191 protein-coding genes, 1 tRNA gene, 1 pseudogene and 2 CRISPR repeat arrays (2 of these 195 running past the window's edge) are annotated in these 230,686 nt (G+C 31.0%); of the genes and pseudogenes, 101 read left to right on the top strand and 92 right to left on the bottom strand.

The window, feature by feature from the left end:
• Positions 1-1,279: the 5' portion of a DNA mismatch repair protein MutS gene (locus BWZ22_RS15710; RefSeq protein WP_076701826.1), read on the bottom strand. Its footprint begins 887 nt before the window's first position; only the first 1,279 of its 2,166 coding nucleotides appear in the window; it begins with the start codon at positions 1,277-1,279; its stop codon lies beyond the left edge, outside the window.
• A gap of 204 nt (positions 1,280-1,483) precedes the next feature.
• Positions 1,484-4,036: a DUF559 domain-containing protein gene (locus BWZ22_RS15705; protein ID WP_076701822.1), complete on the bottom strand. Its 2,553-nt coding sequence runs from the start codon at positions 4,034-4,036 to the stop codon at positions 1,484-1,486.
• Positions 4,037-4,106: 70 nt separating this feature from the next.
• On the opposite strand from BWZ22_RS15705, the gene BWZ22_RS15700 reads away from it, so the two are divergent.
• The gene (locus tag BWZ22_RS15700; protein ID WP_076701819.1) at positions 4,107-6,074 is read left to right on the top strand and encodes a M1 family metallopeptidase; all 1,968 of its coding nucleotides are present in this window, start codon (positions 4,107-4,109) and stop codon (positions 6,072-6,074) included.
• Here the strand turns inward: BWZ22_RS15700 and BWZ22_RS15695 are convergent, their stop codons facing one another.
• Positions 6,075-7,079, bottom strand: coding sequence for a PorP/SprF family type IX secretion system membrane protein (locus BWZ22_RS15695; protein WP_076701817.1), 1,005 nt, complete (start codon positions 7,077-7,079; stop codon positions 6,075-6,077).
• Between the two features lie 7 nt (positions 7,080-7,086).
• Entirely contained in the window at positions 7,087-12,897 is a 5,811-nt protein-coding gene (locus tag BWZ22_RS15690) for a PKD domain-containing protein (protein WP_076701814.1), read from the bottom strand.
• Positions 12,898-13,077: 180 nt separating this feature from the next.
• On the opposite strand from BWZ22_RS15690, the gene BWZ22_RS15685 reads away from it, so the two are divergent.
• Complete coding sequence (locus BWZ22_RS15685) at positions 13,078-13,992, top strand: patatin family protein (protein ID WP_076701812.1); 915 nt, start codon at positions 13,078-13,080, stop codon at positions 13,990-13,992.
• Position 13,993: 1 nt separating this feature from the next.
• On the opposite strand, the gene BWZ22_RS15680 is transcribed toward BWZ22_RS15685, so the two are convergent.
• Together BWZ22_RS15680 and BWZ22_RS15675 are read right to left on the bottom strand one after the other, a co-directional pair.
• Positions 13,994-14,515: a hypothetical protein gene (locus BWZ22_RS15680; protein ID WP_076701809.1), complete on the bottom strand. Its 522-nt coding sequence runs from the start codon at positions 14,513-14,515 to the stop codon at positions 13,994-13,996.
• Between the two features lie 12 nt (positions 14,516-14,527).
• A complete protein-coding gene (locus BWZ22_RS15675) occupies positions 14,528-16,090 on the bottom strand; it encodes an FMN-binding glutamate synthase family protein (protein ID WP_076701806.1) in 1,563 nt (520 codons plus the stop codon).
• Positions 16,091-16,446: 356 nt separating this feature from the next.
• On the opposite strand from BWZ22_RS15675, the gene BWZ22_RS15670 reads away from it, so the two are divergent.
• Entirely contained in the window at positions 16,447-18,777 is a 2,331-nt protein-coding gene (locus tag BWZ22_RS15670; RefSeq protein WP_076701803.1) for an ATP-dependent helicase, read from the top strand.
• A gap of 6 nt (positions 18,778-18,783) precedes the next feature.
• On the opposite strand, the gene BWZ22_RS15665 is transcribed toward BWZ22_RS15670, so the two are convergent.
• Together BWZ22_RS15665 and BWZ22_RS15660 are read right to left on the bottom strand one after the other, a co-directional pair.
• Positions 18,784-19,752, bottom strand: a complete 969-nt coding sequence (locus BWZ22_RS15665; RefSeq protein WP_076701801.1) for a hypothetical protein — start codon at positions 19,750-19,752, stop codon at positions 18,784-18,786.
• Positions 19,749-20,711, bottom strand: coding sequence for a hypothetical protein (locus tag BWZ22_RS15660; RefSeq protein WP_076701798.1), 963 nt, complete (start codon positions 20,709-20,711; stop codon positions 19,749-19,751). Before BWZ22_RS15660 ends, BWZ22_RS15665 begins: the two co-directional genes overlap by 4 nt.
• A gap of 145 nt (positions 20,712-20,856) precedes the next feature.
• On the opposite strand from BWZ22_RS15660, the gene BWZ22_RS15655 reads away from it, so the two are divergent.
• The 5 genes from BWZ22_RS15655 to BWZ22_RS15630 all read left to right on the top strand — a co-directional run bounded on the left by BWZ22_RS15655 (position 20,857) and on the right by BWZ22_RS15630 (position 34,069).
• Positions 20,857-21,477 (top strand): L-threonylcarbamoyladenylate synthase, encoded by a 621-nt coding sequence (locus tag BWZ22_RS15655; protein ID WP_076701796.1) that lies wholly within the window; start codon positions 20,857-20,859, stop codon positions 21,475-21,477.
• 435 nt (positions 21,478-21,912) lie between these two features.
• A complete protein-coding gene (cas9, locus tag BWZ22_RS15650) occupies positions 21,913-27,342 on the top strand; it encodes a type II CRISPR RNA-guided endonuclease Cas9 (protein ID WP_076701793.1) in 5,430 nt (1,809 codons plus the stop codon).
• Positions 27,343-27,345: 3 nt separating this feature from the next.
• Positions 27,346-28,248, top strand: coding sequence for a type II CRISPR-associated endonuclease Cas1 (gene cas1, locus BWZ22_RS15645; protein WP_076701792.1), 903 nt, complete (start codon positions 27,346-27,348; stop codon positions 28,246-28,248).
• Between the two features lie 33 nt (positions 28,249-28,281).
• Positions 28,282-28,626: a CRISPR-associated endonuclease Cas2 gene (cas2, locus tag BWZ22_RS15640; protein ID WP_076701789.1), complete on the top strand. Its 345-nt coding sequence runs from the start codon at positions 28,282-28,284 to the stop codon at positions 28,624-28,626.
• Positions 28,627-29,414: 788 nt separating this feature from the next.
• Positions 29,415-29,916: a CRISPR direct-repeat array (repeat unit 46 nt; unit sequence CCTGTGAATCATCCATAAATTTAAAGAACTGAAAGCAATTCACAAC).
• A 636-nt stretch (positions 29,917-30,552) separates the two neighbouring features.
• A CRISPR array of direct repeats spans positions 30,553-33,330; the repeat unit is 46 nt; unit sequence CCTGTGAATCATCCATAAATTTAAAGAACTGAAAGCAATTCACAAC.
• A gap of 439 nt (positions 33,331-33,769) precedes the next feature.
• Positions 33,770-34,069, top strand: coding sequence for a hypothetical protein (locus BWZ22_RS15630; protein WP_076701785.1), 300 nt, complete (start codon positions 33,770-33,772; stop codon positions 34,067-34,069).
• Here BWZ22_RS15630 and BWZ22_RS17110 read toward each other — a convergent pair.
• From BWZ22_RS17110 to BWZ22_RS15580, 10 genes are all read right to left on the bottom strand, one after another.
• Positions 34,066-34,266 carry an ADP-ribosyltransferase domain-containing protein gene (locus tag BWZ22_RS17110; protein ID WP_076701784.1) on the bottom strand — a complete coding sequence of 67 codons (201 nt, stop codon included), beginning with the start codon at positions 34,264-34,266 and terminating at the stop codon, positions 34,066-34,068. The two genes, BWZ22_RS15630 and BWZ22_RS17110, sit on opposite strands and share 4 nt — an antisense overlap.
• Positions 34,267-34,589: 323 nt before the next feature.
• Entirely contained in the window at positions 34,590-35,678 is a 1,089-nt protein-coding gene (yiaK, locus tag BWZ22_RS15620) for a 3-dehydro-L-gulonate 2-dehydrogenase (protein ID WP_198027630.1), read from the bottom strand.
• 244 nt (positions 35,679-35,922) lie between these two features.
• Positions 35,923-36,261, bottom strand: a complete 339-nt coding sequence (locus BWZ22_RS15615; RefSeq protein WP_076701779.1) for a hypothetical protein — start codon at positions 36,259-36,261, stop codon at positions 35,923-35,925.
• A gap of 204 nt (positions 36,262-36,465) precedes the next feature.
• Positions 36,466-36,843 (bottom strand): truncated hemoglobin, encoded by a 378-nt coding sequence (locus BWZ22_RS15610; RefSeq protein ID WP_076701776.1) that lies wholly within the window; start codon positions 36,841-36,843, stop codon positions 36,466-36,468.
• 311 nt (positions 36,844-37,154) lie between these two features.
• Positions 37,155-38,852: an assimilatory sulfite reductase (NADPH) hemoprotein subunit gene (cysI, locus tag BWZ22_RS15605; RefSeq protein WP_076701774.1), complete on the bottom strand. Its 1,698-nt coding sequence runs from the start codon at positions 38,850-38,852 to the stop codon at positions 37,155-37,157.
• A gap of 35 nt (positions 38,853-38,887) precedes the next feature.
• Positions 38,888-40,690, bottom strand: coding sequence for an assimilatory sulfite reductase (NADPH) flavoprotein subunit (locus BWZ22_RS15600; RefSeq protein WP_076701771.1), 1,803 nt, complete (start codon positions 40,688-40,690; stop codon positions 38,888-38,890).
• 21 nt (positions 40,691-40,711) lie between these two features.
• Positions 40,712-41,347 (bottom strand): peroxiredoxin, encoded by a 636-nt coding sequence (locus tag BWZ22_RS15595; RefSeq protein WP_076701768.1) that lies wholly within the window; start codon positions 41,345-41,347, stop codon positions 40,712-40,714.
• Positions 41,348-41,578: 231 nt separating this feature from the next.
• Positions 41,579-42,472, bottom strand: coding sequence for a LysR family transcriptional regulator (locus BWZ22_RS15590; RefSeq protein ID WP_076701766.1), 894 nt, complete (start codon positions 42,470-42,472; stop codon positions 41,579-41,581).
• Between the two features lie 55 nt (positions 42,473-42,527).
• The gene (gene folE / locus BWZ22_RS15585) at positions 42,528-43,181 is read right to left on the bottom strand and encodes a GTP cyclohydrolase I FolE (RefSeq protein ID WP_076701763.1); all 654 of its coding nucleotides are present in this window, start codon (positions 43,179-43,181) and stop codon (positions 42,528-42,530) included.
• A 10-nt stretch (positions 43,182-43,191) separates the two neighbouring features.
• Entirely contained in the window at positions 43,192-43,857 is a 666-nt protein-coding gene (locus BWZ22_RS15580) for an FAD-binding oxidoreductase (protein WP_076701761.1), read from the bottom strand.
• A 140-nt stretch (positions 43,858-43,997) separates the two neighbouring features.
• Between BWZ22_RS15580 and BWZ22_RS15575 the strand changes: the two genes are divergently transcribed.
• The gene (locus BWZ22_RS15575; protein WP_076701759.1) at positions 43,998-44,669 is read left to right on the top strand and encodes an RNA polymerase sigma factor; all 672 of its coding nucleotides are present in this window, start codon (positions 43,998-44,000) and stop codon (positions 44,667-44,669) included.
• 232 nt (positions 44,670-44,901) lie between these two features.
• Positions 44,902-45,285: a hypothetical protein gene (locus BWZ22_RS15570; protein ID WP_076701757.1), complete on the top strand. Its 384-nt coding sequence runs from the start codon at positions 44,902-44,904 to the stop codon at positions 45,283-45,285.
• A gap of 131 nt (positions 45,286-45,416) precedes the next feature.
• Here the strand turns inward: BWZ22_RS15570 and BWZ22_RS16535 are convergent, their stop codons facing one another.
• The 4 genes from BWZ22_RS16535 to BWZ22_RS15550 form a co-directional block, all read right to left on the bottom strand.
• Positions 45,417-46,574: a T9SS type A sorting domain-containing protein gene (locus BWZ22_RS16535; RefSeq protein ID WP_083692403.1), complete on the bottom strand. Its 1,158-nt coding sequence runs from the start codon at positions 46,572-46,574 to the stop codon at positions 45,417-45,419.
• A gap of 107 nt (positions 46,575-46,681) precedes the next feature.
• Positions 46,682-47,521: a flagellar motor protein MotB gene (locus tag BWZ22_RS15560; protein ID WP_076701755.1), complete on the bottom strand. Its 840-nt coding sequence runs from the start codon at positions 47,519-47,521 to the stop codon at positions 46,682-46,684.
• 108 nt (positions 47,522-47,629) lie between these two features.
• Positions 47,630-48,619, bottom strand: coding sequence for a glycosyltransferase family 2 protein (locus tag BWZ22_RS15555; protein WP_076701754.1), 990 nt, complete (start codon positions 48,617-48,619; stop codon positions 47,630-47,632).
• Positions 48,616-49,062 carry a type I restriction enzyme HsdR N-terminal domain-containing protein gene (locus BWZ22_RS15550; protein ID WP_076702584.1) on the bottom strand — a complete coding sequence of 149 codons (447 nt, stop codon included), beginning with the start codon at positions 49,060-49,062 and terminating at the stop codon, positions 48,616-48,618. The genes BWZ22_RS15555 and BWZ22_RS15550 overlap by 4 nt, the downstream gene beginning before the upstream one ends.
• 26 nt (positions 49,063-49,088) lie before the next feature.
• Here BWZ22_RS15550 and holA point away from each other — a divergent pair, with 26 nt between their 5' ends.
• Complete coding sequence (gene holA / locus BWZ22_RS15545; protein WP_076701752.1) at positions 49,089-50,093, top strand: DNA polymerase III subunit delta; 1,005 nt, start codon at positions 49,089-49,091, stop codon at positions 50,091-50,093.
• Positions 50,094-50,095: 2 nt separating this feature from the next.
• Here the strand turns inward: holA and BWZ22_RS15540 are convergent, their stop codons facing one another.
• Positions 50,096-51,589, bottom strand: a complete 1,494-nt coding sequence (locus BWZ22_RS15540; RefSeq protein ID WP_076701751.1) for a YfcC family protein — start codon at positions 51,587-51,589, stop codon at positions 50,096-50,098.
• A gap of 64 nt (positions 51,590-51,653) precedes the next feature.
• Between BWZ22_RS15540 and BWZ22_RS15535 the strand changes: the two genes are divergently transcribed.
• The 8 genes from BWZ22_RS15535 to BWZ22_RS15495 all read left to right on the top strand — a co-directional run bounded on the left by BWZ22_RS15535 (position 51,654) and on the right by BWZ22_RS15495 (position 59,537).
• Positions 51,654-52,319 (top strand): uracil-DNA glycosylase, encoded by a 666-nt coding sequence (locus BWZ22_RS15535; RefSeq protein WP_076701749.1) that lies wholly within the window; start codon positions 51,654-51,656, stop codon positions 52,317-52,319.
• Between the two features lie 444 nt (positions 52,320-52,763).
• On the top strand, positions 52,764-53,603 hold the full coding sequence (locus tag BWZ22_RS15525; RefSeq protein WP_076701744.1) for a 1,4-dihydroxy-2-naphthoyl-CoA synthase: 840 nt from the start codon (positions 52,764-52,766) through the stop codon (positions 53,601-53,603).
• Position 53,604: 1 nt separating this feature from the next.
• Complete coding sequence (gene menA, locus BWZ22_RS15520; protein ID WP_076701742.1) at positions 53,605-54,507, top strand: 1,4-dihydroxy-2-naphthoate octaprenyltransferase; 903 nt, start codon at positions 53,605-53,607, stop codon at positions 54,505-54,507.
• Between the two features lie 43 nt (positions 54,508-54,550).
• The gene (locus BWZ22_RS15515; RefSeq protein WP_076701739.1) at positions 54,551-55,228 is read left to right on the top strand and encodes a metal-dependent hydrolase; all 678 of its coding nucleotides are present in this window, start codon (positions 54,551-54,553) and stop codon (positions 55,226-55,228) included.
• Positions 55,229-56,272, top strand: coding sequence for an o-succinylbenzoate synthase (locus BWZ22_RS15510; RefSeq protein WP_076701737.1), 1,044 nt, complete (start codon positions 55,229-55,231; stop codon positions 56,270-56,272). It begins immediately after the preceding gene.
• A gap of 10 nt (positions 56,273-56,282) precedes the next feature.
• A complete protein-coding gene (locus tag BWZ22_RS15505; RefSeq protein ID WP_076701734.1) occupies positions 56,283-57,239 on the top strand; it encodes a CPBP family intramembrane glutamic endopeptidase in 957 nt (318 codons plus the stop codon).
• 4 nt (positions 57,240-57,243) lie between these two features.
• Positions 57,244-58,314, top strand: coding sequence for an AMP-binding protein (locus BWZ22_RS15500; protein WP_076701732.1), 1,071 nt, complete (start codon positions 57,244-57,246; stop codon positions 58,312-58,314).
• Positions 58,314-59,537 carry a class I SAM-dependent rRNA methyltransferase gene (locus tag BWZ22_RS15495; RefSeq protein WP_076701729.1) on the top strand — a complete coding sequence of 408 codons (1,224 nt, stop codon included), beginning with the start codon at positions 58,314-58,316 and terminating at the stop codon, positions 59,535-59,537. Before BWZ22_RS15500 ends, BWZ22_RS15495 begins: the two co-directional genes overlap by 1 nt.
• Here the strand turns inward: BWZ22_RS15495 and BWZ22_RS15490 are convergent.
• Positions 59,534-60,034 carry a hypothetical protein gene (locus BWZ22_RS15490; protein WP_076701726.1) on the bottom strand — a complete coding sequence of 167 codons (501 nt, stop codon included), beginning with the start codon at positions 60,032-60,034 and terminating at the stop codon, positions 59,534-59,536. The two genes, BWZ22_RS15495 and BWZ22_RS15490, sit on opposite strands and share 4 nt — an antisense overlap.
• 179 nt (positions 60,035-60,213) lie before the next feature.
• Between BWZ22_RS15490 and BWZ22_RS15485 the strand changes: the two genes are divergently transcribed.
• Positions 60,214-61,161, top strand: a complete 948-nt coding sequence (locus BWZ22_RS15485; protein WP_076701724.1) for a nitronate monooxygenase family protein — start codon at positions 60,214-60,216, stop codon at positions 61,159-61,161.
• Here the strand turns inward: BWZ22_RS15485 and BWZ22_RS15480 are convergent.
• Positions 61,150-61,506: a hypothetical protein gene (locus BWZ22_RS15480; protein WP_076701721.1), complete on the bottom strand. Its 357-nt coding sequence runs from the start codon at positions 61,504-61,506 to the stop codon at positions 61,150-61,152. The two genes, BWZ22_RS15485 and BWZ22_RS15480, sit on opposite strands and share 12 nt — an antisense overlap.
• A gap of 181 nt (positions 61,507-61,687) precedes the next feature.
• Between BWZ22_RS15480 and BWZ22_RS15475 the strand changes: the two genes are divergently transcribed.
• The 4 genes from BWZ22_RS15475 (at position 61,688) to BWZ22_RS15460 (ending at position 65,124) form a co-directional block, all read left to right on the top strand.
• A complete protein-coding gene (locus BWZ22_RS15475) occupies positions 61,688-62,593 on the top strand; it encodes a hypothetical protein (protein ID WP_076701719.1) in 906 nt (301 codons plus the stop codon).
• Positions 62,594-62,612: 19 nt separating this feature from the next.
• Complete coding sequence (locus BWZ22_RS15470) at positions 62,613-63,122, top strand: DUF3124 domain-containing protein (protein ID WP_076701715.1); 510 nt, start codon at positions 62,613-62,615, stop codon at positions 63,120-63,122.
• A 120-nt stretch (positions 63,123-63,242) separates the two neighbouring features.
• Positions 63,243-64,127 carry a LysR substrate-binding domain-containing protein gene (locus BWZ22_RS15465; protein ID WP_076701712.1) on the top strand — a complete coding sequence of 295 codons (885 nt, stop codon included), beginning with the start codon at positions 63,243-63,245 and terminating at the stop codon, positions 64,125-64,127.
• A 76-nt stretch (positions 64,128-64,203) separates the two neighbouring features.
• Positions 64,204-65,124: a YeiH family protein gene (locus BWZ22_RS15460; protein WP_076701709.1), complete on the top strand. Its 921-nt coding sequence runs from the start codon at positions 64,204-64,206 to the stop codon at positions 65,122-65,124.
• Positions 65,125-65,200: 76 nt separating this feature from the next.
• Here the strand turns inward: BWZ22_RS15460 and BWZ22_RS15455 are convergent, their stop codons facing one another.
• Positions 65,201-65,767 carry a GNAT family N-acetyltransferase gene (locus BWZ22_RS15455; protein ID WP_076701707.1) on the bottom strand — a complete coding sequence of 189 codons (567 nt, stop codon included), beginning with the start codon at positions 65,765-65,767 and terminating at the stop codon, positions 65,201-65,203.
• A 91-nt stretch (positions 65,768-65,858) separates the two neighbouring features.
• Between BWZ22_RS15455 and BWZ22_RS15450 the strand changes: the two genes are divergently transcribed.
• The 19 genes from BWZ22_RS15450 (at position 65,859) to dcm (ending at position 84,845) form a co-directional block, all read left to right on the top strand.
• The gene (locus BWZ22_RS15450; RefSeq protein WP_076701702.1) at positions 65,859-66,284 is read left to right on the top strand and encodes a PaaI family thioesterase; all 426 of its coding nucleotides are present in this window, start codon (positions 65,859-65,861) and stop codon (positions 66,282-66,284) included.
• Between the two features lie 5 nt (positions 66,285-66,289).
• Positions 66,290-67,405 (top strand): chorismate-binding protein, encoded by a 1,116-nt coding sequence (locus BWZ22_RS15445; protein WP_076701700.1) that lies wholly within the window; start codon positions 66,290-66,292, stop codon positions 67,403-67,405.
• A gap of 99 nt (positions 67,406-67,504) precedes the next feature.
• Entirely contained in the window at positions 67,505-69,259 is a 1,755-nt protein-coding gene (menD, locus tag BWZ22_RS15440) for a 2-succinyl-5-enolpyruvyl-6-hydroxy-3-cyclohexene-1-carboxylate synthase (RefSeq protein ID WP_076701697.1), read from the top strand.
• Positions 69,260-69,359: 100 nt separating this feature from the next.
• Positions 69,360-69,698, top strand: coding sequence for a DUF2853 family protein (locus BWZ22_RS15435; RefSeq protein ID WP_076701694.1), 339 nt, complete (start codon positions 69,360-69,362; stop codon positions 69,696-69,698).
• A gap of 115 nt (positions 69,699-69,813) precedes the next feature.
• Positions 69,814-70,647 carry a S1 RNA-binding domain-containing protein gene (locus BWZ22_RS15430; RefSeq protein ID WP_076701692.1) on the top strand — a complete coding sequence of 278 codons (834 nt, stop codon included), beginning with the start codon at positions 69,814-69,816 and terminating at the stop codon, positions 70,645-70,647.
• Between the two features lie 20 nt (positions 70,648-70,667).
• Positions 70,668-72,056, top strand: a complete 1,389-nt coding sequence (gene mnmE / locus BWZ22_RS15425) for a tRNA uridine-5-carboxymethylaminomethyl(34) synthesis GTPase MnmE (protein ID WP_076701689.1) — start codon at positions 70,668-70,670, stop codon at positions 72,054-72,056.
• Between the two features lie 153 nt (positions 72,057-72,209).
• Positions 72,210-72,629, top strand: coding sequence for a helix-turn-helix domain-containing protein (locus BWZ22_RS15420; RefSeq protein WP_232225197.1), 420 nt, complete (start codon positions 72,210-72,212; stop codon positions 72,627-72,629).
• 6 nt (positions 72,630-72,635) lie between these two features.
• Complete coding sequence (locus BWZ22_RS15415; RefSeq protein ID WP_076701686.1) at positions 72,636-73,730, top strand: site-specific integrase; 1,095 nt, start codon at positions 72,636-72,638, stop codon at positions 73,728-73,730.
• A complete protein-coding gene (locus BWZ22_RS15410) occupies positions 73,730-74,734 on the top strand; it encodes a DUF6617 family protein (RefSeq protein WP_076701684.1) in 1,005 nt (334 codons plus the stop codon). The genes BWZ22_RS15415 and BWZ22_RS15410 overlap by 1 nt, the downstream gene beginning before the upstream one ends.
• A 210-nt stretch (positions 74,735-74,944) precedes the next feature.
• Positions 74,945-75,247, top strand: a complete 303-nt coding sequence (locus BWZ22_RS15405) for a helix-turn-helix domain-containing protein (RefSeq protein WP_027885460.1) — start codon at positions 74,945-74,947, stop codon at positions 75,245-75,247.
• Positions 75,244-75,540, top strand: coding sequence for a helix-turn-helix domain-containing protein (locus BWZ22_RS15400; protein ID WP_076701681.1), 297 nt, complete (start codon positions 75,244-75,246; stop codon positions 75,538-75,540). Before BWZ22_RS15405 ends, BWZ22_RS15400 begins: the two co-directional genes overlap by 4 nt.
• Positions 75,527-76,435, top strand: a complete 909-nt coding sequence (locus BWZ22_RS15395; RefSeq protein WP_083692401.1) for a BT4734/BF3469 family protein — start codon at positions 75,527-75,529, stop codon at positions 76,433-76,435. The genes BWZ22_RS15400 and BWZ22_RS15395 overlap by 14 nt, the downstream gene beginning before the upstream one ends.
• Entirely contained in the window at positions 76,432-78,171 is a 1,740-nt protein-coding gene (locus tag BWZ22_RS15390) for a DUF3987 domain-containing protein (RefSeq protein WP_076701678.1), read from the top strand. The genes BWZ22_RS15395 and BWZ22_RS15390 overlap by 4 nt, the downstream gene beginning before the upstream one ends.
• A 163-nt stretch (positions 78,172-78,334) precedes the next feature.
• The gene (locus BWZ22_RS15385; RefSeq protein ID WP_076702577.1) at positions 78,335-78,637 is read left to right on the top strand and encodes a helix-turn-helix domain-containing protein; all 303 of its coding nucleotides are present in this window, start codon (positions 78,335-78,337) and stop codon (positions 78,635-78,637) included.
• An 11-nt stretch (positions 78,638-78,648) separates the two neighbouring features.
• Positions 78,649-80,751 (top strand): Piwi domain-containing protein, encoded by a 2,103-nt coding sequence (locus BWZ22_RS15380; RefSeq protein ID WP_076701676.1) that lies wholly within the window; start codon positions 78,649-78,651, stop codon positions 80,749-80,751.
• A gap of 26 nt (positions 80,752-80,777) precedes the next feature.
• Positions 80,778-81,293, top strand: a complete 516-nt coding sequence (locus tag BWZ22_RS15375; RefSeq protein ID WP_157607993.1) for a hypothetical protein — start codon at positions 80,778-80,780, stop codon at positions 81,291-81,293.
• A gap of 78 nt (positions 81,294-81,371) precedes the next feature.
• Positions 81,372-81,689 (top strand): helix-turn-helix domain-containing protein, encoded by a 318-nt coding sequence (locus tag BWZ22_RS15370; protein ID WP_076701670.1) that lies wholly within the window; start codon positions 81,372-81,374, stop codon positions 81,687-81,689.
• Positions 81,689-83,677 carry an Eco57I restriction-modification methylase domain-containing protein gene (locus BWZ22_RS15365; protein ID WP_076701668.1) on the top strand — a complete coding sequence of 663 codons (1,989 nt, stop codon included), beginning with the start codon at positions 81,689-81,691 and terminating at the stop codon, positions 83,675-83,677. Before BWZ22_RS15370 ends, BWZ22_RS15365 begins: the two co-directional genes overlap by 1 nt.
• On the top strand, positions 83,664-84,845 hold the full coding sequence (dcm, locus tag BWZ22_RS15360; RefSeq protein ID WP_076701665.1) for a DNA (cytosine-5-)-methyltransferase: 1,182 nt from the start codon (positions 83,664-83,666) through the stop codon (positions 84,843-84,845). The genes BWZ22_RS15365 and dcm overlap by 14 nt, the downstream gene beginning before the upstream one ends.
• On the opposite strand, the gene BWZ22_RS15355 is transcribed toward dcm, so the two are convergent.
• Positions 84,819-86,429 carry a hypothetical protein gene (locus BWZ22_RS15355; protein WP_076701661.1) on the bottom strand — a complete coding sequence of 537 codons (1,611 nt, stop codon included), beginning with the start codon at positions 86,427-86,429 and terminating at the stop codon, positions 84,819-84,821. The two genes, dcm and BWZ22_RS15355, sit on opposite strands and share 27 nt — an antisense overlap.
• Positions 86,430-87,271: 842 nt before the next feature.
• On the opposite strand from BWZ22_RS15355, the gene BWZ22_RS15350 reads away from it, so the two are divergent.
• The 4 genes from BWZ22_RS15350 to BWZ22_RS15335 all read left to right on the top strand — a co-directional run bounded on the left by BWZ22_RS15350 (position 87,272) and on the right by BWZ22_RS15335 (position 90,401).
• Entirely contained in the window at positions 87,272-87,568 is a 297-nt protein-coding gene (locus BWZ22_RS15350) for a helix-turn-helix domain-containing protein (protein WP_076701658.1), read from the top strand.
• Between the two features lie 246 nt (positions 87,569-87,814).
• Complete coding sequence (locus BWZ22_RS15345; RefSeq protein ID WP_076701655.1) at positions 87,815-88,288, top strand: hypothetical protein; 474 nt, start codon at positions 87,815-87,817, stop codon at positions 88,286-88,288.
• 88 nt (positions 88,289-88,376) lie between these two features.
• The gene (locus tag BWZ22_RS15340) at positions 88,377-89,018 is read left to right on the top strand and encodes a DUF6266 family protein (RefSeq protein WP_076701652.1); all 642 of its coding nucleotides are present in this window, start codon (positions 88,377-88,379) and stop codon (positions 89,016-89,018) included.
• Positions 89,019-89,672: 654 nt separating this feature from the next.
• Positions 89,673-90,401: a DUF6266 family protein gene (locus tag BWZ22_RS15335; RefSeq protein ID WP_157607992.1), complete on the top strand. Its 729-nt coding sequence runs from the start codon at positions 89,673-89,675 to the stop codon at positions 90,399-90,401.
• Between the two features lie 112 nt (positions 90,402-90,513).
• On the opposite strand, the gene BWZ22_RS15330 is transcribed toward BWZ22_RS15335, so the two are convergent.
• Positions 90,514-90,783, bottom strand: a complete 270-nt coding sequence (locus BWZ22_RS15330) for a helix-turn-helix domain-containing protein (RefSeq protein ID WP_076701647.1) — start codon at positions 90,781-90,783, stop codon at positions 90,514-90,516.
• 471 nt (positions 90,784-91,254) lie between these two features.
• Here BWZ22_RS15330 and BWZ22_RS15325 point away from each other — a divergent pair, with 471 nt between their 5' ends.
• The 4 genes from BWZ22_RS15325 (at position 91,255) to BWZ22_RS15310 (ending at position 95,203) form a co-directional block, all read left to right on the top strand.
• Positions 91,255-92,280 (top strand): serine hydrolase, encoded by a 1,026-nt coding sequence (locus BWZ22_RS15325; RefSeq protein ID WP_076701644.1) that lies wholly within the window; start codon positions 91,255-91,257, stop codon positions 92,278-92,280.
• 29 nt (positions 92,281-92,309) lie between these two features.
• On the top strand, positions 92,310-93,212 hold the full coding sequence (locus tag BWZ22_RS15320; protein WP_076701642.1) for a hypothetical protein: 903 nt from the start codon (positions 92,310-92,312) through the stop codon (positions 93,210-93,212).
• Between the two features lie 154 nt (positions 93,213-93,366).
• Positions 93,367-94,164 (top strand): CPBP family intramembrane glutamic endopeptidase, encoded by a 798-nt coding sequence (locus BWZ22_RS15315; RefSeq protein ID WP_076701639.1) that lies wholly within the window; start codon positions 93,367-93,369, stop codon positions 94,162-94,164.
• Positions 94,165-94,240: 76 nt separating this feature from the next.
• Positions 94,241-95,203, top strand: coding sequence for an NAD(P)-dependent alcohol dehydrogenase (locus BWZ22_RS15310; RefSeq protein WP_076701636.1), 963 nt, complete (start codon positions 94,241-94,243; stop codon positions 95,201-95,203).
• A 100-nt stretch (positions 95,204-95,303) separates the two neighbouring features.
• Here BWZ22_RS15310 and BWZ22_RS15305 read toward each other — a convergent pair whose 3' ends face one another.
• The 4 genes from BWZ22_RS15305 to BWZ22_RS15290 form a co-directional block, all read right to left on the bottom strand.
• Positions 95,304-96,368, bottom strand: a complete 1,065-nt coding sequence (locus tag BWZ22_RS15305; RefSeq protein WP_076701634.1) for an endonuclease — start codon at positions 96,366-96,368, stop codon at positions 95,304-95,306.
• A 302-nt stretch (positions 96,369-96,670) separates the two neighbouring features.
• The gene (locus tag BWZ22_RS15300) at positions 96,671-98,587 is read right to left on the bottom strand and encodes a site-specific DNA-methyltransferase (protein WP_076701631.1); all 1,917 of its coding nucleotides are present in this window, start codon (positions 98,585-98,587) and stop codon (positions 96,671-96,673) included.
• Positions 98,588-98,595: 8 nt separating this feature from the next.
• Complete coding sequence (locus BWZ22_RS15295; protein WP_076701628.1) at positions 98,596-101,454, bottom strand: DEAD/DEAH box helicase; 2,859 nt, start codon at positions 101,452-101,454, stop codon at positions 98,596-98,598.
• A 256-nt stretch (positions 101,455-101,710) separates the two neighbouring features.
• Positions 101,711-101,798 (bottom strand) — tRNA-Ser (locus tag BWZ22_RS15290).
• 188 nt (positions 101,799-101,986) lie between these two features.
• Between BWZ22_RS15290 and BWZ22_RS15285 the strand changes: the two genes are divergently transcribed.
• The 6 genes from BWZ22_RS15285 (at position 101,987) to BWZ22_RS15260 (ending at position 112,985) form a co-directional block, all read left to right on the top strand.
• Positions 101,987-102,616, top strand: coding sequence for an NAD(P)H-dependent oxidoreductase (locus tag BWZ22_RS15285; RefSeq protein ID WP_076701626.1), 630 nt, complete (start codon positions 101,987-101,989; stop codon positions 102,614-102,616).
• Between the two features lie 110 nt (positions 102,617-102,726).
• Positions 102,727-103,920, top strand: a complete 1,194-nt coding sequence (locus BWZ22_RS15280; RefSeq protein WP_076701623.1) for a DegT/DnrJ/EryC1/StrS aminotransferase family protein — start codon at positions 102,727-102,729, stop codon at positions 103,918-103,920.
• Between the two features lie 46 nt (positions 103,921-103,966).
• Positions 103,967-107,839, top strand: coding sequence for a hybrid sensor histidine kinase/response regulator transcription factor (locus tag BWZ22_RS15275; protein WP_076701620.1), 3,873 nt, complete (start codon positions 103,967-103,969; stop codon positions 107,837-107,839).
• Positions 107,840-108,183: 344 nt separating this feature from the next.
• Complete coding sequence (locus BWZ22_RS15270) at positions 108,184-109,875, top strand: DUF4412 domain-containing protein (RefSeq protein WP_076701618.1); 1,692 nt, start codon at positions 108,184-108,186, stop codon at positions 109,873-109,875.
• Positions 109,876-110,024: 149 nt separating this feature from the next.
• Positions 110,025-111,992: a MopE-related protein gene (locus tag BWZ22_RS15265; protein WP_076701615.1), complete on the top strand. Its 1,968-nt coding sequence runs from the start codon at positions 110,025-110,027 to the stop codon at positions 111,990-111,992.
• A 30-nt stretch (positions 111,993-112,022) separates the two neighbouring features.
• Positions 112,023-112,985 carry a hypothetical protein gene (locus BWZ22_RS15260; protein ID WP_076701612.1) on the top strand — a complete coding sequence of 321 codons (963 nt, stop codon included), beginning with the start codon at positions 112,023-112,025 and terminating at the stop codon, positions 112,983-112,985.
• Here BWZ22_RS15260 and ribB read toward each other — a convergent pair.
• From ribB to tpx, 6 genes are all read right to left on the bottom strand, one after another.
• Positions 112,982-114,130, bottom strand: a complete 1,149-nt coding sequence (ribB, locus tag BWZ22_RS15255) for a 3,4-dihydroxy-2-butanone-4-phosphate synthase (RefSeq protein WP_076702575.1) — start codon at positions 114,128-114,130, stop codon at positions 112,982-112,984. The two genes, BWZ22_RS15260 and ribB, sit on opposite strands and share 4 nt — an antisense overlap.
• 31 nt (positions 114,131-114,161) lie before the next feature.
• Positions 114,162-116,087, bottom strand: coding sequence for an LptF/LptG family permease (locus BWZ22_RS15250; protein ID WP_232225195.1), 1,926 nt, complete (start codon positions 116,085-116,087; stop codon positions 114,162-114,164).
• A 62-nt stretch (positions 116,088-116,149) separates the two neighbouring features.
• Positions 116,150-116,806: an outer membrane lipoprotein carrier protein LolA gene (locus tag BWZ22_RS15245; RefSeq protein ID WP_076702569.1), complete on the bottom strand. Its 657-nt coding sequence runs from the start codon at positions 116,804-116,806 to the stop codon at positions 116,150-116,152.
• A gap of 19 nt (positions 116,807-116,825) precedes the next feature.
• The gene (locus tag BWZ22_RS15240; protein ID WP_076701610.1) at positions 116,826-119,216 is read right to left on the bottom strand and encodes a DNA translocase FtsK; all 2,391 of its coding nucleotides are present in this window, start codon (positions 119,214-119,216) and stop codon (positions 116,826-116,828) included.
• Positions 119,217-119,326: 110 nt separating this feature from the next.
• The gene (locus tag BWZ22_RS15235; protein ID WP_076701607.1) at positions 119,327-119,695 is read right to left on the bottom strand and encodes a diacylglycerol kinase; all 369 of its coding nucleotides are present in this window, start codon (positions 119,693-119,695) and stop codon (positions 119,327-119,329) included.
• A 9-nt stretch (positions 119,696-119,704) separates the two neighbouring features.
• Positions 119,705-120,205 carry a thiol peroxidase gene (gene tpx / locus BWZ22_RS15230; protein ID WP_076701605.1) on the bottom strand — a complete coding sequence of 167 codons (501 nt, stop codon included), beginning with the start codon at positions 120,203-120,205 and terminating at the stop codon, positions 119,705-119,707.
• A gap of 398 nt (positions 120,206-120,603) precedes the next feature.
• Between tpx and katG the strand changes: the two genes are divergently transcribed.
• On the top strand, positions 120,604-122,733 hold the full coding sequence (gene katG / locus BWZ22_RS15225; protein WP_232225280.1) for a catalase/peroxidase HPI: 2,130 nt from the start codon (positions 120,604-120,606) through the stop codon (positions 122,731-122,733).
• Positions 122,734-123,543: 810 nt separating this feature from the next.
• Here the strand turns inward: katG and BWZ22_RS15220 are convergent.
• The 6 genes from BWZ22_RS15220 to BWZ22_RS15195 form a co-directional block, all read right to left on the bottom strand.
• Complete coding sequence (locus BWZ22_RS15220) at positions 123,544-126,540, bottom strand: cellulase family glycosylhydrolase (protein ID WP_076701600.1); 2,997 nt, start codon at positions 126,538-126,540, stop codon at positions 123,544-123,546.
• A 506-nt stretch (positions 126,541-127,046) separates the two neighbouring features.
• A complete protein-coding gene (locus BWZ22_RS15215) occupies positions 127,047-127,304 on the bottom strand; it encodes a hypothetical protein (RefSeq protein ID WP_076701597.1) in 258 nt (85 codons plus the stop codon).
• The gene (locus BWZ22_RS15210) at positions 127,285-127,599 is read right to left on the bottom strand and encodes a co-chaperone YbbN (protein ID WP_076701595.1); all 315 of its coding nucleotides are present in this window, start codon (positions 127,597-127,599) and stop codon (positions 127,285-127,287) included. The genes BWZ22_RS15215 and BWZ22_RS15210 overlap by 20 nt, the downstream gene beginning before the upstream one ends.
• A gap of 14 nt (positions 127,600-127,613) precedes the next feature.
• A complete protein-coding gene (locus tag BWZ22_RS15205) occupies positions 127,614-128,252 on the bottom strand; it encodes a peroxiredoxin (RefSeq protein ID WP_076701592.1) in 639 nt (212 codons plus the stop codon).
• A gap of 142 nt (positions 128,253-128,394) precedes the next feature.
• Positions 128,395-129,879: a Na+/H+ antiporter NhaC gene (gene nhaC, locus BWZ22_RS15200; RefSeq protein WP_076701589.1), complete on the bottom strand. Its 1,485-nt coding sequence runs from the start codon at positions 129,877-129,879 to the stop codon at positions 128,395-128,397.
• Positions 129,880-130,007: 128 nt separating this feature from the next.
• The gene (locus tag BWZ22_RS15195) at positions 130,008-131,222 is read right to left on the bottom strand and encodes an aminotransferase class I/II-fold pyridoxal phosphate-dependent enzyme (protein ID WP_076701587.1); all 1,215 of its coding nucleotides are present in this window, start codon (positions 131,220-131,222) and stop codon (positions 130,008-130,010) included.
• 158 nt (positions 131,223-131,380) lie between these two features.
• Here BWZ22_RS15195 and BWZ22_RS15190 point away from each other — a divergent pair, with 158 nt between their 5' ends.
• From BWZ22_RS15190 to BWZ22_RS15175, 4 genes are all read left to right on the top strand, one after another.
• A complete protein-coding gene (locus BWZ22_RS15190; protein WP_076701584.1) occupies positions 131,381-131,839 on the top strand; it encodes an Lrp/AsnC family transcriptional regulator in 459 nt (152 codons plus the stop codon).
• 152 nt (positions 131,840-131,991) lie between these two features.
• Positions 131,992-132,510, top strand: a complete 519-nt coding sequence (locus tag BWZ22_RS15185; RefSeq protein WP_076701582.1) for a hypothetical protein — start codon at positions 131,992-131,994, stop codon at positions 132,508-132,510.
• A 5-nt stretch (positions 132,511-132,515) separates the two neighbouring features.
• Positions 132,516-133,232, top strand: a complete 717-nt coding sequence (locus BWZ22_RS15180) for a hypothetical protein (protein ID WP_076701579.1) — start codon at positions 132,516-132,518, stop codon at positions 133,230-133,232.
• 9 nt (positions 133,233-133,241) lie between these two features.
• Positions 133,242-134,045 (top strand): sensor histidine kinase, encoded by an 804-nt coding sequence (locus BWZ22_RS15175; RefSeq protein ID WP_076701577.1) that lies wholly within the window; start codon positions 133,242-133,244, stop codon positions 134,043-134,045.
• 2 nt (positions 134,046-134,047) lie between these two features.
• Here the strand turns inward: BWZ22_RS15175 and BWZ22_RS15170 are convergent, their stop codons facing one another.
• The 3 genes from BWZ22_RS15170 to panB are packed head-to-tail and all read right to left on the bottom strand — an operon-like array spanning position 134,048 to position 137,032.
• Positions 134,048-135,433 (bottom strand): aldehyde dehydrogenase, encoded by a 1,386-nt coding sequence (locus tag BWZ22_RS15170; RefSeq protein ID WP_083692398.1) that lies wholly within the window; start codon positions 135,431-135,433, stop codon positions 134,048-134,050.
• A gap of 22 nt (positions 135,434-135,455) precedes the next feature.
• A complete protein-coding gene (locus tag BWZ22_RS15165; RefSeq protein WP_076701574.1) occupies positions 135,456-136,157 on the bottom strand; it encodes an RluA family pseudouridine synthase in 702 nt (233 codons plus the stop codon).
• A 56-nt stretch (positions 136,158-136,213) separates the two neighbouring features.
• On the bottom strand, positions 136,214-137,032 hold the full coding sequence (panB, locus tag BWZ22_RS15160) for a 3-methyl-2-oxobutanoate hydroxymethyltransferase (RefSeq protein WP_076702564.1): 819 nt from the start codon (positions 137,030-137,032) through the stop codon (positions 136,214-136,216).
• 413 nt (positions 137,033-137,445) lie between these two features.
• Here panB and BWZ22_RS15155 point away from each other — a divergent pair, with 413 nt between their 5' ends.
• From BWZ22_RS15155 to BWZ22_RS15145, 3 genes are read left to right on the top strand one after another with little or no spacing between them, the layout of a single operon-like run.
• The gene (locus tag BWZ22_RS15155; protein WP_371326808.1) at positions 137,446-138,501 is read left to right on the top strand and encodes a fatty acid desaturase; all 1,056 of its coding nucleotides are present in this window, start codon (positions 137,446-137,448) and stop codon (positions 138,499-138,501) included.
• A gap of 16 nt (positions 138,502-138,517) precedes the next feature.
• Positions 138,518-139,675, top strand: a complete 1,158-nt coding sequence (locus BWZ22_RS15150; RefSeq protein WP_076701570.1) for a DEAD/DEAH box helicase — start codon at positions 138,518-138,520, stop codon at positions 139,673-139,675.
• A 40-nt stretch (positions 139,676-139,715) separates the two neighbouring features.
• The gene (locus BWZ22_RS15145) at positions 139,716-139,907 is read left to right on the top strand and encodes a cold-shock protein (RefSeq protein ID WP_076701568.1); all 192 of its coding nucleotides are present in this window, start codon (positions 139,716-139,718) and stop codon (positions 139,905-139,907) included.
• A gap of 113 nt (positions 139,908-140,020) precedes the next feature.
• On the opposite strand, the pseudogene BWZ22_RS15140 reads toward BWZ22_RS15145, so the two are convergent.
• The 3 genes and pseudogenes from BWZ22_RS15140 to BWZ22_RS15125 form a co-directional block, all read right to left on the bottom strand.
• Positions 140,021-140,194 (bottom strand): annotated as a pseudogene (locus BWZ22_RS15140) (L-serine ammonia-lyase, iron-sulfur-dependent, subunit alpha); the annotation flags it as partial.
• A gap of 92 nt (positions 140,195-140,286) precedes the next feature.
• On the bottom strand, positions 140,287-142,230 hold the full coding sequence (locus tag BWZ22_RS15135; protein WP_076701564.1) for a hypothetical protein: 1,944 nt from the start codon (positions 142,228-142,230) through the stop codon (positions 140,287-140,289).
• A gap of 435 nt (positions 142,231-142,665) precedes the next feature.
• The gene (locus BWZ22_RS15125) at positions 142,666-144,087 is read right to left on the bottom strand and encodes an L-serine ammonia-lyase (RefSeq protein WP_076701559.1); all 1,422 of its coding nucleotides are present in this window, start codon (positions 144,085-144,087) and stop codon (positions 142,666-142,668) included.
• A gap of 405 nt (positions 144,088-144,492) precedes the next feature.
• Between BWZ22_RS15125 and dnaK the strand changes: the two genes are divergently transcribed.
• Positions 144,493-146,412, top strand: a complete 1,920-nt coding sequence (gene dnaK / locus BWZ22_RS15120) for a molecular chaperone DnaK (protein WP_076701555.1) — start codon at positions 144,493-144,495, stop codon at positions 146,410-146,412.
• A 130-nt stretch (positions 146,413-146,542) separates the two neighbouring features.
• Here the strand turns inward: dnaK and BWZ22_RS15115 are convergent, their stop codons facing one another.
• Positions 146,543-148,171: an acyl-CoA carboxylase subunit beta gene (locus tag BWZ22_RS15115; RefSeq protein ID WP_076701552.1), complete on the bottom strand. Its 1,629-nt coding sequence runs from the start codon at positions 148,169-148,171 to the stop codon at positions 146,543-146,545.
• Positions 148,172-148,325: 154 nt separating this feature from the next.
• Here BWZ22_RS15115 and BWZ22_RS15110 point away from each other — a divergent pair, with 154 nt between their 5' ends.
• The 5 genes from BWZ22_RS15110 to ettA all read left to right on the top strand — a co-directional run bounded on the left by BWZ22_RS15110 (position 148,326) and on the right by ettA (position 152,088).
• Positions 148,326-148,856, top strand: a complete 531-nt coding sequence (locus BWZ22_RS15110) for an NADPH-dependent FMN reductase (protein ID WP_076701550.1) — start codon at positions 148,326-148,328, stop codon at positions 148,854-148,856.
• A gap of 10 nt (positions 148,857-148,866) precedes the next feature.
• On the top strand, positions 148,867-149,304 hold the full coding sequence (locus tag BWZ22_RS15105; RefSeq protein WP_076701547.1) for a MarR family winged helix-turn-helix transcriptional regulator: 438 nt from the start codon (positions 148,867-148,869) through the stop codon (positions 149,302-149,304).
• A gap of 30 nt (positions 149,305-149,334) precedes the next feature.
• A complete protein-coding gene (locus tag BWZ22_RS15100; protein ID WP_076701544.1) occupies positions 149,335-150,060 on the top strand; it encodes a pirin family protein in 726 nt (241 codons plus the stop codon).
• Positions 150,061-150,165: 105 nt separating this feature from the next.
• Positions 150,166-150,348: a CAL67264 family membrane protein gene (locus BWZ22_RS15095; RefSeq protein WP_076701540.1), complete on the top strand. Its 183-nt coding sequence runs from the start codon at positions 150,166-150,168 to the stop codon at positions 150,346-150,348.
• Positions 150,349-150,396: 48 nt separating this feature from the next.
• On the top strand, positions 150,397-152,088 hold the full coding sequence (gene ettA / locus BWZ22_RS15090; RefSeq protein WP_076701537.1) for an energy-dependent translational throttle protein EttA: 1,692 nt from the start codon (positions 150,397-150,399) through the stop codon (positions 152,086-152,088).
• Positions 152,089-152,136: 48 nt separating this feature from the next.
• On the opposite strand, the gene BWZ22_RS15085 is transcribed toward ettA, so the two are convergent.
• Positions 152,137-152,361 carry a hypothetical protein gene (locus BWZ22_RS15085; protein WP_076701535.1) on the bottom strand — a complete coding sequence of 75 codons (225 nt, stop codon included), beginning with the start codon at positions 152,359-152,361 and terminating at the stop codon, positions 152,137-152,139.
• Between the two features lie 328 nt (positions 152,362-152,689).
• Here BWZ22_RS15085 and BWZ22_RS15080 point away from each other — a divergent pair, with 328 nt between their 5' ends.
• The 8 genes from BWZ22_RS15080 to BWZ22_RS15045 all read left to right on the top strand — a co-directional run bounded on the left by BWZ22_RS15080 (position 152,690) and on the right by BWZ22_RS15045 (position 162,148).
• Positions 152,690-154,030, top strand: coding sequence for a microtubule-binding protein (locus tag BWZ22_RS15080; RefSeq protein ID WP_076701532.1), 1,341 nt, complete (start codon positions 152,690-152,692; stop codon positions 154,028-154,030).
• A 161-nt stretch (positions 154,031-154,191) separates the two neighbouring features.
• On the top strand, positions 154,192-155,262 hold the full coding sequence (locus BWZ22_RS15075; RefSeq protein ID WP_076701530.1) for a hypothetical protein: 1,071 nt from the start codon (positions 154,192-154,194) through the stop codon (positions 155,260-155,262).
• A gap of 278 nt (positions 155,263-155,540) precedes the next feature.
• Positions 155,541-155,900, top strand: coding sequence for a four helix bundle protein (locus tag BWZ22_RS15070; protein ID WP_076701527.1), 360 nt, complete (start codon positions 155,541-155,543; stop codon positions 155,898-155,900).
• 68 nt (positions 155,901-155,968) lie between these two features.
• On the top strand, positions 155,969-157,930 hold the full coding sequence (locus tag BWZ22_RS15065) for an AAA family ATPase (RefSeq protein WP_076701524.1): 1,962 nt from the start codon (positions 155,969-155,971) through the stop codon (positions 157,928-157,930).
• Positions 157,923-158,507, top strand: a complete 585-nt coding sequence (locus tag BWZ22_RS15060) for an NUDIX domain-containing protein (protein WP_076701522.1) — start codon at positions 157,923-157,925, stop codon at positions 158,505-158,507. Before BWZ22_RS15065 ends, BWZ22_RS15060 begins: the two co-directional genes overlap by 8 nt.
• Positions 158,508-158,511: 4 nt before the next feature.
• Entirely contained in the window at positions 158,512-159,747 is a 1,236-nt protein-coding gene (locus BWZ22_RS15055; protein ID WP_076701519.1) for a DUF6638 family protein, read from the top strand.
• Positions 159,748-159,800: 53 nt separating this feature from the next.
• A complete protein-coding gene (locus tag BWZ22_RS15050) occupies positions 159,801-160,334 on the top strand; it encodes a hypothetical protein (protein WP_076701517.1) in 534 nt (177 codons plus the stop codon).
• Between the two features lie 131 nt (positions 160,335-160,465).
• Positions 160,466-162,148 carry a hypothetical protein gene (locus tag BWZ22_RS15045; protein ID WP_076701514.1) on the top strand — a complete coding sequence of 561 codons (1,683 nt, stop codon included), beginning with the start codon at positions 160,466-160,468 and terminating at the stop codon, positions 162,146-162,148.
• A gap of 108 nt (positions 162,149-162,256) precedes the next feature.
• On the opposite strand, the gene BWZ22_RS15040 is transcribed toward BWZ22_RS15045, so the two are convergent.
• A complete protein-coding gene (locus BWZ22_RS15040; RefSeq protein WP_076701511.1) occupies positions 162,257-163,267 on the bottom strand; it encodes a formimidoylglutamase in 1,011 nt (336 codons plus the stop codon).
• Between the two features lie 105 nt (positions 163,268-163,372).
• Between BWZ22_RS15040 and BWZ22_RS15035 the strand changes: the two genes are divergently transcribed.
• Complete coding sequence (locus BWZ22_RS15035; protein ID WP_076701509.1) at positions 163,373-164,257, top strand: chromosome partitioning protein ParA; 885 nt, start codon at positions 163,373-163,375, stop codon at positions 164,255-164,257.
• Between the two features lie 158 nt (positions 164,258-164,415).
• Positions 164,416-165,000 (top strand): Crp/Fnr family transcriptional regulator, encoded by a 585-nt coding sequence (locus BWZ22_RS15030; protein WP_076701506.1) that lies wholly within the window; start codon positions 164,416-164,418, stop codon positions 164,998-165,000.
• Between the two features lie 156 nt (positions 165,001-165,156).
• Here the strand turns inward: BWZ22_RS15030 and fumC are convergent, their stop codons facing one another.
• The gene (fumC, locus tag BWZ22_RS15025; protein ID WP_076701504.1) at positions 165,157-166,554 is read right to left on the bottom strand and encodes a class II fumarate hydratase; all 1,398 of its coding nucleotides are present in this window, start codon (positions 166,552-166,554) and stop codon (positions 165,157-165,159) included.
• 279 nt (positions 166,555-166,833) lie between these two features.
• Here fumC and BWZ22_RS15020 point away from each other — a divergent pair, with 279 nt between their 5' ends.
• Entirely contained in the window at positions 166,834-167,475 is a 642-nt protein-coding gene (locus BWZ22_RS15020; RefSeq protein ID WP_076701501.1) for a peroxiredoxin, read from the top strand.
• A 93-nt stretch (positions 167,476-167,568) separates the two neighbouring features.
• Positions 167,569-167,748, top strand: a complete 180-nt coding sequence (locus BWZ22_RS15015; RefSeq protein WP_076701499.1) for a hypothetical protein — start codon at positions 167,569-167,571, stop codon at positions 167,746-167,748.
• A gap of 79 nt (positions 167,749-167,827) precedes the next feature.
• Here BWZ22_RS15015 and BWZ22_RS15010 read toward each other — a convergent pair whose 3' ends face one another.
• From BWZ22_RS15010 to prfB, 4 genes are all read right to left on the bottom strand, one after another.
• Positions 167,828-170,386, bottom strand: a complete 2,559-nt coding sequence (locus BWZ22_RS15010) for an outer membrane beta-barrel family protein (protein WP_076701496.1) — start codon at positions 170,384-170,386, stop codon at positions 167,828-167,830.
• A gap of 85 nt (positions 170,387-170,471) precedes the next feature.
• Positions 170,472-170,813 carry an arsenate reductase (glutaredoxin) gene (arsC, locus tag BWZ22_RS15005; protein ID WP_076701494.1) on the bottom strand — a complete coding sequence of 114 codons (342 nt, stop codon included), beginning with the start codon at positions 170,811-170,813 and terminating at the stop codon, positions 170,472-170,474.
• A complete protein-coding gene (locus BWZ22_RS15000; protein WP_076701491.1) occupies positions 170,813-171,430 on the bottom strand; it encodes an HAD family phosphatase in 618 nt (205 codons plus the stop codon). Before BWZ22_RS15000 ends, arsC begins: the two co-directional genes overlap by 1 nt.
• Positions 171,427-172,537 (bottom strand): peptide chain release factor 2 gene (gene prfB, locus BWZ22_RS14995; protein WP_157607990.1). Its coding sequence is split into 2 segments (ribosomal slippage): positions 171,427-172,473 and positions 172,475-172,537, totalling 1,110 coding nucleotides; the frame shifts between segments, so codons are not numbered across the junction. The genes BWZ22_RS15000 and prfB overlap by 4 nt, the downstream gene beginning before the upstream one ends.
• A gap of 93 nt (positions 172,538-172,630) precedes the next feature.
• On the opposite strand from prfB, the gene BWZ22_RS14990 reads away from it, so the two are divergent.
• Positions 172,631-173,647 (top strand): low specificity L-threonine aldolase, encoded by a 1,017-nt coding sequence (locus tag BWZ22_RS14990; RefSeq protein WP_076701488.1) that lies wholly within the window; start codon positions 172,631-172,633, stop codon positions 173,645-173,647.
• 1 nt (position 173,648) lies between these two features.
• Here BWZ22_RS14990 and BWZ22_RS14985 read toward each other — a convergent pair whose 3' ends face one another.
• On the bottom strand, positions 173,649-173,963 hold the full coding sequence (locus BWZ22_RS14985; protein WP_076701486.1) for a YbaB/EbfC family nucleoid-associated protein: 315 nt from the start codon (positions 173,961-173,963) through the stop codon (positions 173,649-173,651).
• Between the two features lie 85 nt (positions 173,964-174,048).
• Here BWZ22_RS14985 and BWZ22_RS14980 point away from each other — a divergent pair, with 85 nt between their 5' ends.
• The 4 genes from BWZ22_RS14980 to BWZ22_RS14965 all read left to right on the top strand — a co-directional run bounded on the left by BWZ22_RS14980 (position 174,049) and on the right by BWZ22_RS14965 (position 179,846).
• Complete coding sequence (locus tag BWZ22_RS14980) at positions 174,049-176,109, top strand: S9 family peptidase (RefSeq protein WP_232225194.1); 2,061 nt, start codon at positions 174,049-174,051, stop codon at positions 176,107-176,109.
• A 76-nt stretch (positions 176,110-176,185) separates the two neighbouring features.
• Complete coding sequence (locus BWZ22_RS14975; protein ID WP_076701480.1) at positions 176,186-177,226, top strand: PLP-dependent cysteine synthase family protein; 1,041 nt, start codon at positions 176,186-176,188, stop codon at positions 177,224-177,226.
• A 249-nt stretch (positions 177,227-177,475) separates the two neighbouring features.
• Positions 177,476-178,735 (top strand): aminotransferase class I/II-fold pyridoxal phosphate-dependent enzyme, encoded by a 1,260-nt coding sequence (locus BWZ22_RS14970; protein ID WP_076701478.1) that lies wholly within the window; start codon positions 177,476-177,478, stop codon positions 178,733-178,735.
• Between the two features lie 358 nt (positions 178,736-179,093).
• Positions 179,094-179,846, top strand: a complete 753-nt coding sequence (locus BWZ22_RS14965; protein ID WP_076701475.1) for a T9SS type A sorting domain-containing protein — start codon at positions 179,094-179,096, stop codon at positions 179,844-179,846.
• A gap of 99 nt (positions 179,847-179,945) precedes the next feature.
• Here BWZ22_RS14965 and BWZ22_RS14960 read toward each other — a convergent pair whose 3' ends face one another.
• The gene (locus tag BWZ22_RS14960) at positions 179,946-181,064 is read right to left on the bottom strand and encodes a GNAT family N-acetyltransferase (RefSeq protein WP_076701473.1); all 1,119 of its coding nucleotides are present in this window, start codon (positions 181,062-181,064) and stop codon (positions 179,946-179,948) included.
• 28 nt (positions 181,065-181,092) lie between these two features.
• Positions 181,093-182,115 carry a transporter gene (locus BWZ22_RS14955; protein WP_076701470.1) on the bottom strand — a complete coding sequence of 341 codons (1,023 nt, stop codon included), beginning with the start codon at positions 182,113-182,115 and terminating at the stop codon, positions 181,093-181,095.
• Positions 182,116-182,283: 168 nt separating this feature from the next.
• Here BWZ22_RS14955 and BWZ22_RS14950 point away from each other — a divergent pair, with 168 nt between their 5' ends.
• The 4 genes from BWZ22_RS14950 to BWZ22_RS14935 are packed head-to-tail and all read left to right on the top strand — an operon-like array spanning position 182,284 to position 187,716.
• Positions 182,284-182,547 (top strand): DUF4834 family protein, encoded by a 264-nt coding sequence (locus tag BWZ22_RS14950; RefSeq protein ID WP_076701467.1) that lies wholly within the window; start codon positions 182,284-182,286, stop codon positions 182,545-182,547.
• Positions 182,548-182,577: 30 nt separating this feature from the next.
• Positions 182,578-184,986 (top strand): YfhO family protein, encoded by a 2,409-nt coding sequence (locus BWZ22_RS14945; RefSeq protein ID WP_076701466.1) that lies wholly within the window; start codon positions 182,578-182,580, stop codon positions 184,984-184,986.
• On the top strand, positions 184,979-186,256 hold the full coding sequence (locus BWZ22_RS14940; protein WP_076702559.1) for a glycosyltransferase family 4 protein: 1,278 nt from the start codon (positions 184,979-184,981) through the stop codon (positions 186,254-186,256). The genes BWZ22_RS14945 and BWZ22_RS14940 overlap by 8 nt, the downstream gene beginning before the upstream one ends.
• Complete coding sequence (locus BWZ22_RS14935; RefSeq protein ID WP_076701463.1) at positions 186,256-187,716, top strand: lipopolysaccharide biosynthesis protein; 1,461 nt, start codon at positions 186,256-186,258, stop codon at positions 187,714-187,716. Before BWZ22_RS14940 ends, BWZ22_RS14935 begins: the two co-directional genes overlap by 1 nt.
• A gap of 79 nt (positions 187,717-187,795) precedes the next feature.
• On the opposite strand, the gene BWZ22_RS14930 is transcribed toward BWZ22_RS14935, so the two are convergent.
• Positions 187,796-188,983 (bottom strand): hypothetical protein, encoded by a 1,188-nt coding sequence (locus BWZ22_RS14930; protein ID WP_076701461.1) that lies wholly within the window; start codon positions 188,981-188,983, stop codon positions 187,796-187,798.
• A gap of 179 nt (positions 188,984-189,162) precedes the next feature.
• Here BWZ22_RS14930 and BWZ22_RS14925 point away from each other — a divergent pair, with 179 nt between their 5' ends.
• A complete protein-coding gene (locus BWZ22_RS14925) occupies positions 189,163-190,029 on the top strand; it encodes a cupin-like domain-containing protein (RefSeq protein WP_076701459.1) in 867 nt (288 codons plus the stop codon).
• A gap of 280 nt (positions 190,030-190,309) precedes the next feature.
• Here BWZ22_RS14925 and uvrA read toward each other — a convergent pair whose 3' ends face one another.
• Positions 190,310-193,090, bottom strand: a complete 2,781-nt coding sequence (gene uvrA / locus BWZ22_RS14920; protein ID WP_076701457.1) for an excinuclease ABC subunit UvrA — start codon at positions 193,088-193,090, stop codon at positions 190,310-190,312.
• A 236-nt stretch (positions 193,091-193,326) separates the two neighbouring features.
• Between uvrA and BWZ22_RS14915 the strand changes: the two genes are divergently transcribed.
• Positions 193,327-193,911: an RNA polymerase sigma factor gene (locus tag BWZ22_RS14915; protein WP_076702557.1), complete on the top strand. Its 585-nt coding sequence runs from the start codon at positions 193,327-193,329 to the stop codon at positions 193,909-193,911.
• A 225-nt stretch (positions 193,912-194,136) separates the two neighbouring features.
• Here the strand turns inward: BWZ22_RS14915 and nth are convergent, their stop codons facing one another.
• Entirely contained in the window at positions 194,137-194,796 is a 660-nt protein-coding gene (nth, locus tag BWZ22_RS14910) for an endonuclease III (RefSeq protein WP_076701454.1), read from the bottom strand.
• Between the two features lie 36 nt (positions 194,797-194,832).
• On the opposite strand from nth, the gene bcp reads away from it, so the two are divergent.
• Positions 194,833-195,288: a thioredoxin-dependent thiol peroxidase gene (gene bcp, locus BWZ22_RS14905; RefSeq protein ID WP_076701452.1), complete on the top strand. Its 456-nt coding sequence runs from the start codon at positions 194,833-194,835 to the stop codon at positions 195,286-195,288.
• A gap of 26 nt (positions 195,289-195,314) precedes the next feature.
• On the opposite strand, the gene BWZ22_RS14900 is transcribed toward bcp, so the two are convergent.
• On the bottom strand, positions 195,315-196,793 hold the full coding sequence (locus tag BWZ22_RS14900; protein WP_076701449.1) for a nicotinate-nucleotide adenylyltransferase: 1,479 nt from the start codon (positions 196,791-196,793) through the stop codon (positions 195,315-195,317).
• Positions 196,794-197,027: 234 nt separating this feature from the next.
• Between BWZ22_RS14900 and BWZ22_RS14895 the strand changes: the two genes are divergently transcribed.
• Positions 197,028-197,789: an MBL fold metallo-hydrolase gene (locus tag BWZ22_RS14895; RefSeq protein ID WP_076701447.1), complete on the top strand. Its 762-nt coding sequence runs from the start codon at positions 197,028-197,030 to the stop codon at positions 197,787-197,789.
• Positions 197,790-197,796: 7 nt separating this feature from the next.
• Positions 197,797-198,297: a hydrolase gene (locus tag BWZ22_RS14890; protein WP_076701444.1), complete on the top strand. Its 501-nt coding sequence runs from the start codon at positions 197,797-197,799 to the stop codon at positions 198,295-198,297.
• On the opposite strand, the gene BWZ22_RS14885 is transcribed toward BWZ22_RS14890, so the two are convergent.
• Both BWZ22_RS14885 and BWZ22_RS14880 read right to left on the bottom strand, forming a co-directional pair.
• Positions 198,294-198,662: a DNA topoisomerase IV gene (locus tag BWZ22_RS14885; RefSeq protein ID WP_076701442.1), complete on the bottom strand. Its 369-nt coding sequence runs from the start codon at positions 198,660-198,662 to the stop codon at positions 198,294-198,296. The two genes, BWZ22_RS14890 and BWZ22_RS14885, sit on opposite strands and share 4 nt — an antisense overlap.
• A 36-nt stretch (positions 198,663-198,698) precedes the next feature.
• The gene (locus tag BWZ22_RS14880; protein ID WP_076701439.1) at positions 198,699-199,079 is read right to left on the bottom strand and encodes a helix-turn-helix domain-containing protein; all 381 of its coding nucleotides are present in this window, start codon (positions 199,077-199,079) and stop codon (positions 198,699-198,701) included.
• Between the two features lie 282 nt (positions 199,080-199,361).
• On the opposite strand from BWZ22_RS14880, the gene BWZ22_RS14875 reads away from it, so the two are divergent.
• The 3 genes from BWZ22_RS14875 to BWZ22_RS14865 all read left to right on the top strand — a co-directional run bounded on the left by BWZ22_RS14875 (position 199,362) and on the right by BWZ22_RS14865 (position 202,685).
• Positions 199,362-200,513 carry a M14 metallopeptidase family protein gene (locus BWZ22_RS14875; RefSeq protein ID WP_076701436.1) on the top strand — a complete coding sequence of 384 codons (1,152 nt, stop codon included), beginning with the start codon at positions 199,362-199,364 and terminating at the stop codon, positions 200,511-200,513.
• A gap of 70 nt (positions 200,514-200,583) precedes the next feature.
• Positions 200,584-201,063, top strand: a complete 480-nt coding sequence (locus BWZ22_RS14870) for an Lrp/AsnC family transcriptional regulator (protein WP_076701434.1) — start codon at positions 200,584-200,586, stop codon at positions 201,061-201,063.
• Positions 201,064-201,230: 167 nt separating this feature from the next.
• Positions 201,231-202,685 carry an MBOAT family protein gene (locus tag BWZ22_RS14865; protein WP_076701431.1) on the top strand — a complete coding sequence of 485 codons (1,455 nt, stop codon included), beginning with the start codon at positions 201,231-201,233 and terminating at the stop codon, positions 202,683-202,685.
• Between the two features lie 14 nt (positions 202,686-202,699).
• Here the strand turns inward: BWZ22_RS14865 and BWZ22_RS14860 are convergent, their stop codons facing one another.
• The 14 genes from BWZ22_RS14860 to BWZ22_RS14790 all read right to left on the bottom strand — a co-directional run bounded on the left by BWZ22_RS14860 (position 202,700) and on the right by BWZ22_RS14790 (position 218,083).
• Positions 202,700-203,668, bottom strand: a complete 969-nt coding sequence (locus BWZ22_RS14860) for a hypothetical protein (protein ID WP_076701429.1) — start codon at positions 203,666-203,668, stop codon at positions 202,700-202,702.
• A 50-nt stretch (positions 203,669-203,718) separates the two neighbouring features.
• Positions 203,719-204,768 carry an HTTM domain-containing protein gene (locus BWZ22_RS14855; protein ID WP_198027629.1) on the bottom strand — a complete coding sequence of 350 codons (1,050 nt, stop codon included), beginning with the start codon at positions 204,766-204,768 and terminating at the stop codon, positions 203,719-203,721.
• A complete protein-coding gene (locus tag BWZ22_RS14850) occupies positions 204,749-205,264 on the bottom strand; it encodes a hypothetical protein (protein WP_076701423.1) in 516 nt (171 codons plus the stop codon). The genes BWZ22_RS14855 and BWZ22_RS14850 overlap by 20 nt, the downstream gene beginning before the upstream one ends.
• Entirely contained in the window at positions 205,265-205,939 is a 675-nt protein-coding gene (locus BWZ22_RS14845) for a hypothetical protein (protein WP_157607989.1), read from the bottom strand.
• A 103-nt stretch (positions 205,940-206,042) separates the two neighbouring features.
• Positions 206,043-207,188 carry a GNAT family N-acetyltransferase gene (locus tag BWZ22_RS14840; RefSeq protein ID WP_076701418.1) on the bottom strand — a complete coding sequence of 382 codons (1,146 nt, stop codon included), beginning with the start codon at positions 207,186-207,188 and terminating at the stop codon, positions 206,043-206,045.
• Positions 207,189-207,310: 122 nt separating this feature from the next.
• Complete coding sequence (locus tag BWZ22_RS14835) at positions 207,311-208,477, bottom strand: GNAT family N-acetyltransferase (RefSeq protein ID WP_076701415.1); 1,167 nt, start codon at positions 208,475-208,477, stop codon at positions 207,311-207,313.
• Entirely contained in the window at positions 208,467-209,657 is a 1,191-nt protein-coding gene (locus tag BWZ22_RS14830; protein ID WP_083692393.1) for a GNAT family N-acetyltransferase, read from the bottom strand. The genes BWZ22_RS14835 and BWZ22_RS14830 overlap by 11 nt, the downstream gene beginning before the upstream one ends.
• Before the next feature lie 6 nt (positions 209,658-209,663).
• Positions 209,664-210,803 (bottom strand): GNAT family N-acetyltransferase, encoded by a 1,140-nt coding sequence (locus tag BWZ22_RS14825; RefSeq protein ID WP_076701409.1) that lies wholly within the window; start codon positions 210,801-210,803, stop codon positions 209,664-209,666.
• Entirely contained in the window at positions 210,800-211,897 is a 1,098-nt protein-coding gene (locus BWZ22_RS14820) for a GNAT family N-acetyltransferase (protein WP_157607988.1), read from the bottom strand. The genes BWZ22_RS14825 and BWZ22_RS14820 overlap by 4 nt, the downstream gene beginning before the upstream one ends.
• 164 nt (positions 211,898-212,061) lie before the next feature.
• Positions 212,062-213,813 carry an acetyltransferase gene (locus BWZ22_RS16695; protein WP_198027628.1) on the bottom strand — a complete coding sequence of 584 codons (1,752 nt, stop codon included), beginning with the start codon at positions 213,811-213,813 and terminating at the stop codon, positions 212,062-212,064.
• A gap of 27 nt (positions 213,814-213,840) precedes the next feature.
• Complete coding sequence (locus BWZ22_RS14805; RefSeq protein WP_076701402.1) at positions 213,841-214,446, bottom strand: sugar transferase; 606 nt, start codon at positions 214,444-214,446, stop codon at positions 213,841-213,843.
• A gap of 133 nt (positions 214,447-214,579) precedes the next feature.
• A complete protein-coding gene (locus tag BWZ22_RS14800; RefSeq protein ID WP_157607986.1) occupies positions 214,580-215,863 on the bottom strand; it encodes a CoF synthetase in 1,284 nt (427 codons plus the stop codon).
• Between the two features lie 7 nt (positions 215,864-215,870).
• Positions 215,871-216,917: a sugar-transfer associated ATP-grasp domain-containing protein gene (locus BWZ22_RS14795; protein WP_076702552.1), complete on the bottom strand. Its 1,047-nt coding sequence runs from the start codon at positions 216,915-216,917 to the stop codon at positions 215,871-215,873.
• 11 nt (positions 216,918-216,928) lie between these two features.
• The gene (locus BWZ22_RS14790) at positions 216,929-218,083 is read right to left on the bottom strand and encodes a glycosyltransferase family 4 protein (protein ID WP_076701399.1); all 1,155 of its coding nucleotides are present in this window, start codon (positions 218,081-218,083) and stop codon (positions 216,929-216,931) included.
• 663 nt (positions 218,084-218,746) lie between these two features.
• Here BWZ22_RS14790 and BWZ22_RS14785 point away from each other — a divergent pair.
• Positions 218,747-220,753: a right-handed parallel beta-helix repeat-containing protein gene (locus BWZ22_RS14785; RefSeq protein ID WP_157607985.1), complete on the top strand. Its 2,007-nt coding sequence runs from the start codon at positions 218,747-218,749 to the stop codon at positions 220,751-220,753.
• 51 nt (positions 220,754-220,804) lie between these two features.
• On the opposite strand, the gene BWZ22_RS14780 is transcribed toward BWZ22_RS14785, so the two are convergent.
• The 11 genes from BWZ22_RS14780 to BWZ22_RS17025 form a co-directional block, all read right to left on the bottom strand.
• On the bottom strand, positions 220,805-221,779 hold the full coding sequence (locus BWZ22_RS14780; RefSeq protein WP_076701394.1) for a hypothetical protein: 975 nt from the start codon (positions 221,777-221,779) through the stop codon (positions 220,805-220,807).
• 1 nt (position 221,780) lies between these two features.
• The gene (locus tag BWZ22_RS14775; protein WP_076701392.1) at positions 221,781-223,190 is read right to left on the bottom strand and encodes an MBOAT family protein; all 1,410 of its coding nucleotides are present in this window, start codon (positions 223,188-223,190) and stop codon (positions 221,781-221,783) included.
• 2 nt (positions 223,191-223,192) lie between these two features.
• Positions 223,193-224,281, bottom strand: coding sequence for a glycosyltransferase (locus BWZ22_RS14770; RefSeq protein ID WP_076701389.1), 1,089 nt, complete (start codon positions 224,279-224,281; stop codon positions 223,193-223,195).
• The gene (locus tag BWZ22_RS14765; RefSeq protein WP_076701387.1) at positions 224,278-225,171 is read right to left on the bottom strand and encodes a glycosyltransferase family 2 protein; all 894 of its coding nucleotides are present in this window, start codon (positions 225,169-225,171) and stop codon (positions 224,278-224,280) included. The genes BWZ22_RS14770 and BWZ22_RS14765 overlap by 4 nt, the downstream gene beginning before the upstream one ends.
• A gap of 10 nt (positions 225,172-225,181) precedes the next feature.
• Positions 225,182-226,270 (bottom strand): EpsG family protein, encoded by a 1,089-nt coding sequence (locus BWZ22_RS14760; protein ID WP_076701384.1) that lies wholly within the window; start codon positions 226,268-226,270, stop codon positions 225,182-225,184.
• A 3-nt stretch (positions 226,271-226,273) separates the two neighbouring features.
• Complete coding sequence (locus BWZ22_RS14755; protein ID WP_076701382.1) at positions 226,274-227,197, bottom strand: hypothetical protein; 924 nt, start codon at positions 227,195-227,197, stop codon at positions 226,274-226,276.
• A 5-nt stretch (positions 227,198-227,202) separates the two neighbouring features.
• Positions 227,203-228,405 carry an MBOAT family protein gene (locus BWZ22_RS14750; protein ID WP_371326807.1) on the bottom strand — a complete coding sequence of 401 codons (1,203 nt, stop codon included), beginning with the start codon at positions 228,403-228,405 and terminating at the stop codon, positions 227,203-227,205.
• A gap of 256 nt (positions 228,406-228,661) precedes the next feature.
• Positions 228,662-228,898 carry an acyl carrier protein gene (locus BWZ22_RS14745; RefSeq protein ID WP_076701377.1) on the bottom strand — a complete coding sequence of 79 codons (237 nt, stop codon included), beginning with the start codon at positions 228,896-228,898 and terminating at the stop codon, positions 228,662-228,664.
• A complete protein-coding gene (locus tag BWZ22_RS16530) occupies positions 228,895-229,911 on the bottom strand; it encodes an HAD family hydrolase (protein ID WP_083692390.1) in 1,017 nt (338 codons plus the stop codon). Before BWZ22_RS16530 ends, BWZ22_RS14745 begins: the two co-directional genes overlap by 4 nt.
• Positions 229,896-230,627 (bottom strand): hypothetical protein, encoded by a 732-nt coding sequence (locus BWZ22_RS16525; protein ID WP_157607984.1) that lies wholly within the window; start codon positions 230,625-230,627, stop codon positions 229,896-229,898. The genes BWZ22_RS16530 and BWZ22_RS16525 overlap by 16 nt, the downstream gene beginning before the upstream one ends.
• A 14-nt stretch (positions 230,628-230,641) precedes the next feature.
• Positions 230,642-230,686, bottom strand: partial view of a serine O-acetyltransferase gene (locus tag BWZ22_RS17025; RefSeq protein WP_076701374.1) — the final stretch only. The gene runs 513 nt beyond the window's last position; only the last 45 of its 558 coding nucleotides appear in the window; the start codon falls outside the window, past its right edge — the gene reads right to left on this strand; it ends in the stop codon at positions 230,642-230,644.

The raw sequence follows: 230,686 nt of genomic DNA, 5'->3' as shown, positions 1-230,686 counted from the left end.
CTGTACCAAATTCATCAATTAAAAATAAGGTGTTTTTGTTGCATTTTCTAAGGAAATAGTTCATTTGCTTTAGGCGGTAACTGTAGGTGCTTAGGTGATTTTCAATAGATTGGTTGTCGCCAATATCACTTAAAACCCTATCAAACAAACAGGCTTTACTGCGCTCATGTACGGGAATTAGTATGCCACTTTGTAACATTACTTGCAGTAGTCCAATTGTTTTTAAAGTAATGCTTTTACCACCAGCATTGGGGCCAGAAATTACAATAATTCTGCTGTCTTGTTTAAGCTTAATGGTTTGCGGATAGGTTTTTACGTCCTTTTCTAAATTAGTTAAATAGAGTAATGGGTGATAGGCATCTCGTAAAAACATGCTGCGTTCTTCTGTAATTTCAGGAAGAATGGCATTCATAGAGCGTGCATATTTTGCTTTGGCGGCAATGATATCTAATTGAATTAAAAAGTCTTGAGAATCTTTTAAAAGAGGTTTAAACGGACGAATAAAATTGGTGACATCTTTTAAAATCCTGATGATTTCTTCTTTTTCTTCGTACTCTAAATTATTGAGTTCTCTGGTGTGTTGAAGGGTAGCTTCGGGTTCAATGTAAACAATACTACCCGTTTTACTGCTTCCCATAATAGAACCTTTAACTTTTCTACGGTACATGGCTTTTACAGCAAGTACACGTTTGTTTTCTATTACAGATTCTCTAATATCATCTAAGTATTCTTGACTGTAATATAAATTTAAAGCAGTAGCAAAGCTTTGATTTATTTTTCCTTTTACAACATTAATAGATTGCCTTAATTGATAAAGTAGGTCTGATGCGTTGTTTTTGATATCTCCAAACCTATCAACAATACTATCTATTTTTTGGATAATTTCATTAGTGATTTCAATATTTGAAGCCAAAGTATTTAGTTGAGGATAATACTCTTTAAACTTCTCTAGAAATAATACAATTTCATTGGTTGTTGAAGATATTGAAGTTATTTTTTTTAAACTGTAAACCTCTAAATATGTGTTTTCTATATTAAGTAACTTTAACTCTTTGTTTATGGTTTCAAATCTGTGATTTGGAATGCGATTATCATTTTCAAATGATGATAAATACTCATTTACATATGCTAAAGATGTAATAATATCTGCTTTGTTTTTGTAAGGTGCAATTTTTAATGCAGCCTCATTTCCTAAGGGGGTAATACAATGCTCGCTTATTTGTTCTAAAACAGTGTAAAACTCTAAATCTTCTAAGGTTTTTTTATGAATGTTTATCATTATTGTTTTTTGATAGGGGTAGCAAATTTACATAATCTATTGCGATGTTTTTACTACAGTTAACATTCTTAATTAATGTTAATTAACAAAATTATAACTTAGTTGTGTTTTGATAGTAATTAAATTGCTAAGAAAATCAAGCACAAGTAGTTAATCAAACAACGAGCAATGAGTACAATAAGCCCAATTAGAAATGATTGGGTTTTAACTTATGTAATTCCAAATGTTTTTGTATTTAGATAAAGCTTTGTAAGTGTTTAAAATATTAAGGTTTTGGGGTTTGGATAAAGCAGGGTCTTCTTTAAGTGTTTTTTGCGCATAATATCTAGCTTGTTGTAAAAGTGCTTTGTCTTTAACAATATCGGCTATTCTAAGGTTTAAAACACCACTTTGTTGGGTTCCCATAATATCTCCAGGACCTCTAAGTTTTAAATCTACTTCGGCAATTTTAAAACCATCATTGGTTTTAACCATGGTTTCTAGTCGGGTTTTGCTATCGTTTGTTAGTTTGTGGCTTGTCATAAGTATGCAATAGCTTTGTTCTGCACCTCTACCAACACGCCCACGTAATTGATGTAGTTGTGATAAGCCAAAACGTTCAGCACTTTCAATAATCATCACAGAGGCGTTAGGTACATTTACACCAACCTCAATAACGGTAGTGGCAACCATAATTTGAGTTTCGCCTTTTACAAAACGTTGCATTTCGTAATCTTTATCGGCGGGTTTCATTTTTCCGTGAACAATAGAAATTTGATAATCAGGCATAGGGAAATCTCTTGAGATACTTTCGTAACCGTCCATCAAATCTTTATAATCCATTTTTTCACTTTCTTTAATTAACGGATAAACCACATACACTTGACGCCCTTTTTTTATTTCTTCTCTAATGAATCTAAAAACATTTAATCGGTTATTATCATACCTGTGTACGGTTTTTATAGCTTGTCTTCCTGGAGGTAATTCATCAATAATAGAAATATCTAAATCACCATAAACAGACATAGCTAATGTTCTAGGAATAGGGGTAGCGGTCATTACTAAAATGTGGGGAGGAATGTAAGCCCCTCCAACCTCCCCAGAGGGGAGGCTTTTTAAAACATTGTCTATATAATTCAAAACATTGTCAATATCTCCTAAAACCTGCTCATTTGTAAAACGAATAACCTTGAAACCTATTTCGTTTAATATTTTTGTTCTAAGTTCGTCAGCTTCTTTTTGTTCAGTATTCTTATGGTAATCGCCATCTACTTCTATTATTAAGTTCTTTTCAATACATACAAAATCAACTATAAACTCGTCAATTATATGTTGTCTTCTAAATTTTAAACCTAGCTTTTTACTTTTTAAACATTCCCATAATGCTTGTTCAGCTTGTGTTGGCTGTTTTTTGTTTTCAATTTGTAGTTTTTTTATGAGTTTGTATGTTGAAGGTCTTGCCGTCATGTATTTTTTGCGTATTCTTTGAGCTTCCTCCCTATGGGAGGATTGAGGAGGGCTATGTGTGGCGCCTTTATCCCAAAGTTTTTTTCTTTGAGCAACTCCAAATCGGTGTTGTTCATCAATAATAGCAAGTCCTAAATTTTTAAATTTAACCTTATCTTCTAATAAAGCATGAGTGCCAATGAGTATTTGTAAATCGCCATTTTCTAAAGATTCATGAATTTTTTTTCTTTCTGAAGTTTTAGTTGAACCAGTTAATATTTTTATATTGATATTCAGTTTGTTACACCACTCCAATAAACCGTTATAGTGTTGAACTGACAAAATTTCAGTAGGCGCCATTAAGCAGGCTTGAAAACCGTTGTCAAGTGCCATTAACATTGACATAAACGCTACTATAGTTTTTCCTGAGCCTACATCACCTTGTAAAAGTCGATTCATTTGGGCGTTACTTCCTAAATCGGCTCTTATTTCTTTTAAAACACGTTTTTGGGCATTAGTTAATTCAAAAGGCAAATAGTTGTTAAAAAAGGTGTTGAAATAGGTGCCTACTTTTTTAAATGGGTAGCCTTTAATTTTTGATTTGTGAATTAAGTTTTTTAAGATGAGTTGTAGTTGTATAAAAAATAATTCTTCAAATTTTAATCTTAATTGCGCCTTAGCAAGTAACTCTTGACTTTTAGGAAAATGAATATTTAATAACGCCTCACTTTTAGAAATAAGTTGTAACTCAGTAATTAAATTGGGTGATAGTGTTTCTGCAAACCTTCCTTTGGTTTCTAAAAATAATTGTTGAACAATTTTACTTACCACACGATTACTTATACCTTTGTTTGATAGTTTTTCGGTAGAAGGATAAATAGGTTGAATACCACTGCTAAGGCCTTTTTTGTGTTCTTCAGTGGTTTCAATATCGGGGTGTGGCATGCTAAATTTACCGTTAAACCAGTTGGTTTTTCCAAAAACCACATAAGGGGTATGCAGTTTTAGGCTTTCTCTAATCCATTTATGACCTCTAAACCAAACTAATTCCATAGTACCAGTGTCGTCCTGGAAAGTACCAACCAATCGCTTACCACGTTTTTGAGCTACTTCTTTAAAACCAGTAATAACCCCCACTACTTGAATTTCGGCATTACTTTGTTTTATTTGATTTATTTTGTAATATCTAGTACGGTCTATATAACGGTTTGGAAATAGGTTTAAAAGATCTTGATAAGTGTGAATACTAAGCTCTTTTCTAAGCAAATCGGCTCTATTTGGGCCAACGCCTTTAAGGTAATCTATAGGAGTTTGTAAAAAAGCGGTATTCATGGAACTAAATTAATTCTTTTGAAACGAATTACAAGTGGCATTTTGTACTAAAGTTTGCTATATTCACTGTATGAAAAACATATACTTATTATCTCTATTTTTTTTATCACTAGTTTGTTTTGGGCAACAAACTGATAGTGTTGATTTTAAAACCTGTAAAGCCAGTATAAGTTTTAATGTAGCTAAAAAAAAGGTGATAGGTAAGGTGGAATATACTTTCAAAATATTAAAACAAACAGATTCGGTTTACTTAGATGCTCAAAACATGCAGTTTTCTAATGTTAGCTTATTAAGAAATAACAAACAAAATCTTTTAAAAGATGAAAACTCTAAAAGTAAACTTATACTTCGTCATAAATTTAAAAAAGGAAAACAATACACTGTAACGTTTAATTATAATGCTATACCCAAAAAAGCGTTGTATTTTGTTGAAAGGAATGGCGTACCTCAAATTTGGACACAAGGACAGGGGAAATATACCAGTAATTGGTTGCCTAGTATTGATGATATGAATGATAAAATAGAGTTTGATGTATCAATTACTTTTGATAAAGGTTTTGAAGTTATTGCCAACGGTAACTTAACAAATACACTGGTCAACGATTCTACAGCTACATGGCATTACAACATGCAAAAACCTATGACGAGTTATTTGGTAGCCTTGGCTATTGGTAAATACAGTAAAAAAGTTGAAATTTCAAAAAGTGGCATACCTTTAGAAATGTATTATTATCCTGAAGATTCCTTAAAATTTGAACCAACCTATCGTTATTCCAAACAGATGTTTGATTTTTTAGAGGAAGAAATAGGAGTACCATATCCTTGGCAAAATTACAAGCAAATACCTGTAAAAGATTTTTTATATGCTGGTATGGAAAACACAAGCACCACCATTTTTGCCGATAGTTTTGTGATAGATTCCATAGCGTTTGTTGATAAAAATTATGTAAATGTTAATGCGCACGAACTGGCACACCAATGGTTTGGTAATTTAGTAACAGAAACTTCTGGCACACACCATTGGCTACAAGAAGGTTTTGCTACCTATTATGCGTTATTAGCCGAAAAAGAGGTGTTTGGAGAAGATTATTACTATAGGCGTTTATACGAGTACGCTCAAGAATTGCAACAACAAGATAAAGCAAAAGCAAGTACATCGGTTTTAAACCCTAAGGCAAGTAGTACTACGTTTTACAGAAGAGGTGCTTGGGTGTTACATGCTTTACGCGAAAAAGTAGGGGATACAGCTTTTAAAATGGCAGTGAAAAACTATTTACTAAAGCATCAATATAAAAATGTAGAGACTAAAGATTTTATAAGTGAAGTAGAAAATACTAGCAAGCAAAACTTGAATACATTTGTTGAAACTTGGTTAAAGCGTGAAGTTTTTAATTTTGAAGAAGCTTTACAACTTTTGAAAAAATCAGCGTTTATAAAAGATTATTTAGAAGTTGATTGTACCGCTAATGATTTAAAATGTACCGAGTTGTTAACCTCTAATATTTCAGATGAAATTAAAGAAAAAATAATCCGTGAAAACCCAAAACTAATTACACAAAATACGTTTAAAAACCCTTTAAAAGTACGTCAAGCCATCGCTCAAAGTCTTACAGATATTCCTTTGGAATTAAAAGACGACTACGAATCACTTTTAAACGATGAATCGTATGTAACCATTGAAACAGCTCTGTTTAATTTATGGCAAAATTTTCCTAAAGACCGAATAAAATACCTCGATAAAACTAAAAACGTCGTTGGTTTTCAAAATAAAAATGTAAGAATGCTTTGGTTAACATTAGCCTTAGTTACCGATGGTTTTGAAACCGAAAATAAAAAACAATATTTCGAGGAACTAACAAATTATACAAGTCCTAAATACGGCTTTGAAGTTAGGCAAAATGCATTTCAATATTTAAATGAAATACAAGCTTGTGGAGCTGATTGTAAAGAACATTTACAGCAAGCTAAAACGCATCATAATTGGCGTTTTAAAAGTTTTGCAACCAAGCTGCTTAAATCATCTTTAAGTGCAGAATAATTATTTTCTGCGTTCATTGTTCGTGGGGTTTCTACAAACCAAACATGCCGCTAAATAAGTTATAGAAAGTTCATAAATACCATCGGTTCTTCCAATATCTGAAGTGTTAAAATCATACGAAAAACCAAAACGTAAGCGTTCAAATTCTACTCCAACCAAAGCATTTATAGACGTTAGTAAATGACTATTGCCGCTGTTTTTAGCAGGATTTGTTACAGCCATAGCACCTAAAAACAGTTTGTTTAATTTAGCTGTAGCAGCTAAATCAAATCTATTAAATTCGCCTTGTTGCATATAATTTGCAGAAAGTATCATGTCATTATAATCAAAATACGGAAACTTATAATTAGCGTGTACAGTGTACAAAATATCTAAGGGCACATTGCCATTATTTAAAAATGAAATATTGGGTCTGTTTAAGTGTTTTATGGCGGCACCAAGCCATAAATCGGTATTATTACCTCTGTTTTTCTTGTCAAATACAAAACCAGCTGTAAAATCTACAAATCCAATATTATCATTGGCATTAGCAGCAAACGGATCGCTGGAATTGGCATTTACAGTGCCTGCATTTATATTAATTTGGTCTGATAATAATAAATTCCTGAAGTTAAATGATTTCATACCGTAACCAATTTCAATGGCAGGTCTAAAAAACCAATCGTTATTTAAACCAACAATGTAAGTGAAGTTAGCATTAAATTGAAAATGATTATAACTCGTACTACTTTCACGCTGATTTAAAACACTAGCGCCAACACCAATACCGTTGCTAGCGGTTTCTAACCATGTGTTAAAAAAAGCGTAGTTGGTGTCAACTTGTAAGTCTAAATAAGGCCATTGTGTACGGTGCATAACACCAAAATAGGTAGCTTGTTCAAAACCAGAAAACGCAGGATTTATAGTTTCAGGTACCATGAAATACTGACTAAAAATAGGATCCTGTGCTTGTGCTTTAAAACATAAGCATGCTGTTATTATAATGATATATAGTTTTAGTTTCATGAGAATTTTATCTAATTAGTACAACAACGCCTTTACTAGTAATAGTTTTTCCGTAAAAAGTGTCGCCAGAAAATGTGTAGTAATAATTGCCGTTTTCAGCTTCGGCATCGTTTATTTTTCCGTCCCAACCACGTATGCTTTCGCCTTCTTCAGAATAAATCATACTGCCCCAAGTATCGTAAATATGGAGTTTCATGTTTGAAAGGGCAATTTGTTCGGGCAAAAAGAAATCATTTAAAGCATCTTTATTAGGTGTAAAAGCATTAGGAACAATTAAACTGTAGCCTTTTTCAATGTTAATGGTAATACTTTTGGTATAAACACAATCAAAAGGATACGTTACAGTTTGTGTTATGGTGTAAGTGCCAATGGTTTTATATGTGTGTGACGGATTTTCATCACTAGAAAAATTACCATCGCCAAAATCCCATGAAACACCAATATAATCGCCAGTAGATGTGTTTGTAAATGCTATAGATGATTCTATGGAATAAAAACCAAAGGTGTTAAAAGCTTCAGAGTTTATTGTGAAATCAGCATCACCCAATTCAGGAACATCAACGTTGTATGAATATGAAATAGAACAACCTGCAGCATCAACTACATCAATAAGCACGAGACCATTTTGTGTGGTGTGCATAATTTCGTTATTACTACCACTTATGGTGCCGCTAGACCATGATATTTGATAAGGAGGAACACCACCAGAAGGATGTGCTACATAGTATTGATCAACTTCTTTAGTGTCACAATTATGGGTAGTTTGGGTAACAACTTCAACTTCTAACGGATCGAATCTGTTTATGTTGAAGGTTTCTGATATTTCACAATTATTAGCATCTGTAACAGTAACGGTATATTCACCAGGAGGGATGTTGGTTAAATCTTCGGTGGTTGCGCCATTAGACCAGATGTAAGTTAATGGTAATGTACCACCTGTAACAATGACATTTATAGCACCTGAATTAGCATCATCACAATCTAAAGCATCAGTTTTAGTGCCAGAAATATCAAGCGCATCAGGTTCTGTAATGGTAAATGTTTCGTTTATGGTGCAGGGTTTGCCATCTGTAATGGTAACGGTGTAGGTTCCCGGGCCTAAATTGTTACGTTCAACGCCTGCGCTAGGGTCATCATCCCAAACTAAATTAACAGGTGTTACGCCACCTTCAAGATTTAATATAATACGTCCGTCGTTTTCACCAAAACACGATACATTTTCCACTTGTGGAGTTATTCTAAAAAGAGGTGCTTCATCAATAATAATTGTAGATTGTTTTTGGCAATTGGTAGCATCGGTTACAGTAATAACATAAGTGCCAGCAGATAAGTTTGTTTGTGTATTACCAGAACCTAAATTGCTCCAAGTAACGGTGTAAGGCGCATTGCCTCCTGTTATAGAATTAATGGTTATAGAGGCATCATTATCGCCGTAGCAAGCAATTTCAGTAGCAGTGTAATCAATAATAATCTCATCAGATTGATTGATAACAACATCTAACGTACTTGTACAACCAGATTTATCGGTTACTGTAACCGTGTATGTGCCGGCAAGCAAACCTGTTAAATTTTGGTTGGTGCTAGTAAATCCGTTAGGTCCTGTCCAAGCGTAACTATAGTCAAAAGTACCAGGACTTGTCTCAATTTGTCGTCCGCCAGTAACATCAATATAAATTTCGCCAGTAGCATCACCATAACAAATAACATCAACTTTATTGTTTAAGGAGGCAATAAGTTCTGGTGGTTCAACAACTGTAAAACTTTGAGTTATAGGGGTGCAGTTGTTGGCATCTGTAACAGTAATTTCATAAGTGCCTGGTGTAAGATTTGTTAAGTCTTCATCAGTACTATAAGGTGTGCCATTTCTAGTCCAATTATAGTTGTAAGGCAGTGTGCCACCGCTAACATCAATTGAAATGTTGCCATCATTGGCTTGATAACAACTAATGGTTTCAGAATCAAAATCTATATTACTAAATACCAATTCATCAGGCTCGGTAATAGTAAATGTTTCTGAAAAAGGGCAACCGCCATCATCTAAAATAAACACGGTGTAGTTACCTGGTGTTAAGTTTAAAATATCTTCATTGCTGCTTGTAAATCCGTTAGGCCCTGTCCAAGTAATTTGATATGGGGTACCCGTTGTAAACGGTACACCACCAGCAATAGTAATGTTTAAAGCTCCTGAATTAGCCGCAAAACAAGTGCTATTTGTTTGTGTTGAAGTAATACTTATAGATGGGTTTACCGTTATTTCAACCTCAAAACTGGCACCCACACAGTTACCTAATTTTGGTGTTACGCTGTATGTAACTGTAGAAGGATTGGTTGTTGTGTTTGTTAAGGTTTGACTTATAGAAGGTTGTGCATTAGTTTCTGCAGAAGCACCGGTAATGGTACCTGCGGGATTAATAACAGGATTGCTCCATGTATAAGTTGTTCCAGTAGGGGCAATGTCACTGCCTGAAGTAGTTGGGCTTATTGTAAAACTATTACCGCTACAAATGATATCGGCTTTATCGCTAATATTGGGGGTTTCATTAACCGTTTGTTCCGATGGTACTGATGCAATTTCCGTACACCCACCCGAAGCAAAGGTTAAAACTACATAATAGTAAACAGTTCCAACAGTTGTTGCTGCTGGTGTAAAGCTAGAACTTGTTTCATCAGTAATTGGAGTACCTGTAGTATTATCGTTTATAGTGTTAGAAAACCATTGATAGCTTGGTGTGCCAACACCATTAGTATAACTAACGGATAGGGTGTTAAAACTATCACCAAAGCAAATGGTTTCTGAAAGTGGCTGATTGGTAATAGTAGCTGCTTGATTGATGATAACTTCTGATGTATTACTAGTAACGGCGCAATCAATACCTGCTTGGGTAACTTCAACATAATAATAAACCGTTCCAACCGTAGTGTTTGGTGGTGTAAAAGTGGCGTTTGTGGCACCTGTTATGGCTGTACCACCAACATTTGTATTGGTAGTATTGCTGTACCACTGATAGTTATAACTATTTCCCAGTCCACCAGAAACACTTACACTTAAATCTGTAGGTGTAGTGCCTTCACAAATGGTTTGTGTGGTTAAGGGGTGGGTATCAATAACAGGATCGGTAACTACAATAACTTCTGATACATCACTTGTAACAGAATTACAGCCACTACCTGCAGCGGTAATAGTTACATAATAATAGTAGTTACCAGCTGTATTGAATGTTGGGGGATTGTAACTAGAACTTGTTGCGCCTGTTATAGGGGAGCCTCCAGTATTGCTGTTTGTGGTATTGGCATACCATTGATAACTTAAAGTACCCGTACCGCCTGTATGCGTAACCGATAAACTAGATGATAGACTACCTCCAACACATAAACTTTGTGTGGGAGTTGGTTGTGTGGTTATTTGTAAGCCTTCAACCACTTCAATACGTGCCGTATTTGAGATTATTTCATCACAGCCAGCACCCGATGTAAACGATGCTATTACATAGTAATACATTACACCAACAGGATTATTTGGGGGTGTAAAACTGCCGCTAGTTTCACCAGTAATAGCTGTACCTGTTGTAGTGTTATTTGTGGTGTTTTCATACCATTGATAACTTGGTGTTCCAGGACCGTTAACTGTAACAGATAGTGCCGTAGTGCTGCCGTTTAAGCAAATGGTTTCATCTTGTGGTTGACTGGTAAATTCTGGAGCAGGATCTACAGTTATTACTAAATTAACAGGAGCTCCATCACAACTACCATTATAGGGTGTTATAGTATACGTTACAGTTTCTGAAGTAGTATTTGTATTTATAATAGTTTGAATAGGAATGGTACTAGTGCTGCCACTTGCTGTGTAACCTGTAACACCTGCCGGTGCTGTGGCAGACCAACTGTATGTAGTACCTACTATACTAGATGTTAAATTAACCAAAGTAGTTTGTGTCCCAGAGCAAATGGTTTGTGTTAAATCTGTATTGGTTATGGTTGGTACTTCATTGATGGTAAAATCTTCAGTAGTGGTTGTGGTACCACAGCTTGAGGTTACACTCAAAGTAATTTGATAATCTCCAGGAGTGTTATAGGTGATGGTTCCAGGGTTTTCGGTGGTAGCTGTAGCTGGCGTTCCTCCCGGGAAACTCCAATTATAGGTAATGGTTTCAGTTGCAGGGGCACAAGTATTTATAGTTGCTGTGGGGCTTATAGAAGCAGTTCCGCAGAAATCACTTATAGCATCAATAGTAACAGTTGGTGGCTGCTTAACGTCTATAGTTTGTGATGTAGAATTGCTTCCGCAGCTATTTGTAGTTGTTAACGTAAGTGTGTATGTTCCATCGGCTGTGAACTCTAATGTAGGAGCCTGAGAAGTTTCATCTGTTCCATTAGTAAATTGCCATTGGCCAACACCTGTATTGCAAAATCCTGAACTATAGCTCACTTCCCATAAATATTCCACACCACCACAGCTATCAGTTAAATCGGTTGTATTGGTTGTTTGTACAGTTAAAGGCGTACATCCATTATTGGTGTCTAAAGTAAAAGCGGGTGTTAAATCGGGTTCAATACAAATAGTACTTGTTACAGTATTAGTTGTGCCACAAAAATTTTGAGCGTATAAGGATACTGTGTAAATACCTGGCGCTGTATAGGTGTGCGAAGGATTTCTTAAGGTAGAGGTGTTACCATCACCAAAATCCCAAAAATATCCTGCGTTGGTATCACAATTTTTATTGTAACCTGTTTGAGATGTATTAGTAAACTGTATAGGTGTGTCAATACAACCTGTTGGCGGGTTTTCAAAAGCAACATCTGGTTTTTTTAATATAATAATTGGGCCTGCTGTTAAATTGGTGGCACCGCATGATGTTGTAATGTATAAAAAAACGGTGTAGCTGTAGTTAGGACAATTAGATTCTGTGTATTCATGCGGAATAGGGAAGTCTTGAGAATTTACAGGGTCTGCGCTATTAAAGTAAGTTGAGCTTTCAAGTTGTTGTTGGGTGTAAGTTTCAATAGTGCCATCACCATAATCAACTTGGTAATTTGTGTCTGGTGGATTGGTTCCCCAAGAGCCAATAGCAAATTCTATTGGAGCAATGGGGGTACATAAATTAACGGTATTACCCGGATTTATAATAGCGCCTGTTGGGTTGCTTGAATTTTTTATTAAATAGGTTACTGTGTTGTCACAATTAATACCATTACCCGTAATGCGCATGTTGTAAGACCCAAGTTGCGTATAGGTATGGGTAAGTGGGAAACTCACATTAGTTTCTGTATTACCATCGCCCCAGTCAACATCGTAAGAAGTGATACAGCTTCCAGTAGATCTGTTTCCTACATTAATAGTGTATGAAGGGTCTGAAGTATTATTGCCACAGTTATCAAATGCTGGGGTAAAATTAGCTTCGGCATCAATATCATAAAAATCTAAATTAGGTTTTTGAAGTACTGGTACAGCTTTAGTTATAGTAGTGCTTTCGTTATTAGAATCCGTTACGGTAAGCGTAACATTTATGTTGCTAGTACCGCAGCCTAAAGCTGTAAAGGTATGCGAAGGATTATTGCTAGTACTTGTACTATTATCATCACTAAACTGCCATAAATAAGTAAAAGGACCATTGCCAGTTACTGTAGAGGTAAAGTCAACTTGTGTTCCAGAACAAGCGCCACTGTTGTTAAAGGTGAAGTCAACAACCAGAGGTGGTAAATAACGACTTTTTTTATAGGTATCATTCGTATTGTTTTTTCTATTAGTGTTACTTAATCCAAATAGAGATACACCAATTATGAAAAAAAATACAGTTGCAAGAAAAGAATGCTTCCTCATGTGTAATAATTATGTTAATAGCTGAGACTAAAATAGATATTCTTTTTTAGCATACTAAATTAAATTAGAGGTTTGGCTTATTTATTCTATAAAATACCTGATATTAGGTATATAAAAGTTTTAAAACAGTTTATAAACTGAATGTATAATGTTTATATTTAAGCATAATTTATTAACTAAATGAGAGCATTAGTGATATCTGGAGGAGGAAGTAAAGGGGCTTATGCAGGTGGTGTAGCGCAATACCTTATTGAAGAAGAAGGTAGAGACTATGATTTGTTTCTTGGCACCTCTACCGGAAGTTTATTGGTACCGCATATTGCAGCTGGTAGAATTGATAAATTGCATGATGTTTATACCAGTGTGAGTCAAAATGATATATTTAGTGTAAATCCTTTTGTGATTAGAAAAAAAGGCGATAGAGAGTTTGTTTCTATTGATTTTATAAATACGCTTTGGCAATTTATACGTATGAAACGAACCTTTGGTGAAAGTAAAAACTTAAAAAAATTAATAAGAAAACGATTTACTGAAGAAGAATATCATTTAATAAAGAAAACTAAAGATGATGTGGTAGTTACGGTTTCTAATTTGTCTAAAAATAGAGTGGAGTACAAGTCTATTAATGAGTTTTCTTATGAAGAATTTTGTGAATGGATATGGATTTCCTGTAATTTCATTCCATTCATGTCATTAGTAACAAAAAATAATTATGAATATGGCGATGGTGGTTTAGGATGTATTGTTCCTATACGCGAAGCTATTTTAAGAGGTGCTACACAGGTAGATGCCATTGTGTTAAAGTCTGAATCTATGGATCAAAACAAGGTGCTTGGAAAAAACCCTTTTTCTTTAATGGTTAGTTTGTTTGGGCATGTTTTAGATAGATTAGAACGTAACGATGTTACCATAGGCAAACTAGCAGCAACAGCCAAAAATGTAGAGCTTAATTTGTACTACACACCATCTAAACTCACAGAAAACTCATTAATATTTGATAAAAAACTAATGACTGCTTGGTGGCAACAAGGATTTGAATATGCGAAAGCAAAATGTACAGAAGCTAAATCTAATGAGTTACGATTAGAAGATTAGTTTACCACAAATCAGATACTTCTTCTTTTATAAAAGAAAGTGCAGCGTCACTAGGTGGTTTTCGTTCCATCATTTCGGTTAAAATAACTTCTCTTAATTTATTAGCGGTATCTGTTTTTTCTGATAAGTTAGCTTTTCTAATTAATTGTATAGTAGCATTTTTAGCAGCTACAATAATGTTCCAACATTTATCACTCACATAAATTTGTTGAGATAAATTATGCTCAAATTCTTGTTCTATATTTTGTATGAGTAAAGATTCGTAATCTTCTTTATTTGATGTTATTGGGGTAACCCTTACCAATAGTTTAGAAGGCGATAACCTTTCTAAAAAAAGCGTCATACGTTCGTAGGCTTGTAAACGAAGCGGAAGCGCATTTACTTGCAAGTCTTTTTTTAGTAAAAAGCGTCTTCTTCCATCTTCATTTTTAGTATGTTCTCTAAAAAAATAGTAAGCAATAAGTCCTGTAATAATTGTAGGAATGGCGTATGAAAAAAGGTCGATAATTCTAGAAATTTCCATGTTAATTTGGGGTTAAGCGTTATGTTTACCTCCCAAATATACACAATCTTTTAAATCCTGCATACTGGTAAAAGGTACCGAAACTTTTTCATACATATAAGTTGTATCAAGTTCTTTAGAAAGGTTGTGGTCATCTACATTCATTTCAATATCATTCATTTTAAATTGGCAGGGGTGTTCATAACCAGCAGCGTGTGTAATTTCAATTAGTTCTTTTCTAAAAGTTTTAAAATACTGTGCTAAGCGTACCGATTTTAATGTAGTGTCTATACCGTTTTGTAACCATTTATTTTGTGTAGCAACCCCGCTAGGGCAACGGTTGGTATGACAAACTTGAGCTTGTATACAACCTATACTCATCATAGCTTCTCTGGCAACATTAATACAATCGGCTCCCATAGCAAAAGCCATGGCTGCTTTGGCAGGAAAACCTAATTTTCCGCTACCAATAAAAACAATACGCTCTGTTAGCCCTTTGTTTTTAAAAAGTCTATATAAATCACTAAACCCATATACCCAAGGTAAAGACACATGGTCTGCAAAACTAGGAGGAGCAGCGCCTGTACCACCTTCGCCACCATCAACAGTAATAAAGTCGGGGCCTTTATTTGTTTTCAACATAATATCTGCTAGTTCTTCCCATTGGTCTAATTTTCCAATAGCAGCTTTTATACCCACTGGTAAGCCAGTAGCTTTAGCAATTTTCTCAATAAAATCTACCATTTCGGGTACATTAGAAAATGCCGAATGATTAGGGGGCGATAGTACATCTTTACCAATTTCAACTCCGCGAATGTCTGCTATTTGCTTGGTTATTTTAGCACCTGGTAAAACACCTCCTTTACCAGGTTTAGCGCCTTGAGATAGTTTGACTTCAATAGCTCTAATAAACGGATTTTTTTCAACTAAGGCTATCATTTTTTCCATAGAAAAGTTTCCGTTTTTATCTCTAACACCAAAATACCCCGTTCCAAAATGAAAAATAACATCGCCACCAAAACTGTGATAAGGAGATAAACCACCTTCACCTGTGTTGTGGTAGGCATTTGCCATTTTAACCCCTTTATTAAGAGATTCTACAGCTTTAGCAGAAAGCGAGCCAAAACTCATGGCAGATACGTTTATTATTGATGCTGGTCTATACGGTTTTTTGCGTTTATGATGTAAGCCCATAACTTTGGCACAAGGCAAAAAAGTTTTGTCAATAGTATTAGGGTGATTTGCATCAACTTTAAAAGGCATCATAGCATTGTTAATAAAAATGTGCTGGTGCTCGTATATGTTTCTATCGGTACCAAAACCTTCGTAGTTGTTTTCTTTTTTTGCAGAGGCATATATCCAACCGCGTTCTATACGGTTAAAAGGGAGTTCTTCTCTGTTATTAGCTACCAAATATTGCCTAAGTTCTGGCCCTATTTTTTCTAGCATATACCTTAAATGACCTATAAGCGGGTAGTTATGGCTTATGGTGTGTTGTTTTTGAATAAAGATATCGCGTATGGCAACTAGTAGTAATACTATTAAAATCCATCCCCACCATGGGATGTTAGAAAGTATATTTAGAATTGAATCCATTTTTGAACTGTAAAAATTGAAGTTTAAATATATTTAAATTAAAAGAATTATACCTGCATAATTAATACAAAAACTTAGTATAGAAAAATAACATAGCAGATAAGTTGTGTTAGGGATTGTAGTGGCATCCTTTTTAAACCATAGTAAATAAGCTATTATTATGGGGCGGTATAAAAATTATATTAAATTGAAAACCAGCTTTTAAGAACGTTTAAAAAGATATAACGGAAAGCCCGACCACGCTTAAAGCGTGGGAACACCCAAATTATTAATATGAATTGTTTATAATTATTAATAATTAGCCCTTAATAAAAGCATAACATTAGTTATTTTCACGTTGTAAAATTGAAGATGATTTGGAAAAGTATTTAAGCCAACTTAATGATGCACAGTTAGAGCCTACAAAGCAAATTGAAGGCCCCATGATAGTTATTGCTGGCGCGGGTTCTGGGAAAACGCGTGTGCTTACTTATAGAATAGCCTATATGATGAGTAAGGGTATTGATGCCTTTAATATTTTAGCATTAACCTTTACTAATAAAGCGGCGCGCGAAATGAAAGAGCGTATTGCTTCTATTGTAGGTGATAGTGAAGCTAAAAATTTATGGATGGGAACATTCCATTCGGTTTTTGCTAGAATTTTACGTAGTGAGGCCGATAAATTGGGCTACCCCAGTAATTTTACCATTTATGATACACAAGATTCTGATAGGTTAATAGCATCTATTATTAAAGAAATGAATCTTGATAAAGATATTTATAAGTACAAGCAGATTCGTTCTAGAATTTCGTCTTATAAAAACAGTTTAATAACGGTAAGAGCTTATTTTCAAAATCCAGAACTTAAAGAAGCCGATGCCATGGCGCGTCGCCCAAAAATGGGAGATATCTATAAAGAATATGTAGATAGATGTTTTAAAGCTGGCGCTATGGATTTTGATGATTTATTGTTGAAAACCAATGAGTTGTTAACGCGTTTTCCAGAGGTGTTAGCTAAGTATCAAAACCGTTTTAAATATATTTTGGTAGATGAGTATCAAGATACCAATCACTCTCAATATTTAATTGTTAGAGCACTGTCTGATAAGTTTCAAAATATTTGTGTAGTAGGTGATGATGCGCAGAGTATTTACGCCTTCCGTGGTGCAAACATTAATAATATTCTCAATTTTCAAAAAGATTATGATGATGTAAAAGTGTTTAGGTTAGAGCAAAATTACCGTTCTACCAAAAACATTGTAAATGCTGCAAATTCTGTAATAGATAAAAACCAAACCAAATTAGATAAGGTGGTTTGGACAGCCAATGATGAGGGAGGAAAGATAATAGTACACCGCTCTTTAACCGATGCCGATGAAGGGCGTTATGTAGCAAGCACTATTTTTGACAATAAAATGAATCATCAGTTAAAAAACAGTGATTTTGCTATTTTGTATCGTACCAATGCGCAATCGCGCTCTATTGAAGATGCCTTGCGGAAGCGTGATATTCCGTATAGAATATACGGAGGCTTATCATTTTACCAACGTAAAGAAATTAAAGATGTATTATCGTATTTAAGGTTAATTATTAACCCTAAAGATGAAGAAGCTCTTAAGCGTGTTATCAATTTTCCTGCAAGAGGTATTGGGCAAACTACTATAGATAAGCTTGTTGTGGCTGCAAATGCTTACAATAGGTCTATTTTTGAGGTTATGAAAAACATTGACAAAACCAATGTTAAAATAAATTCTGGTACCAAAGCAAAACTTCAAAACTTTGTTACACTTATAGAGAGTTACCAAGTAATGAACCAAACGGCCGATGTTTTTGAATTAGCAGAACATGTAACTAAAAGCAGTGGTTTAATAAGAGAATTTAAAAAAGATGGAACGCCCGAAGGTGTTACCAGAATGGAAAATATTGAAGAGCTCTTAAACGGTATGAAAGATTTTGTTGAAGGCCAAAAAGAAATAGCCGATGCCACAGGGAGTTTAGCAGAATTTTTAGAAGATGTGGCCTTAGCAACCGATTTAGACAATGAAAAAGATGATGGTGATAAGGTAGCCTTAATGACTATTCACTTAGCAAAAGGATTAGAATTTCCGTATGTATATATTGTTGGTTTAGAAGAAGATTTATTCCCAAGTGCTATGAGTATGAATACCCGTAGTGAATTAGAAGAAGAACGCCGATTGTTTTACGTAGCACTTACCAGAGCCGAAAAACAAGCCTATTTAACCTATGCGTTATCGCGTTACCGTTGGGGTAAATTAATAGATGCTGAACCTAGTAGATTTATTGAAGAAATTGACGACCAATATTTAGAAATACAAACACCACCCGAAGAACAGCGCTTTAACCCCATGTTAGATGCCGATATTTTTGGAGATCCTGAGCCTAATAAAGTTAGGTTTAAACCCGCTAAAAAAGCTGTTATTAAAAAAGGACCTGCTAAAAAAGAAGCGCCTAAGTTTCAGGTTACCACACCAAAAAATTTAAAACCTGTTTCAAAATCTAACGGAAATACTAACTTGTTTGATAGTAAACTAGCTGTTGGTAATATGGTAAAACATTTGCGTTTTGGTACTGGAGAAGTGTTAAAAATTGAAGGTACAGGTGCCGATATGAAAGCAGAAATTAAGTTTGATGCCGGAGGCGTTAAAAAGCTGTTACTACGGTTTGCTAAGTTAGAAGTGTTGGGGTAAAAACAACTATTTTACCATACAAACCGAGTTTATATTGCCATTACCATCATATTCTTTAACCTCATTATTGGGGTCTGTAATCCATGTACCATCTACTATGAATTTATAATGATGTTTGCCACCAGATAATGGTACTACGTACTTCCAGCCGTAGTCCATTTTGCGCATTTCAAACTCGTGTTCATTCCAATTGTTAAAAGAGCCTGCAAGAATTACCTTTTTTGCATTGGTGTATCCGCGTAGTTTAAAAGCAGTGTATTCTTTTATGTCAATAACAGAGTTATACTCACCAAACTCATTTTTTGTTTTGTTGGGGTTGTGTGGGTCTTCCATCCATTGTCCATCTACAATAAACCTGTATTGGTAAACATCAGGTTTCATTTGTAAGGTTAGTTCCCAACCCGTAGACGTTTTATGCATTTTAAAAAGAGATTCATTCCATTTGTTAAAAGAACCAGCTAAAATTACATGTTTAGCTTCTTTAAATCCTAATAATTTAAAATGCGCGTTACCATCTTCACTAGGGTAAGCAGTGTACATATTTAAGTTGTAAACACCATTTAGTTTTACACCATTTTTAGTTGCTTTGGTAATATTTAGGGCTTTTTTAGAGGGTTCTGCCCAATACGAATTGTTTATTACAAATTTAAATTCATATGAAAACGCATCGGTAAAATCAGAAATACTCTTTTTAAGTTGATAAATATATTCATTAACGCGTTTCATTTTCCAATGGTCTCTAGACCACAGGTTAAACTCACCAGCAACCACCACATTTTCAATATCAAAATCTTGAAAATCTAATACCTGTCCGGTAAATTCCTGAGTATATTTAGAGTAGTCTCTAACGTCAAACGTAAAAATTACAGAATCACCTTCAATTTTATAGCCTTTAAAATCATCCTTTTGACTATATGAAGTAAAACTTACTAAAGCAATTATAGCATAAGTAATATGTAGAATTAACTTTTTCAATGGTAGTTTAATGGATAATTTATAAAGTATAATGTCTCTTTTTTATAATTAATAATAACTCTTTTTTGAGCAAAAAACTCATAGCCTAAAATACCATCTAAGTGTGTACCAAAAGCTTCGTTCATTTTGCTTAAATTAGTTAAAACGGTTAGCATAGGCCCAAAATAAATAGATTTACTTAATTTAACACGGTGCAATTTCCCTGCCAAAACCTCAATACGCCTGTTACTAGCTCCGGTTAAAGTTAATCGCTTTTTAGGAATAAAATACTTTAGTACTTTTTTGTTAACACTCTTATTTATTTGATTAAATTCTGCTGCCGTATCTATACCAAATCTTAAAGTCTGATTATTAACACTGCCATTTACAACAATAGTATGATTTTTTAAATTGAAATCTAAACTATCAACAATTTTTTCTAAATAAACGTTTTTATTTAACTTGTTTCCTATATCATCAACTTTTGTTAATGTAATTTGGTTTAAATACATGTCTATAAAAACCTCGTAATCTTTTAAAATATTGTAACCAATAATACCTAGTATTTTAATTTTTTTAGTTTTTTCAATATGGGCTAAGTTAATAACGTCTGATGTTTTATTTTCTAATTTAAAATTATGTAATATAAATTCTTTTATTTGTTTTTCATAACGGTCTTCTACAGAATTTAAAACACCTGTAGCAGTTTGTCTTTTTCTCTGGTTTTCATATAAATCAGAAAAATGAACTTTGTTAAGAATCATACTTTCAGAGCCCGTATCAATAATAAAATTACCTTTTTGGTTTAGTAATTTTGCTTCTACAACTATTAAATGGTCTACTAATTTAAATGGAATTCTAGTAGTGTGTTTGTTAATAGTTTCGGCCTTATAAAATTTAATAGGATTAATAACACCATTATTAGCTAAACTAACATTGATGTTACATAGAAAAAATAATATAATGTATAACTTTGGCATATATTATTAAGACTCATTTATTAATGAATTGTTACAAAACACGCTTTTTTAATTGTTAATTATGAATTAAAGTATAACCTAACAAACCTCATTAAATACTTAAAAAAATAATAGTTACTTTGTAAGTGTTAAACAATAAATTACTATGGCAGAATTTTTAAGAATTTATGAAGAAAACCCTAACCCAAGGGAGATTGATAAAGTTGTTGCTATTCTTAAAAGGGGCGGACTTATAATTTACCCTACCGATACGGTTTATGGTTTAGGGTGTGATATTACTAATATTAAAGCCTTAGAACGTGTGGCTAGAATAAAGGGGGTAAAACTAGAAAAGTCTAATTTTTCTTTTATTTGTCATGACTTAAGTAATTTAAGTGATTATGTTAAACAAATAGATACCTCGGTATTTAAATTATTAAAACGAAACTTACCAGGAGCCTATACCTTTATTCTTCCAGGTTCTAAAAACTTGCCCAACCCATTTAAAAAGAAAAAAACGGTGGGTATTCGTGTGCCTGATAATAATATTGCTTTAGAAATTGTAAAAGCCTTGGGGAATCCTATAATCTCAACCTCAATTCACGATGATGACGAAATTATAGAGTACACTACAGACCCAGAACTTATTTTTGAAAAATGGGCTAATAAAGTAGATGCTGTTATTGATGGCGGATATGGTGATAATATACCTTCTACAGTAGTAGATTTATCTACAGATGAACCTGTTATTGTAAGAGAAGGTAAAGGAGATTTGGAGATATTTTAAAATGTAATTCAACACCTATTTTATATTTTTTTTCTTACATTTAGAGCGCCTTTAATGTTATTTTATTAATAACAGAGCGATTTCTTTATCGCTTTTTAAAGGTCATTTAAAAAGTACATTTTAATCTTTTTAAATTAAAAACAACTAAAACATTTATAAAATAAACACCTTGAATAAAAGTTGAGGTGGTTTAGATGTTTTACTCGCAAATTTTATGATTTAATAGTTTGCGCTCATGAAGCCATTTACAGGAAAAAGAAAGCGACATAAGATTAAATCTATGCCGCTTTAAATGTTTTCACAACGGAATAATCCTTATTGTGAATTGCTTTCAGTGGTGTAAAGATAAATAAAAATTTAAGGATTTCAAATGCGGTTTTCCGTAACAAGATTAAAGAAATATTAGATAAATTTTACCAACAAAACATATAACAAATGAAAACAGTTTTAGGACTAGATCTAGGAACCAACTCTATTGGGTGGGCTTTGGTGGAAATCAATCATGAAAACAATTTGGTGAAAATTTTAGGACTTGGTTCTAGAATTATACCAATGGAGGCTAATGAGGTTAAAGATTTTGAAAGTAAAGGAAAAATTAACAGTACAGCAGCACAACGGACTGAAAAGAGAGGGGTAAGAAGACTAAATGAAAGGTATTTACTTAGAAGAGATAGGCTTCATTTAGTACTTAATTTATTAGACGCACTTCCAAAGCATTATAGTCTTGATATTGATTTTACAAATTTAAAAGGACAGAAAAGCGGTCATTTCAAAAAATATGCAGAACCAAAAATTGCATATTTACCAAAAACTAAAGGTAAAAAAGCTGAATTTTTATTTAAGGGTTCGTACAAAGAAATGCTTGATGATATTGGGAAAGAATATGTTAAAGATGAAAAAGGCAAGCGTATTCCTTATGATTGGACTTTATATTATCTAAGGCAAAAAGCACTTTCCAAAAAAATTAGTTTAGAAGAATTGGCATGGGTACTTCTGAGCTACAATCAAAAAAGGGGTTATGAAAAAACAGAAGTTGAAGATAAATCTATAAAAGAAGGAGAAATTGTTGAAGAATTAGATTTAAGAGTAAAAGATGTTATTCCAAAAAAAGATAAGAATGAAAGACAATATTATGAAGTACATCTTGAAGGGAATGATAACTTCATTTATTGTGAGCGCTCAAATCAACAAATGACCTATAAAGGAGACTTAAAAGAAGTTGTAAAAACATCTAAAATTGATGAGGAAGGAAATGTAGATAATAAAAAAACAGAATTTAAAATTGTTGACATTTATGAATTAAAAATACAAGATGTAAAATATGAGAAAGAAAATAATAAACATAAATACACTTTAAATTATGAAAACGGTTGGGTAGAAGAAAAGCCTCCTGTTAACAAATTCACTTATAAATATCAAAATGCTCTTAATAAACCTTATGATTACATAGTAGAAACCGTTTATGATTATAAAGGGAAAAATAAAGAAATAAGAGGAAAAGAAAGATTACTTAGAGAGCCAGATTTTAGTGATAATTCATCCGATTGGACATTGCTAAAAAAGAAAACAGAAAAAGAAGCCCTTAAATTTAATATATCACAAGGGTATAAAAATAAAGATAATAGTGCTAATAAGTTTATTTCGCCTAAAATATATAGCGTACTAAAAAGTGATGCTAAAACAGGTAAACATACCAAAATCATTGGAGGGATGTTCCAAGTGGTGGATAGGGATTTTTACCGAGAAGAACTTAATCAAATTATTGCAACACAAAAACAATTTTATAAAAACTTGCAAGACAAAAAGGTTTTCGAACAATGTGTGAAATCACTATACCCTAAAAATAAAAAACACCAAGAGACCTTATTGAAAAATAAAAATGCTATTCAACATTTATTAGTTGAAGATATTTTATTATACCAACGTCCTTTAAAAAGTAAGAAATCTGAAATTTCAAATTGTAAATATGAAATAAAATATTGGAAAACTATTGAAAATAAAGAGGGTAAACCGATTGAAGAAATAGATAAAGAAACAGGGGAAATAAAAGTACGAAAAGAACCCATTTATAATAAAGTTGTTTCAGCATCACATCCATATTTTCAAGAATTTAGAATATGGGATAAATTACATAATTTAAAGCTTATAGAAGTTGAAAAAATTGATGAAACAACAGGTAAAAAAGTAACAAATGTAGATGTTACTAAAACTTACATCAAAAGTGAAGAAGATTATCAAAAGCTATTTAAAAAATTAAATAATCAGAAATCATTAAGTCAAGAACAACTCCTAAGATTTTGTAAAGATAATTTCAATCTTCCATATAATAAAAAACTAGGAAATTTTGTTTGGAAGTTTCCAGAAGATGATGAAATAAAAGGGAATGAAACAAGAGTGAGTTTTGCTACGCGTTTTAAAAGATGTGGTTTTAGTGAATATTTAAGTTTTTTAACTCAATCAAAAGAGCTTGAGCTTTGGCATTATTTGTATTCTGTCAATTATAAAGAAAGAATTTCCAACAATCATAAAAGTTTAAAAACATTTTTTAATAATTTTTTTAAAGGTTATGATATTGATGAAGCTGTAAAAGAAAAAATTATTAATGATTTTGTAAACTACCCTAAATTTGATTCGAAGTATAGTGCTTATTCCGAAAAGGCTTTAAAAAAACTTTTGCCACTAATACGGCTAAGCGAACCACTAGGAAAAGATAAATGGGAGAAAGAACAATGGTATATAAAATGGAAAGAAAGTCTTTTAAACCGAATAGAAAAAATACTTCAAAAATTAAATCTATTAGATTTTTCTTCAAAAGAAATTGATTTTTCAAAAGTTGTTGATACAAGTGTAGATGTTCAAAACGGAGAATTACCATTTCCAAAAGGATTGTTTAATGCTTTTAAAGAATTTAAAAATAAAGAAGATTTTAAAAGGTTAAACTTAACTCAAGCATCTTATTTGGTTTATGGACGACATTCAGAACTTGCTAAAGCAAAATATTGGGTTTCTCCTGATGATATTAGAAAACAACTTCATCAAGAATTAAAACAACATTCACTAAATAATCCAATAGCGGAGAAAGTGCTTTTAGAAATGATGCAAGTGGTAGCCGATGTTTGGGATTATTATGGTAGAGGAAAACAAAATTTCTTTTCAAGAATACATCTTGAAGTAGGAAGAGAGCTGAAAATGTCAGCAAAAAATAAGGATTCCTATTCAAAACAAATGTCTGGTAATCGTAGTCAAAACAAACGAATTCGACAAGTTTTAGAAGAGTTTTTAGCAATTACCCCTTATAATGCTATTCCAAATAATAAAGACCATTTTGAGCGCTTAAAAATTGTAGAAGATGCTGCTGTAACAAGAAATAATTTTGATAAAAAGTTCTTTGAAGAGAATGAAAAATTAAAAAATGGAAATATTACCAAAAAAAATATTGAAGATATTCTTAAAAAAGCACATATTACTAAGGAAGATTTTGAAAAATATAAACTATGGATAGAGCAAGGGTATCGTTCTCTATATTCGGGGCAGATAATAAAGTTAACTGATTTATTTAATGGTAATAAATACAATATTGACCATATTTTTCCACAAGCTTTAGTCACTAATAATTCTTTAAGTAATAAAGTTGTTGTTGAGGTTGAGTTAAATAAATTAAAAAGCAACCAAACCGCTAGGGCTTTTATTCAAGCGAGAAATGGACAATCGTATCTAGGAATACCTGTTTGTTCTGAAGAAGAATATGTAAATGTTATAAATACTCAATTTTCTGGGACAAAACGTTTTATCCTTCTTTCTAAGGATATTCCAAAAGAATTTACTAATAGTCAATTAAATAATGTTAGGCATATTGCTCGCAAAGCAATGGAGCTGCTAAGTCATATAGTAAGAGAAAAGGGGGAAATTGAATTCCGCTCCAAAAATGTTTTGCCAGTTACAGGAAAAATAACAACAGAATTGAAACGAGCATGGAAATTAGACCAAGTTTGGACTGAATTAGTAGCACCACGTTATATGCGTTTAAATAAACTTATTCAACCTGAGTTATTTAGTGATGACTCTAAAGAAGATAAATCTTGTCTTTTTGGAAGATGGCAAATCTCAAAATCTGGTCATCAATATTTTGATTGTAATTTAGATAAAAGTATTAGAGAAAAAGATGAATCCTATGATATTAAGCGTATAGATCATAGACATCACGCTTTAGATGCATTAATAGTAGCTTTGTGTACAGAAGATCACGTGAATTATATAAATAATATCAACGCAAATTCTTCATCAGATAACTATGGTAAACAGAAACAAATTGAAAAATATCGTCAAACATTAAAGAGAAAAATAATGTTTACCAAAAAAGATACTGAACAGAATGAAAGAAATTGGTTTTTCATGTTACCAGGTGAATATAGGGAAAAAGGAGATGTAAAAAATTCTCGTAGAGATACAGTTGTAGAGATGACGTATTTATACAAAAGTTTTGATTCTTTTGGTCAAGATTATAAAAAAATGATTTTAACAGCTTTACAATATACTGTTGTTACTTTCAAACAAAACCTTAGAGTAATTAATAAATCTATTAATAGGTACAATAATACTCCAAATAAAAATAAGTTTGCTGTTCAAAATACCAATCTCGGTCAAAAAACTAATTGGGCTATACGTAGACAAATGAGTAAAGAAACAATTTATGGTAAACGTATAGTTAATAATCAAGAATTAAGAGTAGAAAGAGAATGGTTGAATGAAAAATTTAACCGAGCAAAAATTAAAAAAATTACAGATAGAGGTATTCAGCAAATACTTAATAATCATCTAATGCAATTTGATACTGTTAAACTTCCATTTGAAGAAGCTGTTAAATATAAATATTTGGATGCAGCTATCGAAAAACATGAATTAGAGGCAATAGTAAGTGATACAACAAATGATTTTAATTCAATAGAGGATTTAATAGAATATTTAAAAGAGAATAAATTTAAATACCAAAAAACAAACTATTCAATACTTAATGTGTTTATAGAAAAAGTTTCCCACCGTGATTTTAGAGATGAAAAATTAGAAAATGGCAAAAACAGATACGAAATTGATGAGCATCCAGAAATGGCATTTACACCTGAAGCCATTGAAAAAATGAATGAACCTAATAATCTTAAAAAACTTAATAAAGGTAAAGACCATAAACCAATATATAAAGTTCAAACATTCCAAGGTTTTGGGAAAGAACGAACTATAAGTGAAGATGCGTTATCTGTAAAATCAAAACAATTTGTAGTTACAGCAGCTGGATCTAATCTTTATTTAGGGTTTTATGAAAGAGTTTATCAAGATGATAATGGAAATAAAGTGAGAGAAAGAAAATTTAAAGATATTGGTTTAATCGATTTAATAGAAACATTGAAACAAGATTCATCCAATCGTTTACATCCATTACCAAACAAAATTTATGATAAAAAGAAAAATGAATTTCAAAGAATATTTACACTTTCTCCATTGGATTTAGTTTATATCCCAACACCTGAAGAAATAGAAAATTCAACTAAAGTTGATTTTCAAAATCTATCCACAGAACAATTAGATAGAATTTATAAATATGTTGATGGAGGTGAAGAGATAGCTAATTTTGTACCATATAGTGTTTCAAAACCAATTTGGAGATTTCATGGTAAAAAAAATAAAGAAATTTATAATGAATTAAAAATTGAAAATAAAATTAATATATCTGAAAAAGACCTTATACAAAATGAATTTGGTCTTGGTAGTCAACAAAATAAAAATCAAAATATGATTGATGGTAAGACACAAGTAAAAAAATATTGCTGGAAACTCAAAGTTGACCGATTAGGAAACATATCAAAAGCCTAACTCATGATCAAACGCACCTTATTTTTCGGCAATCCAGCCTATTTAAGTACGCGTAACGAGCAGTTGGTGGTAAATTTTCCGGAGGATGATAAGCCCGAAGCTACTATCCCCATAGAAGATTTGGGCTATGTGGTGCTGGAGCATCCGCAAATTACAGTAACCAATGGCTTGCTTATGAAACTGTTATACAATAAAACGGCTGTGATAACTTGCGACAGACAACATTTGCCCAACGGCTTTTTGCAGCCTTTGGTAGGGCATAGTGAGCAGACCGAGCGGATGCGGTATCAATTAAACGCCAGTGTGCCATTAAAAAAACAATTGTGGCAACAAACTGTTATAGCCAAAATTCATAACCAAGCCAACCACTTTTTAGCCAGGGGCAAAAATGCCCTTAGGCTAAAACGTTATGCCAATGCGGTTACCAGTGGCGATTTGGGCAATCAAGAAGCCTTGGCAGCAGCCTTTTACTTTCAAAACCTGTTTGATATCGAAGGCTTTAGTAGAAACCAAAAGGGTATAGCACCCAACAATTTGCTCAATTATGGCTATGCCATATTAAGGGCGGTAACGGCCAGAGCCTTGGTAAGCAGTGGCTTGTTACCTTCGGTAGGCATTTTCCATAGCAATAAATACAACGCCTTTTGTTTAGCCGATGATGTTATGGAACCTTATCGCCCTTTTGTAGATGCTGTGGTGTACGATATTGTAGAAACTGGTTGCCAGATTGAAGAACTGAACAAAAACATTAAATCAGACCTCTTAATGATTCCAGCCATGGATGTGGTAATAGACGGTAAGCAAAGCCCCTTGATGAATGCCATGAGCCGCACCACGGCAAGCCTGTTTGAATGTTTTGAAGGCAGCCGTAGAAAAATACTGTACCCAGAATTCATAACTTTATAAAAGGGGAGAAGGAGTATAATATGAAAACAAAAAATGGAAACCTATCTTACTCGATTAAATCAATATAGAACGATGTGGGTTTTGGTGTTTTTCGATTTACCAACAGAAACGGTCACCGAGCGCAAGGTTGCATCGCGCTTTAGGAAACGCTTGTTGGATGACGGATTCAATATGTTTCAGTTTAGCATTTATATGCGATTTTGCCCTAGTAGGGAAAATGCCGCAGTACATATTAAGCGCACTAAAAACGCATTGCCCAAAAAAGGCAAGGTCTGTATCATGCAGATTACCGATAAACAATTTGGTATGATGGAACTGTTTCACGGTAAAAAAGAAGTAGAACCCGAAACACCCAACCAACAATTAGAGCTTTTCTAAGAGTTCTATTGAGTCTGTCAAAATCTTCCAGAGCCTTATCAATTGTCATACTAAGCCTACCTAGATTGAACCTGTCAGACTGAGCCTGTCGAAATCCTGTCAGACTGAGCTTGTCGAAATCCTGTCAGACTGAGCCTATTCAAACCTTCTAGTGTTTTGCTTTTTGTCAGACTGAGCCAGTCAGACTGAGCCTGTCGAAGTCCTGTCGAAGTCCTGTCGAAGTCCCCATCAACCCCCTTACATTTCATCTCCAGAACCATTCACTACTCACTATTCACTCCTATAGATACCCTATAGATACCCTATGGATATCCTATGGTAACCCTATTAAAGCACACAAAAAATACAAAGGCCATTTTGAAAAGAATATTAAAGAAATATTTATTTAAAAAACGGAATAATAAATGTTTTAAAAAAACAAAACTAAAAGGAATATATATTATTTAAAGGCCCTTCAAACTCCAGATAGATTAATCCTTTAGAACAGAGTCATTAAGACCGAGCCAGTCAGACTGAGCCTGTCGAAGTATTGCCTTTAATCAGACTGAGCCTATTCAAACCTTTAGTGTTTTGCTTTTTGTCAGACAGAGCCAGTCAGACTGAGCCTGTCGAAGTCCTGTCGAAGTCCTGTCGAAGTCCTGTCGAAGTCCCACCAAAGCCCCAATCAAAACCCTAACTAGAAATAAAAAAGCAAGCGTTAAGCTTAAATAACGTTTTACTAGGCATTAAAAAAGTAAAATCTAACAATGCAGTTAAAAAACAGGATACCAGCCTATTACGGCAAGTATCCTGTGAATCATCCATAAATTTAAAGAACTGAAAGCAATTCACAACAATACAACACCATTTTCTTTTTTATCGAAACCTGTGAATCATCCATAAATTTAAAGAACTGAAAGCAATTCACAACTAGCCTTTAAAAATAGCAAATTCGCTCTTTCCTGTGAATCATCCATAAATTTAAAGAACTGAAAGCAATTCACAACCTCCAACGCTGTTTAAACACTGCAGGTACACCTGTGAATCATCCATAAATTTAAAGAACTGAAAGCAATTCACAACTCTAAAGCTGCTTGCAAATCGGTTTGGTCTCCTGTGAATCATCCATAAATTTAAAGAACTGAAAGCAATTCACAACGAACTGTAATAATAACACTAGGAGTAGTGCCCTGTGAATCATCCATAAATTTAAAGAACTGAAAGCAATTCACAACATACATATCTAATAATAACCTAAGCCCTAGCCTGTGAATCATCCATAAATTTAAAGAACTGAAAGCAATTCACAACCATCTAATTGTGCTTTTATTTCTGGGTTCACCTGTGAATCATCCATAAATTTAAAGAACTGAAAGCAATTCACAACCAAAAACAATAACACATTGTATTATAAAACCTGTGAATCATCCATAAATTTAAAGAACTGAAAGCAATTCACAACACATTGATTACCTACAGCTCATGGAAGTTTCCTGTGAATCATCCATAAATTTAAAGAACTGAAAGCAATTCACAACGGAAAAACAATTAATCTGTTTACTGTTGCACCTGTGAATCATCCATAAATTTAAAGAACTGAAAGCAATTCACAACTCTTCTAAGTCTGGGTTTGTATCACCACCCCCTGTGAATCATCCATAAATTTAAAGAACTGAAAGCAATTCACAACTACAAACCAAAAGAAGAACAAATAACTACTCCTGTGAATCATCCATAAATTTAAAGAACTGAAAGCAATTCACAACTGGTGTTATTTCCATTAATATTCAATGTACCTGTGAATCATCCATAAATTTAAAGAACTGAAAGCAATTCACAACTCTGGAGTTTGATTGATATTAATTTCTAAACCTGTGAATCATCCATAAATTTAAAGAACTGAAAGCAATTCACAACTGATAAAGAAAATGATAAATACATTATAGTCCTGTGAATCATCCATAAATTTAAAGAACTGAAAGCAATTCACAACTGTTTAATTTTTGATTTATCTAATTTCTTTCCTGTGAATCATCCATAAATTTAAAGAACTGAAAGCAATTCACAACACTACAGATTCTATTAACTTTAATTGGCCGCCTGTGAATCATCCATAAATTTAAAGAACTGAAAGCAATTCACAACTTGGGCGAATTGTTGAACAACTTAAACAAACCTGTGAATCATCCATAAATTTAAAGAACTGAAAGCAATTCACAACTTGCTTTTATACTTTTCACATTGGGCGCACCTGTGAATCATCCATAAATTTAAAGAACTGAAAGCAATTCACAACATAGATAAGTAAGTAATTTTTAATTTATATCCTGTGAATCATCCATAAATTTAAAGAACTGAAAGCAATTCACAACCATATTCAATGTCATCCACTTCTACTGTTCCCTGTGAATCATCCATAAATTTAAAGAACTGAAAGCAATTCACAACTTGAGATAATTCCCTCCAATACCTAGCAAGCCTGTGAATCATCCATAAATTTAAAGAACTGAAAGCAATTCACAACGTATGTGGTAAAAATGAAAATGATACCTTACCTGTGAATCATCCATAAATTTAAAGAACTGAAAGCAATTCACAACTTTTCATTGCATGCACATTTAATCATTCCTCCTGTGAATCATCCATAAATTTAAAGAACTGAAAGCAATTCACAACATATCAAAATCTAAATGTATAAAAGTCGGACCTGTGAATCATCCATAAATTTAAAGAACTGAAAGCAATTCACAACATTAATCAAACTTAAAAGACTAATTACTCTCCTGTGAATCATCCATAAATTTAAAGAACTGAAAGCAATTCACAACAGTACATACTTAACACCTACATAAACATTTCCTGTGAATCATCCATAAATTTAAAGAACTGAAAGCAATTCACAACGGACGTAAAAGCCTTTGCGCTGAAAGCAAACCTGTGAATCATCCATAAATTTAAAGAACTGAAAGCAATTCACAACTACCAGCACCGCTAGGAGCTGATAAGTTTACCTGTGAATCATCCATAAATTTAAAGAACTGAAAGCAATTCACAACAATAGGTGAGCCTTCAAAATTTTATTGGGGCCTGTGAATCATCCATAAATTTAAAGAACTGAAAGCAATTCACAACATACCGTTGCTATAAAGCACTTATATACAACCTGTGAATCATCCATAAATTTAAAGAACTGAAAGCAATTCACAACTGCCGTTACTTCTGTACCGGCAAAATTAGACCTGTGAATCATCCATAAATTTAAAGAACTGAAAGCAATTCACAACTAATAATTACGGCTATTTTACTGAATATTACCTGTGAATCATCCATAAATTTAAAGAACTGAAAGCAATTCACAACATATTAGGGTCTGTATCTTGGTCATAACCCCCTGTGAATCATCCATAAATTTAAAGAACTGAAAGCAATTCACAACATAATAGATATATAAATGCACAAAATAAAGCCTGTGAATCATCCATAAATTTAAAGAACTGAAAGCAATTCACAACAGGGCTACATTTAACGATAAAAGAAACTACCCTGTGAATCATCCATAAATTTAAAGAACTGAAAGCAATTCACAACTAATTTGTAAATCGCATATCTCAATATAGCCTGTGAATCATCCATAAATTTAAAGAACTGAAAGCAATTCACAACCAATAGAGTACCCATCGCCTTTTATTATTTCCTGTGAATCATCCATAAATTTAAAGAACTGAAAGCAATTCACAACAAGTTCCACTAATAAACTATCTGTTTTTAACCTGTGAATCATCCATAAATTTAAAGAACTGAAAGCAATTCACAACACATCAAAAAAGCAGGTTTAAAAGAGATTGCCTGTGAATCATCCATAAATTTAAAGAACTGAAAGCAATTCACAACAGGCACACCTTTAATTCCAAAAACCCAATTCCTGTGAATCATCCATAAATTTAAAGAACTGAAAGCAATTCACAACTCACTAAGCAGCATTTGATTAAAGTAACTTCCTGTGAATCATCCATAAATTTAAAGAACTGAAAGCAATTCACAACCAAGTTGCTATTGTAGTGTTGTTTTCATCTCCTGTGAATCATCCATAAATTTAAAGAACTGAAAGCAATTCACAACGATTGGTAGGTTGTTTAACTTACTGCTAACCCTGTGAATCATCCATAAATTTAAAGAACTGAAAGCAATTCACAACAAGCCAGGAGCAGGTTGATAAAATCGTTAGCCTGTGAATCATCCATAAATTTAAAGAACTGAAAGCAATTCACAACAAGCCAGGAGCAGGTTGATAAAATCGTTAGCCTGTGAATCATCCATAAATTTAAAGAACTGAAAGCAATTCACAACGAGGGTGTTGCAAAGATGGACGACCTTAAACCTGTGAATCATCCATAAATTTAAAGAACTGAAAGCAATTCACAACCTTTTGGGGTGCGCGTTAAAAAGCCTGTGCCTGTGAATCATCCATAAATTTAAAGAACTGAAAGCAATTCACAACAGCGTTAAACGGTAATATTACAAGCGGTGCCTGTGAATCATCCATAAATTTAAAGAACTGAAAGCAATTCACAACGAAATAGATACAAGGCTTTGCAATCGAACCCCTGTGAATCATCCATAAATTTAAAGAACTGAAAGCAATTCACAACACTCGGATTTAGACTATTTTAGATGATTATCCTGTGAATCATCCATAAATTTAAAGAACTGAAAGCAATTCACAACAAGAACTGCATCAATTTTTTACAAGACATCCCTGTGAATCATCCATAAATTTAAAGAACTGACCGAGCGCAGCGACCGATGAACACATTAGTTTAAAATAGGATTGGTGAATAAAGCAATTCACAACGGTCAATGACGTGTTAAAAAGATTTTAGGCTTGCGTATGCAGTAGTTTCCTAAGATAGTATGTCTTCACGCACAGTTCGTTCTGAAGCAAATATCATTTCAGATAAATCTATATGTATTTCTTTTCATTTTTTCAAGCTTTTCGTTTAAACCGTTTTGTTTTAAGTGTTTTTCAAATTCTGTATGACATGGCATTATAAATTCAAACTCAATAAAAATAGCTTCTGGTGATGTTTCCAGATTATGGTTTTCGATATAATAATTTGCTAACTCTATTAAATTCAATGTTCTATGATTTTGTATCTTTGTAATTATGACTGATTTAAGTAAAAATCCATATTTAGATTCTAAGGGCAACGTTGTTTCAGGAAAGGAAATTGAATTCTTGAACTGGAACCAAGAAACCATGCAAAAAAATAATCCTTATGCTGATAAGGATGGCTCTTCATTAAAAGGTAAATTGGACCAATATTTTGAATACCTCGAAAAGGTTTCCAAGCTATATCAAGAAGATTTATTAAAGCTTCCTTTGCACATCCAAGAGAAGTTAAAAAACAATTCTCGTCAATTTGCACAGCGCATGCAGATTGAAAGCACAGGAGAAAGATTTTAAATTTCTTCAAGCTTGATTTTATAATGTCCATCTGTTCTTATTATTTCTATTATCTTAAATTTCGAGCCCGACCTTAATAACACCTCCTTTTCATTTGCAAATGCTGATAAGTGCTCAATTAACTTACCTGATTTGCTTTTTATAATAAACTGTACGTTTCCGCTAAATGCTTTTTTGATAATGAACCTGTGAATCATACATAAATTTAAAGAACTGACTGAGCGCAGCGACCGATGAACACATTAGTTTAAAATAGAATCAGTGAATAAAGCAATTACTCACGGATTTAATTATTGTTTTAAGTGTTCGTGAACTTCCTACGTCAGTTTCACAACGGATTAACGTTATTTCAGTAAGACTTGGTTTGTGGATGCCTCATAAATTTAAAGAACTGACCGAGCGCAGCGACCGATGAACACATTAGTTTAAAATAAGTGTTAGTGAATAAAGCAATTTACAACATCTCATTTTACTTAGTGTTTAGAATCGATCCCACGCATCATCTGGGTTTACAGTAAAATTAATTAAAACAAAAATTATAACATGCTATTAAATAAACGGTTAATTGATATGATTGTTGATTTAATAATTTAAGCTTAAAAAGGGGGGAAGAAAATCTTGTTTTTTCAAAAGATATGTTTAATATATCTTGCCAGATTTCCTTATCTACGGGAATACCTTCTTTAAGATGTTTATTTCTTAATTCTAAAGTTTTTTCTCCTGGGTAATATGTGCGTTTACCAGTTTCCATAGGTTCCACATCATGGCTGTATTGGATAATTTCATTGAGTAGTTTTTCTTGAAGATTTGTGTCATGGAATAATTTAGGGAAAATACTTATAAATATTTGGGAAACTCCTGTTTCATATTTGTTTTTTCCAATTTCATAGGTGGAATTTCCTACTGATAATAATGTTGCTAACATATCTAATGTCATGGATAGAGCAGATCCTTTCCAGTAACCAATAGGTAAGCCTCTTTCATTATCTAAAATTTTTTCAGGATCATTAGAAAGCTTATCATTAGCATCCCAACCACCAGGGAATGGTAATTTTTCTCCCTTTAATTTGTAGCTATTAATTTTTCCAAAAGCAAACTGAGACATTGCCATATCTAAAACTACGTGACCTTCTTTTCTGGGAATGGATATAACAAGAGGATTATTTCCTAATCTGCTTTCTTTTCCTCCCCAAGGAGGCATATTAGGTTGGGTATTAGTGAAAGCAATAGATATACATCCGCTATTAGCCGCTTGCCATCCATAGGTTCCTCCGCGCATCCAATGGTTTGTATTGCGAAGTGCAACCAATCCAATTCCATGTTCTTTTGAAAGGGTTATTGCCCGCTCCATACATTTTGTTGCGTTAATTATTCCAGCACCAAAATGACCATCCCATCGTTCAATACAACCGAAGGATTCTGACTTTTCGGCTTCAGCTTTTACGTTAATGATACCTTTTTCTACATATTTAATAAAATGCTTTACTCTATTAATTCCATGAGAATTAATTCCGTCTAAAGTATTTTCTGTATACACTTTAGCAAGTGTTTTGGCTTTTTTATCTGAAAAATGATGCTTCAAAAAAAGAGTATGTAGTACTTTCTCCATTTCATCGAATTTAACTTTAATAGGTTTTGACTTTATGGATTTGTGTTTAAGCATTTTATATTTATTTTATTTATGATAAGTATAATAAAAAATAACCTTAGAGGTCTATATCTTTTGTTTTTTATAGCGTAAATGTATTAATTCATTTATTTTTTAGAGAATTGATTATAGTTTCAGTACTAATTTTGTGTAATATATTACAGGGTTTTACACAATCGTTTTTATATAGTTAATTAATAAAAGATTAAATCAAATTAATAGCAATAATACAGAGGCAAACAAAAACACTTGCAATGAGTATGTTAAATGCGGGTTTTGAATCTAAATCTATTAATACAGCAGCATTAAAGCTCATACAAAATACGGTTATAAGGAAAAGCTCTATTAATCTAATTGTTTTGAAATTACAATTTTGAAGAGTTACCATAACTGCTACACCTCCTAAACAGCTTTGTCCTAAAAGTGCTACGGTTTCATATCCCCACTTTTTTTTTGAAAATTCTGTTACTAAATTATTATAAAGTTTAGGTAATTTACTTTTGTGCCCTGAATGGTTTGTTGAAATCATTTTTGAATTTTTCATTTATGTAAGGGTTTTATTTTTTTTAATTGTTGTTCCTTTTCCACATTTTTATTGTTATAGAGCAAGTGTTTTTTATGTAGTGTTGGGAAATTGTCTTTTAAAGCAAACGAGGTGGTTATTAATTATTTTCTCTATCCGTAGTTTCTCTCCTTTAAAAATGGTGTTGTGTTTAAGTATAACCTGAATAAATTCAGTTAATTAACCTCAGAAACTATAAAGTGCTTCTTCAACATTTCTATTATGAAATGTTTTGTTTTGTGCTAGTTTGGCGGCTATCCACTTGGCTTCGTTAACAAGTTCACCTTCAAAGTTCTCATCTAAAGTCTTGTAGAATAACTCAATCCAACGAACAAAATATTGTCTTTCCATTGTAAAGTTATCATGAAAAGGACATACATAGCCATAGTTAGTATCTAGTAATATTGATTGCCAAAAATGATACATTTTTTTTACCTGTTTAGTTCTTTCTTCTTTAGAATTATTCTTGAAAATAGATCTTAATAAATCATCTTTTTCTATTTTAGCATGAAAGGCATCTACCAAAAGCTTTATGTCTTCCAACTGTTGTATGTTTCGTGTCATTTGAGGTTTTATTTAAGTTTTGATTTAATACTACATTTCATAGTAATAATAAGCTTATAATAAAGCTATACCTTACTCATGTTTTTCTTTTATGTCTTAAACAGTTTGTTATAGCTTTAAGATAATGAAGGCTTAATTATACACTTTAAGTAATTAGGTATTAAGACCTTTTTGTCTTAAATAAGATTAAAATTTTTAAAAGGACATATGTTAATATATTAATGCTTTTTTAACTTGAAAAGATTTACTGATTTGGGTTATTAGTTTTACGGCATTTCATAGAGTTTTTATAAGAACCTAATTTTAAGACTTTATTGAAGCACCTGTAAAGGACGGTTTGTTTTCTTAATAATTCCTTTACGTATCACAAAATCTCCAAAAGTTTCCTGTTTCTTTTTCTCTTTAGCATAAATGCTTATTATTGGTTCTAGTTCATTGAGAATGTTCTCCTCTGAAAGCATTTCTTTATATAGTGAATTTAACCTATCTCCATTGTGACTAGCTCCTAAATAAAGATTATAGCGTCCAATAGCGCGACCTACTAAACCAATCTCACCTAATGATGAACGTGCACAATTATTAGGGCAACCCGTCATCCGAATGTTAATGGCATCATCCTTTAGTCCATTTTTTAAGATAATCTTATCAAGTTTATCTATTAAAGAAGGTAAATATCGTTCAGATTCTGCAAAAGCTAACCCACATGTACCCAAAGCTACGCATGCCATTGAGCTCTTTCTTAGCCCTGTTAGCTTATTATTTATAATGCCATTACGCTTTAAAATAGTTTCAATGTTTTCTTTATCGTTTTTAGATACATTTCCAATTATGAGATTTTGGTTTCCTGTTAAACGAAAATCTCCTTTATGTATTTCAGCTATTTCTTTTAAAGCTTTTTTTAATGTATAACCTTCTTTATTTTTTACTCTTCCATGCTCAACGAATAACGTGTAATACCACTTATCATTTGTTCCTTTTAACCAACCGTATTTATCACCGTTTGAAACGAATTTATAAGGATAAGGACGCTCAATATTCCATCCAAGGCGGATATTTAATTCATTAACAAACCATTCTAGACCTCTATCATCGATGGTGTGCTTTAATCTCGAGAGCTTTCTATCTGACCGGTTACCATAATCTCTTTGAATTCCTATCACCGTTTCAGCTACCTCAATGACTCTGCTTTTTGGAGTAAAACCTATAACATCAGCTAACCTAGGGTAGGTAGATTTGTTACCAAAAGTACTTCCTAATCCGCCACCAACGCAAACGTTAAACCCTATTAATTTTTTATTTTCTTCAATAGCTATAAACCCTAAATCGTTAGCAAAAATATCTACATCGTTATGAGGTGGAATTGCTAGAGCTATTTTAAATTTTCGAGGTAAATATGTGTGTTTATAGATGGGTTCAGCATCAGGAATTCTAGATACCTTTTCTTTATTTAACCATATTTCATGATATGCCGTAGTTTTAGGTAGAAAATAATTGCTTATTTCACGCGCAATACCATAGACCTCTTCGTGAATAAGAGATTGATACGGATTAGGGTTACACATTACATTTCTATTTACATCGCCACAAGTTGCAAGTGTACTTAAGAGCGTTTTGTTTACTTCTTGAATTGTTGGTTTTAAATCTCGTTTTAAAATTCCATGAAATTGAAATGATTGTCTTGTGGTTAATTTAAGGGTGTTATTCCCATATAGACTTGATAGTTTATCGAGTACAAGCCACTGTTTTGGAGTTGTAACGCCACCAGCAACTCTTACTCTAACCATGAATTGATATAAGGGCTCTAGCTTTTTTTGTTTTCTCTCGCTCTCTAAATCTCTATCGTATTGTTGGTACGAACCATGATATTTTATAAGCTTTACATCATCTGGGTTTAAAGCACCCGTTAAGGGATTTTCCAAGCTTTCTTTGATGGTACCTCTAAGAAAATTACTTTTAGTTTTTATTTTTTCGTCTTCAGATAAATTATTTTGTACAAATTTATTGTTCATAAATATTTATTAGGGGTTAGAGAATTGGTATGAAATCAATACACATCTGTTTGATATCTATTGGATAGCTGCATGTCTTTTATATAGTCTTCCGCTTTTTCAAGAGATAAGCCTCCTTGTTGTTGAATTATCTCCTTTAATGTAGTGTTCACATCTTTGGCCATTCTTTGGGCGTCTCCACAAACATAAAAATGCGCACCTTTTTCTAACCAATTATATAGTTCTTTGCCATTTTCTAACATTTTGTGCTGAACGTACTGTTTTTGTTTTTGGTCTCTTGAAAAAGCAACGTCAGCTTTTGTTAATACACCTTCTTTTAAATATTGTTGCCATTCGGTTTGATATAAAAAATCTGTTGTGAAATTTCGATCCCCAAAGAAAAGCCATGAAGGTGTTTTCTTTTCATAAACTTCAATATGTTGCATAAAAGCCCTAAATGGTGCAACACCTGTTCCAGGTCCAACCATAATAATTGGGATATCAGGATTTTCAGGAAGTTTGAAGCGACTATTTTTATCGATAAAAATTTTCACTTTATCATCAATCTTCAAACGGTCTGCAAGCGTTACAGAACATAAACCTTCCTTATTTCTACCAAATGCATTATAACGAACTACAGATACTAGTAAATGTACTTCATTATCAACAGCATCTTGACAAGACGCTATAGAATACATACGTGGTGTGTTTTTTCTTAACACAGAAATTAGTTCATTTGGTAAAAGATTATACGGTTCTTCTTCTAACAAATCTAATATATCACGCCCGTGTAAATATTCAGTAATTGTGTTGTTATCCTTTAATTTAGCTTTTAAACCAGAGCTATTGGTTAACTCTGCGTATTTAGTTAAAGTATTTTTTGTTAGAGGCGTTAACTCATAATCATAAGTTAATGCTTCTAACAAGGTTTTTTCTCCACTATGGCTTTTTACTATTTGTTCTCCTGTTAAATTAGTAGCTTTTAAAACAGCTTTTGTTAAATTAATAGAATTACTACCGTATACCCCTAAGGCATCACCTGGTTCGTATTTTAACCCAGAACCTTGCAAGTCTAACTCCAGATGAATTGTTTCTTTTGAAGATCCTTTACCATTCAGATTTATTTTTTCTAGTACAGTGGCCTCAAAAAGATTCTTTTGAGAATATTTTACTGCACTGTCAGAATTTGTATTATTAACTTTAATCCCTTTAACTGAAATTGCTTTAGAGGTTTCTTGAATACGATCAAGAAATATTTGTTGCCATTCTTTGGCCTTATCTTCATAATCTACATCACAGTCTTGTCTAGGAATGAGGCGTTTAGCACCCAATTTTTCTAAAACGGTATCAAAATCTTTACCTGTTTGGCAAAAATCAATATAACTACTATCACCAAGTCCTAGAACAGAAAAGTTAATGTGTGAAAGATTTGGAGCTTTTTTACTGTGTAAATATTTATGAAAAGCTTCAGCTTGTACGGGCGGTTCTCCTAAACCATGTGTGCTTACAATAATAGCTAGGTTTTCAACTTTACTTAGATTTCTAGTTTTAAAGGATGCCATATCCGAAACCTCTACTTCAAAGCCTCTTTCCTTCGCCTGCTCAAAAAGATTATATGCGAGAGCTTCACTATTGCCTGTATGACTACCAAATAAAATATTTAATTTTTTTGATTTATCCTCTTCTATATTAGCGTTATGAGATATATCTTTTTTACTTGAAGACGCTTGTATAAGTCCTGAAAAATAGCCGCTTAACCAATGAAACTGTTCAGAATTAAGCGCAGACAAAACATCATTAAGTTTTTCCTTTAGCTCATTGTTAAACGGCCCATCTTTCAATCCCTTTTTAAATTCCATTTTAGATAACTAAATCTTAAATTATTTATTTGGTTGAGGTGTATACCTTAAGTATGGTTTTATAATACGATGACCTTTAGGATATTTGGCTTCAACATCTTCTTGTGCTACTGATGGAGGAATTATTACATCTTGTCCTACTTCCCAATCTACAGGAGTGGCAACATTATATTTAGCAGTAAGTTGAAGTGAATCTAGCACTCTTAAAATTTCAGCAAAGTTTCTTCCAGTAGAAGCAGGATAAGTAATAACAGCTTGAATTTTTTTGTTTGGATCTATAAAATAAACAGATCGTACTGTTGAAGTACTAGAAAAGTTAGGATGAATCATACCATAAAGAGTAGAAACTTTTTTGTCATCATCAGCAATAATTGGAAACTCTACTTTAGTGTTTTGTGTTTCATTGATATCATTAATCCAACCATTATGGGAATTTAAATCATCTGTACTCACAGCAGCCACCTTAGTTTCTCTTTTTTTAAATTCATCTTTTAATTGTGCAGTTCTTCCAAGTTCAGTTGTGCAAACTGGGGTAAAATCTGCAGGGTGGGAATAAATAATTCCCCAATTATCTCCTAACCACTCATGAAAATTAATTTCACCATCTGTTGTTTGTGCAGTAAAATTTGGTGCGTTGTCTCCAATTCTTAAACTCATCTTTATTGTTTTTAAATTATACATTCAAAAGCATTATACCCAATATTATAGGGGGGTAGCTTATCTAGGGGCAAATCTAATAGCTAAGTAATTGAATTTCAAATAACAAATTCTTATTACCAATAACTAGAAGTTATGACCATGAGTTTGTTTATACAATGAATAAAATGTTGGAATTTTCTTTAAAATGAATTTGAAAAGCTTATTAGAAAATATAAGATATTAGAAAACTTATGACCTATAGCTGTGAATTAAAAACTGAATGAATAAAGAAGGTAGTCCTCCTTCAGGACCTTGTCGTCTAATGAAATAAAAATGTCTTGGAATGGACATCTTTTTAACTTCAATTATTTTTAGATCTCCATTTTGTAATTCTTCAAAAATAGTATGCAAGGATACAAAAGCCATGCAATTTGAATGTTGAAGATATGATTTAATTGCTTCTGTACTACCTAACTGCATTTCTATAATTAAATCAGACAGTCTAATACCTTTTTCTTTTAAAGCATTAGCAATGACTTCTAAGGTTCCAGAACCAGGTTCTCTAAGAAGTAAGGGAATGTTTTTTAACTCTTCTGGCAGAATTTCATCTTTTTTTATGGATGAATTTTTACTACTACATACAAGCACAATCTCATCTTTTAAAAAAGGGGTGTAGTGCATCTCACGTTTTTTTAATTTACCTTCTACTATTCCCAATTCAATATCTTTGTTTAGTAAAGCTTGTTCTATTTGTTCAGAATTGCCACTAAACAATTCAACTTTAACATCTTGGTGAATTTTGTGAAATTTTGCTAATAAAGGAGGTAGAATGTATTGAGTAATAGAGGTGCTAGATCCTACATGTAGTGTGCCCTGTAAAGTTGCATTAAGCTGATTTAAATCAAATTCTAATTGACGATATATTTCATGTATTTTCTCTGTATGTCTAAGCAATACTTCACCTGCTGGAGACAATGTAACTTTATTTCCTTGCCTGTCAAATAAAGCTAGATTAAAACGAGTTTCTAACTCCTTTATGTGTTTGGTTACAGCAGGTTGAGATATAAGTAATTCTTCAGAAGCCTTAGTAAAATTAAGCCTTCTTGCCACTGTATAAAAAACTTTTAGTCGAAAATTAAACATTGTTAAATAAATGCTAAAGATATTAATAAAACAAATATTTCATTTTTTTTGTTCTTTATATTAATAGTTTAGTTTTATTTATTGAATTTAGAAATCTGGATTTTTCTTTTTCTTTTAAAAACTTCCCACTAAAAAAATTTGTTTTGGTATAACTGTTTTCGTCTCCAACGCCACGAGAAGCTACACAGAGATGATTGGCTTCAATATGAATAGCTATATCGTCTGTTTTTAATAAAATCTTCAGTTTTTCACCAATTTCAACAGTAAGTTTTTCTTGTATTTGAGGTTTGCTAGCATAAAATTGAACAATGCGATTTATTTTAGACAAACCAATAACGCGGTCTTTTGGTATATAAGCTACTGCGGCTTTTCCAAAGAAAGGCACAAAGTGATGTTCGCAATATGAATAAACCTTTATGTTATCTACTAAAATCATTTCACGATAACTACTGACGTTCTCAAAAAAGGAAATACTTGGAAAATTCTTCTCATTCAAACCTTTAAAAACTTCGTTTATATACATTTTCGCAACACGTTTAGGGGTTTCTTTTAGGCTTGGATTATCTAATTTTAAACCTAATGCTTCCATAATCTTTGCGAAATGATATTCAATAGTTTTTAATTTTTCTTCATGTTTTGATATGGCTTCCAAATTTTGAATTTCATGGTTAGAAAAAATATTGATTTCATGCCGTTCTTTTCTGTTCATCTTTAAGGTTTTAATAAATTAATTGAATTAAATTTTTGTTTACACCAAGTTTTAATAAATCACTTTTTACACTATCAAGGAAAGGTTTTGGTCCACATACATAAAAATATTGGTGAGTAGAGTCAATAATGTTAGTAAGTAGTTCATAATCAACTCGCCCGAAAGCATATTTACTTAAGTGGTCTCTGCTTAAAAAGTTATAAAAACTATTTCCTAAAATGGTTTCGAGTTCTTGTTTTAAGATAATATCGTGCTCCGTTCTATTGGCATAGATTAATTTATGATCTTCTATTTTATTTTTTTCTTTTAAGAGTCGAAGTATTGGTATAAAAGGCGTAATACCAGATCCTGCAGCTATAAAAACGCCTTTGCCTTTATAAGCAAAGGAATCCCAAGCATCTGTAATTAATATGGTGTCGTTTACTTTTAATTTTGATAGCGCAACAGTAATTCCATTGTGTTCTGTGTAAACTTTAATGATAAATTGTAAGTCTTTATCGTTCTCATAAATACTCGTTATGGTAAAAGGTGCTTTTAAAAATTCCGTATCTTTATGTAATGATATTTCTAATGCTTGCCCAATTTGATAAGTAAAAGACTCTGGTCTTTCAATAGATAACCGAAAAACATTGTGTGTTAACCATGTTTTATTCAGTACAGTAGCTAAATAATTCAAAACTATAGATTATTAATTAAATATATAATACGTTATCGACCTTTCATGGTCTTGTTCACTTTAGATGAAAACTTTAAAAAAAGGTTACAAAATTTGTAACCAAAAAATTGATTTTGCATCTAATTAGAAATAATACCGTTATGAATACCAGCACTACAACCAAAAAAGAACTTGAAGAAGCGTTAATAATAGAAAAAGTACTCAATGGTGAAACAGAGTTATTCGAAATTCTTATGCGCCGAAATAATGAACTATTGTTTAGAACAATCAGAAGCTATATAGATTTAGAGTCTGACGTTGAAGATGTTATGCAAGATACTTATATTAAGGCTTTTGAAAAATTATACCAATTTAAAAATGATGCTATGTTTTCTACTTGGTTAATTCGAATTGGAATAAACGAAGCTTTGCAAGGGAAAAGAAGGGCTTCTAAAATAAAAACCATTGCCTTGCAACAAGATGAAAATATATTACAAATTGAAGACAAAAACATTATGACCCCTGAACACAAAACTATGTACAAAGAATCTTCTTGTTTTATGGAAAAGGCAATAGACACACTTCCTGAAAAGTATAAAATAGTTTATATGCTCAAAGAGGTTGAAGGGTTAGCAATAACTGAAATATCGAAATGTTTAGATTTAAGCAATAGCAACGTGAAAGTGCGATTGCATAGAGCTAGAACAATGCTTAAAGATTCAATCTTAAATTTAACAGATTATACAAATATTTTTGAATTTGGTAATTCTAGATGCGATAGAATTGTTGTAAACGTTATGGAGTATATATATAAATCGCAGCCTAAATTTTAATTCTTTTATTTCTATTTAATCTAGGTGTTTATGTAATAGATATCAAAATATATAGGTCTATTGTATAATTTATTTCAATATTCATAATAACCTGAATCCTTTTTGTAATATACATATTGGGCTATGGTTTATATCACTTTTCAATAATTTATTTTTTAAACCTTTTGTTCTTTTTTGTAACCTAACATTAATTTTTGCATCCAAAGGGTGTAACAAATTAAAATAGATTAAGATGAAATCGAACAATTTAATAGTTGAGAAATTATTGTACTACACATTTGGTATTGTACCTATTGTTGCTGGTCTGGATAAGTTTACAAATATTCTAACAGAATGGACACAATACCTCTCATCAGGTATGGTTGATATGCTTCCTTTCGAAGTATCAACCTTTATGATTGTTGTAGGGATTATTGAAATAATTGCAGGAGTATTAGTGCTTATGCGTCCAATTATTGGTTCTTATGTAGTCATGGCGTGGTTAATATTAATTGCTTTAACATTAATCTTTAGTGGTTCGTTTTTAGACGTGGCAGTAAGAGACCTAGTAATGGCAATTGCGGCTTTTAGTTTAGCACAATTGTCGAGTTCAAGTTTAATAAAGACAAAGAATTAAGTTTTTATTATTTCTTCTCTTTTGTTGGTAGTTCTAAAATGGTATATTTAAAAGTTAGTCATGGTCGGAAAAAATCTCCGACCATGATTGGTTTAAACAACTCCTTTTCTTACTTAAATAGTTTTGTTCAACTATTTAATTACCAATTTTCTTGTGGCCGTTTTGTTGTTTTCTATAACTCTTAAAATATAAATTCCAGCATTTAAATGGCTTACATTAATACGTTGTTTGTTACTAACAATTTTATCTAAAACTAGTGTCCCAACGGTATTGTATAATTTTACTTGTTTTTCTAAACTACTAGCTGAAGAAATAGTGAATACATTATTGCTAACAGGGTTAGGGTAAATGCTAAAACCTTCTATTTCATTGTTTTTAACAGAAAGAGGATCTCCTACTTGTAAATATCTAGAAGCAGAATCAACTGCATAACCGTCAAATAAAACATAAATAGTATAGTTATATCCTGTATTGTCTGAAACAGGTAAGTTAAAAGAGCCATTTCCTGAAAGTGTAGTTAAGTCTGCTATTTTTGAATCATTAGCCCAAATTTCGGCAGCGTCTGCTGTATTATCTATATGGTAATTAATAGTTACACTTTCAGTTCCGTTAGGGTACTGAGCATGGTCACTAGGAGAAGTAATGCTTGGTTTTGGAAATAAATCGTGTTCAGCAATTATATTAAAGTAACTTAAAGCAAAATCTTCATCTTCTTCGGTTAAACCATTAAAAACAATTTGAAAGTATAATTTTTCTCCAGTACCTCCTGAGTTATATATTACGGTATCAAAATCTTGCATTTCATCTGTTAATGTAGTTCCGTCTCCAACACCATCAAAATTTGTGTCAAGTTGTGGAGCTGTATCTGTGCCAGAACCTGTAAAAACAAAAATATTTTGCCATACACCATTATCAATTTTGTATTGAAAAGTTACTTTATCGTCGTTGGCATCCCAGTCTTCTCCAACATTGGCATCGTCTTCTGCTGCAGCAAAAGCTACAGTAATTTCATTGACACCACTAATATCTATAGGATTATAAGATAGTATATGTGGTCCAGCATTAAGTTGTTGAGCACCAAAAAAGTGAACGCCGGCTCTATCAACATCAACATCAGCGTCATTTTGTGTGGTAACACCAAAGTAAGATTTAGAATTGTTAAAATAATCACCTGTTGTTATATAATTAGGTGTAGGGTCAAATTCAAAATTATCAATAACAAATGCATGTTGTGCAAAAGTTATAGACATAATAAATAAGGCCGTAGCCGATAAGTAGGTTTTTTTCATGTCTTTATATATTATGTGTTATAGTTTTGGGTAGTATAAAACTAAAAAAAAAACAAAAAAAAAGCCCAACCAAAGGTTGAGCTTTTTTGTTTATTTTAAAGTATCGATTATTGGTTACCAGCAGAAAGATTTTTCATTTCTTTTTCAATCATATCATAGAATTGATCGATTTTTGGTAACACAACCACACGTGTACGTCTGTTTTTTGCTCTGTTTTCAGCAGTATCATTATCAACTAAAGGCACATATTCTGCGCGTCCTGCTGCAATAAGTTGTTTTGGGTTTACACCTAAGTCTTGTAACACTCTAATAATTGATGTAGAACGTTTAACACTTAAATCCCAGTTATCTAATAAAGGTTCTTTTCTGTAAGGTACGTTATCTGTGTGACCTTCTATCATAGCCTCAAATTCAGGTTTGCTGTTTATTACTTTTGCAACCTTAGCTAAAACATCTTTTGCTTTTGAAGTTACAATATAGCTACCGCTTTTAAATAATAATTTATCTGCAATAGAAATAAATACAACACCTTTTTCTACATTTACTTCAATATCTGGATCGTTTATTCCAACTTCACGTTTTAAACTAGTTACTAAAGCTAAAGTAACACTATCCTTTTTAGTTAATGCATCTTGAAGACGATTAATTTTAAGCTCTTTCTCTTTTATGCTTTCAAGCGTTTTTTCAATACTGCTTGCACTTTTACTCGATAATACTTGTAAGTTTTCGTTATTCTTACGTAAGTCTGCAATTTGCTCTTCTAAAGCTTCTGCTCTAGCTGATGCCGATGCTCTCTCTTCTAAACATGAGTTTAGTTTAACTGTAGCAGAGTTTAATAAATCTTGAGTTTCTTTTTGTTTTTCCTGTAGTGCAGTGTATTCTTTTTTAGAAACACATGAGCTTAATACTAATAGAGATGATAAGCTTAATAATAAAAGTTTTTTCATAATAGGTTATAAGAAAATTACACGGATTAATGTTATCTAAATTTCTAATACAAAAATATGTAAAAAACCACGTAAATTACTAATGTTAACAAAACTTTTGCGTTCTAATTATAAACTTTTAAATTTTGTCTTTTTATTTATGAAATAATCAACAACTATGGATGTTCTTTGATAATGTTTTAGAGTGTTTTTTAAGGTTTTTCGTTTTTGTAGTAGTTGTTTTAAGTTTAAGTAAAAATTTATGTGCGCTTTTAAGATGGCAAGTGTGTGTTGAGGTTTTAGTTCAAATAAAAATTTAAGTCCTGCAACACCATCTAAAATAAGGCGTATTAAAATAATATAAAATAAATTTTTGCTAGCATTTTTGGTGAGCATAAATAAACTATTTCTAAAATTAAGAAATGTTTTTTGTGGGTTAGAGTTTTTTAATGTAGCACCACCAACATGATACACTTTAGAAGCCCCCACATATTTAATATGATAACCTATAATTTTTGCCCGCCAACAAAGGTCAATCTCTTCCATATGAGCAAAAAAGGAGGCATCTAATCCATTAAGTTCATTAAAAACTTGGTTTCTAATAAATAAGCAAGCCCCAGATGCCCAAAATATATCAATAGTATCGTTGTATTGGTTGTTGTCTTTTTCAATAGTATTAAAAATTCTACCGCGGCAATACGGATAGCCGTATTTATCAATAAAACCACCTGCAGCTCCAGCATATTCAAAATAGTTTTTTTGCTTGTAATCTAGTATTTTAGGTTGAATAATTGCTGTGTTGGGGGCTTCTTTAAAAGTTTTTAAAATAGGGGTTAACCAATTTTTAGTAACTTCAATATCACTATTTAGAAGACAGAAAATATCTTCATTTAAATTTTTTAAAGCATCGTTGTAACCTTTGGCATAACCACCATTTTCTTTATTTTGAATAATTTGAATAGATGGGTAGTTTTCTTCAATAAAAGTAACAGAATCATCTGTTGATGCATTATCTGCTACATAAATGGTTGCTTCTTTAGAATGTGTAATAACCGAAGGTAAAAATTGTTCTAACAACGTTTTCCCATTCCAATTTAATATAACTACGGCTATTTTCATGTTGCGTAACTAGGTATATCTCTTAAAAAGTTATAACACTCTTTTTTAAAATCCATTTGGCAATAATAATGATTTAATCCGTTAGTTACCATTAAATAGCTAGCATTTAAAACCAAGTTATATCTCGCAATTTGGTCAAAAGTACTTTGCTTAATTGCAATGTTAGGCGCTTTGCATTCTACTATTAAATGAATGCTTCCATCGGTATTAAAAACTACAATATCATAACGTTTTTTTAAGTTGTTAACTATCAATTCTTTTTCAACATTAATTAATGATTTTGGATAGTTTTTTTCATGAATTAAAAATTGAACACAGTGTTGGCGTACCCATTCCTCGGGTTGTAAAATCACAAACTTTTTACGAATGCAATCGAAAATAGAAATTTTATTTTCGTTACTTTTGAAACGAAACGAATATGTAGAAAAATTAAGTTTTTGCACTACGCAAATTTGGTGAATTTTTTTCAATGGACGAAGTCAAACAATTAGTATCCGACATAAAAAACAAAAAGTTAAAACCCATTTATTTTTTAATGGGCGAAGAACCTTATTATATAGATAAGATTTCTGATTTTATTGAAAATAATGTTTTAACTGAAGAAGAACGTGGGTTTAATCAAATGGTATTGTATGGTCGTGATGTTACTGTAGAAGATGTTGTAAGTAATGCCAAGAGATTCCCTATGATGGCAGAACATCAAGTAGTTATAGTTAAAGAAGCTCAAGACCTTTCTAGAACTATTGAAAAATTAGCTGCTTATGCCGATAATCCGCAACTAACAACGGTTCTAGTTATCAACTATAAATATAAAAAAATAGACAAACGTAAAGCACTTTATAAGGCCTTAAAAAAGAAAGGCGTTGTTTTTGAAAGTAAAAAGCTTTATGAAAATCAAGTAGCCGATTGGATTAGGCGTGTTTTATCTCCCAAAGGATACGCCATTACCCCTAAGGCAGCTCAAATGTTGGTGGAGTTTTTGGGTACAGACCTTAGTAAAATAAATAATGAATTAGAAAAACTACAAATTATTTTACCAAAAGAAACGCAAATATCTCCAGAACATATTGAAGAAAACATAGGTATAAGTAAAGACTTCAATAATTTTGAATTACGCAAAGCCATAGGAGAGAAGAATGCTGTAAAAGCGTATAGAATAATTAATTATTTTGCCGAAAACCCCAAAGATAACCCCATGGTTGTCACAGTATCGTTATTATTTAATTTCTTTTCACAATTACTGCAATTTCATGGGTTAAAAGATAAATCACCTAGAAGCGTAGCTTCTGCGCTAAAAATCAACCCATATTTTGTAAACGAATATATCACAGCAGCAAGAAACTACCCCATGCGAAAAGTAAGTGCAGTAGTGGCAACTTTAAGAAAATTTGATGTAAAAAGTAAAGGTGTTGATGCAAATGCTGTTCCGCAAGGCGATTTACTAAAAGAACTACTTTCTAGTATTTTAAATTAGTTTTATAAATAAGCCGAAACAGTTAATACAATCATAGTAAAAATTACTAAAATAATTACCAAAGGCATTACAAATTTAAGCCACTTATCATAACCAACTTTAACAATGGCTAATGATGCTAAAATTAATCCGGTTGGATTTATAAAAGCAAATAACCCCATACCGTATTGATAAGCATTAACTATTAGTTCTCTACCAACTCCAACACCATCAGCAAGCGGAGACATTATTGGCATGGTTAAAACGGCCATTCCAGATGATGATGGAATAAAAAAGGATAATCCTCCATATATATATAACATGGCGTTTATAAAAACGCCTTTATTCATACCATTTGTAACGTTACTAGCATAATACAGCATGGTGTCGCTAATTTGACCATCATCCATAAGTACCGAAACACCTCTTGCAATACCAATAATAATGGCTACTCCTAATAAATCACCAGCTCCTTTAACAAAAGTATCAACAAAAGTGTACTCCTTTATTTGTCCTATAATTCCAATTAAAATGGCTCCAACAAAAAATACGGCTATCATTTCTTCAAACCACCAACCTAAAAGAGATACGCCAGCTACCATAACAATAAAACATAAAGCAAATGCCGTTAATATTAGAGTTAATTTAGGAGTTAGTTTTATTGAGGAGCTAATATTTTTTTTAAATAAGGCTTCTATATCCTCTTTCTGATCATATATTATCGATTTGGTAGGATCATTTTTTACGCGTTTAGCATATCTTAAAATGTAAATAATACAAATTGTTAAGCCAATTGCCCACATAACAATTCTTGCAGTTAAACCTGTAGTCCAGTTAATTCCAGCAGCATCAGAAGCAATAATAGCACTAAAAGGGTTTACAGTAGAACACATAGTACCAATTGAAGAACCAATGTATATACAGCCTAAGGCCACCATAGCATCATATTTAGCTGCTAAAAAAATGGGAATTAAAATAGGGTAGAAGGCAATTGTTTCTTCGGCAAGTCCAAAAGTGGTTCCGCCAACAGCAATAAGCGTGGTAACAAGAATAATTAAAACATATTCATGCCCCTTTAAAGTTGTTGCAAGCCAAGATATACCAGCATCAAAGGCGCCTGTATAATTCATAATTCCAATTAGCCCGCCAATAAACAGTACAAGAAAAATAATATCAGAGGCTTCAATAATACCTTTTATAGGAGATTTTATAAAAGCAACAATTCCTTGTGGGGTGGCTTCTACTTTTTTATAAGTATTGGGAATGCTAATAGGTTTCCAAATATCACCATTTGTAAATTTTTCAAGAGGAATTTTAATTTCTAATTGTTTTAAGGTTTCTGTAGAAGCTTCTAAGGTTTCTGTTTTACCTAAACTTGTTCTAATAAACTTATTTTCAGACTTGTTATAAGTTAAAGTATCAAATTTACCAGAAGGAATTACCCATGTTAGAACTGCAGTTAACGCAGCAATAATTAATAAAATTGTTTGTGCTGTAGGAAACTTTAATTTTTTCAATCTAAAATATTTTTATTTCCCCCGAAGATAATATTATTTTAGTTTCGTTTTTGAAATAAATGATATGAATGTAGATATACACCAAAGTTGGAAGCCCTATTTAGAACCTGAGTTTAATAAACCTTACTTTAAAGATTTAGTGAATTTTGTAAAGTATGAGTATAAAAATCACACTTGTTACCCACCTGGTAAAAAGATTTTTAATGCGTTTAATTACTGTCATTTTAACGATGTAAAAGTGGTAATTATTGGTCAGGATCCATATCATGGGCCAGGGCAAGCTAATGGATTGTGTTTTTCAGTACATGATGGTGTGCCACATCCACCTTCATTGATTAATATTTTTAAAGAAATTGAAAACGATTTAGGCATTCCTTACCCCAAAAGTGGTGATTTATTGCGATGGTCTAAACAAGGTGTTTTACTATTAAATGCCACATTAACAGTAAGAGCAAATAACGCAGGGAGTCATCAAAAACAGGGTTGGGAAACGTTTACCGATGCAGTGATAAAAATAATTAGTGAGAATAAAAGCGATGTTGTTTTTATGCTTTGGGGAGGTTTTGCTAAGCAGAAAGTAAAATTAATTGATGCTTCAAAACATCATGTATTAACTTCAGGTCACCCATCCCCATTAAGTGCAAATAGAGGGTATTGGTTTGGGAATAGACACTTTTCTAAAGCTAATACTTTTATTAAAAGTATTGGAAAAACACCAATAAAATGGTGATTAACTTCCTGTTGGAGCTAATTCTTCAGAACTTCTTAACGAAATTTGAGGGTTCAGTACAACAATAGGCTTTTTGTTAGCCCTTGAAGTCTTTTTAGTCTTGTTAACGCTAAATTTTAACAGTAAAAAATTAATAAAAACAAGAGAAAAAATAATTAGAGTAATTGTTAATAACATAGGCATTGGGGATTATGGTTTTCGTTAAAAATACATTTTTTATCGATAAAATACAAATATAACTTCTTGTAAATTAATTTGATTACAAAAGTATTAAATAAAATACTACATAACAATACGTATTTATACTTAATTATTCATTTTTAACAGATGCATAATATTAACATAATATTATAGTTATACTCATAATTTTTTAAGAACAAAATTATTTAATTAATAGTAAGCTATTTGTTGAAATAAATTTATTTTTGACGAAAACAACAAAAAATGGAAACTGCAAATTGGGTTACAGCAAAGGAATATGAAGATATTACCTATAAAAAATGTAATGGTGTTGCTAGAATAGCATTTAATAGACCTAATGTACGTAACGCTTTTAGGCCTAAAACCACTAGTGAACTTTATGATGCTTTTTATGATGCCAATGAAGATGTAAATATTGGGGTGGTAATATTATCTGCCGAAGGACCATCTACTAAAGATGGTGTCTATTCATTTTGTAGTGGTGGCGATCAAAAGGCTAGAGGCCATCAAGGATATGTAGGAGAAGATGGTTATCATCGTTTAAACATTTTAGAAGTTCAACGCTTAATTCGTTTTATGCCTAAAGTAGTAATAGCAGTAGTACCTGGTTGGGCCGTTGGTGGCGGACATAGTTTGCATGTAGTTTGTGATTTAACGCTTGCAAGTAAAGAGCATGCTATTTTTAAACAAACTGATGCCGATGTTACCAGTTTTGACGGAGGTTATGGGTCGGCCTATTTAGCTAAAATGGTAGGACAGAAAAAAGCCAGAGAAATTTTCTTTTTAGGAAGAAATTATTCTGCACAAGAAGCGTTTGATATGGGTATGGTAAATGCTGTTATTCCGCACGATGAGCTAGAAGAAACAGCATATCAATGGGCTCAAGAAATATTAGCAAAATCGCCTACATCTATTAAGATGCTTAAATTTGCAATGAATTTAACTGATGATGGTATGGTAGGACAGCAAGTGTTTGCTGGTGAAGCCACAAGATTAGCATATATGACAGATGAAGCTAAAGAAGGGCGTAATGCATTTTTAGAAAAAAGAGCGCCTAACTTTGAAAAAAAATGGATTCCATAATATGAAGCGTTTTTCTGTTTGGGTTTCTGCTATGCGTCTTCGTACGCTTCCTTTATCAATTTCAGGAATTTTAATTGCCTCTTGTTTAGCTGCGTATAATGGCTATTTTAGTTGGCTAATATTTGTTTTGGCTATTTTAACCACTTTAAGCTTACAAATTTTATCAAATTTAGCTAATGATTATGGAGACGGCGTAAAAGGTACCGATAATGACGAAAGAATTGGTCCTGATAGAGCTATTCAATCTGGTGAAATTTCTCCTAAAGAAATGTTTAACGCAATTAAAATAAATGTTTTAATAACCATTGCGTTGGCGGTGTCTTTAATATTTGCATCCTTTGGGGTTGAGTATTTTTTATTAACAATGCTCTTTTTTGTTTTAGGGGTTTTATGTGTTATGGCTGCTATACGCTATACCGTTGGAAGTAACGCATACGGCTATAGAGGCTTAGGAGATTTATTTGTGTTTTTGTTTTTTGGATTGGTAAGTGTTTGCGGTTGTTATGTTTTATACGCAAAAACCATACATCATGTTACCTTTTTACCAGCTTGTGTAATAGGTTTGTTAAGTGCAGCTGTATTAAACTTAAATAATATGCGTGATATTGTTTCAGATGAAAAATCTAACAAAATTACTTTGGCAGTTAAGCTTGGAAGAAAAGCAGTAAAACGGTATCATTTTTTCCTAATAATCTCAGCTATTGTTTTATCTGGCTTATTCGGAATATTATATTATACCTCTCCTTTTAATTTAATTTTCATACCAGCCTATATTCCCCTAATACTTCATTTAAAAAGAGTTAATAAAAATACCAATCCTAAATTATTAGATCCCGAATTAAAAAAAATAGCCTTAACAACTTTTTTTATGGCAATTCTAATGGGAATAGGACATTTAATGTAAAATTATTTTGTACTTTTCTGTATAAAATTAAACTTTTGAAAAAATGAAAATTACATTTTTAGGTCATGCTAGTTTTAGTATTAAAATACAAGATGTTAACATTATTGTAGATCCGTTTATTACAGGAAATCCATTAGCTTCTAAAATAAATATAGACACTCTAAAAGCAGATTATATTCTTGTAACTCACGCGCACCAAGACCATATTTTAGATGTAGAAGCTATAGCCAAACGTACTGGAGCTAAAGTTATTTCAAATTATGAAATTGTAACTCATTTTGGTAATTTAGGTATAGAAGGCCACCCCATGAACCACGGAGGTAAATGGAATTTTGAATTTGGAACCCTTAAATACGTAAATGCCATACACACATCATCATTTCCAGATGGAAGTTACGGCGGGCAACCCGGTGGTTTTGTAATTGAAGGAGAACACAAAAATATTTATATAGCTGGCGATACGGCATTAACTTTTGATATGAAATTAATACCTATGCAAACTAAATTAGATTTAGCCATTTTGCCAATAGGAGACAATTTTACTATGGGTATTGATGATGCTATTGTAGCAAGTGATTTTGTTGAATGCGATAAAGTTTTAGGCTGTCATTTTGATACCTTTGGTTATATTGAAATAGACCACGATACCGCCAAAAGAAAATTTTTTGAAAAAGGAAAAGACCTCATGCTTCTTAATATAGGAGAGTTTATTGAACTATAAATGATTAAAGCTTCATACAAAAAGTACATTCTTAATTTTAAACAAGCTAGCGGAACCTCACGCGGCATTTTAAAAACTAAAGAAACTTGGTTTCTTATTTTAGAATTAAATGGTAAACAAGGCATAGGCGAGTGCGGACTTTTTAGAGGACTCTCTGCAGATGATAGACCAGATTATGAAGAGAAACTCAAATGGGTTTGTAAAAATATAAATCTACCATTAAAGCACTTATTATCTGAATTAATTGAATTTCCTAGCATTCAATTTGGAGTAGAAATGGCTTTAAAATCCTTACAGGCCCAAGATAATTTTCAATTGTTTCCTTCTAAATTTACGCAAAGCGAAGACAGTATTCCTATAAATGGTTTAATTTGGATGGGGGCTGAAGCATTCATGAAACAGCAAATTGAAGATAAAATTAAAGCTGGTTTCACTTGTATTAAAATGAAAATCGGCGCCATCGATTTTCAAACCGAATGTAATTTACTTAAATCTATTCGTCAATCATTCACTTCAAAAGAAATTGAACTTAGAGTTGATGCCAACGGTGCTTTTTCTCCTTCCGAAGCATTAGAAAAATTAAAAATACTTTCAGAATTTAATTTACACTCTATAGAACAACCAATTAAGCAGGGGCAGATAGAAGCCATGGCAAAACTTTGTGAACAAACACCTTTGCCAATTGCTTTAGATGAAGAATTAATAGGCGTGTTTTCTGTAACAGAAAAGCGTAAATTGATACAAACTATAAATCCGCAATTCATAATATTAAAGCCTAGTTTAGTAGGCGGTTTTGAAGGAAGTGATGAATGGATTAATATTGCAGAACAAAATAAAACAGGTTGGTGGATTACCAGCGCATTAGAGAGTAATATTGGGTTAAATGCTATAGCGCAATATACTTATATAAAGCAGAGCAAGTTACCACAAGGTTTGGGTACCGGAAGTTTATTTACAAATAATTTTGATAGCCCATTACAAGTAAAAAATGGTAACTTGCGCTATAATAAAAAGCAAACTTGGAATTTAGATCTTTTAACTTAAAATTATTAGAATGTATATAGCTCAGGCATTTAATGTTTTACATGATTGGTGGCGGTATTTAGTAGGTGTTATAATTGTTTCCATAGGGGTAGTTATTGGACAAATACCTTTTACAGTAGCGGTTTTAGCTAAGGCCTTTAGTAATGGAGGTGATATGACCAATTTAGACCAGTCTAAATTACTATCACTTTTAGAGCCTAATTTAAGTTTGTTTTTAATGCTTTTATCATTTGCAGTTGGTTTATTAGCTGTAATATTAGTGTCAAAGTATTTGCATAAACAAACCTTAACTCATTTAACAACAAGCAGAAAAAAGATTGATTGGAAACGTTTTTTGTTTATTTTCATTTTATGGGGTGTAATTTCTAGTAGTTTTACATTAGGTGAATATTTTGTGTCTCCTGAAGATTATCAACTTAACTTTAAGTTAGTACCGTTTTTAATACTTTGTATTATAGCCATAGTCATGGTGCCTTTACAAACAAGTTTTGAAGAGTATTTGTTCCGTGGGTATTTAATGCAAGGTATTGGGGTTATTGTTAAAAATAAATGGATACCTCTTATTACAACATCAACTGTTTTTGGCTTACTTCATATAGCTAACCCAGAGGTAGAAAAATTAGGCTATGTAATTATGGTGTATTACATAGGTACAGGCTTGTTTTTAGGAATAATAACTCTTATGGATGAGGGTATGGAATTGGCTCTTGGCTTTCATGCTGCTAACAATTTGTTTACAGCCCTTTTAGTAACTGCCGATTGGACTGCTTTTCAAACACATTCGGTTTTAAAAGATATGTCAGACCCCGAAAAAATAGGTTTTATGGAAATTTTCTTCCCTGTTTTTGTGGTGTTTCCTATATTGCTTTTTATTCTTTCTAAAAAATATAAATGGACCAATTGGAAAGATAAATTATTTGGAAGCGTAACACCTCCACCAAGTGAAGATTACAAAATTTTAGAATAAAAATATGATACCAGATTATACCAAAGTTCATAATAGATTTAAGTTAGAGCGTCATCATTACTCTTATGATGACCTTATGGAAGTAGCCTACAGTTATGTAAAAGAAGGAGAACCTTATCAACAAGAACTAGGAGATTTTTTGTTAGATTGGTTAGATAATAAAGATTATGTAGCTGTAAATACCTCAGGCTCTACCGGAAAACCTAAAAAACTAAAAATTAAAAAACAAGCTATGGTAAACTCTGCTATAGCAACAGGAGATTTCTTTAATTTATCTCCAGGTAAAAAGGTTTTAAACTGTTTGCCTTCTAACTTTATAGCTGGCAAAATGATGATTGTTAGGGCTATTATTTTAGGTTTAGAACTAGATATGGTTAGACCCTCTGTAAGTCCAAGAATTAATTTAGAAAAAGACTATGATTTTTGTGCTTTTACACCTATGCAACTTAAAAATTTTGCTAAGCATTTAAAAACTTTAAAAACCGCTATTGTTGGTGGTGGGCGTGTTTCAGACCATATTAAAGCATTAGTTCAAGACAAGAAAACGCAGGTTTATGAAACTTTTGGAATGACAGAAACGGTTTCTCATATTGCTGTTAGAAAGTTGAATAATTTTACAGGAGAACCCACAGAAAAATATTTTAAAACGCTTCCTGGAGTTACAGTTTCAAAAGATGACCGTAATTGCTTAGTAATAGAAGCTCCTAATTTAACGGATGAAAAAGTAGTTACTAATGATATTGTTGAAATTTATTCTGAAACCACATTTGATTGGTTAGGTAGGTATGATAATGTGATTATTTCTGGAGGAATTAATTTATACCCAGAGCAAATAGAAATGAAGTTAAGAGGAAAAATTAAGGAAGAATTTTTTATTGGTTCTCTGCACGATGATACCTTGGGTGATAAGTTAATTATGGTAATTGAAGGTGAAGAAAACACTATTGATAAGTCAATTTTTGATGTGTTAGATAAATATGAAGTACCCAAAGAAATATATTATTTGCCTAAGTTTGCTCAAACCTTATCAGGTAAAATTCATCGTAAAAAAACTTTAGAATTATTGAAAAAATAATTGTGTTTACAAATCACATTAAAAACACAAATACTTCAAAACGTTTAGCAGTAAAACTAAACGCTAAGGGAGAACAGTTTGTTACCAAAAAACATCCATGGGTATTTTCTAACAGTATTGTAAAAATTAATGATGATGCAACTACGGGAGATTTAGCCATCATTTTCAGTAAACGTAAAAACAAAGTTATTGGCTTGGGTTTATATGATGCAAACTCACCAATTAGAATAAAAATGATGCATTTTGAAGCAGCAGAAATCAATGCATCTTTCTTCTTAAATAAAATTGAACAAGCCTTTCAAAAACGATTACCACTATTAGAAACTAATACTAATAGTTATAGATTGATTTTTGGCGAAAATGATGGTTTCCCTGGGCTTATTGCCGATGTTTATAATAACGTTTTAGTGGTAAAATTGTATTCTGAAATTTGGTTGCCTTATTTAGAAACAGTTTTAAATTCTTTACAAAAAGTATCAAAAGCAGAAACTATTGTAATGCGTTTAAGCAGAACTTTACAACAGTCTAAAAACCACCAATTAAAAGATGGTGATGTTGTTTTCGGGACTCTAAAAAATGACGTAGTAGCCTTTGTTGAACACGGTGTAAAATTTTCAGCAAACGTCATTAAAGGTCATAAAACAGGGTATTTTTTAGATCATAGATACAACAGAAAAAGGGTTGGAGAATTCAGTAAAAATAAAACGGTTTTAGATGTGTTCTCTTATGCTGGCGGATTTTCGGTGCATGCACTATACAACGGCGCTAAAGAAGTTACCAGTTTAGATATAAGCAAACAAGCCCTAGAAATTGCTTATGAAAATGGTAAATTAAATAACTATAGTGGCAAACATTTTACTATTGCGGGTGATGCTTTTGTTGAATTGAAAAAGCTAATAACTAATAATAAAACGTTTGATGTAGTTGTTATAGATCCGCCAAGTTTTGCAAAACAACAATCTGAAATTGAGTTAGCAAAAAAGAAATACGCCCAATTAGCCAAATTAGGTGAGCAATTAACGGCTAAAAACGGACTTTTGGTTTTAGCTTCTTGTTCATCAAGGGTATTGGCTCAATCTTTTTTTGACATTAACCTTCAAACTTTAAACAATCAAAAAAGGGCATTTAAAAATATTTTAAACACCCTTCATGATGTAGACCATCCGGTTTCTTTTCCAGAAGGCGCTTATTTAAAATGTGGATATTACCGCTTTATAAATTAAATAAAGTCTCCTTTTTCATTGGTTTTAACAGTTAATATTTCGTCTTTACTTTTAATTTTTACTTTATATTCTTTTCTTACCGTATTGTTATTGCTTTGATATTTAACTAAATACACGTCTTCAACAATTCCGCAATCAGGATATTGTTTTGCAATAGCTTGCATAACAGATAATGGCAATCTTACGTTGTTATACTTTTCAATAGTTTTAATTATTTTTCCATTTTTATCGTAAGAAGCTATGATGTTACAATTATCAACATAAAAGGAAACATTAACAACATCTTTATCAGTATCGCATAAATCAGCAATTTCTTTATTGTTATAATTTAGAACAGTTTTTTCTAATTTTTTTACGCGTAGTGGCTCATTATCTATTTCTAAAGCTTCTAGATATTCATAATTTAAAGAAATAAAAGTGTCTGGTAATGCAATAGTTTGCGAGTTCATTTGAAAGCTTAATACTAACAAAAACAAACCAATAATTGTTTTTTTCATGGCAGTGTAGTTTATAATAAATTGATTTATCAAAATTAACTATGCGCGCATAATATAAAAATGATAATTATCATGTTTTCAAGTGTTTATGTTTAAAGTTGTTTGCTAATATGGTAACTAACTGATTATTAGTTGTTATGCGTGCATAATATTTTTATATTTGTATAAATCCTTATAAAATGTCTATAGCGTTAACCGAATTACTTAAAATAAAGCATCCTATAATTCAGGCTCCCATGTTTTTAGTGTCTAATGTAGATATGGTAACAGAAGCCATGAAAAGTGGTATAGCAGGTTGTATTCCCGCACTTAATTACAGAACCTTAGATGAGTTGCGTTTAGCCATTAAAACACTTAAAAAAGAAAAAGTAGAAGGAGGCGCGTTTGGATTTAACTTAATAGTTAATAAGTCAAACATTAAATACAAAGGGCAATTAGAAGTTATTTGTGAGGAAGGTTGCGATTTTATTATAACCTCTTTAGGTAGCCCAGAAGAAACCATTAAACAAGCACACAAGGCAGGTATTAAAGTATTTTGTGATGTTGTAGATTTAAAGTTTGCCAAAAAAGTTGAAGCATTAGGTGCAGATGCTATAATTGCCGTTAATAATGAAGCTGGCGGGCATAGAGGCAATATATCACCTAAAGCATTAATTACTCAATTAGTTGCTAATTGCAACATTCCTATAATTTCGGCTGGGGGTGTTGGGTGTAAAGCAGATATTGATAAAATGCTTAGTTATGGAGCCGCAGGAGTATCGGTTGGCAGTCCGTTTATAGCATCGGTTGAAGCCCAAGTTACCAATGAATACAAACAAGCCTGTGTAGATTATGGAGCTAAAGACATTGTGATGACTGAGCGTATTTCTGGTACACCTTGCACCGTAATTAACACACCTTATGTAAAAAAAATAGGAACTAAAGCTACGTGGATTGAAAATCTACTTAATAAAAATAGAAAACTAAAAAAGTGGGTTAAAATGATTCGTTTTTCAATAGGTATGAATGCCACTAAAAATGCAGCTACTAAAGCAACCTATAAAACTGTTTGGGTTGCTGGCCCCAGTATAGAGCATACTAAGGCCATTTTACCAACTAAAGAGATTGTTAAAAAGCTAGTAATTTAGCAGTGCTTGTTTACGCTTTTTGGCTTTATTTTTACCAACAAAAAGACTTAGAGTTACAGTAGCTGTTAATCCGCCAAGCGATGTTGCCGCCATATCACCTGCATCAAATCTGTTATATTCTTCGGTACTATCAATAACTTCTTTTGCAATACCCGCCAAAGTAGAGGCGCCTAAACTATACCAAAAAGCTTTCTTTTTATCTTTTGTTGAAGAATATACAATGGCATAAGTACCTGCAGATATTACTGCTCCTGCCGCAAAATGGTACTCACCATCATTTGAAATAAATTGCGCTTCACATAAGCCTGTGAATGATAAAATTAAAACGGTCACTAAAATTTTCATATTGGGTTGGTTTTGGTTAATTAGCAGTAATTTTATTAAAAAATGTAATACAACCCTTATGAAATTGTTAAACTACAATTTTCTTAGGTTAAAAAGGTTTAATACCTTAGTATTTTTATAATTTGTTTCTGAAAAACAAAGGAGTAACAGCTAAATTTTATTAAGTATAAATTCTATTAATATGAGCTTAAAACATTTATTTTTACTAACATGTATTGCCCTTTCAATTATTGCTTGTAACAAAAAAAAGGATACTAAAAAATTAGTTAACGCACCAGAAAAAGTCATTAAACCCAGTTTAGAATTAATTTGGGAAACGGATACTTTGCTAACAACTTGCGAATCTGTCTTATATGATGAAGCTTCTAAAACAATTTATGTTGCTAATGTTAATAGTAAACCATGGGAAAAAGATGGTAATGGTTTTATTTCAACTATAAATACAAAAGGTGAAATAACGGAATTAAAATGGGTTGAGGGACTAAGCGCACCAAAAGGAATGGGTATTTATAATGGGAAATTGTATGTAAACGACATTGATGATTTAGTAGAAATAGATATACAAAACCGTAAAATTCTAAACAAATATACTGTTGAAGATAATCCCCAACTGAACGATTTAACTATAAGTCCGCAGGGAGTAGTATATTTCTCGGGATCTAATTCAAATAAAATTCATAAACTAGAAAACGGAGTCTTATCTGTTGAAGCATCTAATTCTAACGGACAAAGGCTTAACGGTTTATTATGGCAAAAAGAAGGTATATATTATGCAGATTTTAAAGCATCTATTTTTGGTTTAGTAAGTAATGAAGACCACGCATTTAATAAGTTAACCGAAGGTATAAACACGGGTGATGGTATTGTGCGTTTAGAAAATGGCGATTTTATTGTTTCAGGATGGGAAGGTCAACTGTTTTATGTAAATGCCAAAGATTGGAGCAAAGCCTTACTTTTAGATACCTCAGAGCAATCTATTTATGCTGCAGATATAGATTATATTCCAGAAACCCAAACCTTACTGGTTCCTACATTTTTTCATAATACCGTTATGGCATACAAGTTAAATATGGGTTCAAGTAATTAATATACAACACACCTAAAAAATGAAGCAAAATTTTATAGTATTATTCATAGTATTACTGGTTTTAAGCTGTAACTCGCCAAAGAAATCAGACGCTATTCATTCTGAGAATTGGTCTAAAAGAACAGCCAATTTAAGTCAGAAAGACTCTTTAGAGTTTGGTAAATCGTATCTATCAATTTACTCTCAAATTTACAGTAAATCAGATCTTAAAACCCATAATTTAACAGCTATGGTAAGTTTAAGAAACACCAGTGATACAGATACTATTTACGTTTTAAAAGCAGAATATTTTGATACACACGGAAAATCAATAAGAAACTATTTTGAAAATCCTATTTATTTGGCACCCATGGAAACTGCCGAAATAATTATTCATGAAATTGATATTTCTGGAGGCACTGGCTCTAATTTTATGTTTGATTGGAAAATACCAAAAAACTGTTCTGAACCATTGTTTGAAGGTATTATGAATTCTACCATGGGGCAACAAGGACTTTCTTTTATTACACAAGGTATTAGGGTAAAATAATAAGAACATCTAATAAGTAGATAAGCCTGTTAAATTTCCAAATAAAAATTTAGCAATTCAATTATTGACTAACAATCAATTATAAACAAGATTTATACCTTTAAATCTTGGCACAAGCTCATGAGAACTAAGTTACAAATATTTAAAATTGTTGCTAAACTTTTAAGTTTTACAAAAGCTTCAGAACAATTGTTTCTTTCGCAACCAGCTATATCTAAGTCGATAAAAAATTTAGAGCGAGATTTTAAAACTACTTTATTTGTAAGAAAAAGAAATTCTATAAAATTAACAGCAGAAGGAAAATCTTTTCTTGTTTATGCTAATAAAATATTAGCAATTTATGATGAAATGGAGGAGAAGTTTCTTCATAAAAAAGATGATTTACCAAGTTTTATAAGCTTTGGAGTAAGCACCACCTTAACGCACTATATTATTCCAAAAGTAGTAGCTAAGTTTAGAACACAATTTCCACAAACAAAATTTAATATAATCAGTAATAATTCTGAAAATATTGAAAATCTTATTTTAAATGAAGAAATAAATTTTGGAATTACAGAAGGTACAAGTAAAAACCCAAAATTACAATTTGAGAAATTTATTAAAGATGAAATTGTTCTTGTAACTAATGCTAACAACCATATTTTTAATAAAGGGATTATTAATACAGAAACCTTACAAACAATTCCTATGATAGGGCGCGAGAAAGGTTCTGGAACAAAAGCCGTTATTAGTAACGCTTTATCTAACCATAACATTAAATCACTTAATTATGTGGTGGCCTTTAATAGTACAGAGGCTATTAAAAATTATTTATATAATTCAGATCATTTCGCATTTGTTTCTATTCATTCTATTTCTAATGATTTAATAAACAATAAACTCAAAATAATAGATATTAAAGATTTTAGTATAGAAAGATGGTTTTATTTTGTTAACAGAACAGGTTACCTATCTAATACATTTGAATATTTTAAAAAATACATTCGCAATAACTATAACTTTTAGTTATGTATGATACCTAAATGAGTTGCTTATAAGTTATTCTAGAGTTCTACTTTTGTATCAAATATTACTTAATGATATGAAAGATAATCTCTCTAAAACAATTTATTTTATCTTGATCTTAGTGGCTCTTTTAGGTTTTATAAATAGCCTTACAGCATTATTACTAGGGTTTATTTTCACACTTATTTTTAATAATCCATTTCAAGTATATAGCCATAGAATTATACATTTTTTATTAAAAATTTCTGTAATTGGGTTAGGTTTTGGAATGTTTATCAAAGAGACTTTAAAAACTAGTAAAGAGGGGTTTAGCTTAACGGTTTATTCTATTTTATTAACTGTGGTTTTAGGCTTATTACTGGCTAAAGTTTTAAAGTTGAATTTAAAACTGGGGCACCTTATAACATCTGGTACAGCTATTTGTGGCGGAAGTGCAATTGCGGCAATTTCGCCTGTTATTAAAGCTAATGGTAAAACTATTAGTATTGCTTTAGGAATTGTATTTTTATTAAATTCAATTGCTTTGTTTGTATTTCCCACTGTTGGTAATTTTCTAAATTTAACACAAGAGCAATTTGGTTTATGGTGTGCTGTTGCTATTCATGATACTAGCTCTGTAGTTGGTGCTGCTTTAGTGTATGGAGATGAAGCTTTGAGAATTGCTACAACCGTAAAACTATCAAGGACTTTATGGATTATTCCTTTATCTGTTTTTTCTATATTTTTATTTAAAACCAAAGGAGAAAAAATAAAAATTCCCTACTTCATTGTTTTGTTTATTACAGCCATTATTATTAATAGTTACCATATTTTACCTGAATTGGCAACTAATTTTATAGTAACAATATCAAAACGCTTATTGATAATTACATTATTTCTTGTGGGGTCAACTATTTCTATAAAAGACTTAAAATCTACAGGAATAAAACCTATGGTTTTAGCTTTTACACTTTGGCTATTTATTTCAATATTTTCTTTAGTTTATATTTTAAACTAAAGCAATGTTAAAAATAAACTCTTTTTCTCTATAATGTATAAATAGAGTTTTTAAACTAAATAAATAGTTTCAAAACTCACTCAAAAACACGTTTCTTAATAGCACCCCATTCTTCTTTTAAAATACCGTAGCAACAAGTGCTACGTTTAAAGCCATCTAACATAAGGGTGTCTTTACGTAAAATACCTTCAAGAGTGCCTCCTATGTTTTCAATAGCTTTTCTAGAGCGTATATTGCGTTCATCTGCCCTAAATTCTACTTTATCAAATTTTAAGGTTTCAAAAACATATTTTAGCATTAAATATTTTACCTGTTTGTTTAGTCCGGTACCTTGAAATTGGTGTCCAATCCACGTCCAACCAATATGTAACACTTTGTTGTGCCAATTTATAAGTCCAAAACGCGTACAACCCGCATATAAATTAGTTTGCTTATCAAAAATTATAAACGGAATAGCCGTTTTGTTATAAAAATTATCAACAGCAGTTTGTACATAGTCTTTTAAAGCTTCAGGCGTATCAATTTTACTGGGTGAGTATTGCACTAAATTAGGTTCTTTAGCAATTTCAATTAAATGTTTGTAGTTACTCATTCCTAACAAGGTGAGTTTTACACGGTTATTTTCTAGAGTAGGTATGGTCATAATTAGAGGAATAGGAATCTTTTAAATTCAATTAAAATTATACAAGCATTTTGTACTTTTACACACTTAAAGTTTAAAAGTAATTATTTCTATGCAATTATCTAAACAAGCCATATTAGAACGCGCTAATGCTGTTACTAAAAACACTTTAATGGAAACCTTAAAAATAGAGTTAGTTGATTTTGGAGACGATTTTGTAGTAGGTAAAATGCCAGTAAATGAACGTGTTTATCAACCTGATGGTGTGCTTCATGGTGGTGCTACCGCAGCATTAGCAGAAACGGTAGGTAGTTTTGCAGCAGAGTTATTACTAGACACTAAAAATCACTTTGTACGCGGTATAGAAATTTCGGCTAATCATGTAAAAAGCGTTAAAGAAGGTCATGTGTATGCCAAAGCAACGTTTATTCATAAAGGGCGTACCACACAATTATTTGAAATTAAGGTAACTGATGATGATGATAATTTAGTTTCACTGTGTAAACTAACAACCATTTCACTTCCAAGAACCAAATAATACGCATGACTTCGGAAGATTTTTTTAATCGCATTCAATCGCATCACTTACAAAAACGCCCTTTTGTAATATACAGAAAGCCTAATAAACAAGAGCTTTATGCTTTATTACAAAAATCTGATAGCTTGTTTTTCACTTCAGAATTTACCGAACAAGGGTTTGTGTTTTCTCCGTTTGATGATAAGGAAAAAACGATTTTAATGCCTCTAGAAAGCTCAGAATCTATAAGTACGCCTGTTGTTAATTTAGAGTTAGTAGGAAGTAACTCAGCTAAGGATATAGTTGATGAACAAGCAAAAAACTATCACATCAATTTAGTTAATAATGGGGTTGAAGCCATTAAAAACAAGCAGTTTAAAAAGGTAGTATTGTCTAGAAAAGAAACAGTAAATCTTTCCGAAGCAAATCCTCTTGCTATTTTTAAAAAACTATTAAATAAGTACCCATCTGCTTTTGTGTATTGTTGGTATCATCCAAAAGTAGGGTTGTGGTTAGGAGCCACTCCAGAAACACTTGTTAAAATTGAAGGTAACAGATTTTCAATAATGGCATTGGCAGGTACACAAGTTTATAAAGATACATTAGATGTGGTTTGGAAAGACAAAGAAATTCAGGAACAAAAATTTGTAACAGATTTTATTGTAGATAGCTTAAAACCTTCGGCAGAAAGTATTAAAATATCAGACACTACAACCGTTAAAGCGGGGAGTTTACTGCATTTAAAAACCATGATTTCGGCACAATTAAAGCAAAACTCAAACTTAAAAGAAGTTATTTTAGCTATTCACCCTACACCAGCCGTTTGTGGCTTGCCAAAACAAGCAGCTAAAGCCTTCATTTTAAATAATGAAAACTATAAGCGCGAATTTTATACCGGTTTTTTAGGAGAGCTCAATTTAGAGCATACTACTTCGCCACGTGCAGGTAGTAGAAATATAGAAAACAGAGCCTATACCTTTAAGAAAAAAAGCACACAACTGTATGTTAATTTACGGTGTATGCAATTAAAAGCATTAGAAGCTATGGTTTACGTTGGGGGAGGAATAACTATAAGTTCTGATGCTGAAAAAGAATGGGAAGAAACAGTTTCTAAGTCGTTGGTAATTAAAAGTGTATTGTAATCAGCTCCCATTATTAGCTTTATAATGCTTATTTTATCTTGATGTTTAAAGAACTTTAATCTTGTATTTCTTACTTTAGCAGTTACATTTTTACAGTATATGATTTACCCAGAAATTCCCTTAGCACAAACCGTTATTCAGCTTTGTAAAGCTAAAGGTGTTAAGCATATTGTTATATCTCCAGGTAGTAGAAATGCTCCTTTAACTATAGGGTTTTCAAACAACCCTTATTTTAACTGTTATAGTATTGTAGATGAGCGTTGTGCAGCTTTTTTTGCTTTAGGTATGGCACAACAATTACAAGAACCTACGGCGGTAGTTTGTACATCGGGTAGTGCGCTTTTAAATTATTATCCGGCAGTGGCCGAAGCTTTTTATAGTCATATTCCGTTGGTTGTCATTTCGGCAGACAGACCCAAGCATTTAATTGGGGTGGGAGACGGACAAACCATAAACCAAGCCAATGTTTATGAAAATCATGTTTTGTATTCAGCAAATTTAAAACTCGATTTAAAAGCAGAAGAAAATGAAGCAGCAGAGGCGTTGCCTATTTTTAAAAATTTAGAAAATAAGGTAGAAACGCTATTGGGATTAAAACAATCTATTCAAGCGTTTAATGAAACCGAAATTAATAAAGCTATTAATGTAGCCCTACAAAAAAGTGGTCCTGTACATATTAATGTGCCTTTTGATGAGCCTTTGTATAACATGGTTGAAGAACTATCGGTTAATCCAGAGGTCATTCCGGTTACAGAAAAAGATAACTCAATAGATGATGCTGTATTAAATGATTGTATAAACGATTGGAGTAAAGCCAAACGCAAAATGATATTGGTTGGGGTTAAACAACCTAATCAAATTGAGCAACAGTGGTTAAATGTATTGGCACAAGATGATTCTGTAGTGGTTTTTACAGAAACCACTTCTAATATTCATCATGAGGCATTTTTCCCGAGTATTGATAAAATTATTGCTCCTTTAAATGAAAACGAATTTAAAGAACTGCAACCAGATATTTTATTAACCTTTGGCGGACTAATAGTTTCTAAAAAAATAAAAGCATTTTTAAGGAATTATAAACCCAAACAACACTGGTATATAGGTACTAAAACAGCTAATAATACCTTTTTTAGCTTAAATAGGGTTATAGAAACTCCTCCTAATTATTTTTTATCTAAACTGCTATCACAAACAAAACGTGTTTCTAGTAAGTACAAGCCTTTTTGGGAAGCTGTAAAAAAACATAGAGACACTAAACATATGGAATACCTTAAGACTATAGAGTTTTCAGACTTTAAAGCTTTTGAACGTATTTTAAAGTCAATTCCAGATAACAGTATTCTTCAGCTAAGTAATAGTTCAACAGTGCGTTATGTGCAACTATTCAGTATTAATAAAACTCTTGATGTTCATTGTAACAGAGGTACTAGTGGTATAGATGGCAGTACATCTACAGCCATTGGTTGTGCCGTTGCAACTAATAAACCAACCACCTTAATTTCTGGAGATTTAAGCTTTTTATATGATAGCAATGCGCTTTGGAATAATTACATTCCTAATAATTTTAGAATAATTGTTATAAATAATCAAGGCGGAGGTATTTTTAGAATTTTACCAGGACACAAAAACACTGAGAATTTTAATACCTATTTTGAAACCAATCATAATTTAACCGCAGAACATTTATGTAACATGTATGGTTTTGAGTATGTTACGGCTACCAATGAAAAAGAATTATCAAAAAACTTGAATGCTTTCTATAGCAAAGGAAACCAACCTAAATTGTTAGAAATTTTTACACCAAAACACTTAAATAACCAAATACTTTTAAATTATTTTAAGTTTATTAGGTAAAAAAAGTGACTTTCTAAAGATAGCTGTGTCTAAAATTCAGTATCTTTAAAACAGTTATTAACTTAACTAATTTACAAACAAACAATTTAAAAATTTTATCATGAGTAAACGCGATGAACTTATTGCAAAATACGCTGCAGATTTAAAAGACAAGTGTGGTGTAACGCCAGACATGGATTTATTAACCAAAGTAACTATTGGTTGCGGACCATCAATATATAATGCAGATGCTTCTACGGTATCTGGATCTGATGAGTCTGAATTAGAAACAGTTAAAAACAATTTCTTAATAAAAAAATTAGGATTAAGTGCTAGTGACGATTTAGACGGAGCCATTGCTGCTGTTATGGAGCAATACGGTAAGTCTAACAGAAATAAATACCGCGCCGTAGTTTATTATTTACTAACAAAACACTTTGGTAAAGAATCTATCTACTAAAATCTACCATTCATTATATATTTAAAAGCGTTGCAATATTTGTGGCGCTTTTTTCATGCGTCTAATTTATGTCAAGATAGCATTAACTACCTATTAATATTATTACCTTTGCAGCATGATGCAATTAGGGCAAATTAATACATTAGAAATACTTCGTGAAACCGATCACGGTGTATATTTAGTAGATGAAGAAAACAACGAAGTACTGCTTCCAAATAGGTATGTACCAGATACATTTAAAATTTGGGATAAAATAGATGTGTTTGTTTATTTAGATAACGAAGAACGCTTAGTAGCCACTACCGATGAGCCTTATATTAAACTAGGAGACTTTGCTTTGTTACGCTGTAGTCAGGTTACAGATTATGGGGCTTTTTTAGACTGGGGTTTGGTAAAAGAATTGTTTTGTCCGTTTAAAGAACAAGCCTTTAAAATGAAACCCGGAGGCTGGTATTTAGTACACTGCTATTTAGATGAAAAAACCGAAAGGTTAGTAGCCTCTAGTAAAACAAACCGTTTTTTAAGCAATAAAGAACTCACTGTTAATCAGTTTGATGAAGTAGATTTAATAGTGTCGCACCCTTCAGATATTGGGTGGAATGTTATTGTAAATAAAACCCATCTAGGACTCATTTACAAGGATAATATATTTACAGATATTAGTGTTGGCGATAAATTAAAGGGTATCGTTAAAAAAATACGTCCCGGAAATAAATTAGATATTGCCTTAGGACAAATAGGATATAGAAATATAGAACCCAATGCTAAACGTATTTTACAAACATTAGAAGATAATAGTGGCTTTTTAAATCTTACTGATAAATCAGATCCAGAACTTATTAAAGAAACCCTTCAAATGAGTAAAAAGAACTTTAAAAAAGCAGTAGGTTCTTTATACAAGCAAAAACGCATTCAAATAAAACCAGATGGTATTTATTTAATTAAATAGCTGATTTCTAATTTCATAATATGATTAATCAAGAAACCATAGTGGCCTTAGCAACACCCTCAGGAGCAGGGGCTATTGCTGTTATTCGTTTGTCTGGAAATGAAGCCATAAATATTGCTGAAAAACAGTTTAAATCGGTTTCGGGTAAACAACTATCAAAACAACCTACACATACCATTCATTTAGGACATATTATTGATGGCGAAAGAACAATAGACGAGGTTCTAGTATCTGTTTTTAAAAACCCTAATTCTTATACAGGCGAAAATGTAGTTGAAATTTCATGTCATGGGTCGCAATACATTCAGCAAGAAATTATTCAGTTGTTTTTAAGAAATGGCTGTAGAATGGCAACTGCGGGCGAGTTTACCCTACGAGCCTTTTTAAATGGTAAATTAGATTTAAGTCAAGCCGAAGCCGTAGCCGATTTAATTGCTAGTGATAATGAAGCCTCTCATCAAATTGCTATGCAACAAATGCGTGGAGGGTTTTCTTCTGAAATTGCTAAACTTCGTGAAGAACTCTTAAACTTTGCTTCGTTAATAGAATTGGAATTAGACTTTGCAGAAGAAGACGTAGAGTTTGCCGATAGAACCCAATTTAAAGAGTTGATTGATAGAATCACCTTGGTTTTAAAACGATTAATTGATTCATTTTCTGTAGGTAATGTAATTAAAAATGGAATTCCGGTAGCCATCGTAGGAGAACCAAACGTAGGGAAATCTACACTTTTAAATGCCCTTTTAAATGAAGAAAGAGCCATTGTGAGTGATATTGCAGGAACGACTAGAGATACCATTGAAGACGAATTGGTAATTGATGGTATAGGCTTTAGGTTTATAGATACTGCAGGAATAAGAGATACAGAGGATGTTGTAGAAAGTATTGGTATTAAAAAAACCTTCGAGAAAATGGAGCAAGCGCAAGTAGTAGTGCTTCTTTTTTCTGCTGAAGAATTTAAAACCGAAAGTCAACGTCTAACTATTGAGATAGAAAAGATTAAAAACAAATTTCCGTTAAAGCCCTTAGTAATAATAGCTAATAAAATTGATACTTTAAATCCTACAGAAATAGACGCCTTACAAGCTCAGTTTGATGGTGTTCATTTATTATCGGCTAAAACAGGTCAAGGCGTAGAGGAATTAAAAAATAAACTTATAGGATTTGTTAATACAGGAGCTTTACGTAATAACGAAACGATTGTTACCAACACCAGACATTACGACTCGTTACTAAAAGCCTTTGAAGAGATTCAAAAAGTAAAATCAGGTCTCGAAATGGGCTTATCAGGAGACCTTATGGCTATAGATATCAGACAAGCCTTGTATCATTTTGGTGAAATTACTGGTGAGATTACAAGCGATGATTTACTAGGTAACATTTTTGCTAACTTCTGTATCGGGAAGTAATTAAGCTTCTTTTTATTGGTTTTTACTTGTTTTTCAATGGTTTACATATTCTTTTTTGTTGCCTAATTGCCCTTTTTTAACTATATTTGTTTCATATATGTTGCCCAATATACGGATTTGTTGCCCAAATCTGTTGGCAAAAATAAAGGCGAAATGATGCACCATATTGCCCCACGTTGCACCATAACGCTACATAAAGCACCATTTATGAGCAGTAATTTATACATCCCGAAAACTTGTAAGCATTGTGGTAATGCTTTTACAGCACGTACAACAGTAACTAAATACTGTGGTAATTCTTGCGCTAAAAAAGCCTATAAGGCCAGAAAGCGTAAAGAAAAGATTCAATCAACTCTTAATGCTGATATGAAGCAAAAGAATGAAGTGGTTGAGGTTCAAAATACAAATGCTGTAAACAATAAAGATTTTTTAAGCGTTACAGAGGCTTCTCAATTAATTGGTGTTAGTAGATGGACCATTCAAAGAATGATTCAACAAGGACGTTTAAAAGCTGTTCCTTTTGGAAGAAAACGTATTGTAGCCAGATGGCAAATAGAAAACCTTTTTAATTAGCATCCTATGAAAGTAACATTAAGACAACGCAAGAAGAATGACAAAATAAGTTTGTATTTAGATTACTATCATAAAGGCAAACGTAAAACCGAATATTTGCGTTTATACCTTACACCTAACCCTAAAACTAAAACCGAAAGAGAGGTTAACAAGAAAACCAAACAATTAGCGGAAACTATTTGCGCTCAACGACAGATTGAAATTCAAAACGGTATTTATGGATTCCAAGATATTGAGAAATTAAAAGGGAGTTTTATTACTTATGTAACAGCATTAGCAGAGAAAAAGAATACAAGCTCTGGTAACTATGGTAATTGGAACAGTATGTTAAAACATCTAAAAACTTTTTGTCCAACAGACGTAAGTTTTCAAGATATTGATAAGGATTTTGTAGAACGGTTTAAAGAGTATTTAGATAAGGATGCTATGGCAAGAGCAGGTAAAAAATTATCTCAAAACTCTAAATATTCCTATTACGGAAAATTCAACGCTGCATTAAAACAAGCTGTTAAGGATGGTATTTTAAGAATAAACCCAGCAAATGGTGTTGAGTATTTTAAACAAGGTGAACCTCAACGAGAGTTTTTAACTTTGGATGAATTACAAATAGCAGTTAACACAGAATGTGAGTTACCACTTTTAAAAAGTGCTTTTATATTTTCTGCGCTTACCGGTTTACGTTGGTCAGATATTGAAAAACTGATTTGGTCAGAAATTCAACATTCTAAAGAAATGGGCTATTATATTCGTTTCAGACAAAAGAAAACAAAAGGAGTTGAAACTTTACCTATTTCAGACCAAGCGGCAGAACTGTTAGGAGATAAAGGTAAACCTGAAGAAAAAGTTTTTCAAGGTTTACATTATAGTGCTTGGTCAAATTTAAAGTTGCAACAATGGATGCTTAAAGCAGGAATAACAAAAAATATCACGTTCCATTGTGCGCGTCATACCTATGCAACTTTACAATTAACTTTAGGAACAGATATTTATACTGTTTCCAAGTTATTAGGTCATAAGGAATTGAGAACTACGCAGATTTATGCAAAAGTTATTGATGATAAAAAGAAAGAAGCTGCTAATAAAATTAAATTGGATTTATAATGGCTAAAGACCTATTTATTGACTTACTGTATGTGGAAAAGGTTACTGACGATAAAAGAACCGATAACCAATTTAAAGAGCTTTTAAATGGCTTTAAAAAAGAATATCCTATAACCACGCCTAATTATGAAATCGACTTTAAAAAAGCATATTCAAACAAGCGTAAATATTACTTTAAACTAATTGAAAACGATTATATCAAAAAGTTTAATGCCATTAATGATACCCTTGAAGCAAATTCAACACCTGGTCATTTGTCTTTCCTCTATGACAAAGAATTTAACCGAATTACAAATTATTTAACCCAGATTAGCAATTACATTTCTGAAAATGATCTTGATGAAAGTTTATATTTAAAGCCTACTAATAATGACAAATCAGATGAAGCTTATATAATTTCATTTTTAAAAGCAAATGCAATGATGCTTTTTATGGAGCTTCAAGAACGGTTTTCAGATTTAAGTGATACAGAAATTTATACTATCGAAGAACTACACGAAGTATTCTTTAACGAAGAACCACCTCAAGAGTTAGTTGTAAAAGTTTATAGTGGTTCAGAAATAAAGTCAGTTAGAAAACCGAAAAAACAGAGTTCTATATTTAAAGCTATACAAGGTGATATTAGAGAGGACAACAGCGAAGTATTATCATATAACGAGTTAATAGACAAAACCAAACAAAGAGAATTTTCTAAATTAGAAGTTACTTTAAATGAAAAAGGTATTATAGATGATAACTATTATTTTATCAAAAAACGAGGTAATAAAAAGCTACTTGCAGCTTTTATGGTAAAATTAACAGAAGCTAATTACTTTACAGAACGTTTATTTTCTGAAAATAACCCACCCAAGAAAATAGAACCTAAACATATCTATAAATTCTTTGCACATAGATATGGCCCAAAGAGTGATGCTAACAAAGAGTATCGAAATTTTTTAGGTACAGAAAAACGAGCATATCAAAAATTGGTTGATAATACCTATTGGTTAGACCAAATCAAATAAATCTTCATTTTTATAAAGTGGTATTTTCTCTACTTAATACCAAATAGATAATACCAAAAATAACATAACTTATTGTTTTACAATGGTTTAATAATACCATTTTTTCTCTTATCTATTATACCAAACACCTTTTTCCATATTTGCTATGTCCTTGACAATCAAGGATGACTTTTGCGCAGAAGTCCATTTTTAAATTAAAATTTATAAAAGATGGACGTTAAAATTATAGAACGTTTAGAAAGCATCGAAAAGTTGTTAATAGAACAACAAACGTTGCAAAAGCAAGTATTGAACTTCAATGAAACTTGCAAGTATTTAGAACTATCACAATCGCACTTGTATAAACTTACAAGTACGGGAGCCATTCCACATTATAAACCGAATGGAAAAAAAATCTATTTCCAACGTCAGGAGTTAGACCAATGGTTACTGCGTAACCGTATGGATTCCCAAGATGAAATCGAACAGCAAGCTGCCGATTACCTAATCAAAAAAGGAAAGGTAAAGTTATGACTGAAATAATCGATTTACTCTTGGCACTCTCACAAGAGATTAAGGACATAAAAGCACGTATCGAATTAATAAGAGCAACGAGAGCAGAATGCTTAAAAGATACGTGGATTGACAATCAAGATGTGTTGCAAGCGCTACATATTAGCCAACGCACACTACAAACTTTCCGTTCAAATGGTACACTTCCATATAGCAAGATACAGGGTAAATTTTATTACAAGGTATCAGATATAGAGGAATTATTACAGAGCAATTATTACAACCCAAATTTCAAATGCGATGGTAATAAGTAGAGAAAATATCTTGAAGAAAACGCATTACGGTTTAAATATCTATGCGTATATATTAAGACAGTATTATCCTGAAACAACAGTCCTTTTCTTAAAAGGAAGGGACTGCGGGGTAACCCGTAACCCTTTTAACGGTGGTAAATCAACATTACAAATTAATGTTGTTGAAAATAAAGCAATACATTATGATACAGAACTAACCGATTTTAAAGGTGATGTATTCGATTTTGCATCTTATCATTTTAAACTCGTAGATGATGAAGAATTATTGCTGAAAATCAACACTGAATTACATCTAAATATTGAAGTTAAAAAAGAAAATGAATTATCCTGGTTAGATGCACCTGATGATACTTGGTATGCTTACAGCAGTTTTTACAAAGCACCTATTAGAAATGTGTTTCCTGCTGAAAAAGTAAGATTACACCAAATATTTGAGCGTATTATAAGCGATAAGTATAAAAGTATCACAGAACAATTTAGAGCGATTAAAGACCCAAAAGAAGCACGAAAATTTAAAGCAAATCATTTTGATTATGTAACATTTTCAGGCGTGTTTTCTAAACGAAATGATGATAGTTTAATTGAACATTCATCCTTGTTGACAATCGATTTTGACCATTTAGAAAATCTTGAAGAACTAAAACAACAATTATTAAACGATGAATATTTTGAAACCGAATTGCTGTTTACATCACCTTCAGGAGAAGGCTTAAAATGGATAATTAGAATCGATTTATCCAAAGTGTCACACAATGAATATTTTATTGCGGTGGCCAATTATATAAAACATTCATATAACATAGAGGTTGACCAATCAGGTAAAGACATTTCCAGAGCGTGTTTTTTATCCCACGATCCATTGGCATTCCTACATAAAAGACATCAGAAATTATGACAAAAATATTTAACCCAAAAGATTGGTTAGCTGTTCCAGAGCCAAAAGAAGTACCTAAAAAACCAATCAACAACAACCCAACAACAGTTGTTGCAAATGATATTGAATCATATATCAGCGCATTAGAACAATCAGTTATCGATATTACAGATACTTATGATAAATGGCGTGATATTGGATTTGCAATTTCAGAAGAATACGGAGAAGCTGGACGTGATTACTACCATAGAATAAGTAAAAATTATTCTGGCTACGACCATAAAGAATGCGACGAACAGTATAATAAATGCTTACAGGCAAAAGGACACGGTATAAACATAGCAACATTATACCACCATTTACATCAAGTTGGTATTAAACCACAACAGCAACAACAAGTTGTTGAAGTGTTGCAACAGTCAGAAGAAGTAAAACAACCATTGCCAACAATACCAACAACAGTTTACAACAATATTCCAACATTTTTGCAACAAGTAATACAACCTTCAAGCAGTAATGAAGAACGTGATATTTTGTTATTGGGAGCATTAACTGCATTTAGTGCCTGTTTTCCAAAATTATTTGGTGTGTACGACCAAAGTAAAGTATTTAGCAATTTGTATCTATATGTTACTGCACCAGCTTCAGCAGGAAAAGGAAGATTAAACCAAATTAAAAATTTGGTAAATCCTGTTCACAAACAACAACGTGAACAATCCAAAATCCTAAAACAACAACATCAAGTAGAAATGGCGACTTATAATATGAATAAGGGTAAAAGTGAAACAATGGAAAAACCAAATAAACCACCTGAAAGAATGTTGTTTATTCCTGCCAATAATAGCGTAACAGGTGTTTATCAATTAATATCGGACAATGAAGGTAGAGGTTTAATTTTTGAAACCGAAGGTGATACTTTAGCACAAGCCTTTAAAAGTGATTATGGTAATTATTCCGATGGTTTTCGTAAAGCATTCCACCACGAAACCATAAGTTATTATCGCAGAACAGATAGAGAATATGTAGATATTGAAAGACCTTGTTTGTCAACAGTATTGTCAGGTACACCAAAGCAAATTCAAGCATTGGTTCCAAGTGCTGAAAATGGGTTGTTTAGTCGTTTTATGTTTTATTATATGAATATCAAACCGACTTGGAAAAACGTTTTTCAAACAGACACAGCTAATGGTTTAGATGAATACTACGACCAATTAGGAAAAGAATTTTTTGAGCTATACAAAACCTTAAAAAATAACCCACCTATTGAAGTAAGGCTAACAACAGAGCAACAACAAAAATTCAATGTGTTTTTTGAAAAGCTACAAACCAAATATCTCAATCTACAGCCAGATGATTATATAGCAACTGTAAGACGATTAGGTTTAGTTTCTTTTAGAATTATGATGTTATTTTCTGTGTTTCGCATTATGGAAGATGGAGATGTCAACCAAGTAAGACATTGTGAGGATATAGATTTTGAAAACACATTGGAAATGATTAGCGTGTTAGTAAAGCATAGTAGTAAGGTTTTTAACGATTTACCTATTGAACAAAAGCAAGTTAAACGAGCCAATCGAAAAGAACGTTTTTTAGATGCGTTACCTTATCAATTTTCAAGACAAGATTATCTAAATATAGCCGACAAAAACAAAATACCCCACAAAACAGCTGAAGGCTATATTACTAAATTTGTTGATGCCAGTTTAATACATCGAGAAGCACACAACAATTATACAAATCCTGCAAAAGCACAATAAGGTTATTGAGGATTTTAAGGAAACAAGGATTTGTGAATTTACTGCATATCCTTAAATCCTTAACTTCCTCATTTACTGTTGATAAGTGTTAGTATCTTTTTCTTACTTCTTATTTTCTTTTTCTTAAATTAGACAGATATTGACAAGTCAAAATATTCCTAAAATGACATTTGGAGAATACATCAGAGAAATACGAGAGGACAAGCAATTATTATTAAGAGAAGTTGCATCTCAAATGAATTTAGATACAGCACTTTTAAGTAAAATTGAACGTGGTACTCGTATAGCTCGAAAAGAGCAAGTAGAAGCATTAGCCAAAGCATTAAAACAAAATAAAAGTGAATTTCTTCAATTTTGGATGGCAGATAGAATTGTCTTTATGCTAAAAGATGAAAAGAACAGTACGGAAATCCTCAAGAAAGTAGAACAAAAAATTAATAGTTTGAGCAAGAAAAGTAATTATTAAATTCAGGTAGTATGAATCAGGAACTATATTTTAACATCTTAACGTTTGATATACCAAACAATCCTATAACATTTTACTTTAGTAAAGAAAAAATAGGTTATGCACAGGAAATTTATAAAAACAAATTCCCTTCCAATATTGAAGAGTTGTTTCCTGGTATTAAAGAAGAAAACTCTGATTTTATCTACACTACATTTATTTATGAAAAAGAAGGTTATCAACCATTAACGCTCAATTTAACAGAGCAACCAACAGAGCTGCTTAAACATTATTTTAATTGGAGAATTAAGAAGCATTTTAAAAAGCTAAACAAAGTAGTTAAAACCAATTTTGTAAACGATATTCAAGTATGGGTAAAAGACACAAGGTTTAAAAATCCAACTTTTGCCAAATATGATAAGTTTACCTTAAAATTACAGTTTGAGGAAGTTAGTGATTTTGGGGAATTGGTAATTGCTTATGATGGTACAACTAAAATTTTAAAGAACCCAGTTTCAGAATTAGTAAAAGGAGATATTTCTACAACCATACTTACAGGTGTAATTCATAATCGAAATTATTTTAAATTTCATAAGTTACCTGACGATATAACCGACTTTTCAAAAACCTATGCAGTTTTAAATAATGATATTAGAAATGCTTTAGGTTACGAAATAGATAAAAAAGAAAAGGGTAATAAATACAAAGACTATAAAGCTAAAATTGATGATTTTATAAAGCGGTATATAGTTCAAGAAGAATTTAAGGAAATCATATCTATCAATTGTAAATACTATTTACCTATAGAAAAAAAACGTATTGGAGAAGTTTCGCAAGAATGCAACGATTTAGTTTTTAATGGAGGTGCAGTAGGTACTAAACCAAAGTACGATTTCAAACAATTAAAGCCCTTTAAGCCTTGTACTCAAATACATAAGAATATACATCTTTTTTTTATTGTTCATCAAGATCACACTAATGAAGCTAAAACACTTCAAAACTATCTTCAAGATGGTTTTAAATGGTATAGAGGTTTACAAGAATATGCAGGTGTTTTATATCACGTAGAAAAAGGGTTTAGTATTGTATTTGATGATTTAGACAATCCATTACCTCAAATATCTCAAGGAATAAAAAACTTGAAATTAAAACCCGATGTTACTTATGTAGCTATTTATTTAAGTCCTTTTTCAAAGTACGAGCAAGACTTATCAAAAAAACAGGTGTATTATAAAGTTAAAGAACAACTATTATTAAGACGTATTGTTTCACAAGTAATCGATGTAGAAAAATTTAAATTAAAGAATAATGAATATAAAGCCAACCCTCAAAAAAGTAATGGTTATGTATACGACCTAACAAATATCTCTTTAGCAATGTTGGCTAAATTAGAAGGTATCCCTTGGCAATTGAACATCACACCAAAAAAAGAATTAATTATTGGTGTAGGTGCTTTTAAAAATGTTGAAGAAAACATACGTTATGTAGCAAGTGCTTTTAGTTTCCAAAGTAATGGGAAATTCAATGAGTTTCAATATTTCAGTAAATCAGACACTAAAAAATTAGCAGGTGCAATAAGTGATGCTATTTGGCAGTATGTTACAGTCGAGCAAAACCCAGATAAAGTAGTTATTCATTTTTATAAGGAAATGAGTAATGAAGAAATAGAGCCTGTACTTGAAATGATGAATGAGCTTAAATTAGAGTGCCCTTTATATATAGTCAATATCAATAAAACGAAATCCGAAGATATTATTGCTTTTGATAAAGACTGGTATGGTAATTTAATGCCAAAAAGTGGCACATACATTAATATTAGTAAGTCAGAACATAAATATTTATTGTTCAACAATTCAAGATATGATGATAGCAAAATATATCCATCAACAGAAGGTTATCCATTTCCTGTAAAATTAAGAATTACAAGTCCAACACCCGAAGCGTTAAATGATAACAAAGTGATAAAAAAACTGATAGAACAAGTATATCAATTTAGTAGGTTGTATTGGAAATCGTTACGTCAGCAAAATGTACCAATAACTATTAAATACCCTGAAATGGTTGCAGAAATAGCACCTCGTTTTGATGGTAGCACCATTCCACCTTATGGAGAGGAAACCCTTTGGTTTCTATAAAAACAACAAAAGATAAAATTTATAAAATGATTAATGATATACTAAAAAGTATTGATTATAAAGAAGATGATAAAACCTTGAAAATATTTAATCTTATAAAATCAGAGGATGAATCATTAAGTAAAAGTACTTTAATAAAAATATTAAAATGGAAATCCCCAAGACCATTAAGATTTTATAATGAAAATGAGGAAGAAAATATTAGAAACATTACTGCATTAGCTTTTCAACAGAATGACGATAGATTGAAGATACATATTTTAACTGCATTGAAAGGCGTTAATTATCCATCAGCTTCAGCAATTTTAATGTTCAAAAACCCTGAATATTTTCCTGTTTTAGATATTAGAGTATGGAAGCAATTATATAAGAATAATTTAGTTTCTGTTAACCCTCGTGGTATAGGTTTTACATTAGATCAATGGATTTCTTATATTAAAATAATAAGGTCTTTAGCTAAACAAAATAGTATGTCAGTTAGAGAAGTAGAAAAGAAGTTATTTGATTATGACAAGTTAACGCAAGAAGGCAATCTTTACTAATTCTTTTTTTCCTTTAGTTGCTTTTATTTAAAAAAGTTTATTATATTTGGACATAATTTGTCAAGACATAATATTTCTATGAATACTTTAAATAGTGTCGGTTCTCAAATAAGAAAACTGCGTGAAGATGCTCAAATGCCTTTAAGAAAACTTGCTTCATTACTTGATATAGACCAGTCTACATTAAGTAAAATAGAGCGTGATGAGAGGAGGGCAAATATACAATTACTTGAAGAGGTCGCAAAGATTTTTAACGTACATAAAAAATCTTTATTGGTAAACTTTTATAGTGATTTAATATCTTATGAAATTGAGGATGAAAAAGAGTATTCTGAAATTTTAAAAGTAGCAGAGGCAAAAATTGAATATAAGCGAACAATTAAATCAAAAAGCTGATGGAGAAAGTAATTACATTTTTACAGGACTATGAAAAGGAGTTAATTGTAAGTTATATTTTAAATGAATATAAGTTATCTCAAAACGAGAATGCTTACAGTGATGATACAATTCATTTAATTAATGCGAATTTGCATTTAACTGATAACACAAATTTAGCCTTTAAAGCTCATAGGGGTTTAATAGGAGGCCTCATTAATTATTATACCCACAACAAATATAGTATTGAACGTAATGCTAAACATTTTTTGTTACAAACAAATGAGAACATAAAGAAAGAAATATTAAAGTGTTTAAAATTAGAAGATATTCCACATATAGTTGAAGAATTACATATTAGGTTTTTAAATTCTCAATTTTCTTATTCTCAAGGCCTATTAAAAAGAGCTAAATCAAAACACTACTTAAAAGAGTATGGTGCTGTTTATACTTTAAAAAGCATTACTAACGAAATGGTTGATAAAACAGTTTCAAATGCTCTTAAAAACACAAATTTAAAAGATTTAAAATGTTTAGACTTTGCAAGTGGTACAGGTAGATTTTATTTTGAAGCTATTGAAATTTTAAGAAAAAAGTATTCATTAGAACTTAAAGATATTGTTTGCAACCATCTCTATGCTGTTGATGTTGATGAGGTGGCTTTAAACATTTTAAAATGTAAGGTTATTTCTTTATTTGATAATATCGATGAAGATATTTTATTAGGTATTTCAAGAAATATATTACATCGCAACGCACTTATACCAAATACATCTTTACTATCTAATTCTAATATATCATTTGATTTTTCAACAGATTTTAAAGAAGTATTTAATATAGGTGGGTTTAGTGCCATTTTTTCAAATCCACCTTATTATTTATTAAAGGTTAACAATAAAAAGAGTAATGTTCTTAATGGTTATTTTACAAATCTCAAGAGTAAAATTAAATCAGAAATTCAATTCTTTAAAACATCTGGTGTTTATAATTATTCAATAGAAGGTATGTTAAACTACTATCAACTTTCTATTGAAATGATTTTAAAATTAACCAAAGAAGACGGAGAAATAGGCATTATTTGTCCATCTTCTTTATTTGCAGATTTAACTGCATCAAGATTAAGAAAGTTTTTATTAAACAATAACACTTTAAGATTCATAAGGTATTACCGAGAAGCATCTAATTTATTTGATAATGTAGCGCAGTCTACGGTTATTTTTTATTTAAAAAAAGGTGGTATTTCAGATAAAATTAAAATTGAACATAACGATGATAAATTTAAGGTAGCTTTAAAAACAATCAACAAAGTGTTTGATAAAAATCAAGAAATACCTCTTATTGATGAGGTTGGTTGGTCTATATTATCTAAATTATCAATTCATAAAAAAATTAAAGATTACTCTTTTATAAGAAATAAAAGAGGAGAACTTGATTTAACCCAATATAAAGATTGTATTTTAAAAGGTGAGAAAACGGATTATCGACTTGTAAGAGGTAATATGATTAAAGAAGATGGTTTAGTTGATAAAAATGATGAATTTGTTTCTATTGATGATTTTGTCAATAGAAAATCTAAAGATTTCATTGAAAACGACTTAAACAAGTCAAGACTTATTTGTCAGCAAATATCAAATGTTGATTTAAGAAAAAGATTGAAGTTTACATTTTCAGAGCCAAGGGATATACTTGCTAATTCTTGTAATTATATTAATTCATTAAGAAGTTTCGATGATTTAAAGAAGTTACATTTTTTACTTAATAGTGAACTTTTAAATTGGAGGTTTAAAGTTACAAGCAGTAATAATCACATAAACAATTATGAATTAGATGAGTTACCAATTTTAAATTTAGAGCAATTAGATTTACAAAGTTTCAATGGTAATAAATATGAAAATGAAATTCAAATTTGTAAGTTATATGGGTTAAATGAGAGTGAAATCAATTACATTTTAGATAAAGTCCCAAATATTAAATTAAAAGAAATTAAATTATTAGATGAAGTTATATAATCATATATCACCAAGGTTGAGTGATTTAGAATGGGAAATGGCAAAACACATTCCACCTGGAGGTAATTGGCAAAATATACCAGTTCATTTACCGTCTAAAAGATTAGAACAAATTAGACGTACAGGAGGAAGAACGACATACTACGGTAGATTAAGATATGATAAACCAAGTTATACAATAACTACTTATTTTAATAGATTAGGTAATAGTAGTAATCTTCATCCTGAACAGCAGAGAATGATTTCGATTAGAGAGGGTGCTCGTCTACAATCTTTTAAAGATAGTTTTATTTTTTATGGAAGTAAGACATCCCAGTATAAACAAATAGGAAATGCTGTACCTACGTTACTTGCAAGAGCAGTAGCTGAAGCTATTTACCCTCATATTAACAATAAATCAATGATAGATTTATTTTCAGGTGCTGGCGGTATGTCTGAAGGGTTTCTTATGGAAGGTTTTAATGTGATAGGTTCTAATGAAGTTGAAAAACATTATTTTGAAACATATAAACAAAATCATTTAACAACCAATAATGAAGATTCGTTAATTTTAGGAGATATTACTGATTCTATAATTAAAGAAAAAATTATCAACTCAAAGAATAAAGTGGATAAAGTAGGTCTTGTAATTGGTGGTCCACCTTGTCAAGGTTTTTCATATGCAGGTTGGAGAAATCCCAATGACACAAGAAACCAGTTGTTTAAAGATTTTGTAGAAGTAGTTAGAGATGTTAGACCGGAAGGCTTTGTGATGGAAAATGTTCCAGGTATATTAACTATGAGAAAAGGAGAAGCTGTAAAAGAAATTATTAGCACCTTTGAAGGTTTAGGGTACAATGTAAACAAACCATTTAAGTTGACTGCAGAAGAATATGGTGTTCCTCAAAAGCGAAAAAGAGTTTTTATAGTTGGCACATTAAGTAAAGTAAAAATCAATGCCCCAAAAGCATTATTTTCTTTAAAAGATGAAAATTTACCAAACCCAATTACTGTAAAAGAAGCTATTGGAGGTTTGCCTAAAATTGAAACTGATTCAGGTGAATTTGAAGTAGAAAGTGAATATAAATCAACTTCCCCCTATGAATCTATGATGATGGGAGAAATTGATTTTAAAGAATTTTATTCCAAATGTTTAGAATCTTTACCAATTGCTTTCAGCAATGTCTGATAAATCTTGAAATATTTGATGAAGCATTGTTAATGCTTCATCATTTTTTTCTGCATCCAATAAATCTAAAACTTGATTAACTTTAGTAGTTATTGCTTCCGATTCCCATATTTTATTTTTTCTATTGTCCTTATCTGCATATTCAACTAATTTTTCAAAAGCTATTCTAAAATAACGCTCAACATTATTCTTTTGATTTTGTCCTTCTAATTTTTTAGGTATAACATCTTTGTAACCACCTGTTTCAGGGTTAAATCCAATAAATTCATAATCAGAATAAGAATAATCAGGATTTAGGAATTGTTCTAAAAATGCTCTATGTCCTTTTTCATTAATCATTGAAAAAACAATTAGAACGTGATGTAAATTTTTACGCATCAGACCACTTAATTTAAGTGCATCTGTATCGTTATTTACCTTATTTTTTAATTTATCCCATATGTATTTTGAGTGCCAAGTAATAACTTCATCACCTGTATTTTCATCATCTATCAGTAATTGAACATCACTATAAGTCATTCGATTGCCTTTTGCACTATTTTCATTTGCAGTCATAGGTTGAAATTTAGGTCTATGCGCAAAGCCTAAAGACATTGGACCAATATGATCTGGACTAACACCATTCTTAACAAAAGTTGCATAAAGTCTATCAGCCATTTTCCAATTACCACCAGACCACATTTCATATACTCTTCTATCCTGTGTGTATCTCTTTAAGTTGTCTTTATATCTTCCTGTATCAGTAATAGCTCTAACATCATTATTGTATGAATGATAGCCATCGTAACGGTCAGGAGAATTACTCATTACACCAGGAGAAACAAAAGGGGAATATTCAACATCAACAAAATCAGCTTTTAAAATTTCCAAAAGTTCATTTACGTTATTAAACTCTTTAGTTATTTTAAATATGTTGCAAAACCTTTTACAACCATCAACATCAAATAATAAATTTGCAATCTCATATACATCTAAATCGTAATATTTTAAATCTTGGTCATAACCTTTATTCAGTAGATCAATTCTATTAGGTGAAGGATACCTATAATCAATGTAAAGTTCACTGCCAGAAAATAAACAGACGTGTATCTTAGTTGGATGATTTGCAAATGCTACTTTTTGTCTAAACCCTGAATCTAAAACGTGATTAGCTTTAATTCCTAAATCCTGTCTTTTTTGTTCCCAAAATTCAACTCTTTCCTTCCCGTCTTTAGTTTTGATTGTAGCTACCCACTTTATTGTTCCGTCCTTTTTTCGTTTTAAAGGCATTCCGTGATAATTTGCGTGGTTCGCAATAAATTCTTGGTATTTTAGTCCTTTGGGATGGGATTTAAGAATATCTTTTGTTAAACTTAATTTAAATTCTGAACCTTTTTCCCACGCTTTTTCTTGATATAAGACGAATAGGTAAGCGATTAAAAAAATATCTATTGGTGTTATAGGGTCATTATTCTCATACATTTCAAGTTTTTCAACATCAACAGCATCGTCGTTTTCAAAATATTCATAAGTTAAACCAGCTAATTCTCTTGCTTCTTTAAGTTTATTTGGGTTGTAATTAGTAATTAAGATTTCTTTATTCATTGATAAATAGATTTTGTTTGTTTTCAGCTATTCAAATTAACTGATTTTTTTTAACATAGTCCCCACAAAACAAAACCCAGTTTTTTCGTACCTCAAAACCCTCTGTCTTTTGTTTTGTTCCGCTATCCACCGCACTTGTAGTTTTTGGTTGCCAACCCTCACACAGCACATTGCTTATTTTATTTGCGAGTATAATTTAAAAAGAGGTACAATAAAAAAGCAAAGAGCTGTTGCCAACGCTCACACCAAAAACTACCCCAAGCTATGTTTACATAATACAAGTTATAGTAGCAAACGGCATTTTTCAAAGGTTTGCTATCGCAGTGTTAATGCATTTTGTAGCTATAACTGGTATTATGTAAAATATCCGCTATTCCAACGCTCACATCCGAACATATAACGATATTTTGAACAAGCATTAAACAGTCGTAAATTTAAAAGGTTGAATTAGTTTAGTATTATATTCGTTATCTCATTCAAGCTGCACAAAACCATCGTTAAGTCCAAGTATTCCTTACCTCAAGTCTTTGTTTGTTTCATTTCGTTAACAAATATAAAAGTCCACTTTTCCCCACCACCCAAGTCAGCGGTTATAAAAAAATAGGTTAATAAAATGCAGTAATACGACATAGCATATTGCTTTTTCTCGTGCCTCAAAAAAACAAAAAGCTAATGCCTACAAGTCCTGTATAAGTAGCTTGTTTAAATGCTGTTTTATCAAACAACTATTTAAAACGCTACCCATACAAACGCTTCACCCCACGCTCAAATTGGAAATAACCTATTTTTTTAAGAGTTTATGCCCCAAAAAGTGTTGTTCAATTAATTAAATACATTTCAATATGATTACAAAAACAATCCAAATTACAGAAGTCACAATTGATGAATTAGCCGATAAGGTAGCAGATAAATTATTGTTTAAAATAGAAGATTATCTTAAAGAACTATCAAAATCAAAAAATGATGAATTACTAACAAGACAAGAAGTAGCCGATTATTTAAGAATAAGTTTAGTAACAATACATTCTTGGAATAAACACGGTATTTTAAATCCAATTCGTATGGGCAACAGAATCTTATACAAAAAACAAGATATTTTAGAAGTTTTAGAAGAACAGTCAATAAATAAAAAAAGGTAGCAAATATATGTGGCTACCACAGCCAACGCGCAAGGCTATAAAGGTCAAGCCCTACGGGTTTTGAATAAAACTTTTTTCAAAAGCATTTTTCACAATCATTAAACAATTAATCTCAAAAAACTTTTATCCAAAAACCTTGACAGCCTTATCCACGCCACAAGAGCATTAGGCTTTCTTTTTTTATTGTTTTTCTTTTAAAAAATTAATGGTGCGAAGCGTAGCGAAGCAATTTTAAATTGGATAGCTATGTCAACTTTTGAACTAAAAACACACCAAATCGGAAGAACCTACTCGCAACCTCATTTTTTTATTTTGAATAAAGGGCAAAACAGCGGAAAGCCTTTAATAAATCCCTGCCCTAATTGTTTTGTGGTATCTGTATCAACCGAAGAAGAAAAACAAACCCTTTATCATTTATCAATGATGTTACAAATAGGCGGTTTTTATGCTTATTATTTAAAAGGGAGTGTTATTCCGTTTATCTCAATAGATGATTGCCGAAACACCTTAAAAAACAGTTACACCTCATTGTTAAGTGATGAATTTCAGTTACAAAAGCATATTGATATAGTTTCAGCTATTTGTAAAAAAGAAGCTGAACTTCAAAAAGTTATTTCAAAAATGGCAGATTTAAAGGTGTCATATATTCAAAACCTATTTTCTAAAAAGCAAAATCGGGCAACAAAAGGCAACAAAAACCAAATCAATCTATTAGCATAGTATTTGCCATATATTACTTGTGTTGGTTAAAGACCGTACCAAGTCCGAACCAACTTCGAACAAGTATTAATTTTAAATTTTATATACAATGGGTGTTATTTCACAAGGAATCCTGGGCGGTGTATCAGGTAAAGTAGGAAACGTAGTTGGTGCTTCTTGGAAAGGTATTGACTATTTGAGAATTAAGCCTTCAAGTGTGGCAAATCCACGAACAGAAGGTCAAGTTAACCAAAGAAATAAGTTTACTGTTACTTTGGAGTATCTTCAACCGAATTTAGGTTTTATCAAGAAAGGGTATAAATCTTATGCGGTGCAAAAAACAGAGTTTAACGCAGCAATGTCTTATGTGTTGAATAATGCGATTACAGGAGCTGCACCAAACTTTACTGTAGATTATTCTTTAGCTTTATTAAGTAGAGGTAATCTATCTGTAGCATTGAACCCTGCAACAGATTTAGCAACTGCAGGACAAGTAGAATTTACTTGGGATGACAACTCTGCTGAAGGTAATGCCAATGCAACTGATAAAGCAATGATTTTAGTTTACAATCCAAGTAAAAAGGAATCAATGTATATTCTTGATGGTGCTGATAGAACTGTAGGATCTCAAATCATTACAATTCCAAGTACCTATGCAGGTGATACAGTCGAGCTTTTTATGGCATTTATTACTGCTGAAGGTAATACCGTGTCAAACAGCGTTTATTTAGGCTCTGGAACAGCTAATTAACAGTTGATGTTTTTATGTATGAAACCACTCTTTATGAGTGGTTTTTTTATGCTATATTCGTAATTGAATTTATTAATGATTGCCCTTAATTTACCCTTTTTAGGTGTTTTTTGTATCCTATTTGTTGCCCAAATGCTCTAACCCCAATAAATATAAGGTAAATTACATATTGTATTGGAAAGTAACCTGCTCTTTTTATCATTACAAGAAGCAACCCCATCCCGTCACTGCGAGGAGGCACGACGAAGCAGTCTCATTAATATATAGCCTAAACGACATAGAGATTGCTTCACTACAGCTTGTCTTGAGCCCCGTCGAAAGGTTCGCAATAACTAGGGAGTAGTTTTCTCCCATCTTTCTCCCTCAAAAATCGATTTTAAAAAAATAAACCCCTAGCTGAGACGAACAATCCTCGAACAAAACTCGAACAAAACCCCTAAAATTTGCTAAAAATAGGTCAATAGTAGTCAATAGGTGTCAATAGTAGTCAATAGATGTCAATAGTAGTCAATAGATGTCAATAAGTGTCAATAGGTGTCAATAGGTGTCAATAGATGTCAATAGGTGTCAATTGGTGTCAATTGGTGTCAATAGTAGTCAATAGATGTCAATAGGTGTCAATAGTAGTCAATAGGTGTCAATAGTAGTCAATAGATGTCAAAAGCGGTCAATACGTGTCATAATTTGGATAATACTTTTAAGGCGTTATATCTTGGGGGCATTATTAACCCCAAAAACTATAAACTTATGGCTACTTTTGAAAAAGGTATTTTAGGAGGCTTTTCTGGTAAAGTGGGCAATGTTGTTGGCGCACGCTGGAGAGGCAAAAATGTTATGCGTAGTGTACCACAACGTGGTAACTATGTTCCAACCGAAGCACAACTATTACAACGCGAGCGTTTTAAAACAGTAGTTGATTTTTTAACACCTATTAAGGGTATATTGAGTCAGTATTTTGGTAAATCACAAGGCGATAAGTCTACGTACAATTTGGCTACGTCGTATCATCTTAAAAATGCCTTGGTAGAGACCCCCGAAGGGTTTGTTATAGATTACCAAAAAGTACTGATTAGCAAAGGCGATTTAAGAGATATAGACTCGCCAACAGTTACGGCTGCAGCTAATCAAGTTATAAACCTAAGTTGGGTGGATAATAGCGGACAAGGTAATGCCAGTGCTACAGACCAGTTGGTGGTGGTGTTTTATGCGCCAACTTTACAGTTGTTTCAAACCTATGAGCAAATTGCTTCTAGAGAAGATGAAAGTGCACAAGTAACTTTACCTGCTTTTCTTTCGGGAATTGATGTGCAAACTTGGGCTACTTTTGTAAGCAATACCAATGCTGCTAGAAGCAATTATTTAGGAGAGCTTACTGTAAGTTAAAGCATATTACATAACAGTTAGCCAATAAGTGCCAGTTATTATAAAGTGTTTACACGGTATAATGATTGGCATTTTTTATGTATAATACTAGTTTTAGGGAGAATTATAAGACCTAACTGCCAGAATTAAGGTTTTTTAAAGCCTTGTTAAGTAGCATTTTGTTAATTAAGCTCTTAGGATAAACAACGGTGCCACCTAATTTGTAGGCAGGAATAAGCTTTTTTACCCTTAAACGGTACACACTACTCTTGCTTAAGTTAAGGTGTTTCATAACATCTTCTGTAGTTAGCCATTCTTCGTCTTTTGCAATGTTACCATCAATAAGTGAGGTTTTAGATTCATTAAAAAATGGTTTGGGTTCATTTTTTTTTGAAGTGTTCATGTTTCATAAAAATTTATAATTTTCAGATTTATGCTTTAAAAGTACATTTTTGTATGAAAATTTTCAAGTGTGTAGGAGGTAAACTACGATATGTTATATTGATTTATTTTTAAGTAACGGCATAATAAAGGCCGTTTTTTTAATACATTCTTAAAAAAAAATAGAAGGAATACCTCATAATTATTATTTAAAACCTCATAAAAAGAATTAGTTCTAATTTATAATATAGTACTTTTAATATAAGGCTTATAACTAATTTTGCCTGGTATTTATAAATTAATTTTTTAAATGAAACTATATATTAAATGATGTTTTTGTGTTAATATTTTATTCTAAAAAAACAACAAAAGCGATTAAGAATACAATTTATCATTAAGATTATACAGTTCAGTTAATTAATATTCTTTAAAGTTTCAACTTGCTAGATATTTGCCTTATAAAAGAAAAACAAAACTATTAATAATATAATTTATGAAAACTAAACTCATTATAAGGCTAGCATTATTAATTGGTACTATAGTTTCTATGTTTTTTGTACCATGGATTTTGGTAAAAGCATGGATTTTACCACTACCAAACACGGTTCAAGAACAAGTAGATGAAGCTGTAAATCATGGGTTTGAAGGAGTGATTGTATATGTAGATCAGGCAGGGAAAGAGCCACGATATTACGGTGCTGGTTGGCATAATAGAGAATTAAAAATTCATGCTAACCCCCACGCTTTATTTAAAATAGCCAGTATTAGTAAGTTATATGATGCTGTGGCTGTAACCAAATTGGTAAGTGACGGACGTCTTTCTTTAGATAAAACAATAGCCGATTATTTACCAGAACTCTCTAGTAAAATTGAAAATGCAGACAAAATTACTCTAAGATTGATGATACAGCATAAAAGTGGAATTCCCAATTTTACAGATGCTCCAAACTTTTGGGCAGCACCTACAGAATCTTTTGAAGAAAGTATAGCCTTAATTGAAGGGAAACCCGCAAACTTTGAACCTGGTGAAGACTATGAATATTGTAATACCAATTACTTGTTAATTAATAAGATTATGGATAATGTTTTGGGTTATAGCAATTTTCAATTCAAACAAGAAGAAATTTTAAATCCGTTAAACCTTAAAAACACTTTTAGTTCACTTAAGCAAGTTGATATAAACAATGTAATGAGTGGTTACCATGTAGGATACCCGCATGATTTAAAAACAAACGATTACGGTATGCACGCTACGTTAGAAGATGTGGGAACATTCTTGAGAGCATTAAACAACGGAACATTATTTAAAAACAAAGAGCAAGAAATTTATGCTTCTATTTATGAATATGAACATTCTGGTTGGGTTCCAGGATACCAAAGTTTTGCAAAATATTATAAAGATATTGACGCTGTGGTTGTTCATTTTTATAGTACAACAGACCCCAAATTACTCTATTGGAACTTATCAGAAATTATAAATAATAGAATTTATAAGATTATTAGAAACCAGAATACTTAATAACCAACTTAAAAATACATTATAATACAATGAAAAATACTCTAGTAGGTTTACTTACAAGGCTAATTTTAATTATGGTTTTTTTAGCTTCATGCGCTACAGATGATGGTAGTTTAGATACTGATATTTATTTAGAAATACCCGATGCTAGTCTTGAAGCTATATTAATACATAAAGGCATAGATACAGATGGAGTGCTTAATAAACAAATGCTTAAAGCAGATGCTAATACTATTGAAGCATTAGATTTGGCTACTTTAGAGTATGGAGCTATTACCGATTTGTCTGGTATAGAGGGCTTTGTAAGTTTAAAAAAGTTAGTTGCTAACCAACATAATATAGAGCAGATTGATTTGAGTTTTAATGAGCTTTTAGACTCTGTATATCTTGCAGGAAATAATATATCAAGTATTAATGTAAGTAATAATACTAATTTAAAACTGTTAGATGTATCGGCTAATAAACTTGTATCTATTAAAGGCTTAACAGATTTAAAAAAAATAAAAATATTGAATTTATCTTTTAATTACCTTGAAGCGATAAGCCTTAACAACCCATTATTAGAAATTTTGCATATAAGCAATAATGATTTAACATCACTTAATATTACAGAAGCTGTAAGTCTTAAAAATTTGTTATTAACAACAAATAAGCTTAATAATTTAAATATAGATTCAAATATAAATTTAGAAACTTTACTAGTGTCTGATAATCAATTGAAAAGTATTAATCTTATAGAGAATAGTAGCTTAACCCATTTGTATATAACCAGTAATTTACTAACAAATTTAGATGTTAGTAGTAATAGCAACCTTATAGATTTAAAAGTAGATAGAAACCCCAATTTAAGTTGTATTAAAATAGATAGTAATCAAGATATACCAATGGTGTCATTAGCGGCTCATCAAGAATTAAATGTTTTTTGTAATTAATGCAGGTATTTTTTGGTAAATGTAATTACCTCTTGCTGTAGCTTTTTTAAGGAAGTATATTTTTAGTTTAGTGTGTTCCGTTTAAGTTAACAACTAAGCAATGATTTTAACACACTCCCATATTACAAGGTCATATTTAGCAAAAATTTATTAAATGAAATCACCAAATTCAACCCAAACATATAATAGCCTATCAACAGCTTTTTTTGTAGTTATTTTATTTGTAATTGGTACGCTTCTAAACATTCCCTTTAGCAGAGAATTAAAACGGTTAAAAATAGAGGCAGGTAATACAAGTGTAAAAATATCTAATTCTATAGCTACAGAAATAATACAAACAGGAGTTTATGGACTTATAATAGGTATAATTATGGTTTTTGTTGGTTTATGGTTATCAAAAAAAGCACACTTGGGCGCGCCAGTTATAGAAAGTTTCTTTTCTAAGAGAAAAACTATAAAGCTTTTAAATGTGTTTAAAGAGCTATTGTATTTTATGGGTCTTAGTGTAGTTTTAGCACTAGTATTACTTCTAATTCATAAGCAAATAAGAGATACCTTTCCTGCAACAAGCCTTATAGAAAGACCTTCTAAACTCTATTATGCCATCGTATCATTTTCGGCTGGAATTACAGAAGAAATTATCTTTCGGCTTGGGTTAATGTCTTTTATTATAGCTTTAATTCAACGTTTTAAAAAAGAAGTAAAACCATCAACAACTGTAGTTTGGGTGGGTATAATAATTACGGCGGTATTTTTTGGTTTAATGCATTTGCCACTATCAAAAAACTTTTCAAATCTCACTTTGGTAACAGTGAGTTCTACTATGATAGGAAATCTTATCACAGGGTCTTTCTTTGGTTGGGTGTATTGGAAACGTGGTTTACTAATAGCAATAATTGTACACATTGTTTGGGATTTAGTTTTTCATGTAATGGGCTCACCTTATTTGTAGAAATATTGTTTTGATTATAAAATACGAGCGATTAATAAATTGAAAACCTTAAACTTTAGCATTAATAATAGTAATAATGAAAGCAGCAATTTATAACACTTATGGTTCGCCAGAAGTTATCAAGATATCTAGCTTAGAAAAACCATTACCTAAGCATAACGAAGTTTTAGTAAATATTAAGGCATCATCTGTTACCAGAGCAGACACCATGATGCGCCAAGGAGTACCAAAATACGGTAGATTATTTTTAGGCATATTTAAACCTAAAAACAGGTTTTTAGGAACTGGTTTTTCTGGTGTTGTTGAATCTGTGGGAGCCCAAGTAACAAAATTTAAAATAGGCGATGCGGTTTTTGGCGAAAAACTATTTAGCAATGGCTCTAATGCAGAGTATTTATGTATTGCCGAAGATTTGGTTATAGATAGAAAACCCAATAATATTTCTCATATTGAAGCCGCACCAATATGTGATGGGTTTTTAACGTCATACAATTTTTTAAAAGATATTGCCAATGTAAAACCAGGACAACATGTTTTAATTAATGGCGCTTCTGGAAGTTTAGGTAATGCTGCAGTGCAATTAGCAAAGGTAATGGGCGCTAGGGTTACAGGAGTTTGTAGTACAAAGAATATAGATTTTGTGCTGTCTGTGGGAGCCGATGAAGTTTTAGATTATACTAAAGTAAATCTAAATAATGTAACCCATACATATGATGTGATTTATGATACTGTTGGAAAACTATCTTATAAAAGCGTTAGAAATTTAATAAGTTCTGGTGGCATGTTTATGACGCCAGTATTAAGTGGAAAAATACTTTGGCACATGTTATGGAATTCAAAAAAAGTAAAGTTTGCAGCTACAGGCATGAAAAACACTAAAGCATTGAAGTGTTTATTAAAAGATTTAATACATCTTTTTGAACAAGAAAAACTTCAAACAAAAATTGAAAAAAAATATAGCTTATTAGATATAAGACATGCCCATGAGTATCTAGAAACGGGTCGTAAAGTAGGCAATATAGTAATTGTTAATCTATAATCATTAATAAAAAACCCTCTAAACGCAGTGTTTAAAGGGTTTTTATTAAGCGAAAACGAAAAAAGAAAGCAGATGTTCTTGTAGCGTTGTTAAGGCTGTCTTATTTTTTAATGAACCTAAAAGTACTTTCAGATTGATTAGATTTTAAATGTAGTATATAACTACCTGTATTTAATCTGGAAATATCAACTTTATTGGCTACAGTTGCATTAAGCAATATTCTACCACTGTAATCTACAATTGTATATTGATAGTTATTTGTTTTATTAGATACTATATTTAAATAATTAGTAGAAATAGTAGGATATATTGAAACAGATTCCTGATTATATAATTCTGGTAAAGCGAGTACTTGCCAACTATCTGCTGCAGGAGTACCTCCCCATATTAATGTAGCTATGTAAGGGTTATCAATAAACGGATTTCTGTTGCCTTGGGCAAGTGCAATTTCATTATTTCTTTGTATTTCAAAATTAGAAACAGGGTCTTCTATATTCCATTGAAGAAAAATATCGGGCATATCTGGATGTGTACTGTTTGAGCTGAATGCAACATCATTTGCTAAACATTGATTGGGGTAACGCACATACATATACATAATGATACGTGCAATATCACCTTTCCATTCATCACCTGGATAAAAATAACCTTGTGCTGTTATTGTAGAATTACCACTACCAGATGCATATACTCTGTTATTTCTTGAAGAATTCATTTGTGAGTCTGAAGCAAGTAAATTATGTACATCTGTACCTGCACTGGGATAACTAGTGTCTAAACTTGGGTTTGCTAATGATTTTGCAAAAACGTGTTCTCTATTCCACAAACCTATACATGAGTTTGAGGTACAATTTAAGTCTTTACTACGTGTTCTATCTGTTTTATAGGTGTTATCTAAATCATCATACCCATAAAGCAAAAGCACATTTTGATTGTTTGAAGGGTCTAAATCTGCTGTTTTAATAACATCCCAAGTATCTGTAGAAGCACTTGTATATGGTAATTGGTTTGTAAGTGTGGTTGTTATTAATGTACTTATTTGATTTTTAAGAGCATCATCGGTTTGAGAGAAATCTATATTGCTGTAATAAGTAGGTATTTGAGCACTTACTGTTAATGAAAAAAATACTGCTAAAAGCGAAATGTATAGCCTTAATAAACGCATAATAAAATAAGATTTGGGTGGAAGTAAAGTTAAGCAAATACTATAACTAAAGGGGTATTATCTCTTAAAAAACAAGTTTTTTTTAATTTGAACGTAGGATGAAGTGTTTGTATGGGGTAGCGTTTTAAATAGTTGTTTGATAAAACAGCATTTAAACAAGCTACTTATATTGGACTTTTAGACAATAGCTTATTGTTTCTTTTTGGCATGAAAAAAATCAATATGCTATGGCGTATTACTAACCGCTGATTTGTAGGGGGGAGCGGAAGAACACAAAGAACTGGGTTTTGGGTTGTGGGGGATTAAATAACCACTACAGACTCATCTCCACTAATGTTTCTCACTTTAATTCTTAATGGTTTTTCTTTTGATGTGATTTTTCCATTCCAAAAGTCTTTCGATTTCTCTCCATCGTAAATGACATAACCTAATTTGTCAATTTTTATTTCTGTTGAACTAAACCATTCACCCTCTGAATTTTTACAGTCTAAAGAGATTAATTCAATTAGCTCTAATCCTTCTTCGCTAATATTAATAGGTTCGAATTTCTTTCCTTTGTTTATTGCTTGTAAGTTTCTTTTTTCATTGAACTCATTAATCTTTTGCTGCAATCTGTCACTTGTAAACTTATCGATTGATACAGTATATTCTCCCTTACCTTCAGTAATTGAAAATTCTAATTCATCATCTACTACAGTTTCGTGAAGAAGATTCTTTAAATCTTTTAACTCAACATCTGTTGTGGTTGCATTATTTTCTTTGATGAATTTTTTCAGTTCTTTTTCATCATCAATATCTATGTAGTAAACAATTACTTTTTTAGCATTAATTGAAAGATTTTGTATTTCTTGATTGATAATGCGGTTAATGGTTGGTATATCTAGTAACTTTTGTTGACTATCTATTAAGTCTGGAACATAAACTGGAACCGTACCTAATTTACTATCGTTTATAGCACCTAACCAGAAATTAGAAACACCTTCTACTTTTGTTTGTAAACCTGTAATTAGTGTTGCTAATTTATCCATAGTTTGTTGTGGATTTCTGAATAAGTTTACACCATCTTTGACTTCTTTTATAGTAAAGCTTGCTTTTTCTGCTACTAAACGGTCTCTAACAGTTTGAATAGAATTTATACCTACATCACAATGAATAAACTTTCTGCCCAACTCATTAGCTACTTTTGCTGTTACTCCACTGCCACCAAAGAAATCAGCAACTACCATACCTTTATTACTACTTGCTTTTATAATTCTTTCCAATAATTCTTCAGGTTTTTGAGTGGAATAATCTTGTTTTTCGTGTGCGGCTTGATTAACGGGATTAATAGTCCACCAATCTAAAGGTAAACTACCTGCTTTTAGATAATGCCTATAAACTAATTCTGGATTTGTTTTTTCCCATTCTGGTTTAACATCTCTATGCCATTGTATTGGACTTCCTTGAATGTTTTTTCCGAAAAGACGATATTTTCCTTTTTCGTCTTCATATTTATATTTTTTGATATTACCTTCAGAGTGTTCTCTTAAAACCTCTTCATAGTTAAAAACGTAATCTTCACTTTTTGAAAAGAAAAAAATTGTGTCGTGCTTTGTATTCCAATATTTTTTGCTGTTCGCAGCATCAGAATAACACCAAATTATTTCATTTAAAAATCGTTCTTCACCAAAAACTTCATCCATCAATATCTTTACATAATGTCCAATATGATAATCTAAATGTAAATAGATTGATGCGTTTTCAGACATTATGCTTTTAATCGCTTGCAAATTTTCATACATCCAATTCAAAAAATCTTCTTTTTGCCAAATGTCTCCATACATTGTTTCTTCAAAAGTTCGTAGTTCCTCCATTTCCATTGTTTTTTCAGCTTCTCTTATTTTAGCTGCTAACTTTGGATTTCTTCTGATGTATACTTTTTTAGCATAATCTACACCACTTGCAAAAGGTGGGTCTATGTATACCAAATCAACTTTTATACCTTGTTCTTTTAGATAGGCACAGTTTGAGACACACTCACCACGCATAATTAAATTTTCGGAAGGTTCACCAACTTGTTCCACTGTTTCTACTTCGTAGTAGGGCATACCACGTTCTAAACGGTTATACACTTCATTGTTTTCGCGATAACGTAATACACGTTTTGTGCGTGTAATATTGTCTAATACGGCTTGACCTTCTATGGTATTTGGTGTGTATGGTATATATTTAATTGGCATAATTGTAATTAGTCTTTGAAAAATTGATTGATACGTTGATTTACTTCTGCAATATTGTCTAATAGTTTATTGCTATCTTCTAAATAGAGAAAATCGAATTTTTTGTACCCAAATTTGTCTTCGTTATGTTTTAAGAAGTCCGTTTCTATAAAGTTCTTTTTCTTAATAAAATCTTTATCATTAGCGTAGCCTTCTCCTTTGGTTTCAATAATTAATGCTTTGTGTATAGCATCTTTAGTATTGCGTTTAATGATTAAAAAGTCGGTTGTGTATTTACCTACTTTATTCCATCGTTTTCCTTTTTTAGCAAAACAGTTAATTACAAACTCTGTAATACCACGTTCTCCATTAAAATAGATTTCTAAATTATTTTCTTTAAAGTCTTTTAACTTAAGAATTTCATTTAAAAATTGACTTTCAAAACCACTGTCGAAATTATAAGGCAATAAATGAAACGATTTGTCTTTTTGTTCAATTAATGGATTTATGGTTTCTGCTGCAACTTTTGCAATTTCATCAAACTTACCCTGTTCTGTTAATTTTAAAATACGCTCTTGCTTTTTTTTATTAAAATCTTCTGTTGAAAGTGGGTTACTGTCAAATTGCAAAATTTGTTTTGTTACCTCTTCATTAGGATATAAGTTTTTATGCTTTGCAATAGATTTTAATTTGTCGACAATAAGTAAGTTGGCTTCTTTAGGAATTATTTCTTCTTCGGTTGTTAATTCTCTTTTAATGCTGAATGCTACTCTAATTTTAGATTCAATTTTATAAGTATCAAATTGTTCATTAAAAAACAGATTTCCTTCGTTGTTTAGAGTAATTGCTTTAAAAATAGGTTTTAATTGTTCATCAAATTGATGCAATTCTTTTGTAGAGATTGTACTGAAACTATCTTTTGAAATATTAGCAATCCAATGATTGTAGTTAGCCAACTTGATACCAGAACTGTTTAAAAAAGATAATTCACCTTCGTCTAAAAAGTCTAATCCTTTAGTAGTTATTGCATAGTTAGCTTTGTAATCTTTTATGCTTTTTAGTAGCTCTTCTAATTTAATTTTGGTGTTTGGCTTATCTTCTTCCTCAATAGATTGATATTTTACTTTTAGCTGGTAATAGTCAATTTTTGGAAGTTTAAGAAATCCCATTCTTGAATGACGTTCAATTAAATCAGCACCTTTATTTTTGTCTAAATTGTTGAGTTCTTCAATAGACGTGTTTTGTTCTTTTTCTAATGCTTTATTAAGTATTGTTGCATTTTCTCTATTTAACCAAATTAAAGCTGATTCATCATTACCTTTTGTAACTTGTCTTAAACATCTACACGTTGTTTGAATGATAGCATTTTTGGAAGCGCTCTTACTTTTTTGCGGTAGTATTACAGAAGTTAAACTCTTACAATCCCAACCTTCTTTACCAATTGCTACTAACAGAATGTATTTCTTTTTTGAAATTGCAGTGTCTAATGATTTAAATTGTAATTCATTTTCCTTTGGCAAACTGTACGTTTTATTTCCACCGTGAAATCTTAATATTTCGTCAGGATGGATTTTTAAATCACTTTGAAGAAATGGATAAACTTCTTCTTCTAACATTTCAATATTACTGCAATAAATAGCAACTTTTGGAATAGTACCATTAGCGTAAGTTAAATCTCCATACGTTTCATTAAAGTCGTTAATACCTTCTTTTATTATTTGTAAATGAGTAAGATTATCGGCTATTTTAACTGTTGGATTTTTTAAAAAATCTTCTATTGCATTTGTAAGCGGATAATAATAGACTGTATTTGTGATTTCTGAAATTCTTAAAGTATCATCTTCTGTAAGCTGAATTTTTTCTGCTGTTGATAAATAAGGCGTACCTGAAAAACCGAGTACAGTGGTTATACTACCTCTATCATTCCATCTATTAACTACTTGTCTTAATTTAATGTCTGATTTTGCTGCGTGATGCACTTCATCAATCAAAATAGATAAGTTTGGTATTTTACCAATTAGAGCTCTTAATTCGTTAGCCTTTTTGTCCTCATCATCTTCAAATAAGTTTGTTTGACCTGTTGTATCAACTCTGTTTAAGATTACCTTTTCCGCATTTACAATGAAAACTTGCCCAAAAGGATCTGGAAGGATTTCGTTTACTTTTTGAGCATTTGGATTTCGAGCTTTATTGCTTTTTTTAGCAGACTTGGCTTCATCTAATACATCAAACTTTAGTTGTTTTTTTAGATTAGTTGCTGCTGGTTCTGGAATAACCCAAGATGGGTCAAAATCTTCGATAGTTCTTAAACTTGGTCCGATTGATGTTTTTAAGCCAGAAGGAATTAAAACCAAAAAGTTATGAGCAAAATTTTTATTTTCGGGTTCATTTGAAGCAAAATATAAATCTAAATAGATAAATGCAGCCATTAAGTAAGTTTTACCAGAACCCATTGGTAAACTCATTAAGTAGTCAGAATAGTTTACATTGTAAAATAACTTTTTAATTATTTCTTGATAATCTAACTCTTCTGGTGATTTTATGATTTCCTGTTCAAGGTTAGGTAGTTGCTTTTTGCCTTTTACTTTTTGTCTTGCAAAATCAAATAAAGAAAACGCCTCTTTATTGTTTTCAAGGAATTCTCTTGCATTTTGGTTAATATCTAATTTTGACAAATCAGTACCATTTGTAAAAAAACCTTCTGCAAATAGTTGCCAAAGAGGTTTGTTTTGACCTTGAATTTTCAAAAACAAAAAAGTTTCTATTGCCTCAATTTGAGTATCTCTTAACTGACCTTTGTTTTTAATATATGTAATAAGTTCATTTACACTACAATCAGGTGATTGTAACCATTGAACTGTTTTATTTCTTATTATCTTATTTAGCATAAATTTAAAAACATAAAAATATAAATCTTTTTTATGGAAAGTAGGAATATTTACAAGAAAAATTAAAACCCAAAAAACCGAGTGGGTTAATTGGGTTTTGTTAGGTTATGATGCTGTTGCAAAAGTTTTTTGTTTAAGCTTTTCAAGATGCTTTACCATATTGCTTTTGCACCATTCTTCTTTTGCTATTTTGTAGAAACTAAAAAGTCCCGTAAACATAGTGTTTACGGGACTTTGTTCGATTTTGAATAAATCTTGGCGGAGAAAGAGGGATTCGAACCCCCGGAGGTGTGACCCTCAACAGTTTTCAAGACTGCCGCATTCGACCACTCTGCCATTTCTCCAAGTGTCTCATCAAGCTATTTGCCTGAATGCGGGTGCAAATATAGAACCCTTTTTTAATTCTTTCAAATAAAATTTAAATTTTTTAAAAAATAATTTTGCCTTATTTAGTTACTGGTTCAATTTATCATATAATTTTATCAAATTGAAAATTCAAATAGTACATTTGTAAAAAACATAAATGAGCAGAATGAGTATTATAGATAAATTAAAGTGGAGATACGCAACAAAAAAGTTTAATCCAACTAAAACACTCACTAAAAATCAACTAAACACCTTAAAAGAAGCATTTAACCTAACAGCAACATCATATGGTTTACAAACAGTTAAAATGATTGTAATTCAAGACACAAGTTTAAGAGAATCACTTCTAAAACATTCCTACAATCAAAACCAAGTTGTTGAGGCCTCTCACTTATTAGTATTATGTATTCAAGAAAAAATACTAGAAGCAGACGTAAATAAATTCTTTAAAAACATTCAATCCATTCGTAATACACCCAACAAAATATTAGACCCATACAGGCTTAATTTAATAGACATGTTAAGCAACATGACAATAAAAGAACAACAACAATGGTCTAAAAATCAAGCCTACATAGCCCTAGGTAATTTAATGACAGTTTGCGCTGTAGAAGGCATAGATGCTTGCCCCATGGAAGGATTTAATCCAGAAGGTTATGATAAAGCCTTGAACCTTCAAGAAAAAGGACTAAAATCTGTTTTACTCTTACCAGTAGGTTATAGAGCAGAAGACGATATGTTTGCAGACTTTAAAAAAGTTAGAATGCAAGTAACAGAAAGTGTTTTAGAAATTTAAAATTAACAGGGCGTTACCCTATCGGGTCGGGCTTTCGGGAGTCGCTCCCTCCTTAGGTCGGGGAGCTTCAACAAACCCTCAATCCCTAACGCAAAACAAAACATAAACCCATGCCAGGATTTGAATTATTTGGAGAACAAGAACGTAAACAAGTAAACGATGTATTAGAAAACGGCGTACTAATGCGCTATGGTTTTGATGGTATGCGCAATGGCCATTGGAAAGCCAAAGAACTAGAAGCAGAACTTGAAAACACATTTCAATCTAAACACGTACAATTAGTATCTAGCGGTACAGCAGCCGTTTCAGTAGCCTTAGCCTCTGCAGGAATAGGAGCAGGAGATGAGGTCATTATGCCAACATTTACCTTTGTAGCCAGTTTTGAGGCCATAATGCTTTTAGGCGCCATACCCGTTTTAGTTGATGTAGATGATACCTTAGGCTTAAATCCGCAGGCAATAGAAAAAGCCATAACACCAAAAACAAAAGCCATTATGGTAGTGCAAATGTGTGGCAGTATGGCTAATATGAATGCTATACAGCAAATAGCAAAAAAGCACAATTTATTGGTAGTAGAAGATGCATGTCAAGCTATTGGCGGTACTTATAACAACAAACCATTAGGAAGTATAGGAGATTTAGGGTGTTTCTCTTTCGATTTTGTAAAAACCATAACCTGTGGCGAAGGTGGAGCCGTAGTAACAAACAATAAGGAGTACTACATAAATGCAGACCATTACAGTGATCATGGTCATGACCATATAGGCAATGATAGGGGCGCAGAAACACATCCATTTTTAGGATATAATTTTAGAATTTCAGAACTACATGCAGCCGTTGGTTTAGCACAAGTAAAACGTTTACCAGAGTTTTTAGAAATACAAAGACGTTATTTAAATATTTTTAAAGAAACCCTGTCTAAAATACCTGAAGTTACATTAAGAACAGTTCCAGAAGGGGGAGAAGAAAGTGGCGCCTTTTTCAATTTCTTTTTACCAGATTTAGAAACTGTTAGAAAAGTAATGCAAGCCTTTAAAAACCAAGGTATTGATGCTTGTTGGAATTATTTTGATAATAACTGGCATTACATACGTAAGTGGGACCACTTAAAACAACAAAAATCCTTATTCCCAATTTCTAAAGAAGTAAAAGAAGGTTTAAAATATTTAGAAACCAAAACATTTGAAATGTCAGACCACTATATTGGCAGAAACATATCATGTTTAATAAAATTATCTTGGACAGAAGAAGACGTGAAAACAAGAACCAATAAAATGGCTGAAATTATAAAAGCTGTTTTGTAAACAAATGTTAATAACATTTTGTAGTTTTATAATCAAAAAACTATAAATGAGAGGTTTAAATACCATTTTGGCATGCCTATTTGTAGCAGTATCTTTTTCGCAAAACCATAAAGAACAAATAGCCTTTAAGGGACTAACGGTAGAGCACGGGCTGTCTCAAACCAGTGTAATAAGTATAGCACAAGACTCTATTGGTTATATGTGGTTTGCTACCCAAGATGGATTGAACAAGTATAACGGCCTCTCTTTTAAACATTATAATAAACAGTTTGAAGACATTACTAGACCAACCTTTAGCAAACTAGGAAAAGTTTATATAGATAAACAAAATAGGCTATGGATAATTACCCATTCTGGCCAATTGGAAATCTATAGGCCACAAACCAACGATTTCAAAATTATAAAACAACCGTTTTTGGTTAGTGCCATTTTTCAAGATAGCAAGCGTAATTTGTTTTTAGGCTCCTACGGTAATGGTCTTTTTAAGGTTGATTATAAAACCAAAGATACTGTAGCGGTATTTAAAGGGCAAGATACTAAAACTACGGTTTATAACATTTCAGAAACAAGTTTAGGGGTATTGGTTGCGGCATCAGGTTCAGTCTATAAAATCAATGACAGTGGTAGATATAACAAAATACTTGTAGAAACATCTAAAGAAACTAATTTTTCGGTTTTAGAAAATAACAATGCAGGAGGTGTTTGGCTTGGATCATACGGTAATGGCTTGTTTTACATGTCGGGAAATAGTCAAGAGTTTAAAAAATATAAGCACGATGACTTACCCGAAAATTTAAACATTGAAGACCTTTTAATAGATAGTAAAAATAGACTTTGGATTGCAACTTACGGGAAGGGTGTCTATTTAATAGACTTTGCTTCAAACAGCGTTAAGAATTTTAAAGCTAATAAAAATAATCCTTTTGCTATACACTACAACGATATGTTGTGCTTATATGAGGATGCTTCGGGAATCATTTGGATAGGCTCTGATGGAACAGGGCTTAGTTACTACGACGAGCATTTAATAAAATTTAATATTCTAACAAACAACCAGTTACCGAGGTCGGTTAATGTTGATATGATAAGAAGTATTACCACCGATAACGATAATACCTTTTGGGTTGGTACCTCGGGAAAAGGTTTAACCTATTGCAATACCAAGACTCAAACTTATAAAACTTATACCAAGGATAATTCACCATTAAACAGTAATAGGGTTATTAGTTTAGATTTTTTTGAAAACGAACTTTGGATTGGTCACCAAGGCCATGGTTTAAATATTAAAGAGGCTTCTGGAGCATACCGGTCTTTTCCAGAACTGAACGATTTTACCATTTGGAGTATTTTAAGAGCATCAAAAACCAGTTGTTGGTTGGCCACAGAACGCCATGGTATTTTGCTTTTTGATAAAAATAAAGGCGTTGTAAAGGCTTTTAATAAAGAAAATTCTGAGCTATCTCACAATAACATTAGGGCTTTAGTTTATGGCAATGAGAATACATTATGGATAGGTAACGATTATGGCGGTGTGTTTAAACTGGATATAGAAACCAATAAAATCTCAAAAATAAAAGGTCTTGATGATAAAGTTAAATCATTGCTGTTCTTAGACCATACACTATGGGTAGGTACTTATGGTATGGGACTAAAAAAATACGATACAGAGAACCAAACCATAAAAAACTATACCAAAGCAGAAGGCTTGCCCAATCAGGTGGTGTACGGCATCTTGCCCGATGAAGACCAAAATTTATGGCTAAGTACTAATAACGGATTAAGCCGATTTAATATAAATAATGAGAGTTTTGAAGCGTTTACCCCCGATGATGGATTACAGGGACCAGAATTCAACACAGGGGCTTATTTTAAAGATGCCAATGGTACGCTTTATTTTGGTGGACTGAACGGCCTAAATTGGTTTAAGCCAGAAAACTTAACCTATAATATGGTTAAGCCTAAAACCATAATATCTAAGTTTGAAGTATTTTCAGAAGAACAACCGTTAAACAATTTTCAAAAACTTAAGTACAACCAAAATACCGTAACGCTTACCTTTACAAGTCTGCATTTTTCGCAACCCGATCGTAATATGTACAAATACAGGCTTTTAAATTATAACGAAAATTGGAAGTCTCCTAAGGGAATTAATTTTGCTCATTATACCAATTTACCGCCCAATACGTATACCTTCGAGGTGATTTCATCTAATTACGATGGAGTGTGGAACAATGAACCAGCTACCTTCACCTTTACCATATTAAAACCATGGTACTTAACTAATCTCTTAAAAACCATATATGTTTTAGCTATAATTTTAATACTGTTTGGTGTTTATAAATACTTACTATTTAGGTGGAAAGTTAAAACGCAATTACAATTAAAACAGGCAGAAACAGAGCGTTTAAAAAAGCTTGATGAGTTTAAAACAAAATTATATACCAATATTTCGCATGAATTTAGAACCCCTTTAACGCTTATTACAGGCCCTATAGATCATCAATTATCAAAACAAAATATATCACCTAAAGACCGTAAAGAACTTAATTTAATAAAGCAGAATGCTAATAGATTGTTAGGCTTAGTAAACCAAATGGTAGATCTTGCTTTAATAGACTCAGGACAAGCCCAATTAAAAATAGAAAATGGGAATCTTAAAATTTTATTAATACAAATAGTTTCCGCATTTCAATACAAAGCTAAAGAAAAGGAAATGGTTATATTAAATAAAATAGAAGGTCTTGAAAACGTTTGGTATGATAAAGATGTAATAGAAAAGGTTAGCTCTAATCTTTTAGCTAATGCTATAAAATATGCACCAGAGTCTAGTGAGATTATTTTTAATGCAAATGAGCAAGAGAATAACTTAGTATTGTCTGTTATTAATACTAATAAAGAAATTACCAAAAAAGACCTTGGTAAGCTATTTCAACGTTTTTATAAAGATGATGAAGCTTCAGAAGGTGTAGGCGTAGGACTTGCTTTAGTAAAAGAGCTGGTTTCACTTTCAAAAGGAAGTATTATAGCCAATAGTATAGATTCAGATAAAATTCAATTTACCGTTACGCTACCAATAACAAAAAACGCTTTTAAAGCTTCAGAAATTTTAAATTCAAAAAACACAGAACAAGAAATTGTTTTAAGCAATGCTGTTTTAAATAACAATAATAAACCATGTTTACTTATTGTAGAAGATAATAAAGATATAAGAACATTTGTAAAATCAGTTTTTGAAAACTCTTACCAAATTATTGAAGCATCTAATGGACAAGCAGGTATAGAAAAAGCTATAAAGCATATGCCTAGTTTAATAATTAGTGATATTATGATGCCTATTAAAAACGGTATTGACCTGTGTAATACATTAAAATATAATGAGCTAACAAGTCATATACCCATTATACTTTTAACAGCAAAAGTAGGAGAAGATAACGAAATAGAAGGGTTAAAAACTGGGGCAGATGCCTATATAACAAAGCCTTTTAGTAGTGAAAAACTAAAATTAATAGTAGAAAAACTAATTGAAAATAGAAATAGATTACAACAACACTTTAGCAAAAGCATTACTTTAACTCCAGAAATAACGGTTTCATCTACAGAAGCTGAATTTTTAAAGCGACTAAAAGAGGTATTAGATAAAAACCTAACTAATCCAGATTTTAATACAGAAACATTTTCGGTAAAAATGCAAATGAGCAGAACTCAATTGCATAGAAAATTAAAAGCTATTGTAGGATTAAGTACCTCTGAATTTATTAGAAATGAACGCTTAAAACTAGCCATTGATTTATTAAAAAAATCAGATAATTCTATTTCAGAAATTGCCTATCAAATAGGTTTTAATACGCCTTCTTATTTTATTAAGTGTTTTAAAGAAACTTACAATTGCACCCCTGTAGAGTACTCTAACAGACATTAAAAAGCCTGTAAACCTTTATAAACACAGCCTTGTAACATTTGTTGCATACTTTGAAACATCTCTTGTATTAACTAAAGAATTAAGAGATTAGTTTTATTCCATAGAGTAATTTGTAGCAAAAAAAGTAATGTTCAATTCTTCCAAAAAGAACGATGACGAAAAAATTTATATGAGTATAGACCACTTAAAAAATGGGACTTACACATTGCATATTTTGTTAAATAATAAGGTTGTAAAATCTGTAAAAATATCTAAGGAATAAAAGAGGCTATTAATCAATTCTGAATAGGGGGATGACAAATGAGAGATGAGTTGTTTCCCTATTTCTCTTAAAATCTATAAACATGAAATCAAAAAATATACTATTAATAATGGCTTGTTTGTTAATCACATCAACAACACAAGCACAATTTTTAAAAAAGCTAAAAAAGAAAGCAGAAGAAGCTGCAGAGAGAACCATCCTTAGAAAAACAGATGAAGCTGTTTCTAAAAAAACAGAAAAAACTATTGATGATGTTACCACAAAAAAAGATAAGCCCGATAAAGAAAAGGCAGAAGCTCCTGAAACCATGGAAGCAGCAAATACTGCCTTAACCAAAAATACCAAAACTAAAAAAGCATTCTATAATCAAGATGTTGTCATTCAATTACGTGAAAACGGAAACCTCAATCAAACACAGTATTTTGATGCAAATGAAGTTGCTGTAAAGTTAGAGCAAGACGATATGCCAGAACCAGGCTATATTGATAGTGAAGGCTTTATATATACATATAAAAATGGAGAATATACCAAATCTTCAATTGTTGCTTTGCAAAGCCAAGGTATGATGGTACCAACCATGCTAATTGAAGCCTATAAATTGCCACCAGAGCCGTTCATGATAGAGTATCAAAAGCAAACAGACCAAGGTCAAACAGCAAATCCTTTTAATGGTATAGTGGAGTTTGCCTTTATATATAAACCAGATGATTTTAGGTATGAAGATTATAAAGAGTCTACTCAAACCCTAAGAGGAGAAACCTACACTAAGTTTGAATTTCTTAACGAACCCGGATACGAAGGTAGCTATGTGCTGTTTGATAATCAAGACCGACTTGTTGAAATCTATACCAAAGTTAACGAGTCTAAACAAAATTTTGAAATAGGAGAAATGCCTCGTGAAAAAGGAGAAAGCCTGTTGGTTTATGATTACAAGCCAGTAACGGTTTCACTGCCACAAGCTAGGGAAGTACGAGCACAGGGTCAAGATTTAATGGAAGGTGTTATGAAAAATATTGTAAAGGGTGGCAATCAGCCCAAAGATGATATTGATGAAGACGATTACAACACTAGTGATAGTAAAGGTATGACCAAGCGTATTAAAAAATCCCTTAAAGAACATAAGGTATCGGCTAGTGATCTCCCAGAAACATATGAGTTTGATTGGGCACTCCAAACCCAAATGACGCTTAATGCCAAAAAGAAGGAAACTATGGAACTCACATTCTTGATTAAAGAAGGAGCTAGCTATCAAGCCACCAGAATGAGAAGTGAAGAAAGCAAGAATATGGGGCTCGTGACCATGCTTTTTGATATGGACTTAAATACCATGATAATGTTTATGGATGCGCAAGGCAGTAAGTTTATGCAAATCCATCCTATCCCAGACCCTGGTAAGACAAAAGAAAACATTGACAATTACAAAATATCTGATCTTCCAACAAAAACTATAATAGGATACAATTGCAAAGGATTGCAATTTGAGGATGAAAGATATGTTATGAAAATTTATCATACCTCAGAGGCAGGTTTAAGGCTACCAAACTTCTTAAATTTTGGAACACAAAAACCTTCAAATATTCCTGATATGGATCCTAGGGTCATAGAGCAATTTTCTAAAGGACTAATCATGGAAATGGATATTATAGACAAAAAGAAGTCTAAAAATAATGTAAACATAATGGCTAAAGCTTTAAAAAAGACACTTACCACTATTGAGAAATCAAAATATAAAACAATGGCTTTATTTTCCTCAGGAGGAATGTTTAAAAATTAAAGCTTAAGCGAAAAGGTAATACATTTTATCATGAAAAAAATTATAATCAAATAATATTTATAAAAGCTATTAATCTGCAGAAAGAAAAACTCTAAAAAAACACATGGATTTCTTTCGTTGTCAATAAAAATTTTTAAAACTATCATAAAATGAAAATAAAAATTTTACTTCTTCTAATCATATCATTTTGGAGCTATAATAGTTTTGCACAAGATAATTGTTCTTTACCATTTCCAATAGGTTTACAGTATGGGCCTCAATCTAGTGAAGATATCAATTGTAATTCTGGAAATATTATAAATACAATATATTTAAGTTCTAGCGTCCCATTTTCAATTACTTTAATTATTGAAAATGTTACAACCCATACAAGTAGTAGCTACAATTTTACTGGAGTTCAAAGTGAATTTGATGATAATTCTTACTCTAGTGATGAAATATTTGTAACTTTTACAAATGGTCATTTAATTAAAATGTATTTAGAATATAGTTCTCCTGAATATTATTGTAAAAACTTAATACTTATCTACCCAGTATCTCATTGTTCTGAAATAGATGAAGATAATGACGGGTTTGCAGCAGATGTAGATTGTAATGATAACAATGAAAACGACAAACCTTTTGGAGCAGAATATTGTGATGGCTATGATAATAATTGTAACGGGTTGATTGATGATGCTGATCCTGATATTGCAGAACAACCTGTTTGGGTTCTAGATGAAGATAATGATGGGTTTCCATTAGAAGGTTCTGAAATAAAAACTTGCTATAAACCAGGAGAAAATTATTTTATTGATGCAGAACTTAATCCCAATCCCGATTGCGACGATACAGACCCAACTATTAACCCTCAAAGAGATTGGTATTTAGACTTGGATGGTGATGGGTATGCTTCATTCACAACAAAAAGGTGTGAATCGCCTGGAGAAGGATACACCACAACTATTTTACCTCTAACAGATTGTGATGACACCGACCCAAACATAAACCCTGCGGTATCTATTGAATGTGCTGATAATAAAGATAACGACTGTGATGGAGATATTGATGAAGAAGAAGATTTAGTTTTTTACCTTGCAGACAATGACAATGATGGCTATGGAGATTCTAACGATATTATTTTTTGTAACCCATCTGCGGGATATATTACAATTCATGCAAATGATCAAAATATTGAATATGATTGTAATGACAACAACCCGTTAATACACCCTGGCAGAACCGAGGTACCCTATAATGGAATTGATGATGATTGTAACCCCGATACAGTAGATGATAGTAGCACTTTTAGTATTCCCGATGAGTTTTTTGAACAAGCTCTAATAGATTTAGGCATTGATACAGATGGACTATTAAACAACTTAGTACTTGTTGAAGATTTAGAAGATATAACACATTTGGATATCTCGTTTCCTGAAACTAATATAAACCTACCAAATGTAAACGGAAAAATAAGTAATATTTCAGGTATTGAATTATTTACTAATCTAATAGAATTAAATATTGCAGGAAATAATATTTCAGATTTAAGTGATTTAACAGGAGTTAATCTCAGTGATAAATCTGTAAATACAAAAGGACAATTAATTTCCAACCAAAATACAATTGAGGTTTTAAACTGTAGTTTCAATAATTTAATAAGCTTAGACGTGAGTAATTTGAGTGCTTTAAAATCTTTAAACTGTTCAAATAATCAATTGGAAGATTTAAACGTAAAAAATGGTATAAACACGTCATTTTTAGTATTTAACGCTACAAACAATCCTAACCTTAATTGCATAAATGTAGATAATACAGAGTATTCCACTACCAATTGGTCAAACATTGATGTACAAACAATCTTTAGTGTAGATTGTTCTAATACACTAGCTATAGATGCTCCAAAATCTTTAGCAGCAAAAATACAGGTTTACCCAAACCCTGTAAACAAAACACTAAATATTGTGGCTCTAAGTACAATTAACATAAAAAAAATAACTCTTTTTAATATTCTAGGGCAACAATTCAATCAACCTTTAAAAAACAAAATTAATGTTACTAATTACCAGAAAGGTTTATACCTTCTTAAAATTCAAACAGATAAAGGTATTGTTACAAAAAAAATAATGATTAACTAACTTTAAATCAATCTCTTAAAAACTATAATTATGAAACAGACTATCAAGCTTATTTTTTTTATACCTATATCATTATGTTTTTTATTCAACTGCAAAAATGAAAAGAAAGTAGAGGCCATTCAAAAAACTACAGAAACTGAAGTAGCTATAAAAGAACCAACCAATGTTATTGACATTATAACACGTGGTATGGAATTTCAAAGTGTAGACACTATTCCCTCAGGATGGAATACATTTAAATACCAAAACCTTTCTAACGAAACGCATTTCTTTTTGTTAGATAAATATCCTGAAGGAAAAACTGTGGCAAATACTTTAACAGATGTAGCTCCAGTTTTTGCTGAAGGAATGGATTTAATTAATCAAGGAAAACCAGAAGAAGGATTTGCTGCCTTTGGCAAATTGCCTGCATGGTTTGGAGACATTGTATTTTCTGGCGGATCTGGTTTAATTGCTCCTAAACACACCGCTGTAACAACAGTAAAGTTAGAACCTGGTTATTATATTATGGAATGTTATGTAAAGATGCCTAACGGTAAATTTCATACATTAATGGGAATGGCTAAACCTATTATAGTAACTCAGGAAGATAGTGGAAATACACCACCAGAACCCACTGTAAATATTGTGGTGTCTAATAGTGAAGGTATAGTTTATGATAAAGACATTACTAAGGGCAAACAAGTGTTTTCAGTATTTTATAAAGAACAAAACCATCATGAAAACTTTATGCAGCATGATGTGAATTTAGTAAGGTTAGAAGGCGATGCCAGTGAAGATGCTTTGGAAGCATGGATGGATTGGTCTGATCCCAAGGGGCTTATTACCCCAGTGCCAAATGGTATTACCTTTTTAGGAGGTGTTAATGAAATGCCTGCAGGTAGTACTGGTTATTTTTATGCCGACTTAAAACCTGGTAAATACGCTCTTATTTCAGAGGTTCCAAATACCAAAAGCAAAGGTTTATTTAGGGTTTTTGAAGTGAAAAATTAATAATTAATATAATCTACAATTTCTAAGCCATAACCAATTAAACCAACACGTTTAGTTTGTGAGGAGTTTGTTACTAATTTTAATTTATGAATGTTTAAATCATGTAAAATTTGAGCACCAATACCAAAATCTCTATTATCCATATTTATTCTTGGAGCTTTGGTAACAGTGTTAGCAACTTGATTTTCTTTTAAAAACGATAAGCGTTTTAAAATATTCATTGATTGAGATTCCTGATTAATAAAGATAATAGCACCTTTACCTTCCTTTTCAATAACCCTGAACATGTCATTAAGTTGTTCATCAACGTTGTTGGTAAGTGTACCTAAAATATCATTATTTACTAATGTAGAATTAATTCTGGTTGCAACCACTTCATCGTTTTTCCATTGTCCTTTAGTTAAGGCTATATGTACTTGGTTGTTTGTGGTTTGTTTGTAGGCTCTTAATCTAAAACTTCCAAAACGTGTTTCTATTTGAAAATCTTCTTTTTTTTCAATTAAAGAATCGTGTTGCATTCTATAAGCAACTAAATCTTCAATAGAAACAATTTTTAAATCTAGTTTTTTGGCAACTTTAATGAGTTCTGGTACTCTTGCCATAGTACCATCTTCATTCATAATTTCTACTATAACACCAGCAGGATTTAAACCAGCTAATCTAGCAAAATCTATAGCAGCTTCGGTATGTCCGGTTCTTCTTAAAACACCACCTTCTTTAGCAACTAATGGGAAAATATGACCAGGACGAGCTAGTTCAAAAGGTTTTGTATTAGGGTCTATTAAGGCTTTTACGGTTTTTGCTCTATCGCTAGCAGAAATACCTGTTGTAACGCCACCACCTCTTAAATCTACCGATACAGTGAAAGCCGTTTCCATGTGGTCTGTGTTATTTCTAACCATCATGTTAAGGTCTAGTTCTTTACATCGGTTTTCTGTAAGTGGAGCACAAATAAGTCCTCTACCATGGGTTGCCATAAAGTTTATCATTTCAGGGGTAACTTTATCGGCTGCAGCTACAAAATCGCCTTCATTTTCTCTGTTTTCATCATCAACAACAATAATAACCTTGCCTTTTCTAACATCATCAATGGCTTCTTGTATTGTGTTTAGTTTAAACGTTTTAGCTGCTGTGTCTTTTGTCATAGTTTGTACCATCATGTAGCAAAGATATTGTTTATTTTAAAGATTCTAAACAATTAAGTCTTAAGTCTTCCTTAATTTTTACATTTAAAAATGGGTATGCAATCATGTAAAAAGGTAAACCTAGTATTAAAAATAGCACCACTAGTTTATTACCTTTATCTATATGGTCATATAGTTGACGCATGTTTATAATTGATTTTGCATAATATATTGCAAATAAAATAAGAGAAACAATACTTAGTTGTATAGAGGCTGATGCTAAATGTGGTAATTTATTGTTTTTAAATACAAAGAATAAAACCAATAAAATTACACCAACAGCATATAGCGTTATAGCAAATTTAGAATGATCTTGATAATTATTAACAATAGTTTTAGTAGTGTCAAATTTAGTATCAATATTGATGCCATTAGCTCTTAATTCATCATTATGAATACCTTTGCTGTTAAGTATTTTAATGGCTTCAAATCTAACATTTTCTTCATGACCTAAAGTGTCATAATTTTTAATAATATTGAAAAGTTCTTGGTTGTTTAATGAATTTAAGAATTTATAATCAATACTATCTTTTTCTTTTATTTTGAAAATCTTTTTGAGGGGAGTGCTTATATTCCCAAATTCAAATAAAGTTCTATCTGCTGTTGCTCTTCTGGTAAGATACACACTTAGTGGCAGCATAATTAATGTAGAAAACCAACTAGCTAAAACAGGATTCAAGCTTCCGTTTTTGGCACTATTTGTGGCAAAAATACCTATAAAGTGATATGTTAAAAATAGGAGTATAGCAATAACCATTGGTAAGCCTATGCCTCCTTTTCTTATTAAGGCACCAAGAGGAGCGCCTACAAAAAACAGAATAATACAAGCAAACCCAAGCGCAAATTTTTCATGTAATGATATGTAGTGCTTGTTTAACCACTCTCTAGATCTTTTTTGATTGTCTTTTTTAGTTATAAGAATTTGTTTTGCACTGGTAATGCCTCTTATGGCGGCATCTATCATTTCATTTTTTCTTCTTGTGTCTAACAAGTCTAAAACGTTACCAGTATAAACAGAATCAATTTTTTTCTCGGTATTATGCTTTTTTACAGATATTGGCTTAGGTCTAGGAATAACTGAAGACCGTTGTAACAAAATTTTAGACAAAGATTCATGTTCATGTTTTTTTCTTATTTCTAATGAATCTATAGCTTTATTTAGCCCGCTAATACTTAGCATGTTATACTTGTCTGTCTGTGATTTTTCATCTAAATCAACATCGTCCATTTGAGATATATCTATATTGATGATATATTTTTCAAATGTGCTTTTTGCAAACGGGTATTTTAGTCTTTCTTTTTGTTTAGAAGGGTATACGTCACTGTAATAGTTTCCATCAAAAAGAATTAATTTAATGACTTCAGATTTTTCATCACTAACAAATTCACCTGTTTTAGATTTAATAGTAGTGGCATTTTTTCTACCATCAGACCCTTTAATGTGTATTATAACATCTTCAAGATATTGCCCTTTATCTCCGCTTTTCTTTTCTACTTTAATGTTATAATTCATTATTTCGTTAAACTGTCCTTCTGCAATTGCTGCAGCAGGTTTTAGTTTGGCAATATTTCGTCTTAAATTATAAGAGTTAAGTTCTGCCCACGGAATGACGTTATTTGAAAAGAAAAAGGTAACAATAGCAAGTCCTACAATAAATATGCTTAGACCAGACATGGCGCGTTGTAATGAAATTCCAGTAGATTTCATTGCAGCAAACTCATAATTTTCAGCAAAATTACCAAAAACCATTATAGAAGATAGTAGTATGGTAAGCGGTAATATTAAGGGGATTAACTTGGGTAAAAAATATAAAAGAAATTTAGCTATTATTTCTAAATCTAAATCTTTACCTGCTAATTCTTTAATATATAACCACAGGGTTTGTAAAATAAATATCAGTATGAGTATTACAAACACACTGATAAAAGTTTTAAGATATGTGGTTAGTATGTATCTGTCTAGTATTTTCAAGAGATAACCTAGTCTAAATTATTGATGTAATAATCTTGATATTTGTTGGCATCAAAGGTAAATAAGGAATTTGATATAGGCTGATTTGTTTTAAAAGAATTAACTGTTAAAGTGGTTTTAGCCCCATTTTTACCAATTTGTATTAGGTTGTAAATGTGTTTGGTTTGCGCATCTATACCTAATAAAATGCTTTCTAATTCTGAATTTGAATCTATTGGAGTAAGTTTTACATATTGAATTTTTCTACCTTTAATATTTTGCTGAATGTCTAATTGGTAAGTGTAACCATCTTCATAAAAAGATAGCATTTTACTTGGGGTGATAGCATCTTCTTCATTTTCACCTTCACTAGATATAGTTACTTCTTCGTCTTCAGGACTAATAGTATAAAGTTTAGAGCCATTAAAAAGTCTAGTTACACCAAGTATGTTTAATTTATACTTTTCACCTTGCATGATAACATCGCCTCTGGTTTCTTGTTTTATATTTTCTGAAAGGTTTTCTAAAGTGTATTTAAAATCTATTGAAATGTTGTCATAACTTTTCACTTTTTTAGAAACTTCATCTAATAAAGCTTTACCTTTATTTTGTGCAAATACATTGACCGATAACACTAAAACTATTAGTGTGATAAAAAGTTTAAGATTCATTTTAAAGTATTTCATTTTCATTTTTTTAATGTCGTTAAAGACTTTCATTTTCTAAATGCTGATCTAATGCTATTAAATCTGGTATTAAAACTTGTCTTGCTTTGCTACCTTCAAACGGACCAACAATTCCAGCAGCTTCTAATTGATCTATTAATCTGCCAGCTCTATTATACCCTAATTTTAATTTTCTTTGTAACAATGAAGCAGAGCCTTGTTGTGCGGTTACAATAACCACTGCAGCTTCTTTAAATAGTTTATCTCTATCTGCAATATCTATATCAATACCTGTGCCACTTTCTTCTCCAACATATTCTGGTAAAAGATAAGCATCTGGGTAGGCTTTTTGAGCACCAATATAATCGGTTATTTTTTCTACTTCTGGCGTATCTACAAAAGCACACTGAATTCTAATCATGTCATTTCCTTGAGTAAATAACATGTCACCACGACCAATTAACTGGTCGGCGCCACCACCATCTAAAATGGTTCTAGAATCTATTTTTGATGTTACTCTAAACGCTATTCTCGCAGGGAAATTAGCCTTAATAATACCAGTAATTACGTTAACTGACGGACGCTGAGTTGCTATAATTAAATGAATACCAATAGCACGAGCTAATTGAGCTAAACGCGCTATAGGAGTTTCAACTTCTTTACCAGCAGTCATTATTAAATCTGCAAACTCATCAACAACTAAAACAATGTATGGTAAAAACTGGTGACCATCATTTGGGTTTAATTTTCTGGCTTTAAATTTAGCATTGTACTCTGCAATGTTTCTACACATGGCATTTTTTAACAACTCGTAGCGGTTGTCCATTTCAATACATAAAGAATTTAGTGTATTGATAACCTTGGTATTGTCTGTAATGATGGCTTCTTCGCTATCTGGTAATTTAGCTAAATAGTGGCGTTCTATTTTGTTGTAAAGTGTTAGCTCTACTTTTTTAGGATCTACTAAAATAAATTTAACTTCAGCAGGATGCTTTTTGTAAAGTAATGATGTTAAAACGGCATTTAATCCAACAGATTTACCTTGTCCTGTGGCACCTGCCATAAGTAAGTGAGGCATTTTAGCAAGGTCTACTACAAAAGTTTCATTACTAATAGTTTTACCTAAAGCAATTGGTAAATGCATCTCTGAACTTTGAAATTTCTTTGATGCAATAACAGAACGCATAGAAACAATAGTAGATTTTTTATTAGGCACCTCAATACCAATAGTACCTTTACCAGGAATGGGAGCAATTATACGAATACCTAATGCCGATAGTGATAATGCAATATCATCTTCCAGATTTTTAATTCTAGAAATTCTAACCCCTGCATCTGGCACAATTTCATACAGTGTTACTGTTGGTCCAATAGTAGCCTTTATACTTGCTATACCAATTTTATAGTTGTTTAAAGTTTCAACTATTCTGTTTTTATTTTCTTCTAACTCTTCTTGATTTATTGTAATGCCCTCTGTATCATATTTTTTAAGAAGATCTAAAGGAGGGAACTGATATTTACTAAGTTCTAAAGTAGGGTCAAAATACCCGAAATCTTCAACCAATTTATTAGAAAGATTGTCAGTTTCTGATTGTTCTTCGGCTACTTTTTCTACTTTTATTTCAATATCATTTTCTTCTTCAGGCGTTTGCGGAGTTACTTCAACTTTTACAGCAGGCTTTTCTTTTACAGAAGTTGTTTGTTTTACGGTTTTTTCTTTAGTATCATCTAAAGACACTTCAAAGGCAGATTTAATAGCTTCGGCTTCTTCAGATAAGTTATTATCAACCACAACCACATTATCTTCTTTTAAATCTGAAAACTCCTGTTTTATATCTTTTTTTGCTGATTTAAAAAGGTTAAGAATACTTTCAAAAGTTACTTTAAATCGAATAGCTAAATAGGTAATTAAGCCAAAAAGTAATAGAAGCGAAGTGCCTATTTTACCAAGATAATCTTGAAGAAAGGCGTTTATTTCAAACCCAATAGTACCTCCAAGGACATCGTTTGTTTTTGCAAAAAAACCAAAAAGTATAGATAGCCATACCATTATTAATAACCCCCAAAACCAATGTTTTCTTAAACGTACTTTAGGAAGATTCATTAAAACATAAACTCCCGATAGAAACATAAGTCCTGAAATGATAAAAGAAGCTACCCCAAAACCTTTTTGAATGAAAAAATCACTTAACCAAGCACCAGACTTACTTAGCCAATTTTTAGCTTTTGCATCTCGTGATGTGAAATCTGAAAGCGTACTTTGGTCAATATCGCCAGTAAAAAAGAACGAAATAAAGGCTATGCACAATACAATGCCAAACATTACTAAAAAGCTACCAAATACCAGTTTTTGCTGGTTTGATAATTTAAAACTTGGAGCTTTAAGTTTTTTCTTTGGTGTCTTTTTTGTGTTGTTTTTTTTCTTCGCCATTAATGGTTTAAGGTATCAAATTGATAGCCTGAAGCAAGTTCAGGATTGATTTTTATCACAATGCAACAAAAATACAAATTACTAACGTTTATCCTAGCTAGAATATTATTTTAAAAAATCTTGGGTATGTATATAATTAAACCAATTATTACAGCAAAAAAAGCAGAAATAAAAACAGCGCCTGCAGCAATATCTTTAATAATACCTATTTTATTATGATGTTCTGGGTGAATAAAATCTGCAACGGCCTCAATAGCAGTATTTATACCTTCAACAGACATTACCAAAGCAATGGCTATACACTGAAGAATCCATTCAGTGGTTGAAATATTAAAAAAGAATCCTGCTATTGTAATTACTATGGCTATGAATAGCTGTATTTTAATACTAGCTTCGGTTTTAATAAGGTATATAGCACCTTTAAAAGCATATCCAACACTTTTAAAGCGATTTACAAAGAAGGATTCTTTTTTATTCATTAGGTAATACTAATAAAGAACCTCTAAAGCTGCTTTATAATTAGGTTCTTCTGTAGTTTCTGCAACTTGCTCTGTGTATAAAACAGTTCCGTTTTCATCTAAAACTACAACACTTCTAGAAAGTAAACCTTCTAATGGACCATCAACAAAGTTTACGCCATATGATGTTCCAAAGTTTCCTGTTTTAAAATCAGATAAGCTTATAACATTATTTAAACCTTCTGCACCGCAAAAACGCGCAAGGGCAAAGGGTAAATCTTTAGAAATACAAAGTACTTTAGTGTTTTCTAATTCGCTAGCTTCAGTGTTAAACTGTCTAACAGACGCTGCACATGTACCCGTGTCTACACTCGGGAATATATTTAAAACTACTCTGCTTCCTGAAAAATCATTTAAACTTTTAGGAGATAAATCGGTTGCTGTTAAAGTAAAATCAGGAGCTTTAGTTCCAATTTTTGGTAATTCTCCAGAGGTGTTTATTGCGTTTCCTTTTAAGGTTACTGTTGCCATAAATTATGTTTTTAAATTTTTTTAAAAATAAGAATAATTAAAATGATAGTCTTTTAAACTAACGTTAAAAATTTAATTGCAAATAAATCAATTATAAAAAATATTAGGTAATTTATTAACTAATAAAATTTAGTTATCAGCATAGAATTTTTTATCTTTATAGGAAGTTATTATGATAAATCTATAATCGATAATTTTTATCAATATCACTATAAACCATAAGAATTAATTATTCTCTTTTCGCACCTAATCGCATTATATCTTTGAGTGTATTCAAATTCAAATGCTTTAAAACTATAAATATGGAAAATTTATCTAATGATTCAGCAGATTCAATTCACGCTGAAAACAAAGAATCAAAACATGGTGGCAATAGTACATCGGGTAAATGCCCTTTTATGCATGGATCTATTACCACAACAGAAAAAACTGTTACAGACTGGTGGCCTAATAGCCTTAATTTAGATATTTTACATCAACATGACACTAAAACCAATCCGCTTGGGAAAGATTTTAATTACCAAGAAGCGTTAAAGAAATTAGATATAGAAGCACTAAAAAAAGATCTTAAAGATTTAATGACCGATAGTCAAGATTGGTGGCCAGCAGATTGGGGACACTACGGAGGACTTATGATAAGAATGGCGTGGCATGCCGCAGGTAGTTATAGAACTGCTGATGGTAGAGGCGGTGGTGGCACCGGAAACCAACGTTTTGCGCCACTAAATTCATGGCCAGATAATGTAAGTTTAGATAAAGCCAGACGTTTATTATGGCCAATAAAGAAAAAATACGGTAATAAAATAAGTTGGGCAGACCTTATTATTTTAGCTGGAACTATGGCTTATGAAAGCATGGGCTTAAAAACATACGGATTTGCTTTTGGACGTGAAGACATCTGGCATCCAGAAAAGGATGTGTATTGGGGAGCTGAAAAAGAATGGCTAGCACCAAGTGATGAACGCTATGGTAATGTAGATAAACCAGACACTATGGAAAATCCTTTAGCAGCAGTGCAAATGGGGTTAATTTATGTGAATCCTGAAGGGGTAAATGGTAAACCAGATCCAATAAAAACCGGAGCACAAGTACGCGAAACTTTTAAGCGTATGGCAATGAATGATGAAGAAACGGTTGCTTTAACAGCTGGTGGACATACCGTTGGAAAAACCCATGGAAATGGTGATGCAAGTATTTTAGGGCCAGATCCAGAAGCTGCTCCAGTAGAAGAACAAGGCTTAGGGTGGGCTAACCCAACTAGAACAGGTGTTGGACGAGATACTGTAACAAGCGGTTTAGAAGGCGCTTGGACAACCCATCCAACAAAATGGGATAATGGCTTTTTTGAAATGCTTTTTAACCATGAATGGGAACTACGTAAAAGTCCTGCTGGTGCATGGCAATGGGAACCTGTAAGTATTAAAGAAGAAGATATGCCGGTTGATGTAGAAGATATGACTACAAGACATAATCCCATGATGACAGATGCTGATATGGCAATGAAAATGGATCCTATTTATAGAGAAATTTCATTAAAATTTAAAGATGATTTTGAAGCTTTTTCTGATGCTTTTGCAAGAGCGTGGTTTAAATTAACACACCGCGATATGGGACCAAAAGATCGTTGGTTTGGTCCAGATATACCACAAGAAGATTTAATTTGGCAAGATCCTGTACCTAAAGGAAATTATAATTATGATGTTAATGCTGTTAAAAACAAAATAGCTGCTACAAATTTAACCATAGCAGAATTAGTTTCTACCGCTTGGGACAGTGCAAGAACCTTTAGAGGGTCTGATTATAGAGGAGGAGCTAATGGTGCTCGTATACGTTTAGCCCCACAAAAAGATTGGGAAGGCAATGAACCAAAAAGATTGTCAAAAGTACTATCTGTTCTTGAACCTATAGCTAATGAATTTGGAATTAGTGTTGCCGATACCATTGTTGTAGCTGGAAATGTTGGGGTTGAAAAAGCAATTAAAAATGCAGGTATGAATATTGAAGTACCTTTTGCTCCTGGACGAGGTGATGCTACACAAGATATGACCGACATAGAGTCTTTTGAACCTTTAGAACCTCTAGCCGATGGTTATAGAAACTGGTTGAAAAAAGATTATGTGGTGAGTCCGGAAGAGTTATTGTTAGATAGAACACAGTTAATGGGACTTACAGCACCAGAAATGACAGTGTTACTAGGAGGTATGCGTGTTATGGGAACCAATTATGGCGGTACAAAACACGGTGTTTTTACAAATAACGAAGGTGCTTTAACTAACGATTTCTTTGTAAACCTAACCGATATGTCTAACAAGTGGAACCGTGTTGGAAATGGTATTTATGAAATTTGTGACCGAAAAACAGGAACGGTTAAATGGACAGCTACAAGAATAGATCTTGTATTTGGTTCTAATTCTATTTTACGCAGTTATGCTGAAGTTTATGCACAAGATGATAACAAGGAAAAATTTGTTAACGATTTTGTTGCGGCTTGGGTAAAAGTGATGAATGCCGATAGATTTGATATTTAAGTAAACTTAATTAAAAGTATATTTAAAAAGGATAGGCTTTTATAAAGTTCATCCTTTTTTGTTTTTTAATAAGATAAACGATAAAAAGCTTATGTTTAACAGGTAGTATCTCACCAAGTGTGTAAAGTTTAAAAATATCAAGGATTGCACTCACTATATTTTTATTTATATAAAATTTTATACACAATGAAGAAAGAGGATTTATTAAACTAAGAATTCTTAAAACATTTTAAAATATGATAAGAACTAATTTATTGCGTTTTTAGATGAAGTTCTTACATATATAAAATTATTAAAAAACATTATTTAGAGATATGAAAAGTATTTACAATACGCCTACCAAACAGGATGCTGAAACTGCTTTAAGTGACTGTGCTAAAACATGTAAATTTAAGAAGAACTCTTACGCTATTAAAAGCTGGAGAGATAATTAGGTAGAACTTACTATATTTTATAAATTTCTGGTTAAGATTATAAAAACTATTGATAACACCAATGTTATTGAAATCCTTAATGGGAAAATTAAAAAAATACACTAAACAAATTATAATTCTTTACCGATTAGATTATTATGAAATCTACATTTTGAGCCCTTAAAGAAGCTATTAAAAAATGGTCAATACAACTATATAATTGGGAGAGTAATTTTAAATTAATTTACAGCTATACTTTAAGAAAGGGTTCAACTTCAATAAAGTCAAACCCTTAATAAATTCAGACATTTTAAGGGATAATGTCATTTAGTTTGTTTTTCAATTATTTACTGTGTTTAAGTATATACACTATCCCTTAAAGGTTTACACTTTGTTATTATAATTTAGATAATAAAATTGTTTTTAAAATCCCTTTATTTTGAACAGAAACAACATATAAACCTGTTTTTAATTCAGAAACATCTAATATAGTCTTAGATGCGTTTTCTAATTTTTGGATTAATACGGTTTTACCTTGCAAATCAAATATTTTAACTACTGCTCCTTTTTCAGGTACATGGGTAATTGTTAACTGTTGATTTTTAACAGGGTTAGGATATAATATGATGTCTTCTTTTATTTTTAATTGTTCCTGTTTTTTTATTTTCGAATTTTTTTGCAAAATTTTTGCATCACTACAATTAGGTGCTGTAGCAGAATTACTAAAGTAAATAGTAAAACCTTTACTTTTAGAAACCATTACAAAATTTCCATTATCTTCTGTAGCCCAATAAGAACCATCTAAATTTAAAATTCCCGAATTACTTATTGTTAATTCTGGTTTAGAGTTACCAAAATCATAAGTCATTTTCTTTTTTAAATCTACATAATAATCAGGGACACCATTTTTAGTATTTATAGCAAACCTTCTTAATCTATTACTTGCACTATCCCAATTAATTCTAAATTTTTTCATATTAGATAAATTGGGACCTCCTGTTCCAATTACATGTACATTAAAGAAAGAAATATCTGTAAATGTTGGTAATTTATTAAGTGATGGTGTATTAAAAAGACAATTAGTATTAGGCTCTGTTTCATTACTTACAGTAATAGTACTATTAGCTTCTGCTGTTGCGCCTAAATTATCGATAGCTTTTACAGACAAATTATAGTTTCCTGCTTGTGCATTTGTAATGGTATACTTATATGGAGGTGTACTATCTTCACCTAATTTTACTTCATTATTATAAAATTCTACTTTAGTAATTGTACCATCACTATCTGCAGCATTAGCTTCAATAGAAATTGATTCTCCTACTGTAAAAACTCCTCCATTAGCAGGAGATGTAATACTAACGCTAGGTGTACTATTAGTAGTATTATCATTTTCGCAATCTACAATATTCCAAGTAGGGCAAGACAAAATCATTGCTTTCAAAGAATAATTACTAATAGGGTCTGTGGTATTAGGATTACGTGTATTATTCCAAAAATGAATTTCTGAAGGGCTACCTCCTTTTGCTCGTATTGAAGGAATATCTACTCCTCTTGATCCTAAATTAAAGGTATTATCAAAAATAGCATTTCTATAACCTGTATTGTAATTTGTTTTCCTATCTTGAAAATCTATCACAGAATTTATAACTGTAGATCCTTCTAAATTAAAAGTATTACCATACACAAAGGTATAAGCTCCTTTTAGGTCTATAAATGCATCTGCACTATTTTCTCCTGTAATTCCTTTAGCAGAAAAAGTACAATTTCTAATAATAGTATTTAAAGTGCCTTCTTTAACATCTACACCTTCTGCAGCTACATAGGGACCTATGATACAATTTTCTATTGTATTATTATTACAATCAGGATTGTACGGATTGTTGTGCTGAGATTTATCTGAACCAACGTATAAACCTTCTCCAAAACCAGGTTTTTTAACTCCTGTGTTAGAAACGTTACAACCAGTAACTACATTATTGCTGGAGCCATCTCTTAAATGTATACCTTCTTCTCCAATATCTCTAACGGTTATGTTTTCTATAAGGCCATTATTTGCATTATCAAATACCAAGCCCTTTGAGCCATCTTCTAAAATAAGGTTTTTTATTTGCCAGTAATCACCTGTAATTCTCATTACGTATCCATCGTATCTTCCTTCTTTTCCTTTAAGAATAGGAGGGTTAAGAGGGTCTTTTGCTTTAATTGTAATAGGTTTATTTGCATTACCATCTTTAGCAGAGAAAAATAAAGACGCTCTACCATTAGTATTGTCTTTTTCTAAAGCAACATAAGTGCCTGGTTCTATAATAATTTCATCTCCTGGTTTTGCGTTTTTCATAGCATTTAAAATGCAGTCTACTGTATTACATTCTACTTTGCCATTAGTAGGAGTATCATCATCATTTATAGTGTCATCAGACCAATTTTTTATAATATCTTTTATAAATACGCCTGTTTCTGTTAAATCATCATTTTGTAAACCAGAAACTCCTTTACCTGAGTTTACAATTGATGCGCCTTCTGCTTTATCACTAACAGCCCAATTTACATGGCTTATTTTGTTTTCTTTTAAAAAACGCATCCATTCTTGTGTTTCGGGAATAGATGCATCACCTCTACCATCTGCATTTACAGCTCCCCATTCTGTTACAAAAATAGCAACCCCATTGTTTAATGCTATTTTAGCTTTATCTCTTAAAAATTCAGTATGTGTACCTGCATAAAAATGTAATGTATATGCTGTATTATTATCCGCTATTGGATCTTGAGACGCTATGTCAACATCTTGAGACCATTTGGGAGAGCCAACAATAATTAAATTATCTGAATCTTTAGAACGAATAGCGTTAATTACCTCTGTTGCATACGCTTTTACCGTTGACCAAGATTGATTAATGGGTTCATTATAAATTTCATAAATAACATTGTCTTTGTCTCCGTACAATTCTGCCATTTCTCTAAAAAAGGCAACAGATTCTTCTTGATATTTTTCAGCCTCATGGGTATGCCAATCTATAATAACATAAATACCTTTAGCTATGGCTGCATCAATTACTTTTTTTATTTTATTTTTTTGAGCAATGGGGCTATCAATATAGCCTGTTCCTCCGTCCCATGACTCTTTTACACCCATAGCAACTCTAATAATGGAACTGTTCCAATTATCGGCTAAATAATTAACTGTATTTGCATTGTAAAAATCGGAACTATCTCCGGCATTACTCCAAAACAAACTATTACCAGCCAAACTAACAGCGTTGTTGTTTTGGTCTACAATAGTATTGCCATTAACCTGTAACCTACCATGTTTATCAACAATAGATTGCGCTTTAATATTGTAAGAAATTAAAGCAAAAATTAATAATACGTAAAATTTAGGATTCAGTTTATTCATAAGTTTTAATTTTTTGTGCTAATGTATTAAAACAATTTACTGCCAATGCAAAACATGTAAGATTATGTTTCTAATTTTTAACAAAAAAGGTTTTTAAACGATAAATTAGGTTGTTTAATCGATTTTTTATAAGTAATTGATTTCAATGCCTTCTTTTTTATTTTGTCTATATTAAGACGGACATAGTAAGAAAAACCACAAAATATAAGTTCTGTTTTGTGTTTTTTATTGTAGGCAGTTCATGAAAATAACAAGAGGTTTGGTGCTTAATGAAAGGGTAAAAGCCTTTAGGTCTGCTATTTACTTTTCTTATTAACAAATTAACAAATTCTCTCATTCAAAAAACTTATTATTTTTATCCATAATAAGTCAACCTATTAACCCTTTATTTAATGTTTATGAGAAAACTATCATTAATTTAAATAGATTTTCCGTAGTATGTAGTATCTATAAAAAAACACCTTGCTTTTGCAAGGTGTTTTTTGAGTGATTTTTCTTTTTCAATATTATTTATCAATAGAACCTAGAACACGAGACATAAAATTATTTAAAGCTTCCTTTTTAGGGGTGCCTTCTTTAATCATTTTATTAACTTCTATGGCTCCATACATATTAGAAATTAGCTCTCCAATAACGTCTAATTCTTCGTCTTTAAGCGACGGAACTTCAGTTAATGCTTCTAAAGTTTCAATTGTTTCGCCTACAAAATCTTCATCATTTTCTTCAATGAAGTTTGTAAGGTGTTTAATTATTGGTAACTTCATTAACTAAATCTTTTAGAACGTCAAACTTATTAGTTTGAACTTGGTTAACAAATTTGCCATTTTTAAACGTAGCAAAGGTTGGTAAATTATCAACAGTTGCAAGTTTTCTAGATTCAGGAAATTTTTCGGCGTCTGCAATAACAAACGTTACGTTTTCGTTTTCTGAAGCCAATTTTTTAAACTTAGGCTTCATAATTCTACAGTTTCCACACCATGTGGCAGAATACTGTACTATTACGGTGTCGTTTCCTGAAACTAATTCAGGCAAATTATCTTGATCTAATTCTTTAATCATGATTGTTGTGTTTTTTAATGAGTAGAAAGATACTCAGCAACACCATCGCGGTTAGCGCTCATGGCTTCTTTTCCTTCTTCCCAGTTAGCAGGACAAACTTCTCCTTTTTCTTGTACGTGGGTTAAGGCATCAATTAATCTTAAATATTCACCAACGTTTCTTCCTAAAGGCATGTTGTTAATGCTTTCGTGTTGTACAGTACCTTCTTCATCAATAATATAAGTGGCTCTGTAAGTTACATTGTCACCTTCAACTTGAACAGTACCAGTTTCTTCATCGTATTGTTCATTAGTAATATCTAAAATACCTAAAATGCTAGAAAGGTTTCTGTTGCTATCTGCAAGAATAGGGTAAGTTACACCTTCAATACCTCCGTTATCTTTAGATGTATTTAACCAAGCAAAGTGTACTTCTGGAGTATCACAAGAAGCTCCTATTACAATAGTGTTGCGTTTTTCAAACTCTGGTAATGCTGCTTGAAAAGCATGTAACTCTGTTGGACAAACAAAAGTAAAGTCTTTTGGATACCAAAAAAGAACTACTTTCTTTTTATTGTTTACTGCTTCTTCTAATACGTTTAACTTAAAAGTGTCGCCCATTTCGTTCATGGCGTCTACATTTAAATCTGGAAATTTTTTTCCTACTAATGACATGTGCTTTTATATTTTAATTGTTAGTAATTTTCTTGGCACAAATATATATTAGTAGATAGAATTCTGTTTGAAATACAAATTTTAATTATTTATGTTTTGATAGATAATTTTTATAGTTATTAAAAATAGCTATAAGTTTATGTTATTTGGAAGTGATTTGTTTAATTTTAATTCTAAAAGCAGCAAAAATTAAGGTCATGAAAGGGCTTAACCAATTAAAAATAGCATAAAAGAAATAGTCTGCTACGGGTACTCCTAAAACACCAGATTGGTAAGCACCACAAGTATTCCAAGGTATTAATACCGACGTTACAGTACCAGAATCTTCTAAGGTTCTACTTAAGTTTTCTGGAGCTAATCCTTTTTCTTCAAATGCTTTTTGATACATTTTTCCTGGAACAACAATGGCTAAGTATTGGTCGCTTGCTAATGCATTTAAGCCTAAACAACTAATAACGGTACTTGCAAAGAGTCCGAAAACAGAATCGAATAAGTTTAAAACAGATTTACTAATTCTAGAAAGCGCGCCTATGGCATCCATAACGCCTCCAAATACCATAGCGCAAATAATGAGCCAAATGGTACCAAGCATACCAGTCATACCTCCCGATGAAAATAAATCATTAAGCTCTTTACTTGAAGTTTCAACAGCAGTATCTACAGTGATAGCATCCATAATTCCCCTATACGCCGATTGAAAAGTAAGTGTATCTGTATCGGCTATAGCCATAATTATGTGGGGTTGGGCAATTAAAGCAGCAACACCACCTAATAGTGTGCCTACTAAAAGAGCTACTAAAGGAGAAACTTTTTTAACTATCATTAATATTACCGTAATAGGAACTAAAAACAACCAAGGAGATATATTAAAAGCACCATCAATAGCGGCTAATTTATCAGAAATATCAGGGGTTCCTGTAGTATCTATACATAAACCAATGATAACAAAAGCAATTAATGTAATGGCTATAGTGGGAACTGTAGTTAGTGTCATATACTTAATATGAGAGAATAACTCGCCACCCGCCATGGCTGGTGCTAAATTGGTAGTATCACTTAAAGGCGACATTTTATCGCCAAAATAGGCGCCAGATAAAACGGCTCCTGCAGTCATTCCAACCGATACATCTAGTGTTTTAGCTATACCAACTAATGCAATACCTACAGTGGCAGAAGTTGTCCATGAACTTCCTGTTGCAATTGAAATGATAGCACAAATAACTACACAGGCTGCTAAAAATATAGTAGGATTTAAAATTTGTAAACCATAATATATCATTGATGGAATAATACCACTAATTAGCCACGTACCTGCTAAAGCTCCTACCATAAGTAAAATTATAATAGCACTTGTTGTAGATTTTATATTTTCGGCAACTTCATCAAGCATTTGTTTGTATGACACTTTGTTAAAATAGCCAACAATACCTGCTACAGCAGCACCAAGTAATAGTATAAATTGATTACTTCCGCTTAAAGCGTCATCTCCATATATAAAAAACACATTGTAAAAAAGCATGCCAACCAAAGCAAAAACCGGAATTAAGGCTTCCCATATATTTAATTCTTTATTTTCAATTATGTTTTCGTCTTGCGGTTCTTTTGGTTTTATGTTTTGGCTCTCCATAAAGATAATTTGAAATAATAGACGTAATGTTACAACTTTAGAGCCATGTTTGCAAATAGAAATTGTTCTGCATATATTTTTAAGTACAAAAAATAGGGGAGAACAAATCTATTTTTTAGATAGTTTTGCTATTTAATTTTAGGTTTAACTATTTCTAGTTTTTCCATACAAGAGCGCATCATTTTATAAGTGCGTTTTATATCGGCATCTAGCCCAATAGAAAAACGAATTAAACCATTGCTAAGTCCCATTTTTTGTTGTTCTTCCTCTGGAATTTCAGAGGAAGTAGAAGTACCAGGAGCACTAAATAACGTTTTATAAAAGCCTAAGCTTACGGCTAAATAGCCTAAGTTTTTTTGTTGCATCATTTCCATGAGTTTGTTGGCTTTTTCTAAAGATCCTACATCAATGGTAAGCATACCACCAAACCCGTATTCAGTATTCATCATACTTTTAAAAAGTTTATGAGAAGGATGAGATTTTAATCCCGGATATACAGTTTTAAGACCATCAGATTCAAATTTTTGTGACAGATATAATGCATTTTTACTATGTTGCTGTATTCTAATATGAAGTGTTCTAAGATTTTTTAATATAGAAGCAGCTCTTAAACTATCCATAGTAACACCTAATAGCATTGAGGCGCCATTATTAACATTTCGTAATTCATTAATAAATTCTTGTGTACCACAAACCACGCCACCAACAGTATCACTAGAGCCATTAATAAATTTTGTTAAACTATGAATTACAACATCTGCCCCTAATATAGCTGGTGAAATTGATAATGGAGAAAAGGTATTATCTACCACAAGTTTTATATTATGGCGTTTAGCAATTTTTGAAAGCGCTTTAATATCTGCTATTTCTAAAAGCGGATTACTAACACATTCACAGTAAATTACCTTTGTATTTTTGTTTATTGCAGCTTCTACAGCATCTAGCTTAGTAATATCAACAAAAGATGTTTTAATATTAAATTTAGGAGCAAAGTTTTTTAGAAAAGCATAGGTGCCGCCATAAATAGTTCTACTAGAAATTATATGCTCGTCTGCATTGCAAAGTTGTAAAAGAACCGATGATATAGCTCCCATACCCGATGATGTTACATTAGCAGTTTCAGTGCCTTCCATAGCAGCTAAAGCTTCACCTAAATACAAATTAGAAGGAGAGGAGTGGCGCGAGTATAAATAACACCCATCTGCGTTACCTTCAAAAGTGTCAAACATAGTTTTGGCAGATAAGAAGGTGTATGTTGAAGAATCTGAAATGGATGGGTTTACTCCTCCAAATTCGCCAAAATATTGTAAGTCTTGAATGTTATTTGCTGGTTTAAAAGGCATAATGGTTGTGTTTTATGTTTATTCAAAACTCGTTATTGTTAGATTAATAATCAATAGTATGTGTGTATTATAGAAAATAAATTTATAATAATGGGTTAATAGTGAAAATAAAACTGATATTTGGTATGATTTGGATATATTTATGAAAAATTTAAAGTATGATTTTTGATACCACAGATAAAAAACTCTTAGAATATTTGCAGCAAGACAGTAAACAAACTAATAAAGAGCTTTCAAATAAGTTAAATTTATCGGTTACGGCAGTTTATGAACGTATAAAGAAACTAGAAAAAGAAGGATTTATAGATGGCTATATAGCTTTGGTTAATAAAGACAAAGTGCAAAAGAATTTTTTAGTTTTTTGTCATATTAAACTTGTTAAGCACAGTCAGGACTATGTGTTTAGTTTTGAAAAAGAAGTTGCCAATTTAAATGAAGTGTTAGAATGTTATCATTTAAGTGGCGATTATGACTATCTTTTAAAAGTTCTAGTAAAAGATATGGTTGAGTTTAGAGATTTTATGGTAAAAAAACTCACTACTATTAGTCATATAGGTAGTACCCATAGTATGTTTGTTATAAATGAAGTAAAACATACAACTGTAATAAATTTATAATTTTATTTCCATATTTATAACAATCGCTTATACGCCAACAGGTACGTAATTTACTAGCTTTTATAAGCTATAAACTTTGTAGATATTTATTAAAGTAATCAAATCTTTTTGTTATTTTTATAAAATTGTTTTTTAACCTAAAATTCATAAAAATGAAAAATTTAAGGCCACTAATTATTGGGATTATTATTGGAGCATTAGCCACTTATTTCTTTTGTCCCAGACAATCTATTGAAGAAGGAAATAACCCGCCCAAAAAAATTGTTAAACCAAAAGGTGTTATTTCTGTAGAAGCTGCCAAAATTTTGAATAATAATTGGAACAAAGAACGTAAACAAGCCGTAGATTCTGCTGCTCGAAGATACGGTAGAGAAAAAGATAACCGTTGGGTTTGGTGGCCTGTTGAAGATGTAGAAAACTATTTAACTTATGCAAAACACTACTCTGATAGTATAGGGTATAATATGACGGGGCTTAGAGTATATTTGGGTGTTTATGGAAATATAAAGGGTTCTAAAAAACAGAACTTAACCACTATGTTTGTGGTTCCTACCGGAAACAAAGCCCAATCTAATGCTAGTACTTTAAATTTTTTACCGCCAACTGAAGAAGATATTCCAATACCACCACTGAATAATGGTTCAGGGGGCAATCAAAATTATCCTCAATAGTTTTAGTGAAAGATTTTCTATTTAATAATTATAGTTTGTTAACGCATTCTGTAGAAGCAATGGCTGCTATAACAGGATTGATTTTATTTTCTAGATACAAAAATACAGCTGTTAAATATTTTATTTATTTTTTAGTTTATCTTACTGTATGCGATACTGTAAATGAATATACGCTTTTAATTTATCCAGATGGAATACTAGAATTTTTAGCCAATACTAAAATAAGCAGAAATTATTGGTGGTCTACTTTATTTTGGAAAATTGGTGCCATCTTGTTTTTTGCTTTTTTTTATAGAAAAATTTTAGAGAGGCAACTATTTAAATCTATTATTAAATACGCAGTTTATCCGTTTTTAGTCATTTCATTTACCTATATTTTATTTCATTGGGAAGATTTCTTTAATAGATATTTTCCAGTAATTAGTGTTTTAGGAACTATTATTATTTTTACTTGTACTATTTTTTATTTTATAGAAGTGTTACAAACAGATAAAATATTAACGTTTTACAAGTCTATCTACTTTTATATTAGTGCAGCTATTTTTACCTGGTGGCTTATTATAACTCCTATTGTTTTTTATGATATTTATATGACTAATATAGACATGAACTATATTTCCTTAAGAAGATTAATCTATCTTTTAGCAAACATAATTATGTATAGTACGTTTACCTTTGCTTTAATTTTTTGCAAACCCAAAAATAAAGTTGTTAATGCTTAATAAACGTTTATGATTCAAGCTAGAGAACAAATTGTTAGTACAACTTCAGAAAGGCATTTATTGGTGTATATGATACTAGTTTTGGTAATTATAACATCATTGGTTATTGTGTTTTTTGTAGTTTTTCAAAAAAGAAAGAATAAATTAATACTAGATAAAATTAAGCAGAAACAGGCTTTTGAAGAAGAGATAGCCCAAGCACAAACAGAAACTCAAGAGCAAACACTAAAAAATGTAGGTTGGGAATTACATGATAATGTAGGGCAACTACTCTCATTTGCAAGTATGCAGTTGAGTATTTTAAAAATGCAAGTGTCTGATGATATTAAAGATAAATTTAAAGACACTTCAGATGCTTTAAAAGAAAGTTTAAAAGAAGTAAGAGCACTTTCAAGAACACTAAACAATGAAGTAATACTTAATATTGGTTTTGAACAATCTGTATATAATGAACTAGAGCGTTTAAAAAAAATGAAGTTTGCCTCTGCACAAAAACATACCATAGGAGAAAAAAGACCTTTTACTAATACAAAACATGAAATCATTCTATTTAGAATTATTCAGGAGTTTTTATCAAATTCTGTAAAATACTCCGAAGCAGAAAACCTTAGTATTACTTTAAATTACCAACCAAAAAAACTAACTATTACAGCAAAAGATGACGGCAAAGGGTTTGATGTTACAACGGTTGAAAAAGGAGCTGGACTTTTAAATATGAAAAGTAGAGCCGCTTTAATTAATGCTGATTTTGAGTTAAAATCTGAAGAAGGAAAAGGGGTAGAAATGATAATAACTTACCCATTTAATAATTAAATTTATCCAAACCACTTAAACATCTTTTTTATGATGTTTAAATTTTTGTAACTGTATGGGGCATACCTAATGTTTGGGTCTATCCAATTACCTCGTTTAATTATGGGTTTATTATGAGTAAATGTATTAAACCCATGCTTACCATGATAGGCGCCCATACCACTAGTGCCAACACCGCCAAAAGGTAGACGATTATTACTAAAATGAATTAGTAAATCATTAACTACTCCACCGCCAAATTCATACTTGGTGATGTTTTCTTTAATAAATGCTTTATTATTAGAAAAGATGTATAGTGCTAAAGGTTTTTCATAGTTCCAAATAATTTTTTCAATGTCTTTTTCAGAATCATAACTTAAAATTGGTAAGATGGGGCCAAAAATTTCATTAGACATTAAGGCGCTATTTAAATTGGGTTCATCAACAAGAGTAGGAGATATGTAGCAATTATCAACATCAATTTGTCCGCCAAAAATAACCTTTACACCTTCCAAAGTTTTTGCTAAACGTTTTGTGTGTTTATAATTAATTATTCTTGGGAAATCTGATGAATTTATAGGGTTTTCGCCATAAAATGCAATAATTTCGTTTTTAATATTTTTAATTAAAGCATCTTTAATATTTCTATGAACAATAAGATAATCGGCGGTAATACAGGTTTGTCCGCCATTTAAAAATTTACCCCAAACCAAACGTTTTGCTGTAAGTTTTGTATTAACTGTGTCATCAATAATACAAGGCGATTTTCCACCTAATTCTAAGGTAACAGGCGTTAGATATTTTGCTGCTGCTTTTGCTACAATTTTTCCAACAGGAACACTGCCAGTAAAAAATATATAATCCCATTTTTGTGCAAGTAATTCTGTAGCTATATCAATACCACCTTCTATTGAAGCAGCCATTTCAATAGGGAATACTTTGGTGATTATTTTTGAAAGTATTTTAGAGGTGTTTGTAGTTAATTCACTTGGTTTTAGTACTACGGTATTTCCTGCAGCAATAGCCATAATTAAAGGTTCTATTGCTAGTAGAAACGGGTAGTTCCATGGGGCTATTATTAAAACATTTCCGTAGGGTTCTTTGTAAATAAAATCTTTAGAAGGAAAAGTGAGTAAAGATGATTTTACGCTTTGTGGTTTTGCCCACTTTTTTAGGTTTTTTATAGCTAAGTTTAACTCAGAAATTACTAACCCAAACTCACTAATAAAAGCTTCAAATTCAGATTTATTGAAGTCTTTCTTTAAAGCAAAATAAATATCTTGCTCTTTAGAAAGGATTTCAGTTTTTAAAGCTTTTAGAAACTGCAATCTGTAGTTAACATCTTTTGTTTTTTGAGATTTAAAAAACTTGCGTTGCGCAGAAAGGATTTCTAGAATAGTAGTTGCCAAAATAAAGTTTTTATAAAGATATTTAATTTAGGCAAGCATCCCAAATAGAATCTTTAGGTAGTGGCGCAATAATATTTATATTATTTTTTGAAACTGGATGAATAAACTGAATTTGTCTTGCATGCAGATGAATACTGGCATCTTTATTACTTCTAGCAAACCCATATTTTAAATCGCCTTTTATTGGACAGCCCATAGTTGATAGTTGACACCTAATTTGGTGATGCCTTCCTGTTTCAAGGCTAACTTCTAGTAAAAAATAATTGTCTAGTTTTTTTAATTGTTTAAAATGAAGAATGGCTTTTTTGCTACCAGCAATTTCTTTTAAATATGCGTAAGATTTATTGTTTTTAGGGTTCTTTTTAAGCCAATGAATAAGAGTGTCTTCAGGTTTTTTAGGTTTGTTTTTCACAACAGCCCAATAGGTTTTTTTAGCTTTTTTATCGGCAAAAAGTTTGTTTAGTCTTGGTAATGCTTTACTTGTTTTTGAAAATACTACAATACCAGTTGTGGGTCTGTCTAATCTGTGTACAACGCCTAAATATACATTTCCGGGTTTATTGTACTTATCTTTAATGTAATCTTTAACAACATCACTTAAAGGTTTGTCGCCTGTTTTATCACCCTGAACAATATCACCCGCACGTTTGTTAACTATGATGATGTGATTATCTTCATAAAGAATTTGAAGGTTATTTTTGTTTGATAGCGTTTTAGTTGTCATTATTTATACTCTAAAGCGCTTACGCTAGAGCCCAAAGATTTAATTTTTATAGTTGCCTAGTACTGTTCATTTTCATTAGGGAAATCTAAGCTTTTAACATCAGATACATATTGCTTCATAGCATTTGTCATATCTTCATATAAATTCAAATATCTTCGTAAAAAGCGCGGATTAAACTCGTGTGTCATTCCTAACATATCATGAACTACTAATACTTGGCCATCAACATGAGGGCCAGCACCAATACCAATGATAGGAATGCTAACACTTTCTGCAACTTTTCTAGCAAGTTCTGCAGGTATTTTTTCTAAAACAATAGCGAAACAACCAGTACGCTCTAACATTTTAGCATCTTTAATAAGTTGTTCTGCCTCTTCTTCTTCTTTAGCTCTAACGGTATAGGTTCCAAATTTATAAATAGATTGAGGGGTTAACCCTAAATGCCCCATAACAGGAATACCCGCATTTAAAATACGTTTAATAGATTCTTTAATCTCTCTTCCTCCTTCAAGTTTTACAGCATGAGCGCCACTTTCTTTCATAATTCTAATAGCAGAACGGAGCGCTTCTTTAGGGTCACTTTGGTAGCTTCCAAAAGGCAAATCTACTACTACCAAAGCTCTATCTATAGCTCTAATAACAGAAGATGCATGATAAATCATTTGATCTAAAGTAATGGGCAAAGTGGTTTCATGACCCGCCATAACATTACTTGCAGAATCACCAACTAAAATAACATCTACACCTGCACTATCAACAATTTTTGCCATAGTATAATCGTATGCAGTGAGCATTGATATTTTTTCACCAGTAGACTTCATGTCAACTAATGATTTTACGGTGATACGTTTGTATTCTTTTTTGGCTGTAGACATCATTTATTAGTTTAGAAATAGCAAACAAAAGTAGTAAATTAAACTGTTATTTTTTTGTTTAATGCTTATCCTTTTTTGTAAAAAAAACCAATTTTAGTTAATGTTAAATGATAAACCTCTATATGTCATTAAATTTGAGTAGGTTTTATGAAAACGTTGTACCCATTTAATTTAATGTTTATTAAAAATTAGGTTATCTTAATAAGGTTTCTTATATTTGCAACCGGTTAGTTTTATACTAGCTCTAAAAATAGTTAAAATACCCTACTTAAAGTAGTTCTTCGTTAAGCATTTCCATTTAGATTTTACTTCACGTTTTTTTCCTGTTTTGAAGTACATATTGTTTAACAAATTCTTTTATTATTAAAAAATTAACATTCCCAAGATCAGTAAGCTCTGATTTTTCTAAAACATTGAAGTTTCGTGTTTCTGAATATTTCAAAAGCAACAACAAAAGTAGATATGGCAATAAACGTATGGTTTTTAAAACCATTGTAATGCTGTTGATGTTCTTTACGCCTTTGGCGGCCATTATTTTCTTACCCATAAGTAGTATTCCATTGTTATTTGGATTGTTTATCCTAAGCGGATTAGGTATGGCAGGTATTGGTATGGGCGTTATGCACGATGCCATTCATGGCTCTTATTCAAAAAACAAAACCATTAATAAAATAATGGGGTATACTATTAATTTAATTGGTGCCAATGATAAAGTATGGCGATTACAGCACAATGTATTGCACCATAGTTTTACAAACATTGAAGACCATGATGATGATATCAATGCACCGTTTTTCCTTAGGTTTTCACCTCATGCACCTAAAAACAAACTTCATAAATTTCAGCATCTTTACGCTTGGTTTTTCTACGGTTTATCAACCATTTCATGGGTTACCTCAAAAGATTTTATTAGCTATAGAAAGTATTATAAAATGGGATTGGTCAAAGACCGAAAGACTTATATCAACGGTGTGCTTAAAATTGTGGCTTGGAAAGCGCTTTATTATTCTTATGCTCTTGTACTCCCTTTGATTTTTACATCATTTGCACCTTGGATTGTAATATTGGCTTTTTTAGCCATGCATTTTGTAACAGGGTTAACCATTTCATTAATATTCCAAACGGCACATGTATCGCCAGAAGCAGCTTTTCCGCTTCCTGATGAACATGGAAATATGGAATCTGAACGTTTAGCACATCAATTAGAAACCACGTGTAATTTTGGAAGTAAAAGTCCTGTATTGTCATGGTTTGTAGGAGGGTTAACACATCAAATAGAACATCATTTATTTCCGTATATATCACATATACATTATAGAAAAATATCCCCAATAGTAAAACAGACGGCCGAAGAGTTTGGGCTTCCGTATCATTCCAGTGGTTCTTTTTTAACCGCTGTTATCAAACACTTTAAAATGCTCCGAGATTTGGGGCGCATGGAGTTGCAACCCATACAAAGCAATTCTTAATAAATAAAAAAAACAAATGAATTATAATAAAAATAGAAACCAGAAAAGATCATCTGGTAAACGACCTGTCTCTAGATTGAATCCAGAGTTACTGGTTAAAAAAGCAACACAAACTATTGAAAAACCTCAAGTTATAACGCGAGATTTTGCAGAAATAGAATTGCATCAACAATTAAGTAAGAATATTTCAGATAAGGGATATTCTACTACAACAGAAATTCAAGATAAATCTATAGATGATTTATTACAAGGAAATAACCTAATAGGAATAGCTGCAACGGGTACTGGTAAAACAGGTGCGTTTCTTATTCCTATGGTTCAACAAATGTTAGAAAATAATGAAATTACTGGATTGGTAGTAGTTCCTACAAGAGAACTTGCGCAACAGGTTTTTGAGGAATTTAAATCATTAACAAAAGATTTAAGGTTTCAATCTGCATGCTTTATAGGAGGTACTAATGTTGAAAAAGACATAGTAAAAACCAAGCAAAATTTGAAATTAGTTGTGGGAACCCCAGGACGATTAAACGACTTAATAGATAGAAAAGCATTGAGAATTAATAATATATCTACACTTGTTTTAGATGAATTTGACCGTATGTTAGACATGGGGTTTATTAAAGATATTCAAAAACTAGTTTCAGGTATGCATAGCCGAAAGCAAACTATGTTATTTAGTGCTACGGTAAACTCTTCTCAAGAAAAACTCATTAATCAAATTGTGCATAACCCTATACACGTGGCTGTATCTAACGGTACTAAGTCAAGTGATAATGTAGAGCAGGATATTATTAAAGTAGGAAGCAATGAAAATAAATTTGATGTATTATTTAACCTTGTTAATGAACCTTCTTTTGAAAAAGTGCTGCTATTTGCAGAAACTAAAAGAGCTGTAAACAAGCTAAGTAAACAACTTATTAAGTCGGGTTTAAAATCTGATGTCATTCATGGCAATAAATCTCAAAATTATAGAACAAAAGCCATTGCGCAATTTAAGTCTGGTAAAACAAAAATACTGGTAGCAACAGATGTAGCTGCTCGCGGAATTGATATAAAAGGCGTAACGCATGTTATTAATTATCAATTACCCCAAAGTATGGATAGTTATATACATAGAATAGGAAGGACAGGACGAGCAGAAACCACAGGAATGGCCTACACATTTGTAAATTAATTACACAAAAACAATAAAATAATAAATAAATATAATAATTATGAAAGAAGGAACAGTAAAGTTTTTTAACAATTTAAAAGGATTTGGTTTTATTACACCAGCCGATTCAAGCGAAGATATTTTTGTACATTCATCTGGTTTAATAGATGAAATTAGAGAAAATGATAAAGTTCAATATAACACTGAACAAGGTAGAAAAGGCTTAAATGCCATAAACGTTGAAGTAGTATAAAACGCTTCGATAATCTTTTAAAAAAAGCGACTGTTATAGTCGCTTTTTTTATGCTAAATTTTATACAAAAACAAATGATTCTTCAACATAATATCTTGTAGAATATGTGTTTTTTAGCAATCTATTAAGTGAACACCAACCGCTAAACCACCTTCGCTAGTTTCTTTGTATTTGGTATTCATATCTTTTGCGGTTTCCCACATGGTATTTACTACTTTATCAAGCGGTACTTTGGTGTTTTCGGGAGTTGTGTCTAAGGCTAATTCAGCTGCATTTATGGCTTTTATAATCAAAGTATTTACAACAATATTATAGTTAAAATAAAAATAGAATGTTTTTATGTTCCAAAAAAGAACTAAAAGGTAAAAAACATCTCTTTTTAATTTAAACTTTTCATAAACCCAATATTATCAATGGCTACTGAACCTGTTTTATTTATATTAAAAATGAAACTTATTTTATTTGTATTAGAGAAATCAAAGTTTGGATTGTTTTTTTGGAAATCTTTTAAAGGAAAATAAAACGTTTGAAATACCATTTCAGATTGCTTAATACCTTTAATGAACTCTGACTTTTTAATGACCGCTTTTATTTTTTTTTGCAAAAGAGAAAATTTACTTAACGGAAATGTGATTTCATTTCCAAATGTGTCACTTAATAGGATAGTAAAGTCTATAGGTTTTTGATTAGGATTATTATTTTCTTTATACTCAGACATTGAAAACACAAATGATAATGTAGAGTCTAAAGGAGTAGGAGGTATATTGATTGTATAGCTAGCAATTAACGATTCAGGCATAGATTTAATTGATTTGCTTTTATCTTTATGGTTGTATTTCCATTCAAGGAAAAGAGATCTACTGCCTTTTTTTCGCCATTTAAGTTGTATTTCTTGCTCTTTCCACAAGGATAAATTTTTTGTCTCAATTTTCCCTCCCTTTTTAGAAACGGTTTGAAGATTAAAATCTTCGTCAAAATTAGCAATAGCCTCAAAACTTGAATCTTCAAATTGATTTAAATAAATTGTTTTAGGTAGCCAGTTTTTACCTTTTCTAGCATCAATAAACAAGGGTAGATATTCTTTTTTATTATTTAATGTGATATCAAGAAATGAGCTAATGTAAGTTTTAGTGATTTTTTTCTGATCTTCTTCACTAATAAGCTGTTTTTGGTTAAGTAACCCAGTAAAAGGGTTAAAAGTATCATTGCTACCCCAACTAGAATTAAACTGTCCGTGATTAGCTCCATAAATATAAACTCCAGATTTAAAATGATATAGACTATCATTAAAAACGATTCTTTCATATTGTTGAGACCCCATGAAGGAACTCACATCTCCGTCATGTGAGCCATGTAACACGAGATAATTTACATCTTCAAGCACTGGATTACTACCACCCAGTTTATTTTGCCCGTCTACAGGAGCAATTGCAACAACTGACTTAATACTGTAGTTGTAATTAAATTTTATTGAAGCATCATCAGGATAAAAAGGTAATTTATTGAATACTGAGGCGTATACTACTGCTTCACCTCCCTTAGAATGTCCTATTAATGCCAAATTTGTTGTATCAATTTTTTTATAGAATACATGGTCTTTCTGTTTATTCCATTCGTGCCAAGTTTTTAAGTGCTCTAATAATAACCAACCTCTTGTATGATTTTCCTTGTTTAAGCCTTTGAAGAAATTAGACCACGATTTGTTAAGAAAATTTTCATCAACCGAGGCCATTATTATCCCTTTAGAAGCTAACAATTCACCTAAATAACCATATCCATCATCGGAATAATCTTGCATGCTATGATCGCCATGAACAATTAAAACTAAAGGAAATGGACCTTCTCCTTCTGGAAAATAAACTCTTGCATTTAAAGGTAAAGATTTTGAGTTAAACCCCCAATATTTCTTACGCCACCAACCTCTAAATCCGCTCTGATCGTTAAGGAACCTACCATTTACCGGATTAGTTATAAAATCAACTTTTGTAGCATATTCTGGTCTATGAAGATCGGTTCCACTACCATAAGTTAAATACTTCACTTTATAAGGACCTTTTTCTAAAGGGGAAATAAAGTCTAATTGCTGAATTTGTGATTCAGATAATAGCGCTGCGTTTGCTATAGGAGTAACATTAAAAACATTTTTATTATATAGAAAAATAACACCGCTTAACCCAACAAATCCTAAAGAAGCGACTAATACAGTGAGTATTTTATGTGTGATAGATAAATTTTTAAACCCTTTTTTTAAAACTAATATACTAGCTCCGCATAATGATAATATAATAACAATAAACGTTGTTAATAACCCATCAGATGTCATTATGTATATTAAGGGGGGCGCTATTGAAATCGCTATGATTAATATTTTAGGTATGCGAACTAAAAATATAATACTCCATTTAATGAAATATCCAAATACAATGATTAACAAAGCAAAAACTAAGCAAAGTATTATTATCCAAAAATCCTTAAGATTGATGTATATTAGAGAGCAATATAGTATCCAAAAAAAGAATGTAACAATTAATAAACTTAGAGAAGCTCCTTTTATTGCAGTTTTTCCAGGTTTGATTTTTTTAATAATATTTTTAAACCAAAAAATTATTTGATGACATTTATCTATCATAGCACGATAATGATATAATGCTCAAAATAAAAATATAAATAAAACCTAACAATAATATTTTATAAATGTCTAATATTTTAGTTTAAGTGACTAATTACAGTTTTTAACTAGAGGTAGTTAAAATAAAAACTAACAATCTGTTAAGTGAACACCAACCGCTAAACCACCTTCGCTAGTTTCTTTGTATTTGGTATTCATATCTTTTGCGGTTTCCCACATCGTATTTACTACTTTATCAAGTGGTACTTTGGTATTTTCGGGAGTTGTGTCTAGGGCTAATTCAGCTGCATTTATGGCTTTTATTGCCCCCATGGCATTGCGTTCAATACATGGTATTTGTACTAAACCACCAATGGGATCGCAGGTTAATCCTAGGTGATGTTCCATAGCTATTTCAGCAGCAATTAACACTTGTTCGGGTGTACCGCCTAAAAGTTCACAAAGAGCTGCCGCAGCCATAGCAGAAGATACTCCAATTTCTGCTTGACAGCCCCCCATAGCAGCACTAATAGTGGCTCCTTTTTTAAAAATGCTACCAATTTCTCCGGCTACTAGTAAAAATTGTTTAATATCTTCAAAATTACCATCATGATTTTCAATAACTAAATAGTACATTAAAACTGCAGGAATTACGCCTGCACTACCATTTGTTGGTGCTGTAACTACACGTCCTAAAGCAGCATTAACTTCATTTACAGCAAGCGCAAAACAGCTAACCCATTTTATAATTTGACGAAATTTAACCTCGGTGTCTCTAATACTATAAATCCATTCTACAGGGTTGGTGTATGGTTTATTACCAATTAACTTTTGGTGCATATCAAAGGCACGCCTTCTTACGTTCAATCCACCAGGTAATATGCCTTCGGTATGACAACCAGTGTATATGCACTCTAACATAACATCCCAAATGCGTTTTAGTTCTTTATTAATGTCATCTTCATTTCTAATGGATTTTTCGTTTTCTAAAACAACTTCAGAAACAGATTTATTAAGTGTTTTGCAAAACTCTAAAAGCTCTGTGCCTTTTTCAATAGGATAGGGGAAAGCGCATTTAATTTCAAAATTCTTTTTGGTGTTATTACTATCTTCCTTAATTACAAATCCGCCACCAATAGAATAAAAGGTTGATGTTATTTTTTTAGATTTTGTTTGTGCTGTAAATTTTATACCGTTGGCATGAAAGGGTAAAAATGTTTTTTTGAATTTGATATCTTTTTCAAAATTGAAATCGATTAAAATTTCACCATTAAGATGTAATTTCTTTGATGATTTAACCGTTTCTATTTTTTTAGGAATATGTTCAACCGGAATAGTTTCAGGGTTTGCTCCAAGTAAACCTAAAACCACTGCATAATTGGTTGCGTGTCCTTTTCCTGTTAAAGAAAGGGAGCCGTATAGGTTAACAGAAACATGGTGAATGTGTTCAAAGTTATTGGAGCTTTTTAATTCTTTTATAAATTCTTCTGCTGCGCGCCATGGACCTAGTGTATGGGAACTAGAAGGACCAATGCCAATTTTTAGCATATCGAAAACCGAGATACATTCCATTTACTACAACGTTATAGTTAAAACAAATATAGATTGTTTTTTTATGCTCACAAAAGTGTAAGGTGTAAAGTTTAAGCATAATAATAGGTGTTGTTGTTGCTAGCAAGTGCGCTAGGGATTGAACGGTATGTTTGAGTTCCCCGACATTAGAAAGGAGCGAGTAGTAAAATATTCATATTCACGAATTCATTAATTTGAAATTTAATAATTGAGTAAAGCCCGATCTGGTGGGGAGCGCCATAATTATTATAACTTTTAATGTGCCACTATTTATTTTGCTTATGACTGTAAATTAACAAAAATATGACACTGTGTCAGCATTTTTGTAATGGCATAATCATTGACATTTAGTAAACGAGTTTAAAAATGAACATTCAAATTCAACACAATAAAGTATAACATATTATGAGTAAAATTATTGGAATAGATTTAGGAACAACCAACTCTTGCGTTTCTGTAATGGAAGGTAATGATCCTGTAGTAATCCCAAATGCAGAGGGTAAACGTACCACACCATCGGTAATTGCCTTTGTTGAGGGTGGTGAGATTAAAGTTGGTGATCCTGCAAAAAGACAAGCGGTAACAAACCCTAAAAAAACAGTTTATTCAATAAAACGTTTTATGGGTAATAAATATTCTGAGTCTAGTAGTGAAGCAGAACGTGTACCATATAAAGTTGTTAAGGGTGATAATGATACACCAAGAGTTGATATTGACGGTAGATTATATACACCACAAGAATTATCGGCTATGATTCTTCAAAAAATGAAGAAAACGGCCGAAGATTATTTAGGTGCAGACGTTAGTAGAGCTGTAATTACAGTACCAGCTTACTTTAACGACGCTCAGCGTCAAGCTACAAAAGAAGCTGGTGAAATTGCTGGGTTAAAAGTTGAGCGTATTATTAACGAGCCTACAGCAGCAGCTTTAGCTTACGGTTTAGATAAAAAAGGACAAGACCAAAAAATAGTGGTTTTTGACTTTGGTGGAGGTACACATGACGTTTCTATATTAGAATTAGGAGATGGCGTATTTGAAGTATTATCTACCGATGGAGATACACATTTAGGTGGTGATGATGTAGATGAAAAAATTATTAATTGGTTAGCTGATGAGTTTAAAAATGATGAGGGTATGGATCTTAGAGAAGACCCAATGTCACTTCAACGTTTAAAAGAAGCTGCCGAAAAAGCTAAGATTGAGTTGTCATCATCTGCTCAAACAGAAATTAACTTACCTTATATAACGGCTACTGCAAGTGGTCCAAAACACTTAGTACGTACTTTAACACGTTCTAAATTTGAACAATTAATAGACGACTTAGTAAAACGTACCATAGCACCATGTGAGTCTGCTCTTAAAGCTGCAGGATTGTCAAAATCCGATATTGACGAGGTTATTTTAGTAGGTGGTTCTACACGTATTCCTGCGGTACAAGAAGCTGTTGAAAAATTCTTTGGAAAAGCACCAAGTAAAGGTGTAAACCCAGACGAAGTGGTTTCATTAGGTGCTGGTATTCAAGGTGGTGTTTTAACTGGTGATGTTAAGGATGTATTACTTTTAGATGTAACACCGTTATCTCTTGGTATAGAAACTATGGGTAATGTATTTACTAAATTAATTGAAGCAAATACAACCATTCCTACTAAGAAATCACAAATATTCTCTACAGCTGCTGATAATCAGCCTTCAGTGGAAATTCATGTGTTACAAGGTGAAAGACCAATGGCTGCAGACAACAAAACAATAGGACGCTTCCATTTAGATGGTATTCCACCAGCAAAAAGAGGCGTACCTCAAATTGAAGTAACATTTGACATTGATGCCAACGGTATTATTAAAGTGTCTGCTGAAGATAAAGCGACTGGTAAAAAACAAGATATTAGAATTGAAGCGTCTTCTGGATTAACTGAAGAAGAAATTCAAAAAATGAAAGCTGATGCTGAAGCTAATGCTGAAGCGGATAAAAAAGCGGCTGAAACTGCTAAAAAATTAAACGAAGCAGATTCTATGATTTTCCAAACGGAAAAACAATTAGAAGAATTTGGTGATAAATTATCTGATGATAAGAAAAAACCAATTCAAGAAGCTTTAGAAGAATTGAAAAAAGCTTATGAAACTAAAGATATAGCTACTATAGAGCCTGCTTTAGAGAAAATTAACGAAGCTTGGAAAGTTGCTTCTGAAGAAATGTACAAAGCTCAAGCCGAAGCGCAACAAGCAGGTGGTGCTCAACCAGGACCAGATGCTAATGCAGGAGGTAATGCTGGTAATGCTAACGAAGGAAGCGATGTAGAAGACGTAGACTTTGAAGAAGTGAAGTAATAAACAACAAATTGTTAAATTAAAAAGTGCAACTTAATTTTAAGTTGCACTTTTTTTTGTAGTTATTTTTTTTAATGTATTTGCGCATAAAATTTTATAAAAGCATAGGATAGGTTATGCTTTTTTTGTTTTAAACCTGCAAAACCCCCAAATTAAATTTCTTTTCAATAGGAGCGTGGTTTGCAGCTTCAATGCCCATACTAATCCATTTTCTAGTATCTAAAGGGTCTATAATAGCATCTGTCCAAATTCTGGCAGCAGCGTAATACGGCGACACTTGATTATCATATCTGTCTTTAATTTTTTTGTAAAGCGCATCTTCTTTTTCCTTGGTGAATTTTTCACCTTGTTTTTCTAATGAGGCTTTCTCTATTTGAAGCAAAACTTTAGCAGCAGAATTACCACTCATTACAGCAAGTTCTGCACTTGGCCATGATACAATTAATCTAGGGTCATAGGCTTTTCCGCACATAGCATAATTGCCTGCACCATAGCTATTACCTACAATTACTGTAAATTTTGGTACAACGGAATTGCTAACAGCATTAACCATTTTAGCACCATCTTTTATAATACCCCCATGTTCACTTTTACTGCCAACCATAAATCCGGTAACGTCTTGTAAAAAAAGAAGCGGTATTTTCTTTTGATTGCAATTGGCTATAAATCGGGTTGCTTTATCGGCACTGTCATTATAAATCACACCTCCAAATTGCATTTCTCCTTTTTGGGTTTTTACCAATTTACGTTGGTTGGCAACAATACCAACAGCCCATCCATCAATTCTAGCATAAGCGGTAATAATGGTTTTTCCGTAGCCAGCTTTGTATTCATCAAATTCAGAATTATCAACCAATCGTTTTATAATTTCATACATATCGTATTGATCGGTTCTACTTTTAGGTAAAATGCCGTAAATATCTTCAGGATTTTCTAAGGGTTTTTCAGGCTTAATGCGGTTAAATCCAGCCTTATCATAATCGCCAATTTTATCAATTATACTTTTTATGGTATCTAAAGCATCTTTATCATCTTTTGCTTTATAATCGGTAACACCACTAATTTCACAATGTGTTGTGGCGCCTCCAAGAGTTTCGTTATCAATGGTTTCACCAATAGCCGCTTTAACAAGATAACTGCCTGCTAAAAATATACTACCTGTTTTGTCTACAATTAAAGCTTCGTCACTCATAATAGGTAAGTAAGCTCCACCAGCAACACAACTACCCATTACAGCTGCAATTTGAGTGATACCCATACTACTCATAATGGCATTGTTTCTAAAAATACGCCCAAAATGTTCTTTATCTGGGAAAATTTCATCTTGCATGGGCAGATAAACACCTGCAGAATCAACTAAATAAATGATAGGCAATTTATTTTCAATAGCAATCTCTTGTGCTCTTAAATTCTTTTTCCCTGTTATAGGAAACCAAGCACCTGCTTTTACTGTAGCATCATTAGCAACTACAACACATTGCTTTCCTTTTATGTAGCCTATTTTAACTACAACGCCTCCAGACGGACATCCTCCGTGTTCTTCATACATGCCTTCACCTGCAAAAGCAGCAATTTCAACAGATTTCGACTTGTTATCTAATAAATAATCTATACGTTCTCTAGCTGTTAATTTGCCCTTAGAGTGGTGCTTTTCAATTCTAGATTTACCACCACCAAGTTTTACTTTAATAAGTCGTTTATTTAATTCTGAAAGTAAAAGTTTATTGTAATCTTCGTTTATATTGAAGTTGATATCCATTTAGTTCATCTTTAATGCTAAAGTACAAAAGAAGTTATTTCTTTTAAAACAGAAGCATAATTCTTAATAAAATCATAAATTATATATCATGGAAATATATTCCTTGGAATATAATATTTTAAGTGATATATTTGTAGAATAAAATTTAAATAAAATGAAAAAAATTATAGCCTTTGCAGGTAGTAGTAGTAAAACATCAATTAATAAGCAATTAGCGGTTTATGCAGCAAATTTAGTAGAAGGGGTAGAAGTAACGGTTTTAGATTTAAACGATTATAATTTACCACTTTACGGCATAGATTTAGAAAACCAGAAAGGTATCCCTGATGATGCTCATAAATTTTTTGAACAAATCCAAAGTTCTGATGGTATTGTTTTATCCTTAGCAGAACATAATGGTGCTTACACTACTGTTTTTAAAAATTTGTTTGATTGGATGTCTAGAATTAACGGTAAACTTTGGTTAGACAAGCCTATGTTGCTTATGGCTACCTCTCCAGGAGCAAGAGGAGGCGCTTCGGTTTTAGAGATTGCAAAAGACAGATTTCCTTTTAACGGAGGAAATATTGTAGCCCAATTTAGTTTACCTTCTTTTAATGATAATTTTAAAGATGGAGAAATTATAACAGAAGCTTTAAAAACTAGTTTGATTAGTCAAGTTAAAGAATTTCAAAAAGCACTTTAAACATTAAGTAATGGGCGATATATCAAAAGACATTCAATCAAAATTTGTAAATAATAAAGTTAAGGCTTTAATAAACATTATTTATACGGCAAACTGGATTAACAGCCATCAAAATGAGTTTTTTAAACCCTTTGGTATTTCGCCACAGCAGTTTAATATCCTACGTATTTTAAGAGGAGCAGGAAAACCTTTAAAAGTTCAAACTATTAAAGAACGCATGATTGAAAGAGCTCCAAACGCAACACGATTAATGGATAAATTATGTGCTAAAAAATTAATTGATAGGCTACCGTGTCCTGAAGACAGACGCGTAGTACATATTGAAATAACTAAAGAAGGATTGCAATTGTTAAAAGATATTGACAAAGATTTTAAAGAAGATTTATTAGAAAACCTAACCGAAGAAGAAGCCATTCAATTAAGTAATCTTTTAGATAAAATAAGATAATTAATGGGGTAAACCCAGAAAGGATTAAAAATGAAAACTATAATACACAAAGCCAATACAAGAGGATTTGCAAATCATGGTTGGTTACAAGCCAACCATTCATTTAGTTTTGCAGGTTGGTTTAACCCAGAACGCCTTCACTTTGGGGCTTTACGTGTTTTAAATGATGATGTTATTGCACCAAAAATGGGTTTTGGTACGCATCCGCATGAAAATATGGAAATTATTACAATTCCCTTAAAAGGTGTTTTAAAACATCGCGATAATATGGGAGGTGAATGGATTCCTGTAGTTCCAGGCGAAGTGCAAGTTATGAGTGCTGGTACAGGAGTGCAACATTCTGAAATTAATGGCTCTGTTGATGAAAACTTAAATTTATTTCAAATTTGGATTATCCCAGAAAAGCAAGGTGTATCACCAAGATATGACCAAAAAGAATTTAAGGCTGAAGACAGAAAAGGTAAACTACAAACCTTAGTAACCTCTTTTAATGATGCAGATGAAACGAGTTTAAAAATTAATCAAGATGCCAAAATATCTCGTATTGATTTAAAAGCAGGTGAAACATTTACCTATAATTTGAAAAGTGAAGATCATGGAGTTTATATCATGAATATTTCAGGTAAAATAACTATAAATAATGATTTTTTAGAAACTAGAGATGCCATTGGAATTTCAGAAACTCAAAATGTTATTATTAAAACTCAAGAAGAAACTGAGCTGCTATTTATTGAAATTCCTATGGTTTCGTTATAACTTAAAAGCAAGTATTATGGAAAGCATTCAAAATTTGAATGCTTTTTTTGTTTAAAAAGTACGATATTTGTTTTTAGAATTAAATTAAAAGATTTTATATAAATTATGTCAATGAATAAAAACACAGTGTTGGCTTGGGCTACATGGATTATGATTTTTGTAGGTGTAGGTTTAATAGCTTTAGGAGCTTTTAGATATGATGAAATAGCTGGATGGGGCTTTGCCTCTGTAGGATTTGGTTTTTTTGCAATTGCTTGGGTGTTTAATGCCTTAAAAGGTAGGGTGTAAAATCACCTAAAAACATCTATATTTTCTAATCTGATAAACTTTCAAATAGTGAGTGACGATAAAAAAGTAATCTTTTCAATGTCGGGTGTTACCAAAACATTTCAAAGTGCTAACACCCCCGTTTTAAAAAACATATATTTAAGTTTCTTTTATGGTGCCAAAATTGGTATTCTAGGTTTAAATGGGTCTGGTAAATCTACCTTGTTAAAAATTATTGCTGGTGTAGATAAAAACTATCAAGGAGACGTAGTTTTTTCACCAGGATATTCAGTAGGGTATTTAGAGCAAGAACCTCAATTAGATGATGAAAAAACTGTTATGGAAGTGGTGCGCGAAGGTGCAGCCGAAACCGTAGCAATTCTAGAAGAATATAATAAAATAAACGATCAGTTTGGTTTAGAAGAGGTATATAGTGATCCTGATAAAATGGAAAAACTAATGAACCGCCAAGCAGAATTGCAAGATCAAATTGATGCAGCCAATGCTTGGGAATTAGATACCAAACTAGAAATAGCCATGGATGCCTTAAGAACGCCTGATGGCGATAAAAAAATAGGCGTTTTATCGGGAGGAGAGCGTCGTAGAGTAGCCTTATGTAGATTATTACTTCAAGAACCAGATGTACTACTTTTAGATGAGCCTACCAACCATTTAGATGCCGAATCGGTACATTGGCTAGAGCACCATTTGGCGCAATATAAAGGAACTGTAATTGCGGTAACTCACGATAGATATTTCTTAGATAATGTTGCTGGTTGGATTTTAGAGCTAGACAGAGGAGAGGGTATTCCTTGGAAAGGAAATTACTCTTCTTGGCTAGACCAAAAGTCTAAACGAATGGCTCAAGAAGGAAAAGCTGCTTCTAAACGTCAAAAAACCTTAGAACGAGAGTTAGAATGGGTTAGACAAGGAGCTAAAGGGCGTCAAACTAAGCAAAAAGCACGTTTAAAGAATTATGATAGGCTGTTGAGTCAAGATCAAAAACAACTTGATGAAAAACTAGAAATCTATATTCCTAATGGCCCACGTTTAGGAACCAATGTTATTGAAGCTGTTGGTGTGAGTAAAGGTTATGATGATAAGTTGCTTTATGAAGATTTAAATTTTAAATTACCACAAGCAGGAATTGTAGGGGTTATCGGACCCAATGGAGCAGGTAAAACTACCATTTTCAGAATGATAATGGGTGAAGAAACACCAGATAAAGGCGAATTTAAAGTTGGCGATACTGCTAAAATAGCTTATGTAGACCAAGGTCATTCAAATATAGACCCAGAGAAAACCATCTGGCAAAACTTTAGTGATGAACAAGAGTTGGTTATGATGGGAGGTAAGCAAGTCAACTCTCGAGCTTATTTAAGTAGATTTAATTTCTCTGGCAGTGAGCAAAACAAAAAAGTAAAATTGCTTTCAGGTGGTGAACGAAACCGTTTGCATTTGGCCATGACTTTAAAAGAAGAAGGTAATGTGTTACTTTTAGATGAGCCAACTAACGATTTAGATGTTAATACATTACGAGCGTTAGAGGAAGGTTTAGAAAACTTTGCTGGGTGTGCTGTAGTTATTAGTCACGACAGATGGTTTTTAGATCGTATCTGTACGCATATTTTGGCTTTTGAAGGAGACTCGCAAGTATATTTCTTTGAAGGTAGCTTTTCAGATTACGAAGAAAACAAAAAGAAACGTCTTGGTGGAGATTTGATTCCAAAACGAATAAAGTACAAAAAACTAGTAAGATAAATCAGTAAATAAGTCTACTTTTAGTAGGCTTATTTTTTATAATACCTGTTATTGGTACATATGTCCTCCAGTAAAGTCTTTGTATTCTTCAATTTTTTTACGTGCAATCTCTTTACTTATTTTATCAAGTCGTTCATTTTCCTTTTTTAACTTATATGATTTTCTTATACCTAAAATTAAAAGAAGTGAAAAAAATATCACTACAATAACTAAAACAGTAAGTATGGTATACTCAGCAATAAGAAGAGAGTATGAAGTAAGGTTAAGTGACATGAGTTTGGTAGAATTTTGTTAATAGCATTTCAAATATAACAATAAATTCAAGCACTAAACAACTAATAATGAAAAGAATATGAACAAAATTTGTTAATAAGAGTGTCTTGTTTTTTGCCTGATTTCTTACAATACAAAGGGTTTAGATTACTTTTTTTTAATAAAAAGTCTTACAATTATAGCGTGCATTTCATCGAAAACATGATGTACTTGTAACAATTTAATGATATTATATACCAATTATTTGAGTAATTTAAATTTTAAAAGTCATCTTTTTTAACGAAATTGCTTACCCATAAAATTGTTCAACTTAAACACAAACCTTACTATGTCTGATGATTTTGACTTATTAGAAACCAATTCTAACGAAAAAACCGAAAAAGTAGATGTCAATTGGGGGAAAGCCATTGACACTATGAAATCTAAATTAGCGCAGGAAGATGACCCTGAAGTCCGCCAAAAAATATTAAACGCTACCTTAGATGATGTGGTTCATATGGCAGAAAAGGATAGAACAACCCTTTTAGATGCCATAAAAGATTTAACAGATTATCAAGACGAAGTAGGTATTTTATTTGAAAAATTCTCTTCTTTAAACGCTACAGAGCAGAAAGTAATTGATGACGCTCAAAAAGCTTTAGAACGTGCAAGAGTTGAACTTGAAGATGCAGAAGCTAAACCAGACACTTGGTGGAATAACCTTTGGGGGCGTAAGAGTAAAATAAGAAAAGCACAAGAAGAATTAAAAGAAGCAGAAAAAGTAAGAGCTGCCGCCGATAATAAAGCCAAAGCAATGTTTCAGGCGCGTATTGAAAATGCAGATGTTCAAACACTTTTAAGTGAGCTTTCCTATAAAAGTCAAGCAGCAGTAACTCGCTTAAAAAATAGAGAACTAGAAATTAAAGAAGTTGAAGATAAACTTCAAGATGCTATTGTAGAAGCTACCAAAAACCATACAAAAGCACTAGAAAAAAAGAAAGAAGTAGAGACAAAATTAGAAGAGCATTATGCCTTATTAAAACAAGCCAGACAAGAATTAGAAGATATTGCAGATAAACAGTCTGCAGAATACGCACAAGCCATTGGTAGAGTAACACAATTAGAACAAAAGGTAGAAGAATTAGAAGGACTTAAAAACGCTTATACCACATTGGCTGCAAGTAAAGACAGTTTTGTACACAAGCATAATTTAACAATCAAGGTACTTACCTCTTTACGAAGCAATTTACAAACACACCGCGCTAAATTAAAAAGTGATACCGAAGAACGCTTAAAGTATTATGATGGTTACGTAGTAGCCTTAAAAGCTCGTACAGATCAAGAATTTGCAGCTATCCTAGAACATTTAGGGGTAAAAACCGATGAGCATATTGGAGAAACCCTAGCGGCAATGCATACAGCAAGCGCCAAAGCACGTCAAGATATGATGGATAATATACCTGTTCATGAAAAAGTTATGCAAGGCGTTTACAGCAGTTATGCCGAAGCTTTACAAGAAATTAGAGAAAAAGATATAGATATTCAAAAGAATTTTGCAGAACGCTACGGTATTGATATGAAAGAAATTTTTGAAGAATACTATAAAGCAGATGCAAATAAACCAAAAGGAGATAATGCTCCAAAAGGTAAACCAAAACCAGAAGCAACAGAAGACGATTTATTGTCTTAAAACACACAGGGCGTTACCCCGCCTTAGGGCGGGGTCAGGCTTTCCGTTGCAAGTCCTCGCTACGCTGTGGGCTTTCCACTACAATCCTTAACGCACTTACTTGCTAACAAAAGCAAAAACAAAATGTATTTTCTGCTTACTTGTACACTCAATATTAAAAAATGTCAATTAATCACATTACAACACCCTTAGACTCTGCAACCTTAGACTCTAAAGAACATTACATATTTTACCATAAAATGGTAGATTTTGTATTTAAAGAACTTATTGTGGCTGTACAGCGTAATAAACTTGTTAATAATCAGGAACTCAATATGTTTAAGCAATATTGCGATTTATTGTTGTATTCCATTGAAGCTATGCGAGTTAAATACATGTATGACCAAGAAGACAATATGAAGGTAGATTTAACAGAGTCTGGTTTTCCTAATTATTTAGAATTCAGATACCTGTTTAACGATTTAGAATTACGCGATGATTATTTAGACAAACTAACCCCAATAAGCGTTCTACAAGAAGAGTTTCTAGATACTTTAATGCGAAAAAAAGAACCTATTAAACGCAGTAAACTATTTAAAGCAGCATCTATTGTTTACTATTCATCAGTTAATAAACAGTATATATTTAACCGCTTTGTGCAAGGTAAAATCATTAATGCACCAAAAGGCTCTAATGCAGATTTACTAACAAGTTGGAGTTTTTATGATGTAGCCAATAACCGCCCATTTGTATGTTTTATGTATTTCAATTATGATGGGAATAGAATAAACGATTATAAAGATGAAATATATGAGGTTTTAAAACATTCAGCCGATAGAAAAATGAATTTAGATACAATGGCTTATGGCATTGATAGAAAATTAGAAAAAGTACATCCAAAACTTATAAAACGTATTGATTTAGGACCTCTACACAATATGTTTGCAAAAGATGAAAACGAACTAACACATACCATTTTAGAAGGTATAATTGAAAAAAATATTCCTGTAGAGTCTTACGCATTATCATTTAAAATAGACGAAGTAAAATCTAATAGCCAATTTAAAGAAGGTAGTTTTTTTAACAAACAAATATTGCAACGTTGGGATGACGTTTTTAAACAAAACTATGTATTAGCACCACATAGAATCATTCAGTTGTTATACAATAAAACCCCAAAAATAATGAATAATCTAGCTAAACCACCCATAGAAATGGCAGGTTTAAAGATAGAACAATTGGTTAATAAATAGTTAGCAGTTGGCAGTATACAGTTGGCAGTATACAGTAGGCAGTATACAGTAGGCAGTCCTAAATATAAATTAATTAAAAGTTTGAAAATAAAATATTAATATGAGTTTAGAATTATCACCAGAAGAGTATAAAGATCTTGTTATTAATGTTGCAATTAAGATAAGCCCTGTGTTAATAGAAAAAAACCAGATAGTTTAAGTGCAGCAGAGCATATTGCTCTTTATTCAACACACATTGCTGAAGCTGTTGAAGGAATATTAAAAAAAGAGAATAGTAGATGAGTTTTAGAACACTTTTAGCTTTTCAAAAAGGATTTGATTTAGCAATGGAAATATTTCATTTAACTAAAGAGTTTCCAAAATCTGAAACATTTTCTTTAACATCACAAATAATACGTTCTAGCAGGTCTGTTTGTTCAAATATAGCAGAAAGTTACAGAAAAAGACAATATATAAAGCATTTTAAAAGTAAATTATCTGATGCTGATAGTGAAAATACTGAAACCCAACTTTGGCTTGATTTTGCCGAAGCTTGCAATTATATTTCAAATGCAAAGAAACGAGATTTATTAAGTAAAAGTGAAGAAATTGGTAAGCTTATTAATTACATGATGAATAATCCTGATAAATTTAAATAGATTAGGTAAAACCACATGCTTTAGGTGTTTTTAACTGAATACTGAAGGCTGCAAACTGAATACTAAAAATGGAACACAACTCAACATTTCCTATAAAACAAGCAGAATTAGATATGCTTCGAGATGAAGCAACATCTTATCTTAAAAGTATCCAATGGGAACAAAGCTCTAGAGCAAAAAATCGGGATAATAATGGTAAAGATGAATCTATTTTATTATATCTATCCCGAGCCAACAACGGGAGTAGAACCACAGAAATCACCTCTGTATCTAAAACTATACTAGCTTTAAAAAAACGACTTTTACCAGATTCAGTAGCAATTCCAATTTTTTTAAATCAAACCCTTTTTGCAGTTCAAGAAGGTATAACACTAGGCATTTGGATTAAAGATAGTTATTCTGATGCCTCAGGTTTATCTAGTTTAAATGAAAACAAATCTGCTTTAGATACAAAAGGAAAAAGAGAATTTGAAAGCAAAATGCACACCGGTACGGCTTTTATGTTGTTTTCTATGGCTTATAAAATTTTGCACGATTTAAAACCACATGCCTCTGATGATTTAAGTGTGATGAAACAAAAATTTGCAGGCATTCCAGAAGTATCAATATTATCACCCAATAAAGGTATTTCCTGTAGTTTATATTATTACAATAAGTATTTAGGTCATCCAGAAATTATTAAATCAGATAAAGATGTTATCAACTTTACAGTGGTTTATTTTGAAGCTTTAATAGATGAAATTCAACTCAGAAAAAATAGTTTAGAGTACACAGAAACCATTGAAGATAGAACCTATAAATTAGAAAATTCAGAGTTTGCATTATCGGGGTGGAATAATGTATTTCAAGGCGCCGCTAAAAGTGTAGAGTTTAATAAAATTCAGTTTGAACAAATTGTAGGAAACCGAGATGCAAAACATTTTGCACGCCGTTTAACAGAACGGTTATTGAGTTATGATTTTACAGCTAAAAAAAATCCTTTTCAAGAATTAGGTGGTTTTATGCCAGTATTTATGGGCTATGGTATTCCAGGAACAGGAAAAAGTATGCTTATTGCAGCAATAGCTACACGTCTTAAAGAACATTGCGATGCATTAGATATTCCGTTTCTCTTTCATCCTATGCCAGATACTTTAATCAGTACCTTTCAAGGTGGTTCTGCCGAAAAAATGGTTGCATGGATGAAACCCTTACAAGACCCTTCAAAATTAATTTTTGCGCCTATTGATGATGCCGAAAATAATTTACAAGAACGTACCGCACAAGGGGTTTCGGCAGGAGTAAAAGAGGTGATAGGAGTCTTTTTAAGATATACCGAAGGCGCTTATGCAGTAAATTACGGAAACAGTTCTATTGGTTTATTTACAAATCTTCCAGAAATGTTAGATAAAGCAGTCATTTCTCGTGTACAGGGACGTTTTAAAATAGATGGGGCTAGAACAGAGCATGATTTTTTAGATCAAGATTACCTTTGGTGGCGAAAACTAGATGAAACATTGCCAGACTTTGTAAACATGCAACACCCCAAAAAATACAAATACCTTCAAGATCAAGGATTGGCTAAAAATATGGGAGAAATATTGAGTTCTATTGAAAAACCTTCAGAAGAACGTGTTCATGAAATTTATGATGACGTAGAAAAAAAATTCAACGCAAACCAGCATTTGTTTTACGCCAACTTATATAAATCTATGCAAAAAGAATTTCCGTTCTTTTCATCAAGAGATGTTAGAAATATTCAAAGTGCAGTATCATTACGTTTAACCGATTTTGATTTAGAAAAAGATTGGTTTGAAAATCCAGAAATATACTTTAAACAAGATTATGAAACCAAATTCAATATGCTACAAGAATTAATGAGAGCTAATATGAAGGGGCTTGATTTTTCAGAAATCCGTCGTCAAGAAGTAGTACGCTACCTAGACAATGTAGCTACAATTGCTGATACCGATTTTAAACGAAAAGTTGATGCTAGAGTAAACCAGTTAAATATTGAAAAAGAAGCAAGAAAAACATTTGAAGATGACTAAAAAACGTATTAAAAACATAGAAACAACCCTTCTTTCAGATAATTATTATATTTTAAATAAAGTCAATTTTGATTATTTGATGAAAGATGGACGTTGGGTAAACACCATGCGTGAGGTATATGATAGAGGCGATGGTGCTGGCATTCTTCTGTATAACAAAACAAAGAAAACGGTTATTTTAACCAAACAGTTTAGAATGCCTACTTTTTTAAATGATAATGACGATGGTTTTTTAATAGAAGTTACAGCAGGAATGTTAGATAAAGATAATCCTGAAGCTTGTATTATTAGAGAAACCGAAGAAGAAACAGGATACCGTTTAAAAAGTGTTAAAAAGGTATATGAAGCATATTCATCACCGGGAGTTATGACCGAAAAAATGCATTTTTTTATAGGAGAATATACCGATGAAATGAAAGTTAGTGAAGGTGGCGGATTGGGCAGTGAACATGAAGATATTGAAGTAATAGAACTACCTTTTAACAAAGCAGTTAGTATGTTACATAACGGAGAAATAGTTGATACCAGAACCATTGTACTCCTACAATATGCTATAATTCATAAGTTGATAGAGTAAAATAATGCAAAAATTAATAAAAGCTAATCTATACAAAAGCGAATTAATTCCTGTAAGCGGGAAATTGGTAGAACGCTACAACAAATGTTTAGAAAAACTTGGTTTTACCCCAACTAAACTAAAAACTTTTTTAGTTGATGGAATAGGGTGGAGCCCAGAAATAGCAGAGGAAAAACAAGATTTAAATTATCTTAACAACGGAGAAGCTAATCCTCATGGTATTATTATTACACCGCTACAAAAAGGAAAACCAGTGTATTTACCCTTTCATTCTTTTGATAGGGAAATGATGAAATACATCTTTAAAATTTATGATGAAAAAATAAAAGATATTACCAGAGATTCTGCCATTTGTATTGATTTTGATCAAAAAATAGATGTGTTTTATGAACCCCTAGATGTGCTTAAATACAATACCATACATATAAATTTTCATCTAATGAATAATTTATATCATCAGCAAAATGAGCAACTCCAATTAATAGAAAAATTCAAAAAAAATTATAATTTTATTGATGAAGATATTCATGCAGAATTATTAAATTCAGCTAAGAAATATGGAGATTTAAGAGAAAGAGATTTAAACCTTCCTGCAATAGATTTTAAGGTGAGTTCATTTTATACTAGGGCTTTTGGAGGTGTTTATGTATTAAGAGATTTTATATTTCCAATAGTAGTATTTGAAGATAAAAAATGGCATAAAGAAGCTATTAAAGATACTAGCCATGAAGTACTTATTTATCATATTCATCAAAAAGAATTAATAGCTAAGTTAAGAGACCATGTTATTATAGAGTATAACCTTGAAAAAGTTGTAGAAACAAAGCGTTATGAGCGTATAAAAAAATATGAATTGGCGTTGCATTTAAAGAACCCACAACACCCCATAAAAGATATTTTAAGTAACCCCATTTTGTTTAAAAGCTATTTGAATAAATTAGATATAGATTCTAGAAAAAAAGTAATGAGCGTAGAACGCTATTTAGAGAAGTTAGAAACAAGTAATGAGTTTAAAATAGCCGATATTGTAGACCCTATGCTGTTTTATGCGCTGCATAAACCACATTCATCTTTAGAAGCAAAACATCAAGATTTAATCTGGAAATTATTGGTAAATATTTCTCCTAAAGATATATTATATTGGTACTGGTACAATAAAGAAGATTTTTACAACAATTATAAAAATTGGGATGAATCTTTAAAAGATTGGGTGGTTGAAACAATTAGTAACAATGTTTAAATAACGCAGACCAATAGTTTTAAACGTAACGATTCACCTTTAACTAAAAAAATATGGGATTAGAATTAGTAATTTTTATAGCGGCAATTTTGTTAGGAATTTTCATTTACTGGAGAGAATCCCAAAGCAATTCTTTATATCGTTTTTTTAACAAAATATTCAACAGTAAAGAGTTACAAATGAAACCTAGTAATAAAAAAGGGTTTGTTTATAAACAATCCTTTTTACCAAGATTGGTTTATGTTGTTGGGTTGTTTTTGATAGTTGGGTTAGCCATTCAGTTTATATCACCTTTTGAAATTTTTACTAGCTATAATGGAATTTCGGCGTTTTCATCTATTTCTGCCGGAACATTAATAGGTACTTATGTTGCAAGTTTTGTGTTAAAATCTGGTAAAGTTATTGAAGAAAAAAGCGATTCTTTAGAAGATATAGTTAAAGATACCATTGAAAAAGGAAAAGATATTATTGAAGATATTAAATCAAATAATGAAGAAGATTTAAAGGAAGATGTAAATAAAGAGTCTTCTGCAAAACCTAAAAAAAGTGCAAGAGAACGTTTAAAAGATAAAGGATATTTAAAATGAAATTGATATTTAGACTATAACAATTTTTGGCATTGGCAGAATTTATTAAGACCAGTAGTGCCTATTTTAATGATTATAGCTATGATACTAAGTATAAAATACGTTAACAAACACAGAGAGAATTAATAATTATGTTAAAAAACTATTGGAATAAAGGCCGAAAACAAAAACGAAACACCATTGTTTTAGGGTTAGTTATACTCATTATTTTATTTGTTTTAAGAGATGATTACCAACCAGCATTACTGTTTTTAAGAAAATTTATTTTCATCATTCTTTTAAGTGGTTTGGTGTTGTTTTTCGGACTTAGAAAATTTAGAAAAACCTCTAGTATGGGTGGCAGGCTAGGTGTTTTGGGAGCTTTAATAATTTTCTTTGGTATTCTATATGTTGTTGGTTGGCATTTTAAAATGTACGATTATATGAAAACCTATAATGTTTTTAATAACTTAAATCGTATTGAAATAAATGAATTACCATTAACGCAAAATGAACGTATTCAACCATTACGCAACATTTTTTCTATGGCAAATGAAAGCGTTGGCGAAACCAAAGATGTATCATTACCTCATTTGGTTAGAATTGATGACGAAAATAAATGGACTATGGCTATTCAACCAACAGAAAAATACGTTTGGCAAGGTATAACTGATAATACCGAAGAGGTTTTTGCTGTATCTAGTACCACACCATTCCCACGTTTTTCTAGTGAAAATAGAATTCCAGTAACGTTTTCCATAGGTGAATCTTTAAAGTTTAGCAGAAATACTTATAATGCTGTAGTACAAAGATTTAATATTTTTCAGTTATTTACTTTAGAGCCTAGTGATACGTATTACATGAAAAATGATAATGGACAATGGGTAGAAGTGGTAAGCCTAATTAAATGGAAAGGTTTTTTCTTTCCGTATCCAACATTTGGTGGTGTAATGATAATTGAAAATGGCAAACATGATTTTAGTGATTATTTAGAGCGTATTTTAATAGGCAAAGGCACTTACATTAGTCCAGATGAAATGAAAAATCACACCTTTTTAACACGTCAAAATACACTTGCTGAAAAGGTGTCACGTTTGCAAGCAGAGTCTTTAAAATTTTTAGGAGGATTTAGTGACCCTTTACCGTGGAATATGGAAACAGCAGTAAAAATTCCTGATTTACCAGACGACCAAAACCAGCAACCTTTTGTAACAGATTTTGATTTTTCTGATACAGACACTGGAGCCTACAGTGGGCTATATCATTGGTTTGGATTAGAACCCGTAGGAGATGAGCGCACCAGTTTAACCTTTAGCGTATTTATTCCAGCAGACGGCAGTGATAAATTTTATTATTATGACCACGCATCTAAAAAACAGGGATATGCCGGAGTTTCGGCAATGCCATTAAAAGTTATAGAGTCTAGAAAAGAGGTTGATTGGTCTGTTAATAAACCTGTAGAATTTAGACCATATATAAAAAATATTGCAGGTAGAAAACGTATGTTTTTCTTAGGAACCATTTCTGCTATTAGAGAAAATGAATCAGAAAAATTTGATGGTTCTGCAACACCAGATTTAGCTTTGGTAGATAGTGAATATAGAGATGTAGTTTGGATAGATGTTAAACACCCTAGCCAATGGGATAAAACGGTGTACGATCAATTAAGTGAAGCTTGGAGAGCTAGTGAAGGTATTGGTTATTATTATGTTGAAGAAGCTAAAGACATCGATATTGTAGAACAAACAGTAGATACTACTGAGATAAAAACAGATAAAGAAATTCAAATTGAAAATCTTCAAAAACAGATTGATTCTTTAAAAGCTAACAAATAATTTTTTCTATTGTTTTTTTGAACTTGTTTTAGAATCTAAAGCACCATAAGAGAAGTCCTCTTTAAGTAAATCTAAAACAAGTCCAAGAGGGTGTGATTGATATTGTAACTAGGCTTTAATAAAATCGGTTATTAAATAAGTAATAAGTTTGCCAACTTGGGCTTCAGTTTTTCTTTTAGGAGCCGCTTCACAAATATGTAGATATTGAGCATTTTCATGTTTGCCAAAAAAGTTCACAAATTTTCTGGCTTTGCTAACACTAAATCCGCTTGGTGTCATGGCACTACTAGGTATATTTTCAATAGCATCACAATCAATTTCAATTCCAAAAACATCCTTAGAAACATGTTTTAAAGCGCGTTGCATTTGAGCGTTAAAGTCTAATTCTTGTCTAATTTCAATGCTTTCATAGGTGTTGTATTTAACAGCTTTAACTTTGCTAAGTGTAGTAAACGTTTTATCAGAATTATAATTTTCATGCAAACCAAAAGCAAAATATTTATTTAAAAAACCTCCAGCGAAAGCGTAACTAAAACCATTACCACTATGGCGTCCTTCTTCAGGTCTAAAATCGGCATGAGCATCAAAATTAACTACATTAATTGGCTTTTTAAAAGCTAAAGAAGTTCCTTTAATATTGCCATACGCATTGTTATGACCTCCACCAATTATTATTGGCTTTTTACCAGCCATAACAATTTGATTTATCAAAAACGTAACGTGTTTATCTATATCAGCAACTATATCTCTAGCTATTTTCAGGTCTTCTTTTTTAGAATTATCTAGTTTAGATATTTGATTTATTTCATCACTAAAATCTAAATAACCTAATATTAGTACCTTTTTAGCTTTATTGTATTTATTACTTTGAATATTTAACAAACTTTTAAGTGTAGCCTCCCAAGTCTTTGCTGTACCTGTATTTCCCAGGTTAGCAAAAACGCCTACATCTTCAGGAATACCAAAAATTACATACGTAACATCTAAATTTTTAAGTTGTTCGTATATGTTAGAAATGCGAGTTAATAATTTAACATGTTGACCGAATTTGGATTCGCCAACTCGTTTATTTAAAAGTTTATTTTTATACGTATTATTAAATAAAACTAGTTTATTCATTTTTGTTTTTTAATTTTAATAAAAATACATTTATTTATAGCATTAAAAAAAGAAACAATAAAAATTAAACTTAATACAGAAACCACAAACATTAAAAAAATAATTATGGAAGGTAAAAAAAGTAGTAATGGTTTAAAAATAGCATTAGGAATTGCTTTGGCGTTATTTTTAGCTGTAGGTTTTTATACAATAAACCTTTATAGCAATAGTAAAAAGATTCAAAATGAGCTAACTCAAGAAAAAGAGTTAGTAATGAATGATTTAAATGCCATGGCAAAACAATATGATGAAGCTATTGGAGAAAATGAAGCTAAAAGTAAAGAATTGGTAGAGGCTAGAGAAAGAATTCAAGGTTTAATAGATTCTTTAAAAATATCAGAAACTAATGTTAGAAGTTTATGGAGATATAAAAAGAAATATTTATCACTTCAAAAAGAAATGGATGTATTGCTTGCCCAAAACGATTCTTTAAGAGTAGAGAATAGTTATTTAGCTACCTCTTTAGACAGTACTAGAGTTAAATTAGAAGAGCGTACTATGTTTACAGATTCTTTATTAGTACAAAATACAGCTTTGGCCGAAGTAGTAGAAAATGCCTCTATACTAGGAACCGTTGGTTTAAAAGGATTTGGGGTAATAGAAAGAACATCAGGCAAATTAATACCAACAGAAAGAGCTAAAAGAACAGATAAAATTAGAGTATGTTTTACTGTAGCAAAAAACAGTTTAGTACAAGCAGGAGATCATGAGTTGTATATACAAGTAATAGACCCAAAAAACAATACTTTAGGTTTAAATGAGCAAGTGCAGTTTGAAGATAAAACGTTAAACTATAGTGTGATAAGTAAGTTTAACTATGAAAATGCAAACCTAAATGTTTGTGAGTTTGTTGCAGCCAAAGGAGAAGATAAATTTGAAAAAGGAAGATATATAGTTAATGTGTTTAATGAAAAAGATTTAGTATCAACTTCAGAGTTTACACTAAAGTAAACTTTAAAATAACACTTAAAAGCAAGGTCTTAAGTATTTACTTAAGGCCTTTTTTTTATATAAATATGCAGCTAAACAATTATTTATGCCAATTATAGAAAAGCTAGTGAAAAATTAAACGTAATACTTAGTTTTAATTAAGTTTTTATAATTATAAAATGGTTCCAGATAAATCTCATGTTGATTTTTTAAATTCTATTAGCTCTCTTTCAGAAGCAACAATTGAAGAATTAAAAAGTATAGCAAAGTTTAAAACAATAAAAGAAGGTACACATTTAGTGAAGATGGGAGACATTCCTAAAAAAATATATATGCTTGTGTCTGGGGTATTAAGGTGTTATTTAGGAACAGAGTCTGGTAAAGAATTTAATAAAACACTATATTTTCCTATGTGTTTTGTGGGGCCATTAACAGCACTTATAAAGAAAGAGCCTTCATTATTATCTTTTCAAGCAATTACAGAATGTCAACTTTATGAAGTTAATTATTATGATGTAATAGAGTTATGTAAAACAGACGAAGCCTTAAACACAATGTATTCAAAAGTTTTGGAAGATACTTTTATGGTTTTTGAGCAGCGTGTTATAGAAATGATATCATTAGATGCTACAAAAAGATATTTGTTGTTAAAAGAACGAATTCCAGATGTAGATTCGCTTGTGCCACAATATCATATAGCATCTTTTTTAGGAATTACACCCGTGCAATTAAGTAGAATTAGAAAGAAAATTGAAACAGATTAACATTTGTTAATAGTTTGCAAAGTGCTATATTTTATATTTGAAACGATTTCCTTAGGAATTTGTAAAAATACAAAGGATTGATAGCTAACCAACCAACCACAAAAAAACAGGTAATTTATTTACCTGTTTTTTTATTCTGTTAATATGCTTGTTAACTTATTTTAAACTGCCAACCATATCTTCGGGTTTTACCCATTCATCATATTCCTCTTCGGTTACGTAGCCTAAATTTATCGCTTCTTCTTTTAAAGTCGTTCCATTTTTATGAGCTGTATTAGCTATTTCTGCCGCTTTATAATACCCAATTTTAGTATTAAGAGCAGTAACTAACATTAAAGAGTTATTAAGTAATTTAGTAATTACCTCTTGGTTAGGCTCAATACCTACAGCACAATTAACATCAAAACTAACACATGCGTCTCCAATTAATTGGGCAGACTGTAATACATTAGCAGCCATTACAGGTTTAAACACATTAAGTTCATAATGTCCTTGAGTTCCTCCAACAGAAACAGTAACATCGTTTCCTATTACTTGTGCACAAACCATAGTCATGGCTTCACATTGCGTAGGGTTAACTTTTCCAGGCATAATAGAACTACCAGGTTCATTTGCAGGAATTGTTATTTCTCCAATCCCAGAGCGTGGTCCAGAAGCCATCATTCTAATATCATTCGCTATTTTGTTTAAAGAAACAGCTAATTGTTTTAAAGCGCCGTGTGTTTCAACTAAGGCATCGTGGGCTGCTAAAGCTTCAAATTTATTAGGAGCAGTTACAAAAGGTAAATTTGTAAATTCTGCTATATATTTAGCCACAAGTTTATCATACCCTTTTGGTGTATTTAAACCAGTACCAACGGCAGTTCCGCCAAGTGCCAATTCGCTTAAATGTGGTAATGTGTTTTTTAAGGCTTTTAAGCCATGGTCTAATTGAGCAACATAACCCGAAAGTTCTTGTCCTAAGGTTAATGGAGTTGCATCCATTAAATGAGTTCTACCTATTTTTACAACATTTTTAAAAGCTTCAGATTTTTTCTTTAATGTATCGCGTAACTGGGTTATTCCTGGTATAGTTACTTCTGCTATTTTTTTGTAAACAGCAATATGCATTCCAGTAGGGAAGGTGTCATTTGATGATTGCGATTTGTTTACATCATCATTTGGTTGAATGGTTTTTTCACCTTCTCCAATTACTTTGCCAGCTAACTGATGTGCTCTATTAGCAATCACTTCATTTACATTCATGTTACTTTGTGTACCAGAACCCGTTTGCCAAATTACTAGAGGGAATTGATCATCATGTTTTCCTTCTAAAATCTCATCACATACTTGCGCTATTAAGTCGCGTTTTTCAACTGGTAAAACTCCTAGTTCGTAATTGGTGTAAGCTGCAGCTTTTTTTAAGTATGCAAAGCCATAAACAATTTCTAAAGGCATTGAGGCAGCTGGTCCTATTTTAAAGTTGTTTCTAGAGCGCTCTGTTTGGGCTCCCCAAAGTTTATCGGCAGGTACTTTTACCTCGCCCATAGTATCTTTTTCTATTCTAAAACTCATGGTTATTATCCTTTTTTGTTGTGAGCTACAAAGTTACAGTTTACTACTTTTTTATCTATGATATTTGTTAGTTTTTTTAAGATTATACAGCACCAAATATTGTGATGATTTTAATAACATAATTGTAACAAATGGTAAATTCTACATCAATTATTAATGCTATTTGAAGGAAATACATACTTGATTTTAACATATAAATAACTAAAAAAGTATTGTTGTAAATGTTAATTCTATTAATTTAGTAGGAATTAAAATTAAAACTAAATAAATATAGAAATTATGGCAACAATTAGATTAGGAGATGAAGCTCCAAATTTTGTAGCGCAATCATCAGAAGGTGAAATTAACTTTCATGAATGGTTAGGAGATAGTTGGGGTATTTTATTTTCGCACCCAGCAGATTATACACCTGTTTGTACAACAGAGTTAGGTACAGTAGCTAAATACAAAGAAGAATTTGAAAAACGTAACGTAAAAGTAGTAGCGCTTAGTGTTGATGGTGTAGAATCTCATAAAGGTTGGATTAAAGATATTAATGAAACACAAAACACAACAGTAAACTTCCCAATAATTGCTGATGAAGATAAAAAAGTTTCTGAATTATATGATATGATACACCCAAATGCAGATAGTAATTTAACTGTACGTTCTGTTTTTGTTATTGATAATAATAAAAAAGTTAAGTTAATTATAACGTATCCAGCTTCAACAGGAAGAAATTTTGATGAGTTGTTACGTGTTATAGATTCTTTACAACTAACAGCTTATCATAAGGTTGCAACACCAGCCAATTGGCAAAATGGTGATGACTGTGTGGTAGTACCAGCAGTGGCTACCGAAGATATTCCAAGTATTTTTCCTAAAGGATTTAAAGAGGTGAAACCTTATTTAAGGCTTACGCCACAGCCTAATTTAGATTAGTGGAAAACTATGTTAATAAATTTATGTGGAGTATTGTATAAGACTTCGCTTTGCATTATCTTTGCATAAGTTTTTAAAAAGAAATTTATAATTATGTTTGATTTTGATCAATATTTAGGCTTTTTAGCATTCTTAACCATATTAACTATTGGATTTTGGTTAATGATATTTTTATTAACCTTTGTTATTCCTTATTGGATTGGAGGTTCTTTAATTGAAAGATTAAAAGAAATTAAAGAAGAAAAGAAAGCTAAACGAGAAGCGGCTCAATAATCAATCTAAAAATATTTAATAAAAAAAGGAAGCTTAATTTTTAAGCTTCCTTTTTTTATACACTTCCTTTTTTTTATCTTTAAAAATCCATCTCATCTTCATTGCCTCCGTTACCGTTTCTATTACGCTCGTTACGTTGTTTTTGTTGATTAAATCTGTACATGAAAGACAAATTAATTTGACGTTGTCTCCATTGCATTTCGCTTTCTCTTAAGAAAGAATCTGTAGTAGTAAAAGCATTTCTTTTTCTAGAGTTTAAAAGGTCTCTAACGTTTAATGAAATGGATGCATTGTCGTTTAAAATTTCTTTACTAAAAGCTAAATCTATAGATAAAATACCATCGGTTTCAGTTTGTGCATCTTCTTGAGCTCCTCTATAAAACGCATTTGTTTGCCAATCAATGTTACTAGGTAAGGTTACTTTACTACTCAATCTGGCAAACCAGCTAGTATTTTCGGCACTATAATCTACATCATTAAATTCACCTTTTGTTTTAAATTGATAAATATTGAAACTTGAATTTAAACGTAACCATTTGTTTGGATTGTATAAAAATCCAAACTCACCACCAGTACGCGCATTTGATGATAAATTAACAGGAATGACTCTAATAATATCAATTCCATCTGTAGTTTGTTGGCCTGTTGTTTCTTCAATACGTTCAAAAGAATCGGTTTCATATTGATAATATACCGAAGTAGTAAATGTTAGTTTATCCCAACGTTTTAGATATCCAATATCAAAAGCACTAGCAAAAGCAGGACTTATATTAGGGTTTCCTTGAAAAACATTTGTTCTACTAGAACGCGTTGGAAAAGGATTTATAAAATAGCCTCTAGGTCTATTTATTCTGCGGTTATAACCTAAAGTAATGCTTTCTTCAGAGTCTGTATCATCACCACCTATGTTATAAATAATATTTAGAGTAGGGAATAGACCAAAATAATTATTATCAAAATCAGTTTCTATAGGGAATCCATAGGCTTCTTGTAATTCTTCATCGGTTAGTCTAGAATCTATTTTGCCTTTTAATTGGGTGTTTTCTAATCGTAACCCTAGTAGAAATGAAAATTTACCAAATTTGGTTCCGTATTGCGAATAAATGGCGTTTACATTTTCAGTGTAATCAAAAACATTAGATAAGGTGTCATTTATATAAAAACTGTCATTGGTAATATCCTCTTGCTGTAAAATGTAATCTTTCACTTCATTTTTAAAATTACCGCGGTATCCCGCTTCAAATCTGGCATTTTCACCAATTGGTAATACATAATCTACTTGTGCTAAATATTCTTTTTCGTCTTCAGTTTCGTCTTCTATTTCATTTTGAAATGGTTCAGGGTCTGTTTCATCTGAAATAATATAATCTTCATCAATGGCAGTATATTGTGTTTCAGAACCTGTTTCATATTGAAAATCTGCTGTTAACTCATGACCTTCATTATTAAACTTAGTAATGTAATTAAGTGCTATTTGGTAATTGTCACCGTCTTCATCTTGCTTTTCATTTCTAAGTGTTTGTTCAACTAAAGCATTGCTGTTATATCTGTCGCTATAAACCTTAGATAAATCGGCATCTTCACCATATCTGTAAAACAAACTACCAGTTATAGAGGTTTTTTTAGATAGGAAATATTCCATACCTATATTAGCATTATAATTTCGGTTTAACCGTGTTACATCTTGGTCTTCAATAATTTGTTCGTATTCTGGAGTTATGATGTTTCCATCTTCAATTTGGTCTAAATAGGTGGTGTTGCTGTAACTATTTCTTGGCGCATCAAAATATCTAAACCCAAGGTTTGAAAAAAGATTAAATTTTTCGGTACGGTAGTTAATGTTGGTTGCAACCCCTGCGTATTCAGGGTTTCCTCCTGTAACCGTGATGGAACCGTTAAAGCCTAAGGTTTCTTTTTGGCGTAAAATAATGTTTAAAATACCTGCAGTACCCTCAGCATCATAACGAGCAGAAGGAGAGGTTATTACCTCTACACGTTCTATTGCTTCGGCTGGTAATTGACTTAGTACGTTGGTGTCCCCAAAACCAGCCATGGCAGATGGTTTGCCGTTAATTAATATTCTAACGTTTTCATTACCTCTAAGGCTAATCGCACCTTCAATATCTACTGAAACCGATGGCACATTGTTTAAGGCATCACTTACGGTGCCTCCAGCAGTAGTAAGGTCTTTACCAATGTTATATATTTTTTTGTCAAGTTTAATTTCAACAGTAGTTCTTTCTGCAATAATTTCAACTTCACCTAAAGATTCAATATCTACTTCTAGTTCAAAAACACCAATATTTTCGTTTTTAGATATTTCTCTATCAAATATTTTTATTGTTTTAAATGAAATGTATTCAATAGAAATATCATAAACACCTCTAGGAACGCGAACACTAAAATTACCCTCCATATCAGTGATGCTTCCAGCCACAATTTTGTTCTCTTTTTTACTAAAAAAAGATACGGTAGCATATTCTAAAGGGTCTTTAGTTTCTTTATCTATTACTTTTCCAGTAATAGTAGCGTCTTTTAACTCGGAATAATGAGTTGTGGAGTTATCTTTAATATTTGGTTGCGCTACAGCAATAGAAATGCAAAAAGCAACTAGTATACAGGTTAGTATTGGTTTCATTAAAACGTTTGTTTTTTAGACTACAAAACTAACCTTTGGTTTACTTAGAAAAGGTTAAAATTCTGTTAAGAGAATTTTGAAATCGTTAAATTATATCTAGTATTTTTTCTGTAGGTCTGCCAATTACTGCTTTATTTCCATTTATAACTATTGGTCTTTCAATTAGTTTGGGGTTTTCAACCATGGCAGAAATAATTTCAGAATCACTTAATTCTTTTCCTTTATACTTTTCTTTCCACACAGCTTCATTTTTTCTTACTAATTCAATAGGTTTAATACCTAAAAGATTAATAATTTCTTTTAATTCTGCTTTAGTAGGTACATTTTCAAGATATTTTATAACTTCATATTCTTTACCAGATTCTTCTAAAGCAGCTAAACCTAAACGCGATTTACTGCAACGATTATTGTGATATATTTTTATCATTATATATTTATATTAAATGAATTTAACGCTTTAATTAATTGTTTTGGGTTTTTAAATTCTATACCATTGATACCGATATTGTTGGCGGCTTTAATGTTTCTTAAATTGTCATCTATAAAAATGGCATTTTCTGCTATAATGTTATATCTATTTAGGGTTAAATAATAAATGTCATCAAAGGGTTTTCTTGTTTTTTCTTCACCTGATACTACAATACCTTCAAACCACTGTAAAAATTCAAATTTATTTAAAGCAATAGGAAAGGTTTCTGCACTCCAATTAGTAAGTGCTACCACTTTATAACTATTGCGATCAATTAATCTTTTTAAAATTTTAACGGTTCCTGAAATTTCATTACCTAACATCTCAGTCCATCTTCCATAAAACATTCTTATTAGGTTTTCATATTCAGGAAACATGGCTACACGTTCTTCTGTAGCTTTAGCTAAGGGATAACCAGCGTCTTGATTTTCATTCCAATCATTAGTACAAATATTATCAAAAAACCACTGCATTTTTTTGCGGTCTCCATTAAACTCGTTTAGATACACGTATTCTGGATTCCAGTCAATTAACACACCACCAAGGTCAAAAATGATAGTATCTATTTTACTCATAATTGATTGTTGTCTTCAACTTTTTGCCCCATCATCATAAGGTATGATTTTAAAAACGAATCTATGTCGCCATTCATTACAGCATCTACATTTCCAGTTTCATGACCTGTTCTAACGTCTTTTACCAATTTGTAAGGGTGCATTACATAATTTCTAATTTGGCTACCCCATTCAATTTTCATTTTACTGGCTTCAATATCGTCTCTTTGGGCACGTTGTTTTTCAAGTTCAATTTCATATAATTGCGAGCGTAACATTTGCATGGCACGGTCTCTGTTATCGTGCTGTGAACGGGTTTCAGAACATTGAATTTGAATACCTGTGGGCTTATGTAATAATTGCACTTTGGTTTCAACTTTATTTACGTTTTGCCCACCGGCACCACTAGATCGAGCTGTAGTAATTTCAATATCAGCAGGGTTTATATCTATTTCAATAGTATCATCTACTAAAGGATACACATAAACAGATGCGAAACTAGTATGGCGTTTAGCGTTACTATCAAAAGGAGATATTCTAACTAGTCTATGAACCCCATTTTCTCCTTTTAGCCAACCAAAAGCAAAATCGCCTTCAATCTCTAATGTCACCGTTTTTATACCAGCAACATCACCTTCTTGGTAGTTCAATTCTTTTACTTTAAAACCAGATTTTTCGGCATACATTAAGTACATGCGCATAAGCATGCTGGCCCAATCACAACTTTCTGTTCCGCCTGCACCTGCTGTAATTTGAAGTACAGCACTTAGGCTATCTCCCTCATCAGAAAGCATGTTTCTAAATTCTATATCTTCAAGTAAAGTAGCTGTTTTGCTATAGTTGGTTTCAACATCTTCTGCAGAAGTTTCCCCTTCTTTATAAAAATCATAAAGCACTTCTAAATCTTCAATTTGAGATTTTAAGTTGTTGTAATCTTCAACCCATTTCTTTTTAACTCTGAGCGATTTCATAACAACTTCGGCTTCTTTGGGGTTATCCCAAAAGTTGGGGTCGTAAGTTTGTTCTTCTTCGTTTTGTATTTCAATAAGTTTTCTATCTATGTCAAAGATAGTGCCTTAGTTTGTCAAGGCGGGTATTTAGATCTTTAATTTGATCTGATGTTATCATAGTAAATGTAGTTTTTAGCAAAAATATAATTAATAGTGATTGACAAAAAATACTAAGGATATTTTTTTAGTTTTATTGTCTAAAAATTTTAGAATGATAATTGACCTTAGAAGCGATACCGTAACAAAGCCAACAAAAGCCATGTTAGAAGCCATGATGCAGGCCAAAGTTGGTGATGATGTTTTTAGAGAAGATGAAACCGTAAACCAATTAGAACAGCGTGTTGCCAATATGTTTGGTAAATCTACCGCTTTGTTTTTTCCTAGTGGTACCATGGCTAACCAAACAGCCATTAAATTACATACACAACCAGGAGAACAGGTTATTTGCGATAAATATGCACACATTTATAATTACGAGTCTGGTGGTGCTGCATTAAATAGCGGCGTGTCTTGTAAATTAGTAGATGGCACAAGAGGAATGTTTACAGCAGAACAGGTTAAAGAAGCTATAAATCCTACCGATTATTGGTATGCAAAAACTACTATGGTTGAAGTAGAAAATACTACTAATAAAGGGGGAGGAGCTTGTTGGGATTTTGAGGAATTAAAAAAAATAAAAAAAGTGTGTGCAAACAATAATTTGGGCTTTCATTTAGATGGTGCCAGATTATGGAATGCGTTGGTAGCTAAACAAGAAACTACACAACAATACGGTGCTTTATTTGATACTATTTCGGTTTGTTTAAGTAAAGGACTTGGATGTCCTGTAGGCTCTGTTTTAGTGGGAGATGAGCAAATAATGAAAAATGCCTTACGAATACGAAAAGTGTTTGGAGGTAATATGCGACAAATAGGATATTTAGCAGCAGCAGGACTTTATGCTTTAGATAATCATGTAGAAAAGTTGGCTGAAGATCATAATAAAGCAAAAGAAATAGGAGCAGTTTTATCTAAACTTTCTATAATTAAAAAGGTTGAACCTATTGAAACTAATATTGTTATTTTTGAATTGAATAACGATGTAGATGAAAACAATTTTGTTAAAAAGTTAGCTCAAAAAAATATACATATTATTAGTATGGGAAGCCATAAGCTACGTATAGTAACCCATTTAGACTATACAAATGATATGCATGAAAAAGTTTTACAAGCTTTAAAAAATGTTTAAATTATTTAAACATATCCATTCCTGGTATGTTAGGTAAACCCGCTTTAGCAGCTGCAGCAAGTTCGGTTTCATTAACTTTTGTAGCTTTTTCAATAGCTTTGTTTAAAGTAATGATAAGGTAATCTTCAAGTTGTTCTTTATCTTCTAGTAACGTATCATCAATAGAAATAGATTTAATTTCTCTATTAGCAGTTAAGGTTACCTGTAATTTTTTATCAGAGCTTTGCTCATCAACTAAAACAGTATCTAATCGTTTTTTAGTTTCTTCTACTTTCTTTTGGGTTTCTTTAAGTTTACCCATCATGTCTCCAAACATAATCTTATAATTTTTTTATCAGCACAAAGCTATTTAATTTTTATATTTTTGAGGGCTAAAATTTTAAGAATAAATAAAATTGCTTTTGAAAACAAAAATTAAGGCACCAGTTGCAGCTAAAAAGCCTAAAGAATTAAGGATTCATAACGATGTAAGAGTAGATAACTATTATTGGTTAAACCAAAGAGAAAACCAAGAAGTTATAGACTATTTAAATGCTGAAAATGAATACACTAAGGCAGTCATGCAACCCACAGAATCTTTTCAAACAGAATTATTTGAAGAGATGAAATCTAGAATAAAAGAGGATGATACCTCAGTGCCTTATAAACTCAATGGTTATTGGTATTTAACACGTTTTGAAAAAGGGAAAGATTATCCCATTTATGCTAGAAAAAAAGAAACTTTAGAGGCCAAAGAAGAAATACTTTTTGATTGTAATGAAATGGCCAAAGCACATGCTTATTTTAAATTAGGAGGTATTGCTATTAGTCCTGATAATAAATTAGCCGCTTTTTCAACAGATATTGTTAGCAGACGTCAATTTACCATTCAAATTAAAAATTTAGAAACAGGAGAAATATTAGAAGATAAAATAGAAAATACAACAGGAGGCATTACTTGGGCAAATGATAATAAAACCTTATTCTATTCTAAAAAAGATGAAGTAACGCTTCGTTCTTATAAAATATTTAAGCATAAATTAGGGACTAAAGCAAGCGATGATGTTTTGGTTTATCATGAAGAAGATGATACCTATAATACCTTTGTATATAAATCAAAATCTAGAAAATATATCATTATTGGGTCTTCAAGTACGTTATCAACAGAATATCGCATTTTAAAAGCCGATAATCCAGATGGTGAATTTAAAATATTTCAAGAACGTCAACCTAATTTAGAATATAGTATTGCTCATTATAATGGGTGTTTTTATATTCTAACAAATCATAATGGTGCTACAAATTTTAAATTACTAAAAGCAAAAGAAAATAACACTTCCATTAATAATTGGGAAGAGGTTATTCCACATAGAAAAGATGTGCTGCTTGAAGATATAGAAATTTTTAAAGACTATTTGGTAGTAAATGAACGAGAAAATGGTTTAAATAAATTGCGCATTATAAGTTGGGATGGAAATGAAGATTATTACCTATCTATTCCTTCAGAAACTTATACTGTTTATATAGGTAATAATCCAGATTTTAATAGTAATACTTTGCGTTACGTATATAACTCTCTTACAACTCCTACCTCTGTAATAGATTATAATTTTAAAACCAAAGAACAAAAAGTAAAAAAAGAGCAAGACGTTTTAGGCGGAAAGTTTAATAAAAACAACTATAAATCTAAACGTATTTGGGCAACAGCTAGAGATGGTGTTAAAATACCCATATCTTTAGTCTATAGAAAGGGAATTGAATTAGACGGTACAAATCCGCTATTACAATATGCATACGGTTCATACGGCTCTACTACAGATCCATCATTCTCATCTATTAGGTTAAGTTTACTAGACAGAGGTTTTATTTATGCAATAGCGCATGTAAGAGGAAGCGAATATTTAGGAAGAGATTGGTATGAAAATGGTAAACTCCTAACTAAAAAGAATACGTTTTACGATTTTATTGATTGCTCAAAATTTTTGATAGAACAAAAATACACCTCAAAAGAGCATTTATATGCTTATGGAGGTTCTGCGGGAGGATTACTTATGGGGGCAATCATTAATATGAATCCAGAACTTTATCATGGTATTATAGCAGCAGTTCCTTTTGTAGATGTTGTAACAACTATGCTAGATGATACCATTCCGTTAACCACAGGTGAATATGATGAATGGGGAAATCCTAATAAAAAAACGTATTATGATTATATGAAATCATACTCACCATATGATAATGTTGAAGCAAAAGCATACCCTAATATGTTAGTAACAACAGGCTTACATGACTCTCAAGTGCAATATTGGGAACCTGCCAAATGGGTAGCCAAATTAAGAGAATTAAAAACAGACTCTAACATATTATTGTTACATACAGATATGAATTCTGGACACGGAGGACTTTCTGGTAGGTTTGAAAGCCTAAAAGAAGTTGCTCTAGAATATGCATTTTTGTTATATTTAGAAGGGATTAATGCCTAAATAAAAAAAATATCTTATTTTTGTCAGGTTTTAAGTTGCACATTGGCAATTTTGTGTTACTTACAAAATTCATTTAATGGAACAAAATAAAAAGGTTTATAACAATTTATTAGAACTAATTGGCAACACACCACTAGTTAAACTCAATAAAATAACCTCAAATTTTAAAGGAGATTTTTACGCAAAAATAGAGTCCTTTAATCCAGGGCAATCTTCAAAAGATAGAATAGCACTTTATATAATAGAACAAGCTGAAAGGCAAGGTATTTTAAAACCAGGAGATACCATTATAGAAACTACCTCTGGTAATACAGGGTTTAGTTTGGCAATGGTAAGCATTATAAAAGGCTATGATTGTATTTTGGCGGTGAGTTCTAAATCATCACCAGATAAGATAGATATGCTAAAAACTTTGGGAGCCAAAGTTTACGTATGTCCAGCACATGTTAGTGCAGATGACCCAAGATCATATTATGAGGTGGCTAAACGTCTTCATTCTGAAACTAAAGGTTCAGTTTATATCAATCAATATTTTAATAAACTTAATATTGATGCACATTATCATTCAACAGGTCCTGAAATTTGGAGTCAAACAGAAGGGAAAATTACTCATTTAGTTGCGTGTAGTGGAACAGGAGGAACTATTTCTGGTACTGCTAAATATTTAAAAGAACAAAATCCTAATATTAAGGTTATTGGGGTTGATGCTTATGGTTCTGTAATTAAAAAGTACCATGAAACCAGAGAGTTTGATAAAAAAGAAATTTATCCTTACAGAATTGAAGGGCTTGGAAAAAATTTAATTCCTACTGCTACAGATTTTGATGTAATTGATGAGTTTGTTAAAGTTACAGATGAAGATAGTGCTCATACAGCAAGAGAAGTAGCTAAAACAGAAGGCATGTTTGTAGGTTACACCTCAGGAGCAGTAGTACAAGCATTAAAACAATTAAACGAGGCAGGAGCGTTTAAAGAAGAAGATAAAATTGTTGTTATATTCCCAGATCATGGATCAAGGTACATGAGTAAGGTTTATAGCGATAAGTGGATGAATGATCAAGGATTTTTTGACAGCATTAATGAAGAAGCTGTTCAAAAAGTAGAATACATTAAATAATACATAATTATTTGAAAAAAGAGATTACGTTTTGTTGCTGAAACAGGGTTTAATCTCTTTTTTTATTTTGAGAATAATTGAAGGGTAAAAATTATGCTCAAACCATTAAAATATTTAATTTTGCAAGAGCTAACTAAGGTCAAAACTAATTAAGAGATTTTAATTTAAAAATAAGTTTTGTAAATCTAAATATTACGCAACCCTTAGTTTAGATATCTTAAATTTAATAGCATACTTATATTATAATAAATGAAGGATTTATTCGAGAAAATTTATAAAGATAAAGGGCCATTAGGAAAATGGGCGGCTCAAGCAGAGGGATATTTTGTATTTCCTAAGCTAGAAGGTGAAATTTCAAATAGAATGAAATTTCAAGGTAAAGAAGTTATAACATGGAGTATTAATGACTATTTAGGGTTGGCAAACCACCCCGAAGTTAGAAAAATTGATGCGGAAGCAGCAGCTCAATACGGTTCTGCTTATCCTATGGGAGCAAGAATGATGTCTGGTCATACAGATTTGCATGAAAAACTTCAAAATGAATTAGCAGCTTTTGTTAAAAAAGAATCAGCTTATCTTTTAAATTTTGGTTATCAAGGCATGGTATCTACCATAGATGCGCTTGTTGCTAAAGATGATATTATTGTTTATGACGTAGATGCACATGCGTGTATTATTGATGGTGTGCGTTTACATATGGGTAAGCGTTTTACATATAAACATAATGATGTTCAAAGTTTAGAAAAAAACTTAGAGCGCGCAACCAAAATGGCAGAACACACTGGAGGTGGTATTTTGGTTATCTCTGAAGGCGTTTTTGGAATGCGTGGAGAACAAGGACGTTTAAAAGAAATAGTAGCTTTAAAGAAAAAATATAACTTCAGACTTTTTGTTGATGATGCTCATGGTTTTGGTACTTTAGGAGCCACAGGAGCAGGAACAGGTGAGGAGCAAGGTGTGCAAGATGATATTGATGTTTATTTTGCAACATTTGCTAAGTCTATGGCTAGCACAGGTGCTTTTATTGCTGGCGATAAAGAAATTATAGACTATTTAAAATATAATTTACGTTCGCAAATGTTTGCTAAATCGTTGCAAATGCAACTTGTTGCTGGTGCACTTAAACGATTAGAAATGTTAAGAACAATGCCTGAGTTAAAGAAAAATCTTTGGACTATTGTTAATGCATTACAATCTGGATTAAAAGAACGTGGTTTTGATATTGGAACTACACAAAGTTGTGTAACGCCTGTTTATTTAAAAGGAAGTATTCCTGAAGCTATGGCTCTTGTAAAGGATTTACGTGAGAACTACGGTATTTTCTGTTCAATTGTGGTATATCCTGTAATTCCTAAAGGATTAATTCTATTAAGAATGATACCTACTGCAACGCATACCCTAAAAGATGTAGAAGAAACGTTAGCTGCTTTTGAAGGTATTAGAGATAGATTACACAACGGAACATATAAGCGTTTATCTGCTGCAGTTATGGCTGCTACGGGTGAATAAAAAATAAGTATTTATAAATTTTACGTAAAAGTCCAGCTTAAAGTTGGGCTTTTTTTATATGAGATATCTACTATAAAATAACAATTTTATACGTAAAAGCTTCAATTTATTATTAATTTATATTTATTTATGATTAATATTAAGTTTAATGTTAATTTTTGTTGTTTTTCATAGAAAAAATGAAATTTAATATAAAAATTAGGTTTTTAAGTTGTAGCTTAGAATATATTTATAATTCACATTTAGCCTTCTACATGTATTGGTGAAATTGCTATAAAATGTTTATGTAGAAGTATTTTATCTTTCGTCTTTAAGTCTCTCACAATTTAATTTAAATATTAACCTAAATTTATATATTATGAGAGCATTATTACTTTTTTTTACGATTTTCAGTACTACTTTAATTTATGGACAATCAGGCAATACCATTGCAGATGCGATTTCTCTTGACGGTGTAACAACAGATTTGAGTATTTTAAGTTCTGTAACAGTAACAGCTTCTGGTTTAACTCCTGTTTGTGGTTCTAATAATGAAGATGTATTTTATAAACATACACCAACATCTGGTGATAATAAAATTACCATAGGTATGCTTTCTGGAGCTTTAGGTGCAGTATTAGCTACTGTTGACTACCAAATTTTAAGAGCTAATAGTGGTGATGTTAATGATTTAACATTAGTAACTTGTGATTCTTATGGAGTTGCGCTAGGGATAGGAGGTGAATTTGAGTTAGTTATTAATAATATAATTGATACAGATGTTTATTATATACGTATTTATAAAATGAGTGGTTTAGGAGCATCATTATCAGGTTTGTTAAACGGTACTACGGTTTCAATGGTAAGTGTTTTTGATGCTGCACTTTCCAGTGAAGATATAGCTTACAATAAAATTAAAATTATTACAAAAGATAATACGATAGAAGTTTTAAATAATATCTCAAAATATTCTGATTATGAAATTTATAGTCTAGATGGTAAGCAGTTATTTAACGTGAAATCAAATTCTGAAGTAAATAGTATAGATATTACAAGTTTAAATAGGGGATTGTATTTACTAAATCTTAGAAATTCAAATGAAAATTACACTTATAAATTTGTTAAACGCTAGACAATCTTTTATACAGAAAATATACATACTTTCACAAAAACGTGTAAGTTGTTTAAAAACTCAGGGTTAAACTAAAAATAGTCTAACCCTGTTTTTTATCTAAAGCATTTTCTTATAAGTCTTTCGTTTTCTAAACACAACAGGGTTAAAATGTTTCCAAATTTGTTTAATAGCAATATTGTCTTCCAACTCTGGAGTTCTGTAGCAATTTTCAATACCTTTTTCTGTAAATACTTCGTAATATTCATTAAAAATTACAGAGTGAATACCTTTATTTTGATAATCAGGATGAATACCTATTAAATAAAAAATAACATCTTTACTGTGTTTTTTTGCTTTTAAAATATGTTTGAAACCAAAAGGGAATAATTTGCCATTTGCCTTTTTTAAGGCTTTTGCAAAAGAAGGCATAACAATAGCAAAACCAATAAGTTCATCGTCTTTATTAACAACAAATTTTATGTATTCTGGGTTTACAAAACTGATAAACTTCTTTTTAAAATATGCTTTTTGAATGTCCGTAATTTGAACAAAAGAAGATAATGACGCATAAGTTTTATTAAAAAGATCAAACATTTTATCTACGTAAGGCATAACCTCTTCAGTCTTACTAAACTTTAATGCCTTTAATTGATAACGACGTTTAATTAACTCTTGAGCTTTTTTAAAGGTTTCAGGATTAACATTACTAAAAGGGAATATGCTTTCATTGTATCCTTTTTCTGGTTTATAACCTGCAGCTTCATAATGCTTTACGTAGTATGGGTAATTATACCAAGTAACCATTGGTGTTATGGCATCATAGCCTTCTGTTACAACTCCAACTTTATCTAGATTGGAAAATCCTACAGGACCCTCTGTATATTTTAAATTTTTAGAATTTCCTATTTGTTCAACTTTATTTAATAGAGCTTTAGATACCTCTAGGTCATCAATAAAATCAAACCATCCAAAACGCATTTTTTGTTGGTCTTGTTCTTTTATTTCTAACCAATTTATAATAGCTGCTATTCTCCCTACAACTTCATTGTTTTTGTATGCTAGAAACAATCTAGCCTCGGCATCATTAAATACAGGGTTTTCGTTTTTATCAAACGTTTTCATTTCCTGACTAATAATTGGCGGTGTCCAGTATTTTGAGTCTTTGTAAAGTTTAAACGGAAATTTTACAAAGGTTTTTAAATCTTTTTTTGAGCTAACTTCTTTTATTGTAATCATATATAGTTAACGTCTTTAGTTGTTAGTTTTAGTCAAAATCAATTGCTTTCTTTTTTTGTTTTCTAATTTTATTATCACCTGAACTATTTGCTTTATTCTTTTTTCTTTTAGATTTTGTGCCATTTCTTCTTGCTCTACGTGCGCCCTCGTCTTTTGCATCTGTACCGTTATCTACTATAGGGTCTTTGTGAAAATCTAATCTGTAAGATGCGCCAATACTAGCATTTAATACAGAGGGTGTGTCTTTTGTATTAAAAGTTAAGGCTGCATCTAACTGAAAGTTTTTGCCTAATAATCGTGCGCCTCCAATTCTAAATAAATTATCGGCATAAAAGTCGCTCTTTATTCCTTGTGTTTCGCCAAATATAACCCACTTTGGATTAAAAGAATGTGTTAATGTTAATATATATGTAAAATCAGATTGATCTGTGCCTATTCTGTCTTTTATTAAATTCATAACAAACACCCAGCCACCAGCAAAATTATTTTGAGTAGCTATCATAACTTTAGGGCTAAATCCTTCAATACCTAGTGCTGTATAAGGGTTGTTTTTTGTATCGTAATTAGCACCTAAATAAACTGATACAGCAGGAATTAAGCTTCTCCATCTAAAGCTATGGTTTGCTTTCCAGCTGTATAAATTTGGTTTGTTAGCTTCTTCGTTTTTATATGGGTCAAAAATTAAATATTTTGCACCCAAAGTTAGATATTTAAAATTTGCTCGATTATCTTCTGCACCTGGGTAATATGTGTATTTTTTAGTGTCATTTTGATAATTTCCTTCAATATTAACTTCAAGTTCTTCAAATAAAAACCCATATCTAGCTGTGAAATCGGCTCCAAAACCTGTAACTTCATAAGTAGTAGCAGGTGTTCGTTTTTCTTTAACAAAATAAGGGCCTACTTCAAACTGAACTACATTTTTCCCAACAGAAAATGCACTTTTTGACGCTCCAGGTCTGTTAGAGTTTATAACATCTGTATATTGACAGAACCCGTAAGTGCTTATTAAACAAAATAAAATGATGGTGGTAGATTTGAAAGGCTTCATAATTAGTTTTTTATGTTGTAAGTAGCATAAAATTATATAACACAAGTAACAATTTATTTATTAATGTGTTCTCAAATATAGATATTTTATACTTTTTTTATCATTTTTGAATGTTTTTTAAGCAAGTAGAATTGTATTTTTGCAGTAGTAATAATTTTAAAAAACAGCATGGGTTTATTAAGAACCATATTTATAATTGTATTAGTTTGGTATTTATTTAAGGTATTAGGTAGAATATTTGCACCAATATTAATGAGGTTTGCTGCTAAAAAAGCAGAACAACGCTTTGGTGATCAATTTGAGCAATTTAGAAATCAGCAACAGCGTACAGAACCAAAAAAAGAAGGTGAAGTAACCATTGATAAAATACCTAACCGAAAAGCTTCGAATAAAGATGTAGGAGATTATGTAGATTTCGAAGAAATTGATTAATTTCACCATCATTGTTTTTAAAGCACTTTCATGCAACTTTTATTTAAAAAATTTCTTCCGCATTTATTAGTTTTAATAGGGTTTATTGTTATTTCATTAGCCTATTTTAGTCCTGTTTTACAAGGGAAAGCTATTTTTCAAAACGACATCAAGCAATATATAGGGATGTCTAAACAGCAAAAAGATTTTAGAGCTGAAACAGGCGAAGAAACCTATTGGACTAACAGCGCTTTTGGTGGTATGCCTACTTATCAGTTAGGGGCTAAATACCCACATAATTATATTAAAAAGCTAGATTTATCGCTTCGGTTTTTACCAAGACCAGCAGATTATCTGTTTTTATATTTATTAAGTTTTTATGTGCTGCTTTTAGTATTAAAAGTAGATTTTAAACTAGCCGCTATTGGTGCTTTAGCTTTTGGGTTTTCTACTTATTTAATAATTATTTTAGGGGTAGGACACAACAGTAAAGCGCACGCTATAGCTTATATGCCGTTGGTTTTAAGTGGTATTATACTCACGTTTCAAAGAAAATATATTGCTGGTTTTTTATTAACTACCATTGCAATGGGGTTAGAAATTGTTTCTAACCACTTTCAAATGACTTACTATTTATTACTGTTAGTTATAGTTTTAGGTGTTGTTTATTTAATAGATGCTTTTAAAAAGAAGGTTTTACCACATTATTTTAAGTCGGTTGGAATTTTAGTAGTCGCCGTAATTCTATCCATAGGGCTTAACGCTACAGGTGTCTTAGCTACCCAAGAATATGTAAAGGAAAGCACCAGAGGAAAAAGTGAATTAACCATAAATGCCGATGGAACACCTAAAGAAGTTACCACTGGTTTAGATAGAGATTATATTACACAATTTAGTTACGGTATTGTAGAGACTTTCAATCTTTTTATACCGCGATTTATGGGAGGAGGTAATTTTGAACATGTTGGAAAAAACTCTGAAACCTATAAAAGATTTCGTTCTGAGGAATCGCCCACTTATTGGGGGGATCAGCCCATTGTAGAAGCTCCAGCATACATTGGCGCAGTAATAATTTTCTTGTTTGTGTTGGGGCTCTTTTTAGTGAAAGGCAGGTTGAAATGGTGGCTTGTTGGGGGTACAGTTATGTCATTATTGCTCTCTTATGGAAAAAATTTAGGTTTTTTAACCGATTTCTTTATTGATTATGTACCGCTATATAATAAGTTTAGAGCGGTAAGCTCAATTCAAGTTATTTTAGAATTGTGTGTGCCTGTTTTAGCAATTTTGGGTCTTGTTAGATTGTTAAATGATTTTGAAAAGAAAGAAGAGAAGCTAAAAGCTTTAAAATATTCAACAATTATAACTGGAGGATTGGCGTTAGTCTTTTTACTCTTTAAAAACTCATTGTTTACTTTTTCTGGAGCTAATGATGGGTATTATATTCAAAGTTATGGTCAGGAATTTGTTGATGCTGTTAAAGAAGATAGAAGAGCTATTTTTACCGCAGATACCCTAAGAACCTTAGTTTTGGTGTTGCTTTCGGCAGGAGCAATTTTTATGTTTTTAAAAGAAAAACTAAAAGAAAAATGGTTGATAGTAGCTTTTGGAGTTCTAATTGTTTTCGATTTGGTAGGGGTAGACAGGCGCTATGTAAATAATGATGATTTTGTGTCTGCTATAAAAGTAAATAAACCTTTTACTGCTAATACTGCAGATAAAGAAATTTTAAAAGATAAAAGCCATTACAGGGTCTTTGATATTTCAAACGAAGGCTTACAAAACAGAACAAAAGCTTCTTATTACCATAATTCTTTAAATGGTTACAACGCTGCTGAATTAAAACGCTACCGAGAAGTATTTGATTTTTATGTTGCAAAAAACAATGTAAATGTGCTTAATATGTTAAACACCAAATATATTATAGCAGATAGCGAAAATGGCGTAGTCTCTTACTTGAATGAAGAAGCTAACGGCAATGCATGGTTTGTGAAAAAGCTAATAGGTGTTTCTTCTGCTAATGACGAAATTTTAGCCTTAGATAGTTTAGATAATAAAAATGAAGCTGTTGTAGATTTAAGAATAGTAAGTTCAGGTTTTAAAGATAGTTTTAAAGTAGATTCTTTGTCAACTATTGATTTAAAAGAGGTTAAATCTAATTACTTAAAGTATGAGTCTAACAATTCAAATGATGGGTTTGCGGTGTTTTCAGAGATATATTACGGTAATGGTTGGAAAACTTTTATTGATGGAAAAGAGGCTTCTCATATACGTGTAAACTATACATTGCGGGGTATGGAGATTCCAAAAGGAAAACATATTATTGAGTTTAAATTTGACCCTGATGTAGTTAAAACAGGAAGTAGTATTGCTTTAGCTAGTTCTGTAATACTAGGCATTTTACTTCTTGCTGGTTTGTTTTTTGAGTTTAAGAAAAATAGTAAAAACAAAGAGAGTGCGTAAAAAAGCACTAATCATAACGTATTATTGGCCTCCTGCTGGTGGACCTGGTGTGCAGCGGTGGTTAAAATTTGTGAAATACTTACCAGATTTTAACATTGAACCTATAGTGTTTGTACCTAAAAATCCTAATTATGCTTTACTAGATGAGACTTTAAATAAAGAAGTTTCTGCAAATTTAAAAGTGTTGAAGCTCCCTATAAAAGAACCGTATAAGCTAGCTAGGTTTTTTTCAAAAAGAAAATCTAACACCATTAGTAAAGGCATTATTTCAGAAGCAGAAAACCAAAGTTTAATTGAAAAAATAATGCTTTATGTACGTGGTAACTTTTTTATTCCAGATGCTAGAAAAAATTGGGTGTCACCATCGGTTAAGTTTCTTTCAGATTATATTTCAAAAGAAAACATAGAAACAGTTATAACAACAGGGCCACCTCATAGTTTGCACTTAATAGGTATGCAGCTTAAGGATAAGCTAGGAGTGAAGTGGATTGCTGATTTTAGGGATCCTTGGACAACTATAGGGTATCATAAAAAGCTAAAATTAAACAAGCGCTCTCAAAAAAAGCATCGGTTTTTAGAAAGTAGTGTTTTAAACACTGCAGATCAAGTTATTGTTACTAGCGCTATAACAAAGCATGAATTCTCTAAATTAACATCAAAACCTATAGAGGTTATTACTAATGGTTTTGATTATGAATCTGTTAAGAAAGTTGATTTAGATTCTAAGTTTACTTTAGCGCACATAGGGTCTTTATTATCAAAAAGAAACCCTGAGGTTTTATGGAAAGTTTTGAGAGACATAGTAAATGAAAATCAAGAATTTTCAGAAGATTTTCAATTAAATTTTGCTGGTGCGGTTAGTGAAGATGTAACAGAATCACTGAGTAAATTTAATTTAAGTGATTATGTAAATAATATAGGGTATGTTTCACATAAAGAAGCAATTATATTTCAAAGGAAATCGCAAATATTGCTATTGATAGAAATAGATTCTGAAGAAACCAAAAGTATTATTCCTGGTAAATTATTTGAATATATGGTTTCAAATAGACCTATTGTAGCTATTGGACCCAAAGGTTCTGATGTCGAAAAAATAATTAAAGAAACTAATACAGGGAACTATTTTAACTATACGGATTATAATGCACTTAAAAATATAATATTAGCGCATTATGAAGCGTACAAAGAAAATACGCTTAAATCTTCGCCAATTGGTTTGCAGAAATATAGCAGAAAAAAGTTAACAGAAACCCTTTCTAAATTTATATAATGGGTATTGTAGCGTCGCAATCATTAAAAAATATTATCTCAACATATTTGGGATTTTTTGTTGGTGCTATTAATACATTATTTCTTTATACGGCGTTTCTTAGTGATGAATATTATGGAATGGTTGGTTTTATGCTATCAGCTGCTTATGTAATGATGCCTTTAATGTCTTTTGGTGTTCATAATACGTTGGTTAAATTCTATACGTCTTTCAAAACTAGAATGTCTTTAAATAGTTTCTTAACTTATATGCTTTTGTTGCCTATGGTAATAGTTATTCCTGTAACTTTAATTGGGTATTTTTTTTATGAAAGTATAGGGGCATTTCTTTCTACTGAAAATGCTATTATAAAACATTATTTGTGGCACACTATAGTTATAGCTATTGCACTAGCTTATTTTGAGGTATTTTTTGCTTGGGCAAAAGTACAAATGAAAACAGTGTTTGGTAATTTTTTAAAAGAAGTATTTCATAGAGTAGGTGCTATGGTGTTGTTGCTTTTACTGCATTTTGAGCTTATAGATATTGAGCAATTTATGATTGGTTTAGTTGGGGTTTATCTTATAAGGATGCTTGTGATGAAAATATTTGCTTTCACCATAAAGTTTCCTGTTATTATGTTTAAGCGCTTAAATAATATTAAAAGTATTATTAAATATTCAGCTTTAATTGTAATAGCGGGTTCTGTAGCAACTATTTTGTTAGATGTTGATAAAGTAATGCTAGGTAAATACATTCCAATAGAGCAAATTGCCTATTATAATGTGGCTATTTTTATTGCTGCTGTTATTGCGGTGCCACAACGCTCTATGCACCAAATTCTACTACCGCTTTCGGCTAAATATTTAAATGATAAAGATTTTGATGCTTTAGGAGATTTATATAAAAAAAGTTCTCTTAATTTACTTGTTGTTGGTGGATTAATATTTTTGTTAATTATTCTGAATATTAATCAATTATACCTTTTGATTGATGAAGAATTTAGTGTTGGTCTTTATGTGGTTTTGTTAATTAGTGTAGCTAAATTATATGATTCTATTTTAGGAAGTAGTAACGCTATTTTATTTAACAGCGATTATTATAAAGTTGTTCTTATTCTAGGTGTTGTTTTAGTTGTGTTAATGGTGGTTTTAAACATGATTTTTATACCGTTGTTAGGTATTAATGGCGCTGCATTAGCTACATTTATTGCTGTTTTCTTTTATAATACGGGAAAACTATATTTTGTGTATAGGTATTTTAAATTGCTTCCTTTTACATTGAATACCATAAAAGCTATTGGCTTAATTTTGCTTATAGCTCTACTTTTTTATTTCTGGGATTTTTCTTTTCATCCTGTTTTAAATATAACTTTAAAATCGCTTTTAATTGGTGTTATTTATCTATTTGTGGTGTTAAAATTTAAGGTGTCGTATGATATTTCTCAAATAGTTAATAAAACTTTTAAGAAATTATTTTAAAAGAGAAAACCCCACGATTTTGCTTTGAGGCAAACATGTCGCAGGGCTTTCCAACTAACCAACCAAATCGGTTAAGATCTTACCTTCTTCTTGTTTGAGTAGATCTTGTATTGTTACTAGAGGAACTTCTATTTTGTGTTGCTCTAGAGTTGTTGCTTTTTGATGTTCTAGACACCGTTGTTCTACTTGGTGTACTAGTTTTTCTTTGTACACTTGGTCTAGAATTTACCTTTTGATAAGATCTTGTAGATCTGCTTGCAATTTGCAAGGTGTTTCTAGAACTTGTGCTATTATAATTACGAGAATTAGAGCTTATTGGTTTTTTTGATGTAACATAATTTCTTTCTCTTTTTATTGTACTCGATCTGTTTACATTATTTGAAGTTCTACTGTTGTTAACATTGCTTTTACTTGTATTATTGCTTCTTCTAGTAAATTCTGAATTATTATTTCTTGAGTTATTATTAGCAACTTTGTTTGTGTTAGAAACTCTTGAATTTCTGTTATTATGGATCTTTGATAAATTTCTCCTAGAAGTTACGTTTCTATTTACTCTGGTTACATTTCTAGAGCTTCTATTAACGGTTGCGTACTTTCTGTTTTTAGAAATTGTATTACCACGTCTGCTATAAACAGAAGTTACGGGTCTGTGATTGTTATAAAAAGGTCTAGAGTAAACGTATCTTACAGGTTTGTAATATCTTCTGTATGGCTGATTGTAAACCACACAGTGTTTGTAAGAAGGAATGCTGTAATATCTATGCCAAGGTCTGTAAACATAATGTCTGTTATAAACATTTATAAAACCTGTGTAGTGAGAGAATCTATTATATCTATTGTAGTGAACGTATAAGCCGCCAATTCTATTTACGTATCCAAAGTTGTTATAATAAATGTTCACATTTCCAGCTTGAACAATACGTCCGTAGTAGTCATAATATATTGGCGTATTTTCAATTTGAATAATAGCTCCATATTCATCATATTGAACATAGGCATTATAATCGTATCCTGAATTAAAACTAATGTTTACATGAGGTGATCCTATAGAAACATTTAAACGAGAGTTTCTGCGTAAAATATTAAAATCGAATTGACCATCTCTGAAAACAGAAAACTCAATACCATTTTCTACAAATATGAAAGAATTGCTATAACCTCCAATATAAGTAGATGTGTTAGAATCATTATTTGTGTTGGTGGTTGCTGCGTTAACAGTTAATCCTGTAAGGATAAATCCTGCTAAAATAAATAGTAATTTTTTCATAATTGTAAAGTTTAAATGTGAATACGCTTAGTTATTTACAAACAGCGTGCCAAAAAAAAATTAAAATTGGTATTGTTTATAATAGCTCAATAATTTTGGCTAACAAATAGGTTTTTAGCGGAGTATATTTGTTAATGAAAAAAAAATACTATTAATTTAAGCATTAAATAAAAGTATTTATGGATATACAAGAGCAAATTTTATCAAAAAGCACCCCGGTTTTAGAAACTACAAATTTTGATTCTAAAAACTTTAAAAAATCATATCTTAATAAGAATACACCAATACTTTTAAAGGGGTATGGTAATAATTGGGAAGCTACAAAAAAATGGAGCTTGGATTTTCTTTCTAAGTTAGAGGTAAAAAACCCAGTTACACTTGAAGTTGGAGCTAACAATCAAAATGATACTAATTTCACTCAGCAAAACCTGAAAGACTTTATTGAAAACATTAAGAATAGCAAGCCTGAGGATAAAAAAACACCAGCTTATTTAACTTTATTTGAAATATTTCGTCTGTTTCCTCATTTAAAACAGGATGTGGACTTTTCTATATTTACAAAATATACTAAGGTTAATGATATTTTTGCGTGGGTTGGTCCTCCTGGTACAGTTACAGGGTTGCATTATGATTCTTTAAATAATTTATTAGCACAAGTAATGGGGAGAAAGTTAGTTATTCTTGTATCTCCTAAGTATAACAGTAAAATGTATATAAGTAAAAAATATGAACTTGGTGCAGTTTCAAGCGAAGTTGATATTAATAATTATAATGAAAATACACATCCTAAGTTTAAAGATGTGGATTTTATGAGTGTAATATTAAAACCAGGTGACGTTTTATTTATACCTAAAAATTGGTGGCATTATGTTAAAGCTATAGATACTTCTATAAGTATTAGTAATTTTGGAGCGCTTTTTAGTGATGTTATTTTCACAAAACCTAAAGAAAGAATATTACATAGCCTTCATTGTAGGGGGTATTACAGAAAAAATAATTGTACATGCCATATGGTGGTTGATGGAAAAAGACTTAGTAAGTTTTAGTTGAGGATGTTATTATTAATATAGATGGGGGTTTCAGGAAGTCTTGTTTGTAATTCTATGAAAAACTACTAAACTATAGCTGGAAATTTTACTAAAGACTGTAAAAAATTAGAAAAATAATTTAAATTATGCCTGTTTTTTTGTAGCAAGTAAAAGATGAATTAATAGTTATGTGTGTGTTTGTTATAATAAGGGAGATATAGAGGTAAGGTATAATTTGTAATTTAAATATGTTTTAATATAAAAAGAAAGACCACATAATTTGTGGTCTTTTTGTCTTTTAAAGTTTCTCTTTTAAATACTTTCCGGTTGAAGATGTTTTTATTTTTATTATTTCTTCGGGTGTTCCAGAGGCTATTAATTTTCCGCCATTTTCACCACCTTCTGGACCTAAATCAATAATATAGTCTGCGCATTTAATAAGTTCAATATTATGTTCTACAACAATAATAGAATGACCATTATCAATTAAAGCATTAAATGATTTTAATAGTTTTTTAATATCATGAAAATGCAATCCGGTTGTAGGCTCGTCAAAAATAAAAAGTGCTTTTTCTGCTTTATTTCCTTTACCTAAAAACGAAGCTAATTTTATGCGTTGCGCTTCGCCACCAGAAAGAGTAGAGGAGCTTTGTCCTAAAGTAACATAACCCAGCCCTACATCTTGTAATGGTTGAAGTTTGTTTTTTATTTTAGTTAAATTATTGGCATCAAAAAAAGCAATGGCATCATCAATTGTGAAATTTAAAATGTCATCAATATTTTTGTTGGCGTACGTAACTTCTAATACTTCTTTTTTAAAGCGTTTTCCTTTGCAGGTTTCACACTCTAAATGCACATCGGCCATAAATTGCATTTCAATAGTTACTTCACCTTCGCCTTTACAGGTTTCGCATCTTCCGCCATCAACATTAAATGAAAAATGTTTTGCTTGATAGTTTCTTATTTTGCTAAGTTTTTGATTAGCAAATAATGAACGTATGTCATCGTAAGCTTTAATATAAGTAACAGGGTTAGAGCGCGAGGACCTTCCAATAGGGTTTTGGTCTACAAATTCAATAGTTTTTATGTTGCTATAATTTCCTTTTAAAGATGTGAATTGACCAGGTTTATCACTGAAGTCTGTAAGTTCTTTTTGAAGCGCTGGAAATAGAATTTTTTTAACCAATGTGCTTTTTCCACTACCAGAAACTCCAGTAACTACGGTTAACATTCCTAACGGAAATGAAACATCAATATTTTTTAAGTTATTTTCTCGAGCGCCAATAATATCAACATGATATTTTGAAGTTCTTCTAGTTTTAGGGACTTCAATTTTTAATGTTTCATTTAAATATTGCGCTGTTAAAGATTCTGAGGCTAAAATATCTTTATAACTTCCTTCTGCAACAATATGACCTCCAAAAGTTCCTGCCTCGGGACCAATGTCAATAATATCATCGGCTGCTTTCATGATGTCCTCATCGTGTTCAACAACAATTACGGTGTTTCCTAAATCTCGTAACGATTTTAATACAGAAATGAGTCTTTCTGTGTCTTTTGGGTGTAAGCCAATACTGGGCTCATCTAAAATATACATAGAGCCTACTAAACTACTTCCTAAGGAGGTGGCTAAATTAATTCTTTGGCTTTCTCCACCTGATAAGGTGTTAGAACGTCGGTTTAAGGTTAAGTAATCTAAACCAACATTAGATAAAAATGTTAACCTGTTATTTATTTCTTTTAGTAATCTTTTAGCAACTTTTGCATCATAGTCATTCAATTCTAATTGTTTGAAGAAAATAGCTAGTTTTTTTAAAGGCATTTCAACCAAATCTGTAATAGAAGCGCCTGCAATTTTAACATAGTTAGCTTCAGCTCTTAGGCGTTTACCATTGCAAGCTTTACATTTGGTTTTTCCGCGGTAGCGAGATAACATTACACGGTTTTGAATTTTGTATGCCTTAGCTTCTAATTCTGCGAAAAATGAATTTAAGCCTTCAAAATACTTGTTTCCTGTCCAGATAAGTTGCTTTTGTTCTTCACTTAATTCAAAATACGGTTTGTGAATAGGGAAATTGAATTTATGCGAATTATTAACCAGTTGATCTTTGTACCAACTCATGCTTTCACCACGCCATGGGAATATAGCGTTCTCATATATTGAAAGTGCTGTGTTTGGTATCACTAAATCTTCATCAATGCCTATAATATCACCGTAACCTTCGCATTTAGGGCAGGCACCGTAAGGGTTATTAAAACTAAAAAGATGCACGTTAGGCTCTAAAAACGATATGCCATCTAGCTCAAATTTATTGCTAAAAACATGAATATTTTTATCTTTTAGTGTTTCAATAGCGCATTCTCCCTTACCTTCAAAAAACGCTGTTTGAATAGCATCTGCTAATCTGTTGTAAAAATCTTCTTCGTGTTTAACTATAACTCTATCTACTACTAATTGAAAATTATCACCATCTGAAATTTCGGCTTCATTAATTCTAACAACAACATTATTAACTTTAATTCTGGCATATCCTTGCTGATTTAAAGCATTAAGTTTGTCTTCAATACTTCTGCCTTCTTCTAAATGAATAGGAGCAAGAAGTAGTAATTTTTCTCCTTCATTAAAAGTTTTTAAGTAGTTAAGCACATCTGTTACAGTATCCTTTTTTACTTCTTTTCCAGAAATAGGAGAGAAGGTTTTTCCTATTCTTGCAAAAAGTAATTTTAGGTAGTCGTAAATTTCGGTAGTTGTACCAACCGTAGAGCGTGGATTGGTTGAATTTACTTTTTGTTCAATGGCAATTGCAGGAGCAATTCCTTTTATATAATCTACCTTAGGTTTGTTAAGTCTGCCTAAAAACTGGCGCGCATAACTTGATAGGCTCTCTACATATCGTCTTTGTCCTTCAGCATATAAGGTATCAAAAGCCAAACTTGATTTGCCAGAACCAGATAAGCCTGTTATAACCACTAATTGGTTTCTTGGTATAACAACGTCAATATTTTTAAGATTATGCAATTTAGCCCCTTTAATAATAATGTTTTCTTTGGGGTTTACGTCTAAAATATTAGTATTCATAGGCTTTTTAAAAGGGTAATCTTGCAAAGATACTATAAGTATTTGAACTTAAAAAGTGTAAGCTAACTGTTTAATTCTGTGAAAAATATCTCTTAATTTTTGCTTTTTAGGAATGATTGTTGTTATATTTGGTATATTAATCAATTAAAAAAACTTTTTGCCTATAGTATAATTTTACTTTTAAACATGTAACCCCAAGCAAAGAAGCTTAACTTCTTGCATTAAAAGTAATGATTATGCAATACGAACTTATTTCAGATGCTACCCTTGTAAGCAACTACATTAATGGTGAAGAGTATGCCTTAGAAATACTAATACAGAGGCACAAACAAAAAATTTATAGTTTTATTTATTCTAAAGTCTACGATAGAGATATTGCCGAAGACATTTTTCAAGATACATTTATAAAAGTAATAAGAACTTTAAAAGCAGGTTCTTATAATGAAGAAGGCAAGTTTTTACCTTGGGTAATGCGCATTGCTCATAATTTAGTTATTGATTTCTTTAGGAAAAATAACAGAATGCCTAAATTTGATAATACAGGAGAGTTTAGTATTTTTTCAGTGTTAAGTGATTCTTCTTTAAATGCAGAAAAAACAATTATAAAAGAGCAAGTTGAAAGTGATGTGCGCCGTTTAGTAGATGAATTACCAGATGATCAAAAGGAAGTATTGCTTATGCGTATGTATAATGACATGAGTTTTAAAGAAATATCAGAAAGAACAGGTGTAAGTATTAATACAGCCTTAGGAAGAATGCGCTATGCGCTTATTAATTTGCGAAAGATTATAGAAAAGCATAATATTGTTTTAACAAATTAGAGCAATAAAGTAAAATTTGCTGCGTTATTGATTTGAGATAATCTTTAAATTAATAAAATGGCAAAACTTTACACTGAACAAAATTTTACTCAAAACGAATTTGAACCGAAAGAAGAAACGGTTAAATTTCTTCTCAATTACTCTAAGGCTTTAAGTGTTATAAATTGTAATAAATTGAAGTTTGAAACGCTTCTTAATTAAAGTTTTTTAAAGCTCTGGTGTAAATCAGGGCTTTTTCGTTTTATAATACTCTTTTAATACCGATTTTCTACCAATAGTTTTAGTAATAATATCTTTTTCTAAATCCCAACCTCGTGCAGGAGAGTATTCTCTACCATACCAAATTATTTGCAAGTGTAAATCATTCCATAATTCTTTAGGGAATAAACGTTTAGCATCTTTTTCGGTTTGCGTTACATTTTTGCCATTGCTTAAATTCCAACGATACATTAATCTGTGAATGTGCGTGTCTACTGGGAATGCAGGAATACCAAAAGCTTGAGACATGACAACACTGGCGGTTTTATGCCCTACGGCAGGTAAGGCTTCTAAAGCTTCAAAACTTTGTGGTACTTTACCATCATGTTTTTCAATAAGAATTTTTGATAAGCCATAAATACCTTTACTTTTCATTGGAGATAAGCCTACGGGTTTTATAATGTCTCTAATTTCTTCAACAGAGAGTTTTACCATATCATAAGGGTTATCGGCTTTTTCAAAAAGCAAAGGTGTTATTTGATTTACCCTAACATCGGTGCTTTGAGCAGACATTAACACAGCTATTAAAAGTGTGTAAGGGTCTTTATGATCTAAAGGGATAGGGATTTCTGGATAAAGTTTGTATAAGGTATTAATAATAAAGTTTACACTTTCTTGTTTGGTCATAGAGTTGTATTTTTACAGAAAACAAAGTTATAAAATATGACCACATTAAAAGCAGGAGATAAGGCTCCAAATTTTGAAGCCTTAGACGAACAAGGAAATACTATTAAATTATCTGATTACAAAGGGAAAAAGCTAGTTGTATTTTTTTATCCTAAAGCGAGTACTCCTGGATGTACCGCCGAGGCTTGTAACTTAAATGATAATTTTGAACGCTTTCAATCTCAAGGATATGAAATTTTAGGTGTAAGTGCCGATAGTGCTAAAAGACAATTGAATTTTAAAAATAAATATGGATTTAAGTATCCGCTTTTAGCCGATGAAGATAAAAAAGTTATTGAGGCTTTTGGTGTTTGGGGGCCAAAAAAATTCATGGGAAAAGAATATGATGGTATTCACAGAACCACATTTGTAATTAATGAAAATGGAGTTATTGAAGAGGTGATTACTAAAGTAAAAACCAAACAACACACATCTCAAATATTAGGAGAATAAAAAAAGCCCTTAAAAAGGGCTTTGTTTTATTTTTTTGAAACTCTACGTTTTATAGTAAGCGGTTTTAAAGGTTTTCTGGTATAGCCAAACAGCCTGTAATCTTTAATTAAATCTGCAGTTCCTTCAGGTAACATAGCTTCCCACCCAGATTCTCCACTTTCAATCATTTCAAGTGCTTTTCTTGAAAAGATGTGCATAATATCAGGATCAAAATCTTTAATATCAATCACTTTTCCATTGTATTTAAAGAACTTATAAAGCTCTTTCATACGGGGATATACTTTAAGATTTTCGCTATTTATTAGTTCGCCTGTTTTGGGGTCTAGCATTGGGTATAAGTAAACTTTTAAATCTTTAAAGAATAGTTTTCCAAAGGCTTCTAAAATACCTCCACTTATATGGCGGTAATATTTTTCGTCAAAAATATCTACTAAATTACTAACCCCCATAGCTAATCCCATTCTAGCTTTGGTGTAATTAGAGAAGTATTCAACAACTTTATAATATTCTTGGAAATTAGAAATCATTACAGAATGCCCTAATGCGCATAATAAATCTGCTCTATCAATAAAATCTTGTTCATCAATTTCTCCTTCAGCACGTAGATTAGACAGTGTTATCTCAAATACTGTCATGGTGTTTTTTGGGTCTACTTTCTTTTCTTTAATAAACATTTCATATGATTTCTCATACATTTCCATGTTTACTCTAGTAACAGGTCTAAAACTACCACGAAGCGCTAAAATGTTCTTTTTATAAAATACTCTCGCAGGAAGTACATTGGTTCCGTCAGGACCAAAAACCACAGCATCTGTCATACCGTTTTTCACTAATTGCAAGCTTATTAAACGGTTATCAACATTGCTAAAAACAGGACCAGAAAAGTTTATAGTATCTATTTCTATTTGATCTTTGTCTAAATGATCATACAAAGATTTTAGCAGTTTTTTTGGTTCGTTATATTTGTAAAAAGCACCGTAAATTAAATTTGTACCTAAGGTACCTAAAGTTTCTTGTTGCAATCTAGCATCAGTTTCTTTAAATCTAAGGTGAAGAATAATCTCATTATAATCTTGTCCTGCTTCAACTTGGTATTTTATACCTACCCAACCATGGCCTTTAAATTGTTTTGCAAAATCTATGGTAGCTACGGTGTTGGCATATGTGAAAAATATTTTATCAGGATGCTCCTCACGGGTAATTCTTTTTTCCATCAAATCCATCTCATGAGCCAACATTTTTCGTAATCTAGATAATGTTACGTATCTACCATCTTCTTCAGCACCGTATATGGCGTCACTAAAAGCTTTGTCATAGGCAGACATGGCTTTAGCTATAGTGCCTGAAGCGCCACCAGCTCTAAAAAATTGCCTACAGGTTTCTTGTCCTGCTCCAATTTCTGCAAATGTTCCGTAAATATTCTGATTTAAATTTATGCGAAGTGCTTTTGATTTTATTGATGGTACATCATCAAATTCTCTGTCTCCTTTAATGGTTATTTCCATGTCGTTTCTGGGTTGAAAATATAGAAACAAAGGTATCAAATAATAGAGGTATATAAAAAAATAACTTTAATTTTGTTGAGTATGTAAGCTACTTTTCAATACCAAATATTTAGAATAGTTTATTTTATGATTTCAATAAAACTTAAGATTTGAAATTATGAATATGAAATTTTATTTTAGTTGAATTCTATTGATATTAGTAGATTTATTTGTTAAATAGAAAATTATTTTTTTTTGAAAATAACATTTTTAGGCACTGGTACATCACAAGGTATTCCAATAATAGGGAGCAAACACCCTGTTTGTTTAAGTAATAACTCCAAAGATAAAAGGTTGCGTGTTTCTGTTTTAGTTGAGTGGGATAATTATACTTATGTTGTTGATTGCGGGCCAGATTTTAGATACCAGATGCTTAGAGCAGGGTGCAATAAAATTAATGGCATTTTATTTACACATGAACATGCAGATCATGTTATGGGGTTAGATGATATTCGTCCGTTTTATTTTAGACAAGGAGATATTCCTTTATATGCACATAAGCGTGTTTTAAAATCTTTAAAGCAACGGTTTGATTATGTTTTTAAAACTAAAAACAAATATCCCGGAGCGCCATCGGTTACACTAAATAGAATAAAAAACAAACCTTTTAAATTAGGAAATTTAGAGGTGGTTCCTGTAAAAGGAAAGCATGCCAATTTACAGGTTTTTGGTTTTAAATTTGGTGATTTTGCATATTTAACCGACATGAAAACGGTTAAAAACAAGGAGATTGAAAAGATTAAAAATGTAAAAGTTTTAGTGGTTAATGCTTTAAGAAAAGAACCGCATCATTCTCATTTTAATTTAGAAGAAGCTTTAGCGTTTATAAAAAAAGTGAACCCAGAAAAAGCCTACTTAACTCATATTAGTCATTTGTTAGGTTTTCATGATGAAGTAGAAAAAACATTGCCAGAAAATGTATTTTTGGCTTACGATGAATTAGAAATAACAATATAAACATATTATGAAGCAAAGAATTTTTATCTACTTATTTATATTTTCAATATTACTAGTATTATTTCAGTATGTTAATTCTAAGCGTGTTTTTGAAGATTTAAATAAAAAATTAATTAAAAAAGAAGCTAAACTTAAAACCTACAAAGATTCTTTAGATGTTTTAGAAGATGCATTCTTAGAAGTTTCTCATTTTAATTTAGATAGAAATGAAGACGCTATTAGTTATTTTGAAAGAGATGGTTATAAAATTGACGAATTAATTCCTTTTATAAAAGACGAGTTATATAAGTTAAACGAAGTTAAAAGAGAACATCCTTTAATACCTTATGGGTCTAGTGAAGGAAGAAAAATGATGATTAATACCGTTAAAATGTTAAACCATAAGTGGATTATAGCCGATTTTTCGGATGGTGAATTTTGGGGTGAAATCTTTTTAACTTATGAAATAACAAAAGATAAAGAACTTAAGTTTAATATGGTAGAATCGTTTTTGTATCCACCATATTAGTTGCGTTTGTAGGCAATGCCTTTTTGTTTTTTTGTTTCGCCTACATAAGAGTATTCAAAGGTATAAGAGCTATCAGTTGTAGTAAGTATTTTTAAATGCACATCTTTTTTTTCTGCCATATTTTTAGGGTTAATGGTTTTAAAAATAACTTCACAGTCATTTATCCATCGTAATTGAGAAGAGTCAACTTTATTATTATAGGTTTCTATTTGCAGATTATTAGTTCTCTCAAATTCAGATACTAAAACCTCACCATCTAGGGTAATTTCACTATAAAACTTTCCTGTTTTAAACTTTGTACAATCTCTTTGCGTGGTGTAGCAACTTGTTAAACAAAAAAGCAATAATAAATAAAGAAAACGCATATAAAGTAGTTTTTAGCAAAACTACTAAAGAATAGTTTAATTCTGAAAGTTTTTAAATGTTCCGTCAGAATAAAAAATAACAATACGCTCTATTGTTTTATTGCTATTTGTAGAATCTAGTTTTGTTTCAATATTTTTTTGGTTAGTAACTTCTTTTTTTGGCTCATCTTTAAAATCTAAAGTTTTTTGTATGGAAGGAAATTGTCCTTTCCCATTTAAAAGCCAATACAGTTCTACTTCAGGAAAGGAGGAAAGTATTTTTAAAACAAATTCTAAACTAGGTTTGTTTCTTCCAGATAATATATGAGAAATACTAGAGCGCTGCACACCTATTTTTTCAGCAAAAGAAGAAGCAGATTCTCCGTAGTAATCCATTACTTTTTTTAATCTTTTAGTAAATGCTTCGGTGTTTACCATTGTAAACTGTATTATGATGTTTTAATTGTTTACAAATGTAAAAAATATATTAGTTAATACGAAAAATTAAGTGTTAAAACTTAAATTAACATAAATAAAAACTTAAAATAATACCTATTAAATTACTGAAATACAAGTTTATACTAATTTATAATGATTTTAGAGGCAGTTATTTAATATTAGCCACATTAAATAGTATACATTTGTAACTAAAAACAGATGATTTCACTGTTTACATTTGTAAAATTGTAAATGTTTACATTTGTATCCAAAAATAATTTCATGCAAACAGAACAAATAAAATCCCTCTTTATAAACAATAAAGAAAATACGCTTTTTGGTAGGTATATAACCAATAACCATATAGAACCTTTACTTAAAAATCTTAAAAATTATTGTAAGGTTGAGACTATTGGATATTCAGTTTTAAACAAACCTATTTATGGAATTCAGATAGGTACTGGATCTAAAAAAGTTTTAATGTGGTCTCAAATGCATGGTAATGAATCTACCACAACTAAGGCTTTATTTGATCTCTTAAATTCTTTAAAAGAAGCCGAAAGTGGTTTAATTCATATTTTAAAACACTGTACTTTATATATTATTCCTATTTTAAATCCAGATGGAGCAGAGGTTTACACCAGAGTAAATGCTAATAAGGTAGATTTAAACAGAGATGCGCAAAATTTAACACAGCCAGAGAGTTTGGTATTGCGTAAAGTATTTGAAGCTTTTAAACCTTATTATTGTTTTAATTTACATGGTCAGCGTACTATTTTTAGCGCTGGAAAAAATAACAAATCTGCTACGGTATCTTTTTTATCTCCAGCACAAGATAAAGAATGTACTGTTACTCAAAATAGAAGAGTGGCTATGGAAATAATTGGCATAATGAATGATGCGTTGCAAGAGGTTATTCCCAACCAAATTGGTGTTTATGATGATGCATTTAATATAAATTGCGTTGGTGATACATTTCAAAGTGAAAACGTACCTACTATTTTATTTGAAGCAGGTCATTTTGCTAACGATTATAACAGAGAGTATACAAGAGAACTTATTTACATGTCTTATATTAAATCTCTATGTTATATTGCAGAACTTAATGTTGATGGAAGTAAAATAGACTCTTATTTTAGTATTCCTGAAAATGAAAAGTGCTTTTATGATGTTATTATAAGAAATGCAGCAGGATATTCAAATGAAGGGTTGGTTGATATAGCCATTCAATTTCAAGAAACACTGGTTGATAATACTTTAGAATTTATGCCTGTAGTTCAATGCATAGAGAAGTTAAACAATTTTTATGGTCACAGAGAAATAGATGCTAAAGGAGAAGCGGTGTTAGATGATAGAAAGAAAAAGCTTTCAATAGCTAGCGAAAACGTTTTCGTAATGATAAAAAATGAAAATATCGTATTATTACCAAAATAAAACGTATAGATTATGCGTAATTATTAATAAAAATGTATTAATTTTGGGTTTTATCTAAGAAAAGCTAATTATGGGAAAAATAAAATTAGACGAAATTGACCACCAAATTCTTGACATGTTAATAGATAACACAAGAATACCTTTTACAGACATTGCAAAAAAATTACTAATATCTGCAGGTACAGTGCATGTACGTGTGAAAAAAATGGAAGAATCTGGTATTATTAAAGGCTCTTCTTTAATGTTAGATTATAAAAAACTAGGGTATTCTTTCATAGCTTATGTAGGTGTTTATTTAAACAATACATCTCAAACAAAGTTTGTCTTAGAGCGTATTAACGAAATACCTTATGTTACTGTAGCGCATATAACAACTGGTAAATTTAATATATTTTGTAAAGTAAGAGGTAGAAGTACAGAGCATGCTAAAGAAGTTATTTTTATGTTAGATGATATTGAAGGTGTTTACAGAACAGAAACCATGATTTCATTAGAAGAAAGCATTAACGATAAAAAGCGCTTAATGCATTCAATATTCAACGATTTATAAAATAGTTCTATATTTTAAAATATTAAAAAAGTCCTACAAGTAAGGGCTTTTTTTGTGTTTAAATGTTTTTAATGGAATTAACTGCATTTCAAAGATTATTTTTGAATAGTATCAAATAATATTAGTTTTTTTGTATTCATAAAAAAAGAAATAATTAAATAAGTTTTATGGTATTTAATTCATTAGAATATTTCATTTTTCTCCCTATAGTTTTTGTTCTTTATTGGTTCGTTTTTAAAAAACATTTAAAAGCCCAAAATATACTAGTTTTAGTAGCTAGTTATGTCTTTTATGGTATGTGGGATTGGAGATTTTTGTCTTTAATATTACTAAGTACTATAGTAGACTATTTTGTGGGGATTAAAATACATCAAAACAATAATAAGCCTAGTTATAGGAAGCGTTGGTTGTGGGTAAGTGTTATATTTAACGTAGGTCTTTTAGGCTTTTTTAAATACTTTAATTTCTTTGTAGACTCTTGGGTAGATATGGTGTCGCTTTTTGGGTATGATATAAAAAGTACATGGACATTACGAATTATTTTACCTGTTGGAATTTCTTTTTATACATTTCAAACGATGTCATATTCGTTTGATATTTATTATAAAAGATTAGAACCAACCAAAGACTTTTTGTCTTTTGCTACATTTGTTAGTTTCTTTCCACAATTGGTTGCAGGCCCTATAGAAAGAGCCTCTAATTTATTATCACAAATACTTAATAAACGTACTTTTGATTATAACCAAGTGGTTGATGGTTTAAAGTTGATACTGTGGGGTTTATTTAAAAAGATAGTTATAGCCGATTCATTAGCCCCTATAGTAGATGATGTTTTTTTAAATTACAATTCTTATCCTGCGTCTACCTTAATATTAGGAGTTACTTTATTTAGCTTTCAAGTTTATGGTGACTTTAGTGGATATTCAGATATAGCTATTGGTACCTCTAAACTTTTTGGTATAGAGCTTATGTCTAACTTTAAATTCCCCAACTTTTCAAGAAATGTAGCAGAGTACTGGCAGCGTTGGCATATTTCGTTATCAACTTGGTTTAGGCATTATATTTATATTCCATTAGGTGGCTCGCGTGTTAGTAAATTAAAATCTGTACGAAATATTGCTATCATATTTTTAGTAAGTGGCTTTTGGCATGGAGCCAATTGGACGTTTATTTTCTGGGGCGCTTTTCATGCTTTAGTTTTTATACCTGTCTTTTTAATGGGAAGAAATACCATATATAAAAATAGCGTGGTTGGAGAAAATTCATTTTTTCCTTCTTTAGTAGAAATTGGGCAGTTAATACTAACTTTTGGTATTGTTACGTTTTCTAGAATATTTTTTAGATCAGAATCTATAACAAGTGCATTTGGCTTTATTAAAAGAATTCTTTCTGATTTTTCATATAGTGAGTATGTACATCCACAAGGGTATCGTATGATTGATTATTATATTCTTATTGCTGCTTTTGTATTGTATGAATACCGTATTAGAAAAGATGAGCGTTCTCCTTTTAAATTTAAATCTAGATATGTAAGATTTGCAGTTTACACCATTGTAGTATTACTAATGATACTGTTTTATGATGATGGAGTAGATCGTTCCTTTATATATTTCCAATTCTAAAAAGGAAAATACAACTAATTTTGTTGTTCTTTTTTTATGTAATCAGCAATAGCATTTGCTATTAATTCTCTACCATGATTGTTCCAATGCATATCGTAAATTAGCGTGGTAGGAGTAGAGCTGTTCTCAAAATAAGCTGCAAAATCGATGTATTTTATATTTTGATTCTTGCAGAAGTTTAAAAAAGCATCACTTGTAGCTCTTGAATCTAACAATAAAACGGTTTTGTCTTTATCAAACCCAAATTCAGTAATCAATTTTTTGAAGTTATTTAGATATACCTCATCTAAGTTCTTAGATTCTTTTTTAATATTTTGATTAGTATTAAAGTTTGTTTTTTCTTGTTTAATAAAAGCAACAGCTTTTCTTTTTAAATCTCTTACTGGTTCAAAAAGTCCAATATTTTCAGCATAATTTAAGAGCTTTATTTTTTTAGCTATTCTTCGTGTTAAAAAATATTGAGAATCTACCCAATATTGATCTGGTTCATAAAAGTCTCTTTTTAAATCGTTTTCAAATTTTAAGTAAATAATAGTTTTATCTATTAGTTGGAACTTTTCTTTATAGGCAGAAATGAGGTGTAATTGGTCTGCAAAATCATAACCAGAATGACCGTATTCAAAAACATTTACACTATCATTTAGTTTATGTTCTAATTTTTTACCAATTGAATTGTTGTAGTTTTGGTGTAAGCCTTCAATAAAAGAATCTCCAATTATGGCTATGTCAGTTTTGTTTTCAGATGGCGTAAATTCTCGATATGAATTGAAACCTGTTTTATTGATGTGGTACTGTGCAAAATTCATACGTCTGTTACCAGTGGTATAATATCCATCTTGGTTAGGAGCATATGTTTTTACGTTTTTATCATTTATAATAAACGTTGGGTATTCACTGTAAAGATGAAACACCCTTACAATAATTTCTAGGGCTATAAATAATAAAATAGAATAAAGAATTATTTTTCCGAATAGAATTTTCATTGCTTATCGCTTTATGATTATAAATGTTTTAACAAAATTATAAAAACCATTTAGTTTAATTGTAAATTAGTCTTTAACTTACTTAAAATTGGGGTAGGTAAGAGTGCTGATATTGAATTGAATAAAGATTTCCAGTCAATTAAGCACAAGCATATTAGTCTATATTGCCTAAAAGATATACCCATTAAAGCACCTATTGATAGGTGAAATAAGATTGCTGAAATAAGGTATAGATTTCGGTATTTTGAATTAATAAACACTATAAATCCTAGTAATTCAAATAAAACAGAACCTATAGATAACAATATAACTAGTGTTTTGTTGTTAGCAATATAAGTTGCAATAGCATTTCTTTTTTTAGAAAGCTGGAAGTTTCCATAGGCATGGGCTTTGAACCCTATACTATCTTTCCACTTATTTTCTTCAGAAATTTTATTATCTCCAATTATTAATTGCATTTGCCCTTCTTTGTATTTAAGCGTTTGCTCTTTTAAATAGAAGCTTAGTGTTGAGCCATCCAACCAATTAAGTCCATTACCGTATCTTAACTTTGAAACACCTGCTGTAAAGTAGGTGAGTACAACAACAGCTAAAATTAAATTTACACTCCATTTAGGAGTATCTGTAATTACTATTTTTTTGTTTTTAAATAGTGAATGAATAAAATTGTCTACAGATAATTTTAAAGTTCCTGGTATAAATGTTAATATTAATATTACTTGACTGGGTAGCGATAAATGGTGATCAAAAACCCCTATGCCTTCAACAATACCAAGAATATAAAAGCTTAAAAGAGATAATAGAAATAGACTTAACCTACCTATAATGCCAACAGCAGCTAATAAGCCTACAATTATTACAACTAATTTTAATTGGTATAAAAAATGTACGTCTAAGTTAAACATTGAATTAGGTAGTAAACTTGTAAACCATGTTTTACTTAAAGGGTATTGTGAGTTGTTTTTAATTTCTTCTATGAAATATATATAGCCTACTAGTTTTTTAGTAAATAGAATAGCTAATAGAAACCTTAAAATGCTTAAAGGGTTTTTAATAAGAACTTTAATTAGTTTAATAACTTTATTTATTACTTTCATCATGTAAAGAATAGTATTGACTCTCATTAGTATTAAAAAAACCTAGCATTTTATATTCTGATAGAGGGTTTCTATTAGGGTCTACTTTTATAACCATTAAGTTTATTTTTTCAAACTTAAGGTTGTATTCTTTTTCTAAAAAAGAAGCAAATGTTTTAAAAAAAGTATTCATTCTAGTTTTAAAATAAGAATGATTTTCATGTAATTTATTTGTAAATGGAGAAATGGTATCGGTAGAACCGTAAACTTTACTAAAAAAATGCCTAATTAAATAGCCTTCGGGTTTACCATAATATTCTGTTAAGTTAATTTTTTTATTGTTAACTACTCCTTCAAATTTGAAAAGATATAAATCTGTTTCTTCATTAATATAATGACCAAACATGGGGGCACAAGTAAAGGGGAAACTTTCTATACCAACCGCCATAACAAAAATATTTGGTAGTAATACTAATGTTATAATAATGTATTTATATGTTTTATTTAAATGTTTTTTCATTTAATAAGGAAAAGATAATTGAGGGTATTTAGCTTTTATTTTTTCAGGGATATCTACGTAAATGGTTTTTCTTCTAAAAAACCTCCATTTTGTGATTTGTAACTTATAAGGATGTCCACCAGCTCTATTAGCGCCTTTTAACGATGGTAAATTATCTAATGAAATACAGCCTATTACCCATTTGTACCCCAGGTCTTTAGCTCTTTTCATAAGCATGAAATTAGCAGCTACATATACATATTGGCTTCTATATTCTTTTACGGTATGTACTAGCTCTAACATAAACTCATCTTCTTTTAGTTCAGGGTAGTTATAGCCAAAAAAAGATTGAACTTTTTTGTGATTTGCAGGTTCTAAAAACCAGCATCTAAAACAAGGGATATTATTATTAGTAACAGCAACTAAACATGTTGGAATTTTGGCTTCAATTAATTTATTGCCTAAAGCATCATTTTTAAAATATTCATAATCAGAATTTTGATACTCCCTTAATTTTATATCTATTCGGGCTTTTGGTGCTTTACTATAATCAACTGTAGTGACATCTTTTTTTACTAAGAAAAAATAGATGTTTGAATAAGTTCTTCTTTTAATAGTTTTAATAATATATTTAAATTGAGCATTTTTAATCATACTCATAAAGACCTTAAACTTCTTTTTAATTTTCTTAAACATTTATTAAATTTCTTTTAGTAATGGGGTTATTTAGCACTAAGTTTGATTGTTTTTTTTAATATAAAAACAATATTGGACAATATGTAAGATAATTTCGATATTATTAATTCAATTTTATTATTTTTTTGCTTTGCGAGCCTATAAAAGCGTATTCTTTATCTTTTTGCATTTCGTAAATCTTTAAGTTGTTTTCATGTTCTTTATTGGTAAAAAGATAATCATTAATAGGTCTTTTTAAAAACTCTAGTTCTTCTGTTATTATAGGTAAATTGTTAATAATGTTTAAGTTAGTGATATCTTGAATAGAATAGGTGTTTAGGGCTTTTGTGTGTTTTTTTCTCCATATTCTTTTCACTTTTTCAAGTATCTCATCAACGTTTTTATCTTTTAAAAAGTTTTTAAATTCTAATTTTTTTACTTCTATTTTGGTTGAAATTCTATTTCCAATTTTACTTTCATTATATATAATATGATGATCATAACCATAAATATTATTACTCCATCTGCGTTTGTATTCTAAATAGCCATAAGCCATATCCATTAACGTATAGTTGTTATTTATGCACCATTCTAGAAGTTTATACAGCGAAATATTACCAAGGGCAAATTTGAAATAATCTAAATCAAAAGATGGTACTGAAACAAAAAGTATTTTATTATAATGATGATTTATACAGATATGTACTGGTTTTTGTTTATTGTAAATAACAAACAAAGACGCTTTTTTCTCATTAATTAAGTCATAGGTGGTTTTTAAATAGTTATCCCAATTTAGTAATACTTTATTTGTATCATTTCTTTGGTCAAAGCGCTTCGTGAGCATTATATGCAATTTATCCATTAAAAAGGTGTACTCTGCTTTAGAGATTTTCCCAAAATACATTTTATAATTAACGTCAAAACAATTTTCAAATCTGTTTACAAACCTTAAAATATTAGACCTAAAACTTTTCTTATAAGTAGATTTTAAAAAAGAATCAATATCATTAGTTTTCTCATTAATTAATATTGAGTAACCAGTTATTTTTTTTTGGGGTATAGTTATAGTTTTTAAACTATCTTCAGCATGAAACTTAGGTATAATGTATGATGGGAATAAAGCTACATTGCAGGGGGTTTGTATATTATATTTTTTATTTTTATTAGATACATATAGTTTAGAATCATTATGTTTTAAATGTAGTTCTGTATAAAAAGGAAGAACAAGATGTTTTCTTGTAATGGTGTTATAAAAGTCTTGTTGTTTCATGGCAACTTAATTATAATTAGTTTTCTTGGTTTAAAGAAACTAAGAGATATCTTTAGTTTGTTATTTTTATAGAAAAGTAAGTTTAATTTATAAAAGCATATTAATTATATATATAAACTTTATCACTTAAATAAAATATTAATTCCTTTGTTTGGTGTTTTAACTATATAATTAGAACTATTTAAAATGCTATAAATTTTAATTTTATTTAAATGTTCTTTTTCTGCATAAATAAAATCACAAATAATTTTTGAGAGATGTTTTGTTGTATGGGTTTCAAAGAAATTAATTTCCTTAAGATTATTATGTTTTTCTATAGATGCTATATCATCAATAGGTTTAATAATATATTCTGATGGGATTTTCTTAAATGTTTTTGTGTTTTGTGTTTTATTTTGCTTTAAATTTTTTAAGGTTTTAATAAAGTTTATAAGTTTTACTCTATAAATAGGTTTTAAAGCTTTTATTCTAGCTATAAAATTACTTTTAAGGTATATTATATGAGTTTCTAAACTATATTGATAGTTGCACCAGCGGACTTTATATTCTAAATCGCCATTACCCATATCTAAGTATTCATAGTTATTTTCAATACACCATTCAAGTTGCTTAAAAACAGCTGTATTTCCTAACCCAAATTGAGCATAATCTATGTTATATGCAGGTATGTAAGCGAAAAAGGTTTTGTTGTAATGAAAATTAATTGATATTTGGATGGGAGTATTTTCATTATAAATTACAAAAAAAGATGCTTTATTTTGGTTTATTAAAGGGTAAAGTATTTCTAGATATTTATTCCAGTTTTTCAGTATGAAGTTAGAATCATTTCTTTGCTCAAACCTTCTAACTAACATGGCATAAGCCGTATTCATTAATCTATCATACTCATCTTTATTAATATTTCCGTAGAAAACTTTATAGGTTATATTAAAGCAAGCTTCTAAGCGTTTCTTTTTTTTAAGTATTGGAGATCTAGAGTTTTTTGATAAATTTTGAACTAAATATTCCTGTGTATTTTTAATTTCTGGTGATAAAATAATGCCAAAACATTCTTGGTTTTTTTGCTCAATACATTTTGCTTTAAATTGGTTTGAATGAAATTGTGGAGTTAAAAAACCAGGGAATGCAATATAGGTTTCAACTTTAGGCAATATTCCCTTTGCACAATTAGCTTTAGAATTGAAAAAAGCTTTATTATTAAACTTAAAGCTTAATTTTTTATAAGCTTTTGGGATTTGGTGTGTTTCAACTAGCTCATTAAAAAAGTGTAATATGTTTTTATGACTCATAATCTGTTAATACAATTTTAATGGTTTCTTTTGGCATTTTAATAAAATATGTGCTAGGAGTATCTTTTTGAACATATACCTTTATGTTATTAATATTAACTTGCTTTAAATATAGTTGGTTATATATATGCTCTCTTATATTATGATATTCTGAATTGTCAATATTAATTAGTTTAAAACTATTGGAGTTTATTAGCTCTTTAAAAGTTGTAATTTCTGGCTTTATATATTTTACATTTTCCCTTTTTGGGTTAGATATTTTATGTTTTAATTTATTTAATATTCTTTTAACCCAATCATCAACCTTTAATTTCTTGATTGTATTTTTAATATTAATTTTGAATATCTCAAAATAAGCTAGAGTTAACGCAGTAACAGAGCCTTTTTTATAATATATATGATATTCAAAATCATAGAAAGTATTACACCACCGTTTTTTATATTCTACAACACCATTTCCTAAGTCTAAAAATTTATATTCATTTTCAATACACCATTTAACTAATAGGTAATTATCTAAATGTCCCAGTCCAAATTTGCTATAATCTAGATTGTAGCCGTTAATATCACTAAATAAAATGGTATCATTATAATGCCTATTAACAGAAATACTAATAGGTTTATCTCTGTCATAAACTACAAACAGAGATGCTTTTTTTGTGTTTATTAAATTAAATAAATCTTTTGTATTAATATCCCACTTGCTTAAAAAATTATTGAGCATGTTTTTTTGATCAAACCGTTTTTCAAGCATAAGTTTTAGGTTGCTTAGTAAAAATGAAAGTTTCTCTTCGGTAATAGAACCAAAATAATAGTTATAAGATATTTCGAAGCATTTTTCAAGTCTGGTTATTGTTCTATTTAAATTTTTCCTTATTTGAGATTTTAGTTCTTGCTTTAAGAAATCATCTATAGAGTTGCTTTTTATTACATTAACTCCAGCACCAGAAAAGTTTTTATGATTAATTTTTTTTAACACATATTTACTTTCATTAACTAAATTAGCTTTTAAAAATGTAGGGAAAAGAGTTATGCTAATTACTGGTGAATTATTTGATGTAATTTGTTTGTTATTGGTGAATTTACAATTAATAAAATCAATAGATTTATAGATAGATGGAATTTTACCTATTCTAGTAAATTCCCAAATAAATTGCTCTCTTTTTATCTTAAACATCATAATTAATTATTGTACAACCTTTATTTTTATTTGTTTTTTATTTCCTTTAATCAGATACGTGTTATTCTCTTCTTTAATTTTAAAAATTGAAACATCTACAATTTTTTCTTGGTTAGAGTATAAAAAATCATTCAGTGGTTTTTTTAAATACTGGTAGTTTTCAGAATCTAAATCAATTGCTAGTAGATTATTTTTATTATAAGTTTTATCACAAGAAGTTATATTAAAGGTTATTATAGGTTGTACAGGTGTTTTTTTAAGTTTATTTAAAAATTTTCTGATTTTGATATTTACTTTTTTGTCTATTAAAAAGTTAATTAACTTATACTTATAAGTAAGAAAGAAAGCGTGTAGGTTAGCTCTTAAATTGTTTTGCTTACTTATAATATGATGTTCAAAATTATAAGTGGTGTCACACCAATTAACTTTGTTTTCAAAGCCGCCATACCCCATATCAAAAAGTTTGAATTTATGGTTAATACACCATTCTAAATTTTTATATATAACCACATTGCCAAGGGTAAATTTTGAATAATCTAGATTGAAAGTTGGTATGGCAAAATAAAATATTTTATCAAAAACAAAACTTAAAGAAAAAGCAATTGGTGTATTATTGTTGTAAATAACAAACAGACATGCTTTTTTTTGAAGAATTAAATTATAGGCATTTTTTTCATAAAAGTCCCAGTTTTCTAGTGTCAGGTTTCGTGCATTTACGTTATTAAAACGTTTAGATAACATTTTATGAAACAATTGCATTAAATTATTATAATTTTCTTGCTCTATTGCTCCATAATACATTTTGTAATCAATATTTAAGCAAAGTTCTGTTCTTTTTAAAGACCGTTTAATATTATTTCTAAAACTACTTTTAAAAGCTGTTTTTACATAGTCATCAATTGTTTTGTAGTTAGATAAGTTGGCAGCGTAACCATGTTTTAAGAATATGTTTTTTATTTTTAGTTTGTGCTTAGGAGCACATGTAATATAATCTGGAACGTAAGTGTATGAATATGTTGATTTTAAATTGTTAGAAGTAGCCTGAGATGTGTAGATTTTTTGGTCTTTAAATGCAATAGATTTATATGCAACAGGAATGTTGTTTTTTTCAAAAAAACTAGAATAAAAGTCTTGTTTTTTAATCATACTATTTTGCAGGTTTGTTTTTGTTGATAAACTATTGTTTGTTTTTTAGGACATTCTATCAAAAAATAATTTTGGTTTATTTTTTCAAACTTATAAACACTAAGGTTTTTAATATGTTCACTGTTTAAGAACAAAAAGTCAAAAACAAATTTTCTTAAAAATGAATATTCTAAATCTAAGAAATCAATTTTAACCAACATATCGTTTGTATATTCAATGTTTTTAGAACCAATTTCTTGGATAATTGGCTTTTGTGTGTTTATATTTTTGCTTTTTAGTATAAAGTTGAGATTGTGTAATTTTTTATTAAAATCTTTATCTCTTAAAAACTGTTTTATTTTAAAATATCTAGATAGGGTAGTGGCTATTACAATTGAAGTAATAGACTTGCTATCATACAGTATATGGTATTCAAAATTATATTTTAAATCGCTCCAACTTTCTTTGTAATCAAAATAGCCTTTTGAGAAGTCAAAATAACTATAATCGCTATTAAAACTCCATTCAAGCATTTTCATTATTGAAATTTTACCTATATGAAATTTGGTATAGTCTATATCAAAAACAGTTATGGCATCAAATATAATTGACTCCGAAAAATATAAAAGTCTAACACAAATAGGGGTGTTGCCATTATAAACAACGTGTAAACCCGCTTTTTTTTCTAAAATTAAAGGGTAGGCTACCTCTTTATAGAAGTTCCATTCCTCTGGGTTTAAGTTGTTGTTAGTTGTTTTTTTATCATTAAAACGTTTTGTTAAAAGGCTATGGAAGTGATTAAATACTCTATCGTATTCAGCTTTATCAGTAGGGCCAATTAACATTTTATAAGAGATATCAAAACAAAGTTCTAACCGTCTTAAATAGCGTCTAAGTTTTTGGTTACTACTTTTACTAAAAGTTGTTTTTAAAAATTCGTCAAGATTATTGTAGTTATCTATATTAATAGAGTAACCTGGGTATTGTTTTATTTTTTTTAGTTTTAAGGAAGTCGTATTGTCTTCTAGAAAGGGCAAATTAAAATACTCTGGTACATCATAAATTAAGAACGTTTTTCTTTTGTAATCTAGATGGTTTTCTAATGTATAAGACATCCCTTTAGTTAAATTCCTGCCTACATTAACATAAAGCGGTAACTTAAATGGTTTAAAAAAAGCGAGTTTTTTTATAAAATTAAAAGTATAGGGAGGTTTGCCAAAATTAAAATGTTTTAGCCAAATGTTAGTAAATGTTTTTGATAGAAAGGGGTTTTGGTTTATCACAAGTTTACATTTATATCATCAGTGAATCTGTATAAAGGGAAAAATGAAGCATCTTTATTAATTCCTTTTTTTGCAACAAGCTCATTATAAGCAGTTTTATTTACAATTAACTTCCATAGGTTAAAATCTTTAAAGTCTTTAGAAAATGAAGCTTTAAAGTTAAAAAGTGAATCGTGATCACTACCACCTAAACCACCTCCTAGGTTAAAAAATTTACAACCTCTTTCGTTAGCTATTAATCGCATTTCGTCTATAAGAAGTTTAGTAGGTGTTAGGTGCAAATAGTCATTTTTTGTTCCAGAGAGATGGTATTGTACAATATTATTATTAGTAGTAACAAACATACTACCAGCTACTATGGTACCTGTTTCGTTCTCAATAGCTAGTAGAACATCTGTATCAAAGCTTGGGCTTTTTACCATATTTTCAAAGTAGCACTTTTCAAAATAATATAAGTTTTTAGCTTTAACCCGATCCATGTTTTCATGGTAAATATTAATATAAGCTTCTAAATCTTCTTTGTTTACGGCTTTTCTAACAGAGCATAATCTTCTTGCTTTATTAACATGTGTTTTTAATCTACTTCTGTAATTTCTGCGTTGGATATCAATATCTAAATTTAAATCAATATTAACTACCTTGCCTTGATGTACAATTTTTCCTAAGCCATTTAAAATTTCAGTTTGACACGGCATAAAAGGGTTAAGTCTTGAAAAAACGGAGATAATATTATTTGCTTCAAAGTATTTAAAAATAGTTTGTTGGTATTCAAAGGTATTTAGGTTAGAAGCTAATTTATTACATATAGGCCCTGCATATCCATATACAGAAGTAGCGTCTTTGTAATCAGAGTTTTGAATATTTCTGATTAGGAGCGGAAGTGCTATTAAAGAGTTTTTCTCTGTTTTATAAAGGATAAGAACTGGCGTTTCATCAGTTTTTTTAGAGAGGAGATGGTATTCATAGGTGTGATAGAAATCATATTTACCAATTTCAGACAATGTTTTTTGCCATTTATCTTTCTCTGTAATCATCTCTAATACACCTTTCTGTTTGGCTTTTAAACTTTCAGAATGGTATAAATATTTTTCTCCTTTTTTTATCTTTTCTATAACCTTACCAGGAATTCCTATAACTTTAGAATTATTAGGTACATCTCTTATAATTAGTGAGCTAGCACCAATTATACAGTGTTTGCCAATGGTGATATCTTGAATTATACTGGCACTTAAACATATAGCAGTACAGGTGCCTATTTTAACATTACCACCAATGGTACTATTTGGTGCTAAACTAGCATATTTTTTTAGTTGGCTATCATGACCTAATGAGGCTTTGGTGTTAATAATGCAAAAATCTCCAATAACTGCATTGCTGTTAATTATTGAACCTGCAACCACAACAACCCCTTTTCCTATTTTTACGTCTTTACCTATTACAGCAGTAGGGTGTATAGCATTAATAAATTTAAAACGAGGGGCTATTTTTACTATTTTTTCATGAATTTTTTTTCGGGTCCAGTTATCACCAATAGCTATGATGCCGTGCCTAAAATTGTGTGTTTTTTTTAGATTAGGAATGTCTTTTTCACGACCTAATATTTTATAATTATAAATGTAACTACCAACAGGTTTAAACGAATCTATTAAACCAACTATGTTGTATTGGTTGTTTCTTTCTAAAATATCTATAATAACCCTAGCATGACCAGAGGCTCCAATTATAACAATATTTGTTTTTTTATTCATTAAGCTCATTAATATGCTAGCTTTAAATTAATTGTTTCCTGTAAACACAGGCATATTTAAGTTTTCTGAACTATTTACACCTTCTTTTTTCACAACTCGCTTAATGGTAAGAAAGATGATTTTTAAATCTAAAAGTATAGATATGTTGTTTACATACCACACATCTAAAGCGAATTTTTTCTGCCATGATATAGTATTTCTTCCATTAACTTGTGCCCAACCTGTTATTCCTGGTTTTACCTTATGTCTTAATTTTTGTTCTTCGTTATATAGTGGAAGATATTCTACCAAAAGAGGTCTTGGGCCAACTAAACTCATATCTCCTTTAATTACATTGATAAGTTGTGGTATTTCATCTAAGGAATATTTTCTTATAAAAGCTCCTACTTTTGTAATTCTTTGCTCGTAACTTAAGAGGTTGCCGTGTTCATCTACTTTATCGTTCATTGATTTAAACTTGATAATGGAAAAAATCTTTTCATTTTTACCAGGACGTTGTTGTAAGAAAAAGGGTTTACCGTTATTACTAAAGAATAAAAAAATAGTTACAACAATAAAAACAGGAGACAATATTATAAAACCAATTAAAGCGGCAAAAAAGTCAATAAGTCTTTTTATGAAGATTGAGTACATTGATTTGGTTAAGTTTGGCATAAAAGTAATCTATATATTTAATTGATATACTTTTTATAGACTAAAAGCTTTTATTTTTGATAAAATGAAAAATATAAGAATTGTCACGCAAATATAAGAATTGTTTTACGAGCTAAGATGTTTTTGTGTTTGTTTCATTAATCATTACACGTCTTTTACCAGAAGCCAATAGTGGAATTTCATCTACATACTCTACTTTAATGATGGCATCTTCACCCAAATAGGTTTTAAAGTCATCAATAAATTTTCTTTCATTTTTAAATTCACCGTTTATATTTATTTTAAAAACATAAACCTTATTATTTTTTTGAATTAATTGACATTGGTTTAATTCATGGTAATTATTAAGAAGAAGCATGATATTATTAGCTATAATTTCTCCTTTTGTGTTTGTTATAGCATCAATTTTTCTACCTTCAATACTTGTTAAAACAGGCTTTTTATCAATTATTTCCATAACTCCAATATCACCAGTATCATATCTAATCATTGGGACACTAAAATTAAATAGATCGGTTATAACAATTCTACCTTTTTGTCCTAATTCAACAGGTTTATCAGAATTAATATCTAGGATTTCTACGTAATAACTAGCTGTGTTTAAAATAAAATATGAAGTACTGGGTAATTGTTGGGCTATAATGCCGTTTTCAACGTTTGAATATCTAGAAACAACATCTACATTAAAGTATTTTTTTAGTGTTTGTTTGGTGTAAGGTGATAAACTTTCTGAAATTGCAATAACTGATTTTAAGTTGCAGTTTATAGGTTTTTTTTCATTTTTTTCTAAATACTTGCACATTGTTTCAAATGAGGAAGCATACCCAATCCAACTTTTTGGTGATTTATTATTTTTAATTTTTTTTAAAAAATTACTAAAAAAAACATCTGTTAGTTCAAAAACATCAATAGGTATCATATTCATTATCCATCTTTCTAATACCCCTTTTTTATCAAAGGCATTCCACATTCTAAAATAATAGAGTTTGTTACCTATATTATAGCCTGCCAATTCTGAAAAATATAAATTATCTGCAGTATTTCTAAGTATTTTGATTAAGTTTTGATGTACTTTAAAAGGAATTCCAGTAGAACCGCTTGTTGCTACTATTCTGCATTTTGCTTTTTTAAATTTTTCAGATTGAAAACTACTATAATTTGTTTTTATAGTGTTTTTATTAATTACGGGGAAGGCTTTAATTCCTTTTTTATAATCAAATTTATTATAGAAAATGGTACTAGTACAAGCGTGCTGTAAGAGCGCTTTTAATTGAGAGGTGTTATTTGTTCCTTTTTCAACTAAGTTTTTTACTTCTTTATAGTGGTTGTTTTTATTTTTTTTTACTAGGTCAAGTATTTTGTATAAGAATTGCTTGGGGCTTATAATTGAAAACATGATTTAGTTAATTTTTAATTTCATCTAAAATATTTTTAATTAAAGGATGTTTGCAAAGTCCCCCATAAGCTATATCTGCCATATTAAGAGAAGGGTTCGAGTTACCTTCTATAATTACAGGGCCTTTTTGGGTTATTGCAATATCCCAACCAATAATGCGTGTAGGAAGCATTTTGGCAGCTAAAAGCGTTAATTCTATAGATTCTGTAATATATGGTATTTTAAAACCATCTAGCTTTACTTTAGAATCGGGGTGATGCGTAAATGTATTGCCGTTTCTTGACATACTTTGGCGACCAACCCCTTTAAGAGCTTTATTTTCAATATCTAGCGCTATATAAAATCCTCCTGAGCTTTCGTTGTCTGTTACTAAGTTTCCAGATCCAAACCGCATAAGCGCAGAAATAACATGGCTATTACCATCTGTATCTAAATACGTGTTAATTCTAAGTGTATTAATTGCATTAGGATGAATTTTATTTATGGTAGGATGTTGCATTATTTTTTCTTGATGCAAATAATTATGGTTTACTAACGTATTATAACAGTCGTCATTAATTTGTAGTTTAAATTGCTCTTTGTTAAAAAGTAAACACCCTTTACCGCCAATACCGTTTATAGGTTTTAAAAATAAAGCAGCTTCTTTAGAGTTGTTAAATACTTTTGCAAAAAAATCAATTAATTCATTTTTAGAATTAATTATATAGTGTTTAGAATTAAAGTAAAAGTTTTTACCAATATTGTAACTAATAATTTGTGGGGCGGGTAAATTATGTTTATCAGTAAATAAAGAAAAACTCAGTTTACTTTCTAGAATAGTAGCAATATCTGGTACTAAAATTTTTTTAGAATCAATGATACTATAAAATTCTTTTAAGCTTAAATATGATGTAATGTTGGTAACACCTTTTCGGTATAGAAATTTTCTAAAATAATCAGTAGGGAATTCTTTTTTTGCCCATCCATAAATAAATAACTCATAAATTATTTTAAAAAAGCTTTTTTTATCAGGATCCTTAAAAAAACCTTTAATAAGCAAAATTCTTTTAAGCATTTTATAAATTTTTAATGTTTCAGGTTTTTGTATTCTTTTAAAAGCGTATCCCAAACAAATTGCTGGTCATACATTTTTACAATTCTATCTCTAGATTTTTTACCCATAGCTCTAAGTTCTTCTTTAGTTTTTAATAAAAAACCTTGCATTGCCTCATAAAGTTTCTCTGTGCTTTTTACGGGTACTATAATGCCATTTTCATTGTGGCTTACAATTTCGTTACAGCCATTAATATCTGTTACAATAGATGCTAATTCCATAGCACCTGCTTGAAGTACTACATTAGGGAAGCCTTCTCGGTAACTAGGAAATACCAAAGCATTAGAAATTGCAAAATAAGGTCTAACATCATTTTGCCACCCTGCAAATACTATTTGTTTATTAGTTTTTATTGACGACAACGTTTCTGGTTTTAAAGGGTCTAAATGTTCTTCTTGTTTACCTACTAGAAGTAATTTTATATTAGTATTGTTTTTGCATAACTTGTTAAAAGCAGCAATTAATTCATTAATACCTTTATCGGCTACCAATCTGCCAATAAATACAAATACAAAATCATTTTTATTTATATTCCATTCTTTTCTAAGCTTTATACAAAACTCATCATCATATTTTTTGGGGTTAAAGTGTTCTGTATTTATACCATTTGAGCTCCCGTTACCAATTACTTTTAATTTATCTTCAGTAGTGAATTTGTTATTAAGTATTATGGTTTTTAACCCGTATGAGTTAGGATAAATTTTAGTAGCGCAAGCATAGGTTAGTTTTTCAACCTTGTTTAATATTTTTCTTTTAATTCCTGTAGCTTCCATAAGCGGTAAACCAGCAATGGTATGCAACCTGTGTGGTACTCCAGCTAATTTTGCAGCTATCATCCCTAGTGTGCCAGCTTTTGGGGTATGTGTGTGTACAATAAAAGGTTTTTCTTTTTTAATAATTGTGTATAGCTTGATAACGCCTATAATATCTATTAAAGGTGAAATTTTCCTTGTCATTTCTACAGCTATAGGTCTAAAGTTTTCTCTTTCACTTACTTCTTTTAAAAACCCTTCATCATTTGAAGATATGCCAATAACCTCATAATGAGCAGACATAAATTTAAGTTGCCCTCTAAGTAAACCATTAATAGAACCAGGGATTGTGGTAATTCGTATAAGTTTTTTCATTTTTTTGATTTGGAGCCATTACATTGACCGAAGCAAATATAGAAAAGTAATTTGTTTGATAAATAATTCATCTTTTTACGGTCATAAAATTAGGTTGATTGGAATTGTTGGCATGATTACCCATGAATTTAGGAAGTTTTACATGCCTAGTAACACCTTTAAATTAAATAATTATTTTAAAAAAAAATGATAAGTAGAGCATAGGACATCCATAGGACATCCATAGGACATCTATAGGGCATCTATAGGGTATCTATTTAGTGAAGTGGTGAAAAGAGGGTGGGGTGGAGAGTATGGTTACAATATATAATTATTTTAAATTACTAATTAATTACACCATTTTAGTTAAACATTTAATGCTGAATAAATAATGCCATTAAAAAGTTATTACCAACTTATTAACAGTGGGTTAGGTGTTGGTTCTTTTTACATATTTTTGCATGGTAAAAAATAAAGCGGGAGTTTAACGTCTAAAAAAATCATTTCAACGTATATTAATTTTAATAGTTAATATGATAAACATTTAATCGGATAATTTTGCGTTACATCGATTTTTTTGAAAATACATAATGCTTTTTATCGAAAAAAACATACGTATTAACGATTTTAATGATTAAAAAAATAATATTGTAAAAGAAATGATTCACCCCAAATTGAACAATTATGAAAAAGAGTTTTAAACCTATGATTTTGATGTTTATGTTGATGACCATGTTTATGTCATGTAACAATGAAGAGCTATTTATTGAAGATGTTGTAGAGGAAGTAGTTGATGACACTGCTGGAGATGATACAGAAGAAACACCTGAAGAAGAAACTGATGATACTACTAATGAAGATACTGAAGTAGATGCATCATTACCATGCGACTTTGATTTAAATGATGTAGCAGCAGGAGATACTGTTGTAATTAATTGTGTAATGGACTTAGAAGGTGCTACAGTTAATTTACCATCTAATGTAACTATTCTTTATGAAGGCGGTGATATTATTAATGGTACCTTGAATTTTTCTGACAATACCACCATAGATGGTAACTTATTAAATTCAACAATTACTTTAGCAGGATCTACACCAGCATTAAAAGACCCTGTTTTTGACTTTATCCCAGAGCGTTGGGGAATTGTAGAAGGAAAAGTATCTTCTGAAGTTGCCCAACGGAATAATAATATATTAGAAGACATGATGATTAGACTAAAGGAATTTGGGGTTAATACTCTCAAGATAGGAGAAATGGATGCTTATTTTGAAGTATCTAAGGTTACAAGTACCACCACTAACCAAAATTTTTATCCATCTCAAGAAGCTATCAATGTTCCTTCTGATTTTACTTTAGAAATGTCTGATGATACTTATTTAAGAGTTCAACCTAATGGAAGAAAAAATTACGCATTATTAGCAGTAAGGGATGAGTCTAATGTGGTAATTAAAGGAGGTAATTTATATGGAGACAGGTTTGAACATGATGATGACTTGGAAGAAGGTTTAGATGCTTATGGGCATGTTTTAATAATACATGGAGCTACCAATGTGGAAGTAGATGGTGTGCTTATGGCTGAGGGTACTGGAGATGGTTTAGATATAAATAGTATAGGATTTACATTTGAACCTCATTACACACCATCAAATAATATTAGAGTATTTAACTGTATTTTCAGGGATAATAGGAGAAATAATGTTTCCATAACAGATGGTTTTAATATGTTACTTGAAAATAATTTATTTGAAAACGCAGGAAAGGATTATGCGAATTCTAAAGGTATGGCTCCTGGTTATGGTCTAGATGTAGAGGCCTATAGAAGTAAAGACTCAAATGGAAATTATATTTGGTATGAAAAAGCATATGATATAACTATTAGAAATAATGTGGAAAGAGGGAGTAAACGAGGATCTTTTATTGTAGCAATAGGTGATAATGTTACAATTGAAGGCAATGATACTGAGGGAGGGATAGCTATTGGTGCTGCTGCTGGTGTTAATATAATAGGTAATACGATTACGGCGCGCCCAGGAGAAACAGTAGGTTCTGGCATTACAACGGGGCACCCGAATTCTATAACAACTTATAACAATGTAATTTCTGGTAATACTATTATAGGGTACAACATTGGTATTGCAGCATATCAAAAAGATATGATTATTTCTGATAATTATTTAGTTGACTTTTCTGTAGGAATACAACCAAAGGACATAAAAAACACCGATATATACAATAATAAATTTGAAAGTAGTAGAGATACTTCTACGGGAATTTTTGGGAATATTACATCAATGGAAAATGTTAATATTTATAATAACGAAATAGTAAATGTAGGAAGGGAAGGCATTAAAATGGTTAATGTTAATAAAGGTGACGGAGAAGAAAACTATAAAATAACAATAGAAAATAACTCATTAAAAAATTCAGGAGTTACTTTAAGCAACGCAATTGGGGTTGATTATGTAAATAATGAATCTCAAGAAGGTGTTACTTTAGTAAATGCTGAAAAAATGAACATTGATAGTAATACTATTAATTCTGAGAATCAAGATGGAATTAGGGTTATGAGTGGATGTAAAGATATTAGTATTTCCAATAACGATATTACAGTTAGCGGAAAGAATGTTGACTGTGTTGACGTAAGTAGTGATGGAGTAAATATAAATTTAGAGAATAATAGTTGTCAATAATTAATTAAACACTAATAAAAAAGCCCACATATACCAATATATGTGGCTTTTTTATTTTTTTTCCATGATTGGTTTTAAAAGTTTAGCAAGAACTTTATTTCCTTTCTTGTTTAAATGTCTATTAGAAATAAAGTAGTTATCTAATTCATTCGGGAAATTGATAACAAAAAAATCAACTTTTTTTGATTTATTTTTATAATTCTCAATATTTTTAATTTTAGTTCTTGCCAAATTATTAATTACTATAATGTTGATTTTTTTATCAAAATTTTCTTCTTCAATTTTTTTAATAAACCAATCTAATTTAGCTTTATCATAATTTAATATTTTTTGTTTCACTTTTGGAGAACCGTAATATTTAAAAGTAAAATATATTTTAGATATCAGTAAACTCTTTGTAAACCTTTTTATTTTGTTTTTTATTGAAATTCTATTGGTAAAATTAGAATGTTCAGCTTTATGAAAAACAATAGAGTCTCCATCTCTATAGGGATAGTTCCTTTGAGGGTCATTATTTGGTGATCTTTTGTCTAAATTAATAACTTCACCAGGAGTCAGTATTAAAAAGGATTTTTTGAAATCCATTTTCTTATTTTTTAAAAGATCTCTTAAAACCATAAGGCTTTGAATAGGAGACCAAGCCCCACTTGACCCTGCATTGTTTATAGATCCCTCTCCTTTAATATCATGCTCTAAAATTTCTGTGAATCTTGCATTCTTATTAATCCCATAACCTTCAACAAAAGAATTACCGGTTACTAGAATTCCATTTGTGTCAAATTCATCATCAACAAAACCTAAAGAATTAGTTTTTGTTAAAACTCCTCCCCAAGGGTAAGAAATTATCTGTTTGGTGTTTTTTAATCTAGTTACTCCGTATAATGAATCTATATCATAATATAAAGGAGGTTCATTGAAGGCAGTATAAGGAAGAAAGGCATCATTGCCATATTTAACTATACCTAAGAGTAAGTTTATGATTTCTAGTATTAAAACACTAATTAAAACTTGTTTAAAATATTTCATGCTAAAATTGAAAATATATAAATTCAGATTGAGTTTCTCTGTTTAGAGCACCTAAAATTACTATAACCATAATAACCCAAAAGAAGATATTAATCTTTATTTTTTTAAACATCACGTAATCCATAATAAAAAGAGTAATCACAATAAACCAATCGCTAACACTAATTAAGCTGAAACTATCTAATTTAAAAGAATTTATTTTTAGTATGTAGTTGAATGAGTCTTGGATGGTAGCAGCTCTAAAAAACACCCAAGCAATTGTAACCACGAAGAAGGTATATATAATTTTTATTAAATTTTTAAAATATTGAAACATATTTACTTTAGAACTTGTTTGAACCAAATAGTTTCTATTAGTTCCCAATATAAACGAAGGAATAAAAAGAAGTGCATGAATAGCTCCCCAAGCAATAAAAGTCCAATTAGCTCCATGCCAAAAGCCACTAACCAAAAAGATAACAAACACATTTCTAACTCCTTTGATTTTTCCTACTTTTGACCCTCCAAGTGGTATATATAAATAGTCTCTAAACCATGTTGATAATGAGATATGCCATTTTCTCCAAAATTCACCTATACTTTTGGAAAAATAGGGGAAATTAAAGTTAGTCATTAAGTCAAATCCAAATAATTTAGCTGTACCTATGGCTATATCACTATATCCACTAAAATCACAATATATCTGAACTGCAAAAAATACTGCTCCAGTAATGAGAGTTCCTCCAGAGTAATCATTATAATTACTAAAAATGTCATTTACAATTGGAGCAAGTGAATCAGCTACAGCAACCTTTTTAAACATTCCCCAAATTATTTGTTGAATACCACTTATAGCATTTATTTTATTGAACTTTCTATTCTTTAAAATTTGAGGTAACAGGTTAGAAGCTCTTTCAATTGGACCAGCTACTAATTGAGGAAAAAAAGACACAAAAGCTGCAAAAGCAATAAAGTTTTTTGTTGATTTAAGTTTTCCTTTATAAATATCAATAGAATAGGACATAGTTTGAAAGGTATAAAAAGAAATACCAACAGGTAGAATAACTTTTAATGTCCAGTGGTTTTTAATATTATAACCTATTGAGTTTAATAATTCAACCCATGACTCTAAGAAAAAATTGTAATATTTAAAAAAGCCTAATAACCCTAAATTAAATACAATACTTACTATTAACCATTTTCTTTTTGTAGATTTTACAGGTGATTTATCTATGCTAATCCCTACAAAATAGTCAACTAAAGTACTTAAAGCTATTAATGATAAAAATCGATAATCCCACCAACCATAAAAAACATAACTAGCTATTAATAATAATACATTCTGTTGATTAATTTTTTTATTTAAAACAAACCAATATAGAATAAACACTATTGGTAGAAAAATGAAAAATTCTAATGAGTTAAATAACATGATTAGTGTAAAGTTTTATATAAGTTATGGTAATTATCAACCATTATATTAATATCAAATAACTGAGATTTTTTTAAACAAGCTTTCGTAATATCATTGTAATATGAATTATTATCAAATAATTCTATTATAATTTTTTTAAGCTGATTATCATCTTCTTTTTCAAATAACACACCCGCATTTTCAACAACCTCTGTTAGTCCTGGTACATCACTAGCAATAAAAGGTTTTCCAGACGCCATCCCTTCAATACTAGAAAGCGATAAGCCTTCATAAAATGAAGATAGCACCACTACATCGGCTGTTTTTAATAGTTGTGGCACATCATTTCTAACACCGTAAAAATGCACTCTATCAGTAATGCCTAGTTCATTTGCTAGCTGTTTACAACTTGCTTCTAAAGGCCCTTTGCCAACTAGTATTAATTTAAAATTATTGGGTAGTTTACTTATTGCTTTAATAAGGGTTTTTTGGTCTTTTTGAGGCGTAAAACTAGACACTTGAATGATAAGTTTATCGGCATCAGAAAAATGCAAATCTTCTTTTTTATAGGGTTTAGCTAGGTTGATAGCTTCTAAATTGATACCGTTGTAAATTTTTATAAACTTAGGCTTAAATTTTTCACCTAAATGATTTTTAAGGTTATCATCAACCGCATCTGATATGGTTATAATTTTATTAAACTGATTATATGCTATTTTATCTAAAGCTTTAAACAAAAACAGTTTTCTACGTCTGTTAGTGGTGTTATGTTCAGTTAACACTATATTATGTTTTTTAAGATTTAATAAGTTGGCAAAACCAACCCAATATAGGGTAGGGAATAGGTGCGCATGAATGATATCATAATTTTTAAAAAAAGATTTTATTTTAAAAATTAAAAACGGGTTGTAAATATTATTTTCTTTGCCTAAGTAAAGTATATTAACGTTTTTATTTGCTTTTAGTTTTTTGAGAAACCCTGTTTCTACACCATCTAATAATAAAACATCTACTTTTAAGCCCTTTTCAGAAAATTTAGCACAGGTATCTACTATGAGTTTTTCGGCTCCGCCAGAACGTAAAGAATTTATGACTTGTAATACTTTCATTTTTTTAGCTTGTTAATATAAAGCACATAAAGAAATAGGCCTATGCCCAATGGCATTGCTAAAAAAGTTAACAATGGTTTGGGGCTTTTATTTAAAAATTTAAAATCTTTTAATTGTATGGAATGCGATACATAGTGAATAGCATTTTTTAACCTTACCTTAAAGTAATTGGAGTGTTTTAAGGCATTTATACGCGCATATTGAAATCCTTTAGGGTGCCTGAAGTATTGTTTAATAATATTTCTAGACGAACCATCTTCTAAATATTCAACAATACAGAGTACTTTATTTAAACAGCCTAATTTATATTTTTTATCAATTTGAAGATACAATGTTCCAAGGGGTACAAAACGTTCCTCTGGAAAAATGGGGTAGGGCGGGAATTGTTTAACAATGTCTGTTTTTAAAACCAATTTTTTATCTCCCGTAATTTTATATTTATTATGTAGCTCTTCTAGCGTTGTATATTTTAAATTATCAGGAATTTTTTGCCCAATAACATTACCATCTTTATAAGCATCTAAGCCTATAAATCCAGCAAGGTCTTCAGGTTTATGTTCTATAGAGTTCCAATAATTAATAATGTTTTCTACAGCATCTTGCGGCATAAAATCATCAGAATCAATACAAACGTTAAGATCTGTTTTTATGAGGCGGTAAGCTGCATTATGAGCTCCGTGCATGCCCTGATTGTCTTGATAGTGATACTGAATTTGTATTTTATTTTCTTGAATCCAGGAGTTGACTAATGTTTCGGTGTTATCTGTAGAACCATCATCTATAATTAACCAAATAAAGTGTTGGTTTGTTTGATTCACTAAGCTTTCATAACATTGATGTAAACAATATGCTCTGTTATATGAAGGCGTAAAAATGGTAAGTGCTGTCATTGTAAATTTATTAGCCGTAATAAACGAAATACATTAAAAAAGTAAAAGAAGAATATGCCACAAGTATTTTTGCAAGCATTAAATGATGATTTTTAAATAGAGGTTGTTTTAACAGCGGATAAAAAATAACTATCGCCATCATAAACCATGATAAATAAGCGAAACGATTTGAAAAGTTAGCTCTAATAACTAACACCCAAAAACCATTGCATATTAAGTAGGTGTTTAATAATTGGTTATAAAAATTATCTTTAAATTTCTTTTTGTATATATAATACCAGCCAGCAAATACAGCAAAAAAGCTGTAAAATAAAAAGTCCCATCGAAATCTAGGAACGCCTCCGCCAGCACCTCCAGCAAGATACCCCGATAATCTACCATCAAACCCTAGACCAGCAAAAAGTGAAATCCAAAAACTTCCCATGGCTAATGATAAAGGAATGCAAATTAACCAGCCTTTTAAATAAAATTTAGGGTTATTGTATATATATGTAATTAAATATGCTAAAATGGGTAACATGATGGTTTTATGAAACATGGCACCCCAAATAAAAAATAAAGCCATTATTACTTTATTTTTACGGTAGGCGAGCCCCCATAAGAATAATGAAGCCGCCACCCCATTTCTAACACCATTAACTCCATAGGTATAGAATGAAAAAGATATGATAAAAGCAAAAAAGCAGTAATACCAATACTCTTGGAATAATTGTTTTGATATTTTGTACATCGGATATATATAGAGAAAGGCACATATAGTAAAAAAGGTATGCGCCGTAACAATAGTTGCTGAAATTTTCATAAAAAGATCCCATCCTAAATCTCTAGCATCTTTTATAGGCTCACCTAAGCTAAAAGCTTTAAAAGCTTTGTAATAGTTAGCAGTGTCACCGAAGCCATAGCGAGAAGTAATTTCTCTTTGCCCTATTAAAATGATAAAAAAGAATAATAAGAAATATCCAACAGTATTTATATAAATGATGTTTTTTGTGTCTGATATTTTCAATATTAAGGCATGTATAAAAGTAAATAACACAATAAACAAACATAAGTAAATATATGTTTCGTAATAATTAGCTGAAGGTATAATGTTATTCATACACTAAATTTTATTTAGTTTGCTAATTGAGTCACATAAGAGATTTGTAAACTTTTCTCCTCCATATTTATCCAGATGATGCCCATCATAGGTTTTAAATTTTTTAGATTTTAATTCATTATAATTTAAATAGTTTATATTGTTATCTTGAGCTGTTTTTTTTATAAAATTATCAAATTCAGGGTAATAGTTGTTTTCTAACTCTAAAATATCTTTATCAACAGGAGTTCTTACTAAATAAACAGAACCATGCTTTTTAAGGTCTTTAATAAGAGTGTCTAAACTTTGCTTTCTGTATTCTGAAACACTATAGTCTTTAACAAAACCCTTTAAAATATTTACTTGATTTTTTTTCCAATTTCTAAATACTAAACTGTCTTTAGGCAAGTTATTTTCCTCTAGCCAACCATTTTCATGAAGTTTAGATGATTTTCTAAATATCCCTCTAAAATGAAAGTAATCTAAATTTTTAATTAAATACTCGAAATTAGGATCCATAGACATGTAGTTCATATTATTAGGAGGAGCATCAGCTTCTTTAAACTCACCTGCATTATTATCGTTTGCTTTATGAGAGCTTAACATCCAAGGAGTTATTGATATTATAAACAATCCGTTTTTAGATTTGTTATTTAATTTTTTTAGAATACTTTTTCTATATAGTGGTCCTATGCGAGATTGAGCTATTGTGAAACTGAAATTGAACATAGGTAGTTGAAATTCATTATTGTTAAAATAATCGTCAATTATTTTAGGTTGAATTCCTTGTAAGCTTCTAGACCCCCCTATAATTAAAGAAGTAGCTTTTGGAGTTGTAAACTTTTCATAAAAATAATCTATATATGAGCCATAAAATTTCAAAAATAATGTTAAAAGAATTAAACATGTTATAGAAAATAATATGATATTTTTTATAAATTTATTCATATTTATTAAAATTGAAAATAGATAAAAGATTTTGATTTAGCTCCAAAAATTAAAATTGTAAATAAAATAAGGATATATATAAGCCATCTCACCAATTTACTATTAATGTTCTGAATGTCTAGTCCGAAATCTTTACTTTGCTGAAACCATTCAGTGATTATCAATAAAGGAATAAATATAAGTAATGTGATATCTGGAGTTTTTATATCAAGAATATTTTGTTTGAATAATCCATCCCAAACAGCTTCATTGAAAGCAAATGCATTTTTTAAACTAGTAGATCTAAAAAATATATAGGTAAAGCAAACCATAAAAAATGTTAAAATTATTTTAGGGATGTCTTTGTAAGTTGCGCCTTTATTTTTTACAACTTTATTGGTGGAAATTGAGCTAAATCTTTTTTGAGAAAAAATTATAGGAATATAAAATAAGCCATGTATACCACCCCAAAAGATATAATTCCAACCAGCACCGTGCCATAAACCTGAGATTAAAAAGGTTATAAAAACTGCCATAAAAATACCATATTTTTTATAGTTTCTGAATTCAACAGCAAGTGGAGTAAATAAGTAATCATTTAACCAACTAGACAGTGATATATGCCATTTCTTCCAAAAATCTGAAATATTTGTTGAGAAGTAAGGGTAATTAAAATTTCTTTTAAATTCAAATCCAAATAATTTTGCCACACCTATGGCTATATCTGTATATCCGCTAAAGTCGGCATAAATTTGAAAAGCAAAAATAACTACACCTAAAATTAAAGAAGCACTAGAATAATTAGAGAAATTTTGAAAAATATCATCTACATATGAGGCACAATTGTCTGCTATAACAACTTTTTTTAGTAAACCCCATAAAATTTGCCGTCCACCATCAATAGCCATTTTGTAATCAAAATGACGTTTTTTGAAAAATTGCGGAAGTAAATTTGATGCCCTTTCAATAGGGCCAGCAACTAATTGCGGAAAGAATGCTACAAATGTGGCAAATGCAATAAAATCTTTTGTTGGTTCTAGTTTTCTTTTACTTATGTCTAGTGAATATGACATAGTTTGAAATGTGTAAAAAGAAATCCCGACAGGTAAAATAATATTTAAAGAGTAATATTCCATTTCATAACCAATGGAATTAAAGGCACTAATCCATGAGTCTATAAAGAAATTAAAATATTTAAAGAACCCTAATATGCCTAAATTAAAACTCATTGATACCCACAGCCATAATCTCTTTTTTTTCGAGTTTTCTATATTCTTAAATATCTGTATACCTACAAAGTAATCAATTAATGTACTTAAAAGGATAAGAGATAAAAATCTCCAATCCCACCAACCGTAAAAAACATAACTAGCTATTAATAAAAGTAGGTTTTGTATTTTTAAATACTTGTTTAAAACCAACCAATACAATAGAAATACAATTGGTAAAAAAATAAAAAAGTCAAAAGAATTAAATAGCATATTTTTATTTCATTTTTTCTTTTATGGAAGTTATTATGTCACCAACATTTTTCCATTCTAGAATTTGAGAGCTACTAAATTTTATGTTGAATTTTTTTTCAATTTCAACAACTAAATAGATATGATTTATTGAGTCCCATTCATCTATATCATTTGCATTTGTTTCTTCTGTTAAATTAATATCTTCATTTTCTAAAACTTCTTGAAAAAGTAGAGTTAATTCATTTAAATAATCATTCATAAAATAAAGTGTTTAAAGGGTTTATAAGTATTTGTGTTTAAACTATAAATCTTATCATTTTTTTCTTTTGAAAATGTGAGTTTTTCTAATAAATCAGCAACTAAACTATTTTTTGCTGTTTCTAAGTATTCACCTTGTAAAGTGTCGATTTTTAATTTTTGTAAATCATCAACTATTTTGTTGAGGGCATAATATTCGACATCACGTTTTAATACACGACAACTCATAATCCAAGTGTCAATGAAAAAGACATTGCTAGAAGTTTTTTCAAGTATTATAACAGAAATTAACCCGTAGTCACCAAATTTATCTTTTAACTTAACACTATAGGTTAAATGGTTTTTAGAGTTCATAAATTTTATGATATCATCTTCTGTATACCTTTTAGTACGAAGATTAAACTGATTAGATCTTTGAGTTAATTGTGCAATACGAGAAACATCCTTTTGTCTAAAATCACTAATGCTACCATACATTTCTAAAGATTTTAGGTAGTCATCCATATTTGTGACTTGTGAAATTAATTTACGTCTTTCAGCTTCTTGCTGATATTGTAATGTTCTATCATTATCATTTTTTGAATATGATACCGTTTCAAATAAATTTAAATTAGTTAAATAGGGTAAGTAAAGCGCAGGGTCTTCAGGGAGTTCTGGTACTGTTATCTCTGGAATACTTTGTCTTACAATTTCTCTTTCGGCTGGATTATCATCAATAAACACCATTGAGTCAAATCCTATATTAAGGACTTCTTGAATGTACCTAATATTATCGGCTTTATTATTCCAGTTAGCAACAAAAACAGAGATATCCTCTAGTTTTAAAACCATTTCATTATGGTTTACAAACGGGTTTTTAGCTATTTCTTCATTGTTTTTAGAACAAATAGCTAAGATTATACCTCTATTTTTTAATTCTTTTGCCCATTTTTGAATTTTTGTAAATGCTTTTCCTATACCTAAAGACCCAATTTGTATTTTTTCTAATCCGTCATCTCCTATAATGCCTCCCAAAGCGTATTATCTAAATCAAGGATTAAACATTTCTTAAAACTACCTTTAAAAGCCTTAGCAAATTTAGTTACATGATAGCTTATATGTGTATGAGTATCAATGGAGTAGTGTAGGTCTGAATTTATGTAAGATGCCCAATCTCTGTAATCATTTAAATTTTTTATGTATTTATTAATATCAAATACATAGAAATTATTTTCTTTTTCAGATATTTCAATTAATCTATTATTAATTTTCCAAAGTTGATTATAGAAGCTATGCGTTATTTTTGAAAATAGATTGCCATAAATTTGGTCGTCTATCAACTCATATGACATGTAAATAATTTTTGAATTTATATTACCACTCTGTAATCCAGCTATTCTGGAGTTAATTAAATCAGAAATTCTACTTGAAAAATGAGAGCGCTCTTCGTTAGATTTTAAGGCATAGAAATTATCTTTTAGTTTTAGTGATGATTCAAAAATTATAACTATTTCAGGATTAATCTCATATAACTTAGATGAGCTATCAATAATGGTAATATCTATTTGGTCATAGCCAGCTTCGTATATAGAAGGATTATAGCCTTCTACTAATAAATAATTTTCTAAAGCTTTACAAAAAAATGTAGTTGTATGGTTTGCTAATACTGCAATTTTTATTGGGGTTCCCCCTTTAGAAACTTGTTTTGCTATTTTTTGTAATTCTCTAAAACTCATTATATTTTGTTGCATACAAATTTGAAATTTTACTTATTAATAATTTTTGCAGGATTCCCAACAACGGTAGCATT

The organism is Seonamhaeicola sp. S2-3 (assembly GCF_001971785.1).
Classification (GTDB): domain Bacteria; phylum Bacteroidota; class Bacteroidia; order Flavobacteriales; family Flavobacteriaceae; genus Seonamhaeicola.
The sequence above is the reverse complement of the archived record's forward strand: the minus strand, read 5'-3'. Positions and strand labels throughout refer to the sequence as shown.

Coding starts and splice junctions, on each gene's coding strand:
- BWZ22_RS15705 (WP_076701822.1), bottom strand. CDS start 4,036: ATGAATACCGCTTTTTTACAAACTCCTATAGATTACCTTAAAGGCGTT.
- BWZ22_RS15700 (WP_076701819.1), top strand. CDS start 4,107: ATGAAAAACATATACTTATTATCTCTATTTTTTTTATCACTAGTTTGT.
- BWZ22_RS15695 (WP_076701817.1), bottom strand. CDS start 7,079: ATGAAACTAAAACTATATATCATTATAATAACAGCATGCTTATGTTTT.
- BWZ22_RS15690 (WP_076701814.1), bottom strand. CDS start 12,897: ATGAGGAAGCATTCTTTTCTTGCAACTGTATTTTTTTTCATAATTGGT.
- BWZ22_RS15685 (WP_076701812.1), top strand. CDS start 13,078: ATGAGAGCATTAGTGATATCTGGAGGAGGAAGTAAAGGGGCTTATGCA.
- BWZ22_RS15680 (WP_076701809.1), bottom strand. CDS start 14,515: ATGGAAATTTCTAGAATTATCGACCTTTTTTCATACGCCATTCCTACA.
- BWZ22_RS15675 (WP_076701806.1), bottom strand. CDS start 16,090: ATGGATTCAATTCTAAATATACTTTCTAACATCCCATGGTGGGGATGG.
- BWZ22_RS15660 (WP_076701798.1), bottom strand. CDS start 20,711: ATGCCAAAGTTATACATTATATTATTTTTTCTATGTAACATCAATGTT.
- BWZ22_RS15655 (WP_076701796.1), top strand. CDS start 20,857: ATGGCAGAATTTTTAAGAATTTATGAAGAAAACCCTAACCCAAGGGAG.
- cas9 (WP_076701793.1), top strand. CDS start 21,913: ATGAAAACAGTTTTAGGACTAGATCTAGGAACCAACTCTATTGGGTGG.
- cas1 (WP_076701792.1), top strand. CDS start 27,346: ATGATCAAACGCACCTTATTTTTCGGCAATCCAGCCTATTTAAGTACG.
- cas2 (WP_076701789.1), top strand. CDS start 28,282: ATGGAAACCTATCTTACTCGATTAAATCAATATAGAACGATGTGGGTT.
- BWZ22_RS15630 (WP_076701785.1), top strand. CDS start 33,770: ATGACTGATTTAAGTAAAAATCCATATTTAGATTCTAAGGGCAACGTT.
- BWZ22_RS17110 (WP_076701784.1), bottom strand. CDS start 34,266: ATGATTCACAGGTTCATTATCAAAAAAGCATTTAGCGGAAACGTACAG.
- yiaK (WP_198027630.1), bottom strand. CDS start 35,678: ATGGAGAAAGTACTACATACTCTTTTTTTGAAGCATCATTTTTCAGAT.
- BWZ22_RS15615 (WP_076701779.1), bottom strand. CDS start 36,261: ATGAAAAATTCAAAAATGATTTCAACAAACCATTCAGGGCACAAAAGT.
- BWZ22_RS15610 (WP_076701776.1), bottom strand. CDS start 36,843: ATGACACGAAACATACAACAGTTGGAAGACATAAAGCTTTTGGTAGAT.
- cysI (WP_076701774.1), bottom strand. CDS start 38,852: ATGAACAATAAATTTGTACAAAATAATTTATCTGAAGACGAAAAAATA.
- BWZ22_RS15600 (WP_076701771.1), bottom strand. CDS start 40,690: ATGGAATTTAAAAAGGGATTGAAAGATGGGCCGTTTAACAATGAGCTA.
- BWZ22_RS15595 (WP_076701768.1), bottom strand. CDS start 41,347: ATGAGTTTAAGAATTGGAGACAACGCACCAAATTTTACTGCACAAACA.
- BWZ22_RS15590 (WP_076701766.1), bottom strand. CDS start 42,472: ATGTTTAATTTTCGACTAAAAGTTTTTTATACAGTGGCAAGAAGGCTT.
- folE (WP_076701763.1), bottom strand. CDS start 43,181: ATGAACAGAAAAGAACGGCATGAAATCAATATTTTTTCTAACCATGAA.
- BWZ22_RS15575 (WP_076701759.1), top strand. CDS start 43,998: ATGAATACCAGCACTACAACCAAAAAAGAACTTGAAGAAGCGTTAATA.
- BWZ22_RS15570 (WP_076701757.1), top strand. CDS start 44,902: ATGAAATCGAACAATTTAATAGTTGAGAAATTATTGTACTACACATTT.
- BWZ22_RS16535 (WP_083692403.1), bottom strand. CDS start 46,574: ATGAAAAAAACCTACTTATCGGCTACGGCCTTATTTATTATGTCTATA.
- BWZ22_RS15560 (WP_076701755.1), bottom strand. CDS start 47,521: ATGAAAAAACTTTTATTATTAAGCTTATCATCTCTATTAGTATTAAGC.
- BWZ22_RS15555 (WP_076701754.1), bottom strand. CDS start 48,619: ATGAAAATAGCCGTAGTTATATTAAATTGGAATGGGAAAACGTTGTTA.
- holA (WP_076701752.1), top strand. CDS start 49,089: ATGGACGAAGTCAAACAATTAGTATCCGACATAAAAAACAAAAAGTTA.
- BWZ22_RS15535 (WP_076701749.1), top strand. CDS start 51,654: ATGAATGTAGATATACACCAAAGTTGGAAGCCCTATTTAGAACCTGAG.
- BWZ22_RS15525 (WP_076701744.1), top strand. CDS start 52,764: ATGGAAACTGCAAATTGGGTTACAGCAAAGGAATATGAAGATATTACC.
- menA (WP_076701742.1), top strand. CDS start 53,605: ATGAAGCGTTTTTCTGTTTGGGTTTCTGCTATGCGTCTTCGTACGCTT.
- BWZ22_RS15515 (WP_076701739.1), top strand. CDS start 54,551: ATGAAAATTACATTTTTAGGTCATGCTAGTTTTAGTATTAAAATACAA.
- BWZ22_RS15510 (WP_076701737.1), top strand. CDS start 55,229: ATGATTAAAGCTTCATACAAAAAGTACATTCTTAATTTTAAACAAGCT.
- BWZ22_RS15505 (WP_076701734.1), top strand. CDS start 56,283: ATGTATATAGCTCAGGCATTTAATGTTTTACATGATTGGTGGCGGTAT.
- BWZ22_RS15500 (WP_076701732.1), top strand. CDS start 57,244: ATGATACCAGATTATACCAAAGTTCATAATAGATTTAAGTTAGAGCGT.
- BWZ22_RS15490 (WP_076701726.1), bottom strand. CDS start 60,034: ATGAAAAAAACAATTATTGGTTTGTTTTTGTTAGTATTAAGCTTTCAA.
- BWZ22_RS15485 (WP_076701724.1), top strand. CDS start 60,214: ATGTCTATAGCGTTAACCGAATTACTTAAAATAAAGCATCCTATAATT.
- BWZ22_RS15480 (WP_076701721.1), bottom strand. CDS start 61,506: ATGAAAATTTTAGTGACCGTTTTAATTTTATCATTCACAGGCTTATGT.
- BWZ22_RS15475 (WP_076701719.1), top strand. CDS start 61,688: ATGAGCTTAAAACATTTATTTTTACTAACATGTATTGCCCTTTCAATT.
- BWZ22_RS15470 (WP_076701715.1), top strand. CDS start 62,613: ATGAAGCAAAATTTTATAGTATTATTCATAGTATTACTGGTTTTAAGC.
- BWZ22_RS15465 (WP_076701712.1), top strand. CDS start 63,243: ATGAGAACTAAGTTACAAATATTTAAAATTGTTGCTAAACTTTTAAGT.
- BWZ22_RS15460 (WP_076701709.1), top strand. CDS start 64,204: ATGAAAGATAATCTCTCTAAAACAATTTATTTTATCTTGATCTTAGTG.
- BWZ22_RS15455 (WP_076701707.1), bottom strand. CDS start 65,767: ATGACCATACCTACTCTAGAAAATAACCGTGTAAAACTCACCTTGTTA.
- BWZ22_RS15450 (WP_076701702.1), top strand. CDS start 65,859: ATGCAATTATCTAAACAAGCCATATTAGAACGCGCTAATGCTGTTACT.
- BWZ22_RS15445 (WP_076701700.1), top strand. CDS start 66,290: ATGACTTCGGAAGATTTTTTTAATCGCATTCAATCGCATCACTTACAA.
- menD (WP_076701697.1), top strand. CDS start 67,505: ATGATTTACCCAGAAATTCCCTTAGCACAAACCGTTATTCAGCTTTGT.
- BWZ22_RS15435 (WP_076701694.1), top strand. CDS start 69,360: ATGAGTAAACGCGATGAACTTATTGCAAAATACGCTGCAGATTTAAAA.
- BWZ22_RS15430 (WP_076701692.1), top strand. CDS start 69,814: ATGATGCAATTAGGGCAAATTAATACATTAGAAATACTTCGTGAAACC.
- mnmE (WP_076701689.1), top strand. CDS start 70,668: ATGATTAATCAAGAAACCATAGTGGCCTTAGCAACACCCTCAGGAGCA.
- BWZ22_RS15420 (WP_232225197.1), top strand. CDS start 72,210: ATGATGCACCATATTGCCCCACGTTGCACCATAACGCTACATAAAGCA.
- BWZ22_RS15415 (WP_076701686.1), top strand. CDS start 72,636: ATGAAAGTAACATTAAGACAACGCAAGAAGAATGACAAAATAAGTTTG.
- BWZ22_RS15410 (WP_076701684.1), top strand. CDS start 73,730: ATGGCTAAAGACCTATTTATTGACTTACTGTATGTGGAAAAGGTTACT.
- BWZ22_RS15405 (WP_027885460.1), top strand. CDS start 74,945: ATGGACGTTAAAATTATAGAACGTTTAGAAAGCATCGAAAAGTTGTTA.
- BWZ22_RS15400 (WP_076701681.1), top strand. CDS start 75,244: ATGACTGAAATAATCGATTTACTCTTGGCACTCTCACAAGAGATTAAG.
- BWZ22_RS15395 (WP_083692401.1), top strand. CDS start 75,527: ATGGTAATAAGTAGAGAAAATATCTTGAAGAAAACGCATTACGGTTTA.
- BWZ22_RS15390 (WP_076701678.1), top strand. CDS start 76,432: ATGACAAAAATATTTAACCCAAAAGATTGGTTAGCTGTTCCAGAGCCA.
- BWZ22_RS15385 (WP_076702577.1), top strand. CDS start 78,335: ATGACATTTGGAGAATACATCAGAGAAATACGAGAGGACAAGCAATTA.
- BWZ22_RS15380 (WP_076701676.1), top strand. CDS start 78,649: ATGAATCAGGAACTATATTTTAACATCTTAACGTTTGATATACCAAAC.
- BWZ22_RS15375 (WP_157607993.1), top strand. CDS start 80,778: ATGATTAATGATATACTAAAAAGTATTGATTATAAAGAAGATGATAAA.
- BWZ22_RS15370 (WP_076701670.1), top strand. CDS start 81,372: ATGAATACTTTAAATAGTGTCGGTTCTCAAATAAGAAAACTGCGTGAA.
- BWZ22_RS15365 (WP_076701668.1), top strand. CDS start 81,689: ATGGAGAAAGTAATTACATTTTTACAGGACTATGAAAAGGAGTTAATT.
- dcm (WP_076701665.1), top strand. CDS start 83,664: ATGAAGTTATATAATCATATATCACCAAGGTTGAGTGATTTAGAATGG.
- BWZ22_RS15355 (WP_076701661.1), bottom strand. CDS start 86,429: ATGAATAAAGAAATCTTAATTACTAATTACAACCCAAATAAACTTAAA.
- BWZ22_RS15350 (WP_076701658.1), top strand. CDS start 87,272: ATGATTACAAAAACAATCCAAATTACAGAAGTCACAATTGATGAATTA.
- BWZ22_RS15345 (WP_076701655.1), top strand. CDS start 87,815: ATGTCAACTTTTGAACTAAAAACACACCAAATCGGAAGAACCTACTCG.
- BWZ22_RS15340 (WP_076701652.1), top strand. CDS start 88,377: ATGGGTGTTATTTCACAAGGAATCCTGGGCGGTGTATCAGGTAAAGTA.
- BWZ22_RS15335 (WP_157607992.1), top strand. CDS start 89,673: ATGTCAAAAGCGGTCAATACGTGTCATAATTTGGATAATACTTTTAAG.
- BWZ22_RS15330 (WP_076701647.1), bottom strand. CDS start 90,783: ATGAACACTTCAAAAAAAAATGAACCCAAACCATTTTTTAATGAATCT.
- BWZ22_RS15325 (WP_076701644.1), top strand. CDS start 91,255: ATGAAAACTAAACTCATTATAAGGCTAGCATTATTAATTGGTACTATA.
- BWZ22_RS15320 (WP_076701642.1), top strand. CDS start 92,310: ATGAAAAATACTCTAGTAGGTTTACTTACAAGGCTAATTTTAATTATG.
- BWZ22_RS15315 (WP_076701639.1), top strand. CDS start 93,367: ATGAAATCACCAAATTCAACCCAAACATATAATAGCCTATCAACAGCT.
- BWZ22_RS15310 (WP_076701636.1), top strand. CDS start 94,241: ATGAAAGCAGCAATTTATAACACTTATGGTTCGCCAGAAGTTATCAAG.
- BWZ22_RS15305 (WP_076701634.1), bottom strand. CDS start 96,368: ATGCGTTTATTAAGGCTATACATTTCGCTTTTAGCAGTATTTTTTTCA.
- BWZ22_RS15300 (WP_076701631.1), bottom strand. CDS start 98,587: ATGCCAATTAAATATATACCATACACACCAAATACCATAGAAGGTCAA.
- BWZ22_RS15295 (WP_076701628.1), bottom strand. CDS start 101,454: ATGCTAAATAAGATAATAAGAAATAAAACAGTTCAATGGTTACAATCA.
- BWZ22_RS15285 (WP_076701626.1), top strand. CDS start 101,987: ATGAGTATTATAGATAAATTAAAGTGGAGATACGCAACAAAAAAGTTT.
- BWZ22_RS15280 (WP_076701623.1), top strand. CDS start 102,727: ATGCCAGGATTTGAATTATTTGGAGAACAAGAACGTAAACAAGTAAAC.
- BWZ22_RS15275 (WP_076701620.1), top strand. CDS start 103,967: ATGAGAGGTTTAAATACCATTTTGGCATGCCTATTTGTAGCAGTATCT.
- BWZ22_RS15270 (WP_076701618.1), top strand. CDS start 108,184: ATGAAATCAAAAAATATACTATTAATAATGGCTTGTTTGTTAATCACA.
- BWZ22_RS15265 (WP_076701615.1), top strand. CDS start 110,025: ATGAAAATAAAAATTTTACTTCTTCTAATCATATCATTTTGGAGCTAT.
- BWZ22_RS15260 (WP_076701612.1), top strand. CDS start 112,023: ATGAAACAGACTATCAAGCTTATTTTTTTTATACCTATATCATTATGT.
- ribB (WP_076702575.1), bottom strand. CDS start 114,130: ATGACAAAAGACACAGCAGCTAAAACGTTTAAACTAAACACAATACAA.
- BWZ22_RS15245 (WP_076702569.1), bottom strand. CDS start 116,806: ATGAAATACTTTAAAATGAATCTTAAACTTTTTATCACACTAATAGTT.
- BWZ22_RS15240 (WP_076701610.1), bottom strand. CDS start 119,216: ATGGCGAAGAAAAAAAACAACACAAAAAAGACACCAAAGAAAAAACTT.
- BWZ22_RS15235 (WP_076701607.1), bottom strand. CDS start 119,695: ATGAATAAAAAAGAATCCTTCTTTGTAAATCGCTTTAAAAGTGTTGGA.
- tpx (WP_076701605.1), bottom strand. CDS start 120,205: ATGGCAACAGTAACCTTAAAAGGAAACGCAATAAACACCTCTGGAGAA.
- katG (WP_232225280.1), top strand. CDS start 120,604: ATGCATGGATCTATTACCACAACAGAAAAAACTGTTACAGACTGGTGG.
- BWZ22_RS15220 (WP_076701600.1), bottom strand. CDS start 126,540: ATGAATAAACTGAATCCTAAATTTTACGTATTATTAATTTTTGCTTTA.
- BWZ22_RS15215 (WP_076701597.1), bottom strand. CDS start 127,304: ATGAAGTTACCAATAATTAAACACCTTACAAACTTCATTGAAGAAAAT.
- BWZ22_RS15210 (WP_076701595.1), bottom strand. CDS start 127,599: ATGATTAAAGAATTAGATCAAGATAATTTGCCTGAATTAGTTTCAGGA.
- BWZ22_RS15205 (WP_076701592.1), bottom strand. CDS start 128,252: ATGTCATTAGTAGGAAAAAAATTTCCAGATTTAAATGTAGACGCCATG.
- nhaC (WP_076701589.1), bottom strand. CDS start 129,879: ATGGAGAGCCAAAACATAAAACCAAAAGAACCGCAAGACGAAAACATA.
- BWZ22_RS15195 (WP_076701587.1), bottom strand. CDS start 131,222: ATGCCTTTTAAACCAGCAAATAACATTCAAGACTTACAATATTTTGGC.
- BWZ22_RS15190 (WP_076701584.1), top strand. CDS start 131,381: ATGATTTTTGATACCACAGATAAAAAACTCTTAGAATATTTGCAGCAA.
- BWZ22_RS15185 (WP_076701582.1), top strand. CDS start 131,992: ATGAAAAATTTAAGGCCACTAATTATTGGGATTATTATTGGAGCATTA.
- BWZ22_RS15175 (WP_076701577.1), top strand. CDS start 133,242: ATGATTCAAGCTAGAGAACAAATTGTTAGTACAACTTCAGAAAGGCAT.
- BWZ22_RS15165 (WP_076701574.1), bottom strand. CDS start 136,157: ATGACAACTAAAACGCTATCAAACAAAAATAACCTTCAAATTCTTTAT.
- panB (WP_076702564.1), bottom strand. CDS start 137,032: ATGTCTACAGCCAAAAAAGAATACAAACGTATCACCGTAAAATCATTA.
- BWZ22_RS15150 (WP_076701570.1), top strand. CDS start 138,518: ATGAATTATAATAAAAATAGAAACCAGAAAAGATCATCTGGTAAACGA.
- BWZ22_RS15145 (WP_076701568.1), top strand. CDS start 139,716: ATGAAAGAAGGAACAGTAAAGTTTTTTAACAATTTAAAAGGATTTGGT.
- BWZ22_RS15135 (WP_076701564.1), bottom strand. CDS start 142,230: ATGACATCTGATGGGTTATTAACAACGTTTATTGTTATTATATTATCA.
- BWZ22_RS15125 (WP_076701559.1), bottom strand. CDS start 144,087: ATGGAATGTATCTCGGTTTTCGATATGCTAAAAATTGGCATTGGTCCT.
- dnaK (WP_076701555.1), top strand. CDS start 144,493: ATGAGTAAAATTATTGGAATAGATTTAGGAACAACCAACTCTTGCGTT.
- BWZ22_RS15115 (WP_076701552.1), bottom strand. CDS start 148,171: ATGGATATCAACTTCAATATAAACGAAGATTACAATAAACTTTTACTT.
- BWZ22_RS15110 (WP_076701550.1), top strand. CDS start 148,326: ATGAAAAAAATTATAGCCTTTGCAGGTAGTAGTAGTAAAACATCAATT.
- BWZ22_RS15105 (WP_076701547.1), top strand. CDS start 148,867: ATGGGCGATATATCAAAAGACATTCAATCAAAATTTGTAAATAATAAA.
- BWZ22_RS15100 (WP_076701544.1), top strand. CDS start 149,335: ATGAAAACTATAATACACAAAGCCAATACAAGAGGATTTGCAAATCAT.
- BWZ22_RS15095 (WP_076701540.1), top strand. CDS start 150,166: ATGTCAATGAATAAAAACACAGTGTTGGCTTGGGCTACATGGATTATG.
- BWZ22_RS15085 (WP_076701535.1), bottom strand. CDS start 152,361: ATGTCACTTAACCTTACTTCATACTCTCTTCTTATTGCTGAGTATACC.
- BWZ22_RS15080 (WP_076701532.1), top strand. CDS start 152,690: ATGTCTGATGATTTTGACTTATTAGAAACCAATTCTAACGAAAAAACC.
- BWZ22_RS15075 (WP_076701530.1), top strand. CDS start 154,192: ATGTCAATTAATCACATTACAACACCCTTAGACTCTGCAACCTTAGAC.
- BWZ22_RS15070 (WP_076701527.1), top strand. CDS start 155,541: ATGAGTTTTAGAACACTTTTAGCTTTTCAAAAAGGATTTGATTTAGCA.
- BWZ22_RS15065 (WP_076701524.1), top strand. CDS start 155,969: ATGGAACACAACTCAACATTTCCTATAAAACAAGCAGAATTAGATATG.
- BWZ22_RS15060 (WP_076701522.1), top strand. CDS start 157,923: ATGACTAAAAAACGTATTAAAAACATAGAAACAACCCTTCTTTCAGAT.
- BWZ22_RS15055 (WP_076701519.1), top strand. CDS start 158,512: ATGCAAAAATTAATAAAAGCTAATCTATACAAAAGCGAATTAATTCCT.
- BWZ22_RS15050 (WP_076701517.1), top strand. CDS start 159,801: ATGGGATTAGAATTAGTAATTTTTATAGCGGCAATTTTGTTAGGAATT.
- BWZ22_RS15045 (WP_076701514.1), top strand. CDS start 160,466: ATGTTAAAAAACTATTGGAATAAAGGCCGAAAACAAAAACGAAACACC.
- BWZ22_RS15040 (WP_076701511.1), bottom strand. CDS start 163,267: ATGAATAAACTAGTTTTATTTAATAATACGTATAAAAATAAACTTTTA.
- BWZ22_RS15035 (WP_076701509.1), top strand. CDS start 163,373: ATGGAAGGTAAAAAAAGTAGTAATGGTTTAAAAATAGCATTAGGAATT.
- BWZ22_RS15030 (WP_076701506.1), top strand. CDS start 164,416: ATGGTTCCAGATAAATCTCATGTTGATTTTTTAAATTCTATTAGCTCT.
- fumC (WP_076701504.1), bottom strand. CDS start 166,554: ATGAGTTTTAGAATAGAAAAAGATACTATGGGCGAGGTAAAAGTACCT.
- BWZ22_RS15020 (WP_076701501.1), top strand. CDS start 166,834: ATGGCAACAATTAGATTAGGAGATGAAGCTCCAAATTTTGTAGCGCAA.
- BWZ22_RS15015 (WP_076701499.1), top strand. CDS start 167,569: ATGTTTGATTTTGATCAATATTTAGGCTTTTTAGCATTCTTAACCATA.
- BWZ22_RS15010 (WP_076701496.1), bottom strand. CDS start 170,386: ATGAAACCAATACTAACCTGTATACTAGTTGCTTTTTGCATTTCTATT.
- arsC (WP_076701494.1), bottom strand. CDS start 170,813: ATGATAAAAATATATCACAATAATCGTTGCAGTAAATCGCGTTTAGGT.
- BWZ22_RS15000 (WP_076701491.1), bottom strand. CDS start 171,430: ATGAGTAAAATAGATACTATCATTTTTGACCTTGGTGGTGTGTTAATT.
- BWZ22_RS14990 (WP_076701488.1), top strand. CDS start 172,631: ATGATAATTGACCTTAGAAGCGATACCGTAACAAAGCCAACAAAAGCC.
- BWZ22_RS14985 (WP_076701486.1), bottom strand. CDS start 173,963: ATGTTTGGAGACATGATGGGTAAACTTAAAGAAACCCAAAAGAAAGTA.
- BWZ22_RS14975 (WP_076701480.1), top strand. CDS start 176,186: ATGGAACAAAATAAAAAGGTTTATAACAATTTATTAGAACTAATTGGC.
- BWZ22_RS14970 (WP_076701478.1), top strand. CDS start 177,476: ATGAAGGATTTATTCGAGAAAATTTATAAAGATAAAGGGCCATTAGGA.
- BWZ22_RS14965 (WP_076701475.1), top strand. CDS start 179,094: ATGAGAGCATTATTACTTTTTTTTACGATTTTCAGTACTACTTTAATT.
- BWZ22_RS14960 (WP_076701473.1), bottom strand. CDS start 181,064: ATGATTACAATAAAAGAAGTTAGCTCAAAAAAAGATTTAAAAACCTTT.
- BWZ22_RS14955 (WP_076701470.1), bottom strand. CDS start 182,115: ATGAAGCCTTTCAAATCTACCACCATCATTTTATTTTGTTTAATAAGC.
- BWZ22_RS14950 (WP_076701467.1), top strand. CDS start 182,284: ATGGGTTTATTAAGAACCATATTTATAATTGTATTAGTTTGGTATTTA.
- BWZ22_RS14945 (WP_076701466.1), top strand. CDS start 182,578: ATGCAACTTTTATTTAAAAAATTTCTTCCGCATTTATTAGTTTTAATA.
- BWZ22_RS14935 (WP_076701463.1), top strand. CDS start 186,256: ATGGGTATTGTAGCGTCGCAATCATTAAAAAATATTATCTCAACATAT.
- BWZ22_RS14930 (WP_076701461.1), bottom strand. CDS start 188,983: ATGAAAAAATTACTATTTATTTTAGCAGGATTTATCCTTACAGGATTA.
- BWZ22_RS14925 (WP_076701459.1), top strand. CDS start 189,163: ATGGATATACAAGAGCAAATTTTATCAAAAAGCACCCCGGTTTTAGAA.
- uvrA (WP_076701457.1), bottom strand. CDS start 193,090: ATGAATACTAATATTTTAGACGTAAACCCCAAAGAAAACATTATTATT.
- BWZ22_RS14915 (WP_076702557.1), top strand. CDS start 193,327: ATGCAATACGAACTTATTTCAGATGCTACCCTTGTAAGCAACTACATT.
- nth (WP_076701454.1), bottom strand. CDS start 194,796: ATGACCAAACAAGAAAGTGTAAACTTTATTATTAATACCTTATACAAA.
- bcp (WP_076701452.1), top strand. CDS start 194,833: ATGACCACATTAAAAGCAGGAGATAAGGCTCCAAATTTTGAAGCCTTA.
- BWZ22_RS14900 (WP_076701449.1), bottom strand. CDS start 196,793: ATGGAAATAACCATTAAAGGAGACAGAGAATTTGATGATGTACCATCA.
- BWZ22_RS14890 (WP_076701444.1), top strand. CDS start 197,797: ATGAAGCAAAGAATTTTTATCTACTTATTTATATTTTCAATATTACTA.
- BWZ22_RS14885 (WP_076701442.1), bottom strand. CDS start 198,662: ATGCGTTTTCTTTATTTATTATTGCTTTTTTGTTTAACAAGTTGCTAC.
- BWZ22_RS14880 (WP_076701439.1), bottom strand. CDS start 199,079: ATGGTAAACACCGAAGCATTTACTAAAAGATTAAAAAAAGTAATGGAT.
- BWZ22_RS14875 (WP_076701436.1), top strand. CDS start 199,362: ATGCAAACAGAACAAATAAAATCCCTCTTTATAAACAATAAAGAAAAT.
- BWZ22_RS14870 (WP_076701434.1), top strand. CDS start 200,584: ATGGGAAAAATAAAATTAGACGAAATTGACCACCAAATTCTTGACATG.
- BWZ22_RS14865 (WP_076701431.1), top strand. CDS start 201,231: ATGGTATTTAATTCATTAGAATATTTCATTTTTCTCCCTATAGTTTTT.
- BWZ22_RS14860 (WP_076701429.1), bottom strand. CDS start 203,668: ATGAAAATTCTATTCGGAAAAATAATTCTTTATTCTATTTTATTATTT.
- BWZ22_RS14855 (WP_198027629.1), bottom strand. CDS start 204,768: ATGATGAAAGTAATAAATAAAGTTATTAAACTAATTAAAGTTCTTATT.
- BWZ22_RS14850 (WP_076701423.1), bottom strand. CDS start 205,264: ATGAAAAAACATTTAAATAAAACATATAAATACATTATTATAACATTA.
- BWZ22_RS14845 (WP_157607989.1), bottom strand. CDS start 205,939: ATGTTTAAGAAAATTAAAAAGAAGTTTAAGGTCTTTATGAGTATGATT.
- BWZ22_RS14840 (WP_076701418.1), bottom strand. CDS start 207,188: ATGAAACAACAAGACTTTTATAACACCATTACAAGAAAACATCTTGTT.
- BWZ22_RS14835 (WP_076701415.1), bottom strand. CDS start 208,477: ATGAGTCATAAAAACATATTACACTTTTTTAATGAGCTAGTTGAAACA.
- BWZ22_RS14830 (WP_083692393.1), bottom strand. CDS start 209,657: ATGATGTTTAAGATAAAAAGAGAGCAATTTATTTGGGAATTTACTAGA.
- BWZ22_RS14825 (WP_076701409.1), bottom strand. CDS start 210,803: ATGATTAAAAAACAAGACTTTTATTCTAGTTTTTTTGAAAAAAACAAC.
- BWZ22_RS14820 (WP_157607988.1), bottom strand. CDS start 211,897: ATGTCTTATACATTAGAAAACCATCTAGATTACAAAAGAAAAACGTTC.
- BWZ22_RS16695 (WP_198027628.1), bottom strand. CDS start 213,813: ATGAATAAAAAAACAAATATTGTTATAATTGGAGCCTCTGGTCATGCT.
- BWZ22_RS14805 (WP_076701402.1), bottom strand. CDS start 214,446: ATGTACTCAATCTTCATAAAAAGACTTATTGACTTTTTTGCCGCTTTA.
- BWZ22_RS14800 (WP_157607986.1), bottom strand. CDS start 215,863: ATGTTTTCAATTATAAGCCCCAAGCAATTCTTATACAAAATACTTGAC.
- BWZ22_RS14795 (WP_076702552.1), bottom strand. CDS start 216,917: ATGCTTAAAAGAATTTTGCTTATTAAAGGTTTTTTTAAGGATCCTGAT.
- BWZ22_RS14790 (WP_076701399.1), bottom strand. CDS start 218,083: ATGAAAAAACTTATACGAATTACCACAATCCCTGGTTCTATTAATGGT.
- BWZ22_RS14785 (WP_157607985.1), top strand. CDS start 218,747: ATGAAAAAGAGTTTTAAACCTATGATTTTGATGTTTATGTTGATGACC.
- BWZ22_RS14780 (WP_076701394.1), bottom strand. CDS start 221,779: ATGAAATATTTTAAACAAGTTTTAATTAGTGTTTTAATACTAGAAATC.
- BWZ22_RS14775 (WP_076701392.1), bottom strand. CDS start 223,190: ATGTTATTTAACTCATTAGAATTTTTCATTTTTCTACCAATAGTGTTT.
- BWZ22_RS14770 (WP_076701389.1), bottom strand. CDS start 224,281: ATGAAAGTATTACAAGTCATAAATTCTTTACGTTCTGGCGGAGCCGAA.
- BWZ22_RS14765 (WP_076701387.1), bottom strand. CDS start 225,171: ATGACAGCACTTACCATTTTTACGCCTTCATATAACAGAGCATATTGT.
- BWZ22_RS14760 (WP_076701384.1), bottom strand. CDS start 226,270: ATGAATAACATTATACCTTCAGCTAATTATTACGAAACATATATTTAC.
- BWZ22_RS14755 (WP_076701382.1), bottom strand. CDS start 227,197: ATGAATAAATTTATAAAAAATATCATATTATTTTCTATAACATGTTTA.
- BWZ22_RS14750 (WP_371326807.1), bottom strand. CDS start 228,405: ATGAGTTTTAATTTAGGCATATTAGGGTTCTTTAAATATTTTAATTTC.
- BWZ22_RS14745 (WP_076701377.1), bottom strand. CDS start 228,898: ATGAATGATTATTTAAATGAATTAACTCTACTTTTTCAAGAAGTTTTA.
- BWZ22_RS16525 (WP_157607984.1), bottom strand. CDS start 230,627: ATGCAACAAAATATAATGAGTTTTAGAGAATTACAAAAAATAGCAAAA.